This window comes from Brevibacterium sp. K72 (genome assembly GCF_050562175.1).
Taxonomy (GTDB): domain Bacteria; phylum Actinomycetota; class Actinomycetes; order Actinomycetales; family Brevibacteriaceae; genus Brevibacterium; species Brevibacterium casei.
Map to the genome: position 1 here is coordinate 628,533 of NZ_CP191582.1, position 226,176 is coordinate 854,708.

The following is a 226,176-nucleotide window of genomic DNA, read 5'->3' on the forward strand; positions in this document are numbered from 1 at the left end:
TTCCCTTCCGCAGTGCCGAGCTGGTTGAAGCCGTAGGGGGCGATGAGAGGCGCGAAGATCGCGCAGATGAGGACGATCCCGCAGAGCACGAGACCGGTGATGAGCATGCCCCGCTGCAGTCCGACGGACTGCCGCAGGTGGGAGACGATGGGCAGACGGGTCCACCACGACTTCTTCGCCTTCTCGTCGAGGACGACGGCAGGGACACCGGAACCGGGGGCCGCCTCGGCGAACTTCTCTGTGTTCTCAGACATCAGTACCTCACTCGGGGGTCGATGAAGGCGGCGATGACGTCGACGATGAAGTTCGTGAACGCCACGATGACGGCGAGCATGACGACGATGCCCTGGACGGCGACGAAGTCGCGGGCCGTGAGGTACTCGGCGAGCTTGAAGCCGATGCCCTTCCATTCGAACGTCGTCTCGGTGAGCACGGCGCCGGCGAGCATGAGCGCGATCTGCATGCCCATGACCGTGACGATCGGGATGAGCGCGGGCCGGTAGGCGTGCTTGGTGACCAGGCGGAACTCGGAGATGCCGCGGGAGCGTCCGGAGTCGATGTACTGCTGGCCGAGGGTGCCGATGAGGTTCGTGCGCACGAGCCGGAGGAAGACGCCGGCGGTGAGGATGCCGAGCGCGAGCGCGGGCAGCACAGCGTGGGCGAGGACGTCGCCGAGGACCTCGAAGTTGCCGATCCGCAGCGCATCGATGATGTAGAAGCCGGTCGGTCCGACGACTCCGGACATGATGTACTCGGTCTCCGTCGTGCCGCGACCGGCCACCGGCAGGATCGGGAAGTAGACGCCGAAGATGAGCTTGAGGATCATGCCGGCGAAGAACACGGGGGTGGCGTAACCGAGGATCGCGAGGATGCGCAGCGCGGCGTCGGGGGCCTTGTCCCGCTTGTAGGCGGCGAGCATGCCGAGTGGAATGCCGATGATGAAGGCGACGATGAGCGCGTAGAAGACGAGTTCGACGGTGGCCGCACCGTAGGTGAGGAGGATCTCGGTGACCGGGCGGCCGTCGGAGATCGTCGTCCCGAAATCCCCGCGGAGCAGGTTGCCCATGTACTCGAAGTACTGGACGAGAATGGGGCGGTCGTAGCCGGCGGCGGCGACGCGTTCGGCCAGCTGGTCCTGGGTGAGGCGGCCGCCGAGGGCCGCGGTGATCGGATCACCGGTGATCCGCATGAGGAAGAACACCAGGGTGGTGAGGATGAAGATCGTCGGAATGATGAGGAGGAAGCGGATGAGGACGTAGCGTCCCAGTCCGGTCCCGGAGGACTTCTTCACCGCTGCGGTCGGTTCGGCCGCCTCGGGTTGGCTGATGGCTGCAGACATGGTTCCTTTGGGATTCGTCTTTCGGTGCGGACGCGCCACGAGGTGCAGGTGGGTCACACCTGCACCTCGGGGACGGTCAGCCGGCTGATCGTCGCTGCTCGGTCCCGTGCCGCCTGCCGGCGGCCACGGGTCGGAGCGTCGGAGTGCTCACTTGCTCAGCAGAGCCAAGCGGAACTGGAAGGCGGGATCGAGGGTGTCCTCGACGCCCTTCACGTCCTTGCCGGAGACAGCGATCTGGTTGCCCTGGAGCAACGGCAGCGTCGGCAGCTCCTCGGCGAGCTGGTTCTGGATGTCCTCGATCGCCTTGGCGCGTTCGCCCTTGTCGGCGATCGACGCCTGATCGGTGAGCTCCTTGTTGATCTCCTCGTTGCGGTAGTGGTTGGCGAGGAAGCTCGGGGTCTCATCCGTGTCGTAGAAGAACGGCACGAGGTAGTTGTCGGCATCCGAGTAGTCGGGGAACCACCCGAGCTGGTACATCGGATAGACGTCGGCCGTGCGGTCCTCTGAGTACTGGACCCATTCCGTCGACTGGAGGTTGACCTTGAACAGGCCGGTCTTGTCGAGCTGATCCTTGATCAGGGCGTACTCGTCGCCCGAGGAGGGACCGTAGTGGTCGGGGTTGTACTGGAGGTTGAGTTCGACCGGGGTTGTCACGCCGGCGTCCTCGAGCGTCTTCTTCGCCTTCTCGACGTCCGCGCCGCCCTTGCCGTCGCCGTAGGCGGACTTGAGCGATTCGTTCGCGCCCGGCAGTCCTTCGGGGACGTAGGAGTAGAGCGGGGTGTAGGTGTCCTTGTAGACCTGGCTGGCCACGGCCTGACGGTCGATCGAGTCGGCCATCGCCTGGCGCACGGCCAGCGCCTTCTTCTCGTCGGTGTCGTCGGTCTTCTTACCGAAGGGCATCGTGTCCATGTTGTAGACGATGTAGCGGATCTCGCCGCCGGGTCCCTTGTGGACGGTGAGGTCGTCGTTCTTGCCGAGATCCTCGATGTCGGTGGCAGACAGCGAGCGCCACGCGACGTCGATCGTGCCCTTCTCGACGTCGAGCTTCATGTTGTTCGCGTCCGAGTAGTACTTCATCTGCACGGTGTCGGTCTTCGCCGGCTCGAGGTAGCCCTGATAGTCCGGGTACGCCTTGTACGTGATGAGCTCGTTGAACTTGAAGCCGTCGATGACGTAAGGGCCTGAGAAGGCCTTGCCGTCGACGATCTCCTGGTCAGGGGTGAGCTCGGTGGGCGAGAAGACGTCCTCGTCGACGATCGGTCCCGCCGCCGAGGCGAGGACGCCCGGCCAGGTCTGGTCGTTGTCGCGCTTGAGGTTGAAGACGACGGTCTTGTCGTCGGGGGTCTCGACCGATTCGAGTCCGCCGAGGAGGGACGACGGTCCGTTGGGGTCCTGGATCTTGATCTGCCGGTCGAAGGAGAACTTCACATCCGAGGAGGTGAGTTCGTTGCCGTTGGCGAACTTGAGGCCGTCCTTGAGCTTGACCTCGTACTTCTTCGGATCCGTGAAGTCCGCCGACTCCGCGATCGACGGGTTGAGCTCGGCGGTGCCGGGCTTGTAGGCGAGGAGGAACGGGTAGACCTGCTGCTCGACGAGAGAGGTGCCGTTGTCATACGCTCCGGCCGGGTCGAGGACGGTGACCTTGTCCGTCGTGCCCACCGTGAGGACGCCGCCGTCCTCGCCGCCGCCTCCACCGCCGGTGGTCGAGGTCGAGCATGCCGAGAGAAGCAGGGCGCCGGCCGCAGCGATGGCAGCGACCTTGATGCCGGTTCGACGTTTCATTGTGATCCTGTTCTGTCACATGTGCTCTCCGTGTCGTCTTTGCTCGGAGAGATCCGCGTCACATCATACGGATTCCGTCCCAGATAGTGAACCAACGGCCTCGCGGAGAGGGATACTGAGACCGTTTCGCAACCAAGAGTTTCCCGGATTGTCGGGCCTCACCGGCCAATTTGCGTCCCAGCTCACAATGGGCTTCACTTATGAGGTGGCTCACAGCGAAGCCACAACCTTCTTTCGAAGTGAGCGCTTCGAGTCGGGAGCCCGACTCGCGCAGCCAGCACCAACGCACGCATCAACGATTGGAAGAACGTGTCCGCAGTCGTCGAATGGATCAACGGGATCATCTGGTCCTCGTGGCTTGTCTACCTCTGCCTCGGCGCAGGCGTGTACTTCACGATCCGCTCCCGCGCCGTCCAGATCCGCAAGGTCAAGACCATCTTCACCCAGATGTTCCGCGGCAAGAGCTCCGAGGACGGCGTCTCCTCGTTCCAGGCTCTCTCGATGTCGCTGGCCGGACGCGTCGGCGTCGGCAACATCGCCGGTGTGGCGACCGCGATCGGCTTCGGCGGACCCGGTGCCGTCGTGTGGATGTGGATCTCCGCCCTCCTCGGCGCTTCGACCTCCTACGTCGAGTCGACCCTGGGCCAGACCTACAAGGAGAAGGACCCGAAGACCGGTGAGTACCGCGGCGGTCCCGCCTTCTACCTCGAGAAGGCCTACGAGCTGACGCGCTTCGGCAAGTTCTTCAAGGTCTACGGCTTCGTCTTCGCCGCCGTCACCGTCCTCGCGATGTCCTTCCTCCTTCCGGGCGTCCAGTCGCGCGCCATCGGCGGCGCCGTGACCAACGCGTGGAACCTGCCGACCTGGGTCACGGCGCTTGCCCTCGTCGTCATCATGGCCTTCATCGTCATCGGCGGCGTCAAGCGCATCGCGCACTTCGCGTCGCTGGCCGTGCCGTTCATGGCCGTCATCTACATCCTCGCGGCCATCGCGGTGACCTTCATCAACGCCGACCAGATCGTGCCGGTCCTCCAGCTCATCTTCACCTCCGCCTTGGGCATCGACTCGGCTCCCGATGCGGCCTTCGGCGGCATCATCGGCCTCGCCGTCCAGTGGGGCGTCCAGCGCGGCATCTACTCGAACGAGGCCGGTCAGGGCACCGGTCCCCACGCCGCTGCCGCCGCCGAGGTGTCGCACCCGACCAAGCAGGGCCTCGTCCAGGCCGGCTCGGTCTACATCGACACGCTCTTCGTCTGCTCGGCCACGGCCTTCATGATCCTCTCGACCGGCATGTACCGGGTGCTCAGCCCCGAGGGCGAGATCATCGGCTCCGGTCGCGGGCAGCTCGTCGAAGCCCTCGAGACCACCCCGGGCGAGGGCTGGCCGCAGTCGGGTCTCGACACGATGCTTCCGGGCATCGGGGCGAGCTTCATCGCGGTCTCGATCTTCCTCTTCGCGCTCACGACGATCGTCGCGTACTACTACATGGCGGAGACGAACCTCGTCTACCTGCTCGGCAAGCTGAAGAACCCGGTCTTCCTCACGATCGGCACCCGCGCTCTGCAGGTGCTCATCCTCATCGCCGTCGCCATCGGCGTGATGAACGACAACCCCAGCGATGCGTGGGCGCTCGGCGACATCGGCGTCGGCGCCATGGCATGGCTGAACATCGTCGGCATCCTCATCCTCCAGCAGCCGGCGTTCAAACTGCTGCGCGACTTCGAGCGTCAGCAGAAGCTCGGACTCGATCCCGAGTTCGACCCCCAGGCCGTCGGCATCAAGAATGCGACGTTCTGGGAGGAGCGCTGGGCGAAGATGAAGGCCGGCGAGCACGTGCCGCAGGGCTGATGCACACCGTGCCGGGCGGTCGAGGCGACGATCCTCGGCCGCCCGGCACGGGCTGACGTGCCCCACAGAGCCAGCGAGGTCCGGGACAACGGCGTCCCGGACCTCGCGTCGTCTCCGCGGGCGTGGGTGTCACCCTGGTCGCACCACGCGGACGCAGCCGGTCACGCGAGCTCCGGTGGGCGACGTCCGGGCTGTGAGGCGAGTTGAGGACGCGCAGTGTCGATCTGCGAGGCAGGAATTGACACTGCGCGTCCTCGCCTCGACAGCCACCGAACTCCCGCGGGCACATCGCCGCGACCACCCGCGCGAGAGCGTCCGAACGCCGACGGGCCCCGCACTGCTCATCTGCAGTGCGGGGCCCGTCCGAGTGTCCGATCACACCGGCGCAGCCTGGAGCTCACACGGTGACCACCAGGAGCGGAGTGCTCACTTCACGCTCGTGCCCGCCGAACCGAGGTTCTCGCAGGCCTCGACGACGCGTGCGGCCATGCCCGCCTCGGCGGCCTTGCCGTAGGAGCGCGGGTCGTACTCCTTCTTGTTGCCGACCTCGCCGTCGACCTTGAGCACGCCGTCGTAGTGACGGAACATGTGGTCGGCGACGGGGCGGGTGAACGCGTACTGGGTGTCGGTGTCGACATTCATCTTCACGACGCCGTGGCGGACCGCCTCGGCGATCTCCTCGGCGCTCGATCCCGAACCGCCGTGGAAGACGAGGTCGAAGGGCTTGTCCTTGCCGACCTCCTTGCCGACGGCGGCCTGGATCTCGCCGAGCAGCTCGGGACGGAGCTTGACGTTGCCGGGCTTGTAGACGCCGTGGACGTTGCCGAAGGTCAGCGCCGTGAGGTAGCGGCCCTTCTCCCCGGTGCCGAGCGCACGGACGGTCGCGAGTCCGTCCTCGACGGTCGTGTAGAGCTGCTCGTTGATCTCGTTCTCGACGCCGTCCTCCTCGCCGCCGACGACGCCGACCTCGATCTCGAGGATCGCGTGCGCGGCGGCTGCGAGCTCGAGGAGCTCCTCGGCGAGGACGAGGTTCTCATCGAGCGGCACGGCCGAACCGTCCCACATGTGCGACTGGAAGTAGGGTTCGCCACCGGACTTCACGCGCTCGGTCGAGGCGGCGAGGAGCGGCTTGACCCACGCTTCGACGGCGTCCTTGGGGGCGTGGTCGGTGTGGAGGGCGATGTTGACGTCGTAACTCTTGGCCACCTCGGTGGCGAAGGCGGAGAACGCGATCGCCCCGCGCACCCGGTCCTTGATCGTCGGGCCGGAGATGTACTCGGCGCCACCCGTCGAGAGCTGGACGATGCCGTCCGACCCCGCCTCGGCGAATCCGCGGATCGCGGCGTTGATCGTCTGCGAGGACGTGCAGTTGATCGCCGGGTAGGCGAAGCCCTGGGACTTCGCCCGGTCGATCATCTCGGCATACACGTCAGGGCTGGCAATGGGCATCTGGGCTCCTTGGTCGTAGCGATCGCGGTCAGGTGCCTCCAGCCTACTCGGTCACTCCCGCCGCGGTCACGACACGACCGCCCATCCCGTGCCTGGCCTTCCCCGGCTCTTCCCCGCCGAGGCGGTCGGCCCGACCAGCCGGGCCTTCCCGAGGAGGATCCGATTCGAAATCGGCGTCAGTATCGGACGGGATCCTCCTCGGGAACGGGGTCGCCGGCAGCGAGAGCGGGGTGCCGCCCCCGGGCGACCAGCCGGCACCGTCCGACCACCGACGCCCGCACCGCCGCCCGCAGACGCCGACACCGTCCGGCCACAGACTGACGGCCCCGTGACGAACCACGGGGCCGTCGTTGCTGCCGGAGCCGGCTACCTGTCCTTGCGGGAGTCGGAATCCTTGCGGGGGTTGAGCTTCCAGGCGGCGTCGCGAAGGCCCTTGCCCTCCTTGCCGTCCCGGCGCGCGGCGGCATCGCGGCCCGATCGACCATCGCGGCCTGCCCCGCCGTCGCGTCCTTCCCGAGCGGCCTTGTCGCGCTGGCGTTCGATGAGACCGCGGCTGCGCGTGATCTGGTAGTCGATGCGCTCGTCGACGATGTCGCCGAGGTACTGGTCGAAGTCATCGGCGAGGTGCTCGCCCACGGCCCGGTAAGCGGCGGCGCGCTCGATCGCAGCCGTGCGCTTCGCCTCCTTGCCGAACGCCTTGAGCGTCGAGACGCAGACGAGGATGAGCACGATACTGAACGGCAGCGCCGTGATGAGCGAGCCCGCCTGGAGGGCCGTGAGCCCACCGGCGGTGAGCAGCGCGATCGCGAGCGCGCCCTCGAGCAGAGCCCAAAGCACACGCGACCAGATCGGCGGATTCGGGTGACCACCCGAGGCGAGCATGTCGACGACGAGCGAACCCGAGTCCGAGGACGTGATGAAGAAGATCGCCACGAGGATGATCGCGATGACCGAGAGCACCGAACCGAGCGGCAGTCCGCCGAGGACGTCGAAGAGGACACGCTCGGCGACGACGCCCTCCTCGGGATCGACGAGGTCGCCCGCGCCGAAGAGCTGCCGGTAGATGCCGGCACCGCCCATGACGGAGAACCAGAAGAACCCGACGAGCGAGGGCACGAGGAGGACACCGGCGATGAACTCACGGACCGTGCGGCCACGCGAGATGCGGGCGATGAAGACGCCGACGAACGGTGCCCACGAGATCCACCAGCCCCAGTAGAAGAGGGTCCACGAGGCGTTCCATGCAGCGCCCTCCTCACCGGTGTAGGCGCCGATGTCGAAGGTCATGCCGAGCACATTGGCGAGGTAGACGCCGAGGGACTCGACGAAGTTCTGGAAGAGGAAGAGCGTGGGTCCGAGCACGAGCACGGTGACGAGCAGGAGGCCCGCCAGCGAGAGGTTGATGTTCGAGAGCCACTTGATGCCCGCGCCCACACCCGAGACCACAGAGAACGTGGCGAGCAGGGTGATGATGACGATGAGGATGACGAGGAAGAAGTTGTCGTACTCGCCGACGAGCCCGATGTGGGCGAGTCCCGCGGAGATCTGCTGCACGCCGAGGCCGAGCGAGGTGGCGATGCCGAAGACCGTGCCGAAGATCGCGATGATGTCGATGAGGTCGCCGGCCCAGCCCTTGACGTAGCGGCCGAGCAGGGGTTCGAGCGCCCAGCGGATGGACAGCGGACGGCCGCGCCGATGGATCGCGTAGGCGAGCGCCATGCCGAGCACCGCGTAGAGCGCCCACGGGTGCAGTCCCCAGTGGACGAAGGTCTGGGCCATGCCCAGCTGCGCGTTCTCGACCTCGCCGCCGGGCCAGCCGGGCTTGCCTCCGGTGGTGGCGAAGGTGAGCGGTTCGGCGACTCCGTAGAAGACGAGGCCGATGCCCATGCCCGCGGCGAAGAGCATCGCGAACCAGGAGAGGATGCCGAACTCGGGTTCGTCCTCGTCCTTGCCGAGCTTGATCCTGCCGTACTTGGACACGCCGACGACGATCGCGAAGGCGACGAAGGCTCCGACGACGAGCATGTAGTACCAGCCGAGGTCGGCGACGATCCACGACTGGATGCCGAGGATGGTCTCACCGGCACCGGTCGGGAAGACGATCGAGAGCACGGCGACGGCGACGATGACGATGAGCGCCGGCCAGAAGACGCGCGGCGCGATCATGCCGCGGCCGATCTTCACGCCCTGCCGGCGCAGCTTCTCCGTGATCGCCTCGTCCGAGTCGTCCTCGCCGATGTGGAGCTTGTCGGGCAGGTGGAGTCTGACGGGATCGGGTGCCCCGAAGAGATAGTGGTTCTGCTCCTCGTCACCCGGCGGAGTGCCCGCCGAATCTGTCTTGTCCGCCTGGGAATCAGTCATGTGGTCCTTCGTATCGGGTGCGTCCAAACGACTTTCCACCTTGCCGTAATCCTGGGCAAACATCAACCGAATTCCCATGTGGCGACCATGAACCGACCGTTCGGTTCAGTACAGTGACGTCATGCGCGCATACCCGAGATCCCCGTCCAGCTCACGCCGAGGCGTCTTCAGCTGGGCCCTGTGGGACTGGGGTTCGGCGTCGTTCAATGCCGTGATCATCACTTTCGTCTTCACCCCGTATCTGACGAAGGGCGTGGCCGCGACGGAGGAGGCCGGATCGTCCGCGCTCGGCTGGTCGCTGGCCGCGGCGGGCCTCGTCATCGCCCTCGTCGCCCCCGCCGTCGGCACCCGCGCCGACGCCGGCGGCCGGCACAAGCTGTGGCTCGGCGTCCACACCGCAATCGTCGTCGCAACGATGTTCGGCCTCTTCTTCGTCCGCGACTCCCCCGCCTACCTCTGGCTGGGCCTCCTCCTCATCGCCGTGGGCAGCGTCTTCTTCGAGTTCGCCGAGGTGGCCTACAACGGCATCATGGTCCGCATCAGCACCCCGGACAACGTCGGGAAGGTCTCCGGCTTCGGCTGGGGCATGGGGTATGCGGGCGGCCTCGTCCTCCTCGTCCTCCTCCTCGTCCTCGTCATCCAACCCGAGGTCGGCCTCTTCGGCGCCACCGACGAGGGCGGGCTGCGCTTCCGCATCGTCGCCGCCCTCTCGGCGGCCTGGTTCGCGATCTTCGCGATCCCCGTCCTCATCACCGCACCCGGCGCGAAGGCCACGGGCACCTCGGCGGGGCATCCGATCCGCGCCTTCCTCTCCGACTACGCCTCCCTCGTCCGCCGCCTCGTGCGGATGTGGCGGACCGAGCATCAGACGCTGCGGTTCTTCATCGCCTCCGCGGTCTTCCGCGACGGGCTCGCCGCGATCTTCGCCTTCGCCGGGGTGCTCGCGGCCGGCAGCTACGGTTTCTCCGCCTCCGAGATCATCATCCTCGGGGTCGCCGCGAACGTCGCCGCCGGGGCCGGCGCGATGATCGCCGGGTTCTTCGACGACCGGTTCGGCCCCAAACCCGTCATCATCGCAGGCCTCATCGTCATCATCCTCGGCGGCATCCCCATCCTCTTCTCCGCCGAGGCGGCCGTGTTCTGGGTCTGCGCCCTCGTCCTCAGCTTCTGCGTCGGACCGGTGCAGTCCTCGTCGCGGTCGTTCCTCGCCCGCATCACCCCGCCCGAACGCGCCGGAGAGAACTTCGGCCTCTACGCGACGACCGGCCGGGCCGTGAGCTTCCTCGGCCCGGCCATGTTCGCCCTCTCGATCTCGATCTTCGGCTTCCAGCGCGCCGGCACGCTCGGCATCATCGTCGTCCTCATCGCGGGCCTCCTCCTCATCATCCCCGTGAAACCGGAGGCACCGCAGATGTCGATGGCGGCGATGAGGGAGGACTGACCCCGCCGAGGCGGGCCCCCGTGCCCGTGGTCCGCTGACCGGGCGTCGGAATCGGCTGAACGGCCGGGGACCGGCTGATCAGCCGCGGGCGAGGAGGTCGTCGATCTGGCCGATCGCCTCCGTCGCGCCTTCGACCACGCCCATCTCGAGGACCGTGCGCAGGCCTTCGACGCTGTCGAAGACCGAGGTGCAGACGGCCTTCGTGCCGTCGCCGTCCGGGGTGAACGTGTAGGTGTTCGTGCTGCCGGGCAGGTTCTCGTCGATCGTGAAGGACTCGTCGGCGAACCAGTCCGTGAACTCGAAGCTGTGGGGCGCGTCGACGGCCGTGACCTCCCACAGCCCGTAGTACCTCTCCCCCTCGGGACTCGTCATGAAGTAGGTGACCCGACCACCGGGTTCGAGCGCGTGGTCGACGACGGTGGCGGGATAGGTCGGCGGTCCCCACACCCGCTCGAGCTGACGGGGGTCGGCGTAGACGTCCCAGACCCTCTCGGGCGGGGCGGCGAAGCGGGCGACCATCGTCAGGGTCTTCGTGTCCTCGTCGTGGCTGGTCTCTGTCACGGGCATGGCGTCTCCTCACTCCTGCGACCGTCTCGGTCGCCTCGACACCGACCCGGTCGGGTCGGCCTGTCCGGGGCTCACGCATCCTCGGCGAGGAGGGCGTCGATGCGCTCGACGCGGCCCCGCCATTGGACCTCGAGTTCGCCGAGGAGGTCGCGCACGGTCCGGATCGCACCGACGTCGGCACGGGTCACCTGCGACCTGCCCACGCGTTCCTTGGTCACCAGTCCCGCGCGCTCGAGCACGGCGACGTGCTTCTGGACCGCGGCGAAGCTCATGTCGTAGGACGACGCGAGCTCGGACACCGACAGCCCCTCGACCGCGACCCGGCGCACGATGTCGCGCCTGGTCCGGTCCGCCAGCGCCTGGAAGACCGCATCGGTGCGATCGTCGATGAGGGCGTCGGCGGAGACTGTCATGACCTCATCCTACAACCGAATGGTTGTAGGATGAGGCCCCGGCCGGGAGCGCGGGAGACTCGCCTGAGAAGAATTCACCGCGACCCTGTTGACAGCATCATTGAACATGCGTTTAATATTAAACATGCGTTCAACCAGCCCGCAGAAGGAGCCCGGCCGCTCCCCCAATTCGTCTCCCGAGACCGCGCAGAGGATCCTCGACGCGGCCGTCAGAGAGTTCGCCGCCCACGGGTTCGCGAAGACGACGGTGCGCGCGATCGCCGCGGCCGCCGGCGTCTCCCCCGGACTCGTCATCCACCACTTCGGATCGAAGGAGGGGCTGCGCACCGCGTGCGACGACCACGTCTTCGCGCTCATCACCGAGAAGAAGGCCGAGAACGCCCAGTACGCGGTGATGGCCATGCAGATGATGTTCGACGACCCGGTGATGACGACCGCCGTCGAATACCTCCTCAAATCGCTCCTCGACCCCAGCACCCACGGTCAGCGCTACTTCGACCACTACGTCGACCTCGTCGAGTCCTATCTCGCCGACGGCTTCGCCGGCTACAGCTTCCGACGCAGCGACGACCCGCACGGCCAGGCGGCCACCCTCGCCGTCATGGCGCTCGCCCCGGCGATGCTCGCACAGCGCCTCGAGTCCAACCTCGGCACCGGGGACATCGCCGAGACGATGACCCGCATCGCCCCGCACCTGCTCGACCTCTACCAGAACGGCGTCCTCGACTCCGTTCCCGACCAGAACCCCGACACTCCGACCAAGGGAGATGACACACCATGACGATGACGACGACGACCGCGCGCGACCGCTCACCGGGCACCTCCTCGGCGGCCATCGAACTCGACCACGTGGTCAAGAGCTACGGACGCGTGCGCGCCCTCGACGGCCTCGACCTCACCGTCGACCGTGGCGAGGTCCACGGATTCCTCGGCCCCAACGGCGCCGGGAAGTCGACGACGATCCGGATCCTCCTCGGGATCCTCCGCCACGACCGCGGACGGGTCCGCCTCCTCGGCGAGGATCCGTGGTCGCAGGCCGTGTCGCTGCACCGGCGCCTCGCCTACGTTCCCGGCGATGTCGAACTCTGGCCGGGTCTGACCGGCGGGGAGGCGATCGACCTCTTCTCGCGGCTGCGCGGCGGGGTCGACGAGCGCCGGCGCGACGAGCTCATCGAGCGCTTCGACCTCGATCCCAGGAAGAAGGGGCGGACGTATTCGAAGGGCAACCGGCAGAAGGTCGCGCTCATCTCCGCGCTCGCCTCGAACGTCGAGCTCCTCCTCCTCGACGAGCCCACGGCGGGTCTCGACCCGCTCATGGAGGCCGTCTTCCAGGAGTGCATCCGGGAGGCGAAGGAGCAGGGACGCACCGTGCTCCTCTCGAGCCACATCCTCGCCCAGGTCGAGGCGCTCGCGGACCGGGTCTCGATCATCCGGGCGGGCAGGATCGTCGAGAGCGGTGCGCTCGCCGATCTCCGGCACCTCTCGCGCACGACGGTGACCGTGCAGGTCGTCAAGGACATCCCCGAGCTGACGAGGATGTCCGGCGTCCACGACCTCGTCCGCGAGGGACGCCAGCTGCACTTCAGCGCCGACACCGCGCAGCTGCCCGGCATCATGCGGGCACTCGGCGAACACGACATCGAGTCGCTCACGGCCACCCCGCCGACGCTCGAGCAGCTGCTGCTGCGCCACTACGGAACGGAGGAGTCATGACCACCACTCGTCTGCTCGCCGCCGACGACCCTCGTGCGGACAAGCGCACGCCCGCGCACCGCGACCATCCGGCCCACCGGGCCGAATCGGGGTCGAACCTCTCGGGCCTGGGCACGATGCTGCGCTTCATGCTCCGTCGTGACCGCCTCCGGCTTCCCCTGTGGGTGCTCGGTCTCACCGTGATGACCGCGTACTTCGCCAACGCCATCGCCGTCGTCCTCGAGGGCTCCTCCCTCGAGTCGATGATGGTCTTCGCGCAGAACCCCGTCATGGGCATCATCACCGGCCCCGGCTACGGCTTCGACGACATCACGGTGCCGCGGTTCGTCGTCGGCATGTACGGCGTCTTCCTCATGCTCGGCGCGGCCCTCATGGGGATCCTCACGATCTCCCGCCACACCCGCAGCGAAGAGCAGACGGGGCGTGCCGAGCTCATCCGCGCCAACGTCACCGGCCGGCACACGCAGCTCATCGCCGCCCTCGTCCTCGCGGTGCTCATGAGCGCTCTGACGAGCCTCGGCATGGCCGCGGCGTTCTACTTCTCGCAGGCCGAGCCGCGCCCGTTCTCCTCGGCGCTGCTCTTCGGCGTCAGCGTCGGCTCCGTCGGCGTCGTCTTCGCCGGGGTCGCGGCCGTGACCGCGCAGCTCTCCGCGTTCGCCCGGGCCTGTTCGGGTATCGCCGGGGCCGTCCTCGCCGCGTTCTTCATCGTCCGCGGCCTCGGCGACATGTCCGCCGTCCAGGACGGGGACCTCGACTGGCTGTCGTGGCTGTCCCCGCTCGGCTGGGCGCAGCAGACCGCGCCATTCACCCTCGACCGGTGGTGGCCGCTGTGGCTGAGCGCAGGATTCTTCGTCCTCCTCGTCGCCCTCGCGCTCACCCTCCAGTCGCGGCGCGACCTCGCCGCGGGCATCCTTCCCGATCGCCTCGGGCGGCCGGAGGCCTCGAAGGCGCTGAGCTCGCCGTTCGCCCTCGCCCTGCGCCTGCAGCGCTCGAGCCTCATCTGGTGGTCGGTCGGCATCCTCGCCATGGGCGTCGTCTTCGGCTCGTTCACCTCGCCGATGGCCGAGGGCGCCGAGGGCATGCCGCCGGAGATCCTCGCGATCATGGGCGGGGCCGACGGCATCGTCGACGGCTACCTCGGGTACATGGCGCTCTACTTCACGATCATCGTCGCCGTCTTCGCGATCCTCTCCGCCTCCGGGCTGCGGAGCGAGGAGCAGGCCTATCGCACCGAGCCCGTGCTCGCGACCGGCGTCAGCCGTCCCGGTTGGATGCTCGCGTGGGCGGCGGTGACCTTCCTCGGCTCGCTGCTGCTCATGGGCCTCGCCGGCCTCGGTGAGGGTGTCGGGGCCGCGGCCTCGACCGGCGACTGGGACCTCCTCTGGCCGTCGTTCGTCGGCCACGTCGCACAGACCCCGGCCGTGTGGGTGCTGCTCGGGATCGTCTACGCCCTCTACGGTCTCGCGCCGCGGCTGCAGGGCCTCGTGTGGGTCGTCTTCGCCCTCGGTGCCGTGCTCGCGCTCTTCGGCGGGATGCTCGACCTCGACGAGGCGATCCTCGACCTCTCGCTGTTCGTCCACATCGGCCAGTACCCCTCGGTCGATCTCGAACCGCTCGCGATGGCCTGGCTCACCGGGGCCGCCGTCATCCTCACAGTGATCGGGGCGGCGGGCTTCCGCCGCCGCAACCTCATCACGGCGTAGGACTGCGCCGAGCAGAGGCCACGTCAGCGCACGACCTGCCGCGGCACGGGAGTCACTCCCGCGCCGCGGCCGTCTCCGTTCCTGCGGGGTGACCTCGGCTCCCGCCGGGCGGACCGCAGCCGCTGCGAACAGGCGGACTGCCGCGGCTCAGCTCGGGGTGACGAATCCCAGCGAGCTCGCGCGAGCGACGACCTCGGCGCGACTCGAGACCCCGAACTTGCGGTAGAGAGCCGAGAGCCGATTCTTCACCGTTCCGGGCACCTGATGGAGCTCGGTCGAGATCTCCGCGATCGTCAGCCCGGACGCGAGCAGGGTGAGCAGCCGCGTCTCCGGGTCGCTCAGCTGCGGCATCGACGTCTCGCTCACGGTGATCGTCCCGACCTCCCGCAGCCGTGCGAAGAGGGCGTCGCGGGTCGCGAAGTCGCCGGAGAACGTCTCGAGCGCCCCGTCCCACGCAGGGTCGTCGGCGCTGAGGTCGAGGAGCCGGATCCGGTCGTGCCACGGGAGCAGGGCCAGGGGCAGCAGGGAGCTCACCCAGGCCGAGAGCCCGATCGCCGTGCGCAGCTCGGCCACCGCCTCGGCGTCGCGTCCCAGTCGGCTCAGGGCAGCCGCCTTGAGCGCAGCGAGGTCGGCACGGCCCGACGGCGTGAGCATCCGATGGTAGAACCACGTGTCGGCGAGCGCGATCGCGCTCTCGACGCGGCCGGCGACGAGTTCGACCCGCACGCTCTGGACGACGCGGATCGCGGAGTCGGCCGACATCTGGTCGAGTTCGACCTCCGCCCATCGCAACTGGCCGAGGGCGATGAAGATGAGGCTGCGGCTCGCGCAGAGCAGGTCCTTCTCCGTCTCCGAGGGGATCGGGAACTCACCGTGGGTCTCGACCTCGTCGTTGGCGAAGAGCAGCGCCGACTCCGTCGTCGCCGAGAGCACGGCGAGGATCCGCCCGAACACGGGGACGATGGCCTGCAGCCCCCAGCCCTGCGGGGCGGCGGCGAGGTCGTCGATGCTCCTCCGCGCCCCCTCGAGGTCGAGGCGGTCGAGGGCGCGCACCGCCGCGGCCGCGCTCCACGCCGGATGGACCATGTCGTCGACGAGTGTCGGAGGCTGTCCCGCGAGGCGGGCGAGAAGACGGTCGGCGCGTTCGTGGTCGGCGCCCGTGGCCGCGGCGAGCGCCGACCATGCGAGGGCCGCGGGGAGGAGGAAGTCCCCGTCGACGTGGCGGACGCTCGCCTGGCCCTCGACGTCGTGGAGGATCGACAGCGCCTTCGAGAGCCGACTGTCGTGGACGGCGCTGATCGCCGTGAGCAGGCGGATGGTCAGCTGGGCACGCCTGGCGCCCGGGCGCACCCTGGCGGAGAGCCCGAGCTCGACGGCCTCGGCATGCCGCCCGGCCGCCGCGAGCTCGGCTATGGCCCGGATCGTCTCGAGCGGCCCCGCCGCTTCACTCTCTGGCGCCGCGTGGCCGTCCGCCCGTGCCTCCCTGCTCTCCGCCTCACCGTCGGGGCGCACACCTCCCGCCGTCCCGGAGGAGACGAAGAGCTCCCGCATCCGCCCCTGCCGAGTCTCTGCGGCGACGGCCTCGCGCAGCTCCTCCTCCCTGATCGTCCCTTCGCCGACTCCCCCGCCGAGGCGGCCGAGGACGTCCTCGGCCAGCCGTGAGAGGAGTCCGAGCTCGGGTTCCGCACGCAGCGCCTCGGCGGGCAGTCCGGCGAAGGCCATGCACGCCGAGGCGGGGGTGAGGAGGAACATCGGCAGACCGATCGACTCCGAGAGGCGGACGAGGTCGTGCCAGAGTCCGGCCCGGCGGGCGAGGGTGAGGACGTCGGAGAGGATGGCCGGTTCGACCGCCTCGGCGCCTTCGAGATGGTCGTTGAGCACGGCGACGAGCCGGCTGATGAGGCCTTCCTCCGCCGTGGGAGCGACGTCGCGGCGGTAGGCGGCGGCGAGCAGCGACGGCACGCGGAGGTACCGTCTGCCGCCTGACTCCCCGTCGGCGACGATGACCCCGGCCATGCGCAGGCGCATGAGCACCCCCTCGGCGTCCCAGAGCTCCGTCTCGACGCCGGCGGGGACGGAGGTGAGCGCGAGCAGCGCGGTCTGCTCCGTGAACGAGCTCAGGTGCGCGAGCACTCTCGCAACCCAGACATCGGCCGTGCTCAGCTCGAGCGCCGGGGCGGGAGCGAGCGAGGCGACGTAGTCGGCGAAGCTGCGGGAGCTGAGGTCGACGGCGAAGTCCGCACCGGCAGCCGCTTCGACGGCGGTGCGCCCGAGGACGAGGTCGCCGCCGCTGGCGGAGAGGAGCTCGGCGGCGAACTCCTGGTCGGCGACGCCGAGGGCGTCGGCGAAGTCCGCAGTCGTCCGGTCGGACCCTTCGTCCTGACCGGAGTCGGCAATCGAGACCATCTTCTCCAGACCTCCACCTCGGCGGGGCGAACCAGTGTCGCGCACATCGACGTACATCACGGTCCCTCTCTCCGATCCACAGCACGGACGAGGGCATGCGTCCCCGTCGCGGCTCCGGACCGATCGCTTACCGACCCGGAGCAGTGGAATCATTCTCGGGCAGGCACACGTGCGCGGACGGCGCTTCCGCGACAGCCTGCGGGAAGCCGTCAGGGTTGTGCGGGTCGGCGAAAGGCGGGTGCCCGGGCGTAGAAGCGGCCTCTCAGCCGGCCGTACGCTGAAGACCATGCACACCGTTCGCACGATCCGCCCTGACGAGTTCCGCGGATTCCTCGATCGCACCGACGGCGCCAGCTACCAGCAGACCTCGGAATGGAGCCGGGTCCGCAGCGCCGACTGGGACCACGAACTCGTCGGCTGGTTCGACTCCGGGAACCAGCCGGTCGCCGCCGCCGTCATCCGGTACCGTCGCCTGCCCGGGGTCGATCTGCGCTTCGCCTACATCCCGCAGGGACCGCTCATCGACTGGTCTGCACCGGAGGCTCTCGACCTCCTCACCGCTCTCGAGGCCCATCTGCGCACCCGGCGCGTCTTCGGCCTGCGCATCTCCCCCGCCCTGACCCTGCGGCGGTGGGACGCCGAGACCGTGCGGGCCGGCGCCGCCGACCCGGGGATCACCCGGTTCTCCCAGCTGCCGCCCGACGACGTCTCCCGGAGCGCGCTCGATCTCGCGGCCGCGCTGCGGGAGGCCGGATGGCGTGAGGTCATCGACGACGCCGAGGCGGACGCCAGCCAGCCGCACCTGAACTTCCACCTCCGCCTCGACGGGCTCACCGAGGAGGCCGTGCAGGCAAGGATGACGAAGGCCTGGCGGAAGAACATCCGCCGGTCGGCGCGGGAGGGGGTCGAGGTGACCCCGGGAGGGCGCGACGACCTCGGCGACGTCCACCGTCTCTTCGTCGAAACGGCCGAGCGGAACGGGTTCGCCCCGCAGCCGCGCAGCCACATCGATGCGATCTGGGAGGCGATGAGCCGGGACTTCCCCGGCGGCTTCGCCCTCGACATCGCCCGCCACGAGGGCACCGCGATCGCCGCGAACGCCACGGCGCGCATCGGGCGGCGGGTGCAGGGCGTGCTCGCGGCGACGAGCGCGGCGAAGCCGGAGACGCGTGCGTCGAACGCCGCCTACTGGACGATCATCCGCCGCGCCATCGCCGACGGGGCTGAGATCCTCGACCTCGGCGGGGTCGAGGACACCCTTGACGAGGACGATCACGCCACCGGTCTCATCCGCTTCAAAGCCGGGATGGGCGCCGACGCCCACGAATGCCTCGGTGTCTGGGACCGTCCGCTGCAGCCGCTCGTCTACGCCGCCTTCGCCCGGCTGCTGCCTCTGCGCGCCCGCCTCCAGGCGCGCCCATGGACGTGGTCGATTCCGACTCCGATCCGCACAGGTGCCGCCGCGGGCGGTCGGAGGTCGGCCGGATGACAGCCGATCCGACGAGCGTATCCGCAGGCAGGGTGCGGGTTTCCGCAACCGGGTCATCGCCGTGCCCGGCGACGAGCGACTTCGGAGGGGAGGGACATGGCCGGTAGGCGCGGATCCATGCTCCTCGTGACCGTGGGCAACATCATGGTCGCCACGGCGCAGTGGTACCTCATCTGGCTCTTCGCCAGGCACGCGGGCCCCCAGGCCGTCGGCGTGTACTCGTCGCTCGTCGCCTTCATGACTCCTCTGTTCGTCATCGCCCAACTGGGTCTGCGGAATCTCTACATCACCCTGCAGACGAGCGTGCGATGGCCGGTCTACCTCGCAGTGCGCACCGCGGGGATGGTCATCGCGAGCGGTCTCGCCGCAGTCGTCCTCTTCGCAGTCGTACCCGAGACCGCGTGGGTGATCGGCACGGCGGTTCTCGTCATCAAGATCGCGAACTCGATCGCCGACCTGTATTTCGCTCGACTCCAGCGCGCCGAACGCCTCCGGACCTTCGGTGTCCTCCTCATCGTCGATGCTCTCGCCACCGCCGCCGTGACGACGGTGATCATGGCTCTGGGGAGTTCGGTCGAAGTCGCCGTCGCCGCGGCGGCTGTAGTCGCCCTTGCCGGTGCGGCGGCGACGGTCCTGCTCGGGCGCCGGCTGACCGCTGCCGTCGACGACACCGGAGGGACGCCGTTGAGCGACGAGTTCCGCTGCATGCTCCGACACGGATCGCCGCTGGCGCTGTCCCAGGGAATCCAATCGATCCTCACGTATCTGCCGATCGCCATCGTCGGCTGGCTCGGCACCACCGCGGACATCGGCGTCTACTCGAGCGCGGCGTACCTCGTCACCTTCGCCAACCTCCTCGGCGCCTCGGTGCAGATCACCCTCCTCGCGGACTTCCGCCGTCGGTTCGAGGCATCGGGCCCTGCCCTGCTCCGTCAGTCGATCCGCCGGAACAGCGTCGTGTCGATGGCCGTCCTCGCACCCCTGGTCGGCCTCGCCGTCGTCATCGGGCCGCAGCTCCTCGCCCTCGTCTACGGGCCCACCTTCGACATCAGCCGCCTCTCGGTGCTCTTCCTCTCACTCGCCGCAGTGATCGTACTGCCGACCTATCTCCTCTCCTCGCTCCACCTCGTGCTCAACCGGTACTGGGTGATGACGATCGTCGGGGCGGGGTCGATCGTCGTCGTCGCGGCGGCTGGTGCCGCCGGAGGGGCCCTCGGGCTCGGTCCCGTCGAAGCCGGAAGCCTGGCAGTACTCGTCGGTGCGACCGCCAGGTACGTCGGCGCCGACGCCCTCTCGCGCCCCGAGCCGTTCGCTCAGGCACCGACGCTCAGACAGAGAGCGGGGATGTCATGACACGCGTCGATGCGCCGGCCAGGGTTCAGCTCCTCGGCTACTTCGGGTGGGGGAACTTCGGCGATGACCTCTTCCGGGAGACCTGCGTGGATCGGGCCTCACTGATGTGGCCCGACAGCAGAGTGCGAGTGTTCGAGGGCCGGCGGGCGAACCTGTCGGAGCCCTCGCCGGCCTCCCGCGTCCGCCGACTGCGCACCGCCGTGCACGGGGCTGTGTGGTCCGATGCCTTCGCCTACTGCGGAGGATCCGTCTTCTCCGACCTCTCGGGCACCGCAGCACTGCGCTCCCGCTTCTTCCCCCGCCATTCCTTCGAGGCGCTGGGGGTGTCGGTCGGTCCGTTCTCCTCGCCCGTCGACGGCCGAGACGTGGTTCGCGCCCTGCGCGGATTCGACAGGGTCGTCGTTCGCGACGAGGAATCGCTGCAGCGACTCGACGGCCGCGCGGAGTTCGGCGGCGACCTCGCAGCCCTCAACCGCCGGTTCGCTCCCGGACGGGGACGGACCGGTCGAACCCAGGAGGGGCGCATCACGATCTGTCCCTCCAGAGCCGCGAACGTGCCGGCTGCCGACCTCGCTGAGGACGTGGCCACAGCGCTCGGCGCGCACGACGGCGAGATCACCGTGCTCGCGCTCAACTCCCACCCCCGCCTCGGCGATCTCGACGCCGCGAATGCCGTCGCCGCGCGCCTGCGCGCCAAGGGAGCGCAGGTCCGCGTCCTCGACTACGGCGACATCGGGATCGAAGGGGTCATCGCCGTGCTCAGGTCATCCGCCCTGGTCTGGACTCAGCGCCTGCACGGAGCGATCGCCGCGTACCTCCTCGGAGTCCCCTTCGCGATCGTCGACCACCACGAGAAGTGCGGTGCGTTCGCCCGCGACATCGGGCTCAGCGACGGCTTCCTCGTCTCGGGCTTCGCCGAGCTCTCGCCGACCCTCGCCGTCGCCGACCACGGTCCCGAACAAGGCCGCGCAGCGGTGTGGAGTCGGACGCCGGCCGAGTACCGCGAGCGCGCGCTGCGCACCTACACACGCGCCGACGGGTGAGAGGTCGCGGAGGCGATCAGCGGTTGAGCAGGGTCCCGAACGATCCGAAGTAGAGTGCCCAGGCTCCGAAGGCGACGAGGAGTGCGAGGCTGAGCACCGTGTGGAACCGCCCCGTGTACCTGAGGACGGGCACCGATACGAGGACGGGGATGAGCGACCACGAGAACGCCGCCAGCCGGTCGCTGAAGTAGACGAAACCCAGCGCGAGGAAGTAGCAGTTGAGGAGGATGAAGGCGTTGAGCAGCTTCGGATACCACTCCGGAAGATGGGCCAGGCGCCTCTTCACGGCGGCGTAGGCAACGAACAGCGGCCCTGCGCTCAGGAGCCAGAAGATGGGCCGGTTCGTGCCGCCGGAATACGACCGCGCGAGCTCGGAGTCGGAGTAGACCTCGATCTGTTCGATGCCCGATCCCAGAGGACCGGCCAGGCGGGCGTTGAGGCCCGTGAAGTAGGCGATGCTGAAGATCACCCACGCCCCGAGGAGGATGTCCGTGCGCAGGCGCACCAGCCTGACCACGAGGATGACGATCGCAGGCGCGATGGCCGACCAGTGGAAGAGGAGACCGAGTCCGAGGACGACGAGGATCCAGACGACCCTGGCATTGCGGAGGACGAGCGCCAGACCGAGGAAGAGGAACGAGATCGACAGGCCCTGACGGACGAGGAAGCTCGAATAGTCGAGGAAGAATCCGAAGCACACGGTCACGTAGAGGACGACGGCCGTCTGCCACCCGGACCCGAGGATCATCCACAGGGCGATCGTGAGCATGATCGCACAGAAGGCGGCGACGATGAGGAAGTACACGTCCGCGTCATGGGTGAAGGAGCCGATGAGCCAGTTCACGAGCAGAAACGCTGGCTCCCTCCCGTCGGTCACCGTGGTGTCGAAGACCTCTCCGGGTTCGGCGAAGCTCATCGTCTCGAACTCGGCGGCATAGCGGGTCTTGTCGACGACGTCGTAGTTCGCCGGGGCCGCAGCGAGAACGATGATCGTCGCCAGCGAGGCCACCGGAAACACGGCATTGCTCCAATGCCGGAACTTCGAGCCCTCCCCGACGAGACAGAAGCCGACGATCCACAGGGTCACGAGCCCGAACCACGAGACGAGGAACATCGCTCACGCCCCGATCCGGCCGAGGCGGCGTTCCCACTCGATGAGAGTGGTGATCGCCGGCAGCATCTCGTCGAGCATGGTCTGGTGGACGGCCTCGGACCGGCCGATGGGATCGACGACGTCGTCGTCTCCTCCGTCCCCGGGAGCCCGCCGCCGGTAGCGCTGGGCGAGGGCGGCGACGGACTGCCATCGCTCGATCGGCGAGGAGCTGTCCTCGGGCGGCACGAGGGGAAGGATGCGGGCGAACTCTCTGAGGGTGAACGTGCGCTTGAGCGCACCGGGGGCCATCTGGACGACCATCGACCGCTGCGCCCGCTCCATCGTGAGGACGAGGTCGGCGTCGCGGATGTGCCGCGGGTCGAGTCGTTCGGCCCGGAAACCCTCAAGGGTGAACCCGTGCCGGTCGGCGATCCGTGCGATCTCCGGGGGCACGGTGTCATCGGCCATCGCGTTCGTACCGGCGCTCGAGACCGCGAACTGCATCGGCGCGATCTGGTCGAGGCCGCGCTGGAGGAGCTGCTCGACCAACGGCGATCGGCAGATGTTGCCCGTGCACACGGCAAGGATGCGGAACGGTGCGACGTCGATCTCCCAGCTGCCCGTCATCGCAGGCCGCCCACGAGCCCGGTGACGCGGTACATCGTCCGGTAGCCGAGGAGGTTGTAGGCGGAGCTGAGCAGACGCCTGCCCGCGCCCAGGCCGCGCACCCTGACCGAGGGCACCTGCACCCGATACCTCTTCGCGACCGCCAGTCTCTGGTCACGGGGGATCTCGCAGTCGGGGCGATGGAGGTCGCGCATGCACGAGAAGACGTTCTTGGCCCTGATGAATTCGACCGCCGCGATGATGTCGGGGGAGGCCGTGCTCTGCGCCCACTCCTCGAGGCGACGACCGACCTCGGTGAGATCGGCGAACTTGTCCGGCAGATACCGCGCCGTGGCCGAACCGGCGCTGTTCCGGCGGTACCAGTGGCCGAGGATCGGCACCGTGCGCACCACCTCGGCGCGGTCGATGCACGCGAGGTTGAAGAGGAGGTCCTCGCCCATCCTGATGCCGTCGACGAAGCGCACCGCTCCCGCCTCGATGACCGTGCGGCGGTAGGCCTTGTCCCAGACGGCATTCGCCGACTCATCGGCGATCATCCGCGCCACGGTGTGCTCGTCGAGGCGCACGTCGCTGCTCTCGGACAGACTCGCCCGGAGGCGGAGGTCGGCAGTCCGCGTCCCCGCTGCCGCGCCGAGCGCCGGGTCGTCACTCGAGGCGAAGCAGACGATGTCGGCGTCGTCGGCACCGGCGCGGACGACGGCGTCGAAGAGCAGCGGGTCGACGAGCTGGTCGTCGGCGTCGAGGAAGACGACCCAGTCGCCCGTCGCCTCCTCGATTCCGCGGTTGCGGGCGGCGGAGACCCCCTGGTTGGGCTGGTGCAGGGCGCGGATCCGGGCATCCGCCTCGGCGAGGTCGTCGATGAGCGCTCCCGAGGAGTCGGTCGATCCGTCGTCGACGAGGATGAGCTCGAAGCTGCAGTAGCGCTGGGCGAGCACCGATGCGACCGTCGACCGCAGATTCGACGCCCCGTTGTAGACGGGGACGATGACCGAGACCATGGCCTCCCTGCCCGTCATCGCACACCCTGACCTGCGGTGCGCCGGTCGGTGAGCCCTTCGAGGAAGGAGCGCACGGCGTCGCCGGTGAGACGGTAGTCGAGGTCGGCCCGATCGAAGTCGAGCGGGGCGGTCATCCGGCCCGAGGCCCAGTCGGCGTGGACGGCCGCGGCGAGCGCACCGGCGTCGCCGTCGGCGGCGAGCACCGCCTCGGGGACGTCCCGGACGCCTTTGACGTCGAAGGCGTACGCGCGCCGCCCCACGGCGACGGCCTCGAGCATGACCCGCGGCAGCCCCTCCCACGCGGAGGTGTGGAGGAGGCCGTGGCTGTGGGTGAGCGCGTCGACCACGGAGTCGGGCCCGTCCGCGGTGACGCGTCCGCTGAGTCCGAGTCGCCGGATGCGTTCGCGGGTCGCCGACCGCAGGTCGCCGTCTCCGATCATCCGCAGATGCACGTCGACTCCTCGGGACTCCAGCCCGAGCACGACGTCGAGGGCGAGGTTCGGTCGCTTCCGGGCACTGAACTCCCCGATCCACACGAGTTCGAGTCGGTCGTCCGCGGACCGCGGCAGCGGCTCGCCGGCGCGGTACCTCTCGAGGTCGAGGCCGACACCCGAGCGCAGGCGCAGCAGCCGTTGGGGGTCGAACCGCTGCCCGAACCAGGCATGGTCGTCGGAGTTGATGGCGATGACCCCGGCGGTGCGGCGCAGCAGGGCGTGCTCGACCTGCTGCCACACCCGGTCGCCGAGTTCGGTGCCGGTGTTCCAGTGCAGACCGTGGCAGAAGTAGACGACGGGGACCTCGAGTCGTGCGGTGCGCACCAGCGCCGAGGCGGTCGCCGAGTTGGTCACGACGACGTCGAGGCGTTCGCTGCGAACCCATCTGCGCAGTCCTGCCCACGCGGTCACGGCGCCCGGCCCGGGGCGCCTGCCGAGACCGGAGATGACGACGCCGCCCCCGTCCGCGGTCGGCGTCCCAGCAGCGACGGACACCGAATGCCCTGCCACCGTCCATGTCTCGATGATCTCGGGGAAGAACGAATCGACCATGTGTCCGACGCTGGCGAGCAGGCCGATCCTCACGACAGCCTTCTTCCCTGCGCGAGGCTCTCGCGCCTCGTCAGGGCGTCGGAGTGGCCGAATCGTGCGGGTTCGGTCGCGTCCTCGGGAAGCGGCCACACGGTCGGGACCGTGGGTCCCGAACCCCGCCGGGGCCGGAGACGATCGGCGGTCGCCTCCGAACCGTCGACGGTGAGGTCGGAGCCTCCGGCGTCGTCGGACAGCGGTGAGCCGGAGCCGCGGCGGTGCCGCGGCGGCACATCCTGGGACCTGCTCGAGTAGACCTGGTAGTAGCCGCTCGTCTCCGCCGACGACCTCGGCACCCGGTTGAGGACGAGGTTGACCGGAACGTCAAGCACCTCGAGACTGCGCAGGGCCTCCTGCAGTTCGCTGATCCTGACCTCTCCGACGCTGGCGACGAGGAGGACCCTGCCGACGTACTTGGAGAGTGTGAGGGAGTCGGCCACAGGAAGGAGCGGCGGGCCGTCGAGGATGACGAAGTCGAATTCGCCGCTCAGGCGGGTGATGAGCGTGCCCATCGCACGCGAATCGAGGAGCTCTGCGGGATTCGGCGGCATCATGCCGGCGGTGAGGACGTAGAGCTCGTCCTGCCCCCAGGGCTGGAGGAGTTCGGAGACGTCGGCGGATCCGAGCAGGGCGGTGGTCAGACCCGCGGAGTTCTCGAGTCCGAGCTTGTCGGCCACCGTGGGCTGCCGGAGGTCGACGTCGACGAGGGCGACCCGACTGCCCGCCTGGGCGAGGGAGATGGCGAGGTTGATGCTCGTCGACGACTTGCCCTCCTGGGCCTTGGCCGAGGTGATGAGCACCGCCGGGTTCGTGTCGTCGACCTGGGCGAATCCGAGGTTGGTCCGCAACCGCCGGAACGCCTCCCCGCGAGCGTTGTCGAGGCCCATGTCGCTGATGAGGGGCTCCTCGGCGATCCGTGCGTCTGCGGGGATCGCGGCGAGCACCGGCGCCGAGGTGATCGGTTCGAGGTCCTCCTTGGCCCGCAGGCGGCCGTCGAGGTTCGTCCGCAGCAGCGCGATGCCGAGCCCGACGGCGAGACCGACGGGCAGTCCGAGTCCGACGCACATCCACAGCGGCAGGCCGTCCGCCTGCGCTGCCGGCACCGCAGGGTTGGAGACCCGCAGCTGGATCTGACCCGTCCCGTCATCGCCCTGGTTCTCGACGTCGTCGATGACCGTGACGAGGCTCTCGGCCACGGCATCGGAGAGTTCGGCGGCGTCCTGCGGCGTGGCCGCTGTCGCCTCGACGGTGATGAGCACCGTGCGCGGGTCGCTGAACGCCGTCACCTGGGAGTCGAGCTCCTCGGGGGTGACGTCGAGGTCGAGTCGGTCGATGACCGGTTCGAGGACGGGGCGGGACCCCGCCATGTCGACATAGGTCTGGATCCGCTCGAGGATGAAGTTCGACGCCATCTGCATCTGATACGGGTCGCCGGACGTCGAGACCGACGCGAACATCTCGGTCTGCGAGGTGTAGGTCGTCGGTCTGAGCAGGGCGTAGGCGAGGCCGGCTGCTCCTCCGAGGAGGGTCGCGATGATGATGAGGGCGACGTTGCGCCTCATGATGCGAAGGAATTCCTTGAGTCTCATGTCTCGTTCCACTCGGGTCGGCGACTGCGGATCGGGATCGCAGCGCGGGTGGGGCGTGGTGACTGCCTTCGTTCCAGGCTAGGCACGCGGACCCGGTCGGCACCGCCGACCGGTCCTGAGGGTACGGGCTGCCGCATCACCGGTGCGGCCCTCCGCAGAGGACCTCGGCGATGACGGAGAGGACCCGATCGAGTTGGCTCGGGCTCAGCGCGGAGCCGCTGGGCAGGGTGAGGCCGGTCGCGTAGAGGGCCTCCGCGGTCTCTCCGCCGTGCATGACGCAGCCTGTGAACACCGGCTGGAGGTGCATCGGCTTCCACAGCGGGCGGGTCTCGATGTCATGGTCGGCCAGCCGCTTGCCCAGCTCCTCGGCGCTGAAGCCGGTGACCTCGTCGTCGATGAGCACGGCGGTCAGCCACGCGTTGTCCGGGTGCGGATTGTCCGCACCGAAGAGCGCGATGCCCTCGGTCCCTGCGAAGAGCTCGAGGTAGGCGGCCCGGTTCGCCTGCCTGCACGCGATCATCGATTCGAGACGGGTGAGCTGGGCCCTGCCGATGGCGGCGAGGAGGTTGCTCAGACGGTAGTTGAACCCGACCTCGGTGTGCTCGTAGTGGGCCACCGGCTGCCGCGCCTGGGCGGAGAGGTAGGACGCGTACGCGGCGAGGTCGCCGTCGTCGGTGAGCAGCGCTCCTCCACCTGAGGTCGTCATGATCTTGTTGCCGTTGAAGGACACCGCTGCCGCCTGTCCCATGCTCGCCGTCGCCCGACCGGAGTGGAGCGAGCCCAGCGATTCGGCGGCGTCGACGAGGACGGGGACGCCGAACTCCGCGGCGATCGGCAGGATCCGGTCGTAGTCGGCGGGCCGTCCGAGCAGGTCGACGGGGACGACGGCGGCGGGCAGGCGTCCCCGGCCGGCGGCTGTGCGGAGGGCGTCGTGGAGCAGCGCCGGGTCCATGTTCCCGTCGGATCGGCAGTCGATGAACTCCGGTTCCGCCCCGCAGTAGGTGATCGCGTTCGCCGTCGCGGCGAACGTCATCGTCGAGGTCAGCACCCGGTCGCCCGGTCGGACCCCGAGACCGAGGAGTCCGAGGTGGAGGGCCGCGGTTCCCGACGACAGTCCCACCGCGTGCCGGACGCCGACGGTGGCGGCGAGCTCCGCTTCGAAGGCCGTGAGATCGGGGCCGGTGGGAGCGATCCACCCGCTGCGGAAGGCGCTGAGCAGGTACTCCTCCTCAAGCGCTCCCACGTCGGGGGTCGACAGCGGGATCCGCCCGATCTCGGGTGCCCGGGTCTCGGTGGTCGATTCGGCATCGGAGATCGTCATGACGCCATCCTCAGTTCGGTGGTCGGGTGGGCCTCGGTCCGCAGAGCGCAGCAGAGGTATTCCTCGCCCGCGCGTGCAGGTGAGGCGGGGTGCGGCAGCGGCACGGTTCCGCGCGGGTCGGTGATGGGCCGGAAGCCGGAGGCGAGGTAGAGGTGGGGCGCGCCGGCGGCTGTCGAGGCGGGGCAGAAGGCGTAGTCGGCGTCGGTCGCCCGGACCCTGTTGAGCAGCAGCCGCAGCACTTCGCGGCACAGCGACTCGTGCTCATCGTCCTCGAGCGCGGGATGGGTCGGATCGGGGAGGAAGCGGATGATCCGCGCCGCGTCGCCGGTGCCGACCATCTCGCACAGGCCGACGCGCTCGCCGCTTCGGGTCCGCGCCATCCACTGGGTGAGCTCCCGGGTGCGGGCGATCTGCTCGAATTCGATGAGGTCCGAGCGCATGCTGCCTCCGAAGCTGATCATCGTCGCGCTGCCAGGATGGCTGACGCCGTCGCGGCGGAAGACCGTGAGCACGGTGAGCACGAGGATCCGCAGATCGGTGCGCAGGCTCATCGTCTCGACGTACTCGACGTCGAGGTCGAACCGCTCGTCCCAGGACAGTGCGTTGCGGCCGCTGACCTGGGCGAGTCCGCTCAGTCCGCCGCGGACGGCGTGCCGTCGGGACTGCTCGGGCGTGTAGAGCGGGAGGTACTCGGTCGTCAGGGGTCGGGGTCCGATGAGGCTCATGTCCCCGACGAGGATGTTCCACAGGCTCGGCAGCTCGTCGAGGCTCGTCGCCCGGATGAAGCGACCGAGAGCGGTGAGTCGAGCCGAGTCGTCCGTCCACCCGCGCCCCGGGTCGAGCGGTCGCATGCTGCGGAACTTCTTCAGGCGGAAGATCCGGTTGCCCTCGGTGACCCGCTCCTGGGTGAAGATCACCGGCGCGCCGTGGGCGACGAGGACGAGACCGGCGACGACGGCGATGACGGGAGCGAGGACGAGGAGTCCGAAGGCCGCTCCGGTGACGTCGATGGCGCGTTTGAGATGAGGATAGGCCATCTCAGGACCTCGCCTCAGCGGTCTGCCTGACCACCGGTTCCGTCGGGCTCAGCGCCTCGGCTCCGCGCCGGTAGGCGGGGAAGAAGTCGCTCGCCTCGTCGAAGTCGAGTCCGTTCGCCGCCAGGCGGTGCCGGTGGGCCGCCAGCAGCTCCTCGTAGCGGCCCGGTGAGAGGATGCGTTCGCCGGTGAAGTAGTCGTACTGCCCCTCGAGGGCGAAGCCGCGCTTGTAGCGTTCGAGGCTGTCCTCGGCGGTGACGCCGCCGCCGAGGACGTACCGCCGTCGGCCCTGCGCCTGGAGCCACTTCATCGACTCCATCTTCACGAGGTCGTTGGGCCGCACGCCGAACGCCGCCGCCTCGGTGCCGCCGAGGAAGTAGTAGCCGTCCTCCCTGCCGAAGAGCAGGAGGTCGACGGAGACGAGACGGCCCTCGTGCTGGGCGTAGACGTAGGCGAACTGGCCCGGCAGCGCTGCGTGGATCCCCTCGAAGAACGGGCGCTCGAAGCGGTACCAGTCCGCGCTCTCGCGCCTCTCCATGGTCTCGGTGTAGATCCGCACGAAGTCGTCGACGAACTCGCCCTCGGTGTCGATGACCGTGGTGACGCCCTCGCGCAGGGCGCGGCGGACGCTGCTGCGGACCTTCGGGGCGACCTTCTGACCGAGGTCGTCGGCAGGGACGCTGAGGTCGCGGACGTAGTTCGTCTGGCGTCTGCGCGTCGTGCCCTGGTAGGGCAGCATCGTCTCGGTGAAGAGGGTGAGCCGTGAGAACTCGCTGACGACGGAGTTCTCGTCCGCCCAGAGATCGAACATGCGCCAGAACTGCGCGGAGGCCGCGTCGATATCCCTGATGCCCCAGTGCAGCGGTCCCCCGTAGCCGTAGGGCGAGATGATGTCGAACATCCGTTCGTCGCCCGACCGTGCCGTGAGCTCCGCATCGATCTCGCGGAGGAAGAAGGGGTAGAGGACGTATCCGTCGCCGACGGTCATGACCGCGGCGGCGAGCTGTCCGTCCCCGGCGCGCAGCAGTGAGCAGACGTCCGGGTGGGCGAAGGGATGTCGCTCCGCCGAGGCGGACCAGAGTCCGATCCACTCCTCCCGGTCCGTTGCCGCCTCGGCCCAGAGGACCTTCCACTGCGCGTTCATGCCGACACCTCCGTCGTCCGGCTCTCGGTCTCTACCAGGTGCGTGCAGCTGTGCTGCGCGGATCGATAGACGGGGAAGAAGCTGTCCGTGGTGTGAGGGCAGCTCAGCGCCGAGTAGCGCTCCGGATCGATGACCTGCTGCGCCGTGCGATAGCGTCGGCGCCCGGATTTGGCCATCGACAGCTTGTAGCGCAGGAGGCTGTCGTCCTCGGTGTTCGTCACTCCCCCGGTGAGCACGTAGTCGGCGACTCCACGGGACTGGGCGTAGAGGAACGCCTGCATGACGAGATAGCTGTTCGCTCCCGACCGCAGGCCCTGCGCATCGGAGGCGCCGAGGAGCGCGTAGGCGATGTCGTTGCAGAAGAGGATGAATTCGACCGAGGTCGCTCTGCCGTCCTCAAGCGCGTAGATGTAGGCGAAGCTGCCGGCGAACTCACGATGGAGCATCGCGAAGTAGTCACGGTCGAGGTAGAACCGCTCATCGGCGCCGTTGCGGTCCAGGGTCTCGCGGTGCAGCCGGAGGAAGTCCTCGAGCCGTTCGCCGCGCTCGTCGACGACCACCTGGATTCCGGAGGACTCCGCCTTCCGCAGGGTTCTCCGATAGCTCTTCGAGGCGTCGGCGAGAAGCTCGTCGATGGTGCGGCCCTCGAGCCTCTTCACAGCGTGCGGGGCCTGCTCGATGTGGTCTCCCGGGTAGCCGAGTGAGGAGTCTGCGAGCGGATTCTCCCGATGGAACTCGGTGACGACTCCCTTGTCGAGGGCCCAGTGGCGGAACCGCCGCCAGAACCGATCGCTGACGTCGGCGATGTCCGCCCGGTGTCCCAAGCTCAGCAGAGGCCCCCCGTAGAGCAGGGGCGCGGCGACGTCGTAGCACTCGCTCGTCACCGGACGCCCGCAGGCATCGTGGGTGACCTCGCGCAGGAGGAAGGCATAGAGGACGTGCGAGCCGGAGCGGTCGTCGAAGACGGCAGCCAACGGCGTCTCCCCCTCAGCGGCGAGGGTCGCCAGGTAGTCGGGGTGGGAGAAGGCGTCGCCGGCGGCACAGCGGTGCCAGGCGTCCAGCCACGTCTCGTAGCCGTGGGTCGAATCGGTGCCGACGATGTGGAAGGCGGTGTCGGCGAGGTCGTCGTCGATGTGCATGGTGTCCTCACTCGGGTCAGACGGCATTGGGTTCACCCACGAAGCGTCGGCGGACGGCTTCGAGGAGTTCTCGGGTGTCATCGTTCGCTTCGGGCAGACCCTTCTCAGGGGCATCGCCCGCATCTCCGTCGGCTCCGCTCTCAGAGCGCACGCTCACGGACGCGAGCGCCGGGGACTGCACCGGCTCCGTCTCGGTCGGCCCTTCGAGTCCGGTCGTGCAGGTCTGGGCACAGAAGAGGTCGATGACCTGTCGTGATGCCGACTGCCCCGGCAGGATCCGGTGGTCGAGCGCGGGAGCCTCGACGCGGCTGATCCGCTCGTGGACCCGCACCACCGCACCCTCGTAGTCGCCGAAGAGCTCCTCGTCGAGCTTCTCGCCCTCACGCAGTCCGGTGTAGATGATGTCGGCAGAGCGGTCGGACATGGCGACGAGGCTGCGGGCGATGTCGTCGATGCGCACGGGTTCGCCCATGTCGAGGACCATGATGTTGCCGTCCTCCCCGATCGCAGCGGCCTGGAGGACGAGCTGGCAGGCTTCGGGGATGGTCATGAAGAACCGCCGGACCTCGGGATCGGTCACGGTCACGGGACCGCCTCGGCGGATCTGCTCCTGGAACGCGTGGAGCACGGAGCCGCGGGAGCCGAGAACGTTGCCGAACCGCACGGACAGGTACGTTCCGGCCGATCGTGCTGCGAAGCCGCTGACCAGCTGCTCGGCCACCCGCTTGCTGCGTCCGAGTTCGCTCGTCGGCGCCGCCGCCTTGTCCGTGGAGATGTTGACGAAGGTCTCGACCTCGGCCGCCGCCGCGGCCTCGAGGACGTTGAGCGTCCCGTGGACGTTGGTCTTCCACGCCTCCTGCGGGAACCGCTGGAGCATCGGCAGGTGCTTGAGGGCCGCGGCGTGGAAGACGATCTGCGGTCTCGTCGCGGCGAAGATCCGGTCGAGGGCCTCCCGGTCCCGGATGTCGGCGAGCACGGTGTTCGGCGAGGTGAGGAGCGCAGAGCCGAAGAGGGTGAGCTCGACCCCGTGGAGGGCGGACTCATCGCGATCGAGGAGGATGAGGGATTCGGGTCCCAGCGAGGACAACTGCCGGCACAGTTCGCTGCCGATCGAACCTCCCGCACCGGTGACGAGGACGCGCCGTCCGGCGATCGTCTCCGCGATCTCGGTGAGATCGGTGTGGATCGGACTGCGGCCGATGAGGTCCTCGACCCTGAGGTCGCGGATGTCGGCGATCTGCACCCGACGGTCGACGAGTTCGGCCAGCGGCGGGATGGTGCGCAGCCAGCGACCGGTCATCTGCAGGCTGTTGCGGCACGCGTGGAGGAAGCGCGCATCGGAGTCGGCGATCGCGACGATGACGCCGGAGACGTTGAGCCAGTCGACCACCTCGGCGATGTCGTCGCTCGTGCCCCGCACTCGCACCCCGTGGATGCTCAGGTGACGTTTGCGCGGATCGTCGTCGATGAGGCCGACGGGCAGGTACGCGCCCAGAGGATCCGAGAGCATCTGCCGGATGAGGGATTCCGCGGCGTCGCCGGCACCGACGACGAGCACCCGCTCCCCCTGTCGGGGGCGGGTCGCGAACTGGTGCACCCAGCGGATGACGTAACGGGTGCCTGACATGAGGATGAGGGCGGCGAAGACGAGGAGGAGGACGAACGGCGCGTCACCGGCGGTGACGACCATGAGCGCGCACGCGACCGCGAGGCAGACGAGGACGAGCCCGCCGAACTCGGCGAAGCTGCCGTAGTGGTAGCGGCGCCGGTAGAGGCCGAGGCTGAGTCCGACGAGCAGCTGCAGGGCCAGGGCCACGGCGAGGACCATCCCGACGGTCGGCCCGCTGATCCACCCGAAGCCGAGGACCAGCCAGGCCAGTCCTCCGGCGAGGACCCAGGCGAAGGCGTCGAAGACGATCTGCAGCCACGTCTTGTTCTCCCAGATCACCATCGCCAGTCGTGACGACCGACTTCCCGAGGGCGCTCCAGGCGCCGGATCGGGGTGTTCGGATGCTGTCATTGCGAACTCCAATGCACTATGGGACTTGCGGTGCGCTCTCGCCCTCGGGCGGCGTTCGCGCTGCGGACGATCGAAGTCGGCCGCAGCGGGAACCGTGCCTCTCGGGGGATTCGCGATCGCCTCCACGCTATGGCGGTGTCCGTGCCGCGGACCCGATGCGGGAGCGGTTCTGCGGGCATCCGCGCGGGCTGTGCGGACTGCCGCCAGTCGGGTGCTCAGACGGCGGCGAGCCTGGGGTTGCCGGCGAGAAGGGAGACGAGTTCGGTCCGCGACCCCACACCGAGCTTCCGGTAGGCGGCCGTGAGACGGAGCTCGACGGTGCGCAGGGAGACGAAGACCCGGCCGGCGATGTCCTTGTTCTTCAGTCCCGCCCTGACGAGTTCGACGACCTTGAGCTCCTCCTCGCTGAGCTCGGCGAGCTGCGGGTGGACCGGGGGTTCGGAGGGAGCCGGCGCGGGCGGACCCGGCGACTGCGCGGAGCCCTCGACCCCGAGCTCGGTGAGGATCGCCTCGGCGGCGAGGAACTGCTCCCGGGCACGGGAATCGGACCCGAGCTGCTGCAGGCGCCTGCCGAAGGCGGTGTGGGTGAGCGCCTTCTCGTAGAGGGAGTCCTGGGCGCCCCACGACCGCAGCGCGAGGTTGAAGAGCTCATTGCCCTTGTCCCCGGAGGCGAGGAGGGCCTCGCCCCGGCGCAGGGCGAGTTCCGCCCACCGCGAGGGACAGCGTTCGACCCGCTTGCGCAGCTGCTGGACGAGGAGTGCCGCGTGCTCTCTGCGCCCGATCTCGACGAGGGCCTCGATGAGATCGGCTTCGTGGCGGCGGACGTTGGGATTGACCTCGTTCGCGGAGAGTTCGTCGCATCGCCGCAGATGGCGCACGGCCTCAGCGGGGTATCCCATCCGCAGCAGGCAGCTTCCCTGCAGGGCGTTGAGCTCGGCGAGCAGGCGGCGGTTCTCCGACGTCGTCGCCAGGGCGGCGAGCTGCTCCTCGACGGGTTCGGCGTCGCATGCGGCACCGTGCATGAGCAGCGCCCACGCCCGGAGGACGAGGACCCGGTCGGGCCGCACGCCGGGCAGGGTGACGCTGTCTGCGACGACGGCGCGGATGAGTTCGTCGGCCAGCCGCAGACGGCCCGCACGCACGGCTGTCTCGGCCTGCAGGCAGCGCGCCTGCAGTCGCCAGATCGTTCCGTCCCCGCTGCTGCGACGGAGGAGGGAGAGCGCGGCCTGGGCCGAGTCGAAGTGCTCGGTGAGCATGAGCCCCGAGGCGACCGCGAGGACGAATTCGGGGTCGAGGTCGTCGCCGTCGTGGTCGCGCAGGGCCGTGAAGCTCCGCACCGCCGACCGGTCCGTCCCGCGGGCGCTCTCGAGCCGGATCGTCGCCGCCTCGAGCAGCCGGCGCCCGTCCTCGCTGAGGTGGTCGACGGCCCCGCGCGCCTCCCGCAGCAGCTCTTCGGCCTCCGCGTACTCGCCGCGTTCGCAGCGGCACATGCTCAGGGTGAGCTGGAGGAGGGCGACCTCGGCGGGCGCCTCGGCGCGTTCCCTCTTCGACCAGCTGTTGATGAGGTGGGAGGGCAGCGTCTGGCGCTGGGAGAAGTCGATCCGGATGCCCAGCGTCCGTGCCCGCACCGCGAGCGCGGGCGAATCCGACTGTCCGGCGATGCGCACATAGCGGCTCGCGAAGACGAACTCGCCGCGCTCGTAGAGCTGCCATGCGATGTCGATGAGGGCGGGTGCCAGGGACTCGTCGTCGGTGCTCACCCGCATCGCCCGCTCGACGAACTCGATTCCGGCCGGGCCGGCTCCCTCGGTGATGAGCGTCCTGCCGTCGTCGATGAGCGTCGGCGCCGTCTGCTCGGTCGGCCGGGCGAAGGACGCATGCCAGTGCTCGAGGCGGGGGTCGACGCCTGCGGAGTCCTCGGCGAGCTGCTCGTGGCCGGCGATGCGCTCGCTCGCCCCCATCGACTGGTGGGCCCAGGCGCGGACGAGGTGGTTGGTGATGCGCAGATGCGGACCGCGCCTCTCGATGATGTCGCGGGTCTCGAGGTCGTCGACGATCTCCCACAGGCCCGGGATCCGAGCGGCGAGGGGTCCCCACAGCGCTGCCGGTGCCAGGGACAGCTGTCGGAGCAGGGTGATCGTCTGCGGGCCGGGGCTGCCGAGGACGTCGCGGAGGATCGATGCCCCGGTGTCGCCGAGGCGCACGGGGATGGTCAGCGGACCGTCGCCGAGCCGCTCCCGTCGATTCATCTCCGTGACGATGCTCTCGAGCGCGAGCGGACGCCCGCACGCGGTGGCAGCGGCGAGGTGCGCCGCTTCGGGGGCGAGCCGGCCCTCGCAGAGGTCCTGCGCGGCGGCGACGAGCTCGTCGCGGGTGAACTCCCGGAGTTCGACGGTGGGGATGAGCGAGAGGGGTCCGTCGTCGGGTAGGGAGGTCGCGGAGACGACGAAGTTCGCGCACCCGGCCTGCGCACGCCTGAGCATCTGGCCGAGGACCGCCTGGGACGGTCCGTCCATCCGGTCGGCTCCGGCGACGACGATGAGCGCGTCGTCGGCGATTCCGGCTCCGCGCAGCGCCGACTGGGCGGCATCGGCGATGTCCTCGCCGCGGTCGTGCGCGAGGTCGGCGACCGAGGTGCGGCTGTCGATCGCCCCGAGCGAGGTGAGGAGGATGTCGATTCCGGAGCAGTCGCTGCCCGGCTCGGAGTGGCTGAAGTGGACGCGCAGGACCGGTCCCGACCATTCGGCCTCCACCTCTCGGAGGAGAGAGGCCTTGCCGAGGCCGGTCCGGCCGACGACCGCAGCTGCGCGATGACGCTCCAAGAGCGTCCGCAGCCGTGCGAGTTCGCCCGGCCTGCTCGATCGCGATGTGCGCGGATCGGTCTCGTCAGGTCGGCTCCGCTGCGGTGGGGCCGGCACGTGGGGATGGGATGACTGGGGATTCTGGGGATATGCGGGGATGTGCATGCACCCCATCTTCGTGAGCCGTCCCACCGGTCACCAGGTGGTCATTACGGGATAATTCTCGGCAGATACTCGAATGTGCCCGCCGGTTCCCGGAATGTCACTACTCGATCACTCGCCGATGACGATTGCGTGACAGCAGGTGACTACTCGAATTCCCTGCGTGTCGTTCTTCGCTACTCGATCGCACAGTCGCGGGCGGCCCGTTGATCTGCGATTTCGCATGGGTCCGCCCTCCCTCATCCCGGCCGGTCGGTCCGTAGGCGGCTGAGCGCCTCGGCCACCTCCGACCGGGAGGTGATGTCGAGCTTGCGGTACATCCGGTAGGTGTGGCCCTCGACGGTGCGAACCGCGACGCCTAGCTCCTCGGCGATCTCCGCGTTCGACAGGCCCGCGACGATGAGCCGGGAGATCTGCCGCTCCCGGTTCGTCAGCTCGACGGCCTCCTCCTGGACACGATGGGGGTGCGTCGGGGGCTCCTCACGCCAGGATTCGGCGATCTCGCGGCAGCGCTCGGCGAGGTCCGGTCCGATCCCGCCGAGGTCGTCGGCGAGTGCCGTGAGCGCCTCCGGGTCCTCGTCCCGCAGGGCCGCGCCGAGCGATCCGAACCGCCACCGGTCCCTCTCGCCGGCCGCGGCGGCGAGCGCGAGGATCGCCTCGGCGTCGTAGAGGCCGAAGTGGCGCAGCAGCTCGAGCCGCAGCCGCATCGCGAGCGCGAACTCATGGTCGGCCTCCGCCTCCGCGAGCACCTCGGTGAGGGCGTCGAGGTAGGACTGCTCGCCCGTGAGCACGGCGCGTGCGACGAGCCGCAGGCCCCGCGCGCGGCCGCCCTCGAGGTAGACATTGGCCACCGGCAGGCGGACGAAGCGCGCATCGAAGTCGTCGGCCGCCTCGGCGTTTCCGCTCATCATCGCCGAATACTCGGCCTGGGCGAGGGCGAAGGCCATGAACTGCTGCTGGTTCCAGTACTCGAAGGCCTCGACCGCGGCGGCCGCACGCCGGGCGGACTCGGCCCACCGCCCCTCCTGGCCGAGGATGCGGGCGAGCACGAGGTCGCGCGGCCCGCTCGAGGCGGCGAGGAACGCGAGGTCCTGGCTGCGCACCTCGCTCAGCCCGTCCCTCACCTCGTCCCGCCTGCCGGCCTGGAGCATCGCCCACGTGCGGAAGCAGTCGAGCATGATCAGCGGCGTGCCGATGGTCGTCATCTTCGCCTCGGTCTCCTCGAGGAGGTCGAGCACATCCTCTCCGCGGCCGCGTTCGAGCTCCTTCGAGGCGAAGGCGATCGCGATGCTCACCCGCAGGGTCTCCGGCACCTCCTCGGCCGTCATCCACCGTGCGTCGACGACGTCGTCACCGGACAGGCGCGCCCACGTGAGCCGGCTGACCCGGTCGAGGGTGACGCGGGTGAGGTCGATCTGCGCGAGGACCTCGGCGTCCCCGTCCGCGGCGGCCGCGATCCGGTCGAGGGTGACGCGGGTGAGGTCGATCTGCGCGAGGACCTCGGCGTCCCCGTCCGCGGCGGCCGCGATCCGGTCGAGTGCGGTGAGGAAGTCGTCGACGGACAGCGAGGGGGATTCGCGTCCGACATCCCGGAAGATCCACACGATGAAGGCCTCGAGGACGAGGAACGGCGTCTGCGTCCGGCGCACCGTCCTGGCGAGGATGTCGAGGCCGACGGGTACGAGGTTGACGTCGCAGTAGAGGCGACCGAGGTCGAAGAGCTCCTGCGGGTCCATCGCCTCGAACGGCACCCCGCGGAGGATCCGCAGCGCCCGATGCCATTCGCCGAGGGCGATGGCGATCCTTGCCGCGTCAATCGAATCCCGCAGGGAGATCCTCGCCCCGCAGCTCAGGCCCCAGTCGGCGCGGAGCATCCGCGAGCGCTGGGAGGGCGTGCCGGGAGCGGATTCGACGAGTTCGAACATCCGGCGGCTGCGTCCGACGGGAACGGTCACCCGGATCGTCTCCGTCGAATGGGATTCGAGGGCGACGTAGACGGGCGAGCCCCGCGACTCGAGTCCGATGACCCCGGCGGCGACGAGGTCATCGGCGGCCTCCCCGTACCCGGCACTGAGCATGAGCTCGACCTCGACCTCGCCGGCGAGGACGACGAGTTCGAGCGCACCCCGCTGCTCCTCGCTGTAGCGGGCGAGGTGGTAGGAGATGACGTCGCGGACCCGCTCGTCGTAGGCGATGTCGAGTCCGTCGAGCAGCCACACCCCGTGTCGGAGGCGGAACCGGTTCCACTGCCGGGCGTACCTGAGCAGTTCGAGGACCCGCACCGGGACCCCCATGGTGAGGAACATCGTCGCGTCGATGACTCCCCGTGACACCACCCCGCCGAGGTGGTGCTCGAGCATCGTCGTGACATCGTCCTCGTGGAGCGGGTCGAGGAGGACGTGGTGGAGCAGTCCGTCGGCGACGAGCTCCCGGAAGTGCGGGGAGCGGCCGTCGACCGCAGGCTGGACGGTCACGGCGATGCGGATCTCCCCGTCGGTGGCGAGCTGGCTGAGCACGCTCACGCTTGCGTCGTCGAGGTGGTGGGCGTCGTCGACGAAGACGACGGGCGGTTCCTCGCCGGCCGTGAGCATGGTGACGACGCGGTTGAGCAGCGTCCCCTCGTCGTCGGCGAGGTCGACGGCGAGGCCGAAGGCGCCGAACGGGCTCTCGGCGAGCACCCGGTCCCCGCGCACCCAGAGCTCGCGGCCGCCGCGTTCGGCGTGGATGAGCTCGATGAGGCTCGTCTTCCCCGCCCCGGTGTCGCCTTCGATGACGACTCCGGCGGCTCCCGTTCCGACGAGGGCTGCGGCGATCTCGGCGAGCTCGCCGTCGCGACCGAAGCAGTCCCGGCGATCCCGCGCCTCAGACATGGACCCTGCCCCACGTGGAGACGAGTTCGCGCAGCTCGCGTCGGTTGGCCACCTGCAGACGGCGGTAGATCCGGCTCAGGTGCCATTCGATGGTGCGCGCCGAGAGATGGTGGAGCTCCCCGAGCTCGTGGCTGCTCGCCCCCGCCATGACCCCGTCGACGAGCTTGCGCTCGAAGTCGGAGAGGACGGTGTGGAACCGCGACCCCGTGGCACCCGAGCGCACCGTGCGCGTGCTGTTGCCGATGAGGATCCTCGCCTCCTTGACCGCCGAGCGGTCGCCGACCTCGACGGCCCGCTTCTGCGCGAGCTTCGCGAAGTCCGAGGAGGTGAGGTACGAACCGAATTCGAGGGACGCGCGTGCGGCCTCGATGAGCGCATCGGCGTCTCCGACGAGGACGCCCTCGGCCACGGTCCGGGCGAGCCGCCCGATGGCACCGTCGATCTCACCTCCCAGGACGGCGAGGCTGTGGCCGGCGGATCCCTGACCGAGGCGAGCGGCCTCGATGAAGGCGAACGCGGCCATCGTCGCCGCGCCGTGCTCGGCGATCGAGGTGCCGAGGGCATGGAGGCGGTCGGCCGCCTCGGCGGGATGGGCGAGCGCGAGCGCCTGCAGGTCGAAGAGGCGCGCTTCGGCCTCCGCCCACCACGAGTAGCGGTCCGCCCGCTCCTCGTCCCACGTCGCCTCCCGCAGCCGCTGCGGATCCGAGGGCCGGCCGAGTAGCGCATCCGCGTAGCGCTTGGCCGCGCGTCCCACCCCGGTGAGATCGATGAGATCGGTCTCCTGGGCCGGTTCGAGCACGGCCTGCAGGGTCGACTGGGCTCGCGCGGGATGGCCGGTGCGCAGGTCGACCAGCGCCCCGGCGAGTTCGAACATCCGGTCCCCCGACCGGGCCTCGCGCACCGATCGCCGCGCCCCGGCCCAGTCCCCGGACAGGTAGCGGGAGACGAAGATCTGCGGTGCCGCGTCCTCGAGCTCGTAGCTGGTCAGGCCGGGCAGGGAGAACATCAGCTCGGCCTGGTCGATGCAGCGGATCCCGTCGACCACCCGGCCCTGCAGGACGAGGACGAGACCGAGGATCGCGCAGGCCCGCAGCCGATGCCGGTTGAGGCACTCGTGGTCGTGGAAGACCTCGGAGGCGAGGCAGCGGGCCTCGTCGAGGCGGCCTCCCCGCAGGGCGAAGCGGGCGCGGGTGACGTCGACGCGGCCCGTGTCGGCCGGGGTGCTCAGGAGGTCGCGCACCCATTCGACGCGCAGCTCCTCCGGAGCGTTGGGATCGGTGAGGCGATAGTCCATGCACAGGAGCCGGGAGAGGTACTGGGGGTCGGCGTCCTCATCGGCGTCGGCGAGCAGACGGGCGAAGGTCTGCTCCGCCTCGGCGATCCCCCCTCTTCCTTTGTCCGCGCGCACGAGTTCGAGGAGCACACGGTCGGTCTCCCACCCGGAGGCGACGATGAGGTCGGCCGCGTCGGAGTACCGCCCCTCGGCGTTGGCATCGCCGACGGCGGCGAAGATCCGGTCCTCCGGCTGCCCGACGCCGAGGGACAGACCCCAGCGCAGGTACCCGAAGAGGGCACGGCCCTCGAGGTCGTCGAGGTCGACGACATCGGCGAGGAGCCGGAACAGTCTGAGGCTGTGGGAGGGCATGACATGGGCTTTGAGGGTCTCGGCGATGACCGGCTCGGCGAGGTGGACCCCGGCGCCCGGGCCGCGCTCCATGACGACGAGGCCGATGTCGGCCAGGGCGTCGATCTCCCCCGGCGAGCAGAGGAGGGCGAGGCTGTCGTAGGGGACCTCGCCGACCATGGCGACGACCTCGAGGACGGGCCGGAGGCCGCTGGGGACGTTCCACAGGATGCGCTCGTGCGCGCTCGACTGATCGGCGCCGAAGATCACCTGGTTGAGCAGGCGCGGGTTGCCGCCGGTGTCGCGCAGGAGCTCGGCCGCCGAGCGGGTCGGGGCTCCGGCCGATTCGACGAGCGCGGCGATCGCGCTCTCGTCGAGTCCGGTGAGGTCGATGCGCACAAGCGATCCGCCCAGCCACAGCTTCGCGAGGAGATCGACCGGCGGCCGGATGGATTCGGCGCCGGCGACGAGGCGGATGCGACGGGCATCGGCGAGGCGGCAGAGGACGGCCAGCGAGGTGGTGTCGATGAGGTTGCTGTTGTCGAGCTGGACGATGGGCACTGTGTCCTCGCTCGCCGCCGCGAAGGCGCGGGCGAGGGTCGACAGCGCCGCCCCGGGTGCGATCTCGCGGTGGGCGCCGGCCTGGGAGAGGAGGATCTCGAGGACGCCGAGCTCGCGGTCGCGCAGCAGCTCGGAACCGCGCAGGCGATGCACCGTGGTGTCGGACTCGAGATGGTCGAGTGCCCGATTCATCACGGTGGTGCGTCCGATGCCCGCGGCGCCGACGACGAGACACCCGCAGCGGTCGGGGTCGACGAGCGCGTGCCGCACCGCCGAGACCTCGTCTGCGTAGCCGAAAGCGCGACCCTGCGGGGATGGGACCGTAACCGACATGTGCGCTTCTTTCGGTGTCGCCGCAGTCCTGCCCGCGGATCGCGCGGACAGCACACGGCTGTCTGCCTCGCGGATGCTCGAGCGGATCCTCCGGGTACGGCGCTCGGAGGTTCGGACTCGCAGGCCGTCGGGAGGGGACCACTGACCACCGCGAAGCTGGGGATGTGGGGACACTGTAACCGCATATCCCGCTCCCCGCAATCGACCCGTCCGCCTGTCGACCACCTCGGTGAGCTACTTGTGGGACACTTCACGCGAACGTAGTATGGACAGAAACTTACTGAACGATCTATCAGGAGCACTCATGGACACCCTTCTGAGCGCAGAGGAGCGCGAGTTCGCGCAGCAGATGCGTCAGTTCTATCGCACGGAGATCCCCGAAGAGCTCCGTTTCAAGGTCGCCACCGGCCAGGAGCTGTCCAAAGAGGACATGGTGACCTCGCAGCGGATCCTCAACGCCAACGGGTACGCCGTGCCCCACTGGCCGCTCGAGTGGGGCGGTCAGGACTGGACCCCGGTCCAGCGCCACATCTGGCTCGAGGAGATGCAGCTCGCCTGCGTACCCTCGCCGCTGCCCTTCAACGTCTCCATGGTCGGGCCGGTCATCGCGAACTTCGGCTCGCAGGAGCTCAAGGAGCGGTTCCTCCCGGCCACGGCGAACATCGACATCTGGTGGTCGCAGGGGTTCTCCGAACCCAACGCCGGATCCGACCTCGCCTCCCTGGCCACCTCGGCGGTGAGGTCCGGGGACAAGTACATCGTCAACGGACAGAAGACGTGGACGACGCTGGGCCAGTACGGGGACTGGATCTTCATGCTCGTGCGCACCGATGCGAACGTGAAGAAGCAGGCGGGGATCTCGTTCCTCCTCATCGACATGAAGTCCCCCGGCGTCACCGTGCGCCCGATCCAGCTCATCGACGGCGGCCATGAGGTCAACGAGGTCTTCTTCGACAACGTCGAGGTGCCGGTGGACAACCTCGTCGGCGAGGAGAACAAGGGGTGGACGTACGCGAAGTTCCTCCTCGGCAACGAACGCACCGGGATCGCCCGGATCGGCGCCTCGAAGGTCAACCTCGCCCGTGCCAAGGCGTACGCGGCGGTGACGAAGACGGCCACCGGCACCCTCCTCGACGACCCGCTGTTCTCGGCGCGCCTGACCCGGCTCGAAGCCGAGCTCACCGCGCTCGAGATGACCCAGCTGCGGATCCTCTCGACGCAGGCCGCCGGCTCGGACAAGCCGGATCCGCGGTCCTCGGTGCTCAAGCTCAAGGGCTCGCAGCTGCAGGAGGACATCAGCGAGATCCTCGTCGACGTGCTCGGACCGCAGGGTCTCGACTTCGTCACCGACCGGGTCCAGGGCGAGGGGCTGACCGACCTGCCGCTCGGCGCCGTCGACGCCCTGCCCGCATACTTCAACACCCGCAAGGTCACCATCTACGGCGGTTCGTCCGAGGTGCAGCGCGGAATCATCTCGAAGGCTCTGCTCGGGCTCTGAGCCCGGCGAAGGAAGTGGACATCCATGGATCTTGAACTCAACGACATCCAGCAGGAGCTCGCGAGCACCCTGGGCAAGTACCTGCGCACCGAATACGATGCGGCCGCCCGCGAGGCGATCCTCAAGAGCGACGAGGGCATCTCGCGCGAGAAGTGGCAGCAGTTCGCGGAGATGGGCCTGCTCGGCCTCACCGTGCCCGAGAGCTTCGGCGGTGCGGAGATGACCTTCGCCGAGGTGGCTGTGGTCCTCGAGGCCTTCGGCCGTTCGCTCGTGCTCGAGCCCTTCGTCGCGACCGCGGTCCTCGGCACCAATGCGCTGCTGCTCGCCGGCAGCGAGGAGCAGAAGCAGGCGATCCTGCCCGGCGTGTGCGAGGGCGAGACCTTCCTCGCCGTCGCCGCCCTCGAGCCGGGGCAGCGCTACGCTCTCGCCCAGCCGACGACGACGGCGACCGCCGACGGTGACGGAGTGCGCCTGACCGGGGAGAAGAACGGTGTGCTCGGCGGCGATGTCGCCGACCACTTCGTCGTCACCGCGGTCGAGAACGGCGAGCTCGGCCTCTTCCTCGTCGCCGCCGACGCGCAGGGGCTCACACGTGTGACCCATCGCCAGGCCGACGGGCTCGGCAGCGCGAGCGTGCGCTTCGACGGCACTCCCGCCCAGCGCCTCGACGCCGGCGACGCCCATGCCGTGCTCTCGGAGGTCTTCGACATCGCCAACGCCGCGCTCATGGCCGAGGCCGTCGGCGCGATGGAGGCGTCGCTGACGATGACGGCCGAGTACCTCAAGACCCGCGAGCAGTTCGGGGCGCCGATCGGTGCCAACCAGGCGCTCCAGCATCGCGCCGCGGACCTCTACGCGGACCTCGAGTACGCCCGCAGCATGGCGCTCTTCGCCCGTCTCGCCGTCACCGCCGAGGCGGAGGGCGCGGAGAAGGATCGCCACCGCGACGTCATCGCCGCGAAGATCATCATCGACTCGACCGCGCGCCACATCAGCCAGGAGTCGATCCAGATGCACGGCGGCATCGGCATGACGATGGAGTACCCGATCGGGCACTACGCGAAGCGCCTCACCGTGATCTCGAAGACCTTCGACGACGCGGACTCGCTCACCGCCGAGCTCGCATCGATCGGCGGTCTCATCGAACCCCACGCCGCCGACCTGTCCTGAGGAGGGCGGCCTGGTGAGTCTCGGCGGAAGGGCAACCGCCCGGTGAGTCACAGCGGGATCAAGGACGCTCAGTGTCGATTCTGAGCTTGCGAATCGACACTGAGCGTCCTTTTTCTGCGTGCTGCCGCGCTACCCGACCGGCTGGTCGAAGACGTGGCGGCGATGTCCGCGTGCTAGCGGCCGCCCGCGTGCCGCCAGCACTCCGCCCGCACCCGCCTCGCGGGCGTGCCAGAGTCCGTGCCGAGCTACCCGATCGGCTGCTCGAAGACGTGGCGGCGGATCCACGCGTGCATGGTGATTGCCGCTGCGGCCGCGGCATTCATCGACCGCGTCGAACCGTACTGGGCGATCGAGAGCACCGCCGAGCTCGCCTGATGCGCCTCCTCGCTCAGCCCCGGCCCCTCCTGGCCGAAGAGCAGCAGGCACCGCTGCGGCAGCTCGAACGTCTCGAGCGGCACCGAGTCCGGGAAGTTGTCGATGCCGATGAGCGGCACGTCGTTCTCGACGCACCATTGGAGCAGGTCGTCGACGCTGGGATGGTGGATGACGTGCTGGTACCTGTCCGTGACCATCGCCCCGCGCCGGTTCCAGCGCCGCCGCCCGACGATGTGCACGGCCGCGGCATTGAACGCGTTCGCCGTGCGCACGACCGAGCCGATGTTGAGGTCGTGCTGCCAGTTCTCGACACCGACGTGGAACCCGTGCCGCACCGTGTCGAGGTCGGCGACGATGGCATCGTGGCGCCAGTAGCGGTACTTGTCGACGACATTGCGCCGGTCCCCGTCGCGCAGCAGCTCCGGATCGTACTCCTCACCGACAGGCCAGGGGCCGGTCCACGGACCGACCCCCACCTGCTGCTGCTCGAGACCGTCGGTCACTTCGCGTCGGAGTCCTTCCCGGAGTCCATCGCGTCGTCCGTGGCCTTCGTCGTGCGGGTGCCCTTCGCCGAGGCGGTGGTGCCCGCAGCCTTCGTCGCGCCGGCCGTCTTCGTCGTCGTGACCTCCTCGGTCTCCGAGACGGTCACGACCTCGTCAGCGTCCGCGTCGTCCGAATCTGCGTCGGCGTCGGCGTCCTTCGTCGCCGTGGCCGTCTTTGCCGCACCCTTCGCCGAGGCGGTCGACGCCTTCGCATCGGCGTCCTCCTCGGAGTCGGAGGCGGCGGCGACCTTCTTCGCGCGCTTGCTCATCTTCACGGTCTTGCCCCCGCGGCCTCCGCCGGAGAGGACCGAGCGGACGTAGGCACCGCCGGCGACCGCGTGGAGGATGAGGGCGAGGACTGCGGCGATCGCTGCGGCGACGAGGCCCTCCCACCACTCGGGCTGGGCCGAGAAGAAGCGGCCCGCGATGCCCAGCGGCGAGGTGAACGGAGTCCAGGAGAGCACCCGGCCGACCGTTCCGCTCGCGCCGACGATGACCGGGGCCATCGCGCCGCCCACGGTGAGGATGCCGATGATCGTGAGCACGATGCTGCGGGCGCGATCGCTCGTCAGGGTCGAGGCCCACACGAGGAGGGCGAAGATCGCCCACGCGGTGAAGAAGAGGGTGAGGGCGAACCATCCGAGTCCGGGCAGCATCGCGAAGGCGATCGACGTCCTGCCCGAGATCGAGAGTCCGAGCTCGAGGACGACGGCTGCGACGAGGAGGTGGATGACGACGAGCGTGAGCATGCCCGTAATCCGACCCGAGGCGGCCGCGCGCGGCGGAATCGTCGCCGCGATGATCTCGGTGATCCGGTTCCGCTTCTCCAAACGCAGGTTCTGGTAGAGCGCGGTGCCGAGGGTGCCGATGACGAGGAGCGAGAAGACGACCATGCCCCACAGCAGCGGAGTGGCGATGTCCTCGGCGACGGCCGGGGTCTGCAGGAGGGTCGCCTCGGTCTGCGGGGCGAGCTTCTCGAGCAGCGCGGTCGGCTGCTTGTCGAGGGCGATGATCGTCGGCTGCGTCTGACCCGTCGGGTCCTGGATGAACGCGGCGTCGACCTCACCATCGCGGACGAGCTGCTCGGCCGCCTGGGCATCGGCGACGTCGGTGATCTTCACACCGAGCTGCTGTTCGTACATCGCCGCCTGCTCGCCGACGCCGACCATGGCCATGCTCGGCGTGCCCGAGTCGACCTGGGCTTCGCGGACGATGCCGCTGATGATCACGGCGAGGATGCCGAGGATGACGACGGCGACGGTGACGAGGAAGAACGGCGAGCGCATGACGGTCGAGCTCTCGCGGTTCGACACCAGCCACGACGCCTGACGCCGGCCGACGTCGACGAACTCGGAGACGAGTCCCGTCTCGGGCAGGTCCTCAGGGTTCGGCCGGTCCTCGGCGAGTTCGAAGGGGACCTCATCGAGTCCGGCCGTCGCATCCGCCTCGGTGTCGGCCGTCTTCTTGGAGGCCGCAGAGGTGGAGGTGCCCGCCTTGGCAGCCGACGCCTTGGAGGCAGCCGACTTCGACGTCGAGGTCGTCGAGTCGGAGTCGGCCGACTCGGTGCCGGTAGTGCCCATGTCGAGGTCGTCGAGGCTCTTGGGGGCCGTGCCCTTCGAGGTCGTCGGCTCCGTTCCGGAGGCGGCCTTGCCGGATGCCCTCGACGTCGTCGTGTCCTTGGCGTTCTCCGCGTCCTGCGCGTCGTCCTTGCGTGCCATCACAGGGCCTCCTTGTACTGCTCGGCCAATGTCGGGCGGATGCGTTCGAAGCTCTCGACTCGTTCGAGCCTCGCCACGGTCGCGGCGGCCGAGCCGGGATCGTTCGCGCGGAAGGTGATGACGGTGTCGATGACCTCGATCTCGGTGATCCCCGACCGTCCTGACAGGGTCTTCGCGGCCGCCTCAGCGTTAGCGAGGGCGACACGGTAGCGGTGCTCGCCGAGGAGGTCGTCGACGCTGCCGGAGGCGGTGACCCTGCCCTGGCTGAGCGCGACGATGTCGTCGGCGTGCTTCTCTGCGGCCTCCCAGTCGTCGGTGGCGAGGATGACGGGGACCCCCGAGGACGCGTGGGCGCGCAGGAGGGACATGACGAGTTCGGTCGACTTCGCGTCGAGGCCGGCGAAGGCATCGTCGATGACGACGACGTCGGGGTCGGCGGCCAGGGTGGCGGCGATGTCGACGCGGGCGATCTCGGCGCCGCTGAGGTTCTTCAGCGGAGCGTAGCCGCGGTCGGCGAGCTCGAGGCGCGAGAGCAGGGTGAGGGCGTTGCGCTCGGCCGCACCGAGGGTGATGCCGTGGAGACGGGCGAGGTAGACGATCTGGTCGATGACCCGCATGTTCGGGTAGCCGCCGCGCTCACCGGGCAGGTAGCCGAAGTTCTGCCGGTCGCCAAAGTCGAGCTCGTGGCCCTCGACTTCGACGGTGCCCTCATCGGGGCTGATGAGACCCATGATCACACGCACGAGTTCGGTGCGTCCTGCCGATCGGGTGCCGACGACGGCGGTGATCCGACCTGCCTCGGCGGTGAAGCTCACCTCGTCCAGATATGTTCGCTTCCCCTTGCGGAGGGAGACCTCGTTGAGTGTGAGCACACGTCATCCTTACGTTCGTCCGTAGGCGGCCGCGCGGAACCGCGGCCCCGTGAGAGTTTCTCATCTATCGTGGTGAATCGCCCACGGCGATTCAAACCGGGGCAGGGATTTCGACGGAATTGACAGTCGAGTCCCAGCTCATGATCGCCCCCGTCACTCCAGGCCGAGGTCCTTCGTCGACAGCGCCGTGAGGTAGGGGATCCCCGCCTCGGCTTCGACCTTCTCCTTCGCCCCCGTGTCACGGTCCATGACCACGGCCACGGCGACCACCTCGGCGCCGGCCTCCCGCAGCGCCTCGACGGCGGTGAGGACGGATCCGCCCGTCGTCGAGGTGTCCTCGACGGCGATGACGCGCTTGCCGGCGACGTCAGGACCTTCGACGCGGCGGGACATGCCGTGCTTCTTCGCCTCCTTGCGGACGACGAATGCGTCGACGGGGGTCCCGCGCAGCACCGAGCGGTGCATGACCGCGGTGCCGACCGGGTCGGCGCCCATCGTCAGCCCGCCGATCGCGTCGATGCCCTCGAGCAGCCCTTCGGCCTCGAGGAGGTCGAGGAGGACGTCGCCGATGAGCGGCGCCGAGCGATGGTCGAGCGTGACCCGGCGCAGGTCGAGGTAGTAGTCGGCCTCGCGGCCGGAGGACAGGGTGACTCGGCCGCGGACCACGGCGAGTTCGTCGATGAGGCCGAGCAGCTGTCGGCGCGTGTCTGCGGGGTCGGTCATGGCCCCCAGTCTACTTGGCCCTCAGGGCCGTCCCGACCCCGCCGAGGCTGGGCGCAGTCCTCACGTCAGGACGGCAACCCTCACCCTCGCCGAGGCGAAAGCCGAGTCTGGCGGGGAGGCTCAGTGTGAGCCGCCGCGGCTGATCACCCGGAGATCGACCTCGACCGGTGCGCCGACCTCTCGGTCGACGACCGTGAAGATCTCGTCGACGATCGACGCGACCGATCGCGAATCGTCGAAGTGGGCGTCGATGCGCACGCGCCAGCCGTCGTCGGACTCGGAGAGGTCGATGCCCGTGGGCTGTCCGCCGGCGCGGCGCAGCACCCGCGCAGTGGCGCTGGCCACGAGGTCCTTCATCCCCGGTGCCAGGGATTCGACTCCGGCGATGCCGGCGACCTCGTGTGAGAGCTGCCGGGCCGTGCGCGTGACCGGTTCGACCTCGCTCGGATCCTCCTCACCGTCGGCGGTAGCGTCATCCCCGGCTGGCAGTTCGGGCTCCGGTCTCGCATCATCCCCGGCGGGCAGTTCGGGCTCAGACGTCGCGTCGGCCCCGGCCGACAGCTCGGGTTCGAGTGCCGCGTCGGAGTCGGACTCGCCCGTGCGCGCGGCCGGTGCGTGACCCGGCAGCGGCGCTGAGGGCGTGTCCGGATGCGACTCGGGCGGGTGCGGGGCAACGATGGGGTCCTCGTGCCGAACCTCGAGCGGAGTCGGCGTCTCATGCGGGTCATTCGACATAGGCATCCTCGACTTCGATATCGATCCGTGCTGCCGGCACTCCGAGCTCGCGTACGAGCGCCTCGGAGACGGCCGTCCTGATGAGATCCGCGGCGGCGACGAAGCGGACGTCCGCGCGCATGGTCACGGTCAGTCGCACCTCGGCGGCGCTGCCTGCCGGTTCCCCGGACGGGGCGATGCCGACGCTGCGGGAGCGGATCCCGTCGACCGAGTCGACGGCATCGCGGACGATCGTCCGCACCGCCGCCGAGGCGATCGAGTACTCGTGCCCCGCATCCGTGCGCAGCTTCGTCGACGGACCCCGGTAGAGGTCGTTGCGGACGAGCTGGAGGATCCGTTCGCGGATCCCGGCGGTCTGCTCGGAGTCGGGGACGTAGTGGCCCATGTAGTCGTCGATGACGTCGCGCAGCTCGGCGTCGAGGTCGGGAGCGGCGCGCTCGTCCTCGGCCCGCCTGCGATCATCACTCATGTCCATCCCTTCATCCCTTCGACGATGGCGGCTCGGGCCCGATGGATCCGGCCGCGCACACTGCCTTCGGTGATGCCCAAGGTGTCGGCCACCTCAGCGTAGCTGAGCCCTTCCATCTGATGGAGGACCCACGTGATGCGCTGCTCGGTGGACAGCGTCGAGAACACCTCGGCGAAGCGCTCGAGCGCGCTGCGGGCCTCGACCCGCTTCTCCACCGAGGCCCGATCGTCGGCGTGGACGCCCATGTCCTCGGGGTCGACCGGATCGGCGGGCCGGGAGACCCGCTTGCGCAGGACGTCGGTGCACCGGTTCGACGCCATCCGATAGACCCACGTGCCGAATGCCTCGGGGGAAGCGAGCGCATTGAGGGACTTCCACGCCTGCACGAGCGTGTCCTGGACGACGTCCTCGGCGTCCTGCCTGTCCCCGAGTGTGCGCATCGCGAAGCGCAGCAGTCTGACCTCGTACCGGTCGACGAGGGCGGCGAAGGCGTCGACATCGCCTTCACGGGCCCGCACGACGAGGGTCACGACGTCGAATCGATCATCACCTCTTGCCATGTCTCAGATCATAGGCGAGCCTCCGACCTGGGAACATGCCTTGCCGGATATTCGGAGGAAAGTTCACCGAATCGAGACTCCGCGGCCGCCGGTGCGCGCACAGGTTTCGGGCGATGCGGAGAAATTCTTGCGATTCGTGCGTGAGGATTCGCCACCGGCTGCGTCTGTACCTATGTCAGCACCTCCGACACGAAAAGGAATGAACAATCATGCCTGAGACCAACGCTCCCTCCACCACCAAGACCGCTGGTTCGACCGCTTCGGCCGGCGCCGACGTCAACAGCCCCCTGGTCACCGACAAGGGCAACACGACCATCGCTGAGAACGTCGTCGCCAAGCTCGCCGGCATCGCGGCGCGCGAGGTCCCCGGCGTCTTCGGTATGGGCAACGCCGCTCGTCGCGCCTTCGACACCCTCACCGACCGGATCCCCGGCTCGCAGACGAACGTCTCGGGCGGAGTCTCCGTGGAGAAGGGCGAGAAGCAGACCGCGATCGATCTCACGATCGTCGTCGAGTACGGCACCTCGATCGTCGACGTCGCCGAGGCGATCCGTCGCAACGTCATCCGCGCCGTCGAGCAGGGCACCGGACTCCAGGTCGTCGAGGTCAACATCGACGTCACCGACGTCCACCTCCCCGACGAGGACAACGACGATCAGAAGAAGTCGGACGATCAGAACAACCTCTCCTGACACACCCACCCCTCGCTGACGCCCCCGAGGCGAGCACTCGCCTCGGGGAGCGCAGCGACAGCCCCGGAAGGACAGCCATGTCGAAAACTTACGTAGGACTGCTTGTCGGACTCACCCTCGGCATCGTCGCGTACTTCGGAGGATTCGTCGCATTCCTCGTCGTCGCGATCTGCGGTGGGCTCGGCCTCACCATCGGTCTCGTCCTCGACGGTCGACTCGACCTCGGAGCCCTGAGCTCGCGTTCGACGACGCGGAGGTGATCGGCGTGGCTGCATCACGCGGTAGCCTCACGATCGCGGACAGAGTCGTCGAGAAGACGGCCTCCGAGATCCTCAAGGGCATTCCCGGAGTCGGCGGCACCACCTCGGGCTTCCTCGGCATCGGCGGCAATGACAGCCTCGACGCCCGTCCGAGCGTGTCGGTGACCCTATCCGGCCGCAGCTGCGTCCTCGACGTCCGGCTCGGCCTCCGCTATCCGCTCCCGATCTCCCAGACGACCGAATCGGTGCGTGAGACCCTGCGCACCGAAGTCGAATCGCTCACGGGGGTCGCTGTCCGCCAGGTCGACATCGACGTGACCTGGCTCCGGCCCGAAGGTACGGGCCGCTCAGCCGAAGTGAGGAGTCTGGCATGAGTGCACAGCTTCTGCGCGCCCGCCCCGCGCGGGTCGTGCCATCCGTCATCGTCGCCGTGGTCCTTCTGCTCATCGCAGTGGCCCTGGGGTGGGCGGGCATCGCCGCGATCGCGCAGGCGAACTCCGCGGACGCCTCTCTGGAGACGGTTCTGCCCGGCATCGCCGGCGCCGAATCGCTCCAGTGGGCCACCCCCGCGGTGATCGCTGCGGGCATCGTGCTCGGCCTCATCGGCCTGGTGCTCGTCATCCTCGCGATCTCGCCGGGAGCCCGCCGCATCCTCGGCCTGCAGGCCCCTGCAGCCGAGCACGTCGAGCGCCTCGAGGTCGCCATGCCGACGTCGGCGCTCTCCGACCTCGCCGCCTCGGCCGCGGATGCCGTCGACGGGGTCGCCCGGGTGCGCGCCTCATCGAACACCCGCTCGTCGATCGTCACGTTCACCACCCCGGTGCGTGACACCGCCGAGATCCGCAGCGAGGTCGCCGATTCGGTCACGCGTCGGCTGAGCTCGATCGATTTCGTCCGGCAACCGAGCGTGCGCGTGCACGCGGTCAGGAGGCAGTGATGCGACGCATGGCAGCAGGCGCGAACCGGACCGGTCTGTTCATCATCGGACTCATCCTCCTCCTCGGCGGAGCGTTCGTCGCCCTCTTCGGGCTCGGACTCCTGGCCGGCATCCTGCCCGGCCTCGATCCCTCGGCGAGTCTCGCCCCGATCGCGGACAAGTTCGCGCTCCCGTTCTCAGCGATCGTCGCCGTCGTCATCGCGGTGGTGCTCGCGATCATCGGAATCTGGTGGCTGTCGCTGCAGATCCCGCGCAAAGACGCGGCGAAGCCGCTGCGCCTCCAGCAGGATGCTCGCACCGGCATCACCTCGGTGACGGCGGCAGTCGTCGCCGAGGCGGTCTCCGACGACCTCGAGGCCACCGACGGCGTCGAGGACTCCCAGGTCATCCTCCGCGGCACCGCGAAGCGACCGGAGCTCATCGTCCACGTCGACGTCGACGAACGCGCGGACATCGACGCCGTCGTCGCCGACATCGCCCACCGGGTCGCCGGCAATGCCAGCCGAGCGCTCGGAGTGCCGATCGCGGCGATGGGACTCGAGATCGGCATCGCCCGGTCGTCGAATCGGAAGCAGCGCGAGGTCACCCTCGCGTAGTCGGCCGAACGATGGCATGACGGAGCGGCGCCCCCTCAGCGGAGGGGGCGCCGCTCCGTCGTCGTGCGTCACTGCCGCGAGGACGGTCCGATCCGGCTCCGCCCGGCACCGTCCGGGGCACTCAGCCAACGGCCGCGCGGTCGAGTCCCCACGCCTCGGCGCCGGGCTGCGCTCGAACACGCGCGTGGACGACTGAACCTCAGGGCAGCGGCCGCGCCGCGGTGACCTCGTCGAAGAACTCGATGACGACGGCGAAGACCTCGTCGCGGACGTCGGGTTCATTGTGGACTTCGTGCCGGACCCCTGCCCACAGCCGCGTCGTCACGGCCGGATGGCCCGCTGCGACGAGATCGTCGGCGACGCTGCGGACACCCTCGCCCCAGTCGCCGACGGGATCCTCCTCCCCGGCGATGAGGAGCACCGGCACCTCGTGGGGGACGCGGGAGGCCCAGCCGGCTCCGTCGACCCGCTCGTAGAGTGCGGCGAAGGAGGCCGCGAAGCCCGCGGTGACGGGATGCTGCCCGAGGTTGAGCGGATCGGAGACGTAGTCGGCGAGGACGGCGGGCGATCCCGAGACCCAGTCGATCGGCGTCGCGTCGGAGCCGTACCGTCGGTTGAGGGGACCGAGCATGAGCGCGAGCGCGCCCGAGTCGACGGCGCCGGCGCCCTCGTCGCGGATCTGTGCGAGAGCGTGATCGCGGCCCTCTGCGATTCCGAGCATCCCTGCCGGGGTGCCGCAGAGCACCGCTCCGGCGACGTCGCCGGAGCCCTCGGCGAGGTAGGCCCGCATGATCATCGACCCCCAGCTGTGGCCGAAGACGAGGAAGGGCACGTCGGGGACGATGGCCCGCGCCCGGAGGGCGAGTTCGGCCTCGTCGGAGACGAAGACCCCGGGGTCGGCACCACCGGAGTCACCCCAGGAGTCATTGGCCACCGCTGTGGTGCCGTGCCCGAGATGGTCGTCGAGCGCGACCGCGTAGCCGGCGTCGAGGAGCGCCGAGACGAGCGGCAGGTAACGACGCGCATGTTCGCCGAACCCGTGGACGATCTGGACGAGTCCCCGCGGCCTCTCCGCCACCGGCGTGTGCACCCAGGCGCGCACGTCGTCGCGGCCGTTGCTCGAGGGGAACGTGAGATCGAAGACGGCCATAGGGGTGCCTCTCAGTCGGCGCGATGCGGATGCGTGATCAAACTCACACCAGCCTACCGGCGAGATTGCGCCGATCGGGTGCTTCGACGGCACTTTTCGCGAGTGCCGGACCCGCACCGCCGAGGTGGCATCGAAGACCTCTCGACCACCCTCCTGCGGTCGGATCGGCGACCGTCTCGACGGTCCCCCGATCCGGCGCGTCAATGACTGTCGTGGTGACTTCGGATGACGGAGATGATGACCGGGGAATGACTGCCGGCATCGATCGAAAAGCGCGCAATCCCTGATCAATACTGATCAGAAGGGCCTCCGACTGAACAGTGTTCGGCACCGCATGTCACGGGCTATAGGACAGAAAGTGTGTCTCGGATCAGGCTCGTGCCCAGCAATCCCAACGGCAATACCCGGTTTGCTTAGCTGATCGGGCTTAGCATCGATGGGGTGCTTGCAATCGACGTACATGCGTGATCTGTCAAACAAGGCTGAAGAAGAACGGCACGACCAGTGCTGGTACACCGAGGTACCGGTGCCCGAACTGCGGGGCCAGCAGCACCGGTACACGGGCCGTATCGACACGAAGAACCGAGCTGCGGGTCTTCCTCGACTGGCTACTCGGTCCCGCACCACAGACGGCTGTCGATCACTTCGGGTCGACCCGAACCTTCCGCCGCCGCACTCAATGGTGCTGGCGAATCGCCCCGACCGTGTCAGCGACTGGGGAGATCCATGACCAGATCATGCTCGATGGCACCTATTTCAACGGGTGGTGCGTCCTCATCGCCTACACCGGGGAGAAGGTCATTCACTGGCAGTGGTGTGATCGGGAGAAGACCGCGTCCTGGACGGCGTTGATCGCCCGTATCCCTGCCCCGAGATACGCCGTCGTCGATGGCAACGGTCCTTTGACCACTGTGATCGAGACGCTGTGGCCAGATACCCGCATCCAACGGTGTTTCTTCCATATCCGGCAGGCCGGACACCGGCACCTGACCCGGAATCCGAGCTTGCCGGCCAACCAGGAACTGTTGCGCCTGTACCAGGCGCTGCCGCGGGTTGACTCCCGCGATCAAGCAGCAGCGTGGTTGGCGGCGTTCGCGTCGTGGGAGGCGAAGTGGTCAAGGTTCCTCAAACACCGCACCAGGGCCAAAGACGCTGGTGCGAGGCCGGCGCATGTCCGTCGTGGACAGTCGTGGTGGTACACGCATCTGCGGACCCGTCGAGCGTATTTCTTCCTCTCACGGATCATCGCGAAAGGACACTTGTTCACCTGGTTGGATGCCGCTGACGAGGGTATCGAGCTCGCGCGGACGACGAACGCGTTAGAAGGCGGGATCAATGCGGGCATCAAAGGACTGCTGCGGGCACACCGCGGGTTGAGTGAGGGGCATGCCCGGCGTGGGGTGGACTGGTTCCTCTTCGAGAGGTCTCATCAGGCCGGGACGGGGTGGTCCTTGGTCGGGCCGGAGCATTGGGCACCGCCGAAGCGTGTGCGTGCTCCTCGTGAGGAGCCGATCGGACCGGTGGAGTACGGGACAGGGTTCTCGTGGGAAGACGGCATCGGCATCCAGAAGGGGTGGGGAGGACGACGCGGGTGACGCGCCCGGAAAAGACACACTTTCTGTCCTATAACCCCATGTCACCAGAATGAGCGAATGATGGTGAATGACAAAGACCCCGGGGCGCGTAATCGCGTCATCCCGGGGTCCTCGCAGCACTCCCCTCGAGTACCCGGACGCATCCCCATACGTCCGTTATGTCCACCCGATCCCCACCGGGCGGACATCACAATTCCACCACACCTTCCGCACAGTTGTAAAGGTTGATCTCACACTTACTTGCTCTCATTGAATGAGAGAATCAGTGTTTCGTCAGCGAGAACCCGCAGATGAGAGGGCTGGTCGAGATCATTCAAGCCTCAACTTCCCTGGTTATTCAGGGCCGAAAAACTTCTCGGATGTCGATACCGTCAGGCCCTGCCCGTCTTCGCTCTCCCCTCCCCTGTCGCGTCCGTGCTGCCGGTCGAAGGCGAAGCCCGCAGAGCCGCGGCGGATGAGCCCCCGCGGAAGGAAGCGGGCGAGCCCCGCTGCCAGCCGGTACTGCGCCCCAGGGACCGAGACGACCCTGCCGCGTCGGGCATCGCGCAGGGATGTGCGCACGACGTCATCGACGCTCAGCCAGATCCACCCCGGTCCCGGTCGGCGTGCGCCGAGGCGTTCGTGGAACTCCGTGTGGACGAATCCGGGCAGCACCGCAGTGACCGTCACCGGGGTGTCACGCAGCTCCCCGGCGAGCGCCTCGGTGAAGACGAGACTCGACGCCTTCGACGCGGCGTACTGGCCCATCGTCGTCAGCGCGGCAAGGGAGGAGACGGTGATGATGCCTCCGCGTCCGCGTTCGCGCATCCCGGCCGCTGCGGCCAGGGAGAGGTCGCGCACGGCTGCCTGGAGCACGGTGTCGAGGGCCGCGACGTCTGCGGGATCCGAGTCGAGGAGTCCCTCAAGCAGTCCGTAGCCCGCGTTGTTGATCAGCACATCGATGCGCCGGGTCCCGATGAGGTCGACGAGGCGGCCGATGTCCTCAGGATTCGAGAGGTCGGCGGGGACCACCTCGGCGCGGATGCCGAACTCGGACTCCGCCTCCCCGGCGACCTGCCGCAGACGCTCAGCACTGCGGGCGACGAGGACGAGATCGAAGCCGTCGGCGGCGAGCGCACGGGCGTAGCCGCGGCCGAGGCCGGCGCTCGCCCCGGTGACGAGCGCCCGGGGTCGGGATCGGCTCGCCCCGGTGACGAGCGCCGTGGTCATCGCGCGCCCTGGCCCATCCGCACGGTCAGCGACTGGGCGGCGGTGCCGATCGGCCCGTCGACGTCGCTGAGCACGCTCGCCGTCTCCCCCACCCCGGTCGGCCCGAAGGCGACCCGGGTCTCGAGGCCGACCCAGCCGGGTGTCGGAGTGCGGATGAGGTGGATGGTGAGGTCGACGTTGGGGAAGAAGGTCGTGCGCGGGTCGACGCGCACGGCGAGCCCGTTGGCGGTGTCGACGTACTTGACGAGCGCCGCGGCCGGCGGGTCGACCTCACCGTCGACGAGCGGGAGGTCGGAGGTGATCCAGCTGCGGGCGCGCCCGGGACGCGCGTCATCGGCCTGCCGTCCCCGCAGAGAGGCGATGTAGCCGCCGCCCCACCGCTCGCTCAGCCCCTGCTCGGGCATGTCCTCCGGAGCGGGCAGCGGGGTCCATTCGTCGCCTGCCACCGCCGAGGTGTCGCTTCCGAGCAGCCGCCACACCCGCGCCCGGATGCTCGCCCTCTCACCGTGGCGCATCGTCGCCTCGACGAGTTCGATGGTCCGCCCGGGGCGGACGACGTCGACGTCGACGGTGAACTCTCCGGAGTGGATGACGCCGAGGACGTCGAAGCTCACCCGCGAGACGATCTTGTCACTCGGCAGGCGGCGTTCGACCTCGGCGAGGACGAGCCCGGAGGCGGGAGCGAGATGCTGCTCGCCCGGCTGCCAGGCACCCTGACTGTGCAGGGTCGAGGCGAACCGGTCCTCCCCGAGGCGGACGTAGTAGGAGTCGGGCACGGTCGCACCGTCGTGGCCGAGGTGCTGGTTGGAGGCATCAGGCATGCCGTCAGACTATCGGGTGCCTGACGAGCGAACACCGTCTAGGGTGGAGGGGTGAGAATCGCAACGTGGAACGTCAACTCGATCCGTGCCCGTGCCGAGCGGATCGGCGCCTGGCTCGACCGCTCCGACGCCGATGTGCTCGCGATCCAGGAGCTCAAGTGCCGGGACGACCAGTTCCCCCGGGAGGTCTTCGACTCCCGCGGCTACGAGGTCGCCTTCCATGGACTCAACCAGTGGAACGGGGTCGCGATCGCCTCCCGAGTCGGCCTCGAGGACCCGCAGATCGGCTTCGCCGGCATGCCCGCCTACAACGACGCCGACGAGGCGCGGGCGATCTCCGCCACGTGCGGCGGGGTCCGGGTCCATTCCCTCTACGTCCCCAACGGCCGCGAGCTCGGCCATCCCCACCTCGACTACAAGCTCGAGTGGTACCGGGCGCTCACCTCGGTCGTCGCCGATCGACTCGCCGCGGACCCGGAGGAGAAGCTCGTCCTCTGCGGTGACTTCAACGTCGCCCCGCTCGACGAGGACGTCTGGGACATGGCCGCCTTCGAAGGCGCCACCCACGTCTCCCCACCGGAGCGGCAGGCCTTCTCCGACCTCCTCGGCGCCGGCCTGACCGAGGTCACCCGCCAATTCACCCCCGGCCCCGGCGTCTACACGTACTGGGACTACCAGCAGCTGCGCTTCCCGAAGAAGCAGGGCATGCGCATCGACTTCGAACTCGCCTCGCAGGCGCTCGCCGCCACAGCCTCGGCGGCGATGATCGACCGCGAGGAGCGCAAGGGCAAGGGAGCCTCCGACCACGCCCCGGTCATCGTCGACTTCGACCTCTGAGCGACAGTACACAGCTTCGGACCAAAGCCGACGAAAGCATGGACATCGCCCCTCTCATCTGGTGAAGTTGGAGCAGGAGGAAGGTGACGACGATGTCAGCAACAGTCCGTGAGCTTGTCGGAGAGGCCTACGAGCGGCGTGAGTCCACGTGGAGGGCCGCGCTCGAGACGGTCGAGGATTGGGTCGACGCGGCACGGGCGAGATCACCCCAGCTCACGGAGGACCGGATGCAGGTGGTTCCGGGCCGGATCAAGGACCCCCTGCGCACGGGCGAGAAGCTGCGGCGCAAGCTCGCCGACGCCAACGATGAGATCCATGAGGCCGTCGAGGTCGAGAACCAGGTCATCGACGTCGTCGGGGCCCGCGCCGTGTGCCGCACGGAACGCGAGCAGTCGGTCCTCTGGGACATCCTCACCGACCCGAACGACGATTCCGCCCTCACCATCGCCGAGGTGCGCGACTACTCCACGCACCCGAAGCCGTCCGGCTACCGCGGCCGCCACCTCATCGTCGAAGTCCCCTTCGACTCCGAACCCTCCGTCCTCGTCGAACTCCAGATCCGCACGATCCTCCAGGACGCGTGGTGCGTGCTCTCCGAGGAGCACCTGTTCAAACCCGGCCAGGTCCTCACTTCGGACTCGCAGCAGGAGCGGCTCTCCCTCGTCCTCGCCGGCCTCTTCGCTCAGGCGGACTCCGTGGCCGGATTCATCGCCGACGACGTCGGGGCCTCCCTCGGTCTCGGCAACTCCGCACCGCCGCGGACGATGACCGACCCCGCCGAGGAGGATCCCTCGATCGAGGTGACGATCCGCGAGCTCAACCACTCCTACGTCCTCGCCGCCGACGAGGTGGGCCGCCACGGCATCATCCGCTTCGAGACGCTCGGCCTCACCCCCGACAACCCCGACCGCGCGGGACTGCCCTCGCCCGGGGACACCCTGCGGGTGCGGATGGACGAGTCCCACTCGACCCGGTACTTCATCCCCGTCTCCGGGGAGGGCTGAGCCGCCACCTCGGCGAGGGCTGAGCCACCGCCTCGGCGAGGTCCGGATCGGCGTGCACGGTGCGGTCGTGGGCACCGACTAGACTTGCGTCCCATGGGAAAGAAGTCGAAGCGCTCCAAGGAAGACCTCATCGCCAAGCGGCTGGCCCGCGCCCAGGCCACGGCGTTCGTCGCCCGCCCCTTCGAGGGGCTGCCGTTCGAAGCCGACCTCATCTGCCTCCGCGAGCTCGTCCCCGCCGCCACCGCGCAGGTGCGCCTGAGCGAGGAGTACGGCGGCCACGACGTGACGATCGCCTCCCTGCTGCCTGCCGCATGGCAGGCCTGGCACCGGGAGGACGGCGCGCTCTACGCCGGCATGCAGGTCCCCGTGTCCTCGACCGATGCCTCCCGTGACGTGGCCCGCGGCATCCTCGCCGCCGCCGAGGCGGCCCCCGGCACGACGATCGAGGCGACGACCGAACCCGGTGAGGGTCCGAAGCTCCAGGACATCCTCGACACCGACCACCCGTTCTCCGTCCGCGTCCTCGAGACCTTCGACTACTGGGACCTGCCCGGCGACGACGACGAGGTGGCCGCCGCCCTCGAACAGGCGAACGATTCGATCACCCCGACCGAGAAGCTCGCCTCCGTCGACTCCGCGTACTGGACGGAGATGTCGGGCCGCACCTACGTGCGCTGGGCCCGCAGCGAAGGTGAGGACGCCGTCGTCGACGCTCTCGCCAGGCTCGCTGCCGAGGGCGGCAACGACCTCGGCGGTCCCGGCACCTTCCTCGGCTACTTCCGCGCGCACGGGATCATCATCCCCGTCTGGGAGCTCGAGTTCGGCACGCAGGCCGATGACGTCGAGGAGCCGATCGCGGAATTCGCCGCCCGCCTCGACGCAGCGCTGAGCTCCGAGGAGCCGCTGAGCACGGAGGCCCGCCGGCTCCGCTCGGGCATCGTCGCCCGCCAGCTCACCATCCACTGACCGCCGCCCGCCTGCAGCCCGGGGCCACCGCCTCGGCGAGGGGATGAAGGAGAGGAACCGTCCTTGCCCGAGCACCAGACACCGAGCGGAATCGCCGCCGTCATCCCCGCCATGGACGAGGCGGAGCGGATCGCAACGACCGTCGCGAGCACGAAGCTCATCCCCGGCGTCGACATCGTCATGGTCGTCGACGACGGATCGAGCGATGACACCGGCACCGTCGCCCGGCGGGCCGGCGCCGAGGTCGTCACCCACCGGAAGAACAAGGGCAAGGCCGCGGCGATGATGACCGGGGCGTTCGCGATCCGCAATCGCGAGATCTCCGAGGCCGCTCCCGGGCAGCCCCCGCAGCACCGCGCTCTGCTCTTCATCGACGGCGACCTCGAGGACTCCGCGGTCAACACCGCACCGCTCGCGGCCCCCGTGCTCGCCGGCGAGGCCGATATGACGATCGCGATCCTCCCCGCCCAGAAGCGCAAGGGCGGGGGCTTCGGCTTCGTCGTCGGGCTCGCGAAGAAGGGCATCGCCGAACTCTCAGGATTCGAGGCGACCCAGCCGCTCTCGGGCATGCGGTGCCTGAGCCGGGAGGCCTTCGATGCGGCCCTGCCGTTCGCCGCCGGTTGGGGGGTGGAGACAGCGATGACGATCGACGTCGTCAACGCGGGCCTGCGCGTCGAGGAGGTCGAATGCGACCTCCACCACCGGGTCACCGGCCGCGACCTCAAGGCTCAGCTCCACCGCGCAGCCCAGTACCGCGACGTCGCCCGGGCCCTGCTGGCGCGTCGACTGAAGGGCCGGAAGTGAGGTACGCGTACCTCGGCCCCGAAGCGACGTTCACCGAGGCGGCGCTGCTGCGCTACCTCGACGCCCACGACCTGCGGGAGCAGGCGACGACCCAGCCGATGCGCGGTGCCGCGGCCGCCCTCGACGCCGTCCTCGACGGCGACTGCCTCGCCGCGGTCGTCCCGATCGAGAACTCCGTCGAGGGCGGGGTGCCGGCGACGATCGATGCGCTCACCGAGCACGGCGACCTCCAGATCATCGCCGAGGTGGTCGTCCCCGTCCGCTTCGTCCTCGCCGTGCGTCCGGGCACCGCCGCCTCGGCGATCACCTCGTTCGGCACCCACCCCCACGGGGAGGCCCAGGTGCGCGGCTACATGGCCGAGCACTACCCCGACGCCGTCTACATCCCGACGTCGTCGACGGCCGCCGCTGCCCGCGACCTCGCGGGCGACGCCGCCGACCACGTCGCCGCGGTGTGTCCGGCGCTCGCTGCCGAACGCTACGGCCTCGAGGTCATCGCCACCGACATCGGGGACCGCCAGGACGCGGTCACCCGCTTCGTCGTCGTCACCCTGCCCGGCCCGATCCCCGCGCAGACCGGGGCGGACAAGACGACACTGGTTGCGGCCCTGCGCTCCGACCGGCCCGGTGCCCTCCTCGAACTCCTCGAGCAGTTCTCGACCCGCGGGATCACGATGTCGCGGATCGAGTCACGCCCCACCGGTGACCGGCTCGGTCTCTACCAGTTCTCCATCGACCTCCTCGGCCACATCAGGGAGGCCAGGGTCTCCGACGCCCTCGTCGGGGTCCACCGGGTCGCGATGAGCGTGAAGTTCCTCGGCAGCTACCCGAGCGCCGACGCCACCCGTCCGATCATCGATCCGACGACGACGGACTCCGCGTTCGCCGAGGCGACCGCGTGGCTGACCGGAGTCCTCGACCGCGACGACTGATCCCACCCCTGCGACGAAGGAGTCGACGATGGACACCGCCCCTGCCGGCACCGGCACGCCCCCTGCCCCCGACGCGATCATCGTCGGGGCGGGACTGGCCGGCCTCGTCGCCGCCTTTGAGCTCACCCGTGCGGGCAGGAGCGTCCTCATCGTCGACCAGGAGAACCGGGCCTCCCTCGGCGGGCAGGCGTTCTGGTCCCTCGGCGGGCTCTTCCTCGTCGACTCCCCCGAACAGCGTCGCCTGGGAGTGCGGGACTCCCTCGACCTCGCCCGCTCCGACTGGGCCGCCTCGGCGGGGTTCGACCGGGAGGAGGACCGCTGGCCGCGCAAGTGGGCCGATGCCTACCTCGACTTCGCCGCCGGGGAGAAGCGGGACTACCTCCACGGCCTCGGGCTGCGGCTGACCCCGATCGTCGGGTGGGCCGAACGCGGCGGCACCGAACCCGGCGACCACGGGAACTCCGTGCCCCGATTCCACCTCACGTGGGGCACCGGTCCCGAGGTCGTGCGGATCTTCCGGGAGCCCGTCGAAGCCGCCGAGGCGGCCGGCCGGGTCGACTTCCGCTTCCGTCACCGGGTCGATGAGCTGCTCACCGACGACCGCGGCGTCGTCGGTGTGCGCGGACGGGTGCTCGCACCGAGCCCGACGGCGCGCGGGATCGCCTCGAACCGGGAGGAGGTCGACGACTTCGAGTTCCGTGCCCCGGCCGTCATCGTCACCAGCGGCGGGATCGGGCACAGCTTCGAGACGATGCGCAGGTTCTGGCCGACCGAGCGCCTCGGCCCGTTCCCCGACCGGATGCTCGCGGGCGTGCCCGCCCATGTCGACGGGGGGATGCTCGGCATCGCCGAGGCGGCGGGGGCGAGTCTGATCAACCGGGACCGGATCTGGGCGTACACCGAGGGCATCGAGAACTGGAACCCGATCTGGCCGGGCCACGGGATCCGCATCATCCCCGGCCCCTCCTCGCTGTGGTTCGACGCCGCCGGGCAGCGTCTGCCCGCCCCGAACTACCCGGGATTCGACACGAACCGGACGATGGCCGCGATCCTGAGCACCGGGCACGACTACTCGTGGTTCGTCCTCAACGCCTCGATCATCCGCAAGGAGTTCGCGCTCTCGGGCTCCGAGCAGAACCCCGACCTCACGCTCAAGGACATCCGGGTCACCCTCGACCGCGTGCGCTCCTCCGGCGCGCCCGCCCCCGTCGAGGCGTTCACCCGGTTCGGGTCCGACTTCGTCGTCGCCGAGACCACCGAGGAGCTCGTCGCGGGGATGAATGCCCGCTCCCGGGGCCCGGTCATCGACCACGATGACCTCGTCGCGCAGATCGCAGCCCGGGACCGGGAGATCGGGGACGCCGACCCCCGGGATCCGCAGGTGCAGGCGATCCACCGGGCCCGGCGCTACCTCGGCGATCGGATCGTGCGGGTCCAGCGCCCGCATGCGATCCTCGACCCCGCGCACGGACCGCTCATCGCCGTCCGGTTGGGAATCCTCTCACGCAAGACCCTCGGAGGGCTCGAGACGGACCTCGACGCCCAGGTCCTCGACTCCGGCGGTGAGCCGATCCCGGGTCTCTTCGCCGCCGGTGAGGTCGCCGGGTTCGGCGGCGGCGGAATGCACGGGTACAACGCGCTCGAGGGGACGTTCCTCGGCGGGTGCATCTTCTCGGGACTGCGCGCCGGTCGCGCCGTGGCCGCACGGCCGAGGTAGGGCGTCGGCGGCCTCAGGCTGAACTGACAGTGTGCGGTTCAGGCGGCGGGGCCGGGGGCGTCGGTTCAGGCGGCGGGGCCGGGGTTCTCCGCGTCGGGGGCGGTCGCCTCGGCGCCCGAGACGGGGCCGGCGGGGCGCTGGAGGCGCGACGGGGTGAGGTACTGGGTCGTCGAGATCCCGAGCACCCGCTGCTGGCGGGAGAGGTTGTACGTGCGGTCGTGCTGGAGGTATTCGACGAGGAACAGCCGGGCGCTGTCCCCGCGCCGGAACAGCGACTTCACCTTGAGCCCCACCTTCGCTGCGACGAGCGCCTTGTCCTTGGCGATCGCCTCGATGACGACGGGGTCATAGCCCATCCGGGCGAAATGCGTGGCCACCGCATCCTTGAGGCGGTAGGGGATCGGGTCGCCGATGTTGAACGGCCCCGAGGCCTTGGGCACGTCGAGACACGCGAGTGCCGCCCGGACGAGATTGTCGATCGCCGTCAGGGTCATCTTCTGCCGACCGCCGCCGGGCAGGGTGAGGACCCCTTTGCGTGCGAAGCAGCGCAGGCTGGGCATGAACATCGTCTCGCCCGGGCCGTAGACGGCGGCAGGGCGGAGGATCGCGGCGTCGGGACGGATGCGGGTGACCAGCTGCTCGGCGAGCACATGGGTCTTCGCGTAGTCGTCGTGGTACTCGCTCGGGCCCTTCGGGCCCGCCTCCTCCCAGAGGTCGGTGTGCGGGGCCGTCGGTGAGTAGACGGTCGTCGAGGACAGATGGACGATCCTCGCGTCCTCGAAGGCGTCGAGGACGTTGCGGGTGCCGGTGACACGCACGTCGTAGAAGTCGTCGTAGGCTGCGGTGACGTCGTGGATGCCGGCACAGTGGAAGACAGCGGTGACCTTCTTCGCCAGAGAGCGGATCGGGGCCGGCGCCTCCTGTCGGATGTCCCATTCGTGGAAGTTCACGCCCGGGATCTGCGGATCCCGTCGGCACAGGGCGTAGACCGGTTCGTCACGGGTCGCCAGGGCACGGGCGATGGCACCGCCGATGAAGCCGCTCGCCCCGGTCACCACTATCGCCACGGCCGCTCCTCGCTCTTTCCCGCTCTCACCGGTCCCGGGTGCGCGCATCCCCCTGCGGCATGTCGAGCATGGCCGGATCGGCATCGGTCAGGGGGAGTCCGCTGCACACGGAACACTGCCTTGCCTAAGGCAACTGTAACCGACCACACGGACTCGGCCGCGTCGGGCCCGCAGAAATCGTTCCCCACAAGACCTCATCGTGAGAATACAATTGCCTCAGCTGTAACCGCCCTTGTCCCCAGTCGCCTGGAATCAGGAGCCGCCGATGACGCCGCCGCACACGACCATCGGCCACGGGGCTGCGACGAAGGCCGCCGGGATCCACGCGCGGCCCGGACCACCGCGCCGGCGTCCTCTCTCCCCCTCCGCCCTCGCCGCCCAGCCGCACGTTGCCCTCACCGCCCGGCCGGGCCCCGCCATCTCCGCCCAACCTGGCGCCGCCATCTCCGCCCGGGCGGACCCCGCGACCATCCACCGCCCCGGCGTCGAGGCGGTGGTGCAACCCTGATCTCGGCGACAATTCCCCCTCGAAAACCAAAGTTGAGTGGAATAGACTCAACTTTTGAGGTGTTGGAACGAAGAGAAGTCACACACACCAGTTGAAGGAGATGCGCATGGACGCACAGATGACGACCAAGTCACGAGAGGCGCTGCAGGCGGCGGTCAATGACGTCGTCGCGCGCCACAACAACCAGATCGAACCGGCCCACCTCGTCGCGGCGCTGCTCGAGCAGCCGGATTCCCTCGCCTCGAACCTGCTGGCCAAGGTCGGTGCCGACCGCCAGTCCGTTCTCACCGCCGTCGACGCCGTGATCGGCGGATTCCCCACAGTCAGCGGTCAGTCCGTCTCGCAGCCGAGCCTCTCGCGCGCCGGCCTCGAGATGATGAACCTCGCCCAGGAGGAGATGACGGCGCTCGGCGACCAGTACGTCTCCACCGAGCACCTCCTGCTCGCGGCAGCCGCGATGCACGACGGCTCGGGCGATGCCCTGCGCAGCAACGGCGCGAGCCGCGACGCGCTGCTCGCCGCCCTGCCGGAGCTGCGCGGCGGCAAGAAGGTCACCTCGGAGAACCCTGAGGACACGATGCAGTCGCTCGAGAAGTTCGGCATCGACCTCACCGCGGCCGCCCGCGAAGGCAAGCTCGACCCGGTCATCGGCCGTGACAAGGAGGTGCGCCGGGTCATCCAGGTGCTCTCGCGCCGGACGAAGAACAACCCCGTCCTCATCGGCGAGCCCGGCGTCGGCAAGACCGCCGTCGTCGAGGGCCTCGCCCAGCGCATCGTCGCCGGCGACGTGCCCGAGTCCCTGCGGGACAAGACGCTCATCAGCCTCGACCTCTCGGCCATGGTGGCCGGAGCGAAGTACCGCGGTGAGTTCGAGGAGCGCCTCAAGGCGGTCCTCGAGGAGATCAAGAACGCCGACGGCCAGATCATCACGTTCATCGACGAGCTCCACACGATCGTCGGGGCCGGGGCCGGCGGGGACTCCTCGATGGATGCCGGCAACATGCTCAAGCCGATGCTCGCCCGCGGCGAGCTGCGGCTCATCGGTGCGACCACGCTCGATGAGTACCGCGAGAACATCGAGAAGGACCCGGCGCTCGAACGCCGCTTCCAGCAGGTGTTCGTCGGCGAACCGAGCGTCGAGGACACCATCGCGATCCTCCGCGGACTCAAGGAGCGCTACGAAGCGCACCACAAGGTCTCGATCAACGACGGCGCCCTCGTCGCCGCAGCCGGCCTGTCGAACCGGTACATCACCGGCAGGCAGCTGCCGGACAAGGCGATCGACCTCGTCGACGAGGCGGCATCACGGCTGCGTATGGAGATCGACTCGGCTCCGGCGGAGATCGACGAGCTGCGCCGTGCCGTCGACCGCCTGAAGATGGAGGAGATGGCCCTGTCGAAGGAGACCGACTCCGCCTCCCAGGAGCGGCTGAGCAACCTGCGCGCCGACCTCGCGGACAAAGAGGAGAACCTCCGCGGCCTCGAGGCGACGTGGGAGTCCCAGCGGGCCGGCCTCAACCGGGTCGGCGAGCTGAAGACGAAGCTCGACGAACTGCGCTCGCAGGCCGAGAAGGCCCAGCGCGACACGGACCTCGAGACGGCGTCGCGTCTGCTCTACGGGGAGATCCCCGCGGTGCAGAAGGAGATCGCCGAGGCCGAGGCCGAGGAGGCAGAGGCCGACGCCGGCCAGACCAGCGATCCGATGGTCAGCGACAAGGTCACGGCCAACGACATCGCCGAGGTGGTGGCGTCGTGGACGGGCATCCCCGCCGGACGCCTCATGCAGGGCGAGGTCGAGAAGCTGCTCGGGGCGGAGAACGAGCTCGGCAAGCGCCTCATCGGGCAGAAGGATGCCGTTGCCGCGGTCTCCGATGCGATCCGCCGCTCCCGGGCCGGGGTCTCCGATCCCGACCGGCCGACCGGGTCGTTCCTCTTCCTCGGACCGACCGGCGTCGGCAAGACGGAGCTCGCGAAGTCACTCGCGGACTTCCTCTTCGACGACGAGAAGGCCCTCATCCGCATCGACATGAGCGAGTACGGGGAGAAGCACACGGTCTCCCGCCTCGTCGGTGCTCCCCCGGGGTACGTCGGCTACGACGAGGGCGGTCAGCTCACCGAGGCGGTGCGTCGGCGTCCGTACTCCGTCGTCCTCCTCGACGAGGTGGAGAAGGCGCATCCGAGCGTCTTCGACATCCTCCTCCAGGTCCTCGACGACGGTCGTCTCACGGATGGTCAGGGCCGCACGGTCGACTTCCGGAACACGATCCTCATCCTCACCTCGAACCTCGGTTCCCAGTTCCTCGTCGATCAGGCGATGACGGCGCAGGAGCAGAAGGATGCGGTCATGGACGTCGTCGCCTCGGCGTTCAAGCCCGAGTTCCTCAACCGGCTCGACGACATCGTGCTCTTCGACGCGCTGAGCAACGACGAGCTCACCTCGATCGTCGACCTGCAGATCAAGAGCATGGACAAGCGCCTCGCGGATCGTCGGATCACCCTCGACGTGACCCAGGAGGCCAAGGACTGGCTCGCGCTCGAAGGCTACGATCCGGCCTACGGTGCGAGGCCTCTGCGCCGTCTCGTCCAGCGCGAGATCGGGGACAAGCTGGCGCGGAAGATGCTCGCCGGCGACATCCAGGACGGGGACACGGTCCTCGTCACGATGCCCGAGCACGCCGACACGACGGGTCTGGAGCTCCAGGCCAAGCAGTGAGGCATCCGGGCTGAGCGGCCGACTGCTCATCAAGCCGACTGCTCATCCGGCAGACTGCTCATCCGAAGGAGGGGCGACCATCATGGTCGCCCCTCCTTCAGTGTGTCCGGGGACGTAGGCTGCTCGGGTGAGCGCGTGTCGAAGGGCCGGCGGGTGGCGTGAGGCGGGTGCCCCTCCGAGACGGGTGCCTCCCCGAGGCGGATCCGGTTCGAAATCCGGCCTGCATCCGAACCGGATCCTCCTCGGGGAGTGCAGTGGCGGCTGAGTCGGTGGCGTCCGCGCGCTGAGGGCCGTCGCCGAGGCTGCTCGGGTGAGCGCGTGTCGAAGGGCCGGCGGCTGGGGTGAGTGCGTGCCTCGTCGAGGCAAATGCCTCCCCGAGGAGGATCCGGTTCGAAATCCTGCCCCTATTCGCACCGGATCCTCCTCGGGGACCGCCGTGGTGGGTCAGTCGGTGGCGTGGTCGGCCCTCGGAGTGGCGTCAGGCCGCTGCGCCTCGGGCGCCTGGTCGTGGCTCGTCCCGGCACCCCCTGCACCGCTCGTCCCGACGCTGCCGGCGCTTCCGGCACCGCCCGCACCGTCGGCGACCCCGCTGCCGGCCCCAGCACGAGCACCAGCCCCAGCACCGACCCCGGCAGGAGCGGTCTCGCGTGCGGCACCGTCGGCTTGCGCGGCACCTCCGCGGGTCGAGGACCACCAGCGGCGGAGGAATGCGCTGAATCGTTCGAAGCTGCGGTCCTTGATGAAGATCGCGTCGACAGCGATCATCGTCAGCGAGAACCACGGCAGGCCCATGAGCAGCGCGATGCCGAGGTGGAAGGAGAGGATGCCGACGAGTGCGATCGCCCGCGTCCACCGGTTGAAGAGCATGAACGGGAACGCGCTCTGGAAGAGGATCGACCCCCACGAGATGACGACGACTCCCGGCCCCCATGCGGTGACGAGGTCGGAGAGCACGGGCCAGGTGCCGAACTGCTGGGTCTGGAGCGGATTGTAGACGGCGAAGCCGTGCTGCCATGCGGTGCCGCCCGCCTTGTAGAGGGCACCGGACATGTAGATCGCGCACACCTGGAAGGCGAGGACGACGATCGCGAGGTTGTTGGCCATGATGAGGTACCACGGTCCGTCCTCGGGTCCGAGGTCGGTCCCGTGCCTCCGGCGCCTGCGCGCATCGAGCGACCAGCGCCTGGTCGTGTCGGCGAAGAGGAGGGCGATGAGGAACATCCGGTACGCGTTGTCGCCCTGGTCGCCGGCGCTGTCGTTGAGTTCGATGAAGCTCACCCAGAGGATGAGGTAGAACGGCAGGATGATGCGCGTGCGCCACCCGAGGATGACGGTGACGGCGAGGATCGCCAGCCCGATGATCATCGCCGTGTAGAGCGGCGGGTTCGTCACCGCCCGGTGGAAGAGCGAGAAGAGCCAGATGTTCGGGAAGTCGCTCTTCGGCTCGGCGATCTCCCCGTTCCACGCTGCTCCGACTCCGAAGGCGTAGTTGCGGGCCGCGAAGTTCGTCAGCAGCAGCCCGAGCCCCGTGATCCCCATGAGGATGCGGGTGACCGCGAGCCCGTAGGTCGCGTGGTAGCGGCCGGTGAGCAGCTCCTCGAGGCGGTTCCAGCCCCGACCGAGTGCCGCGACGACCCGCGCGGAGACCGTCATGTCCTTCTCACTGCTCACTGACGCACCTCACTGTGTCCGAGGCGCAGAAGTACTGCGCGAACTCGTCGTTCGACTGGTTCTCGGCGAACGACAGGGCCCTCCAGCCGACGGGCACCGGCTGGATCGCGGGCCGCTCTGCGTCCTTGTCGTTGCGTTTGGCGAAGGGCACGACGTTCTGCCGGGCGGCCTGGTACTGCACCCGCTGGACGTCCTCTCCCCAGACGGCGAGCGCGACCTGTGTCGCATACCGGGTGGCGACCTCTTCGTCCTCGAGATAGCTCGAGACCGCCCCGTCGGGGTCGTCGTACTCCGACAGCTTGGCCTCGAGACGATCGACGGAGTCGTCGCCCTTGAAGTAGTCGAGTGCGACGATCGCCTTGTGGTCGTCGCTGAGCTCCTCCCACGACCCCTTGAGGTCCGAGGCCACCCCGATCGCGAGACCGGCCGAGCGCGGAGGGAAGAGCTTGTACGTCGAATGGTCGAGTTCGACATCGGTGGCGCGGACCCGGTCGGTCGTCTCCTCGCCGCCGTCGGGGGTGGAGACGACGGCACGGACATCGAAGTAGTAGTCGCCGTTGATCGGCTCGGGGGCGAAGACGCTCCACGACTGCCCCCACATCGGGATCATGTACTTCGAGAGGAGGTCCCCGGGGATGACCTCGCGCAGGGCCGAGGACGGAGCGATCCAGAGGAAGGTGGCGAACAGGTGGAATCCGGTCAGCGCCATGGCGATGACCATGATCGTCCGCTTGAGCGCGGGATGAGTCTTCTTCTCGTCCATCTCAGTTCCGGGTCGTCGGCAACAGGTTCGGTTGTGCGATCGCCGTCGGGGCGCGACTCTGCGCCCTCCGATTCAGGAATCGCACAGACTCCAGGCTACTCGAGTTCGCCCGATACGCACGGGCCGATCGCCGTGGAAGGACCGCTCAGCCGCGCAGCCACTCCTTGACGAGATCGGTGCTCTGCCCCAGCGTCGGCGGGGCGAGATCGTAGCTCGGCGGGGTCTGCGAGAGCCGGATCGGGTTGGCCACGGTGGGGATGACCCGCTCCCCCGCCCCCGCCTCGGCGACGGGGTCGAGACCGAGCCGGGCGGCCAACTCGACGCCCTGAGCGATCGTGTTGATCGGCGCGCACGGCAGCCCGGCCGCCGTCAGCGTCTCGAACCACTCCTGGTTCGTGCGCTCCGCGAGTGCTGAGACGAGGAGGGGCTCGAGTTCGCTGCGGTTCTCGTTGCGGTTCGCGGCCCGGGCGAAGCGGTCGTCGGCGGCCCATTCGGGGTGGCCGAGCACCTCGGCGAGGCGGGCGAACTGGGCGTCGTTGCCGATCGCGATGATGATCTGGCCCTGCTTCGTCGGCATCGGCTGGTACGGGTAGAGGCTCGGGTGGGCGTTGCCCATCGCCCGCGGGGTGACCCCGCCGGCGACGTAGGCCGAGGTCTGGTTCGCCAGACCCGAGAGCGCCGAGGAGAGCAGGTTCGTCTCGACGAGCTGGCCCTGCCCCGTGTTCTGCCGGTGGACGAGGGCGGCGAGGATCCCGACGGTCGTGTGCAGTCCGGTGAACACGTCGACGATCGCGACTCCGGCCTTGACCGGGCCCGATTCCTCGGTGCCGGTGACACTCATGAAGCCCGAGAGCCCTTGGATGAGCAGGTCGTAGCCGGGCTGCGGGTTGTCCCGGCCGAAGCCGGTGACCGAGGCGTAGACGACGCCCGGGTTCTCCGCGCTCACCGTCTCGTAGTCGAGGCCGTACTTCGCCAGCCCTCCGGCCTTGAAGTTCTCGACGAGGACGTCGGCCCGCCGAGCGAGCTCCTGGGCGAGCGCGAGGTCCTCGGGGTCCTTGAAGTCGAGGACGACAGAGTGCTTGTTCCGGTTCGCCGTGAGGAAGTACGTCGCATCCTCCCCTCGCCGAGGCGGTGCCCAGTGCCGGGTGTCGTCACCGGTCCTGCCCTCGACCTTGACGACCGTGGCGCCGAGGTCGGCGAGCATCATCGTCGCGTACGGTCCGGCCAGCACGCGGGAGAAATCGGCGACGAGGACCCCGGACAGAGGTCCGGTCCCACTCCGCTCGAAGAGCTCCTCGGCGCCCTCTGTGCTCCCGTGATCCTCGGCGTCCACCTGTGACTCCCTTCGGTGCGGGAGGCAGCGGACCTCGCTGCCCGCTGCGGCCCGCACGTCCATCGTGTGATCTCTCTGACGTCCTGCCTCCCCCGACTATACGGAAGGTCGCGGCCTTCCTGCGGTGCGGAATCCGTTGCCCCGGCGCGCCCGCGGCTCGTTACACTCAGGAGCACGACCAGCACCGGTCCCCGACGCTCTGCGGGGATCCCAGCACCACCGAAGGGGCAGACGATGACGTTCCACATGCCGGCGGAGACCGCCGCCCACGACCGCATCTGGATGGCGTTCCCGTCCTCCGGCTACGCCTTGGGCGCCTCGGAGGAGGACGCCGAGGCGGCGCGGAGCACGTGGGCGGCCGTGGCGAAGGCGGCCAGCGAGTTCACCCCGGTCACCGTCGTCGTCTCCCCGGACCAGGTCGACCACGCCCGCCGCCACCTCGGCGAGGGCATCGACATCGTCACCGCCGAACTCGACGATGCGTGGATGCGCGACATCGGTCCGACCTTCGTCGTCGACGACGAGGGCCGGCTCGCCGCCGTCGACTGGGTGTTCAACGGCTGGGGCGGACAGGACTGGGCGAAGTGGGACAACGATGAGCACATCGGCCGCTTCGTCGCCGAGCAGGTCGACGTTCCCGTCGTCTCCTCGACGCTGCGCAACGAGGGCGGCGGGATCCACGTCGACGGGCAGGGCACGGTGCTCGCCACCCGCAGCGTCCAGCTCGATCCGGGCCGCAACCCCGGCCTCACCGAGGCCGACGTCGAAGCCGAGTTCGCTCGCACGATCGGTGCGAAGAAGGTCATCTGGCTCGAGCGCGGCCTCCACCGGGACAATCAGACCTTCGGAACCCGCGGGCATGTCGACATCGTCGCGACGATGCCGAGCCCCGGCGTCGTCCTCGTCCACGACCAGCGCAATCCCGAGCATCCCGACCATGCGCTCAGCGAAGAGGTCAAGACCCTGTTCGCGAACGAGACGACCGCCGATGGGCAGCCCTTCGAAGTCGTCCCGATCCCGGCGCCGGAGATCCTCAAGGACGACGAGGGCTGGGTCGACTACTCCTACGTCAACCACCTCGTCACGAACGGCGGGGTCATCGCGTGCACGTTCGACGACCCGATGGACGCTGAGGCGAAGGCGATCCTCGAGACCGTCTACCCCGGTCGCACCGTCGTCGGCGTCGACGCCCGCGAGCTCTACGCGCGCGGCGGTGGGATCCACTGCATCACTCAGCAGCAGCCGAGCCTCTGAGAAGCCGGAGGGCTGAGGACCCGGTCGTTCGCGCCGCCCGGGCGTTCGGTGCCGGGTCTGAGGCGGGCCAGACACGTCTGTGCGGCACCGAGATTCCGATCAGGTGACTTGCCGACGGCGAATTCGTCGGGAGGTGTCGTCGAACATCACCGTTCGCCCAGAATCTCGGTATAGGGTGGTGTCCCAGGACACATTCCGTCCCTCACAGCAGTCGACGCAGCAGAGGAGAGCACGACCATGAAGAAGCGATTGATTCTCCTGGCCGGATTGGGAGTCGGGTACATCCTCGGCTCACGCACCGGCCGTCAGAGCTACGAGAAGCTCAAGGCACAGCTGCAGGAGCTGTGGACCGACCCGAAGGTCCAGGAGACCGTGGAGAAGGCCAACCAGTCGATCCGCGAGAAGGCTCCTGCTGTCGCCGATGCCGTCCAGACGGCCACCGACAAGGTCACCGCCGCCGCGCAGGAGCTCGACGGCGACGAGGATGCGAACGCCACGCAGGGCACCGGGCCGCGGTCGACCGGGTCCGGGCCGGCCTCGACCGGGTCCGCGACGGGTTCCGGTTCGACCGGTTCTGCGACGAGCGCGGGACCGAACCGGTCAGCAGCAGGCTCGACCGGTGCGGCAGCGTCGCGTTCGACGACGGGTCCCGGTTCGACCGGTTCGACGACGGGCCCCGGTTCGACCAGTTCCACGACGGGCCCCGGTTCGACCAGTTCCACGACGGGCCCCGGTTCGACCGGTTCTAAGACGGGTCCCGGTTCGACCGCGGGCTCGGGACCGGCGACCGGCGCATCGCGGGCAGGGACACCCACGCCCACCCCGGGCCCCAAGCCGACTCCGACGCCGAAGCGGGCCGAGGACGTCATCACCGACCCCTCACGGTCGATCGAGGACGAAGGGCCGGCCGCCTCGGCAAATCGCTGAGTCCCCACCGCCGCTGACAGCGCCCGCCCCCGAACGGGGCGGGCGCTGTCGTCGTCCAGGGCTGTGCCGGCCGCAGGACCGACCGCACCGCATTCGGTGAGGACCCGCCCGTCGGTGAGTGTCCGCCGACCCTCAGAGCAGGGAGCTCGTCAGCCGCGCGACGTTCTCCGCGTACTTGCGTCGCAGGGGCCGCCTGCTCCATTCCTCGGCATCGAGTTCGACGGAGTTCGGGGCGTACTCCTCGGCCTCGAGCGCGTACATCCGGGACGTGAACTCCTGATCGACGATGAACATCGTCACCTCGAGGTTCATCGCGAACGACCGCTCGTCCATGTTCGAGGACCCGACGATCGAGACGTCGTCGTCGATGAGGAGGAACTTCGAATGGAGCACCGTCGGGGCGTGGTACATGAAGATCCGCACCCCCGCGCGCACGAGTTCCTCGTAGTACGACTGCTGTGCACGGTGCGTGAGCCAGTGGTCGCTCGTCTCCCCGACGTAGAGGCGGACGTCGACGCCTGAGCGCGACTCGGTCGTCAGCGCATGGAGGAGGGATTCGTCGGGCACGAAATACGGGGAGCAGACGACGACGGTGCGGTTGGCGTTGTAGATGAGGTGGTTGAACAGCCGCAGGTTGTTCTCGTCGTCGAAGCCCGGCCCCGAGGGCACCACCTGGGCGAGCGCTCCCCCGCGCTGAGGCGCCCGCAGCTCGAGCCGGGCCGCCTCCTCGAAGAGCTCGTCCGTCTCCGAGTACCAGTCGGTGGTGAACACCGCATCGAGTTCGTCGACGACGGGACCCGTGCACTCGAGCATGAGGTCCTTCCACTGGAAGCCTTTGCGCAGGTTGCGGGCCTTGTTGTACGAGCGGTCGATGATGTTCTGCGACCCGGTGAAGGCGACGGTGCCGTCGACGACGAGGATCTTGCGGTGATTGCGGAGGTCAGGGCGCTGGTATTCGCCCCTCCACGGGCGGATGGGCAGGGCGCGGCGCCACGGGATCCCCGAGGAGTCGAGACGTTTGACGAGTTCCGAGTACCCGGGATAGCCGATCGATCCGAGGTGGTCTATGAGGATCCGCACCCGCACCCCGCGCGCGTGGGCGGCGAGCAGCGATTCGAAGAGCCGCCTCGTCGTGTCGTCGATGGCGACGATGTAGAACTCGAAGTGGACGAACGAGCGCGCGGCATCGACAGCATCGGCCATCGCATCCATGCACTCGTGGTTGTCCGTGTGGAGCTCGAACGCGTTCCCGTGCGTCATCGGCAGCGCGCCGAGGTCGAAGTTGAGCAGGGCGGAGGTGAGGAGGGGTTCGGAGAGGTGGCCGTGGTCGCCGATGATCGCCTGGTCGTTCGTCTCCTCGCGGATGATGTCATTGACGAGCGCCTGCTTGTCCCGCCTGCGCTTGGGCAGCTTCGACGAGCCGAGGAGGAGGAAGACGAGGAGACCGATGTAGGGGATGAAGAAGATCGCGAGCAGCCAGCCCAGAGCCACAGACGGTCGGCGGTTGTGCGGCAGCCACCCGAGCGCGACGAGGCGGATGACCAGATCGACCAGGATCAGGGTGATGATCAGCCAGCCCGGCCAGCCCTGATCGATCGCGAAGAGGGGATAGATCTCCACGCCGCTCGCTTTCGTCCCTCCGGCCCTCCGCGGGTGTCGGAGCCGGGATACCGCTGTTCGTCCTCATCGTATCGCGCCCGGCCACACCCGGTGTCGGGCCCCGCCGGGTCCGTCGGCGCGGGAGGATCAGCCGCCGAGGCGATGCCCAACATGTCCGCCTTGCTCCTTCGCCGTGGCGGTGCCCCTCGCACCCTCGCCGAGGCGGTTCCGCGATAATGGGGGAACCCGTCCGACCGCTGTGCGAAGGTGTCCTCATGAGCTTCGATCCGACCGCCGTCCCCATCCGCCCCGCCGTGAGCGTGATCATGGTCCGCGACGGCGACTCCGGGCTCGAGGCCTTCGTCCAGCACCGGGTGACGACGATGGACTTCGCCGCCGGCGTCGTCGTCTTCCCCGGCGGGCGCGTCGACCCCGTCGACCGGCAGGGGGCTGAGAGCATCGAGGTCGACGATCCCGACCTCCACCTCGAGGCGTGGAGTGATTCGACGATCGCCGAGGCGGCCGACGGCTGGCGGGTCCTCCTCGCCACCGCTGTGCGCGAGGTCGCCGAGGAGACCGGCGCCGTGCTCGACCCGGCACTGCTGCGGCCATGGGCGAACTGGGTGACCCCGCTCGGGCAGCCCAAGCGCTTCGACACCTACTTCTACGTCGTCTCCGCCGACGCCGCTCCGCGCCACCTCACAACGGAGGCGCATCGGAGCGAGTGGCTGCCCGTCGCGGCGATCCTCGCCTCAGCGGAGGCGGGAGAGCTCGAGCTCATGCGCCCCACCTTCGTACTGCTCCGCGAGCTCGCCCAGCTCGGTTCCGTCGAGGCAGTGACCGCAGGGCCTCGGAGCATCGAGGTCGTCCGCCCCGAGCATCCGGGGCACAGCGACGACTGAGACCGGCGCTCAGCCTCGTGAGGCGCGCAGCTGGGCGAGTCGGGCCTCGACGACCTGGCGCTGCTCGTCGGAGCCGAGGAGTTCGGAGAGCGCCTCCTGCTCGGCGTCGAGTCCGACCTCCAGCGGTGCTGCGTAGGAGAGGTCGACGAGGCGCTTCGACCACACGAGCGAGGCGCGGGACTTCCCGGCGATGTCGGCGGCGAGGTCGAGAGCGCGGGCGACGGGGTCGTCGGCGAGCTCCTCGACGAGTCCGATCCGCTGCGCTTCGACTCCGCCGATCGCCTCACCGGTGACGATGAGCTTCTTCGCCATGCCCGGTCCGACGAAGCGCGGCAGCAGCTGGGTGCCGCCCATGTCGGGGATGATGCCCCACTTGATCTCCATGAGCGAGAACTGCGAGTCGGGGCTCGCCACCCGAATGTCGGCTCCGAGCGCGATCTGCATGCCGCCGCCGAGGGCGGGACCGAGGACCGCGGCGATGACGGGGACCTCGACGAGCGACCACACGTGCACGGCCTTCTGGGCGAGCGCGCGGGCCGCGCCGAGCCGGTCCCCGACGTCGACGACGCCGGCACCCGCCTCGGCGATCCGGGCCATCTCGGTGAGATCGAGGCCCGCGCTGAAGGCCCGCCCCCGACCGGAGAGGACGACAGCCCTGACCTCGGGATCCGCAGAGAGCCAGAGACCGACCTCGACGAGGTCCTCGAACACCTCCCGGGTGAGCGAATTGAGCTTCTCGGCACGGTCGATCTCGACGTGGGCGACGCCGTCCCTGCTCGTGCAGACGACGGTGCCGTGGGCGGTCTGGGGCATCGGTGCTCCTCGCGTTCAGTGGCGTTTCCTGAACCCTATAACGACGATGACTGCCACGAGCGAGGTCACGCACATGCCGACGACACCCGGCCACGCGAAGTCGGTGAAGAGGACGGCCGACAGCCATGCTCCGAGGCTCGTGCCGAGGTAGTAGACGGTGAGGTAGATGGCCGCCGAGCGCGTCGTATCGACCCCGGGTCGGGCGGCGCTGGCTGCCGCCGAGGCGCCGGTGTGGCCGAGGAAGAATCCGCCGGTGAGCAGCGACATGCCCAGGATGATGACGGGCAGGGAGTCGACGAGGGTCAGGCCTGCGCCGACGATCGCAGTGACCATGCCGACGAGGGTGAGCCGGGTGCGGGTGAAGCGCTGAGCGAGACGACCGTAGTACGTCGTGACGACGGTGCCGACGAGGTAGATGAGGAAGAAGAGGGCGACCGCGCCCTCGCTCAGGTGCCAGGGCTCACGCTGCAGGCGGGAGCCGAGCATGGTGAACGATCCCCCGAAGACGATCATGCAGAGGAAGCCGGTGAGGTAGATCCGCCAGAGTCCGTTCCCGAGCGGGATCGGGGAGCGCCGAGGAGGCCGGGCCCCATCATCGGCGCCGGGAACGGTCGCGGCTGCCGGGTCGGGGACGGCGTGCTGGCGCACAGGCGCTGTGAGGTCGCGGCGCAGCAGCCACACGACGATGAGGCCGAGGACGAGCGAGACGGCGGCGGTGAAGGCGAGCCCGCCGTGCCAGCCGAGGACTTCGGCGGCGAGTCCAGTGAGGAGGCGGGAGCTCAGACCGCCGATCGTGTTGCCGGCGATGTAGACCCCGATCGCCCCGGGCAGCACGGCCGGAGGTAGGCGCAGCGAGAGGTAGGCCATCGCGGTGGCCGGGACCGAGGCGATCGCCACCCCCTGGAGGAAGCGGACGGCGATGAGGAGCTCGGGATTCGGCATGAACGGCAGGACGAGGGCGAGCGCGGCGGCGAGGATGACGCCGCCGGCGATCTGCCGCGCATGCCCGATGCGGGATGCGAGCAGGGAGAACGGGATGAGGAAGCAGGCCATGGCGACGTTCGTCGCTGAGACGGTGAGGCTTGCGGTGGGGGCGTCGATCCCGTAGGCCTCGCGGATCGCGGGGATGAGCCCCTGCGTCTCGTAGAGGACGAGGAACACCGCGACACCGGCGAGGAAGACGGCGACGACCGTGCGCCGGTCGCTCGTCGGATTCGGCTCCCCAGTGCTCATGCTCGTCACGCTATGCCCGCACCGGTGCCGAGCTCAAACCGTTCCGTGCCTCGAACAGCGCTCCTTGCTCTGTCGTGGCGGCCGGCAGTGGGGATGCTCGGTCATGGTGTTGGGGACACCCGGCCGTGGTGGTCTGCCCCAGTGGTCGGCCCCGCAGACAGTCGGCCCCAGCAGTCGGCGCTCGTCACGTTCAGGGGGCGAAGACCGAGTCGGGTTCACGTGTCGAAGAGCGTGTCGATGATCTGCCTGGCGATGAATCTCGCGTGAAGGATGGGTTGTCGCGCCGGGTCGATCGACGCAGGTGGCACCCACGCCGGTCGTCCATCGGTGAGCATGATCGCGTGCCAGTCGGATTTGTCGATGAGGTGGTGGTGCGCGCCGCAAGCGAGCGTGAGGTTGTTGATGTCTGTGCGACCCTCCTCCGCCCACGGGACGATGTGGTGCACTTCGCACCACCCCGGTGGGGAGTCGCATCCGGGGAACGAACACCCCTGATCACGGGCGGTGATGATCGCCGTCTGCTTCTCGTCGGCGAAGCGCTTCTCGGTGGCGACCTGCACGGTCGTCGCCTGATCACTCATGAGGTGGAAGAAGACTCGTCCATTGAGCCCCGACGCGGTGAGTTCCTCGATGGGCACGGGGTTCTCGGTTCCCGTCCGACCCGAACCGGTGTTCGCGGCGAGGTCTTCGGCCTTAGCCGTCACGACGAGGGAGTACCGAGCGCCCGACGTGGGTCGGGTCATTTCGATCTTGCCGATCAGAGTGGCGAAGCGTTCGTAGATCCACCGGCGCACGGTCGGCTGGGCGTCAAGGGTGCTGATCTGGGTGCCGTCCTCACGGACTCCGTAGGCACCGGACGTCTCGCCCTCACAGGGCTGTCCGCTTCCGTCCAATGCGGCATCGCTGCCGTCCTGCGCGAACATCGGGGCATCATGGCGCTGCCCCGAGAGCACCGCGTCGAGTACCGCGAAGGCGTCGTCGTCGGCGCCGCTGCCCGTACCGCAGTCGCCAGCGACCCCGCCTCCAAGTCCAGCACTGTCGGCATTGCCAGGACTCGATGAGTCTGGCCTGCCAGCGCTCGATGAGCCTGGCCTGCCAAGGCTCGATGAACCTGACCCGACTGAGGCCGATGCGGCAGCGCCGCCTCTGCGGCACGATTCGATCCTCGAGGTGAGAAGACCGTTGAGGAGTCCTCCGGTGATCGGGTCGAGACGGCCGGTCAGATCCCAGTCACCGTTGCGTCGGGCCCTGAGGTGGACCGAATAGTCCGCTCGGTCCCGCGACTGCGACGGCTCCTGTCCGTCGGGGTCGATGATGTCGAGCATCCGCTGGAAGATCTCCCTGATGTCCGAGACGCGGACCCTTCTCGCCTCGCTGACGAGTTTCGCCTCGGTCTCCTCGCGCAGTTCGGCACTCACCCATGTCGGCAGACGCTTCATGCACTCGGCGATGACCGAGGCCTGTCCTTCGGAGAGGGTGCCGTCGTGCAGTCCGCTCGCGGTCGCCGGGTTGAGGGGCGGCATCGCCTGGCCGGTGATGTCGACACGGCCGCCGAAGTTCCGTGCGAGTTCGGTGCGACGGTTCGCTTCCGCCCCTGTCAGACCGAGCCGGTTCTGGATGAGGGACTTCGTCGTCTTCACTCCGAAGTCGGTGGGCGTTCCGACGCGTTCGAAGACGGCCAGGGTCACTGCGAACAGCGACCTGTTGACACGGTCGAGGGCTTCGAGGGCGTCGGTGAGCATCACGGCCTCCTCCGGACCCATGGGCCGTTCGAAGGACCGCAGCTCATCGTTGAGCGTGGTCAGACCCGTGATCCCGTCGAGCACCTCTGGCGCGAACCGCGAGAGCGCCGACCATTCCTCGTCGCTGAGCATCGAATGTCGGCTCAGTCGACGAGTGTCCGGCATCATCGCCTCCGGCGAAGGTGTGTCCGCAGCCAGCGCTGACGTCACGTCTCCGTCGTGCGGGCGGTGGCCGGGAGCCTCCTCGGCAGACCCCGCCTGCCCGACACTCTCGTCCGCATGGGGATCGAACGGCACATCGCCATCACGTTGCGGCTCATCACAATCCGATACACCGGGCACGCCGGGGATCTCGTCGAATCGGTCGGCGAGGCTGTGGCCGGTGAGATCGAACCCGGCATCGCGGAGCTGGTCGAACAGCGACGACTGACCGCTCGCGCTGCCGCGATGCGCATTCTTCGCCGAATTTCCGCCCACACCCTTCGCCGGCTTCCCGCCGCGGCGCGATCCGGCGGAACGACTGTCGTCGCCGGGGTGCTGCCTGTCCGGGGTGAGCGTCATGACTCCTGATCCGCCTGCCAACGTCTGTGTTGTTGCCTCCGAGTCTACTCCTTGAATGTGAATCAGACAATAGTCTGTTCCCAATTTATTCGATATTTTTTGGCTGATGAATTCATTCACTCAGCGATTCCTGATCACGGTCGCTTGCCTCGGCGTCTCCCCCGGTCACAGCCCCTACCGGCCACACGGCCGACCGTCCCTCATCCGTTCGACGGCGCCCCGACTGCCGCAGGGCCGGCCCCGCTGACACTCTTCCCCTTCCTCGCCTCACCGCCGGCCCGTCGGGGGCCGTGAATTCCCCGAGTCCACAGGAACTCAGGACGACCTTTCCTGAAATCACCGCCTCGGCGGTCTAGGCTCGGATGCGGACACATCAGCGGCACCCGGTCGGACGGCCGTCGTCACCGACGACGAACCGAGCGGTCCGCGGGACCGACAAGTTTCGAAGCACAGCCGAAGGAGACGCAATGGCAGGTCAGCTTCCCATAGTCCGCCTGGTCACCGGAGAGACGACAGGACAGCGGGTGGCCCGCGTCGCCGCTGCCGCCTCGGCGATCGGGCTCGGTGCCCTCGCAGCATGGGACCTGACGCAGAAGAAGCACGCGATCCTGCGCAACTACCCGATCGCCGGACACGCACGCTTCCTCCTCGAATCCATCCGTCCCGAGATCCAGCAGTACTTCATCGAACGGAACTGGGACGGCCGCCCCTTCAACCGCGACACCCGGACGACGATCTACGAGCGGTCGAAGGGCATCCACTCCGAGCACGCCTTCGGCACCGAGCGCGACGTCGCCCGCACCGGGTACGAAGCGCTCATGCACACGAACGCGCCGATCCCCAACTCCCCGGCACCGCCGCGGATCCGGGTGGGCGGAAAGGACTGCACCCAGCCGTATGAGATCTCCCTGCTCAACGTCTCGGCGATGAGCTTCGGATCGCTCAGCGACAACGCCGTGCGTGCGCTCAACAAGGGCGCGGCGATGGGCGGCTTCGCGCAGGACACGGGCGAGGGGTCGATCTCTCCGTACCACCGCGAGTTCGGCGGCGACCTCATCTGGGAGCTCGGCACCGGGTACTTCGGTGCCCGCACCCCCGACGGCGACTTCGACCCCGACAAGTTCGCGGCCAAGGCGCAGGACCCGCAGGTGAAGATGGTCTCGCTCAAGCTCTCCCAGGGGGCGAAGCCCGGCATCGGCGGCGTGCTCCCGGGGGCGAAGGTGACCGAGGAGATCGCGACGATCCGCGACGTGCCCGTGGGTCAGGACTGCATCAGTCCCCCGAATCATCGCGTCTTCTCCACCCCGATCGAGCTCCTCGAATTCATCGCGAAGATGCGCGATCTCTCGGGCGGCAAGCCTGCCGGCTTCAAGCTCTGCGTCGGCTCGCGCACCGAATTCCTCGGGATCTGCAAAGCGATGATCGAAACCGGGATCACCCCGGACTTCATCATCGTCGACGGCTCCGAGGGCGGCACGGGAGCGGCTCCGCTCGAGTTCGAGGACCATGTCGGCCTTCCGCTCACGCAGGGGCTGATGATCGTCCACAACGCGCTCGTCGGTGCGGGGCTGCGCAGCGAGATCAAGGTGGGCGCCTCGGGGAAGATCGCGAGCGGCTCCGACATCGTCAAGCGCCTCATCCAGGGCGCGGACTTCACGAACTCAGCGCGGGCGATGATGATGGCAGTCGGATGCATCCAGGCGCAGACGTGCCACACCGGCAAGTGCCCGGTCGGCGTTGCGACGCAGGACGCCCGGCGGGCGCGGGCGATCTACGTCCCGGACAAGGCCGAGCGCGTGCGCAACTACCATGACGGCACGGTCGCCGAGGCGACCCGCCTCATGGCGTCGATGGGGGCCGCCCATCCCAGCGAACTCGAACCGACGATGCTGCGCCGCAACCTCTCCCCATCCGAATCGTGGTCGTACGCGCGCCTCTACGACTGGCTCGAACCCGGCGAACTCCTCCGCGATACGCCGCCCGAGGACTGGGCGGCGGACTGGGCCGCCGCACGCGCCGACACGTTCCGCATCTCGCGCGGACACAGTCGCTGACCATGGCGCACACGGTGCTCCTCCACTCGGCGCTCGGCAGGACAGCAGGCATCGACCGCATCGCTGAGGGGTTGAGGGCGAACGGTCACGAAGTCTTCGCCCCGGACTTCTATGGGGGCCACACGTTCACAACCGCCGAGGAGGGAGTGGGCCACTCCCGCACGATCGGCTTCTCGGCACTCGTCGATCGGGTGAAGGAGGCATGCCGTGGACTCGATGGCCCTCTCGTCTTCGCCGGGCTGTCGTTGGGCGCGAGCATCGCCCAACAGATGGGCAAGAACGACGACCGCGCTCGGGGAGTCCTGCTCCTTCACGGAGGAGGATTCCCGTCCCGTACGCGCTGGCAACCGCAGGTGCCGGTACAGGTCCACTTCTCCGTCGACGACGTGTGGCGCGAACCGAGCCAGGTGGAGAATCTCCTTGCCTCGGCCGCGGGAGTCGGCGCGGGAGCCGAAAGCTGTCTCTACCCGGGCGGATCCCATCTGTTCAGTGATCCGGAATCCGACGACCACGACCCGAAGAGCGCGGCGCTGCTCTGGACCCGGGCAGAGCGCTTCCTCGCCTCGACCGACGCGGGCTGAAACGGCAACGGCGCCTGACAATCGCCCTTTCTTCCTCGCCGCTCACCTGCGGTGATGAGAATTCATCCGGTAAGCCCCGAAAAAATCCTAAAACTGGGGTTACATTCGGTCGTCCATGCCATAGTCTGGAATGAAAATTCCATACTCACAAGCGACTGTCGCCGACGTCTCGGACGCGGTCACCTTCGTGATCGCAGGCCTGTGCCACCGTCGTCGATGCGCTGATCCTTGGTTGCCCCTCACTGCCGGGATCGGCTTCGGAGTCCTGTGAGACTCCCATCGCCGGCCAGTCCGATCGCCGTTGCCCGCAGCGTTGACCCTCGCGTTGCCGGAATCCCCCGACAGGCGGAGCGTTCCCTCGACAGGGAGCGCTCCCCTGCCCGACAGTTCGTCTTGTGGCAGCATTCCCGAGAACGGATCCCCATGCACCGCACCCATCCCGGAAACGACGCTCTCCGAACAAGTGTCGAGAGCCGCCGACGGACGACGATGTCAACCGTCCCCGCCCTCACTCACCAGACTCAGTATCGCGATCCCCGGCTCACCGTCGGAGTCACCGATGGATGAGAAGGGAAAACGAATCGTGTCCCCCATCGATGCGACCGGCGCGGGAGCCTCCGGGCCCGCAGGTCCGCACACCGGCATCCGTTCCGCCCAGGACGGAACATCGCCGTTCCTCCCCCAGACCTCGCCGCCGCGACATCCGACCGGCGGCTCCGATGGCTCCGGTGACGGCCCTCCGAGTTGGGTTGTCGCAGCCACCGGATTCCCCACCGTGCCGTTCCGGCACCGGCACCACCCCGGTCCGCGGCGCTGAGCCGCCTGCAGGGCGCCGCCTGATCACAGGCGGTCGATGTTGCCCCGCAGCCGCAGTCGCACCGGGTCGATGCGAGCGAGCCGGTCCACACTCTCCTGCCCGAGCTCAGCGGCGACGAGTTCGCACACCGCTTCGACGAGGGCGAGCATCGGCGCGAGCGTGTCGGCGGGCCCTGACGCTCTGACATCGGCGGTGAGCACGTGATCGGCGAGCGCCGCCGCAGGTGAGAGCCAGAGGTCGGTGAAGACCACCGTCGTCAGTCCCATCTCCTTTCCGATCCTCACCACCTCGGCGATCATCGGCTCATAGCGGCGGACATCGAAGACGACGAGGAGGTCTCCTCGTCGGAGGTCGACGAGTTCGGTCGCGGCCAACAGCGGACTCGACGACAGCCTGGTGACACCGGGCCTCAAGGGCGCGAGCTGCGCGTGGAAGATGTCGGCGACGTACCCTGTGTAGGAGGCGCCGACGAGGGCCAAGGTCCGCTTCGGCTGAGCGAAGAGTGTGACGGCGCGATCGAATTCGTCGCCGATGACGGAGTCGAAGGTCTCATCGATCCCCGCGTGATACCCGCGCCTGGCGGCCTCGAAGACAGGTTCGTCATCCGCCCTGCTGACCTCGGCCTGGGAGAGGTTCGACTCCTCGCGTTCGCGCATCTCGACTTTGAGCGCGTCCTGGAGCCCCCGATACCCGTCGAAGCCCAACGTCCGGGCGAAGCGCACCACCGAGGGCGCACTCACGCCGGCCGAGTACGCGAGGTCGGCGATCGGTTCGAGCCCGGCAAGCGGATAGGAGGCGAGCAGCGCGCGGGCGATCTTCTTCTCTGCGGGGGTGAGCTCAGGCATCACCGTGCGCAGCGTGACCGCGAGACTCGACGTGCCGGTCGACTCGCGTGTCGGGGCTCTCCGGTCCGCGGCGCCTCCCCCGTCGGAGGCCTGTCCGCGCCCGTCCACCATCGCTCCGCCTCCCGGGTGCCGCCATTGGGTCTGGTCCTGTCGCCGCAATGACACGATCTGCCCAGGTCACCGCGAATGATATCGCTCCAGCATAGCGATTCCCGCCGTCGCGGGCACCGCCGCCGCTCACCGCATGACGTAGCCGTTGTCGACGATGAGGTTCTGTCCGGTCACCGCGCGCGAGTCCGGGGAGGCGAAGAAGATCACCGCCGAGGCGAACTCCTCCGGGGTCGTCACATGCCCGAGCGCCGAGGCCGCAGCGACCTCATCGAAGACGCCCTCAGGGGTGGCCGCCGATGCGTCGGTCGTGCGCAGAAGGCCGCCGGAGAGCATGTTGACGCGCACACCTGCGGGCCCGAGGTCACGGGCGAAGGTCCGGGTCAGCGAGAGCAGAGCGGCCTTGGCGGCGGTGTAGTCGTGATAGGGGACGACGGGATGCTGGACGAGGTTGGTGCCGATGTTGATCACGCGCCCGGACCCGATCTCCCGGAAGCCGTGCATAGCCGCCTGAATCGTGTTCATCGCCGCCCCGACGGTCCCCCGGAACTGTTCCGAGAGGTCGTCGTAGTCGATCTCATCGGCGGGCTGACGCTCCTCGCCGTTGAAGGAGTAGTCGAGCAGCGCACTGTTGACGACTGTCGAGACGGGCATGCCGAACTCCTCCTGCGCCGTCTCGAACATCGCGTCGACCGCTCGATCATCGGTGACGTCGGCCTCGACTGCCGCCGCGCGACCACCACGGGCCCGGATCGCCTCGGCGAGCTCCTCTGCCGCGTCGGCCGAGTACCGGTAGTTGATGACGAGTCCTGATCCGGCGTGGGCGAAGGCCTTGGCGATCGCCGCGCCGAGCCCGCGGCCGGCGCCCGTGACGAGGACGAGCTGCTGGTCGAGCGGCATGGCCGCGGTGGTGAAGGCTTGGGCGTTGCTCATCGGGATTCTCCTTCGAATGCCGGGCGCTGGGATCCCTCTCAGCTTACCCATGCCGACGGGGTCGAGCGGCGATGGTCGGCGGGCCGGTGAGGGAGCCAATAGAATAGACAAGATCACTGTTGTCCATTCGGCAAGGAAGTCCCTATGAGCGAGATCGGCGCCAACATCTCCATCGGAGTCCTCGCGGCCATCGTCGTCATCCTCATCTACCTGCTGGCGGCCAAGGTCGGGAAGTGGCAGCCCGCCCCGGAACACCGCGGACCAGGAGGCCAGGGATACGGACAGCCGGGCTACCCCGAGCAGGGCAGCCCGCGAGGCTACGGCCAGCCGCCGCGCCGTCGGGACGTCCGCGGCTACAGCGCCGACGAAGCCGAGACCCGGGTGATGCCGACCGCAGACGCCGACGAGAAGGCCACGACGGCCGAACTCGCCCAGAACATCGCCTACTCGGGGCAGATGATCGCCCAGAACCGGCGCGCGGCCACCTCCTCGTCGGGCGACACGCTCGCGGTGTTCACCTACATCCTCGGTGCCGCGCTCCTCGCCGCGATCGCCTTCGTCTTCTTCAACAACCTGCTCCTGCCGGCCACCGTCGGTGCCCTCGTCGGGGCGATCGTCTGCGTCGCGCTGGCGGCGACGTACACGATCAAGTCCCTGGACTTCTGGCCGGACAATTCGACGATCACGATCATCAACCTCGGCGTGGCCCTTGCTGCCGCCCTCGTCATGTACATCGGCGCCTCCCGGACCGAACGCGACCGGATGACGCTCAACTCGATCATGGACTCCTTCGACCCGCTGCCGATGAGCGAAGGGTTCTCGGGATTCGCCGCGGCCGTCGGCGACCGCGTCGTGAGGTTCTTCACCGACTACGGCTTCCTCGGCTTCGTCTTCCTCCTCTTCATGGCCGTCGGCTGCATCATCGTCGTCACCCTCGCCGCGAAGTCCCTCATCGACGTCATGGACTGGCGGATCTTCGCCCAGTTCGGCCGCAACGTCACCGACCGTCCGATGGCGTATTCGCGGGCCGAACGGTTCCAGGCCTCGAAGGTCTCGCACACCGTGACCTCGATCGTCCTCGCCGGCATCGCCGTGCTCTGCGCGACCGGGCTCGCCTACGACGGATTCACATGGTTCACCCGCTGACCCCGGCACACGCGCCCGAGGTCCCGGCACAGGCGTCCGGGGTCCCAGCACACGCGCCCGGGGTCCCGGCACAGGCACCCGGTGGCGAGGTCGGCCGCACCTGCTCCCGCGATCTCGGTCCCCCGGGTTCCCGGCGCTGAGAACGATCTCAGCAACCGCGCGCTAGGATAGTCCCCGGACTTCCTCCGCCCGACAGCGCCCACCCCGCGCGGGAAGGCGGCCAAGGCAGACGTCGACGAACGACCCGAAAAGGGATGAGAACCTCAATTGGCGAACGGCAACGCAACTTTCCGGCACTCGAACGTGGCGCTTCTCGGTCTGGCCGAGATCGTCGCCCCGAATGAAGTGACCTCCCACGAATTCGACGAGCGCCTCGCCGATACCCTCACAACCCTCGGCCTGCCCACGGGTCTCCTCCAGCGCGTGGCCGGTGTCGAGGCCCGCCGCAACTGGGACCAGCCGAGCGACTTCGTCGCCGGTGCCGTCGCCGCCGGCGGCAAGGCGCTGGCCGAGGCTGGAGTCGAACCGTCGGCGATCGGCCTCATGGTCAACACCTCGGTGACCCGCGAGCACCTCGAGCCGTCCGTGGCCGTCGGCGTCCACGCCGGGATCGGGCTGGGCCCGCACGCGATGAACTTCGACATCGCCAACGCGTGCCTCGGGTTCGTCAACGGCATGACCCTGGCCGCGAACATGATCGACGCCGGCCAGATCGACTACGCTCTCGTCGTCGCCGGCGAGGACGCCTCCCGCGTGCAGGAGGCGACCCTGCGCCGCCTCACCCGCTCGGGCATCACCCGGGAGGAGTACCTCAACGAGTTCGCCTCCCTCACCCTCGGCTCCGGAGCCTCCGCCGCCGTCCTCGGACCCGCGGACAGGCACCCGGAGGGCCACCGCATCCTCGGCGGGATCACCCGGGCGGCCACGCAGCACCATGAGCTGTGCGTCGGTGACCACAACGGGATGTTCACCGACACGAAGGGCCTGCTGGCCGGAGGGATGGAGCTCGTCGTCGCCGCATGGGAGGAGGCGCACGAGAACGGCTGGGACTGGCGGAACATGGACCGCTACGTCATGCACCAGGTCTCCGACGTCCACACGAACTCGATCACCCGAGCCGCCGGCCTCGACCCGGAACGGATCCCCGTGACCTACCCGGAGCTCGGCAATGTCGGCCCTGCGTCCCTGCCGATCACGCTCAGCCGGGAGGTCGAGACGCTCCAGCGCGGAGACCGGATCCTCTGCATGGGCGTGGGATCGGGGCTCAACACCGCCATGACCGAGATCGAGTGGTAGAGGAATCCATGAGGCACCCTGCACGGCCGGCAACGACTCCCCCGACGCTGCCCGAGTGGGATCCCGCGTGGTCCCGGATCGTCACGGCGCAGACCGCTGACGGCCCCCACGACTTCCACGTCCTCGACACGCTTGCGTCCCTGCAGGCCGAGGGCATCGAACCCGAGGGCACGATCCTCGCCCTCCACGGCAATCCGACATGGTCATACCTGTGGCGTCGGCTCGCCGCGGTCAGCCTCGCCTCCGCCGCCGACGGGGGACGTGCGTGGCGGATCATCGCCCCCGACCAGCTCGACATGGGCTTCTCCGAACGGCTGCCGCACGATGGTCTGCCGACCCCTCACGGCGCCGAGGTGCGTCGGATCTCCCAGCGCATCGCCGACTTCGACGCCGTCGTCACTCCTCTCCTCGCCGAGGCGGGGACAGGCCATCCCGTCGTCACCCTCGGCCATGACTGGGGCGGGGTCCTCTCGCTCGGCTGGGCGGCGCGGAACCGCGACCGGGTCGACGCCGCGATCAGCCTCAACACCGCCGTCCACCAGCCGGAGGACGCACCGATCCCCGCACCCCTGCGTGCGACCTTGGCAGGTCCGATGCTGCCGACGGCGACCGTGCTCACCGATGGGTTCCTCCGGGTGACGCTGCGCCTCGGCGACCTCTCCCCCGAGGTCCGCGCCGGCTTCCGCGCCCCGTACGAGTCCGCGGCCCAGCGGCATGGGATCGGCGGCTTCGTCGCCGACATCCCCGTCGACGAACGGCACCCCTCCTACGATGAGCTCCAGCGCATCGGTGCCGACATCGCCGCCTTCGACCGTCCGGCGCTGCTCGTCTGGGGGCCGAAGGACCCGGTCTTCCTCGAACGCTATCTGCGGGATCTGCGCGGGCGCCTGCCGCACGCTGATATCCACCGCTTCGAACTCGGCTCCCATCTCGTCGGCGAGGACTGGGACGTGCCGGGCACCGTCCTCGAATGGCTCGACGCGCAGTTCCCGACGACCACTGCCGTCGCGGACAATGAGGCGAGCGCCGCGGACAATGGGTCGAGCGTCGCGGACAATGGGGCGAGCGCCGCCCCCGGGTCGACCGCCTCGGCGCCGGTCGGCACATCCTCAGCCACAACCCGCCCGGTCACCGCGATCCTCGACGCCCGCCGCGACGACGAGGCGATCGCCTCGGTCGACTTCTCGAAGGACCCTGCCCAGCAGATCTCCTGGCGCCACCTCTGGCACGTCACCACCGCGATCGCCCACGGCCTGCGCGACCTCGGCGTGCAGCCCGGCGACCGGGTCTCGATGCTCGTCCCGCCCGGCAACAACCTCACCGCCGCCCTCTACGCGTGCCTGAAGATCGGCGCGGTCGCCGTCGTCGCCGATGCCGGCCTCGGTCCGGCGGGGATGACCCGGGCGGTCACCTCGGCGGACCCGCAGTGGATCATCGGCGAGCTGCCCGGTCTCGGGCTCGCCCGCGCGTTCGGCTGGCCGGGACGCCGGATCTCGGTCTCCCCGCTCGGGAAGGTCCAGCGGAGGGTCTTCGGCACCGAGACGAGCCTCACCGAACTCTCCCGCACCCCGATCTTCGGGGACCTGCCCACCCCCGGGCCCGACGCCGATGCCGCGGTCCTCTTCACCTCCGGGTCGACGGGTCCGGCGAAGGGCGTGCGGTACACGCACGGGGACATCGCAGCCCTCGCCGAGGTGCTCACCCGGGTCTTCGACGTCCGCGAGGGCACCGGGCTCGTCGCCGGCTTCCCGCCCTTCGCCCTGCTCGGACCCGCCATCGGGGCCACCTCGGTGACCCCGGACATGTCCGTGACGAAGCCGAAGACGCTCACGGCCACGGCCATCGCCGACGCGATCATCGCCGGGAACGCGACGATGGTCTTCGCCTCACCCGCCGCGTACCGGAATGTCGCCCGAACCGCCGGTGAGCTCGACGATGCCCAGCGGGCGGCGTGCGCGGGCGTCGACCTCGTCCTCTCCGCCGGGGCGCCGGTGCCGCTTGAGCTCATGGAGTCGATCGCCGAGGTGTTCCCGAATGCGTCGATCCACTCGCCGTACGGGATGACTGAGGGTCTGCTCCTCACCGACATCGACGCGGCCGGGGTGGCTGCGGCCGAGGCCGGATCCGACCTCGGCGTCTGTGTCGGCACCCCGATCGACGGAGTGACGCTGGCGCTCGCGCCGATCGACGAGTCGGGGTTCGCCTCCGACGATCTGCTCACGGGCGCACAGGCGCAGGGTCGCCTCGGCGAGTTCGTCGTCAGTGCCGCGCATCTGCGCTCGGGGTACGACAATCTCTGGCGCACGACCGCGCACGCGGGGCGGGACCGCCTCGGCGGGAAGGACTGGCACCGGACGAACGACATCGGGCACATCGACGATGCGGGCCGGATCTGGCTCGAGGGCCGCCTCCAGCACGTCATCACGACACCGCAGGGACCGGTCGGTCCTGGCGGACTCGAGGCCCTCATCGACACGGACGGTCAGGTCACCCGCAGTGCCGTCGTCGGTGTCGGTCCGATCGGGACTGAGGCGCTCGTCGCCGTCCTCGACGCCGAGGGCACGGACCTGCGTCCCGGGCTCGCTCCGCTCGAGCTCACCGCACGGCTGCGCGAGCTCGTCGCTGGGACGGGGGCCGATCTCGCCGCCGTGCTCGTCGCTCCGAGCTTCCCGACCGACATCCGCCACAACTCGAAGATCGACCGGACCCGGCTCGCGCAGTGGGCGGAGCGGGTGCTCGCAGGTGAGGGCGTGCCCCGGCGCGTCTGAGGCTCAGCCGCCGGCCGCCGGCCGTCGCCCGACACCCGATCCCGAACCGTCCTCCCGAACCGACTGAGGAGACCACCATGCAGATCACCGTCACCGGCGCCTCGGGCCTCCTCGGGTCCTCCGTCGCCCGCGCGCTCGTCGCCGACGGTCATGCCGTGACCACCCTGCAGCGGCGTCCGTCCGGAGTCGACGACGCCCGGGACGTCCTCGGGTCGGTGACCGATCCGGCGGCCGTCGCCGAGGCGGTCGCGGGCGCCGAGGCGATCGTCCACCTCGCGGCGAAGGTGTCGATGATGGGCGATGCCTCCGAGTTCGAGGCCGTCAACATCGGGGGCACGGCCACACTCGTCGAAGCCGCCCGCGCCGCCGGGGTCCCTCGGCTCGTCCACATCTCCTCACCGTCGGTCGCCCACACGGGTGACTCGATCGTCGGCGACGGTGCGGGTCCGGCATCGCCGGAGCACGCTCGCGGTGAGTACGCGCGGACGAAGGCCGCAGGCGAACTCATCGCGCTGTCCGCCGACTCCCCCGCTTTCCGCGTCCTCGTCCTCCGCCCCCACCTCATGTGGGGACCGGGCGACACACAGCTGACGGAGCGGGTCATCGACCGCGCGAGAGCGGGCCGGATGCCTGTTCTCGGGTCGGGGGCAGCACTCATCGACACACTCTTCGTCGACAACGCCGTCGAGGCGATCGTCGCGGCCGTCGCCGCCGTCGATGAGCACCACGGGGAGGCACTCGTCGTCACGAACGGCCAGCCGCGTCCGATCGGCGAGCTCATGTCGCGGATCGCGATGGCCGGTGGGGCCGCGGAGCCGAGGCTGCGGATCCCGGTCGGACCGGCCCTGGCCGCAGGGTCCGTCGTCGAGCGGGTGTGGGCCCTCGGGGAGCACGACGACGAGCCGCCGCTGACGCGCTTCCTCGCCGAGCAGCTCTCGACCGCGCACTGGTTCGACCAGCGCAGGACGCAGGAGGTGCTCTCATGGCGCCCGCGCATCAGCATCGAAGAGGGGCTGACCATCCTCGCGGAGCACTACGCGGGCTGAGCTCCGCTCTCGCGCACGCTGCGGTCCGGCGCGGCGGCCGAGCCCTCCCGCACAGTGCGGCAGTTGCTCAGGTTGTTGCCGCACAATGGGCCCATGACCGCGACACGGTCGTCTCCGGTCGTCCTGCTCGCAGGCGTCCCCGGGGCCGGCAAGACCGAAACCCTCAAGGAGATCCGGAGTCACGCCCCGTGGCTGCGGATCTCGGACCCGGAGTCGGTCCGTGATGTCCTGCGCCGGGTGCTGCCGTGGCTGCCGTACCCGGTGGCGCGGCCCTTCGTCCACACCATCGCTCACTTCGCGGCCCTGTTCCGTCTCCTCCGCCGAGGTGACCGCCCCCTCATCGTCCACGACCCGGGGACCCGCCGGTGGAGTCGGCGGCTGCTGCTGTGGCTCGCGCATCTGCGCGGGCACCCCGCCGAGGCGGTCTTCATCGACGTCGACCGCGATGACGCTCTGGCCGGTCAGGAGCGTCGCGGGCGGATCGTGCGCGGACCGGCCTTCGACCGGCACTGGCGGCGGTGGACTCAGCTGCGCTCACGGATGGTCGCCGGTGAGCAGCCGGGACCGGGCGAGAGGTGGGCCCGGATCGTCCTCACCACCCGCGACCGGGCCGTCGACGATGTGCTCGCCCTCATCGACCACGCCCCGCACTGAGCCCCGCGATTCTCTGGTCGCTCCACCGTGGTGCGGGTGCCCGAATCGGCTCAGCCGCCTCGGCGGAGTGACCAGTCAATCAGTAGGAGACCCGGTGCGGTGACCAGGGAATCAGGCTGGGACGACCACGGTCCTCACCGCAGCGAGCGCACCTCACCGTGACGAGCGCGTATCTCCATCGGTGCCTCCGTCGGAGGCTGCCTCCGAGGCGGACGAAGCATTCCTCTCATCGTCGAGCACGTCGACAGACATGCCGGGCTGACCGACCGGCGGAGACTCGAGGGAGGAGCCCTGCGCCGAATCGTCCCTGTTGTCGTCGGTGACGGCGCTGTCCTCCCGCTCGCGTTCGCGCTCGGCGGCCTCCCGCGCGTGATCGGGTTCGATGTCGTCGACCGTCTCGGCGTCGGCCTCGGCGCGCTCCGCCTCTTTCGCCTCGGCCGCCCGCTTCACCGCGGTGTCCGGGGCCTGCTCGGTGCCGGACAAATCAGCGGGACCAGCGTCATCGCCGACCTCACCGAGCCGTGCTTCCGGCACCGGTGGCGCTGCGGTGCCCGGGGTCTCGGAAGCCGTTCTGCTCGGATCCGATGCTGTGCTTGATCGATCAGGCCCGGCGCTCGGCTTCTCGTCGTCACCGGAGGTCACGCTCTCCGCGTTCGACTCCTCGGCCCCGGCGGGCGGTGCGTCCGAAGCCCCGGCAGCGGAAGAGGTCTCCGCGGCGTCCGAAGCCCCGGCGGCAGAGGTATCGGAGGCCCCGCTCGAGGACGGGGCCCCCGCGGACTCGGACGAGCTGTCGTCCCTGACTCCCGCCTCGGCGGCGAGGCGGGCGCGTCGATCCGCACGGGCCTGTGCGCGTTCCTCGTCGCTCATCCTCGGTGCTCCCGGGATGCCTTCGCGCTGGCTGGGACGCACGGTCTCCCAGATGAGGAGGATGATGACCATCGTGATGCCGACGATGCCACCCATGGACAGCGAGTTCCACGGTCTCGGCAGTGAGAAGATGCCGGTGAAGGCGTTGACGACGAACAGGGCGACGATACCGACGATGAGAGCGATCAGATAGCGCATCCTCCCATTGTGCCCGTCGATGGGAGCGAATACCGGGAGCCGGAGGTAACGGTTGGGCACCCCCACCTCGGCGAGGGACTGTGCCATGGGTCACAATGGGACAATGAATGCGATCTCCCGCCCCACCTACGACGATGTCATCGCAGAGATCTCCGCCGACCCCGGCGAGTACTGGCTCGAGCAGGCCAGGACGCTCATCGACTGGGTGAAGGAGCCGACGAAGGCCGTCGACGACTCCGCCGCACCGATCTACCGGTGGTTCCCCGACGGCGAACTCAACGTCTGCTTCAACGCCCTCGACCGTCACGTCGCGGCCGGCCGCGGCGACCAGGCCGCCCTCATCTACGACTCCCCCGTCACGGACACCGTCCGCACGATCACCTATGCGGAACTCCTCGACGAGGTCTCGCGCTTCGCCCGCGCCCTGTCCGACCGCGGCGTGGGCAAGGGCGACCGCGTCGTCATCTACCTGCCGATGATCCCCGAGGCTGCCGTCGCGATGCTCGCGTGCGCGCGGATCGGGGCGATCCACTCCGTCGTCTTCGGCGGCTTCGCCCCAGCCGAACTCGCCGTGCGCATCGACGACACCGCCCCGAAGGCCGTGATCTCCACCTCGGCGGGGGTCGAACGCGGACGGATCCTCGAGTACAAGCCGATGCTCGACGAGGCGATCGACCTGGCGGAGTCGAAGCCCGAGTTCACCGTCATCGTCCAACGCGACGAGCATAGGTGCGAGCTCGGCGAAACCGACCTCGACTACGCCGAGCTCCTCGCCGCCACCTCCGAGGGCATCGACCCGGTGACGGTGAAGTCGACCGACGAACTCTACGTCCTCTACACCTCGGGCACGACGGGAAAGCCGAAGGGCATCGTCCGCGACTCCGGCGGATACGCCGTGGCCCTGGCCTACTCGATGCCGCACATCTTCGGCCTCGAACCCGGGGACACGATGTTCACGGCCTCCGACGTCGGCTGGGTCGTCGGGCACTCCTACATCGTCTACGGGCCGCTGCTCGCCGGCGTCACCTCGGTGTTCTTCGAGGGCAAGCCGATCGGCACCCCGGATGCGGGCACGTTCTTCCGGATCATCGCCGACCACGGGGTCAACGTCCACTTCACCGCGCCGACCGCGATGCGCGTCATCCGCAAGGAGGATCCCGACGGCAGGCTCATCGGCCAGTACGACCTGTCCTCGCTGCGGGCCTCGTTCCTCGCCGGGGAGCGCCTCGACCCCGATACGTACGAGTGGACGACCCGGATCCTCGCCGAGGCGACCGGCCGCGACATCCCCGTCGTCGACAACTGGTGGCAGACCGAGACCGGCTGGCCGATCGCGGCCAACCCGCTCGGCCTCACGCGCTTCCCCCTCAAGGCGGGATCCCCGACGAAGCCGGTGCCCGGCTACGACATCGAAATCGTCGACCCCGGCGGCGCCCCGGTTCCCGCCGGCCAGGAGGGTCTCATCGTCATGAAGCTGCCGCTGCCGCCGGGGACGATGGCGACCGTGTGGGGCGATGACTCCCGCTTCGTCTCCTCGTATCTCTCGGCCTTCGACGGCTACTACCTCACCGGCGACTCCGGCTACCTCGACGAGGACGGCTACGTCTACGTCATGGGACGCACCGACGACGTCATCAATGTCGCCGGCCACCGGCTCTCAACCGGGGTGATGGAGGCCGTCATCGCCTCCCATCCGGCCGTCACCGAGGCGGCCGTCATCGGCGTCCACGACGAGACGAAGGGTCAGAGCCCGCGTGCCCTCGTCGTGCTCGGCGACTCCGCCGAGGCGGTCGATCCCGACGAGATCGCCGCAGAGCTCGTGGCGATGGTGCGGAAGGAGATCGGTCCGGTCGCCGCGTTCAGACAGGTCGACATCGTCTCGGCGCTGCCGAAGACGCGTTCGGGGAAGATCCTGCGCAAGACGATGCGCGAGATCGCCGACGGCGCCGAGAACCCGGCCGTGCCCTCGACGATCGAGGACCGGTCTGTGCTCGACGCCCTTGAGGACGTGCTCCGGCGCGGGTGACTCCCAGCGGGCTCCTGGGCGGACGCTCGTCGGGCCGGGCGCGGCGGCAGGCCTCCGTCGATCTCCCACCGCCGCGTGATCCCCGTCAGTCCCGGGACTTCCTGCCCTGCTCGAACCCGGCGGCGAAACCGCGCTCGTAGGCCTCCTCGCGTCCCCGAGCGCCGGAGTCGGAGCCGCGCATCCATTGGGCGAAGAACTCACGCGGGTCGGGGTCGAAACCGCTGCGCGGATCGAATCCCCACCGGCCGCGCCGGCCGCGGCCCCGAGGCCCGAAGCCGTCGCACGACCCGTAGCCTTCGCGCGACTCCCGGTCGCCGCGGCGGCCGAAACGGCCGTCCGTGTCGCGCTCCCCGCCTCGGCGGGACCAGCCGCGTCCGTGCCCGAACGCGGTGCGCGGATCGAAGTCGTCATCGTCGGCTGAGACGTGATCGCGGTGCTCGCCGTCACGGTCTCCCGGGTATGCGCGCGGTTCGGACCCGTGGGGACCGAAGCGGCCAGGACCGAAGCCGCGGTCACGCCCGAATCGGCGCATCCGCTCCTTGAACGCGCGGCGGCTCTCCTCGTCGCCTCCGAGGGCGTCGATGAGCTTCGTCAGCGTGGCGTTGACGGATTCGATCTCCTCCTCGGTGAGGATGTCGTCGATCTTCGCGCTCACTCGATCCCGCAGCTCCCGCATGCGGTTGCGCAGCTCCTCGTCGGACGCCCGGTCGGTGGGGTCCTCATCGGTCCACGCGCCGTCGTCGACGACCTCGTCGTCATTGCGACGGCCGTACCCGCGCAGATCACGCGGGTCGATGCCCGCGTCGTCGAGAGCCCCGAAGAACTCCCTGCGCAGCGACCGACCGGCCTGCCTGAGCAGGTGGGCCAGGTGCGGGGCATCGTCGCTGACTTCGTGGTCGAGCGGCCGGTCCTCGTGGTCGAGCGGCCGGTCCTCTGACGTCGCCTCCCCGTCGGAGGGAATCGGATCCGCACCGTCCTCCGGCGCGGACGAGCGGCCGAATCGGACGGATCCATCGGTCGCCTCTGCTCCGTCGTCGGCCCCCTCGCGTCCGCCGTCACCGGCGGTCGCCGATGACGAGCCCTCGGGTGTCGCGGACGACGAGCTGTCACTCGTGTCGTCATGGAGGTCGTCGCGGCGGTCGTCATGGTCATTCTCGTTGTGGTCGTGGGTGGTCATGTCATCTCCTTTAGTTGTCATCTGACATGTATATGCATAATGACATGCACCGTGAAACATGTCAACAGACATGTAAAATCGAGGCATGACGACAGACAGCTCCACGGAGAAGATCGCCGAGGCGCTCACCCGCCTCCAATGGCGACGGGGCTTCCGCGGTCTCTCCGGCCACGGACGACACGGCGACCACGGCGGGGGCCCGAATCCGTTCGGCGGCCCCAATCCCTTCGGCGGGGACGGCCCCTTCGGAGGTCTCTTCGGCGAAGGAGGCCCGTTCGGCAAGGACGGCCCCTTCGGCGGGGACCGCGCCTCCGGCCGCGACGGAGACCACGGCCACCCAGGCCGCGACGAGTGGCGGGAATGGTCGCGCCGCCTCGGCGGTCGCCTCGGGGGACGCGCACAGCTGCGCCTCCTCATCGCCCTCGCCCAGGTCGGGCACGCGATCGGGGTGAGCGCCCTCGGGGAGGCGATCGGCGTCGATCAGCCGCGCGCGTCGCGTCTCGTCTCCCAGGGCGTGGAGCTCGACCTCGTGCGGCGCGAAGCCGATCCCGATGATGCGCGGCGCACGCTCATCGCCCTCACCGAGAAGGGGCGGGCGATCGCCGACCGCTTCCTCGGCGCGCAGAGGGAGAGCGTCGATGTCGCGCTCGACTCGTTCACCGACAAGGAGCGCGAGATGCTCGCCGACCTCCTCACCCGCCTCGCCGACGCCTGGCCGAGGTGAGAGACCCCGACGGGGCGTTGAGCGCTCGGGTTCAGCCTTCGGCGAGAGCCTTGAGACGCTCCATCGATGCGAGCAGCGTCTCCACGGTCGTCGACTGGGCCCGCGGAAGGCGTTTGGGATCGCGCAGCCGCGTCCAATCGTAGGTCTGGCGCACGAGCACAGACTCGTCCCCGGCGGCCTCGATCTCCCAGATCCACGTGTGCCCGAGCGGAGGCTCACCGACCTCCGAGGGCATCCACGCGATGCGGCGGCCCTCGACGAAGTCGACGACGTGGTTCTCGCGCTCGACGCCCTTCGTCAGCGTCGTCACGAACGATCCGCCCGTTTCGGTGACCCGTTGGCCCGAGGCAGCCGATCCGAGGTTGTCGTTTCCGTCCCACTCCGGCTGCCTGGCCGGGTCGGCGATGAGTTCGAAGACCTCGGCAGCAGGGGCGTCGACGGTGATCTCGGCGCTGACGACCTTGAGTGCGGGGTCGATCGCATCGAAGACCGCTGCATCGTCGGATCGGTTGGGGTCGGTCATCTCGGTTCCTTTCGGCCGGCGGCGCGGAATCTGCGCCCTGCCGTCAGACTACCCCGACCCCGGCCGAGGCGGTCCGAGCGTCGACTCCAGAGCGCTCAGTCCTCGATGGCTCGGTCCTGGCGATCGGCGCGGGCGGCCGCGGTGCTGAATCGGGTGAAGAGCCTCGAGGAGTCGCTCGAGAGCGAGAGGAGCACGCCGACCTGAAGGGCGACGGTGATGAGCGAGTACATGTTCGTCGCGATGCTCCGATCGCCTGTGAGGTAGTTCGTGAACGAGATGACGACGGAGATCGTCGAGAGGGTGAGGATCCACAGTCTGGCCCGGTTGCTGCCGCGGAAGACCGAGATGGAGGCGATCACCTGGATGACGCCGATGATGAGGCTCAGTCCGACGAGGACGCCGGCGACGATCCGGGTGACGACCTCGGTCTCGGACGCTGTCACCTCGACGCCGACTCCGGCGACATCCGCCCGCAGGCGATCCCAGTCGAGGAGGATGCTGAGCACGTCGGTGGCCTGGAAGATGAGGAGGACGAGCACTAGGCCCGCGCCGATGAGCGTCTGCAGGGGTCGCCTGCTCCACAGGGTGCGGGCAAGGGCCGAGACCGAGTGGGCGTCCTGGTCGATCTGCGTGGCGTCGAGGGCGAGGTCGAGCCGTTCGGGGTAGTCCTCGGCATCGGTGGTCACCCTGCCGACGTCGACGATCGGCAGGTCACCGTCGGTGATGATCGCGTCGCCGCCGCCGTTGCGCGAGTGGTAGCCGGTCGAGAAGTCCCTGACGACGTCGACGCTGATCTCAGGGTCCGCCTCGGTGACGGTCCTGACGATGTAGTCGCGTTCGATGTCGGTGTTCTCCTCGATCTTGTGGGTGACCTGGAGGGTGAAGAGGGAGAGTCCGACGCTCTTGTCGTAGGTTCCTGCGGCGAGCCAGTCGGCCTGCAGTCCGCCCGGCAGCAGCCAACCCGACGGGCACTTCCAGAAGCGGACGTGATGGCGCTGCCCCGGATCGCCGTCGACTTCCTGCTGGTAGGCGAAGTCCTGCCGCCGACCGAAGAGCATGAGCGGGGAGACCGGCGCCTCGGGGTAGCTCGACCTCGCCACGGTCGACCGGATGATCCCCCACGTCGATGCCGCCGTGATGTCGTCGGCGAGCGTCCACCCTGCCGCCTTCATCGCGTGATGGATCTGCGCCTCCTCGCCCCGCCACGCGAGGTTGACCGGATCGCCGAGGAGTCCGTCTGAGGTCCGGGTCCGGCCGATGAAGTAGTTGGGGACGTAGATCTGGGAGAGGATGCGGTGCAGGCGCGGCAGCGCGAGGTAGGAGACGACCGCCCAGAGCACGAGCAGGGTGAGGACCTGCCACCATCCCAGCGAGAAGCCCTTGAGGAGGATGAGGAGGGCGAGGAAGAGGGAGGCGACGCCGCCGAAGAGGAAGAAGAAGTAGTCGAGGATGCCGGTGACGGTGAAGTGGTGTCGGCGGAACACGAAGGACTGCCGGCGGCGGTTGGGTCCGCGCTCGGGGGCCTGCTCGGGAGGGGGATCCGCGGAGTGGGCCTGGGGATTCATGGGTCAAGTCTAGCGATGTCGGCCGGTCTCGGCGCTGGTCCTTCTCCGTCGCCGCAGGGCCGCCTTCGCGGTCTCCGCGGTCTCCTGCTCCGCATCATGGGTGAGTCCGGTGAGCAGGGCCTCGGCCTGAGGGTCCGGGATCTCGATGAGCACCTGGAGGACCCGGAAGCGCACATGGGCATCGGACGAACGCAGGCGCTCCCGCAGCGCAGCCATGATCGAGGCGCCGACGGAATCGCCGGTCGGTTCGCCAGTGTCCTCGCCGGTCGCCGCCCCTGCCCCGTCGACGACCGGAACCTCCACGCCGTCGACCGGAACCTCCACCTCGTCGCGGGACGGCGCATTCGCACCTCCTGCCGGGGGCACCTCTGCGAAGTAGCCGGCGAGCGCCTCGGCTGCGTCGATGTCCTTCTCATCGCTCATCGCGACCTCGAGGAGGATCGGCACGGCGACGGGATCGCGCATGTCCCCGAGGGCGAGTGCGGCGACCGTCATCACCTCTAGGTCATCGTCGCGCAGCGCCTCCCGCATGTGAACCGCCACCGCAGTCGCGACCGCGACGTCATCCGCCGAGGCGGTCCTGCGGATCTCGTCGAGCGCGCGGATCGCGTTGCGCCTGACAGCGGGTTCGGCGGAGCGGAGTCCCGTGGAGAGCGGCTCGACGGCGTCGGTGCCGACCTGGGCGAGCGCCCACCGCATCGCGCCGGCCGCATTCGGCACGGCTTCGTCGAGCACGGCGCGGGAGAGCGACTCGACGGGCACGCCGAGGTCGACGCCGCTGCCGAGAGCGGCCTTGTGGCGCTGGATGACGTCACGCGACTCGAGGGAGCGCATGAGATCGATGGTTCCGAGCAGGCTCTCGCCGTCGGAGCGGCCCAGCCCCCGGATCTCCTCGAGGCGTTCGAGCAGTCTCCGCTCGGTCTCGATCCTCTCGTGTGCGGCCGCGATGAGGTCGGTGACGAGCGCCGAGGCGTCGAATCCCGGTTCGGCGAGGAGGCGGCCGACCTCGGGCAGAGACAGGCCCAACCTGCGCAGACCCTCGATGTGGAAGATCCGGCCGATGTCGCTCGGCGAGTACTCGCGGTACCCGTTCGACCCCCGGGCACTCGGGGTGACGAGGCCCAGAGTCTCATAGTGGCGCAGCATGCGCGCGCTCACACCCGATCTGCGGGAGACCTCTCCGATGCGCATCGCCACCTCGCTCTCCGCGCAGAATCCCGGTCCGCGGCTCCGGTGTCCGCCCCGGCTCACGCGGACGTCGCCACTCTCTCGGTCGTCGCGCTATGGTCTCGCGAGAGCACACAGCACTCTACTCGCTGGGCCACGACGGTCAGAGTCCTGTGCCCGACGGTTCGGAGGAAGGAGTCCGAGGCATCGGCCATGCGCCACGGTGGTCGAGCTTGCCCCTCTCGACCACCACACGCATCCGACCGACCCTTCCCAAAACCGGTTCAGGCCGATGCCTCGGACCCCAGTGCGACCACCCGCTTGGCCTCGTCCATGGCGTGGGCGAAGCCGGCGTCGGGGTCATGGAACATCGCCACTGTCGCCAGAGCGTGTGTCCGCACTGTTTCTTCCTCTGCCCCCACCCTGCCATCGACCACTGACACGACTTCGTCGCCGAGGGCGACGAGTGCCCGGCTGAGGCTCTTCTGCATCTCGACGTCACCTCGCCCCAGCTGCGTGACCAGGGACGATGCAAGATCTCGGTGTCGGTCTCCCGGCACCAGACGAACCGCGGCCCTCCACGCACTGCGGGCCGCCTCGGCGTCGGCATGGGCGATGAACCGCAGACCCGACACGGACGGGTCGAGGGCGACCCAGCCACGCGGATCCCCGATCTTCGACAGCGAATGCAGGGCCTGGCTCTGGGCCTGAACGGAATCGGACTCGAGCTCGGCGAGGAGGCGGGGCACGACGAGGTCGGCAGGCAATCGGGTGAGCGCCCAGGTGAGCATGTCGCGGACGAAGAAGTCCGGTTCCGTCCGGCTGCGTTCGATCAGGACGTCGAGGTGGTCGGGGTCGGCGTGCGTTCCGATCGTCATCGCGGCCTGCAGTCGCTGCTGCGCACTGCCCAGCCGCAGAGCGCGGGCCACATCCTGTACTCCTGTCTCAAGCGATGCTCCCGCACGTCCGTCCTGCGGATGGTTCTCTGTCATGGCTTCCGCCTCCTTCACCTCCCAGTGAAGACCTTGACAGCGTGTCAAGGTCAAGGACGGCGGGGGAACTCGGCTCCGAGTCGGTCTACACTCGGACTCAGCGGCACCCCGTCGCCCGAGCGGACACCGTGGACCCCCGCGGACACCGTGAACCCGCGGGGACACAGAACAGGCGACCCGACCCCCCGCATCGACCAGGACACGGCTGAGGAGAGAACCCGTGGACAAGATCGATCTCAAGAAGACCCTCCCCGGCTACCGAGCCAAGCGAGGGGCGTTCTCGACGGTCGACGTTCCGCCGATGAACTACCTCATGATCGACGGCCACGGCGATCCCAACACCTCGCCGGAGTTCACCTCGGCGGTCGCATCTCTCTATCCGCTCGCCTACACGCTGAAGTTCCTCAGCAAACGGGAACTCGAGCGCGACTACGTCGTCCCACCCCTCGAAGGCCTGTGGTGGGCCGAGGACATGAGCTCCTTCACGACGGCCCGCAACAAGGCCGACTGGGACTTCACCCTCATGCTCGCCGTCCCCGAGTGGCTCGACGGATCCCACGTCACCCGGGCCGCCGAGGCGGTCGCCGCCAAAGCCGATCCCCCGCGTCTCAGTGACGTCCGGTTCGAGACCCTGGTCGAGGGAACCGTCATCCAGACCCTCCACATCGGACCCTTCGACGCCGAGGCCGAGGTGCTCGCGCACATGCACGAGTCCGTCATCCCCGAATCGGGATACGTCTGGACGGGGCGCCACCACGAGATCTACCTCAGCGACTCCCGCCGGACGGCACCGGAGAGGATGCGGACGATCCTCCGGCAGCCCGTGGAACCGGTGCAGCCTCGGTGAGGCGCGGAGGAAGCTCAGTCTCCGCTCGTCCAGCCTCCGGTCACCGCGCTCGGCGAAGGCTGCACCGTCTGCACCGATGCCGGAGGGTTGTTCACCTCGGCGCCGGAGTTCACCCCCGTGGACACGACGACGACAAAGAACACGACGGCGACGACGATGAGCATGACGACGAACGCGACCCCAGCGACGAGGAGGCGGGCAAGCGGAGTGAGACGACGACCGTAGGGCATGTCCAGAGCCTACGGCGAGAACTCCGACTCCGGCGCCGCTGCCGCGTGGCAGTTCGGCAACACCGGGTGCCCGGTCAGCCCGGCTCCCACCGCGCCGTGATCGTTCTGTGACAAAAAGCATGGCGTGGTCACATTGACCCTTAAGTTTGTTGCATTATCGTTATATTCATGCCTCGACAGACACGACACCGCAGGGGACCCCGGTCCGTGCTCGTCGGTGCCCTGATCGGTCTCGGGGCAGCGGTCGCAGCACTGGCGATCGGTGCGGTCGTCATCCTCAATTCGCCCGTGTCCTTCGGCTCGACGACGATCAGGCAGATGCAGATGGCCTCGGTGAACCAGCTCAACCAGCAGCAGATCGACAACGCCCGCCTCATCATCGCCGTCGGACGCGGCGGCGGATTCGACGACGAAGCGATCCGGATCGCGCTCATGACCGCGCTCCAGGAGTCCTCGCTGCGCAACATCTCCCACGGCGACCGGGATTCCGTCGGCCTGTTCCAGCAGCGCCCCTCGCAGGGATGGGGCGATCCGTCCGAACTCACCGACCCGGTGTTCGCGACGAAGTCCTTCTACGGCATCAATCCCGAGATCGAGAATCCCGGGCTTAATCAGATCGAGAACTGGGATTCGATGACTCCGACGGAAGCCGCTCAGGCCGTGCAGCGTTCGGCGTATCCGAACGCGTACGGGCAGTGGGAGTCGCTCGCCGACGATCTCATCGGCAGCCAGGACGACGTGGAAGCGCTCCACTGACAGGCGCTACACTTCCCTGGTGAAGTTCGCCAGCCCCCTCCCCATCACTGCCCTCTCAGCCGCCGCGGTCATCGGACTCGGCGGCTGCTCCGTGCTCCCGTCCTCCGCCGGAGCGGCCGACGGTCCCTTCCCGCAGACGATCGACTCGCCCTACGGGACGACGACGATCGAGGACGCACCGACGAAGATCGCGGTGGCCAGTCCGACCGACCTCGACATCGCGCTCGCGCTCGGTGCCGAACCGGTCATCGCCCCGGCAGCCGACGGCGATGACGAGTTCAGCCCGTGGGCGCAGTCCGCGCTCGACGACTCAGGCGCCGAGGCGCCGCAGACCTACGACGGCACCGACGGCCCTGACATCGCCGCGATCACGCAGGCCGAGCCCGATGTCATCCTCGCCACCGGGCTCGAGGACGCGGGCGACCATTTCAACGACCTCTCCGAGATCGCGCCCGTCGTCGCCGCGGCACCCGACGCGACCTGGACGGACCGGACGGCAGCGGTGGCCACCGCCCTCGACGCAGCCGACGAGGCCAAGCAGGTCGTCGGCGACATCACCACCGAGGCCGAGGACATCGCCGGTCGGCATCTCGAGTTCGAGGACACGACGTACACGGTCGCCGATGTGCAGAAATCGTCGATCGACTACCTCTCCTATGACGGCAGCGACGACAGCTTCTTCAGCGGACTCGGTCTCCTCCCCGCCCCCGAGGCAGCGTCGTACTCGGCGGAGGAGCACTCGGTGAAGAAGGCGAAGGTCGACGACCTCGACGCCGATGTCCTCCTCATCCACTTCCCGGACACGGGCAAGGGGCTGCTCGACGAGTCCGACCTCGCCGACCCGTTCTACCGCGAGGTCAAGGTCATCCGCGGCAAGCACTACGCCGTCCTCAGCGAGGACGAGTTCGCGGCTCTGACGAACCTCTCGCCGCTGAGCTACCCGTGGCTGCTCGACGAGCTTCCCGACGCCATCGGCAAGGCAGAGCAGGGCGAGGCCTGAGGGCGGCTCACCGAGTCGACCGAATTCGGCCGACTTCTTGGGCCGCTCTTCTCGCTGAACGCCAGGTAATGTTCGAAGTTGGGAGCATTGCACGCCGATCAGCGAAGGAGCAGCATGTCCGAGGGCGCGAAGTTCGACGGCCTCGCCAGTGACTATGACCGGTACCGTCCGCGGTATCCGTCCGAACTCGCCGAGGTGGTCTTCACCAACCGGACAGAGGGAGTTCGCGTCGCTGACGTCGGTGCCGGATCCGGCATCGCCTTGGAATGGGCGCTGCCGGCCCTCGTCGATCCCGAGGTTTTTGCCGTCGAGCCGTCGACGGACATGATCGAATCCGGTCGGCTCAAGTTCCCTGATGTGACGTGGTTACAGGGACGGGGTGAGGACATTCTGCCGACGCTGAGCGCCCTTGATGTCGTCATGGCGGCACAGGCCTACCAATGGTTCGATCGACCGGCGTTCCTTCGCGCCGCGCGAACGACTCTGCGACCCGGAGGCAGAGTCGCGATCATTCAGAACAATCGCAATCACACATCAAGCGAATTCCTTGACGCATACGAGTCACTTCTCGAAGAGAACAGCCCGGGGTACACGCGGGGGTACCGAGACATCGACATCGCGGCTGAGCTTGCAACGGGATTCGACACCGATCCGGCTCACGTCACCGTGTCCGTCTCCGACTGGGACAGGACCATGTCAGTTGACGACTTCGTCGGCATGTCGGCCAGTTCGACACAAGCTCAGCGAGCTGTCAGCGCGAAAGGTGAGCGCTTCCTCGACGATGTCCGCTCACTTGCCGGAAACTTTGCCGAGGACGAGACCCTCCAAGTGCCCTATCGAACGGAACTCTTCGTCGTCGACAAACCCTGATCGATCACCTCGCCGAGGCGGCGCATCGCCTCGCGGTAACCGGTCGGATTCGGGCCGGCGAAGTTGAGTCTGACGTGCGGAGCCGGCGCCTCGGTGGGAAAGAGCTCATCACCGCCGGTGATGAAGACACCCCGAGCAGCCGCCTCGGCGACCAATGAACGGACATCCGTGCCCTCCGGAAGTCGCCCCCAGAGGTTGAGGCCACCCTGGGGGACGCTGTCAACGGTGAGCTTCGGCACTTCCGCGCGGATCGCCGCGAGCAGGGAATCCCTCCGGTCGCCGAGGTGGCGCCCCAGCGCGCGCACATGGGTGCGCCAGGCCGGGCGGGTGATGACGTCGAGGGCCGCGGCCTGGAGGATCGGGCTGACGTACATCGATTCGGCCCGCACGTCGGCACGGATCCGGTCCCGCGCAGGTCCACGGGCGATGACGGCGGCCACGCGCACAGCCGGGGAGACGGACTTCGTCAGCGACCGCACGTAGACGATGTGTCCGTCGGCGTCGTCGCCGATCATCGGCACCGAGCCCGCATCGATACCGAAGTCGTGCGCCCAGTCGTCTTCGATGAGGAAAGCCCTGCGCGATCGCACGACCTCGAGGACCTGTGCCCGCAGGTCCGGTGACCACTGCACCCCGGTCGGGTTGGTGAAGTTCGGCTGTGCGTAGAACGCGGTGGCACCGGTGCGGTCGATCGCCTCGGCGAGGACGGCCGGGTCGGGGCCGACCGGACCCGTCGGCACAGGCACGAGGGTCACCCCGGTGCGCTCGGCGGCGGAGATGAGGCCCCAATAGGTCGGCGACTCGACGATGAGCGGCTGCCCAGGGCCGACGATCGCGCGAAGGATCGAACTCAGCCCCGTCTGACTGCCGGGGACGACGGTGGCATCGGAGGCGACCGGCGGTGAGGTGGCACCCGTGTCGGAGACCTCGGCGGCGAACCACGCCTGGAGGTCGGGCAGACCCGCCAACGGAGCCCGGCGCAGCGCATCCTCCGAGCGCGCCGCCCGACCAAGCGCCGCACGGACCAGCTCGCGTGGAAGCAGACCAGGTTCGGGATAGCCGTCATAGAGGGCGAACTCGTCGTTGCCTGCTTCCCGCAGCGGCGCGGCCATGGGCCCGGGCAGGTACTCCCGGGGGCCGAGGGTGCCCGTCTGCCAGCTGAGGTCCGGCGAGGCCAGTGTCTTCTCGCGCCTCACGAACGTCCCCACACCCGGGCGGGATTCGACGAGACCGCGCAGCGCCAGGCTCGCGAGCGCCTTCTGCACGGTCACCGGCGAAGCTCCGTACTGCTTGACGAGCGCGCGCGAGGACGGCAGTCGCGCGCCGTCGGGCGCGGTGGCTATCCACTGGGAGAGTTCCGTGGCGATCCGCGAACTGCTATCGTGGTGCATGAGTACCGATAATAGCGCTATCATCAACAGCCGCCAACCGCTACAACAGGGTGGGGCGTCCCGATCTCCCAGGGACAGCGGCGACCTGAATTCCGGTGGCAGCAGCGGCCTGTGGTGGGGGCTCCTCGGCGTCACCGCGTTCTCCTTCACGGTGCCCTTCACACGCATCGCCGCCGAATCAGGGACGATGCTGCCTCTCTTCATCGGTGTCGGACGCGCGACGGTCGCCTCCGTCCTCGCCGCGCTGCTCCTCCTCGTCGTGTGGCTGCGCGGGCGCAGGCCCGCACGGTCGAGTCCGCGTCCCGCCTCATCACTCGGTGTGCGCCGTCCCACCGGTCTCCAGTGCCTGCGACTGCTCGTCGTCGCCGGCGGGGTGGTCCTCGGGTTCCCACTGCTCACCTCCTACGCCCTCAGCCAGACCCCGGCCAGCCACGGCGCGGTGGTCATCGCGCTCCTGCCCGCGGCTACGGCCGCGGCCGCCGTGGTCCGCACCAAGGAGCGTCCCGGCCTGTGGTTCTGGGTCATGGTCGGGCTCAGTGCGGTCCTCGCCATCGTCTTCGCCTCTGTCCAGGGCACCGCGTTCGGCGGACTCCAGCCGGCCGACCTCCTCCTCTTCGGCGCGGTCGTGGCCGCAGCGGTCGGGTACGCGGAGGGCGGGGTGCTCTCCCGCGAGATCGGGTCATGGCAGACGATCTCGTGGGCACTCGTCCTCTCCGCCCCGGTGACTATCGCCCTCACAGTCGTCGCGGTCTCGGCTGCACCCCCGTCGGGGACCACCGCCGAGTGGGCGTCGTTCGCCTACCTCGGTATCGTCAGCATGTTCCTCGGCTTCCTCGCCTGGTACCGCGGTCTGGGGATCGGCCCGATGGCGCAAGTCTCGCAGGTGCAGCTCACCCAGCCGGTCATGTCGATCGCGTGGGCCTCCCTCCTCCTCGGGGAGCGCCTCGACTGGCTGACCATCGTCTGCGGTGGCGCGGTCGTCGTCAGCGCCGCGGCGACCATGCGCACGAGGCTGCGGCCATGATCGCCCTCATTCTTCTCCTCGCGTTCGCTCTCGTCGTCTTCGCCGTGGGTCGCCTCGTCTGCCCGCCGCACGACCGGCTGCCCCTGCGCTGTCTCGACCGGGTGATCGCTGTGACGACGTGGGCGCGCGGGTGGCGGGCCATCGCCTCGGCGGGGCCGCTGTCGACGCTGCGCACCGGCGACGGTGCACCGGTCACCGGGACGGCGACGCTGCCGGGCGCCACCGCCGACACCGACCGGAGCGGCCCCTGCGCGGACGGACCCTGGCCGGATGGACCCAGTGCTGACGGACCCGGCGCTGACGGGCCGAACGCCGACGGTCCCTACCCGGACGGCACCGACGGTTAGGGCGACGTGACGGTCCGGACGATTTGCCGAGCGCGAAGCCTGTTCCGGTAATCTCTATCCATGGCTGACTCTCCAGAATCCGTCCCGGTCAACGCCGCCGTCGAACAGCTGCTGCGCAATCCCGAGGACAATCTCGACGCCATCTCCGAGACAGCCGACCTCTTCAAGGCCCTCGCGACTCCGTCGCGGCTGAAGATGCTCCTCGTCCTCGCCCACGGCGAGGCGACGGTCACGCACATCGTCGATTCGACGGGGCTGTCCCAGCCGCTCGTGTCCCAGCATCTGAAGTTCCTCCGCGGTCTCCACCTCGTCGGGGTCAACCGGATCGGCCGGGAAGCGTACTACTCGCTCAAGGACGACCACGTCGCCCACATCATCCTCGACGCGCTCGCGCACACCGTCGAGGGTCACGAGCACTGACGCGCTGACCCTGCGCACGGGTGATCCCACCTGGGGCGAGCGACGCGCGCACGCTACCGGGCCGACCCCGCGGCGGCGGACACCTCACTTCACGTGGTCGAGCACCCGGTCGAGCGCCTCGGCGGTGCGATCGGCTCCCACGGCCAGGGACAGTCGCACGGATCGCCAGCCGTCCACGGAATCGAAGTCGTCACCGGGCGCGAAGGCGACTCCGGTCGCCTCGAGGAGGTCCTCGCACCACTGCGTGGCCGTGGCGAATCGGCCGCCCGAGCGCTCGAGGATGTCATCGATGCGCGCATACATGTAGAACGCACCGTCGGGCGGGGCCATGTCGGTGAACCCGAGCTCCGCGGTCGCGTCAAGGACGTGGTCGCGGGCGTGGGCGAAGGACGCGACGTTCGCTTCGCATTCGGCGTAGGACTCCGGGTCAAACGCGGCGACCGCGGCGTACTGGGCGGGCACGGGCGCGCAGAGGGCGAGGTTGCCGGTGACGTTGCGGGCGGCCGTCGTCAACCGCTCGGGCAGGATCGCCCACCCCAGCCGCCACCCCGTCATCGCCCAGTACTTCGAGAACGACGAGATGACGATGGCTTCGTCGTCGTGGGCGAGCGCGGTCTCCCCGCGGGTGCCGATGTAGCTGATGCCGTGGTAGATCTCGTCCGAGATCACCTGCACCCCGTGGTCGCGGCACCAGGAGATGAGCTCGCCGAGGTGGTCGGCCCCGATCATCGTCCCCGTCGGATTCGCCGGGGATGCGAGCATGAGGCCCTTGAGCGGGGCCTCGGCGTGCGCCTGCTCGAGGAGGTCGATCGTCGGCTGGAAGCCGTGCTCGGCCCCGCAGTCGAGTTCGACGATGTCGGCGCCGAGGGCGGCGAGGATGTTCTTGTACGCACCGTACCCGGGTCGGGCGACGGCCACCCGGTCGCCGACGTCGAAGCAGGTGAGGAACACCGTCTGGAAGGCACCCGAGGAACCGGTGGTGACCTGGATGCGGTCGATGGGGATGTCGACGCCGTACCAGTCGCGGTAGTGGGAGGCGATCGCCTCACGGAGTTCGGGGATGCCGAAGACCGCGGAGTAGCCGAGATTGGTCCCGTCGGTGAGGATCTCGGCGGCGCGACGCTTGACCGGAGACGGCGCACCCTGGGTCGGCTCGCCGAGGCACATCGCGATCGCGTCCCGACCGGCCCGCTGCATCGCCTGGACCTTGCCGACGATGTTCATCGCCGCGAACGGACGGACGAGACCCGCCCGGTCGGAGGCGTGCAGGCTGCGGGTGTCATCGACGGTCATCGTCGGCTCCCTTCCTCGGGTGGCGGTTGAGCTCTCGGCGTGCCCGCAGTCGCAGCCGACGTGCGGGTTTCGCATAGTGCACATGCTAGCTGTCGTGTGCCGGCGGGGCTTAGGGTGAGGGCGGATGGGCACGACCCACCGCACACGACGACACGACTTCGACGGCGAAGGAGCAGGGACGATGAGCACGGAGAGCACAGGAGCGGAGACGAGCCGTGCGGTCGGGGGCGTCGGCGGCGCGGGCGACACCGGGGCTGGCAGTGGCGCCGGCGACACCGGGGCGACCGGCGAGGTGCAGCTCGACAACGGGATCTTCCGAGTGACCCGGTGGACGATCGAACCCGGCGGCGTCATCCCCATGCACCGGCACGAGCACGAGTACGTCGTCGTCCCTATGGTCACCGACACCATGCACGTGCGGAACTCCGGCGGCACAGAACTCACCGCCGAGCTGCACGCCGGCGTCTCCTACACCCGTCCCGCTGGGTCGGAGCACGAGGTGTCGAACCCTGACGGCGAGGACGCTGTCATCTTCGTCGAGGTCGAGCGGCTGTAGGGGCTTACGGCGCAGGGGTGTGCGGTCATCGACCGGCGCTGACGCGCGAGTCGAGGACGCGCAGTGTCGATTCGGCACGCGGAAATCGACACCGCGCGTCCTCAAGTCGGCTGTCGGAGGCCAGGCTGGGCCCAGCGGGGCCGGGCGCCGCGCTGGCCGAGCGGCGCGCAGAGCAGTGTCGCCGAAATCTCCTGGTCGTTCTGGGCAGGTTTTCGACGCAGAAACCTGCCGAAAACGTCCATCATTCGGCTGTCTGACGCTCCGACCGGCGTGCCTCTGCACTCAGGCAGGGACGTCCCACGTGTGGACAGGGCGGCCGCTCGCCTGGTTCTCGAGGTAGGCATCCATCATTGCTTTGAGCCCCTCACGGCGCTCCGGCGAGTCCGGTCGGCTTCCCGGGGCGAGGTGGTCGAGCATGCGCAGCTGCCACGTCGCACCGTTCGCCCTGCCCGAGGCCCGGCCCTCGATGATCGACATGTACTCCTCGATGACGTCCTTGTCGATGTTGAGCCGTCGCAGTCCGCGCCGGGCCTGCGGGATGAGGACGTCGATGACGAGGTCGGAGACGGCGATGTGCCCGATCTTCGGCCACGTCACCCGGGCCCTGATCCCGTCCTTCGCACACGCGAAGAAGTTCTCCTCCGCCTCGGCGAAGGACATTCGGGACCACACGGGACGGTTCTCGCCGACTAGGAACTCGGCGAGCCCGTAGTAGAAGGCGGCGTCGGCGACCATGTCGACGGGCGTGGGGCCCGCCGGCAGCAGCCGGTTCTCCACCCGGATGTGCGCGCCGTTGTCACCGGCATCGTAGATCGGCCGGTTCCAGCGCCACACGGTGCCGTTGTGGAGATTGAGCTCGAAGAGCTTCGGGGCGTCGGCGTCGCTGAACTCGACGAAGTCCTTGATCTCGGGCAGCAGGGGCGGGAAGTAGCGGACGTTCTCCTCGAAGAGGTCGAAGACGCTCGTGATCCACCGCTCCCCGAACCACACGCGCGGGCGCACGCCCTGCGTGACGAGTTCGGGTGTGCGGGTGTCGATCGACTGGGTGAAGACCGGGATCCGCGACTCGTGCCAGAGCTTGTGGCCGACGAAGAGCGGCGAGTTCGCGCTCACCGCGACCTGGGCGGCGGCGATCGCCTGGGAGGCGTTCCACGCCTCGGCGAACTTGTTCGGCGCGACCTGGAGGTGAAGCTGCATCGACGTGCACGAGGACTCGGGGGCGATGTCGGCGAACTCCTGCCGGTAGGTCTCGCGACCGTCGAGTTCGATCTTGACGAACTCACCGCGGGCGTCGATGACCGAGTTCGACAGAGCCTCGTAGCGGTTCTCCTCCGTCATCCACGGGTCCTCTTTGAGGAACTGCGTCGTCAGCGTCGGAAGAGTGCCGATCGAGGCGATTCTGAGCCCCTTGTCGGCAGCGGCCCTCTGAGCCTTCGCGAGCCGATCGGCGACCCCGGCTTCGAGGGTCTTGAGTCCGCGCCCGGCGACCTGGAGGACCGGGTGGTTGAGTTCGAGGTTGAACCCGCCGATCTCGGACTGGTACTCGTCGTCGAGGTCGCCGAGGACGTCCTTATTGCGCAAGCTCGGCTGGTTGTCCTCGTCGGTGAGGTTGAGTTCGAGCTCGAGCCCGATCGTGCCGGCCGACTTGAACTCGGCATGCCGGAGGTAAGTGTCGAAGAGCTCGAGATTCTCCGCGAGCTTCTCGCGGTACAAGGTCCGCTCTTCCGGTGTGTACCGTTTCGAACTCACTGCCTCACCCATGCCTCAAGCAAACCACACACGACGGGAGTTATGAGGGGCCAGGTCCCGACTTTCTCACAGCCGACCTTTCCCCCACGCGTCCATGGCGATGCGGACGCAAGCGGTGCCCCGCACGCGCGAGCCGTAGAATCGGCGACATGTCGACCTCTGTGAATTCGCCCACTCAGCCCTCTGACCTCGTCCGCGACTCCGAGGAGCGCCTCCCGGCGATGCTCGCCGACCTCGCTCGCGTCATCGGCGTCGAAACGCCGTCCTCGGACAAGGCCGCCGTCGCCCGCGGGGCGAGCGACTTCGCCGACCTCCTCCGTGAGCGCCTCGGCGCCGAGGCGGAGCTGCTCACCGTCGACGGCGTCACCCATGTGCGCCTGCGCTTCGGAGACGGGCCGCCACGCGTCGTCCTCCTCAATCATCAGGACACGGTGTGGCCCCACGGGACGATCGAACGCCTCCCCTTCTCGACCGAGAACGGGGTGGTCCGCGGTCCCGGCAGCTTCGACATGCTCACCGGGGCGATCATGAGCGTCCACGCGGTCGCAATCCTCGCCGACCGCCTCGGCGAGGGCAGGCTGGAAGGACTGTCGATCCTCATCACCGGTGATGAGGAGGTCGGGTCCGTGAGCTCCTCCGATCTCATCCGCGCCGAGGCGGCCGAGGCGAATGCCGTCTTCGTCATGGAGGCGAGCGCCGACGGTGCGCTCAAACTCGAACGCAAGGGAACCGGGATCTACACCCTCGTCTTCCGGGGCCGGGCATCCCATGCCGGGCTCGAACCCGAGAAGGGCGTCAACGCGGGCATGGCGCTCGCGCTCACCCTGCCGCTCGTCGCCGGCCTCTCCGACGCCGAAGCCGGAACGACGGTCGTGCCGACGACGATCACCGCCGGCACGACCTCGAACACCGTCCCCGCCGAGGCGCGCGTGAGTGTCGATGTCCGTGCCCGGACCGCGGCCGAACTCGAGCGCGTCGACTCGGCGATCCGCGCCCTCGCCGCCGAACCGACGCTCGAGGGGTCGACGACCGAGGTCATCGGCGGCATCAACCGCCCGCCCTTCGAACCCGAGGCGTCGGCGGCACTCTTCGACCGAGCGACCGTGCTCGCCTCCGAGCTCGGGATCGCCGCCCCGCGCGGGGTCGCGGTGGGCGGCGCCTCGGACGGGAACTTCACTGCCGGGGACGGGATCCCCACGCTCGACGGCCTCGGTGCGGTCGGGGACGGTGCGCACGCCGAACACGAGCACGCGGTCATCGCCGAGATCGCTCCGCGCACCGCTCTGCTCGCAGCACTCATCGCCGATCAGCTGGCGAAGTAGGCGACCCGCGCGCTTCATGAGCGCCGCTGGTCGCTCGTGTGCGCCGGTGGGATCTCACTCCACGGGGAATCCCTCGGCCCGCAGGTTGGCGGGCGACTTCGTCGTCAGCAGCCAGTCCCGGAGGCGGGGATCGGGCACGATGCGTCGCCGGTGGATGAGACGGTCGCTGCCGACGAGATAGAAGCGGTAGCCGAACTCGTCGAGGACGGCCATGAGTTCGGCCGGCTTCGCCCGGTCCTCGAGGACCTCGCAGAGGATGTCCGGGCGCAGCACCGCGAGGAAGTCACGGCCGTATCTGAGGACGTCGTTCTCCGCGCCTTCGACGTCGATCTTCATCGTCACCGGGGTCGTCCCCTCGGGCAGCTGGGGCAGGAGTTCGTCGAGAGAGGTGAAGCGCACCTCGACGCCGTCGGCGAAGTCCATGCTCGCGGCGTAGAACGACGGCAGCGCCGAACCGCCGTCGCCCGTGGGCACCTGCATCGTCGTCCCCGGCCGGCCGACGCCGGTGGGGTGGACCGTCACCCGGTTCCGCAGGCGGTTGCGGGCGACGTTCTTCTCGAGGCCTGCGACGACAGCGGGGATGATCTCGAAGGAGTGCGCGACGGTGGTCGGGTTGGCGGCGAGGACCGCCATTGTGAACACCCCGGTGTAGGCGCCGATGTCGACGAACACCTCGGCGTCCCTGCTCAGCTCGACCATGAGGTCGAGGGCGAACGCGTCCTCGGGTTCGGTGCGCCGACCCTTGCCCCAGTAGAACTCCTTGGCGATCTCGCAGCGGAAGGGATCGACGAGGACGAAGTCGCCTCCCCCGGCACGTCCGGCCACCTCGGTGAGGCCGATCGGGGCGGGCAGACGACCGACCTTGATGCCCCGGACGCGGGGCGCGACGGCGCGCATGAGCGGATGGAGGAAGGGCTGCGCGAGCGCGGCCTTGATGGGGAGTTTGAGCCCGAACCACTTCTGCTTGCGGGCGGTGAGGCTTCGCAGGTAGTCGTTCATCGTGGGCCCCTTCGGTCGCGTGGCCTCTTCGGCCCACCGTACCAATGACCGGGACCGCTGACTACCGATCACGTGCGGGGCCCTAAGCTGGTGATCAGGTTCACCCGTCCCCACTGCGAAACAGGAGCCCGGCCGATGAAGCTCGTCTCGATCACCCTCCACCAGGTGTCCATTCCCCTCGTCACCCCGTTCGAGACCTCGTTCATGCGGGAGACCGAAAAGGACTGCTACCTCGTCGAGGCGACGTTCGACACGGATCGAGGAGAGATCACCGGGTGGGGCGAATCGGTGGCGATGATCTCCCCGCTCTACTCCTCCGAGTATGTGGCCGCAGGCATCGACGTCACCCGCCGCTGGCTCGCTCCGATCCTCTTCGGCGTCGACGACCTCACCGCCGAGACCGTCGGCTGGCATCTGCGCCATGTCGTCAGTCACCCGATGGCGAAGTCCGCGCTCGAGATGGCCGTCATCGACGCGCAGCTCCAGCTCAACGGCCAGTCATTCAAGTCCTATCTCGGCGGGGTCGTCGATTCCGTGCCCTCGGGTGTGTCCGTGGGCATCCAGGACACCGTCGAGGAGACCGTCAGGGTCATCGGGGACTACCTCGAGGAGGGGTATGCCCGGATCAAGCTGAAGATCAAGCCGGGCAAGGACATCGCCCCGGTCGCCGCGGTGCGTGAGGCCTTCGGGGACGACTTCGGCTTCCAGGTCGACGCGAACGCCGCCTACACCCTCGTCGACGCCTCCCACCTGCGCCGGCTCGACGACTACGGTCTCCTCCTCATCGAACAGCCCCTCGGTGAAGCCGACATCCGTCAGCACGCGGAGCTCGCGAAGCTCATGGAGACCCCGATGTGCTTGGATGAGTCGATCGTCTCCGCCGAGGCGGCCGCCGACGCGATCGCCCTCGGCGCCGCGGCCGTCATCAATATCAAGCCCGGCCGGGTGGGCGGCTACATCGAGGCGAAGCGGATCCACGACCTCTCCGCGGCCAACGGCGTGGCCGTCTGGCACGGCGGGATGGTCGAGACCGGTCTCGGCCGCGCGGCCAACGCCGCCCTGGCCTCCCTCCCCGGCTTCACCCTCCCTGGCGACATCTCCGGGTCGAACCGCTTCTTCCACGAGGACATCACCGAGGAGATCGTCATGCACGACGGTCGCGTCGACGTCCCCGACACGGTCGGCTTCGGCGTGACGATCGACCCAGCGAAGCTCGAGAAGTTCCGCACCGAATCGATCGACATCCGCCCGGAGGGGTGAGGGACGGGCACGCCCGCCGCTGGGGCGCCTACTGTCCGAGTCCGACGACGCTGATCATGATCGGGGCAAGGACGATGATGAGGATCGCACCGGCGATGTCGAAGGTGAAGCCGGTCCTGATCATCGTCGTGATCGGCACGGCCCCGGTGCCGTAGACGATCGCGTTCTGCGGTGTCGAGACCGGAAGCATGAACCCGAACGAGGCGGCGAAGGTCGCGGCCATCGCCGGCACGAACGGGTCGATGCCCGCGGCCTGGCACAGTGGGATGACGATCGGCACGATGACGGCGGCGGCTGCGGTGTTCGAGGTCGTCTCCGAGATGAGGATCGCGAGGATGACGGAGACGATGGTGATGGTGAGCATGCTCGTCACCCCCAGAGTGTCCGCGAAGCCGGTGCCGATGGTCTCGGCCAGTCCCGTGTCGGCGAGGAGCGAACCGAAGATGATGCCGCAGCCGAAGAGGATGATCGTGCCCCAGTCGATCTTCGCCGCCTGACTCCACGTCAGGGTCGGTTCGCGCCGTTTCCAGTCGACGGGGAGGATGAAGAGCAGGGAGGCTCCGATGACCGCGACGATGCCCTCGTCGAGGCGGGAGTCGAGGAACTCGTAGACCGCTGAGTCGGTGCCGGCGAAGAGTGCGGCGAACGCGGGCAGCAGCCAGAGCAGGACCGTGAGGCCGAAGGCGAAGAGGGTGTTCTTCTCCGCCCGGGAGACCGGCCCGAGCTCGGCCAGCTCCTTCTTCACGTACTCCTCGACGCCTTCGATCTTCCGGATCTCCGGCTTGTTGAGAAGGAGGAGGACGATGGCGAGGACGATGAACATCGCCACGCAGATCGGCAGGGCGACCGCCATCCACTGCCCGAAGGAGATCTTCTCCCCCGTGGCCTCCTCGATGAGGCCGCGGCCGATGAGGTTCGGAGGCGACCCGACTGGGGTGAGCAGTCCGCCGACGCTCGCGCCGTAGGCGAGCATGAGCAGCAGGGCGGCACCCACGCGCAGCCGCAGCGGATCGAAGTCGGGCTTGACGATGCCGCGGGACTGGAGGAGTTCGGCGATGACAGCGAGGATGCCGAGGGCTGTGGGCATGAGCATCGCGACCGTCGCCGTGTTCGACACGAAAGCGGAGAGCACACAGGTGATGAGGCCGAAGGCGATGATCACCCGGTACACGGACTTCCCGACGCCCGGCAGGGAGAGGACACTGAGCGCGAGACGCTGCGCGATGCCGTGTTGGAGCATCGCCTGGGCGAGGATGAAGGCGCCGATGAATGTGAAGATCGTCGACGAGCCGAAGGGACCGACCGCATCGGCGGCGGGAACGATCCCGAGCACGACGACGACCCCGACGCCGAGCAGACCACCGATGGGAATCGGCACCGGTTCGGTGATCCAGAGGACGATGACGCCGAGAAGGACGGCGGCGAGCATGTGCTGCTGATACGTGAGGTCGAGGGGAAGGAGCGCGAAGACGATGGCGATCGCCGGAGCGAGGATGAAACCTGACGTCATCCGGGCCCGCTCGAACCTCTCCTCCCGGGGAGAGAGCTTCTGCTCACTGAGGCTGCGGAAGGTCTTGCCGCCCAGCAGCGCGTCGCGCACATCGGTCATGGGAGTCGACGGGCCGCCATCGCCCCGTGCCTGCGAGATATCCACCGTCATCGGTCCTTTCATCGCTTTCGAACCAGCGTGACCGAGCCCCGCGGATTAGTCCAAGGCCTGTTTGCGATGAGACCAATAGCATATGCCTATGGATATCCGCCAGCTGCGCCAGTTCCTCGCCGTCGTCGACACCGGAAGCTTCACGAAGGCCGCGGAGGCGATGCTCGTCGCCCAGCCCTCCCTGTCCCAGACGATCAAGGGGCTCGAACGCGAGCTCGGCGTCTCGCTCTTCAACCGCATCGGCCGCACGGTGAGTCTGAGTGAAGCCGGACGCGAGTTCGAAGGTCCCGCCCGGCTCGCCGTCCGCGACCTCGACGCCGCGAAGGCACACATCGACCGTCTCCGCGGGCTCCAGTCCGGCCGGATCGAGATCGCGGCGATGCCGTCGCCGAGCATCGAACCGCTCACCGCGCTCATGGCGTCATTCGCCACCTCTCACCCGCAGATCGCCTTCGCCGTCGACGGCACCTTCACCGTCGATGAGACGATCGATGCCGTCCGCCACGGCCGCGTGGAGATCGGCTTCCCCGGCAGTCGCGGTCCGCTGCGTCTCACCGACCTCGACGTCCTCCCGGTCTCCGCCCAACCCCTCATGCTCGCCCGCAGACGTGAGCCCGGAGCACCCCGGGACACCCCGGTCGATCCGCGGACCCTGACAGGGACCCGCTTCGTCGTCTCCCACTCCGGGTCGCTCATGCGCGCCTACGTCGATGAACTCATCGCCGACGGCGTCGGCATCGAGATCACCGCCGAGGTGGCCCACCGCACCTCGATCATCCCGCTCGTCCGAGCCGGCGTCGGCACAGCCGTCCTCCCCTCCGCCTGGCAGGCGTTCGCCGGGGCCGACGTCGAACTCGTCCCCCTCCTCGGCGCACCGTCGCTGCACGTCTCCGCGATCTCCCGCCCCGAGGGCCTCACCCCGGCCGCCGCCGCCTTCCTCACAGCGACCGCGAAGGTCGCCGCCTCCGCCGGGACGACGCAGCCGACGTGAATCGCGGCCGGACGGTGCGCACACCGCGGGCCCGGAGCGCGCCCTGCGGGCCCGGACCCGCCCCTGACGGCCCGGACCGGCCCCTCACGGTCGGCGCTGACGTCGGGCCGCCTCGGCGGGGTCGAAGGCAGAAGGTCGACTCATAGGCAGAGCCAATGGATACGATCGCGAACGGGTCTTGGACTTATGCGCCGTCTCCGCGCTCAATGGAAGGAGCCCGACCGCACCCGAACGAGGACAGCCATGACCGACACCCAGACATTCTCCATCGCCTCCATCCCCGGTGACGGCATCGGCGGCGAGGTCGTCGCCGCGGGACTGCGCGTCCTCGACACCGTCGCGAAGCTCTCCGATGGGGACATCGCCTTCGATGTCACCGAGTACCCGTGGAGTTCGGCCTACTACCTCGAGCACGGCACCTACATCCCCGAGGGCGGGCTCGAGGATCTGCGGAAGCACGATGCGATCTACTTCGGGGCGGTCGGCTCGGCTGATGTCCCCGACCACACGAGCCTGTGGGGACTGCGCCTGGCCATCACCCAGCCCTTCGACCAGTGGGCGAACATCCGCCCGGTCACCTTCCTCCCGGGCGTCGAATCGCCGTTGCGCAAAGCCGACGACACCGACCTCGACTGGATCGTCGTGCGAGAGAACAGCGAAGGCGAGTATGCGGGCATGGGCGGTCGCAACCTCAGCGGCCGCGGCCCGGGCAACGAGGTCGCCCTGCAGACGAGCCTCCACACCGAGAAGGGCACCGAGCGGATCATCCGCTTCGCCTTCGACCTCGCCCGCACGCGAGCGGTGAAGAAGGTCTCGTCGGTGACGAAGTCGAACGCCCAGCAGTACGGCATGGTCCTCTGGGACGAGGTCTTCGCGCGCGTCGCCGCCGACTATCCCGATGTCGAGACCGAGAGCGTCCTCGTCGACGCGATGAGCGCGAAGTTCGTCCTCCACCCCGAGCAGCTCTCCGTCGTCGTCGCCTCCAACCTCCATGCCGACATCCTCTCCGACCTCGGCTCCGCCCTCGCCGGCAGCCTCGGCCTGGCCGCGAGCGCGAACCTCAACCCCGAGAAGCGCTTCCCCTCGATGTTCGAACCCGTCCATGGGTCTGCCCCGGACATCGCGGGCCTGGGAGTGTCCAATCCGATCGGGGCGATCTCGTCGGCAGCGCTCATGCTCGACGACTTCGGCCTGCATCAGGAGGCCGACGAGGTCCGGCGCGCCATCGAGAACGTCACTGCCGCGGGCATCCTTCCCCGCGACCTCGGGGGCGAGTCGAACACGATCGAGATGACGGAGGCGATCGTCGCCCAGCTCGAAGCCCTCCACGCCGAGGCGGCCGTGCCCGAACCCTCACACTGAGAGTCCGCCCGGAGGGGTGAGGGAGAGATGACGCCCGCCGTCGCGTTACATTTCGCGGCGGCGGGCGTCGTCTTCGGACCCCGGCGGCACCCCTCAGCTGTGGGTCTGCTTCTCCACGGCGGCGTCCTTCGCACGATCGAACTGGAACGTCGAGTGCTCGATGGAGATGTTGAAGTGCTTCGCCACGCAGTCCTGGAGGTCGGCGAGGATCTTCGGAGCGTGCCCGTCGTAGAAGCACTCGTCGGCGAGCACGACGTGCGCAGTGAGCACCGGAAGGTTCGAGTCGATCCGCGTGACGTGGAGGTCGTGGACCTCTTCGACGTGGTCGACGTCCTCGATGTGCTTCCTGACATCGTCGAGATCGAGCTGCTTGGGGGCGGACTCGAGCAGGATCGACCCGGTCTCACGGAGGATCGCGAAGGCGCGCGGAACGATGAGCGCGGCGATGAAGAGGGCCGCGACGGCATCGGCCCGCGTCCAGTCGAAGAGCCAGATCGAGACCGCGGCGACGATGACGCCGACCGAGCCGAGCGCATCGGCGATGACCTCGAGGAACGCCGCTCTGAGGTTGAGTGATGAGTTCTTCGAGGAGGTGAGGATGAGGATCGAGACGACGTTGCCGGCCAGACCGACGACACCGAAGATGAGCAGTTCGGGCCCCGGCACCTCCGGCGGCGCGAAGAACCGGCGCACACCCTCGATGAGGCTGTAGATGCCGAGGCCGAGGAGCAGCGTCGCCTGCGCTCCGGCGGCGAGCACCTCGGCGCGCTTGAAGCCCCAGGTCTTCTGCCCCTTCGGCGGCCGGGCCACCAGCGTCGCCGCGAAGAGCGCGATGCCGAGCCCGATGAGGTCGACGGAGTTGTGCCCGGTGTCGACGAGGAGCGCGAGCGACCCCGTCCAGATCGAGCCGAAGACCTGGAAGGCGAAGATCACCAGGACGATGCAGAACACGACGGCCAGGCGCTTGCGCGACCCGGTCTCGTGTGAGTGGTCGTGTGACATGAGGACTCCTTTCGAAGTCACATTAACATATGCGTATGTATTTATAAATTGCGAAGCGCTGTCCGTTGTGTGCCGCTCATCACCCTGGGCTCACGGCCCCGACCGCGTCCGGGAGGCCAGTTCGCCTCCTGCCCCACGCCATGCCCGAAGCACAGAGCGCCCCCGAGGCGGATCCGGTTCGATAATCGCGTGATTGTCGAACCGGATGCTCCTCGGGGGCGCATGGCTGGGGCCGAATCGGCCGGACTGCGGCAGGCCGCCGGCTACTCGCCGCCGGGCTCGTCGTCGGAGTCATCGTCCGTCCCCGAAGGGCCGGACTCCGAACGGTCGGTGCCGCCAGCACCGGTCCCGCCGGTCGAATCCGCGCTGCCCGTGCCGGTGCCCGGGCCGCTCGTGCCAGTGCCAGGGCCTCCGGCGCCCGCCCCTCCGGCTCCTCCGGCACCTCTGCCGTCGCGGCGGCGCAGCGCCTCGTCGATGTAGGCCTGGACGTCGATGCCGGTGGCACGCTTGACCTCGTCGCCGATGTGCTGGATGTCGATTCCGCCGTCCGCGTCGAGGAAGTCAGCCGGGTCGAAGCCCGCCCACTGACCGCCGTCGCGCTGACCAGCGTCGCGCCGGCCGCCGCGCGGACGACGGCCACCGGGCGCACCTCCGCGGCGACCGCTGCGATCGGCACCCCCACCTCGGCGGGGGCCGGCTGCACCATCGACGTCAGCCAGCCGACCCTCGATCACCTGACCGCCGGACCCTGAACCCGAACCGGATCCTCCGCCGGGCCCCGAACCGGACCCGCCGTCGGACCCCGCACCTGGGCCCGAACCGGCTCCGTCATCCCCGTCGGGGTTCTGCGCCCGATCGACGAGGTCGGTGAGGTCGATGCCGGTCGTGCCGCGCACGACCTCGAGGACCTGCGCGAGGTTGTTCGACACGGAGTTCGCGAGCTTCGACTCGCCATCGGTCGAGACGATCGAGAGGTCCTTGATGTTCGAGTACGGAGCGACGAGCTCGCCGGCGATGTCGGGAAGCACCTCGAGGACCTTCGAGAGCACGGCCGCGTCGTTGAACTTCTTGTACGCCTCGGCCTGGGCTTCGAGTGCCCGCGCCTCGGCCTCACCGCGCGCCTTGATCGCATCGGCCTCAGCCTGGCCTTCGAGGCGGATCGCCTCCGCTTCCTTCGACCGGCGGTGGAGTTCGGCCGCCGCCTCGGCGCGGCCCTGGGCTTCGATCTCGTAGGCCCGGGCGTCGGCCGCGGCCTGCTGCCGGTAGCGTTCGGCGTCGGCGGGCCTGCGGACCTCGGCGTCGAGCTGCTCGGCACGCAGCTCCGCGGCTTCCTTCGCGACGACGCGGTCGCGTTCGAGCAGCTTCTGCTTCTCGGCCGCGGCCGCGAGCGGGCCGGCGTTGTCGGCCGTCGCCTGCCGCTGATCGGCCTCTTCCTTCAGGGCGGCACGGCGCAGCGCGAGCTGCTGCTGCTGTTCGGCGATCGCCTGGTCGGTCAGCGCCTGCTGCTTCTGCGTCTCCTCGTTCTGCTGCGCCTCCTCGACGGCGGCGGCACGGGAGGCGTTCGCCTCGGCGATGGCGGCGTTCTTCGCGACCTCGGCGGCCTGCGGACGACCCCAGTCGCGCAGGTAGCTGCCCTCGTCCTCGACCGCGGAGATCTGGAAGGTGTCGATGACGAGACCCTGGTTGTTCATCGAGTGCGCGGACTCCTCCTGCACCTGCGCGGCGAAGGAGGCGCGGTCCTGGATGATCTGCTCGACGGTGAGCGTGCCGACGACCGCGCGCAGGGTACCCGAGAGGATCTCCTTCGAGTAGTGGTCGATCTGATCCTGCTGGTCGAGGAAGCGCTGCGCGGCCTTGCGCACGTCATCGTCGGTGCCCCCGACCTTGACCTGAGCGACACCGCGCAGCTTGAGGGCGATGCCGTTCTTCGAGATGCCGTCGATCTCGACGGAGATCTGCCGCGAGGACAGGGAGAGGATGAACGCCTTCTGCACGATCGGATAGACGACAGCGCGCCCGCCGATGATGATCCGCCCCGACCCCGACGCTCCCGAGGCGTTGCGACCGGTGATGATGAGCGCCTCGGACGGGGAGGCGATCTTGTACGACCGGAGGATGACGACGAGTGCGATGAGCACGATGACGATGATGGCGCCGATGCCGACGACGCCGAGCATGAGGTCCATGAGCGGGCCTTCCGTTCCTCGTAAGGGATGCGATGAGGGCGGCCCGGTCGGCCGCCCCATGCTCACCACCCTATCGGAGGGGCTCAGTGTTGCCCAGGGTCATCCTTCCGATGATCCCAGGTGAGAGCCTCGCCGAGGCGGGGCTGAGTGTCCGCGATGCTCAGTGAGCGCGGGGCTCGGTCCGGCTCACTTCCCGGGAGGTCCGACGACGAGGAGACCGGCGAAGACGACGATGACGACGACGAGGCCGATGCCCGCTGCCAGCCCCGGGGAGCGGATCGCCCACGCGCACAGCTTCTCCAGTGGTCCGCGGGGGGCGCGCCCCTCACGTCCGAGACCCCACCCGCCGTCGAGCGCGCCCGCCCGGTTCGAGGCGATCTCGAACGGGATCGTCGCGAACGGGATGACGGCCGAGACGAGCCCCATGAGGAGACGGCCGATGCCCCACTTCTGCGAGACGCCGACGAGGATGACGACGACGACGAAGCAGAGGAAGACGAACCCGTGGATCCCGCCTCCGATGCGCACACCGACCTCGGTGGTCTTCGTGACGTATTTGAGGAACATGCCGAAGAGGAGGAGTGCCCACGTGATGGCTTCGGCCACGGCGAAGAAATTGAAGAGCTTCTTGGGAGTCACGGGAACCCATTGTGCCGGGCGAAGCTGAATGCGTCCTGCAGGAGAGGCGATTCTGTGGGCATGAACACCTCGGTCAGCGCCGCAGACACGAACACGCGGGCCGGCGAACTTGTCCAGTCACCGGCCCGCGTGGCTTCGGGGTTGTTACTGCAGGCTGCCGGCCCTGCGGCGGCGGGCTCCCATGGTCATGACCACACCGAGCACGATGAGCGCTGCGGCAGAGGCGACGAGCGGGAGGGCTTCGGAACCGGTCCGCGGCAGGTCTCCCCCGCCTCCGGCACCCGGATCGTCCGCTCCGGCGGCGACGACCTCGAACGAGCCGGTGAGCGCGTCTCCGCCCTCACACTCGACCGAGACGTCGTAGCTGCCGACGTACTGGGCCGACTGCGACGCGTCGAGACCGCGGACGCCGAAGTTCGCGATGCTCTCGGCACTGACGGTCGCCGTCTGCTCGAACTTCTCGATCTTCCCGTTCTTCGGGGTCACGGTCATGGTCGCCGTGGTCTCGGGCGTGCACCCGGCCGCGGTGACGGCGACTCCCTTGTCGGAGACGAAGTCGTTCTCGTCGATCGTCGTCGGGTCGATCGTCAGCTTCCGCTCGACCGGATCGTCCGTGGGCGACTCGGTCGGCGTCTGCGTCGGGGTCTCGGTGGGCGTCTCGGTCGGGGTCTCCGTCGGCGTCGGCGAGGGCGCGTCGGTGAGATCGTAGGCGAGCGCGTGCACCGAGTACGCGATCGCAGGAGCGAAGATGTCGATGGACTCCTTGCTCATGTTCTCGATCGTGTCACTGGGCTGGTGGTAGTTCGTGTCGTGCTTGGCACCGACGGTGCCGCCGAACATCTCAGCCTCTTCGGCCGTCTTCGTTCCGTCCGCTCCGGAGAACAGACCCGAGGCGGGAATCCCCGCGTCGATGAACGCCTGGTAGTCCGAGCGACCGGAGAAGTCCGTGCCGACGTTGGGCTGGTCGACGGTCTCGAAGTAGTCGGTGAAGACCTTCTCGAGCTCAGCGGACCCTGCGGGCACGTTGACGTCGTCGGGGATCGGAACATCCGACCCGTCGGAGTCGAGGGTGCCGACGATGTAGTTGTCCGAGCCGATCATGTCGAAGTTCATGTACGCCTTGACCTTGGCGAGTTCGCTCGCGCTCAGGCTCTCGACGTACCTCTCGGATCCGACGAGACCGACCTCCTCAGCGCCCCACCATGCGAAGCGCACCGCGTTGTCGACCTCGGTCGGCTGCTTCGCGAGCGCTTCGGCGCTGGCGAGCAGGGCCGCGGAACCCGAGCCGTTGTCGTTCGCGGCGGGGCCCTCCGGCACACCGTCGAGGTGGGCGCCGAACATCTGGACGTTGTCCTTGTCGCCCGCCTTCGTCTCGGCGATGACGTTCCACGTCGTCACCGTCTTGTACTCGGTCTCGAGCGTGAAGTCCGTCGACGGGGCCTCCCCGTCACCGGCGGCCTGGATCGCCTCGAGCAGTCCGTTGCCGAGGTTGTAGGTCGTGCCCACGGTCGGTGCACCGTTCTCGATGCGCGCGCCGAGGGTGGCGTTGAGCTCCTCGTCGGGTGCGTCCTTGGTGTTGTTGTAGATGATGACGGCGGCTGCCCCCGCGTCGGTCGCGGCCTGCGCCTTTTCCCCGAAGGTGCAGGAACCGCGGGCGACGAGGACGACGGCACCCTCGGCGGTGTCGTCGTAGTCGGTGGCCGCGCAGCCGAGCTGGCCCCCGGCCAGGTCGGAGTAGTCGTCGTCGGTGGGCAGCACGAGCGGCACGTCGGTCAGCGGTGCCACGGTGCCCTCGGTGTAGCTGGCAGGGTTGACGGCGATGTCCTCACCGTCGACGCTGACCGCGACCTCACCGTAGGTCTGATCCTCGATGTCGAAGGCCTGGCGCGTGACGTCGTAGGCGCCGGTGGCCCCGAGCGTCTGCTCGACGTACTCCACCGCCTCCTCGTAGCCGGGCGTGCCCAGGGCGCGGAAGCCCGAGTCCTTGTTCGCCACGGAGATGTCAGAGATGTTCTGGAGGTGATCCATCACGGCGTCGCCGGTGACGCCCATGTCGGTGTGCTCTGTCGGTCCCGCGGTGCCGGCGGCCGTCGCCGGCGCCATGCCTCCCAGGACCAGTCCCGCGGCTGCGGTGACGGCCAGAGAGGCTCTGATGCGTAACTTCATGGAGTTCCTTTCGCTGCTCAGGTGCCACGCGAATCCGTCCCCTCGATTGGGCCGTCGATCGTGCACGACCCTGCACTCCGGTCCGTGCGCAGGCCTGCGCCCGACTGCGGAGTCCGCAGCGGCGCGGCGCGCTTGGTGCTGGGAGGATCTGACTCTTGCGTTCCGCCGAGCGATCCGCCGCTTGGTAACGAATCACAAACTTCTATAACGAAACGGTGACACAATTCACATAGTTCATCAACTTAGCCGATCAGGGACGCGCTGAGGTCACGAATAGGTAACAAACAATAGTTAAGCAATTGCGCAAGTATTGAAATCATAACCGCATCCCCCGTAGAATCCGACCAGTGAGTAACCAGCAGTCCTCGGCCCCAGCGCCCTCGGAGTCACCCGATCGCCGAACCATCCGCCGGTGGCAGCGCTACCTCGCGAACGAGCGCCTCGAAGAGCGCGTCTACCGTGACCTCGCTGCCCGACGCACCGGCGAGGACCGCGAGATCCTCCTCGCCCTCGCCACCGCCGAGTCCCGGCATCAGCAGCATTGGATCAGCCTCCTCGGCGAGCACGCCGAGAAGAAGCGCACCCCCGACCTCGTCACGCTCAGCCTCGCGTTCTTCGGCCGCCTCTTCGGATCCGTCTTCATCCTCGCCCTCGCCCAGCAGTCGGAGACGAGCTCGCCGTATCAGAACGAGGTCGCCGCCTCCCCGGAGATGGCCGCCGACGAGCGGATCCACGCCGAGGTGGTCCGAGCCCTGGCCGCCCGATCCCGCGCCCGACTGTCCGGCAACTTCCGCGCCGCCGTGTTCGGCGCCAACGACGGACTCGTCTCCAACCTCGCCCTCGTCCTCGGCGTCGGAGCAGCAGGGGTGTCGAACACCGTCATCCTCCTCACCGGAATCTCCGGGCTCCTCGCCGGCGCCCTGTCGATGGGGGCCGGCGAGTACATCTCCGTCCGCTCCCAGCGCGAGCTCCTCGACGCCTCGACCCCGGACCCCGAGTCGCGGCATGCGCTGGCCGACCTCAACATCGACGCGAACGAACTCGCTCTCGTCTTCCGTGCCCGCGGGATGGATCCCGCCGAGGCCGAGGCCCAGGCGCACCGGACGATCGCCGAGGCGAAGTCGACGCAGGCTCCGCAGCTGCCGAGCCTCGACGCGGGAGTCGACCGCGACGAGCTCGGCACGGGCATCGGCGCGGCGATCTCGAGCTTCTGCTTCTTCTCCTCCGGCGCGCTCATCCCCATCCTTCCCTACATCTTCGGCATGTCCGGACTGCCGGCCGTATTCCTCTCCGCCGGCCTCGTCGGCATCGCCCTCCTCTTCACCGGCGGCACAGTCGGCCTGCTCTCCGGCAAAGCGCCCGGTCCGCGCGCGCTGCGGCAGATGGCGATCGGCTTCGGTGCGGCCGCCGTCACGTACGGTCTCGGTCTCCTCTTCGGCATCAGCACTGCCTGAGAACATCCTCACCTGCCGGGAAGGTCTCCCGCAGGCGGGGCGGCGACCGTAGACTGTGGGCATGACCGAAGTCCTCGTCCTCATCGATCCCGGCGCGTCGACGATCAGGTCGGCTCCGCTGAACTCGCCCCAGCTGCCGGTGACGGATCTCGCGGCCCACCGAGGGGATGGGATCTTCGAGACCGTCCTCGTCCGCGTCGACCCGGCCACGCGCGAGCCCACCGTCGTCTCCCGCGAACGGCACTTCGCCCGCTTCCACTCCTCCGCCTCGGCGCTCGACCTTCCCGAACCCGATCGCCGGCTGTGGCGCCAGGCCGTCGACACCGTCGTCGCCGAGACGATCAAGGCGAACCCCGGGGTCACCGAGTTCGCCGTGCGCTACTCCCTCTCACGGGGCACCGACACCCCGCGCGGCTGGGCGTTCTCCCTGCCCATCGAGGACAGCATCGTCACCGCCCGCGCCGAGGGCGTGCGCGCAGTGAGCATCGACCGAGGCTTCCCCGCCTATCTCGGGCGGACCTCCCCGTGGCTGCTCCTCGGCGCGAAGACCCTGTCCTACGCCGTCAACCAGGCGGCGCTGCGCTATGCGCGGGCCCAGGGCGTCGACGAGGTCGTCTTCGTCTCCCACGACGGCATCGTCCTCGAGGGACCGACGTCGAACATCGTCATCCGCCGAGGCGACCACCTCCTCACCCCGGACCCGACCGCCGGTCTGCTCGCCGGCACGACGCAGCGGCTGCTCTTCGACCATGCCGGCCGGCTCGAGCTGCGGGCGGACTTCGCCGATCTCAGCCTCGACGACGTCCACGCCGCCGACGGCGCGTGGCTCGTGTCCTCGGTCCGCACGGCGGTGACGCTGCGTGAGCTCGACGGCAGGGAGCTCAACCGGGACGAGGCTCTGACCAGGGAGTTCCAGAGGATCATCGCCGCCGGGTGAGACCCCCGGACTGGACCGACCCGCGGGTCCCGGGCGGACGCTCACGATCGTCGTCGACGCGAGGGACCGTGGCGGCGAGGATGAGCCCGAGGATCGAGGCACCGCAGCCGGTGAGCCAGAGCACCCAGAAGGCGGGAGCGAGGTCGGGGACGAGACCGAGGACGAATCCGGCTCCGCCGAGCACGAAGAGGCTCGTGACGACGACGTTCTTCCGTCTGCTCAGCACTGTGTCCACCTCTCGACTGCCGTGCCTCCACGCTACGGGGGCGAGCACGCCCGGCACATCCCACGAAAGTATGAAATCGACCCGCCTGCGATAGTGTGGTCACCGAGGATCCCTCGCCACCGCGCAGGGTCTCTCGACCCCCGAACTTCGGACGAAAGGACACGGGCATGGGAAAGCTCGCTTGGCAGATCATCGGCGTCGGAGCCCCCATCGCGGCGGCATTCGCAGCCCGCAAGGTGCTCACGTTCGCCTGGGAGAAGTCGACGCACCGCCCCGCACCGTCGAATCCGGTCGATGAGGAGATCACGATGTCCGAGGCTCTCGCCTGGACGGTCGTCTCCGGTGTCGGCGTGGCCGTCGCCCAGCTCATCGTCCAGCGCCTGGCGGCGAACACCGTGCGCAACAACTTCGGCGACGAGGCGCTGCCGAAGAAGTTCCGCAAGCAGATCGCCGAAGGCGTCGACTGACCCTCACCGACACCGGATGTGCGAACGGCCCCGGATGCCGACCAGTGAGTCGGCATCCGGGGCCGTTCGCATCGGCGTCCCGATCGCCGGCAGGCATGTCGACCGGACCTGCTCCGCTCTGACGAGGTTTCAGGCGCAGAGAGCGTCGAGCATCGCTGCGAGTTCCGCCGCATCGATCTGCCCGGGTGCCGAGGCCTGCCCCATCTGGGCGAAGGTCGCGCAGCTGCCGAAGTCCCCACCGAGGATGCGGCTGGTCCGGCCCAGCCGTCCCATGGAGATTCCGATGACGGGGCAGTCGAGCCGGGCCTCGGATTCGGCCGTGGCCCGCAGGAGGTCGGCGACATCGGCCGGAGACTGCGGCATCATCGCGATCTTCGCGACGTCGGCACCGGCCTCGCGCATCGCCGCCAGTGTCGTCCGCATCTCGGGGACGCTGTCCGTGGCGGTGAAGTTGTGCTGCGAGGCGACGACCGCGGCCCCCTGCGCATGGACGGCGTCGATGAGGTCCGGCGCACCCGACCGGGCGATCTCGACGTCGACCGCCGCCGTCCCGAGAGCCCCGAGGCGGCGCACCACCTCGGCGTAGTCCGCTTCGCTGATGTCGGCCTCCCCTCCCTCGAAACCGGAGCGCAGGGTGACGAGCACGGGCGGCCCCGCCGAGGTGACGTGCGGGGCGAGGGCGCGGACCGCCTCGGCGACGGCATCCGCATCGACCCGGGCAGGACCCGCATCCGTCGCCTCCGCGGCCTGCCCGAGCGCGACGACGAGCGGATCGATGCGCCATTCGATGACGTCGACGATGCCGCTCGCGGCGATGTCGGCACAGGCGGCGGACAGGGAACTGGGATCAGTCTGCTGGACGGGAACGATGATCGCCGGTCGTCCCGGATCGCGCTGTGCCGGGGTCGGCAAGCGCCCGGAGGAGGCGGCGGAGAGGAACGGCAGCGGCTTCACGCCTCCACCATAGAGGCTCTTCGCGGTTCGTGGTGAATGACCCTGTTGGGGCGGGTATTCACGCTACGGTTTTCGCGGCGCTGGCCAGCAGGATACGCATCCGGTAGTTCTCCGCGTTTCGGAAGCCGCGGCCGGTGCGTTTGATGTTCTTGATGCCGGTGTTCGCGGCCTCGACTCGGGCGGTGGTCGCGCCGGTGACGATGAGGACCTCGATCGCGTCCCACCAGGTCACGATGGTGTCGTAGAGCTTGGTCGCCTCGGGCATATTCGCGATCTGGGAGAAGTAGCCCATCCGCATCCGTTCGTCCCAGGCCTGGGCGAGGGTGTCGGTATCCAGGAGGCGGCGGAGCTGCTCTTTGATGCCCCAAGCGGCGGAGAGCTCGTCGGTGGGATCATCGGTGCGGAACACCGTCTCCAACCGCTCCCAGGCACGCGGGCTCAGGGTGTCAGCGCCGCGCAGCAACAGCATCCGGTGCGCCCAAGCCGGGTCATCCTTCCGGCCCCGACGACCGCGATGAGTGCGAGCCAGGCGTTGCCGCACGGCGGTGACCATGTCGTTCCCGAGCTTGACGAGGTGGAACTTGTCAACCGAGACCGCAGCACGGGGCAGGTAGGTCCGCAGTGCCTTGCGGAACGCGGCCGACGGGTCGATCGCAACGATCTCGATCCGCTCCCGCCAGGCGTCCGAACGCTGGGCCAGCCAGTCCCCGACGGCGGTGGAGTCCCGGCCGTCGACGACGCCGAGGACCTGCCCGGTGGTCAGGTCGACCAGGGTCGTCATCCATGGCTCGAACCGTCTCCAGGCACCTTCATCGGTGCGGAACCAGCGCACCGAACGGTAGCGGTGCTCATCGATGCCCAGGCGCGTCACGGGCACGTCCTCGGCGGCGGGGAGGACCACGGCGGCCGCCGCCAGCGCTGCCTGGACCAGCCACCACGAGACGCCATGGGCCCGGGCGACCTCGGAGGCAGCCCGGCCCGAGGTGATCACCGCGGAGACGACCTGATCCCGCAACCGGGTCGTCGAACGCGCACGGTAAGGGACCTGGTCGGTGGCTTCCCAGAACGTGCCCCGGGCGCAGGCCGGCTCGAGGCAGAACCAGCGCCGCTTGGCCCACACCACCTCCACCGCCCCGGCCACGGGGACGTCGCGCACCTTCTGGGACCGGCGGGAGTGGACCTTGGTCGCGAGCACCCCGCAGGACGGACATCCGGGCGGGACGGTCGAGGCGATCACCACTCGACGGCCTCCGTCGGGCAGGTCGATCGCGTCTGTGACGCGGTAATCGGGCAAGTTGAAGATCGTGCTCGCAGCATCACGCTGCGAACCAGTATTCTCGTGCACAGGCTCGTGGTCCTCTGAGGTGTGGATGTCTTGACAACACCCATCACAGCAGGACCACGGGCCGTTCTACGCCAGCGACGCGACGCTCTCCTTCACCACGAGCCGCGAAGAGCCACCATAGAGGGTCGACGAGCTCGCCCGCTGAGCATTCCGCACAACGTCCGCGATAACCGAACTCACAAGTCAGTGAATGCGGGGAAATGCGCGGAACAGGTGTCAGGAAACCTCGACCGACGCTGTGAATGTAACGATCAAATAACACACCGACTTGCATCGTCCCTGGTGAGATAGCCTGTCAAACACAACACTCCGGATATCAGGAATAAAGTTTCCGCTGAAATGCATGGAGAATTCTATAATGATCGAGAGAATTCCGTGAGCGGTGAGGCCCACGTGATCGACCTGGTCATCGCCTCACCGCGCGACAGGGTGGCGCCTCTCGTGGCTGCGGAGCATCTGGACTGCAAGGAGGAAGCGCGTGAGCGTCGTCAGAGCGTCACATGTCTACAAGGTCTTCGGCAAACGGCAGAACGAAGTCGTCAAGCGCCTCGAACAGGGCGCCGATCGGGATGAGCTGACCAAGCTCGGCACTGCCGCGGTCATCGACGCGAGCTTCGAAGTCGAACCGGGTGAGATCTTCGTCGTCATGGGACTCTCGGGGTCAGGGAAGTCGACGCTCATCCGCACTCTCAACGGTCTCTGGTCGACGACGTCGGGTTCGGTCGAGGTCCTCGGCACCGACATCGCCAAGGCCGACGCCGGAACCCTGCGCAGAGTCCGCAGCGAGCACATCTCGATGGTGTTCCAGCACTTCGCGCTCCTCCCCCACCGCACCGTCCGCGAGAACGCGGCCTATGCGCTCGAACTCCGCGGGGTGCCGAAGGCCCAACGCCTGGAGAAGGCCGACTACTGGCTCAACGCCGTCGGCCTCAAGGGCTGGGGCGACAAGTTCCCCGGTCAGCTCTCCGGCGGCATGCAGCAGCGCGTCGGTCTGGCCCGGGCGTTCACGGCGGAGACGGACATCCTCCTCATGGATGAGGCGTTCTCCGCCCTCGATCCCCTCATCCGCCGTGAGATGCAGGAGCTCCTCGTCGAACTCCAGTCCAAGTTCAAGAAGACGATCATCTTCATCACCCACGACCTCAACGAGGCGATGTTCATGGGCGACCGCATCGCCGTCATGCGCAACGGTCGGATCGTGCAGATCGGCACTCCCGAGGACATCCTCACCGACCCGGCGAATGACTACGTCGCCCAGTTCGTCCAGGACGTCGACCGGGCCCGCGTGCTCACCGCGAGCAATGTCATGGAGAAGCCGCGTCAGGTGATCTCCGATCAGAGCGGCCCGAGGGTCGCGCTGCGGACGATGCGCGACGGGTACTCCTCGGCCGTCTACGTCACCGATCGCGACCGCCGCTTCCTCGGCGTCGTCACCGACCGCGACGCCGTCGACCGGATCCGCGCCGGGGCAAGGACGCTCGAGGGCATCATCGCGCCTCCGGCGCAGGTCGCTTCCCCGGACGATGTGCTCATCGACCTCTTCATCCCGTCGGCGGAGTCGCCGCTGCCGCTGCCCGTCGTCGACGACCAGGGGCTCCTCGTCGGCGTGATCCCCCGTGCCACGCTCCTCGCCGCGCTCGGCCACCAGTCCGGGGACGGAGAGGTGCGAGCGCCGGCACCACCGCTGGCCGCGAGCGAGATCGACGAGGTGCTCGCCGACGAACCCGCCCCCGTGGGCACCGAGGACGCCGTGAAGAGAGAGGCCCTGTGATGGAGGACATCAGAATTCCGGTCGGTGCGTGGGCGGATGTCGCCTTCGACTGGCTCAAGGACAATCTCGCCTGGCTCTTCGACTTCATCACCCTTGTCGTCCGCTTCCTCGTCGACACCCTCACCGAGGTGCTCGTCGATCTCCATCCGCTCGTCATCATCCTCATCCTCGCGTTCTTCGGACTGCTCGTGAGGTCGTGGCAGTTCGCCGTCGGCACCCTCATCACGCTGTTCTTCATCATGACGATGGACCAGTGGGTCTCCGCGATGCAGACGCTCGCCCTCGTCGTCCTCGCCGCGCTCGTCGCGATCATCATCGCGATCCCCGTCGGCATCCTCGCCGCACGCAACGACACGGTCTCGGCGATCGTCAAACCGATCCTCGACTTCATGCAGACGATGCCGGCCTTCGTCTACCTCATCCCGGCCGTGACCTTCTTCAGCATCGGAGTCGTCCCGGGTCTCGTCTCCACGGTGATCTTCGCCCTGCCCCCGGGCGTCCGCTTCACCGAGCTCGGCATCCGCGGTGTGGACTCCGAGACCGTCGAAGCCGGATACGCGTTCGGTGCCACGCCTCGCCAGATCCTCCGCGGCGTCCAGCTGCCCCTGGCCACCCCGACGATCATGGCCGGCATCAACCAGGTGATCATGCTCGCCCTGGCGATGGCCGTCATCGCCGGCATCGTCGGCGCCGACGGGCTCGGCAAGAACGTCGTCGAAGCCGTCGCCACACAGAACCTGCGGCTGGGCATCGAGGCCGGGCTCGGCGTCGTCATCCTCGCCATCTACCTCGACCGCGTCACGGCGGCGCTGGGCTCGGCGAAGGACTACCCGAACTCCCTCCTCGGCATGCTCAAGCGTCGCCGGAACACCTCGGCGGAGAACCGGCAGATCGCACAACCGCGGGAGGTCGACGTCGTCGAGATCGACCGAGTCCAGAGCTGAAGACCATCCGACCATCACCCTGAGAAGTAAGGAAACCACGATGAAGAAGCGTTTCGTCACGAAGATCGCCGCCGTCGGTGCTGCCCTGGCGCTGGCTCTGTCCGGCTGCTCCCAGGAGGCCAGCAAGGACAACGCCTCCGGCGGAGGCGACAAGGGCACCATCACCCTCGGATTCATCCCATCCTGGACGGATGGCCTGAGCACCGCCTACCTGCTGGAGAACCAGCTGACCAAGCTCGGCTACGACGTCAAGATGGAGACGATCACCGAGGCCGCGATCCTCTACTCGGGTCTCGCCAACGGCGACGTCGACATCTACCCCTCGGCGTGGCCGGAGGTCACCCACAAGCAGTACATGGACGAGTACGGCGACAAGCTCGAGGACCTCGGCGCCTACTACGACAACGCGAAGCTGACCATTGCGGTGCCCTCGTACTCGAACATCAACTCGATCGAGGACCTCAAGGGCAAGGCGAGCGAATTCGACGGCAAGATCATCGGCATCGAGCCCGGCGCGGGTCTCACCGCGCAGACGAAGGACAAGATGATGCCCGAGTACGGTCTCGACGGCGAGTACGAACTCGTCACCTCGTCGACGGCGACGATGCTCACCGAGCTGAAGAACAAGATCGACAAGAAGGAAGAGGTCGTCGTCACCCTGTGGCGTCCGTTCTGGGCGAACAGCGCCTACGACGTCAAGGACCTCGAGGACCCGAAGGGCGCGATGGGAGAGCCCGAAGCGCTCCACTTCCTCGGCACCAAGGGCTTCTCCGAGAAGAACCCGGAGGCCGCCGAGTACATCAAGGGCATCAAGCTCGATGACAAGCAGTACGGTTCGCTCGAGGACATGGTCGTCAACAAGTACGGCGAGGGCAAGGAGGCCGAGGCCGTGGCCCAGTGGATCAAGGACAACCCGGACGCCTACTCCACGGAGATCAGCGAATGACCGCTGAGACCATCCTCGGCTGACCTGTCAGCCACCGGTCATAGACTGGGCCCGTCGGCTCGCACCGCGAGGCGACGGGCCCAGTCGTCTCCTCACTCAGACTCAGGCGGACCGATGACACAGAGCAGACCGGAGACCGGACTCCACCGCGCGTCCCTCGCCTCCCCGGTCGGCACGCTGCTGCTCTCGAGCACGGGCACGGCGATCGTCCGGGTCGAATGGGTCGACGACAGCGACCTCGGTGCCGCGCAGACCGCAGCAGGCGACACGTCCGGCGGCTCGGGAGCGGACCGCGATCCGCTCCTTGCCGAAGCCCTCGGCCAGGTGGGGGCCTACTTCGACGGCCGCCTCGGCGAGTTCGATCTGCCGCTGGGACTCGACGGCCTCTCCGCCTCAGCGACGACGGTCCTCACCGTCCTCACGGACACGGTGCCGTTCGGGGACACGATCACCTACGGTGAGCTCGCCGCCCGGACCGGAACCGCGATCCCGGCCCGGGCGATCGGCACCATCATGGGCCTCAACCCGCTGCCGCTGCTCATCCCCTGCCATCGGGTCGTCGCGGGCGACGGTCTCGGCGGCTATTCGGGCGGACGCCGCGGCGAGGGCCTCGAGACCAAGCGACGGCTGCTCGAGATGGAGGGAGCGCTGCCGAACCCGCTCTTCTGAGCGGGCCGGCGGCGCGCTCACCCCTCGAACAGCGCCTGGCCGACGTACTCGCCTTCCCGGACGCCGCGCGGGATCGCCCACACCGTCGACGCGATGGGCACGGTCCAGATGTTGAGCAGGTCCACCTCGGCGAGGCGGCGCTGGATCGGCAGGAACTGCCGCTCGATGTCGGCCTGGAAGGACGCGAACATCAGGCCGGTCTCCCCGCCGGCACCGGTCTCGTAGTTGTACGGGCGGCGGTGGATCTGCACCTCGGGACCGAGCCCGTCGCGTGAGCGAGCGATGTGCGAGGCCGAGGAGATCTTCGTCAGACCCCGCTTGTCGACGGCCTTGAAATCCGGATCGGTGAACTCGGTCCCGCCCGAGAGCGGAGCCCCCGAGCCGACCGTGCGCCCGATCGCGAACTCCCGTCCCGGGCGGTCGGCCTCGTCCCAGGTCTCGAGGTTCATCGCGATGTCCCGCAGCACCAGGGTCGTGCCGCCCTGCAGCCAGTCGGGCAGATGCGCGCCGAGATCGCTCGGCGGCTCACCGCGGGAGGAGAACACCGGGTTCTCCCGACCGCTCGCCTTCCCCCACACGAGGCGGGTGAAGTCCTCGGTGCCGGGGGTCGGACTCGCCGTGCCGTCGAGCTGGCCGAAGAGGTTGCGCTGCGTCTTCCCCTCGCCCTTGGTCCCGTACGACCGACGGAATCCCGTGCGCTGCCACGCCACCTCGGCGAACGAACGCGAGTCCTTCCAGATCATGCGGCGGGCGTGCGCGACCGTGATCGGGTCGTCACCGCAGATCTGCACGAGCAGATCGCCCTTCGACCGCTGCGGGTCGAGACGGTCGATCGAGAACTTCTCGAGCGGAGCCAGCCACTCGGGAACGGCCCCGGCACCCTTCGTCGCGACGACTCCCCGACCGAAGCCGAAGGTCACCGTCAGGCCCGCAGGGTCGTTCGCGAGTTCGGGTTCCGAATCCGCCAACGGCGCCGTTCCCTGGGTGAGCGCCGCGGCGTCCGCGGTGAGCAGACGCAGCCAGCGGACCACCTCGGCGGCGGTCGACCCCGGTTTGAGCTGGAAGGAGAGGAACTCCCCGTGGGCCTGCGGCATCGTCTCGACCCCGGCCTGGTGCTCACCGAAGTAGGGCACGGTGACGATCCCGTTGGCACCCTGGGTGTCGCGCTGCGGCTGAGCGTCCTCCTTCGCATCGGCCTGACGGCCGATCGCGAAGCCGGCGAGGGATCCGACGGCCCCGGCGCCGCCGGCGACGGCCGCCGACGCGATGAGGCGTCGGCGGCTGAAGCCGGAGCGGGCGGTGGGCGCCTGGGCGTCGGCGTCCCCACCCGACCGCGGCTCGGAGGCCGGGTCGGAGCTGGGAGTCACCTCTGGTTCATGGTCCGGCGAGCGGGGGTCACTTGTCACCGGACATGTCCATACCGCTCATGTCGCCCATGCCGTCCTTCTCGGACTTCTCGCCGTCCTTGCCGGCCTCGGCCTCGCCGGGGGCATAGGTCTCCTGCGCGCCCGAGTAGTCCTTGGCGATCGCCTTGACGGGGATGGTCTCGTCATCGGCGGTGACGAGCTGGACGTCGATCTCCTCGCCGGCCTTGATCGGCTGCTTGAGATCCATGACCATGATGTGGTTGCCGCCGGGCTCGAGGACGAAGGAGCCGCCTGCGGGGATGACGAATCCGCCCTTCTTCTCGCGCATGGTCATCGTGCCGGTGCCGTCGTCGACGGTCTCGTGGAGCTGGACCATGCCGGCGCCGTCGTACTTCGCGGCGACGAGGTTGATGTCCTTGTCGGTGGTGTTCTCCAGGGTTCCGAAGACACCGGTCATGCCCTCCTCAGCGGTCTTGACCCAGGCATCGCCGAGGGTCAGGGACGCCGAGGCGGCCTGCGAGGTGCTCGCGGCCTCCGGCTCGCTCGTGTCGTTCTGTCCGCACGCGCTGAGACCGAGGACGAGGGCGGCGGAGATGGCCGCGGCGGGGAGGACGGAGGTGATGATGTTCTTACGCATGAGTCTGCACTTTCTGAGTCTGTCTTTCGGTGGCACTCGACGCGGTCTGCTGCGGTCGTCCGATGCGCTCGTGCGCACACCGGAGGGTCATGGCCGACGACGGCGGGGCCGGGAACGGCGCGGCCGACGCGGGCACATCCGTCCGTGGTCAGGTGCCGTCCGCCTCGGCGAGGCAGAGGACGGCTGCACGGGTGGATGACCGCAGGGACCAGGCGGCGAATGCCGATGGTGCCGGGCAGCACGACGTCGACGGCATGGGGCCGCGACGGACTGCCGGTGGGTGAGGTGTCAGACGAGTGCGGGAGGTCCGCGGCGATAGTTCGGGCCGATGACCGCGGTCGCGATCGTGGCGGGAAGCGCGCAGACCTCGAGGACGACGCGGGTGTCCGCGGCCGCGAGCGTGCGGCGGGCGAGCACGAGGGCGCGCATCGCGAGTAGGACGGGGCCGACCGCGAGCTGGAGGATGCTGAAGACGAGGTCCTCGCCGCGCTTGAGGATGAAGGCGGTGATGACGATGGCGACGAGGTGGGCGATGACCATGGGCACGCCCGCGCCGTTGGAGTGATCCATCGTCTGGCTCATCGCAGCGGCCTGGCTGAGGTCGAGCGACCCAGCCGGCTGGCTCATCATCGCGTGCTCGCTCGCCGACATCCCGGCCATCTGCGGCGAGCCCGCGGACTGGCCAGCGGCGTGGCTCATCGACCCGAACCACCCCATCGAGACGTGCATGAGGATCTGTCCGAGGCCGATGATCGCCATGAGCGAGAGGTGGCCGAGACGGCGTCCGGCGAGGATCATCGCTGCCCAGAGGACGAAGACGAAGACGAAGCCGGTGCCGAGGACGGAGAAGTCTCCGCCCGCGCCGACGTGCATGAGCTGGGCGAGGAGCGTGGTGATGAGTGCGGCGAAGAGAGCACGAACGGACTTGTGCCAGCCGGTCATGCCACCTCCTCACTTCAGGACTCGCTCAGGCTTTCCGGACCTTCTACTCAGTGTAGAACCGGGGCGTGCGGCGTGCCAGTCGGCGGCAGCGCACCGTCGGCCCCGAAGAAGTGTACCGACCGGAGGTGAACGCCGGGAACCGCGCAGCGGACAATGCGCGGGCAGGTGGCGGGGTGGTCGCGACCGGGTGGCGGGCTGGTGGCGGGCAGGCCGCGACCGGGTGTCGGGCTGGTGTCGGGCAGGACGGATTCGGGTGGCTGAGGCCGGTCGGCAGCCTCCACTCGTGTGCGCTGCCTCCACAGGCTGTCTTCTGTTTGTGGTCGAAGAACCGAGGGAAATCGGCCGAAATGCCCGATTATCCACGGTTCTTCGACCACAACTGAGGCGGGCATCGACGCAGGTGAACCGGCATTGCTGAGGTCTGCTGCGGTGGTCGGCCGGTGTCGGCGGCCGACTCGTCTGCGCAGATGCTCGACTCGGGCGCACCGGCGCTGTGGACGACGGTTCCTGTCCACAGGTGCGTCTCCGGACCTTTCCGTCCTCGCCTCGGACGGTCACCATCGGCGGCATGCAGGGACACTTCGAGAGACGCAGGACACAGAGGCTCTACCGCAGTCGCGACGCAGCGGACAACGGCGTGACGGAATGGGGCCTGCGGAACACCGAGATCGCGCCGCGGATCATCCACGGGATCCGAGTCGCCCCGGGCGAGTTCGATGTCCGCCGGGTTCCTCAATGGGCTGATACAGAATGGGAGACCACCAGCGAATCGCTCAGGGCCCTCCAGCTCATCCACCCGGAGATCGCTGCCAGCCACGCATCCGCTGCCCGCCTCTTCGGTCTGCCGCTGCCCCGCCGACTCGGAGACCAGTTGCTTCACGTCGCCACCGCGGACAGGGACCAGCGGATCCGCCGCCCCGGCGTCGTCCTCCACCGGACGAACGACTTCGCCGCAGCGACCCTCCTCGGACACCGGATCATCACTCCACCGGTCCTGTTCCTTCAGCTGGCGACGATCCTCACGCGGGATGAGCTCGTCCAAGCCGGAGACGCGATGATCGGCTCATGGCACGGCCCGCCGCTGTGCACGGCAGACGACATCGCCGCGCACTTCGCGTCCCGCAGCGTGGTCCGCGCGCGGAGGACCGCCTCTGCCGCGCTCGAGCTCATCCGGCCGGGCGTGGACTCTCCGCAGGAGACCGACCTGCGCCTGTGGGCGATCTCGGTCGGGCTGCCCGAGCCGGAGATACACCCTGCTGTGTGGTGCCGCGAGCTGGGGAGGGATATCCATCCCGACCTCGGGTACGAACGGGCGCGCCTCGGCCTCGAGTACGAGGGAGACCACCATCGCACCGATAAGCACCAGTGGGACGACGACATCCAACGGGTCAACGCTCTGGCCGCGGAGGGTTGGTTGATCATCAGGGTGAATTCGCGGACGAACCGTGCCCGCCTCGAGCGCAGCATCCGCGGACATCTCGCCGCGAGGGGTGTGCTCTGAGCTGAGGGCGCATCTGCGGTCGAAGAACCGTGGAGAATCGCGCATTTCGGCCGATTTCCCTCGGTTCTTCGACCACTTTCGGAAGAAGCGACCAGGGAATCCCAGCCGTCGCGCGATCACATGCGCAGCCAGGTGTCCTCGGTGCGCTTGACCATCGCGCCCGCCGCCTCGGCGTCCGCCGCCCAGGTCACGGGGTTGCCGTCGGCGTCGACGACGGAGTCGGAGAGGACGATGACGTCGAAGTTGCAGACCAGGGCCGCCATCGCCGAGGCCCACACCGCGCCGGGCGAGTCGTCGACGCCGGCGACGACGATGCGGTCGACGGCCATGTCGTGGAGGCCGGCGGCGAGGTCGTCGACGCCTTCGAAGATGTCGGGGTTGTCCGAGCGGAGCACGAGGTCCTCCTCGTCGGGCCCGAAGACGCTGATCTCCGCATCCTCGCGGTCGGTGAGCTCGTCCTTCGTCGAGGCGAAGATGAGCACCCCGCCGACCGCGCGCGTGCGCCCGACGATGCCGCCGAGGGTCTCGATCGCCTGGTCCGAGGTGAAGCCGGTGTCGTCCGTGTCGATGAGGAGCAGAGCATCCATGCGCACCATCCTCCCACGAGATGCCCACGCGGGAGCATCGGGGCCGCCTCGCTCAGTCCCCGAGCCACACCCTCTGCAGTCGCATGTCGGCGTCGAGGAGGACGCAGTCGGCGGGCTTACCGACCCGGAGCAGGCTGTGGACCTCGGGATCGACGAGGCCGAGCGCCCGCAGCGGCACGAGGCTCGCGGCCTGGACGGCGGCGATGGGACTCATCCCCACCTCGGCGACGGCCCGGCGCAGTGCCTCGTCCATGGTCAGCGTCGACCCGGCGATCGACCCGACCGACCCGTCGGCGTGCCGGACCCGCGCGACCGAGTCCCTCACCCGCACCGGCAGCGACCCGAGGAGGTAGTCGCCGTCGCCCATGCCGGTCGCCGCCATCGCATCGGTGATGAGCGCGACCCGGCCGGGGGCGAGCTCGGTGATCATCCGCGCCGCCGGTGCCTGGACATGGGTGCCGTCGTTGATGAGTTCGAGCGTGACGTGCGGGGCGTCGAGGGCGGCGAGGATCGGACCCGGCGCCCGGTGGTGGATGCCGGGCATCCCGTTGAAGACGTGCGTGAGGATGCTCGCCCCGGCGTCGAAGGCGCGTGCCGTCTCGTCGTATCCGGCGGCCGTGTGTCCGACGGCGACCTTCACCCCCGCCGAGGCGAACCGACCGATCGCGTCGAGCGCGCCGGGCAGTTCGGGGGCGAGGGTGACCTGGAGGAGTTCACCGTCGGCGGCCTCGAGGATCCGGTCGACCGCCTCGGCGGTGGGAGGGGTGAGCACCTCGGGTGCGTGGGCGCCCTTGAAATCCGGGGAGAGGAACGGACCCTCCGCGTGGAGGCCGAGGATGTCGGGCCGGCCGCGTGCGGCCCGGGCACCGGCCGTGAGCGACGCAGCCAGCGGGTCGATCCTGTCGGAGACGAAGGAGAGGGTGAGCGCCCGGGTGCCGTGGGCGCGGTGGACGGCGAGGATCTCGCCGAGGTGGTCCGGCCCGTCCTCGACGTTGTGTCCCCCCGCGCCGTGGACGTGCATGTCGACGAACGCGGGTGCGAGGTGGGCGCCGGCGGCGTCGACGACCTCCGTGTCCGGGCCTGCGAGACTCTGCCAGTGTGCTCCCCGCCCGCGGGCGAGGACGGTGCCGCCGGCGACCGCGAGCCACGTGTCGGCGAAGTCCGTCGAATACGTCGCCGGGTCGCTGTCGAGGATGACGGCGTCGTGGACGATCGCCTCGGCCGGAGTCGACATGGTCTCGGAGACCGCGCTCATCGCCGCTCTCCTTCCGGCCGGGTGGGGGCGAGATCGACGGCGTAGCCGGCAGCCGTGAGCTCCCGCAGCTCATCCTCGCCGAGGCTGTCGTCGGTGATGATCTCCTCGAACACCTCGGTCCCGCCCACCGAGGCGAAGGACCGGCGGCCGCACTTCGAGGAGTCCGCGACGACGATGGCCCGCTCCGCGCGCTGCGCCATGAGCCGGTTGACGTACGCTTCGTCCTCGTTCGCCGTCGTCCCCCCGGCGGTCGCCGAGAACGCGTGGACGCCGATGAACGCGAGGTCGATCCAGATGCCGCGGAGCACCGCGTCGACGAATGAGCCGACGAGTTCGAAGCTCGAGGCGTTGATGACCCCACCGCAGACGATGACCTTGATCCCCGGATGGACGGCGAGCTTGTGGGCGATGTCGACGGCGTTGGTGACGATCGTGAGGTCGTGGAGGAGGTCGTCGCGCTGGCTGAGGGCGTCGGCGACCATGAACGTCGTCGTCCCGCCGGAGAGTCCGATGACCGACCCGGGAGTGATCCGGGCGACCGCGGCCCGGGCGATCGCGGCCTTCGCCTCGGTCGCAGCGGCCTCCTTGTAGCGCAGGGAGAGGTCGTAGTCGACGTTCCGCCTGCTCGCACCGCCGTGGGTGCGCTCGAGGAGGCGCCGCTGCTCGAGGAGGTCGAGGTCGCGGCGCACGGTGGCCAGTGACACCCCGAGCTCCTCGCTCAGCGCTTCGACTCCGACGGTGCTGTCCCGGTCGAGGCGCGCGAGAATGCGGTCGAGGCGGTCTTCACGCGGGCTCATAGTGCCACTCTCGGGCCTCGTGCACGGGTTTGGCAAACCTCGATGCTCACGCCTCGGACTCCTGCGTGCGGGAGGCGGTGCGTTCGCCGTCTGCGGGCGCGGCAGCCTCCCCCGCGGCAGGCGCGTCAGGCTCCCGCGCGGTGGGCGCGTCAGTCTCCCCGGCGAAGAGGGCGAGGAGGCGGGCCACCTCGGCGGCGAACGCCTCCCGGGCCGGGGCAAGGTACTTCCGCGAATCGACGAGGTCGGGGTGCTCGACAAGGGTCTCGCGCACCGCGGCGGTGAAGACGGCGTTGAGGTGCGTGGAGACGTTGATCTTGCGCATCCCGGCGGCGATGCCGCGGCGGATCTCGGCGTCGGCGACGCCCGAGGAGCCGTGGAGGACGAGCGGGACGGGCACGACGCCGGCGAGGCGGACGATGAGGTCGAGGTCGAGACGGCTCGTGCGCTCGCGCATCGCGTGCGAGCTGCCGACGGCGACGGCGAGTGCATCGACGCCGGTGAGCGCCGCGAACTCGACGGCTTCCGCGGGGTCGGTGCGGACGCCGGGAGCATGTGCCCCGTCCTTGCCGCCGATCTCCCCGAGCTCGGCTTCGACAGCGATGCCGCGGTTGTGGGCGCTGCGGACCACCTCGGCGGTCGTCTGGCAGTTGACGTCGTAGGCGAGGTGGGCGCCGTCGAACATCACGGAGTCGAAGCCGAGCTCGATCGCCTCCGTGACGAGTCCGACGTCCGTCGCATGATCGAGGTGGACGGCGACGGGCACGGTCGCGGACGCGGCGATCGCCTGCGTGGCCCGTGCGATCGGGGCGAGTCCACCGTGGTAGCGCACGCAGTTCTCGGAGATCTGCATGATCACGGGACGCCCGGCCGCCTCGGCGCCGGTCGCGATCGCCTCCGCGGACTCGAGGTGGATGACGTTGAATGCCCCCACCGCGGTGCCCGCCTCGGCCGCCTCGGCGAGCAGGGCGTTCATCGATGCCGTCGTCATGGTCGGTCTCCGCTTCGCTTCGTCGTGGCGTCCTCGGTGAGGACGCGGGCGCGCAGGTCGCGCCAGTTCTCGGGGATCTGCCCGGCTTGGGGCATGAGCACGGCTGCCGCTGAGACCGCGACCGCGCGGGTGAGGATGTCCCTGACCTCATCCTCGCCGAGGCGGCCGGCCGTTCCCGTGCGCGAGCGCGGGGCGGACCCGGCGGCCGGGTCTGCCGGGAGCGCCTCGGGCGCTTGCCCGGTCGGATCCTCGACCGGCTCGGTCGGCGGACGCTCACTGCGGACCCACGCGAGGGCGGCGACCGCGGCGTCGCCGGCGCCGGTCGGATTGCCGTGGAGGGTCTCATCGAGGCGGGCGCGCAGCCGCGGACCCTGGTCGTCGATGAGGACCATGCCCGCGGCGCCGAGCGAGAGGAGGACGTGTCCTGCCCCGGCGTCGACGAGGCGCCCGGCATCCGCGAGGAGGTCCCCGGGCGCGCTTGCACGGTCGGGCCTGCCGTCGCGGGCGAACAGCGCCGCGATCTCGTCGTCGTTCGGTTTGACCCAGTCGGCCCCGGCCCGCACGGCGGCGAGCAGTGCGGGACCCGAGGTGTCGACGACGACCTCGACGCCGGCGGCATGGGCTGAGGCGATGAGTCCGGGCACGAGATCGTCCGGGCAGTCCGGCGGCGTCGACCCCGAGATGACGAGGACGCGGAGTGCAGGATCGGCGAGGCGCGCGCGGACGCCAGCCCGCACCGCCTCCCACACCTCACCGGTGTGCGGGTGCCCCGACTCGTTGACCAGGGTCGCCCGACCCGAATCCTCGACGACGGCGATGCTGCGCCGCAGGGGCGCCGAGGTGGGGGTGAGGTCCCAGGTGAGAACGCTCGAGTGACCCGCCTCGCCGGACGCCTCCTCCGGCCAGTGCTCGCCCGCGACCGGACCGAGGGCGACGACGGGGACGCCGAGGGCGGCGAGCACCCGGGCGACGTTGACGCCCTTGCCCCCGAGCACCTCGGCGGCGGGCGCGACACGATGGGAGCGCCCCAGCGTGAGTTCGCCGACGTCGACGGTGAGGTCGAGGGCGGGGCTGAGGGTGAGGACGGCGACGACGGGCGCGTCGGTGTCCGCACGGGCGGTGCCGACCGTCATCGGTGCCTCGTGAGCAGTCCGGCGCCGATGAGCCCGGCGACGGGGCCGAGGCTCGCGCGGCGGATGCGCGGGGCCCGGTGGAAGTCGAGTCGGGAGCGCAGGGCGGAGTCGACCCCGTCGAGGAGTTCGTCGGCGCTGCTCAGCCCTCCCCCGAAGACGATCGCCTCGGGGGCGACGACGGCGACGAGCTGGGCGCACATCGCTCCGAGGGCGTCGACCGCCTCGGCGAACACGGCGGCGGCGATCCGGTCGCCCTCATGCATGGCGGCGAGCACATCGAGCGAGCCGGACACGGCGGTTCCGCTGCGGGTCGAGTACCGGCGGGCGATCGCGGCGGCCGAAGCGATGTGTTCGATGGGTCCGCGGAACGGACCCTCGGCCGTATCGACGCTCACCTCGGAGAAGCCGACCTCTCCCGCATAGCCGCCGGCGGAGATGAGGCGGCCCTCGACCATGACCGCGGCGGCGATGCCGGTCCCGATCGTCACCATCGCGGCGTTCTCGGGCATCCCCTCGGTGAGCGCGAACTCGGCCCGCCCGGCCGAGCGGACGTCGTGGGAGACCGCGACCGGCACGCCGAGGCGGTCGGTGAGGACCTGAGAGAACGCGACGTTGCGCCATCCGAGGTTCGCCGAGAACACTCCGGTCCCCGTCGCCTCGTCGACGATGCCGGGCAGGACCACCGCCGCCTCGGCGACCCGGTGCTCCGGCTGCGTGCGTGCGAACTCGGCGTGGAGGTCGGCGACGAGGTCGACGATCTCGCGGGCGGCGGAATCCGTGCACTCCGGGGTCGGGGCGGTCATCGCCTCGACGAGGCGGCCGTCGGCATCGAAGAGCGCCGCCTTCATCCCCGTCCCGCCGACGTCGACGGCGAGCGCGATCGGACCGGGTCCGAGGCTGCGGCCGTCGGCGACGCGGAGGATCTCGGCCCGCGTGGTCATGAGTCGAGGATGACCGAGCGGGTGAGCGAGCGCGGGTGGTCGGGGTCGACGCCGAGGCGCCTGGCCTTGGTCAGGGCGAGCGCGTGGAGGCGGACGAGCTCGGCCAGCGGGTCGCGGTCGGAGGAGACGAAGCGGGCGCCCGTCGCCTCGACCTGGTCCTTGAGACCGTCCGGTGCCTCGCCGTACTGCCAGGTCACGCGGCCGGGTGCGGCGATCGCGATGGGTCCGTGGCGGTACTCCATCGACGAGTACGACTCGGTCCAGGTTTGCGCGGACTCGCGCAGCTTGAGTGCGGCCTCATTGGCCAGGCCCCAGGTCCAGCCCATGCCGAGGAAGCTGTACTGCTCGGCATCGATGAGCGCGTCGTCGAGTATCGCGGGATCGAACTCCGTGAAGTCCTCCGAGATCCCCTCGAGCACGGCCTGCGCATCGGAGACCGCAGTGCCGAGCGCCTCGGCGCCGCCCGCCCACGAGCGCAGGAGGGCGATCGTCGACGTGCAGAACCGGGTCTGGACGACGGAGCGCTCATCGGCGAAGTCGAGGGCGATGACGTCGTTCGAGCGCTCACCGATCGGGGAGTCTGCGCCGCCGACGATCGCGGTGACGGGAACCGATCCGCGGAGGCGCTCGAGCGCATCGACGACCTCGGTCGTCGTCCCCGAGCGGGAGATCGCGACGACGCGGTCGTAGCTGCGATCGAACGGGTACTCGCTCGCGGTGAAGGCGTCGGTCTCACCCTGCCCTGCGGTCTCGCGGAGGTTCGCGTAGATCTGCGAGGCGAACCACGACGATCCGCATCCGATGACGGCGACCCGCTCACCGTCCGCCGGCACCGCGGTCTCGGGGACGGAGAGGGAGAGCGTGCGCTCCCACGTCTCCGGCTGACTGCGGAGCTCCTCCGCCATGAATTCTCCGGCAATCGACATTGCGCACTCCCTTGATCGTTTTCTGATTCAATCAATCACTATCATGACACATTACGCGACATCGGGGTAGTTTTCGTGTACGGTCAGAGAAGGAAAACTCGCAAAGGAGCAGTCACGTGGCATTTCTCACCGACCTGCGGCAGGCACCGCGGCTCGTCACCATCGTCGCATTCGCCGCCGTCGCCCTCGGCATCACGTACGGATACGACATCTCGAACATCGCCGGCGCCCTCCTCTTCATCGAGGGCGACCTCGGACTGAATACCGCCGAGCTCGGCGGACTCGCCACCGCGGTCGTCATCGGGCAGATCGTCGGCGCGATCATCGGCGGTCCGCTGTCGAACGCGATCGGGCGCAAGAAGTCGATGTTCCTCATCGCCGGCGGCTACATCGTCTTCTCGATCATCTCCGGCATCGCCCCCGGCTACCTCTCGCTGCTCATCGCCCGGCTCTTCCTCGGCGTGGCCATCGGCATCGCCCTGGCCGTCGTCCCCGTCTTCATCGCCGAGTCCTCCCCGACGAAGGTCCGCGGCGGCCTCCTCGTCGCCTACCAGGTGACGACGGTCATCGGCATCATCGCCGGCTACCTCGTGTGCTGGGGCCTCGCGCTCATCGAGTCGTGGCGGCTCATGCTCGGCCTCGCGGCCGTGCCTGCCGCGATCGTCCTCATCCTCCTCTTCCGCGTCCGTGAGACGCCGCACTGGCTCATGCTCAAGGGACGCGACGCCGAGGCGGCCGCCGCCCTCCGCGAATTCGACCCCGATCGCGATGTCGACCGGGACCTCGGCCTCATCCGCGACGAGCTCAACCAGGAGAGCGGTCGGCTCGTCGACATGTTCCGCGGCCACCTGCTCAGGGCGACGCTCTTCGTCATCGGGCTCGGCTTCTTCATCCAGATCACCGGCATCAACGCGACGATCTACTACGCCCCCTCGATCTTCGAGTCGATGGGTTTCAGCGGCTACGGCGCGCTCCTCGGCCTGCCGGCCGTCGTCCAGACCTTCGCGCTCATCGCCGTCATCGTCTCGATGTTCATCGTCGACCGGCTCGGGCGGCGTCCCGTCCTCCTCACGGGCATCGGGATCATGATCGTCTCGACCCTCGTCCTCGTCCTCGTCTTCAGCCTCGGCGGCGAGGCCGGCAGCACGACCGGGGGCACGGTCTTCGGCGTCATCGGCATCATCGCCTTCACGATGGGCTACACCTTCGGCTTCGGTTCCCTCGTCTGGGTCTACGCGGGTGAGACGTTCCCGGCGAAGTACCGGGCGCTGGGCGCCTCTCTCATGCTCACCGCCGACCTCGTGGCCAATGCGATCGTCGCCCAGTTCTTCCCCGGCCTCCTCGAGCTCATCGGCGGCGCGGGAGTCTTCCTCGTCTTCGGCGGTCTCGCGGTGCTTGCGTTCCTCTTCGTCCTCCGCTTCGCTCCCGAGACCAAGGGCCGCGACCTCTCGGAGATCTCCGCTTACTGGGCCAACGGCGCGAAGTGGCCGACGGAGATGCGGACCGCGACGAAGTAGGGCTCAGCCACCCAGGCTGCCGTCACGGACTCAGCTCGGTGCCGAGCCACCTGGTTGCGGTCGCTGTCGCAGCTCACCCAGCCCGGTTGCGGTCGCAGATTGAGGCGAAACGGCCGAATTCGGCCCAAATTCCTCGGTTCATCGACCACAACCGGGGGTGGGTGAAGTGGCCAGCGCGCGTGGATGTGGTGGCCAGCGCGCGTGGGCGTGGTGTCCAGAGCCGGCGTGCGGGCCGTAGCGAGGCTCCCGCCCGCGAGGCGACTCACTGGCGGGTCACTTGAAGGTCGGGGAGGGCACCGGAACTCCGTCGATCTGGATCGTCGGCATCATCTGCTTGAAGTCCTCGGCCGCGGCCTCGTTGCTCTGGAGGGCGCGCATCTCGACGGCGACGTCGACGAGGCGGCCGTTGGTCTGGTAGCCGATCCGCGCCCCGTACATGGCGGTGGGCTGCTGGTTGATCGCGAAGATCTCGCTCTCTCCGAGCACGCCCTGGAACGTCCAGTAGTAACCGGAGGCGATGCTGCCGGTGCGCTCGGCGGTCACCGTCGAGCCCTGCTCGGAGAACGAGTACTGCTTCTTCGCGTCGATGACGGCCTTAGGCGAATCGTCGAAGGCCTCGTTGCACGAGACGATGATCGTGTCGCTGTCGGTGAGCGAGGTGCCCCGGCTGAAGACGACGAAGGCCGGAGTGCTGCTGCCTTCGTACCAGTCGGAGCCGAGGGCGAAGCTGACGTCGACGGGACAGTCCGCGCCGAGGTTGAGCCGCTTGGTCTCCATCCCCTCGGGAATCGTCGGCCCCGTCGGCACTGTCGTCGGATCCTCGCCGGCCTCCCGTTCGACGGCGACGCGGATCGGACCCGATTCGCGCTCTGCCGTGCGGATCTGGAGAACCGAGCAGCCGCTGAGCAGCAGGGTCGCGGCCGTGCTGCCGGCGACGACCGCCCGTGGCCACGACACCCGAGTCACTGCGAATCGCCTCGCGCCCTCAGCTCACGCCGGGTCGGGAACTCCCGCTCCTCACCGGTGCGCCGGCCGTCCTCGCCCTGCGCGCCGGATTCGTCTGCGGTCCGGGGCGGATGCCCGGTGCCGCCCTGTGGAGTCGGCCTGCTTCCCACCGGGTCGGGGTTGCCCGCCTGCCCCTGCGGCGCACCGGACTGACGGTACTGGGCGGGTCGGTTGGGCTGGCCGAACTGCGCTGGCTGGCCCTGGTGCGCGGGAGAGCCGTGACGGTCTCCCGGGTCACCCGGCTGCCGGCCCGGCTGACTGCCGACGGGCGCCTGCCCCTGCGGGGCGCCGTAACCCGGACCGGCAGGCCGCGCGCCCGCACTCTGCTGGGGGCCGGGGAACTGCTGCGGAGCGCCGCCCGGATAGGGTCGACCTCCGGGCTGACTGCCGAACGACTGCTGAGGCCCGGCCTGGCCGACACCGCGATTATCGGGGCCGGGGTTCGCATAGCCGACAGGCTGAGGCCCCGATCCGGGGTGCCCGACAGGCTGGGGTCCAGAGTTCGGCTGGCCGATGTGCTGCGGGCCCGAGTTCGGCTGCTGCGACCCGCCCTGCTGGTCGGGCCGCGGGCCGCGCACCGGTTTGAACTGCGAATGCTGACCCGAATCGGTCGGGAAGCCGGCACCGACGGACTCGCCGGTCGACCGGTCGATGAGCGTCCCGTCGACGCGTTCGAGGCGGCGTTTCGACGTCCGCCTCGGCGTGCCGAGGATGCGGCCCTTGAGTTCGTCCTCGCTCGGCTGTCGCGGTGGAAGGAACCCGGGGGCATGGCGCATATCCGGATTCTGCACGGGCTGCACGGGATGCGATCCCGCGGCTGCGCGCTCTCCGCCCTCGGCCATCGGCGGCGCACCGACGGGCGCGGCGTCGGCAAGGACGGGCAGGACCATGCGCACGGACGTGCCCACGCCCTCCTGGCTGAAGAGCTGCACGGAACCGCCGTGCCGGGCGACGATCGAGCGGACGAGCGAGAGACCCATGCCGGATCCGGCGACCGCACGCACCCGGGAGCCGCGGGAGAGCTCGTCCCACACCTGGTCCTGCTCGGAGATCGGGATGCCGCTGCCGGTGTCGGCGACCTCGACGACGACCCAGCGGTGATTGTCGATGATCTGCTCGTTCGCCCGGAGTTCGACGACCTCAGCCTGCGAGGAGTACTTGAGAGCGTTGCCGAGAAGGTTGAGGATCGCCGTGAGGAGGAGGTCCTCCTCACCGGCGACGTCGGGCAGTCGCCACGGGGCCCGGGCGACGGTCGCGACGATCATCCGGTCCTCGGCCCCGGGCGCGGTCGAGGCATCCTCGACGGCCTGGTGGATGAGCCGGTCGAGGTCGACACGGGAATACTCGATGATTCGGGTCTCGACGTCGGCGAGCTTGCGCAGATCGGCGAGGAGTCGGGCGACTCGGCGGGAGGAGAGGTCGACCTGCTTGGCCGCGGGTTCGACCTCGGCGATCGACCCGCCCTGCCTGGCGACCTCGCGGATCGTCGCCGCCGAGGTCCGCAGGGCCGTGAGCGGGTTCTTCAGCTCGTGGTCGAGGCGGATGAGCATGCGGTTGCGCTTGGCCATCGAATCCTCGGCCGCGGCCGTCTCGATCGATTCGCGCAGCTGCGCCTCACGCTTGCGCAGTCGCCGCCACCCGAAGAAGACGAGCGCAGCGATGCCTGTGAGGACGAGGAGGAGCAGGAGGAGGAACAGCCAGATCTGGACCTCGATGACCAGGAAGTTCGTCATACCCGTCGCATCCCCTCTTCACCGTGGACCTCTCCGACGAACCGATAGCCGCGTCCCTGCACCGTCGCGATCCACCGCGGCTCCGCGGCATCCTCGCCGAGTACCCGGCGCAGTTCGGCCACCCGTGAGTCGACGGCACGGGTGCCCACGGCCTCCTCGAATCCCCAGAGGACCTCGAGCAGGCGCGCCCGATCGATGAGCTCGTCCTGGTGGACCATGAGGTATTCGAGCAGGGTGAAGCCCTTCGGGGTGATGACGAGTTCGCGCTGGCCCAGCCACGCCCGCCTGCCCACGCGGTCGACGCGCAGACCGAAGCTCGAGACGAGCACGGGCGCCGTCGCGAGCGGCGGACCCTCGGTGCGGGTGCGCCGCAGCACCGCCCGGATCCGGGCGACGAGCTCATGCGGATCGAAGGGCTTGTTGAGGTAGTCGTCGGCGCCCTCCTCGAGCGCCATCGCCCGCTCCACCGCCTCACCGACCTGGGTGAGCAGGAGCACGGGCACCCAGTTCTCGTCCTGGCGCAGCTGCCGCAGCACCTGTCGCCCGTCGGCACCGGGCATGAGCACGTCGAGGACGCAGACATCGGGACTGTGCCGGCGGATCTCGTCGAGGGCGAGGAGACCGTCACCGGCTGCGAGCACCCGGAACCCCGAGCGCTGGAGGAACGGGACCACTGCACCGAGGACATCGGGTTCGTCATCGGCCACGAGGACCAGTGGTTGGTGTTCACGCTGACTGTCAGCCGTCATTCTCGTCCGTTCCGAACTCGCGTCGCCGTTCTCTGGCGACCTCCCGCGCTTCTGCCCGATCCACTGCCTCGGCCAGCTCGTCTCGATACAGCATAGATCGACGCAGGTGCTTGGTGCGATATCCCGCACGGCCGACCATGTGCGTGGCAACGGGAATCGTCACGAGCTGGAAGGAGACGATGATCGCCAGGGTCGTCACCGTCGCCCACGTCGGGAAGTGGATGGCGATGGCGATCGCCACGAGGATGAGGCCGAGCACCTGGGGCTTCGCGCTCGCGTGCATGCGCGAGAGCAGATCGCCGAACCGGAGCAGACCGACGGCAGCGGCCAGGGAGAGCACGCCGCTGGCGAGGACGAGGACCGCGGAGATGATGTCAAGGACCATCGTGGCCCCCCTTCGGTCCGTCATCGGCGTCGTCGGGGCCGGGGTCGGGCCCGGACCCCAGTCCCTCCTCGGCCGAACCGGGAGAGTTCGCGGCCGCGTCGGCGCCCATCTCGTCCTCGGCGAGCGGGACGACGGGTTCGTCGCGCACGGTGACCTCGACAGGGCCGTCGGGGACGTTCGAGATGCCGCGGGCGACATCGTCGGGCCAGGTCGACGAGTCGGCCTGCGGGGCCTCGTCGCGACCGACGTGCCAGTCGGAGGCGGAGAAGTCGCTCAGGGCCCCCACCTCGGCGCCGGGGGTCATCGAATCGGACTTCGAGACGTATCGGGACACGCTCACGGAGCCGACGAAGCCGAGCATCGCCAAGACGATGAGCACGGGCAGGAGGTCGGTGCGACCGGTCAGGGCCATGAAGCCGCCGAGGCCGCACATGAGCGAGGCGAGGATGACGTCGGTGGCGATCATGCGGTCGAGGATCGACGGTCCCCGGATGACGCGGTAGAGGGCGAGGAACACCGAGGCGGCGAAGAGGACCGCGGCGGTGACGACGATGATGTGGAGGATCGTCTCGGTCATCGCCGGCCTCCCCGGTCGTCGGTGGGCGTCGGGTGGTCGAGCGGATCCGGATCGACCTTGAGGGCTGCGAGGTCACGGGTCGAGCCCAGCGCCCGGATGAGCAGCTCCTCGATGTGGTAGACCTGGCGCTTCGCGGCGCGGATCTTCTCCTCGGTGTCGGCGTCGAGGACGTGGAGGTAGAGGCGACCGCGGGCCCGGTCGCTGTCGACGATGATCGAACCGGGGATGAGGCTCGCGGTGTCGGCGACGAGCGTCATCATCAGGTCCGACCGGGTCCGCAGATCGCACGCGATGACCGAGCCCGCGCCGACGGCCTTGGGCCGGAAGGAGAACCACGCGACCTCGATCGAGGCGATGACCATCGAGACGACGAACCAGCCGGCGAAGACGAGGGCATGGACGACGTTGAAGCGACCCGAGAGGACGACCGGGGGCAGGTAGAACACCCGCGTGACGAGGAAGGCGAGGATGATGCCGGTGACCACGCTGAGGACGGTGAGCGAGTCCCACAGCATCACCCAGAGGAGGACGAGGAAGAAGACGAGGACGAGCTGCTGGATGACCCGGCGGCCCTTGGGTGGGGACGTGCGCGGACTCATCAGCCCTCACCTCCGAGGACCTCGTTGACGTAGGTGATCGGGTTCTGCAGGTTCTCCGCCGCCCGCTCCGAGAGGTCCCACAGGGGTCCGGCGGCGATCGTGAGGATGAGGGAGACGACGACGATCGCCGAGGTGGCGGCGAACATCGGTCCCGGCACGCCGATGCGCGAGCGCCAGGTCCGTCCCTCCAGCAGGGTGCGCTTGCGTTCGGCGAACTCCTCGACGAGCTCCTCGTTGGGGTCCTCCGCGTCCGCGGGGTCGCGCCAGAACGCCAGGTTGAAGGTGCGGCCGATGACGTAGAGGGTGAGCAGGCTCGTGAGGGTGCCGGCGATGATGAGGACGGTGGCGAGCCAGCTGTGGTCCTCGAACCCAGCCTCGAAGAGCGCGACCTTGCCGATGAAGCCGGAGAACGGCGGGATCCCGGAGAGGTTGAGAGCCGGGATGAAGAAGACGATCGTCAGCGCCGGCGAGAGCACCATGAGTCCGCCCAGCGACCGGGTCGACGTCGATCCGCCGCGCATCTCGACGAGGCCGATGGCGAGGAACAGCGCGGTCTGGACGATGATGTGGTGGACCGTGTAGTAGATGCCGGCGGCGAGCCCGAACGCTGTGCCGAGGGCGACGCCGAAGAGCATGTAGCCGATGTGGGAGACGAGCGTGAAGGAGACGATGCGCTTGATCTCCGACTGTGCGATCGCGCCGAGGATGCCGACGATCATCGTCAGGCCCGCCGCGACGAGCAGGGGCACCCTCAGGGACGAATCCGAGAAGAGCAGGGTCTCGGTGCGGATGATGGCGTAGATGCCGACCTTCGTCAGCAGGCCCGCGAACACAGCGGTGACCGGGGCGGGGGCCGTCGGATAGGAGTCGGGAAGCCAGAACGAGAGCGGGAAGATCGCGGCCTTGATGCCGAAGCCGATGAGGAGGAGGACGTGGAGGATCATCTGCACATCGGGCGGCAGCTGGTCGAGTCGCTCGGCCAGCTGGGCCATGTTCACCGTGCCCGTCGCGGCGTAGATGACGCCGATCGCGGTGAGGAAGATGACCGAGGACACGAGTGAGACGACGACGTAGGTGACTCCCGCGCGGATCCGCTCGGCTGTCGCTCCCAGGGTGAGGAGGACGTACGAGGCGAGGAGGAGCATCTCGAAGCCGACGTAGAGGTTGAAGAGGTCGCCGGCGAGGAACGCGTTCGCGACACCTGCGCAGAGGATGAGGTAGCTCGGGTTGAACACGGAGATCGGGGTCTCGTCCGAGTAGTCGGAGGCGTCCTGGCTGAGCGCGTAGATGAGCACGGCCAGGGTGACGAGACAGGACACGACGAGCATGAGCGTCGAGAGCCGGTCGGCGACGAGGACGATGCCCGCCGGCGCCTCCCACCCGGCGATCGCAACGACCTGCGGACCCTCCTGGTCGACGCCGACAAGGAGGACGACGGCGATGACCATGACCGCTGAGAGCGTGAGCAGGGAGACGAGGTTCTGCGAGCGCGAATGCTTCGACAGCACCAGGGCGAGGCCGGCGCCGATGAGCGGCAGCAGCACCGGCATCGGGATGAGGACGGCGAGGAGTTCGGTCATCGTCGCTCCCCCTTCCCGTCGTCGTCGCTGTCCTCGTCATCGGTGCCGTGCCCGTCGGTCTCCGCAGCAGGCCGGTCGGTCTCCGCGGCCTCGGCGTCAGCGGCTTCGGCCTCGGCTTCGCGTTGAGCGGGAGTCCCATCGTCGTCGAGGTCGACGGCCCCGCGGATCGGGCTCTCGGCCTCGTCGCCGAACTCCGTGTCGTCGTAGTCGGTGCTCGCCTCGGCTTCCGAGTCGATCATCTTCGTGATCGCGACCTGGAGGTCGGCGGCGTCGTCCTGGAGGGAGTCGGCGCGCACGAGACGCCACGACCGGTAGATCATCGCGAGCAGGAACGCGGTGACGGCGAAGGTGATGACGATGGCCGTGAGGACGAGCGCCTGCGGCAGCGGGTCCGACATGCCCTCCGTCGAGAGGTTCTTCCCGTCGGTCAGCGGCGGGCGGCCGCGACCAGCGGTGAGGACGATGAGGAGGTTGACGGCGTTGCCGAGCAGGATGAAGCCGAGGAGGACGCGGGTGAGCGAGCGCTCGAGCATGAGGTAGACGCCGCATGCGAAGAGGACGCCCATCGCGAGCACCATGATGAAGGGCAGACTCACAGCCGTCCCCCTTCCGCTCCGTTGTCGACCTCGAGGTGGTTGACGCGGTTGAGGATCTTCGACACGGCCTTGTGTTCGGCCTCCGCGCCGAAGTTCTCCGCCAGCCCGAGCGAGGTGTTGAGCCGGTCGGTGAGGAGCAGTTCGTCGCGCTCCTGGTGGAGGTCCACCTCGGCGCCGAGTGAGCGGAGGATGTCGAGCATGAGGCCGACGACGATGAGGTAGACGCCGATGTCGAAGAACGTCGGAGTGCCGAACTTGAGCTCCCCGAGGAGCGGCAGGTTCGCTTCGACGAAGACGGACTTGAAGACGGTGTCGCCCCAGAACCATCCGCCGACCGCGGTGAGCACGGAGAGGATGAGTCCGGTGCCGAGCAGACCCGAGGGCGTGAACCGCGCCGCCTCGGCGAGTTCGAACTTGCCTCCCGCGAGGTAGCGGACGACGAGGGCGAGACCGGCGACGAGACCGCCGGCGAAACCGCCGCCGGGGGTGTTGTGCCCGGTGAAGAGGAGGTAGACGGAGAAGACGAGGACGGCATGGAAGATGAGGCGGGCGGTGACCTCGAGGATGATCGAGCGGTTGCGCGGGGCCAGCGTGCGTCCGGCGATGAGCCACGAGGCGCGCCGCGTCTCGAGGTCCTCGTGCTCGGTGCCGTCGATGACGCTGCCGGGGCGCGGCGCCACCTCGTCGGGCACGGGCTGGAAGCGGAGCCGGCCGCGCCGGTCCATGCCCTCGCGACCCGCGGAAAAGCGGCCGAGGTGGCCCTCGCGGCCGCGGACGAAGATGAGTCCGGCGACTCCGGTGCCGGCGGCGACGAGGACGGAGATCTCACCGAAGGTGTCCCAGACGCGGATGTCGACGAGGGTGACGTTGACGACGTTCTGGCCGTGCCCGATCTCGTAGGCGAGCTGTGCGAAGTCGACGGAGGCCGGTTCGGTCATCCGCACCCCTGCGGCGATGAGGACGACGATCATCATCGTCACGCCCACGGCTGCGCCGATGATCGCGCGCCATGCGGGGGTGAACCGGCCGGTGCTCTGACCGATCCGGGCGGGCAGGCGGCGGAGGACGAGGACGAAGACGACGATCGTGATGGTCTCGACGAGCACCTGGGTGAGCGCGAGGTCGGGGGCGCCCATGAACGCGAAGAACGCGACCATCGCGTAGCCGGAGATGCCGGTGACGACGACGGCGGTGAAGCGCTTCTTCGCTCGGGTGGCGGCGATCGCGACGACGATGAGGACGCCGGCGACGATGAAGTCGAGCGGAGTGTCGAAGAGCGTGAACCGGATCTGCCATGTGTCGTTGGAGATGACGGCGAGACCGACCCCGGCGACGAGGACGAGGTAGATGACGCTCTGGTAGAAGGGCAGCGATCCGCGCTGGGTGCGGGAGGTCACCCAGAGGGCGAGGATCTCCATGCCGCTGATGAGGCGCCGGTAGAGGTCGTGGAAGTCGAAGCCGGCCGGCAGGGTCGCCTGGACCCGGGCGAAGCGGTCGCGGAACACGAAGAGGAGGAGACCTGCGGCGATGGTGACCGCGGAGAGCCCGAGCGCGGGTTCGAAGCCGTGCCACATCGCCAGGTAGTACTCGCCGTCGGCCGGGTCGGTCGCCGGCAGGGACGCACTCCAGGCTTCGACGTAGGTGTCGACGACCATCGCGAACGGACCGAGGGCGAGCGTGAGGATCGTGAGGATGATCGGAGACACGACGAGCGTGACGTTCTCCTCCCGGCGGGCGATGTCGTCGACGCCGGGCTTCGTCCCGAACGCACCCCAGACGAACCGGGCCGAATAGGCGACGGTGAGCACCGAGCCGATCATGATCCCGACGAGGGCGATGATCGAGGTCTTCGTGCCGGCGTCGAGCAGGGTCGAGTACACCGCCTCCTTCGCGACGAAGCCGAAGGTCGGGGGCAGACCCGCCATCGATGCCGCCGAGATCGTCGCACACACGGCGACGACGGGGAAGGCGCGCCAGCCGCCGGAGAGCTTCGTGAGGTCACGGGTGCCGGCTCGGTGGTCGATGATGCCCACACAGAGGAAGAGGCAGGCCTTGAAGAGCGCGTGGGAGACGAGGAGGGCGAGCGCGGCCTTGGTGATGTCCGGTGTGCCGAACGAGGAGACCACCGTGAGGAAGCCGAGCTGGGAGACGGTGCCGAAGGCGAGGAGGAGCTTGAGGTCGGTCTGGCGCAGGGCCTGCCACGCGCCGATGAACATCGTCAGCAGGCCCGCGGTGAGGAGGATCTCCGTCCAGCCGGGAAGCGTGTGGAAGCCGGGTGCGAGCCGGAGGACGAGGTAGATGCCGGCTTTGACCATCGCCGCGGCATGGAGGTAGGCGCTCACCGGGGTCGGAGCGGCCATGGCACCGGGCAGCCAGAAGTGGAACGGCAGCAGGGCCGACTTCGAGATCGCTCCGACGAGGAGGAGGACGACGGCGGTGACGACGAGGGGTCCGGTGTCGAGGCCGAGTTCGGCGCGCTCGACGAGGACGGAGATGCGTCCGGTGCCGGTGGTGACGATGAGGAGGACCATCCCGACGAACATCGCCAGACCGCCGGCGGTGGTGACGATGAGCGCCTGCAGCGCCGCCTGCCGGGAGCGGCGGCGGGACTGGCTGTGGCCGATGAGGAGGTACGAGAAGATCGTCGTGCCCTCCCAGAAGACGAAGAGCATGAGGAGCTCGTCGGCGACGACGAGTCCGTACATCATCCCCGCGAACGCCATGAAGACGGCGGCGAAGCGGGCGAGGCCGGGTTCGTCGGCGGGGAAGTAGCGCGAGCAGTAGACGAGGACGAGCGTGCCGACCCCGGTGACGATGAGGCTCATGATCCACGAGAGGACGTCGAGGCGGAAGACGCCCTCGAGGTCGAGCGCGGGCAGCCAGTCGAGCGTCTCGGTGAGCGGGGCTCCCCCGGGCCCGAAGATCGCCGAGGCGGTCGTCAGGGTGTAGACGAGGCCGGCGAGCGGGACGAGGGCCAGCAGCAGGAAGGCGTTGCGGCCGAGCAGTCGGACGAGCGGGTAGGCAATGACAGCAGCCCCGAAAAAGGCTCCTGTCATGGCTATCACCGGCGGACACCTCCGTCATTTTCCGTTGTGTGGCGATCGAGACCTGCTCAACAGTATTTTCGCATGGAAAGTGGTCGTTCTCCCAATCAACGGACCGGCGCGGAGCACCCGAGACGGACCGTCACACGATGATGCCGCCTGCCGTGCCCGATCAGGCCCGCAGCTGCGCCGATGTGACAAGGAACCCGTTCTCATCGAGGCCGATGCCGTCGCTCCGGGAGAGCAGCTCGGCGCCGATCCGATCGACGAGGGCGGCCACCTCGGCGCGCATCTGCCGGAAGCGGCGATCATGGCCTGGGCGGTAGCGGACCTCTTCGGCGTCCATCCAGTGGACGTGGTACTCGATCTGCGGCAGCTCGGTGCTCGCCCGCACGATCGGGGGCACCCATTCGGCCTCGGTCACGCGGATCTCGATCGCCCCGGCCGCCTCGTCGATCTCGCCGAGCGGGATGAGGAGGGAGTAGCCGTCGAGGACGACGGGTGCGGAGGAGTCGAAGAGAGGATCGTCGAGCGAGGTCTGCGCGAGCACCGCGGCATCGGGGGTCGGCAGCTCCTGCTGGAAGGCATGCGGGGCATGGGTGCGCACGAGCGAGAGGGCGACATCGGGGTCGAGCCAGTACGGGGAGTAGAGGTAGAGATCGACCTTCGCCTCGGGATCGGGCACGAGCACGCGGGTGCCCATCCCGTCCTCGTCGGCGAGGCGGATGGCCAGATGCAGGCGCGAGGCGATGGAGATGAGGAGGCTGAGCGCGCGCTCCTCCTCACGGTCGGGAAGGCCCGCGGGAAACGCCTCATGGAGTCCGTCCGCGTCCTCGAACCATTCCGGCGGCGGCGCGGGCTCCCGGTCGCGCGGAGTGTCGAGGACGACGGCGCGACGGGACCACTCGGGGATCTCGAGCGCGGCGACCGTCGCCTCGTCGAGGTCGACCCCGGCACTGAGCCGCGAATGGCGGGAGAGACGGACCTGATCGTTCTCGTTCAGGCGCGGCGGCACGTCGGGGAGCCTGTTGTGGACGAGGGCGAGGACGTCGGAGACCTCGATCTCGGCGTCGAGGAGGAGGAGGTGGCGTCCGCGCAGGTCCGCGGCGAGTCCCTCGACGGCGGGGGCACCGCCGCCGGACTGCTCCCGCTGCCTCCTCAGCTCCCGCCGGGTGATCACATGGCCCTCCGGAAGAAGTTCGCGTGCGACCGTGAGGCCGTGGGGCCGCGCTGACCCTGGTACCGGCTGCCTGTGGCCTCGGAGCCGTAGGGGACCTCGGCGGCGGAGCTGAGCCGGAAGAAGCAGAGCTGGCCGATCTTCATCCCCGGCCACAGCGTGATCGGCAGCGTGGCGACGTTCGAGAGCTCGAGGGTGACATGACCGGTGAATCCCGGGTCGATGAACCCCGCCGTCGAATGCGTGAGCAGACCGAGACGGCCGAGCGAGGACTTCCCCTCGAGCCTGGCCGCGACGTCGTCGGGCAGGGTGACGAGCTCATGGGTCGAGGCGAGGACGAACTCCCCGGGGTGGAGGACGAAGGGCTCGGCCGGATCGACCTCGACGAAGCGGGTGAGCTCGGGCTGTTCGAGCGAGGGATCGATGACCGCGTACTTGTGGTTGTCGAAGAGCCGGAAGTAGCGGTCGAGGCAGACGTCGACGCTCGCAGGCTGGATGAGCGAGAGGTCACAGGGGTCCAGCGCGATGCGACCGGATTCGAGTTCGGCGCGGATGTCGCGGTCGGAAAGGAGAGTCACACCCCTGATGGTAGTCGGATCGGACCCCGGCGCGCAGTCACGACGGGGGCAGCGAGGCGGGGAACCACCTCGGCGAGGCAGGAGTCGGGTGCGACACGCCGTTACTTTGTCACGAATTGATAACGATCCTGCGATAAATCCTTGAATTGCCTCCGTGTGTCTCGCCATGCGCCTGAGTGAATGCTTTAGAGTGGGGTGCTGTACGAACCCGCGCACGATGGTGCCTTCCTCTTCTCAGCCAGGGAATGCCGGGAGTTCCATCGCCTTTTGTGGGTTGACATCAACCGAAAGGCATTACTGTGAAGACCTCGCGTCTTGTGCTTGCCCCCGCAGTAGCCGTTGCACTGACCGGTCTCGCCGGCGCTCCCGCGTTCGCGTCGACCGCGTCTCCTACGGTGCCCCAGGGCCCGCTCTGCGCCTATGACGGCGCCGGGCCCCAGAGCGACTCCACCGTCCCCGACAGCGACACCCCGCAGGCCACTGTGTCCGCGGCGCAGGTCAGTCGGGAAGAGATCGTGGACAAGAAGGAGGGCATCGGGTTCTCCGGCACCGGATTCACCGCCGATGAGAAGGCGACCGTGACGGTCGTCGGCACCGACGGCACGAAGTACACCCCGGAGACGAAGCTCACCGTCGATGAGAACGGGAAGGTCAACGGGACCTACTTCTTCTCGACCACCGAAGGCGCTCAGGTGCCGCTCGGGACGTACACGCTCTACCTCACCGACCTCAAGTCCGAGAAGGACTCCTCGAAGGTGACCTTCGAGGTCGTCGCGAAGGACTCGGACAAGGACGATTCGGGCGCCGGCAACACCTGCGAGCGTCCGACCGCCCCGGCTCCCACGGACACCGCCTCGCCGGACCCGTCCGAGACCGGAACGCCGACGGAGACCGCGAAGCCGACCGAGACGGCGAAGCCCACCCCGTCGGAGACGAAGACGGAGTCCCCGTCGACGACCGCGCCGGCTCCGACCGAGACCGCGAAGCCGACGGAGACCGCGAAGCCGACCGAGACGGCGAAGCCCACCCCGTCGGAGACGAAGACGGAGACCCCGACGCAGACGCCGAGCAAGACTGCGGATCCGACGCCGTCGGAGACCGGTCAGCCCTCGCCGACGCAGACGGGCCCCGCTCCCACCGACACCCCGTCCGAGACCGGAGAGCCGTCCAAGACGGCTGAACCGTCGGAGACCGGCACGCCCTCGGAGAAGTCGACCGATTCGACCGACGAGGGGGCGAAGGACGACAAGCAGCCGGCCGCGGCACCGCAGGCCCTCATCATCGACCCCACGGAGATCACCTCCGAGGACTTCCTCAACAAGGGCGTCACGCTCGGCGTCACCGGTGCCCAGCCCGGTGAGAAGATCACGATCGTCGTCGAGCATGCCCAGGGCAAGGTCGACCGCTACACGATGTCGAAGGAAGCCGACTCCGAGGGCAAGGCGACCTTCGGCGTCCAGGCCAAGGTCAAGGCCGTGCTCGGCACGTACAACGTCCGTGTCCAGGCCGAGAGCTTCGACAAGCCGCAGGGCGGAAGCTTCACCGTCGTCACCAACGGCACCGATGTGTCCGAGAACGGCAACGGCTCCGGCAGCGGAAATGGCTCCGGCAGCGGTTCCGGCAGCGGCGCCTCGAACGACCTGCCCCGCACCGGTGCCGAGATGACCGGACTCGCGCTCGGCGCGGGACTCCTCGTCGTCGGCGCGGCAGCCGTCGTCATCACCCGTCGACGCGCCGACGCGGCCGCCGACGATCCTGCGGAGTTCTGACGATCCGTTGAGCCGCGAACTGTCCCTGGCGGGGCTGCACCTCGGAGGGCGCCCGATCGACCTCGGTCGTCTCCGAGCGGGGACGGTTCTCGGACTCATGGGCAGCCCGGACAGCACCACTGAGGTGGTGCTGTCCGCGGCCGCCCAGCCCGGTGTCGCACCACCCCCACAGCTCCCGACCGGATTCCGGTCGGGACGTCTGCGTGTGCGCAGGTGGGTGACGTCGTATCTGCGCGCCGCCGATGCCGATCCCGGGGAGGCGGCATCAGCGGCGGCGCTGAGCGAATTCGGACTCGAGACCTCGGTGCTGCGGACCCGCATCGGCGACCTCGATGCCGCGACCCGCGCCAAGCTCGTCCTCGCCCTCGCCTGGTCGACCGGCCGCGAATGGCTGACCTTCATCGACCCTTTCGCCGAGGTGCCCGGCCACATCCGCACCGGTCTGCGCGCCCGGCTCGCCGACCTCGCCGCCGCGCAGGGACGCGGAATCGTGCTCTCCTCGACGACGCTGACGGACTTCATCATCGCCGAGGCTGGCGTCGCGAACATCGAGAAGGGCGAACTCGTCGCCCTCGGTCCGCTCGCGACCGTCGTCTCCGAACCGCGCGGCTCCCTGCCCGCCGAACTCACCGGAGTGAACATCTGGTCGGGCCTCGCCCGCAAGGGGTGGCTGTCGATCGGCCACTCGGCCGTCCGGGCCCGGACCGAACTCGACGGCAAGGTCTTCGTCACCCTGCCGTGGCGAGCAGCCCACGTCTCACTCGACGAGCACGACCCTGCCTTCACCTCGGCGGCGGTCTTCGAAGCGATCGTCGTCGGACTTCGGGACCGCGGGTCGGCGATCCAGGCGAAGCTCTCTCCCGTCGATACGGAGATGGGGCTCGCCCTCGATGTCGACCTCGCCGATCTCACCGATCTCGGGGGCACGGATGGCACGGCCTACGGGGTCCTCCACCCCGGCCTCGGCGAGTCCCTCACCGAGCTGCGCGCCAACGTCAGGGTGGGCACCCACGTCTTCGTCGACGTCGACACCTCACAGCTGCGGGCCTACTCCGTCGAATGAGGCGGACCGGACCCGCACCCGCGAGATGAGCAGACCCGCTCCCGCGCGATGAAGGGGGCCGGGCCCGGTACGTGACGGCGGCAGGCTCGCTGTCCACTAAACTGGATTCGACATCCCCACCCGGAGACAGCGGAGCCGCCCGCCGACCGGGACATCCCCCGAGCCGATGAGGAGAGGCCATGCGAACGTCGCGCACCCTTCTCATCTCCGCCCTCGTCGTCATCGTGCTCACCGTCGCCTCGGTGCCTCTGCTCAACCTCACCGTCTACACCCCGGCGCGCACCGTCGAGGCGTACATGTCAGCGATCGAGCAGGGCAACGCCGAGCGTGCCTTCTCCTACCTCTCCTCCCCCACTCCCGGTTCGACGCTGGCGCTGAGCCAGGACGTGCTCTCCGCCGCCCCCGACCTGCCCCGCGAAGCCTCCGCTGAGACCGTCTCGACCGACGGCGACCGGGCGAAGGTCCGCCTCTCCTACGTCCTCTCCTCGCAGACGCACAGTGTCGACCTCGACCTCGTCCGGCTGCCGGCCGCCGCGGGGCTCTTCGACCGCTGGGCGATCGAGCAGAAGGCCTGGCCGACCCTCGACCTCGACGTCTCCGGGTCCTCGACGGCGACGGTCAATGGATTCAGCGTCTCCGCGGGGGAGGTTCCGGTGCTGTTCCCGGCGACCTACCTCGTCGGCTTCGACGCAACGTTCCTCAAGTCGAAGTCCGAGCGCGCCGAGGTCACCGCCCCCGGGGACTCGCCGAAGATCTCCCTGGCGCCGCAGCCGACCGCGAAGCTCGAGCAGGCCGTCGCCGAGCAGGTCGACGAGCACCTGCGCAACTGTGTCAAGGCGAAGACCCTCATGCCCTCGGGGTGCGTATTCGGCTACGAGACCGACAACGAGATCCTCGGGGATGTCGAATGGTCGATCGTGCGGGAACCCAAGGTCAGTCTCACTTCCTCGGGCGGCGACCTCGAGCTCACCCCTGCCACCGCCGAGGTGCGGATCAAGGGACGCTATCGTGACATCGTCACCGCCGACGAACGGGACCTCGACGAGACGCTCTCGTTCGTCCTCGGCGGATCCGTCGTCGTCCGCTCCTCGCAGGTGCGCGTCGAACCGCGCCGCCTCGGCGAAGTCTCGATCATGTGAGCAGCCCGGTGCGGGCCGAGTGGCCCTGCCCACCCGTTTGTGGGTGTGCCCACCCGTTTGTGGTCGAGAAACCGAGGAAAATCGAGCGATCGGGCCCATTTTCCACCGGTTTTCGACCGCAACCGGCGGTGGCGAAGCGAGGAAGGGCGCCGGACGCCGGGTCTCAAGCGCCGCGACAGTGCGACCCTGCGCCTCTGCCCACCCGTTTGTGGTCGGAGAACCGAGGAAAATCGAGCGATCGGGCCCATTTTCCACCGGTTTTCGACCGCAACTAGCGGTGGCGGAGCCAGGACGGCGGTCTCCGGCGCAGTGCGAGCACTGAACCGCCGGCTCAGGGCCGCAGGAGCACTGGCCGGGTCTCAGGCGCCGCGGAGGTCGAGGTCGAGCACTGAGGGACCCGCCTCGGTGAGTTCGATCGGAATCCCCCAGTCCTGCTGGTAGAGGTGGCAGGCGGCGTGGAGCGGGATCTCTCCTCCCGGTTCGCCGTCGCACGCGGCGGCGCGCGCGGTGACGTGGAGGACTCCCGAGGTCGCCTCGGGGTCGATGACGATGTCGCGGCTCAGCCCCTCGGCCCCGCCGCCACCGGAGACGATGAGTTCGGGCGGAGTCGAGGACACCTGCAGGTAGGTCGGGTCACCCCACCGATCGTCGAGCTTCTGACCTGCTGGAACGGTGAAGCTCACGCTGATGGACACAGGTCCGGCGGCGAGCTCCGTCGACGGGCGGTGGCTCGTCTGCGCACCCTCGTCGACGCGTTGGGCGTCCTTCGGCAGGGTCACCCGGGTGAGCGAGTGGTTCGCCGATTCGACGACGAGGAGTTCGGCGGTGCCGCTGCCCGCTCCCGTCCCGCCGGCCGTGTCCCCGCCCGCAGCACCCGCTTCGACGACGAGGATGTCCGAGGGTTCGCGCAGTCCACGGGCGAGCGTCGAGACCTCGTTCGTCGTGAAGTCGTACCGGCGGATCGCACCGTTGTACGTGTCGGCGATCGCGAGCGACCCGTCGGGCAGGGTGCGCACTCCGAGCGGGTGCTGGAGCCGTGCCTCGGCGGCGGGCCCGTCGCGGAAGCCGAAGTCGAAGAGGCCCGTGCCCACGAGCGTCGTCGCCTCTCCTGAGGCCGGATCGAGGCGGCGGATCGCCGAGGTCTCGGAGTCGGCGACGATGACGCCGCCGTCGGGGTGGAGGTCGAGGCCAGAGGACTGTGCGAACCACGCGGACTCCGCGTCGCCGTTGACGAGCCCTTCGTTCATCGTGCCGGACAGCAGGCGGATGTCGCCGGTGACGGGGTCGAACGACCAGATCGTGTGGTTGCCGGCCATCGCCACGACCACCTCGCCGGTGGCGGGAACGAAGAGGACGTCCCACGGGGAGGAGAGCTTGACGTCGAGGGCGGGGCCCGAATAGCGGCCGAGCGCGCCGTGGGTGCCGCGGACGTTGTCGATGGCCCCGACCATGTGCTGTTCGCCGGTGCCGGCGATCGTTCTCACGGTCTCACCGTCGAGGTCGATGCCGCGCAGGACGTGGTTGACGGTGTCGGCGACGACGAGCTGGTAGCCGGCACGGGCGGCGATGTCCTCGGGGAGGACGGTGATGCCACCGGGCTCGCTGAACTGTGCGGAGGCGAAGTCGCCGTCGGTGAGTCCCCGTTCCCCGGTGCCGATGCGCCGGAGCACGGTCTGTCCATCAGGGGTGTATTCGACGAGGCTGTGGTGGCCGGAGTCGGCGACGAGGAGGTTTCCAGAGGGCAGGACCGTCACCTTGCCGGGGTAGAAGAGCTCGGTCTCCGGTGCCGGCGGGGGAACGTAGGGGCCGTCTCCGGAATGGAGGGTGCCCTTCGCCGAGTGCTCCTCGATGAGGCCTTCGATGATCTCCCCGAGGCCGGCGCCGTGGCCTTCCCCGGACAGGGTCGCGACGAGGTAGCCCTCGGGGTCGATGACGGCCAGCGTCGGCCATGCCCGGGCCGTGTACGCCTGCCACGTGACGAGGTCGGGGTCGTCGAGGACGAGGTGTTCGACCTGGTAGCGCTCAACGGCCTGGTCGACGGCCTCGACGGTGCGCTCGAACTCGAACTTCGGCGAGTGGACGCCGATGATGACGAGTTCGCCTGCGTACTTCTCCTCGAGCGGCCGCAGCTCGTCGAGGACGTGGAGGCAGTTGATGCAGCAGAACGTCCAGAAGTCGAGGAGGACGACCTTGCCGCGGAGGTCGGCGAGGGTGAGCTCCTTGCCGCCGGAGTTCATCCACCGGCGGCCGATGAGCTCGGGGGCGCGGACCTTGGGTTCGCGGGCGCGGGTCGGGGCGGTCGCCTCGGCGGGGGTGTCGTCTGCGGCGGTGGCCGCGGAACTCTGCGGACTGGCGTTCATCTCTCCATCGTCTCAGATCCGCTGGCGTGGCGGCAGGGCGGCTGTCATCGGGGGACACATGCTCACGGGGCGGGGCGGGCGCCGAAGACGCTCGAACCGATGCGCACCATCGTCGCCCCCTCGGCGATCGCAAGCTCGAAGTCGTTGCTCATCCCCATCGACAGCTCGGTGGCGTCGGCGGGCAGGGCACCGGTCGCGATGAGCCGGTCGCGGAGCTCGCGGAGGTCTGAGTAGCTCGGGCGGATCTCCTCGGGCGTCTGGCCGGGCAGGCCGATGGTCATCAGGCCCCGCAGACGCAGGCGATCGAGGTCGCGCACTGCTGCCACGAGCGCCTCGGCGTCCTCGGGTGCGACCCCGGACTTCGAGTCCTCGCGGGACGTGTTGACCTGGACGAAGACGTCGACGGTGGAGTCGAGGACGCCGAGGCGGTTGTCGATCCTCTCCGCGAGCGCGAGGCTGTCGACGGACTGGATGCACTGGGCGTGGCGCAGCGTGTGGTTGACCTTGTTCTTCTGCAGGGGACCGATGAGGTGCGATTCGTGCGGAAGGTCGGCGAGGTCGTCGGCCTTGGCGACGAGCTCCTGCACCTTGTTCTCGCCGATGAGTGAGAAGCCGTGCTCGATGGCCACACGGATCCGCTCCGCCGGCTGCGTCTTCGTCGCAAGCAGGATCCGCACGTCCTCGGCGGACCGGCCCGAGGCCTCGGCGGCGGCTGCCGTGCGTTCGGCCACCTCGTCGAGGCGGGTGCGGATCGCGGCGGACTCTTCTGCGGTGAGGGGCTCGGTCGAACTCATGCTCCCAGTCTCGCATGCGCCGCTGCCGGACCGGATCTCTGCGCTCCTCGGGAGAGGCATCTGCGCCCGCTCACCGGAGAGCGGGCGCAGCATGGCCCCGGTCAGTGGGCGCAGAATCGTCGGATCACGGCGCCGGTCGCTCAGGGCTTTGTCGGCAGGCCCTGCGCCTCGGGGTCGATGTTCTTGATGATCGCCGTCGTGTCGAGTCCCTCGAGGCCGTCGTCGACGAGCTTCTGCAGCTGCGCGTAGACGAGGGTGGCCGCGGGCAGGTCGACGCCCTGGGTCTCGGCACCGGCGAGCGCGAGCCCGACGTCCTTGTGCATGAGAGCCGTGGCGAAGCCGGGCTTGAAGTCGTTGTTCGACGCCGAGGTCTCGGTCACCCCGGGCACCGGATACCAGGTGCGCAGGGGCCACGAGTCGCCGGAGGAGACCTTCGCGATGTCGTAGAACGCCTTAGGGTCGAGACCGAAGCGCTGCGCGAGCACCGCGCCTTCGACGACGCCTTCGAGGCTGATCGCGAGCATCATGTTGTTGACGATCTTCGCGGCCTGACCCGCGGCGTCGCCGCCGGCGTGGAAGATGTTGCCGGCCATCGGCTCGATGAAGGGCTTCGCCTCGGCGACGTCCGCATCGGACCCGCCGAGCATGAAGGTGAGCGTGCCGGCCTGTGCACCGGTGACACCGCCGGAGACGGGACCGTCGACGAAGCGGAAGCCGGCGGCCTTCGCCTCGGCGTGCAGGGCCCGGGCGGAGTCGAAGTCGATCGTCGAGGAGTCGACGAGGAGGGTCGCGGGGTCGGCGGTGGCGAGGACACCGTCGGGGGTGAGGTAGACGGCGCGGGCATGCTCGCCCTTGGGCAGCATCGTGAAGACGATATCGGCACCGGCGACCGCCTCGGCGATCGAACCCACCGGGGTGACACCATCCTCCGCCGCCGCGGTCACGGCCTCCGGGACCACGTCGAAGCCCTTGACCGTGCGGCCGGCCTTGACCAGGTTCGCCGTCATCGGTCGGCCCATGTTCCCCAGGCCGATCCATCCAATCGTCGCCATCGCATGCCTCCTCGCATCGAAATCTCGTGTGTTCCCCTTCACATTACGCCAGCCCTGCCCGTGCCGGCCGCCGGCGACGATCACCTCTTCCGCACCGGTTGTGTGCGTGCACGCAGATAGACTGGGCGGACTATGGCCGCTCATGCACCCCAGCAGATCTCGCCGGAGGATCTCCTCACCCTCCTCGCCGTGGCGCGTCTGGGGAAGTTCACGGCCGCCGCGCACAGTCTCGGACTCAATCACACGACCGTGTCGCGGCGCATCGCTGCCTTGGAGAAGGCCTACGGTCAGCGCGTTCTCGTCGCCTCCCCGGACGGATGGGAGCTGAGCACCGCGGGTCGGCAGCTGCTGCCGATCGCCGAGGACATCGAGGCGGCGCTCGGGAGGATCGACGCACGCGAGTCCTCGGCGCTCTCGGGCACGATCCGCATCGCCTGCCCGCAGGCCTTCGCTCTCGAGTACGCGGTGCCGGCGCTGACGGCGCTGCAGATCGGCCATCCGGGCCTGCAGATCGAGCTCATCACCGCGACCCAGCGGGCCCGCCAATACCGCTCCGGCGTCGACATCGAGGTCGTCGTCGGTCGACCCGACGCCCCGCGCAGCGTCGCCAAGCGCATCCGCGACTACCGGCTCCAGCTCTATGCGTCGCAGGAGTACCTGCGCACGCACCCGGTTCCGGTCACGCTCGACGACCTCGCCGAGCACAGGATCGTCTACTACATCGAGAACGCACTCCAGGTCGACGACCTCGACGACGCCTCGAGAGAGATCCCGGCCGGCAGGGGCTTCTTCCGCTCGACCTCGGTCCACGCCCACGTCCTCGCCACAGCGAACGGGGTGGGCATCGGCATCCTGCCCGACTTCCTCGCCCGGGACAGCAGCCGCCTGGTCCAGGTGCTGCCCGAGCTCTTCTCCAAGCGCGTGTCCTATTGGGCGTCGGTGCGGCACGAATCCCTGCGCAATGCCGCCGTCCGCAGCATCCTCGAGGTGCTCTGACCCGCGCGGCGCTCTCCCCGCTATCCCTGCTCAGGCGGCGGTCCAGCCTCCGTCGATGCTGTGCGCGGTGCCCGTGACGACCGCGGCGGCGTCGGAGGCGAGGAAGAGCGCGAGCGCGGCGATGTCCTCGGGCTCCGCGAGGCGGGGCACGGCCGAGTGGCCGAGGAAGACCTTCTCGAGCACCTCGTCCTCACTGATCCCGTTCGTCACCGCCTGATCCGCGATCTGCCCCTTGACCAGGGGCGTGAGCACATAGCCCGGGTTGATCGCATTGCACGTCACCCCGCGCGGACCGGCCTCGAGCGCCGTCGTCTTCGTCAGACCCATGAGTCCGTGCTTGGCCGCGACGTACGCGGACTTGTTCGCCGAGGCGCGCAGCCCGTGGACGGAGGAGACGTTGATGACCCTCCCCCAGCCCCTCTCGTACATCCCCGGCAGCGCAGCCTTCGTGAGCACGAACGGCGCCTCGAGCATGATCGTCATGATCAGCCGCCATTCCTCCAGCGGGAACTCCGGGATCGGGTGGATCCGTTGGATCCCGGCATTGTTGACGAGGATGTCGACCTCGAGGTCGATGCCGTCGAGCGCCGAGGTGTCGGCGAGGTTGACGGCCCACGCCTCCCCGCCGATCGCCTCGGCGACTGCCCCCGCCGCCTCCGCGTCGACGTCGGCGACGACGACGGTCGCACCCGCCTCGGCGAAGGACTCGCACATCGCCTTGCCCAGGCCCGAGGCCCCGCCGGTGACGAGGGCCCTCCTGCCGGTGAGATCAACTGCCATTTCCCGTCCCTTCTCTGCTGTGCCTGTCCACGGACGCCGCACCACCGCGGCGGATGAGCCACGGCGATGCGGCGACGACCCGATCAGTGCGTGACGACCCCGCGGCGCACCTTGTCGGCGTGGTCGAGGGAGTGGAGGTCGATGCCCTTCGTCTCGCGGGTGAAGATGAGCGCGACGAGCGAGATGAGAGCGGCCACGGCGAGGTAGATCGCGATCGGCACCGAGGAGCCGAACTCGTCGAGCAGCGCGGTCGCGATGATCGGCGCGAACGATCCGGCGACGATCGCCGTGACCTGGTATCCCGTGGACACACCCGAGTTGCGCATCCGGGTCGGGAACATCTCCGCCATGATCGCCGGCTGCCCCGCGTACATGAAGCCGTGGAAGACGAGTCCGAGGAGGAGGGCGAGGAAGATCAGTCCGGGGTTGCCCGTGTCGTACATCGGGAAGGCGAAGAAGCCCCACGAGGCGGTGAGGATGATGCCGATCGCGTAGGGCGGCTTGCGTCCGATCCGGTCCCCGAGGGCACCGATCATCGGCACGAGCAGCGCATGGATGGCGTGCGCGCCGAGCAGGAGGCCGAGGATCTCGCTCGCCTCGATGCCGACGGCGACCGCGAGGTAGGTGATCGAGAAGGTGACGACGAGGTAGTAGTGGATGTTCTCGACCAGCCGCAGACCCATGGCGGTGAAGACCTCACGCGGGTAGCGCTTGAAGACGGCCTTGACGCCGTAGTCGACGCCCTCCTCGATCTCCTCGGCCTGGATCTTCTCGAAGATCGGGGCGTCGGAGACTCGGGTGCGGATGTAGTAGCCGATGAGGACGATGACCGCCGAGAGCCAGAACGCGATCCTCCAGCCCCACGAGAGGAACGCCTCCTCGGACAGGGTGGCAGTGAGGACGAAGAGGACGCCGGTGGCGAGCAGGTTGCCCAGCGGCACGCCCGACTGCGGCCACGAGGACCAGAAACCGCGTTCCTTGTCCGGGGAGTGCTCGGCGACGAGGAGCACCGCGCCGCCCCATTCGCCGCCGACGGCGAAGCCCTGGACGATGCGGAGGAGGACGAGGAGGATCGGAGCGAGGTAGCCGATCTGACCGAACGTCGGCAGGCAGCCCATGAGGAACGTCGCCGCCCCGACGAGGATGATGGAGAGCTGGAGGAGCTTCTTGCGTCCGAACTTGTCACCGTAGTGGCCGAAGACGATGCCGCCGATGGGGCGGGCGATGAAGCCGACAGCGTAGGTCGCGAAACCGAGGAGGATCGGCGTCAGCGGGTTGTCCGACGGCGGGAACAGGATGTGGTTGAACACCAGCGTCGCCGCTGACCCGTAGAGGAAGAACTCGTACCATTCGACGACGGTGCCCGCCATCGAGGCGGCGACGACCTTGCGCAGCTGCGTTCGGATCGTCTTCCTCTCGGCATTGCTCTGTGCACTCATGACTCTCCTTGATTTCCACGATCCGCTTCATCGTTGACAGGTCGGATCGTTCCGCTGGGGCAGCGTAGGCGGCGATCCCGCGATGTCAGGGGACTCGGCGATGAGGCCCCTCCCGCGGCTGAACGCGCCCACATCCACCCGATTGGTGAATGGTGCTCAAGAAACAGTGTGCGCCATCACATCGGCGAATGGGATACGTGAGGGCGGGAATTCGGGAATTCGACGTGCACATTCCCGCACATCAGGTGTGCGTGAGACGGGTTCGCCGAGGCGGTCGGGTGGGTCAGCCTCGGCGGGGACCGGGGTCAGCCTCGGCGGGGACCGGAGTCAGCCTCGGCGGGGACCGGCGTTCGCGTCGCGTTCGGCGATCTGCGTGAGCATGTCGTTGTAGGCGCGCAGCTCGGCGTCGCCGGTGCGGGCCTCCCGGCGGTCGACCCGCTTGGCCTCCCGGTCGGACGACTTCGACCACTGGAAGGCGACCATGATCGCAAGGAACAGCGTCGGGATCTCGCCGATGCCCCAGGCGATCGCGCCGCCCCGCTGCTGGTCCTCGATCGCGGAGTATCCCCAGTCGGTGCCCATGTTGCCGAACCAGTCGCCTTCGATGAGCACCTCGGAGCTGAGCAGGGAGATGCCGAAGAAGGCGTGGAAGGCCATCGTGATGAGGAGCATGAGCAGGCGCAGCGGGTAGGGGAACCGCTTGACGCCGGGGTCGATGCCGATGAGGGCCTGGGTGAAGAGGTAGCCGGCGGCGAGGAAGTGGACGATCATGAGCTCGTGGCCGAGATGCCACTCGAGGGCGTACTTCATCAGCCCCGCGTAGTAGAAGACGACGAGGGAACCGGCGAAGTTGACCGAGGCGACGACCGGATTGGCGAAGAAGCGCATGTAGGGGGTGTGGACGAGCCAGAGCACCCATTCGCGGATGCCGCGGGAGCCATCGGTGCGCGCGGTCGTCGCCCGCATGAGCAGGGTGATCGGGGCGCCGAGGACCATCGGGATGGGCACGACCATGACGAGGAGCATGTGCTGGATCATGTGCGCCGAGAACGACACCTCGCCGTAGACCTGGACGCCGCCCGAAGTGACGTAGACGAGGCCGATCATTCCGAGCACCCAGCTGACGAGGCGGAAGACCGACCAGGTGTCGCCTCGGCGACGGAGCTGGAGGTACCCGGCGACGTAGGCGATCGTCAGCCCCACGGCGACGACGACCCACAGCGGGTCGACCGACCACTCGGAGAAGAAGCGGGCGAAGTTCGGTGCGGGGGGCAGAGGCTCTCCGGTGAGGATCTCCGAGGGCGTCGGGTTGCCCACCGGCTCCTGCGGGACGGGCGGTTGGGAGCGGGAGAGGGCGACGGCCAGGCCCATCGTCGCTCCGAAGATGACGAACTCGACGAGGATGAGGCGCCAGAACTCGCCCGTCACGGAGGCGACCTTGCCGAGCCGGGCGATGACGAACCGGCGGTGCCAGAAGCCGACGAGCCCGAGGAGGATCGTCGCGAAGGTCTTCGCGATGATGACCTGGCCGTATGGGGTCATGAGATCCGCGAGGTCCTCGACGCGCAGCATCGAGTTGACGACGCCGGAGAAGGCGACGACGACGAACGCGAAGAGCGCGATCGACGAGTAGCGGGCGATGAACGTCCCCAGCTCGGGCGACTTGGCGAGGCGGGAGCCGAGCAGGGCGATGACGAAGAGACCGCCGAGCCACAGGGCGACGCCGAAGAGGTGGAGTCCGATGCTGTTGACGGCCTGCGTGTGGCCCGACGCCTGGGCGGAGTGGCCCATGAGGGCGAGGGGGATCATCACGCCGAGCGAGAGGACGCCGGCGAAGGCGAGGCCGAGGTAGGACCGGGAGCCGAAGCACAGCGTCGAGGCGACGGCGATGAGGACGACGATGAGGGCCCAGTACTGGCCGAAGGCGATCTGGGTGAGGAAGACGCCGAGCTGGTTCGAGAAGTTGAGGTAGGCCTGCGCACCGACGGTGGAGACGAAGGTGAAGAGGAGGACGGCGACAGCGGAGATCGTCCACGCCACAGAGGCGACCTCGGCGACTTTGAGAGACTTCTCCCAGAGCGCGTCGAGCGGCGGCTGCTCGTCCTGCTGCGCCTTCCTGCCCCGGATCCGCCCCTGCGTGCGGGGCAGGATGAGGAGCGCGAAGAGGAGTGCGCCGACGGTGAGGCTCATCGCGAGGTTGAAGACGAACTTCGCGGCCGGCAGTCCGAAGCGGACGACGGCTCCCGGGTCGTTGATGACGGTCGGCTCGGCGGCTCCCGTGTAGAGCATCGCGACGAGTCCGACGGCTGCGCCGAGGAGTGCGACGAGCGGGATCGCTGCGCGAGCGGTGAATCGGATGATCGGCTCGTTGTCGTGAGAGGTCACAGAGGTCCGCCTGCCGATTCGTGCATGGAACAAGGATATCGTCCCGGGGTCTGCGGCGGCGAACTCACGACCGCCGAGGTGGTGCAGATCTCCTGAGGATCACCCCGCTGTGCGGGGCGGACACGATTCCGGTCAGCCGCCTCGGCGTGGGAATCGCCCGGGGAAAGCAGATGGCCCGGACCGATCGGTCCGGGCCATCCTGCGCTTGAGCGCGAAGGTCACTTCGGGGTGCCAGCGGCAGCCTTGAGCTTCGAACCAGCGGACAGCTTCACGGAGTAGCCGGCCTTGATCTCGATCTCTTCACCGGTCTGCGGGTTGCGACCCTTGCGAGCGGCACGCTCGGTGCGCTCGACGGAGAGCCAGCCGGGGATGGTGAGCTTCTCGCCCTTGCCGACGACGTCGGAGAAGACATCGAAGACACCATCGAGAACATCCGAGACCTGCTTCTGGGTCAGGCCGGACTTCTCGGCAACTTCTGCAACGAGCTCACTGCGGTTCTTAGCCATAAAAGTGTCCTCCTTAGGACAAGTCGGTCAGTTACCGGTCCGTTTTCCGATAACGAACTCCCTCGAGATTACCAGCTCGACTTCGTGATGCCGGGCAACTCGCCGTCGTGCGCCATTTCGCGGAAGCGGACGCGCGAGAGTCCGAACTTGCGCAGGTAGCCGCGGGGGCGGCCGTCGACCTGGTCGCGATTGCGCACACGCACCGGCGAGGCATCGCGAGGAAGCTTCTGCAGGCCGAGGCGTGCTTCCTCACGCTGCTCGTCCGTGCTGTCGGGGTGGGTGAGCTGACGCTTGAGGGCGGCGCGGCGCTCCGCATAGCGTTCAACGATGACGCGACGCTGCTTGTCGCGGGCGATCTTGGACTTCTTGGCCATGTGCGCTCAGCGCTCCTCTCGGAAATCGACGTGCTTGCGGATGACGGGATCGTACTTCTTGAGCACGATGCGATCCGGGTTGTTGCGGCGGTTCTTGCGGGTCACGTAGGTGTACCCGGTGCCTGCAGTCGACTTGAGCTTGATGATCGGACGAACGTCTTGGGTCTTCGCCATCAGAGCTTCACTCCCTTGGCAATGAGTTCGGCGACGACGGCGTCGATCCCGCGGACGTCGATGACCTTGATGCCCTTGGCGGACACATTGAGGGTGACGTTGCGGCGCAGCGACGGGACGTAGTAGCGCTTCGTCTGAATGTTCGGGTTGAAGCGGCGCTTCGTGCGGCGCTTCGAGTGGGACACATTGTGTCCGAAACCGGGAACGGCCCCGGTGACTTGGCAGGTTGCTGCCATGACTCTCCTCCAGTTCACAAGTTACCGACTCTCGAGACAAGCTCATTCGCTTGCGCCGATGTCGGAAGACATCAACAAATTCACGCGATGCTGCTGTGGCGGGCACGATCCGACCCAGGCGCGGACCTGCGTCCGGTCGAAAGGCGGATGTGCACCCGTGCACGCGGCGTTCGCAATGGAAATTGTGTACGCCGAAACAGGCATGCCCGTTCGGGCGAGATGTCTCACCAGCGCTGAAGCCGTAGCCTGTGAGAGATGGCCGAAGCTGGAGTGCAGCGGTGGGTGAGCACCATGTCGGTCGCGGCGGATCAGTCGGGGACCAGGCCGTCACGACACAACAGACAACCAGTTTAGAGAGACCCAGGCCTTCTGGGCAAATTCACACCCTCCGAAGTCACCCGGGACACCGCGCGAGCCGCCGCTCGCCCGAAAAGTCTGTGTTTCAACTACCTCCCGGTAGGAGTATCGCCCGGATCCGCGCGGATCGCGGCATGTCGAGCATCCACTCCCCTTGCCAGACGCCCCTCTGCACGTCCGCACTCAGGGTCGGGCCGCCTCGGCGATCACTGCAGATGTAAGGGGTACGGGGGCTTCGGGGCCGTGTTGAAGACCCATGGAACTCGTGTCAAGGTAAGAAGATGATTGCCACCACATCTGGCACTCTGGAGGACAGATGAGCGACGTTCCACCGAGGCCGCGCATCCGTCCCGCGACCAGCGATGACTGGGTTCCGACCGATCGATCCGGCCGGGGCGCCCAGGCCCGGCCGCAGGGACAGGATCAGGACCCGAACCCGGCCGAGGCCGAGTTCGACCGTTCGACGTACTACGAGTACATCGAACGCCACACCGGCGACTTCCCCGTCTCGCAGACCCGCCGCAGCAACGTCTTCGCTCCGGCCGGCAGCTCACCGTTCCAGGACCACATCAACGCACGCGCGCCCGAACCCGCCCGCCGTGGCGGTCGCGGAGGACCTCGCCGCACCGGTGAGGCCCGCAACCCGAACAGCGGCGGGTTCCCCGCCCAGCCCGGTTATGCCGGCGGCTCCTCCGGGCGCGGCACGGATTCGGGCGGCTTCGCAGCGGTGCCCGGCTACGGCGGTCCCGACTCCGGTCAGACGCAGTCCGTGCGCCCGCGCAGAAGCACCGGCCTCAAGGTCGTCGTCGTCATCCTCGCCATCGTCATGGTCCTCGCGCTCGTCGGCTTCTTCGGCATCCGGTGGCTCGCTCCGGAGACCGGGACCGTGCCCGCCGATGTCAGCGGCGAGCCGACCTCTCAGGCACCGTCGCCGAGCGACGAACTCGTCCAGCCCTCTGCTTCGCCCGAGGAGGAGCTCGACGGCTTCGTCGAGTCGGGTGCCGAGAAGGCCGCCGCCCTCGAAGGTCAGTGGGTGACGCAGGTGAGCGCGAAGCAGGTCGGCACCGAAGCCGACGGGAAGACGTGGTCGGCGCAGGACATCCTCGACGAATTCAAGGCGAACCAGGTCAAGTACCCGGGTGCGATCCTCCTCGACAGCAGTGAGTGGAAGGCGTACAAGACCGGCGGCTACTGGGTCACCGTCATCGATACGCCGTACAAGGACTCCGGCCCGGCGCTCGAGCAGTGCCGCTCATGGGGTCTCGACCGCGACCACTGCCTCGCCAAGCGGCTCGTCAAGGACGGCGAGTACTCCGAGAAGAACAGCGCCTACCTCGACAAGTAGGGTGCCCACAGCACCCGAGGCGCCGAATCGCCCTCGAAGCAGCAGAACGCACCTTGGGCGACGAATCCCCCTTTGAGCGGCAGTACGCACCCGGGGCGACGAATCCCCCTTTGAGCGGCAGTACGCACCCGAGGCGCCGAATCACCCCTTGAGCGATACGTCCTCCCGGCAGCTTCGTGCAACGCCCCCGCAGCCTCTTGTCCTACGCGTGCAAGGGTAGGACAAGAGGCTGCGGGGGCGTTATCGCTGCGGGGGCGTTGTGGCATCGGAGCCTGCGCGACGGTCGCCCGACATCGTCTTACGCGAGCGAGGCCCCCCTACCGAGAGGGACCGAGCGGGACACACCTACCGAACGAGGCGCGCGACCTCACGCGAGGAGGACGCTCGGATCCTCGAGGCCACGGCCGACGTCGGCGAGGAACTTCGAGATGATCTCGCCGTCGACGACGCGATGGTCGGCGCTCACCGACAGGGTCGTGATCTCGCGCGGAACGATCTCGTCGTCGACCACCCACGGCTTCTTCCGCACCTGCCCGAAGGCGAGGATCGCGGCCTCACCAGGGTTGATGATCGGGGTGCCGGCGTCGACGCCGAACACGCCGACGTTGGTGATGGTGATCGTCCCACCCGTCTGGTCCGCCGGAGGCGTCTTGCCCGACCGGGCCAGGGCCGTGAGGTCCTGGATGCCCTGTGCGAGCTGCGTCAGACCCATCGCGTGCGCGTTCTTGATGTTCGGCACGATGAGTCCGCGCGGAGTCGCAGCGGCGATCCCGAGGTTGACGTACTTCTTGACGACGATGTCATCGCCCTCGAGGGCCGAGTTGATCCGCGGGTTGCGTCCCACCGCCCACGCGACGGCCTTCGCGACGATGAGCAGCGGAGACACGCGCACATCCTCGCCGAGCACCTTCGACGCCTTGAGCCGACGGACGAACGCCATCGTCTCGGTGACGTCGACGTCGAGGAACTCCGTGACATGGGGCATCGTGAACGCGGAGTCGACCATGGCCTTGGCCATCATCTTCGTCACGCCCTTGAACGGGATCCGCTCCTCGAGTTCGCCGGTATCGACACTCGCCGAGGCGGTCGCCCCTGAGACTGCAGGTGCGGCCGAGCCGTCGGCGGCCGCCAGGACGTCGGCGCGGGTGACCTCGCCGCGGGAGCCGGTCGCCGTGACCGTGGCGAGATCGACGCCTAAGTCCTTCGCGAGTTTGCGCACCGGCGGCTTGGCCAGGGGCTTTGCTCCCGTCGGTGCCTCATTCGCCGAGGCGGTCGGCGCCTCCGCGGCCGGCTGCGCTTCCGCACCCGACTGCGCTGCCGGAGCCTCCGCACCCGACTGCGCTGCCGGAGCCTCCGCAGCCGAGCCGGCGGCAGTGCCGCCGGGCGCCGGCGCACCCTTGCGGAGGCGACGCTTCGACGAAGCGGCCTTCGCGCCGTATCCGACGAGCGTGGCACCGCCTTCGTCGTCGGTGGTCACCGCGCCTTCGGAGGCAGGCGCCTGCGTCTCGGCGTGGGGCGCGGACATCGTCTCGGCCGCCTCGGCGCCGGAGTCATCGGCACCTCCGAAGCGGATGATCGGGGTCCCGACTTCGACGGTCTGTCCCTCCTCGACGAGGAGGGCGCCGACGGTCCCGGCCTGAGGGCTGGGCAGCTCGACGAGGGACTTCGCGGTCTCGATCTCGACGAGGATCTGATTGACCGTCACCTCATCGCCGGGGGACACCTTCCAGGAGACGATGTCCGCCTCGGTGAGGCCTTCGCCGACGTCGGGAAGGGGGAATTCGAATGCCATTCTTGCTCTCCTTCTCGTCAGTAGGCCAGGGCCCGGTCGACACCGTCGAAGATGCGATCGAGGTCGGGCAGGTAGTGCTCTTCCATCCGCGAGCCCGGATAGGGGGTGTGGTACCCGCCGACCCGGATGACCGGGGCCTCGAGGTTGAAGAAGCAGCGTTCCGAGATGCGGGCGGCGATCTCCGATCCCAGACCGAGGAACGTCGGCGCCTCATGGGTGACGACGAGGCGACCGGTCTTGACCACGGAGCGCTCGATCGTCGAGAGGTCGAGCGGGTTGAGGCTGCGCAGGTCGATGAGTTCGACGCTCTTGCCCTCCTCCGCGGCCGCCGCGACGACGTCGAGGGCCGTGGGCACGAGCGGGCCGTAGGTCACCAGCGTGACGTCGGTGCCCTCGCTGAGCACCCGTGCCTCGAGCATCCCGAGATCACGGCGAGTGGTGTCGACGTCCCCGCGCTGCCAGTAGCGGCGCTTGGGCTCGAAGAACATCACCGGATCGTCGCTCTTGATCGCCTCCTGGATCATCCAGTACGCGTCATTGGCCGTCGATGGGCTGATGAGCTTGAGGCCGGCGTGGTGGGCGAAGACGGCCTCCGGGCTCTCCGAGTGGTGCTCGGGAGAGCCGATCCCACCGCCGTAGGGCACGCGGATGACCATCGGGATGCGCTCGTTGCCGAGCGTGCGGTTGTAGAGCTTGGCGACCTGCGTGACGATCTGGTCGTAGGCCGGGAAGATGAACGCGTCGAACTGGATCTCGACGACGGGCCGGTAGCCGCGGATCGCCATGCCGATCGACGTGCCGACGATCCCGGATTCGGCCAGCGGCGCATCGATGACCCGCTGCGGACCGAAATCCTTCTGCAGGCCCTCGGTGACGCGGAAGACGCCGCCGAGCTTTCCGATGTCCTCACCAATGAGGACGACCTTCGGGTCGTCCTCCATGGCCTTCCGCAGACCGGCTGTGATCGCCTTGGAAAGGGGAAGTTTCTCCATCAGGCCTCACCTGCATCGGCGAATGAGGACTGGTATGCGAGGAATTCCGCACGCTCCTCATCGACCAGCGAGTGAGGCTCGGAGGTGACATTGGCGAACATCTCGACCGGATCCGGGTCCTCCATGGTCACGCAGTTGTGGCGGATGCGCGCGGCCAGGGTGTCGGCTTCGGCGTCGACCTCGGCGAAGAAGTCCTCACCCGTGTCCGTGTGGTTCTCGAGGTAGGCGCGCAGACGCGTGATCGGGTCGCGGTCCTCCCAGATCTCCTCTTCGGCGCGGTCACGGTACTTCGTCGGATCGTCAGCCGTGGTGTGGGCACCACGACGGTAGGTGAAGGCCTCGATGAGCATCGGACCGTTGCCGGCGCGCACGGAGTCGAGGCTCGCACGGGCCACGGAGTACATCGCGATGATGTCGTTGCCGTCGACGCGGATGCCGGGCACCCCGAAGCCCTCGCCGCGCTTGTACAGCGGGGCCGCGCTCTGGACACGGGTGGGCTCGGAGATCGCCCACTGGTTGTTCTGGCAGAAGAAGAGCACAGGGGCGTGGAAGGCCCCGGCGAAGTTGAGCGCCTCGGACACGTCACCCTCGGAGGTCGCGCCGTCACCGAAGCAGGCGATGGCGACGGTGTCGCGGTCGAGGTCGCCGGTGCCGACGTCGCCGTCCATGTTCACACCCATCGCATACCCGGCGGCATGAAGCGTCTGGGAGCCGATGATGATCGTGTACGTATGGAAGCGGTGCTCCTGCGGATCCCAACCGCCGTGGTTCTGACCTCGGAAGATGCCGAGGAGGGTCTCCGGTTCGACGCCGCGGGTGTAGGCGAGGCCGTGTTCGCGGTAGGTGGGGAAGACGAAGTCCTGCGGACGCGCTGCGCGCCCCATGCCGATCTGAGCGGCCTCCTGGCCGAACATCGGCGCCCAGAGGCCGAGCTGTCCCTGCCGCTGCAGTGCGGCTCCCTCCGCATCGACGCGGCGGACGAGGACCATGTCCCGATAGAACCCGCGCAGATCCTCATCGGTGAGCTCTGCGGCGAACGCGTCGTACTCTCCGGACTGGACGCGGTTGCCGTCCTCCGTGAGCATCTGAATCATGCGAGGCTCCGTGGGCTGACTGTGGGCAGTCCCGGATCCCACTGAAATGTTCGAGGTCATTCCAGTACTCCTTTGTTCGTGGTCCGACCCACCGGAGGTGACCAGTGGCGGACCGGGTGCTGCGGGCGGGGCCTCTGGTGGGAGGACTCACCCTCGAGTGATGCGATTCACAGGTATGTCAACGATACCGAATCGCCTCAGCCGGTGCCACTGGACCGGTGTGTCGAGCGCGCTGTGCGGAAGCGGCGTCCGCACCGACTCCGAAGATCATCGGTCGTGATCAGCCTAGGGGTGTGACCTCGTGCTGTGCGTCACTCGCCAAAGGTTCGCGGTGCCGTTTGTCGATCCTCGCCGAGGTGGTTGGGAGTCCGACCACCGTATGTCCGAGCACCCCGATCCGTTCAGCTGCGCCTGCGTCGTCCCTGGTAGTCCCGGGTCTCGGTGATGCGCCCGGAGAAGAACTGCGCGTTCCTCGCCGTGAATCCCCTGAGTGCCGGGTGACCGGCGGCGACCATGAGGCCGATCGAGGCGGAGTAGGCGGCCGAGGAGTGTGCGGCGCCCGCGGAGTCGAACATGTCGTCGAGCTCCTTGTCGCTGCGGTCGGCGAGGTTCGGTGCCTGCCGCAGCGCGTCGGGATCGTAGTCGACGGTGATGGTCGACCAGCGGTCCCGGACCGGGTTCTCGTTGCCGTCGAGATCGGGAACGAGGTCCTGTTCGTGTTCGATCGAGAGGACGTCGATGCCCTCATCGATGGGGAAGTCGGACACGGGCGCCCCGACGGTGACGAGCGCGGTGACGTTGACGTCGGCGAGGAACGCGGGATCGGCGGCCAGCGACCCGGCCGTGATGCCGCCCTGGGAGTATCCGACGAGCATCACCTCGGCGTCGTCTGGGATCCCGGCGTCGGCGATCGCCCGCCGGACCATCTCGCGCATCACCGTGTCGTTGCCGGCCATGCCCTCGACGTTCGTCGTCAGGTCGGTCGTGTTCTCCCCCGGGACCGGTGACCAGTCCGTGGTCGCCGGAACATAGACGATGTAGCGCGTGGTTCCGTCGGGAGAGCGCACCTCTTCGATGCGCACCTGGCCCGAGTCGACTCCGCGATGCTGGGCGGCTTCGCGGTCGTAGAGCTCGGCGACGTCGGCCGGGGGTCTGGTGTGGGGTTGCGTCAGGCCCTGCGCCTTCCACACCTCGACCTCGGAGGGGGTGAGCAGACCGACGAGGTTCGCGGCCGCAAGCACCCACGCGGTCATCGACCCCGAGTCGTGGGGCCACAGCGTCGTGTCCGAGTCGACGGCGAGCAGTCCCGGCGGCAACCCGAGGAAGCCTACGACCATCCCCGGCAGCACGTGCTCGATGACGGCACCGGTGGCGTCGGAGTTCTCGAACACGAGGGCGACGAAGTCCTCGGTGATGTCGGCTTTGGCCTGGCCGAGGTCGATGCCGAAGTGCCGCTCGACCACGTCGTCGAGTCCCGTGGCGTCGATGATCTGCCATCCGGCGACGGCGGGGACGCCGACGGCGATGGCGGCGGGGATGATGACGGGCAGGCTGATGGCGATGAGCCTGCCGGTGGCATATCCGAGGCCGTCGAGGAGTCCCCCGAAGACCTCGCTCACTCCTTTCTCTGCCTCGCGGTAGGCGAGCGCTGCGGTGCGGATCGCGAGCACCGTCGCTTCGAGTTCGGCGAGCACGAGCGCGAGCTGCTGGTGATAGCGGACCCGGGCGGCGTCGAGGTTGAGGGCGGTGAGCGGCGCCGGCACCTGCGTGAGCAGGGTGCCGAGGTCGAAGTCGCCGACCGTGCCGTCGGCCGAGAGCTCCCCGATCCGCGCGCCGAGGCGGTCGAGGTCGGTGCCGCTGATCTCGATCCGATCACCGACCGTGATCCCGCCCCCGCCACGGGTCGTCGTTCCGATCATGGGGAGCCCACCTCGGCGAAGCGCAGACGCGTGAGCATCGAGGCGACGACCATCCGCACCGCACCATCGGGCATCTCCTCCGTGCGCGCGACCGTCATCCCGTTCTCCCCTCGCTCGAGGAGCGGTCGTGACCATCTCCCCGCCTGTCGGTGGAGGAACTCCATCCCTGCGCGGGCAGGCTGCCCGTCGGCACTGCTGCCGAGGCAGGTGAGGGTGAGGACGCAGTCGCCGGCCACGAGGTCGGAGAGGTCCTCGCACACGGACGCCACCTCACCCGGTTCGAGGCGGCGGAGGAACTCGTACCCGGCGAAGTCGGCGTTGTCTGCTCCGCGCAGGGCGAGCATCGCGAGGCAGGAGTCGGCGGCCATGGCGATCTCGAGGTGGACGGCGCTGCTCTCGGCACCGACGACGAGCGCCATCCGGGTGCGGGCGAGGGCGAGTTCGGCGGCGAACCCTGCCAGCCACGCCGAGAGGACGTCGAGGTCGCGCGGGCGCACGACCTCGGCGGGGAGTTCCTCGCGGACTGCGGCCGACGGTGCGGTCAGGGTGATCCCCGCCGAGGCGGCCGCTCGGGCGACGGCGGCCCGTGACGGCGGGTGCCCGCCGAGCTCCGGCGGGTGGCCATCCCCGTCCGGGACGGCAGACCCCGGCGGCCGGGTCGCACACCGCCTTGAAGGGGTCGGCCCGACGGAAGGGTCTCTGTCGGTCTGGGGCAGGAGATCGCTCGGCCACAGGCGGCGCAGCCGGTCAGGCAGGCGGAGGATGCGTCCGAGGTCGACGGTGATCCACCGGGAGTCGAGCACGCCGTGGCCGTTCACAGCTGGATCCTCCCGCCCACGGAGACGACCTGGAGGTGGAGATCGTACGCTTCGGAGAGGTCGTCGGCGCGATCGGCGAGGAGACCGATCGCCTCCGCACACGAACCGAGACGCTCGATGAGGAGACGGCCCGCCGGTGAGTCCCACCCGTCGATCCGCCGGGTCGCGTTCGCGAGCACCCGCAGCTCGTTCGCCCGCTGCCGCCAGCCGTCGCGGCTGGCGGCGAGTTCGTCGGTGATCATCCCGGTCTCCTCTCGTCATCGCCCCCACGCTAGGAATCCGGCCGACCGAGACCAAGGGGTGCGAATAGGCCTGTGGACACGGCCTGAGCGTCCACAGCCGCCTGACACGCGAGTCCCCTGCCCGTCCACAGGCGAGTGAGCGCGAGTCCGCCTGCGGCGGCGGGTCGTGAGAAAATGAGGGCATGCCGACCGTTTCACTTGCTCAAGTCTCACCCGCCATCGCCCTCGGACCGCTCGACGGTCGCTACCGCAAGGACACCGCTGACCTCGTCGATCACCTCTCGGAGGCCGCGCTCAACCGCAACCGCATCCGCGTCGAGGTCGAATGGTTCATCCACCTCGCGCAGAACTCGGTGATCCCGGGCGTCCGCACTCTCACCGAGTCAGAGGTCACGGCGCTGCGGAAGTTCGCCGCGGGCTTCGACGCTGAGACGATTGCGACGCTCGCCGCTCACGAAGCGGTCACGGTCCACGACGTCAAGGCCGTCGAATACACAATCAAGGACGCACTAGTCGAGATCGGCGCCGACGACCTCAGCGAGCTCGTCCACTTCTGCTGCACGTCCGAGGACATCAACAACCTCTCGTGGGCGCTCGGCATCAAGGAGGCCACCGAACAGGTGTGGCTGCCGCGGGCGAAGGCCCTCATCGACGCCCTCGCCGACACCGCCGCCGACCTCGCCGGCGTCCCCATGCTCGCCCACACCCACGGGCAGCCGGCGACGCCGACGACGATGGGCAAGGAGCTCGCGGTCTTCGTCCACCGCCTGCGCCGCCAGTACGAGCGGATCGCCGCGACCGAATTCCTCGGCAAGATCAACGGTGCGACCGGCACGTACTCCGCGCACATGGCCGCGGTGCCCGGCGCGGACTGGCCGCAGATCGCCCGCACCTTCGTCGAGGGCAGCCTGGGCCTGACGTTCAACCCGCTGACCACGCAGATCGAGTCGCACGACTGGGATGCCGAGCTCTTCGCCGACATCTCCCGGTTCAATCGGATCGCCCACAACCTCGCGACCGACATGTGGACCTACATCTCGATGAACTACTTCAAGCAGATCCCCGTCGCGGGCGCCACGGGATCATCGACGATGCCCCACAAGGTCAACCCGATCCGCTTCGAGAACGCCGAGGCGAACCTCGAGCTCTCCTCCGCCCTCCTCGATTCGCTCGCCTCGACGCTGGTGACCTCCCGGATGCAGCGGGACCTCACCGATTCGACGTCCCAGCGCAACATCGGCGTCGCCTACGGGCATTCGGTGCTCGCGCTGGGCAACCTCGTCAAGGGACTCGGGCAGCTCGCGATCAACGAGGACGCGCTGGCCGCCGACCTCGATGGGAACTGGGAGGTCCTCGGCGAGGCGATCCAGTCGGTCATGCGCGCGGCCGGTCTGCAGGGCGTGGCCGGGATGGAGAATCCGTACGAGAAGCTCAAGGAGCTCACCCGCGGCAAGCGCATCCACCAGGCCGACCTCCAGGAGTTCGTCGCAGGCCTCGGCCTGCCCGAGGAGGAGACCCGGCGCCTGAGGGCCCTCACCCCGGCGAGCTACATCGGGCTGGCCGAGCAGCTCGCCCGCGACGAGGTCGCCGCCTGGAACGCAGCCGCGAAGGGCTGAGCCCTTCGACCATGAGCGGTCCCGGAGCCGAGCAGTCCCGGGACCGCTCGGCTCCGGGAGTGCCCCGGGTCGGCTAGATCCACCTCGGCGCGGTCACCGGCTCACCCGTCGAGGTCCGCACGCCTGCATCGCCCCGGCCCGAGGCCCAGCGGACCAGGTCGGGCAGCGATCCGCTGACGACCGTTCCGGCCCGGTCACCCGCGTCCGCCGGGTCCCCGTCCGCAACGCCGGCCCCGCCGAGGCGGTCGTCCGTCCCCTCGACGGCGACGACGATCCCCGCATCGGTTCCCCGCGCCCGCCACGCCCCGGTGATGTCGGAGAGCAACCGGGTGAGGACGGGTGCGGGGATGTCGCTCATCCGTGCCCCGTTGTCCAGATCGATCGCGTGGAGCCACACCTCGCGGGTGCGCATCCACACGGTCTCCCGTGCGGGCACCTCCCGGCCCTGCGCGGTGCGCACGATCGCCTCCCACGCCTCGTCGGGGCTGTCGCGCCATTCGACGTCGAGGCTGATCGCCGCGTGCTCGATGAGGTGGCGCAGGGCGCGCACCGGCAGGGTCGACCCGAAGTCGATCTCGGCGTCACGGGCCGTAGGCGACTCGTACATCGGCGTCTCGACGCCGGTGTTCGCCCACTGCACGAGGCGGGTGAGCGCCCGAGCGTTGTACCCGACGTGGGCGATGAGGTGGCGTCTGGACCAGCCGGGCAGAAGACTCGGTTCGTCGAACTCGGCGTCGGAGAGCTCACCGAGCTTGCGGGCGAAGAACGCCGTCCCCCGCCGCACCGTGAGCAGTTCGGCCAGGAGTGCGGGGTCGGTGGTGAGATCGTGCCGGGCGACCATGGCTCACCCGGCGTCGACGATGCGGTTGGAGATCGTCCCGATCCCGTCGATCGACACGCTCACCTCGTCGCCCGGCTGCAGGTAGACCTGCGGGTCGCGGGCACGGCCGACGCCGCCGGGGGTGCCGGTGAGGATGATGTCTCCGGGCTCGAGGGTGATCATCGTCGAGATGTAGGAGACGAGGTGGGCCGGGGTGAAGAGGAGGTCGACGATGGCATGCTGCTGCATCACCTCGCCGTTGACCGTGGTGGTGAGCACCGCCTCGGCGGGGTCGAAGTCATCACCGGTCGCGAGTACGGGTCCGAGCGGGGTCGAGTCCTCCCACATCTTGCCCTGAAGCCATTCCTTCGTCCGGAACTGCCAGCCGCGCATCGAGATGTCGTTGGCGATCGTGTACCCGGCGATCGCCTCGGCGGCTTCGGCCTCATCGGCCCGGCGGACCTGCCTGCCGATGACGACGACGAGTTCACCCTCCCAGTCGAGCTCCGGATCCTCGGGCGCGAACGGCACGTCTTCGTGCGGGCCGGTCAGCGTCTCGGCGAACTTCGCGAAGAGGGTCGGGTACGCGGGCAGGTCGCGGCCCATCTCGAGGATGTGGCTGCGGTAGTTGAGCCCCACGCACACGATCTTGCCGGGGCGGGTGATGAGCTGAAGCTCCTCGGCCTCGCTCACGGGCACGGTCGCCGACGGGGAGGCGATCGCCTCGGCGACGGTGCGCTGCCAGTACTCGTCGGCGAGCAGGGCTCCGACGTCGGCGAAGTCCTCGACGACGACATAGTCGTCGCCGTCCTCCACTGCGGCACGGGATCCGGACGGGGTGGCGATGGTGGCAAGTCTCACTGCTGTTCTCCTTCGACGTGGGTGCGGGCGAAATTCAGGGTTTCGATGATCGGTCGGTCGTTGAATGCGAAGAGGTCGAGGCCGGTCTCGGTCTCGATGCTCACCGCCGACCACGAGGGCATGACGACGAGATCGCCTGTGACGACGTCGAAGACGCGGTCGTCGACGAGGATGCGCCCGGAGCCTTCGAAGACCTGCATGACCTCGGAGCCGACGCGCCTGGTCACCGGGGTCGTCGTGCCTGCGCGAAGACGATGGAATTCGGCGCGGATCGTCGGCATGACGTCTCCGCCGGTGGTCGGGTTGACGTAGCGGATCGCCGCATGCCCCTGACCGACGGTGGCGGGGAAGCCTTCGTCCTCGAGGCGCAGCTGCTCGGTGAGGGCGCGGTCCGTGTGCTCCCAGCGGTAGGCCCCGATCGGGGAGCTCACGGTGTTCGACAGGCCCGAGAGCGGACGGAGCCCGGGGTGCCCCCAGAGCCTCTCCGAGCGGGAGATGTCCGGGGTCGACTCGTCGGTGACGCGGTCGATGCCGAACTCGAAGAACGAGGTGTCGGCGTAGTGGACGAAGGGGATGTCGAGGCCGTCGATCCACGCCATCGGCTGGTCGGTCTCGTTGTGGTGACCGTGGAAGTTCCAGCCCGGGGTGAGCAGGAAGTCCCCGCGCGACATCCGCACCGGATCGCCGTTGACGACCGTCCACACGCCCTCGCCTTCGACGACGAAGCGGAAGGCGTTCTGCGAGTGCCGGTGCTCGGGAGCGACCTCATGCCCGCCGAGGTATTGGATCGCCGCCCACAGCGTCGGGGTCGCGAACGGTGCCCCGCCGAGGCCGGGGTTGGCCAGGGCGATCGCCCGCCGTTCCCCGCCGCGACCGACGGGCACGAGGTCGCCGGCGCGTTCGGCCAGGGGGAGCAGGGTCGACCACTGCCACTGGTGGGCGACCGCCGCCGAGGCGGGGACCTGTGGCATGAGCTCGTCGAGCTGGGTCCACAGCGGGATCATGTTCTCCTCCGCCATGGTCGTATACATCGCCTCGAGCTCTCGCTCCTCCTCGGGAGTCGGGTCGGGGTTGACCATCGTCGGTGCAGGGCGCGTCATCGGGGCCTCCTCGGACCAGTGCGTTGAATCTGCGCCGAGGCTACTCCTCGGTGGGCGAGGTCACAGCATGAATTCCGCTGGACGGAATCGGTCGATGGCGCAGGCACGCGCCCTCGCCGATCGCTGGTCGTTCCGTACAGGTTGACGGCGTCGGACGCTGTCCATGGTGACCAGGAACGATCGCTCCGCCGAGGTGGGGGCGGGCGCGGCGCGGGCGGCTCAGTCGGCCGGGGGTGGGCTCTCCGGCACGAGCTCGAGTCCGGCGAGGTCCGCGCAGGCGCGCCGCACGAGGTCGATCGAGCGCTCCGAGGTCAGCGCCGTCGTGCGCACCGCCGGCGCGCTCAGAGCCACAGCGTCGCGCGGAGGCAGTCCGCTGCTGTGCGGAACCGCGATGCCGACAGCGCTGATGTCGGACTCCGTCTGCCGCAGATTGAGCGCGAAGCCCTGAGCTCGCACCTCGTCCATCTCGGCCAGGAGGCGCTCGAGGTCGCTGCCGGCGAGGCGCTCACCGGGTGAGCGCCCGCCGGCGTAGAGGGCGCGGATCGACACGTCGTCGAGAGCGGCGAGCAGTGCTTTGCCCCCTGAGGTCAGCCGCGCCGGGAGGACGGTGCCGGTGCGCTCCCCCACCCGCAGACGCTGGCGGGATTCGACGGTCGTGAGGAAGACGACGCTCACTCCGCGACGGCGCAGGAGGGAGACGGTCTCTCCGGTGTCGGCGCTGAGCTGGGCGAGGATCTCGAGGACCGGGCCGGGCACCGACTGTGTGCCCTGGGTCTCCGCGACGCCGAGGGCGGGTCCGGGCCGGTACTGCCTGGCGGGCCCGCGGGTGACGAATCCCCGGTAGAGCAGCGTTGAGAGCAGGCGGTGCGCACTCGAAGGCGCCACCCCGAGGTACGCGGCGACGTCCTGGACGCGCACGCCCTCCTGCGGGTGGCGGCGGAGGAGGTCGATGAGCAGCAGGGCATTGTCGACGGACTCGATGGCATGGTCAGGACGTTTGACGATGCTGAAATGCTGCGGCATGACCCCCACGGTAGCCTGTCCTCCGGATTCCGCAGAGCAGAATATACTCGTGATCGGCTTCACACCCTCCCTACGGTGTCCCCCATGACCGAGACCACCTCCTCACAGGCCCCGGCGCGCAGCGAAGCGCGCCGCTGGGCGGCAGTCGTCATCTGCTGGCTGCTCATCGTCATGGACGGCTACGACCTCATCGTCTACGGTGCCGTCCAGAACTCTCTCATCGAGACCACCGACTGGGGACTCACCCCCGCCTCGGCGGGCACCCTCGGCTCGCTCGCGTTCCTCGGGATGATGATCGGCGCCGTCGTCGCCGGCCGTCTCGCCGATGCGATCGGGCGCCGCCGGACCATCCTGCTCTGCGTCATCGTCTTCGGCGTGGCCACGGTCGCCTGCGCCCTGGCACCGAACCCCGGCGTCTTCGGGGCGCTGCGCCTCATCGCCGGCCTCGGCCTCGGCGGACTCGTGCCCTCGGCGAACGCGCTCACCGCCGAGCTCGTTCCCCCACGCTGGCGCGGCTCGATGGCGACCCTGATGATGTCCGGGGTGCCGATCGGCGGAACGATCGCCGCGCTCACCGGACTCTGGCTCATCCCCGCCTTCGGGTGGCCGGCGATGTTCTGGATCACCGCGGTCTCCTTCATCCTTCTCGCCGTCGCCTGGAAGGTGCTGCCGGAGACGGGTGCGCCCCGTGCCGCGTCCGGCAGCGACCCGGGGCAGGCGGACGTTGAGGCCGGAGACCGCGGAGCGCCGCGGACCGGCTTCTCCACGATCCTGTCCACGCCGTGGCTGAGCTTCTCGATCCTCTTCGCACTCACGACCCTCTTCACCCTCTTCGCGTGGTACGGCCTCGGCACGCAGCTGCCGAAGATCATGCGCGACTCCGGCGCCGATCTCGGACCCGCCCTGGCCTTCACGATCGCCCTCAACCTCGGCGCGGTCGTCGGTTCGGTGCTCACGGCATGGGCGGGCGACCGGTTCGGAATCCTGCCGACGGCGACGGTCGCCGCAGCGGTCGCCGGCATCGCCCTCGTCGCACTCATGAGCGGGACGACCGCGACGCTCGCGATCTACGTCGCCCTCGTCCTCGCGGGCATCGGCACCCACGGCACGCAGTCGCTCATCGTCGGGGCCATCGCCTCGCACTACCCGGCACACCTGCGCGGCACGGCCCTGGGCTGGGCGCTCGGCGTCGGGCGCATCGGTGCGGTGCTCGCGCCGCAGGTCTCGGGCATCCTCCTCGGAATCAACGGGGTCGACCCGTCGATGAGCTTCCTCCTCTTCGGAGGGGCGGCACTGGCTTCGGCCCTTGTCCTCGCCACCCTCACGGTTCTCAGTCGCCGCCGGCGGACCGTCGACGGCGAACAGGCCGCCGTGGAACCGGTCGCGCCCTGAGAGTATGCATCACACCTCGCGCGAACCGCCTTCGCGAGGAGGATCCGGTACGGCGTGGGGCTCGATGTCGAACCGGATCCTCCTGCCGGAGGCCGCCCCAGAGGCCCTACGCGGGCACGAGGTGGCGGTCCTCATCGATCTCTGCGAGCGACTTCTTCGCCATGCTGCGAGCGAGGAAGAGCACAGGGACGCCGGCGACGACGACGATGACCGTCGCGTAGATCGCGGGTGCCAGGGTGAGACCGGTCGAGGACATCAGCCACGTGGCGACGAGCGGTGAGAGTCCGCCGAAGAGGACGGTGGCGACGTTGTAGCCGATGGCCATGCCCGAGAAGCGGCTCGTGCCGGTGAACTGCTCGGGGATCATCGCCGCGGCCACGGCGCTCCACCCGGCGGCGGGGATCGCGAGGAATGCGGCGCCGCCGATCGCGATCGACGCCGAGTCGTTGCTCAGGAGCACATAGGCGGGGATCGTCGTGAAGATGAAGACGACCATGAGGCCGGCAAGGGAGACCTTCCGCCCGAACCGGTCGGAGGCGAGCCCGAAGAACGGCGTGACGACGATGGCGACGACTGCGGCCACGGTGCCCAGCGCCAGCGAACCCGAGTTCGGGACCTGGGCGACCTCTTCGACGTAGGTGGGCACATAGGTGATGTTGAGGAAGTAGCTCACCGACCCGATCGAGGAGATGAGAAAGGCGACGATGATCGCCCGGGGCTGTTCGAGGATCGCGGTGATGAGCGGCGAGCGCTTGAGGACGACATCGGTCTTCTCCGCCTTCTGCAGGCGCTTGAACGTGTCGGTCTCGACCATCATCCGGCGCAGCGGAACCATGAGCGCGGCGAGGACGGCACCGAGGACGAAGAGCACCCTCCACCCCCACGACTCCATCGCCTCGGTCGAGAGCGTATTGGCCAGCAGGGCACCCGAACCGACGGCGAGCAGGGCGCCGACCTCGCTGTTCGCCGCAGCCCAGCTCGCAGCGAGTCCGCGCTTGCCCGGCTTCGCCGACTCCATGAGGAAGACCATGATCCCCGTGTACTCGGCACCGACGGAGAACCCGGAGAGGCAGCGGAAGAAGACGAGGCCGACCCCGGCCCAGATCCCGATCGTGTTGTAATCGGGCATGATCGCGATGCCGAGCATGGACACGGCCATGAGCACCGCGGAGACGACGAGTGCGTGTTTGCGTCCGACCCGATCGCCGAGGTGGCCGAAGACCATGGCCCCGAGCGGCCGGAAGAGGAATCCGGCGGCGCCGACGCCGAGGGTGAGCAGCAGCGAATCGGCCTGCCCGCCGAAGAACTCCTTCGTCAGCGTCGTCGCGACATAGAAGAAGATCGAGAAGTCATACCATTCGACGACGGTGCCGAAGGCGGCGACGAGCATCGAGCGGCGGCGTCCCCTCTCCTTCTCGGCAGAGTCTGCCCCTGCCTGGGTGCGGGGGCGTGATTCGGGTTCGAACTCGGACATCGTCGGTTCCGTTCGCTCGCAGTGAAGGGGTCCGTCAGGGGCCTCTCAGGTGATCCGCGCTTGAGACTATCAGCTGACCCGGACACACGGGAGGCTTCAGCCGAAATTCATCGTGTCCTCCCTGGTCACACGAGTACAGACCGACGCACGCGATCAAGTCTCCCTGTCCGGCCGCCTTGACTCGCCTCCCATCGCCCCGGGAAGGGAGCCGACGGCGGACGAATCCCTGCGACCCCGCACCTGAGACGAGGGCGTCCGCCGTCGACAGCGGCTCATCGTCGGCGGCCGCGGCTCTCACCTCGATGGGGAACGAGATCCGCAGCCCGCGGCGGAGGCCGGCGCCGCACTGCCCGCCGACTCAGCGGATCTGCTCGACCGCGATGGCCGCTGCGCCGGAGATCAGACGGTCGTCGGCCTCGGCGTCCTTCTCGTCCTTCGATGAGAGGACGGAGATGATGATGGGACCGCCGTCGCCGGGCCAGACGATCCCGAGGTCGGCGCGCGAACCGTAGTATCCGGTGCCCGATTTGTCCCCGACCGTCCATTCCTCGGGCAGCTCCGCTCGGATCAGCGTGTCCCCGGTCTGCGTGGCCTTCATCCAGTCGGTCAGGGTCGTCGCCTCGTCGTCCTCGAGCGCTCCGCCGAAGACGTATTCGCGGAGGTTGCCCGCCGAGGCGCGCGGTGTGGTGGTGTCGCGGGGATCCCCGGGCTTCGCCTCGTTGAGTCCCGGTTCGGTGCGCGAGACCGTGGTTCCGGTGTCGCCGAGATCGTTCAGGCGTTCGTCGAGGGCTGCGGGCCCGCCGAGTTCGGCGAAGATGAGGTTCGCAGCACCGTTGTCGCTCTGGGTCATCGCGGCCTCGCAGAGCTCGGCGAGCGTCATCGTGCCTCCGACCTTCGTCTCGGTCACCGGCGAGTGGCTGACGATGTCGTCCTCGGAGATCGACACCCTCTTCGACAGTCCGTCAGTCCCCACCTCATCGAGCAGCGCCGCCGAGGCCATGGCCTTGATCGTCGACGCGTACGCGAACCTCTCATCGCCGCGCCAGGCGAGCTCTCGACCCGTGTCGAGGTCGACGGCGTAGACGCCGACCCTGGCATCGAAGTCGTCTTCGAGCTGGGTGAAGGCGGAGTCGGCTTCGGCTGGGTCCGCCGCAGTCGGATCCCCTGTATCCGTGGGCGTCACCGATGTGGAGGATGCAGTCGGATCGGCCCCGTCCGCCGAGGTGGCCGCCCCGCCCTCCTGGCAGCCGGCGACGAGGATGAGGCCGCTCGTGCAGGCCAGCGCGGCCGCAGCCCGCAGCATCCGGGTTCGCGGTGTCAGTGATTTCGTCATCTCTCTCCTATCCGAGTAAGTCCCCTCTGCGTACGCTTCCCGAGCCTGTGCGCGCCTCGGCCGAGCACTCGGGGCAGGCACGTGATTGGGCCACCCCTGTCGACTTCTCCCCCGGTTCTCAGAACGCGCCGGCGAGGACGCCGATGCCGACAACGATGTAGGTGAGAACGACGGGGACCGCCGCGATGATGAGCGGCACGGGCCGGCCCCATCGATACCCTGCCCACGCCCACAGTCCGATGTCGACGATGAGGAGGCCTGCGACGCCGAGGTAGGACAGCGTGGTCACCCAGTCCGTCTGCGGCTCCCCCGAGCAGTGGACGATGCAGCCCGAGTAGGCGATGAGACCGAGGAAGGCGAGCATCGCGATGGGGAACGCGAACACGGCGAGGGCAGCGATCCCGAACCCGACAGCCCCGCCGACCGAGCGCGGACGACCCTTGGCATCGACAGTCATCTCCCTCCCAGCCCCGCCTCGGCACCGTCGCGTTTCGCCGGATCATCCGGCTTCCCAGCATCGTCCGCCTCCGACGGTCCGTCGCCCGACCGGCCGGGCTCGCTCCCGCCGTCGGCACCGCGGGAGACCTCGCTACCGCCGTCGGGTCCCCGAGCATTCCGACCCGCGCTCTCGCCTCCGCCGTCGGGCCGCGGGAAGCCGCCGGTCTCCGCGCGCGGACCCGCGTAGCGCATGAACTCCTGCCATGTCGGCCCCGATACAGTCTGACCATAGACGATGCGCGGCATCGACCCGCGTGAGTTCCGCCGCCAGTCGCGCATGCCCTCGGGGTCGCCCGTCCACACAGCCGTCGACAGGCCGCGGGTGAACCCGACGAGCCAGCTCGCTCCGACCTCGAAGTTCGTCGTCCCCGTCTTCGCCGCAGCCGGTGTGCCGATGCGCAGCCTCGTCGTCGTCCCGCCCTCGAAGGTCTGACTGAGCGCGTACGCGACGGTGTCGGCGATCGTCGGGTCGATCACCTCGGCGCACCCCGCGTTCCCATCACCACCGGCACCGCGGATCTCCTCGCCCTCGGAGTCGGTGACGGTGACGATCGCCTGCGGTGCGCACCGCGTCCCGTGGTTGGCGAACGCCGTGTACGCCGAGGCCATCGTCAGCGGTGAGACGGAGACCGTCCCGAGGATCGACGACGGGTAGAGGACCTGTTCGGTCCCGTTCTCCAATGTCGCCGCAGAGAGCTTCTCCCCGGTTCCCAGACGCACGCCGAGGCTCGTCGCCGTATCCCGGATCTCACACATGTTCAGCTGCGAGGCCATGTCCGCGTACGCCTTGTTCACCGACTTCTTCGTCGCCTCGAGCACGGTCATCCTGCCGTCCGCGCCGCCGGAGTCCCCGGCGTTGCGCGGGTTGTAGCCGCCGGCGGCATAGTTGCGACCGTCGCATCCCTGCGTCGAGAACCCCGTGTAGTCGGTCCCCGACCCGTTGACGGTGTCGCCGAGGCTGCGGCCGTCGGCCAGCCAGGCTGCGAGCACGAACGGTTTCCACGTCGAACCCGGCTGGAAGCCCGTGCCCCCGCCGAAGGGACTGTCGACGGCGTAGTTGACCGAGGTGCGTCCCCGCTTCTCCTCCTCGCCGAGGCTGTACTCCGTGTTCTGGGTCATCGCCCGGATCTCTCCGGTGGCGACATCGACGCTGACGAGAGCCTGCACCGCCCCGGAGGAGTCCCCGACGGGAAGCCGGTCCCGCACCGCTTCCACGGCCTTCTTCTGCAGGGCCGAGTCGATGGAGGTGCGGATCGTCAGACCGCCTCGGCGCAGGGTCTCCTTCCGTTCTTCGGGGGTGGCACCGAAGCGCTCGTCGGTGAGGACCGCGCTCTCGACGTAGGTGCAGAAGTAGGCGAGGTCACCGGCGGAGGCGCAGCCGTTGGGAGTGACGTTCGGCTTGAGGTCGAGTCCGGACTCCGCCGCCTCCTTCTGCTCGTCGGCGGTGATGTACCCGTATTCGGCCATCTTCTCAAGCACGAGGTTGCGGCGTTCGATGACCGCCTCGGGGTTCTTCTGCGGGTTGTACTCATACGGGTTGCGCACGATCCCGGCGAGCGTCGCCGCCTGGGCGATCGACAGCTCGGCGGCGTCGACGCCCCAGTACTGCCGGGCGGCGGCCTGGACGCCGTAGACGTTGGGCGATCCCGAGTAGCTGGCGATGTTGAGGTAGCGGCCCAGGATCTCGTCCTTCGTGAACGTCTTCTCCACGGTGATCGCGAGCCGCATCTCCCGCAGCTTGCGCGCCATGCCGCTCACCCCGGAGCGGTCCCTGGCCCGGTCGATGCCCTGCTCGTCCCCATCGGCCTGGCTGGCATTGATGAGGACGTTCTTCACGTACTGCTGGGTGAGCGTCGATCCGCCGTGGAGGGACCCGGTGAGGAGGTTCTTCGCGACGGCCCGGGCCACACCTTCGACGTCGACGGGACCGTGCTCGTAGAAGCGGCGGTCCTCGATCGCGAGCGTCGCATCGCGCATCGGCTGCGAGATCCTCTCGAGCGGCACCTCGTCCCGGTTCTGCCACGAGAAGGTCGCGATCGTCGTCCCGTCCTTCGTCAGCAGCGTCGACGGTTGGGCGAGTGGGCGGTCGTCGAGCTCGGCGGGCAGGGAGTCGAAGAGGTCCATTCCCGCCCCGAGGGCGGCGGCGGAGGATCCGGCCACGGGGATGGCGAGTCCGGCGGCGACGATCCCGGCGCACACGGACAGGGCGAGGAATCTCAGCAGATGTCTCATGAGTTGAGCTCCGTGAAGAATCGGTCGGCGACGGGCACTGCCGCCTCGGCGCCGAATCCCCCGTCCTCGACGAGGACGGCGACGGCGAGGTCGCCTTGGAACCCGGCGAACCACGAATGGGTGCGCGGGGGCACCGCGGTGCCGTATTCGGCGGTCCCCGTCTTCCCGTAGACCGGGTCACCGGGGACGTCGGCGAGCGCCGAGGCGGTGCCGTCGCTCACCGTCGCCCGCATCATCTCCTTGACCTCGGCCAGCCCCTTCGGATCGGGGGCGGGCACCTCGCCGGCCCGGTCCCGGCTGTCGGGGAGGACGAGGAGGGGTCGGACCGTGGACCCCTTGGCCACGGTCGCGGTCATCGTCGCGACGGCCAATGGTGTGGCGAGCACCTTGCCCTGGCCGATCATCGCCGCCGCGTGCTCGACGGGGTCGTCGACCTCGGGCACCGAGGCCATGTAGGAGTCGGTGCCGATGTCGATCTGGCCCATGCCCATGCTCAACGCCGTCTCACTCAGGGCTGCCGCGGTGACGTCGGGGGCCGAGTTGACGAAGGCCGTGTTGCACGACTGGGCGAAGCTCTCTGAGAAGTCGACCGTGCCGAGCACGTGGTCCTCAGCGTTCTTGAACCGCTTGCCGTTGACGCTCGTCGTCTTCGGGCAGTCGAGGGCGGTGCCGGGAGTGATCCCGGAGTCGACCATCGCCGCCCCGGAGACGATCTTGAACACGGACCCGGGCGGGTACTGGCCGGTCAGGGCCCGGTCCCACGCGGCCCCTGCGGGGTCGGAGTTCGCCACGGCGAGGACATGGCCGTCGCTCGGGCGGATCGCGACGATCGCGCTCGGCTTCGTCGCCGTGGCCGCCGCTTCCTCGGCGGCGGTCTGGACGGCGACGTCGAGCGTCGTCGTCACGTCCTTCCCGGAAGTCCCGTCGACCGTGTACAGCGTCGCCGGGCCCTCACCGGATCCGCCGCCCGCAGCACCCGAAGCAGCATCCTCGGCAAGGATCCGCAGCCCGGGGCCCGGCCGCAGCGTGCCGTCGTAGAGCATCTGGATTCCGCTGCGCCCGACGTAGGAGTCAGAGGTGAGGCTCTCGGGTTCGGCGGCGATCTCGTCGGGTTCGGCACGTCCGGCCGAGCCGAGCGTCGCCGCGGCGAAGCCCTTCGTCCGCGCGAGCGGCTGCGTGCGGGAGCGGAAGACGGTGCCCGGCAGCTCAAGGATCGCGCCTTTGACGAGCTCGTAGTCGTCCTTGCGGAGCGTGATGACAGGGACGAACGCGTCCGGATCGGCCTTCTCGACGCGTTCGGCGAGCTCCTTCGGATCGATATCGAGCGACTTCTCCAGCTGTGCGAGTGTCGCCTTCTCATCCGTGAGCCTGCTCGGCTGGAGGCCGACGTCGATGACCTCGCCCTCGGCCACGAGGACGGCGTCGTCGGCACCGAGGATCCGCCCGCGCTCACCGGCCGTGCGTTCGGCAGTGAGGATCTCACCGTCACCGAGGTCGGGGTGGACGAGGCGGGGATCGAACTCGGCCGTCCACAGTGCCCCGGACCGCCGGAGGGGGACGTCGACGGAGTAGGACCAGTCACCCGCCGCCGAGGCGAACTCCCAGTCCCAGCGCAGCGTCGCCGTCGCGGTGCCGCCGGCCGAGTCGACGCCGTCGACGGTGACACGGCGTGTGCCCTGTCCCGCCTCGGCGAGGTCGGTGACGATCCCGGCGAGGTCGTCCCCGTCGTCCGGGTTCGTCCATGCCTGTGAGCGCAGCTGACCGGAGGTGAGGTCGGCGGCGATCTGCCTCGCGGCGACCGAGGGGAGGACGGGGAGGGCGCGCAGCGCGAGGACGCCGACTCCGACGAGCACGAGCACGACGACGACACCGATGATCCTTCGTGTCAGGGGCTTCATGGTGCTATCGTTGGCACCCATCCTGAGCATGTCCAATATCACATGGAGTTCGCATCATGCTGATTCTGATATACACCCAGGTGGAGACCGGTCGGTGAACCTCCTCAAGAGCCTCGAGATGTTCCGTGCCGTCGCCGAGCACGAGAGCTTCACGCGGGCTGCCGACGAACTCTCGCTCGCACAGCCGCCGATCTCCCGTGGGGTCGCCGACCTCGAGAGGCACCTCGGGGTGCGCCTCTTCGACCGCAGCCGTCGCCGCATCCGACTCACCGCCGCCGGCAGGGCGGTGCTGCCCGACGTCCTCGAGATACTGCGCCGCATCGACGGCCTCGCCGAGGTGGCCGGGCGTCGCGAGGAGGGCACCCTCATCGGCGTGCACGGGCGCCTCGACCCCGCGGTCCTCGTCTCGGCGACGAAGGAGCTGCGCCTCGGCGGGGCCGTGCCGCGGTTCGTCCCCGCCGAATCGGCGGCCCTCGACGATCTCATCGAGTCCGGGGAGATCGACGCGGGACTCGACGTCCGCGGGCTCGGTCCTCCCCGGCCGACGCAGCGTCGACGGCAGTCGAGTGACCTCGTCGTCGACCTCGTCGCCGCCTCGACCCGATTCACAGGCTCCGAGGGAGCGATGAGCGCCGCCGACCTGCGCGGGATGCCGCCTGGCATGGGCTTCGGACGGGCCTCGGAGCGGGAGACGATCATGATCCTCCCCGAGGATGCCGGCCTCCTCCACGATTCGGGTCTGCTCACCCCGCTCGTCGCCCGCGGCATCCACCTCGGCCAGTTCGTCGTCGCCGACACCGAATTCGACGCCGTCACCCATGTCTTCGCCCACGGCTCGGTGCTCCTGTGCCCAGCGATGACCGCGCGCACCCACTCCCTGCCCTACCGCGGTCTGCGCGACGTCGACCTCGCCCGCCGGGTCGAGGTCGTCGGCTCCGGCAGCCTCGATCTCCTCGACGCGATGGAGTCGCCGCTCATCCTCACGGCGATCGCCCGGATCCTCGGGGCCCGCTCCCATGAGACCCGCAGCGTCGCTCACCAGGGCCGCTATGCGGATGAAAGGCTGTTCGGACCGTCATGAGCGAGACCGTCATCGACGAGATCAACGGGGTGTGGACGAGCCTCGGCGCGCAGGGTTTCCTCTTCGCCGAGGACCTCGAGACCCACCGTTCGGTCGGCATCCGGGAGTCCGCGCGCATCCCGCTCGCCTCGGTCGGCAAGGTCGCGATCGTCGCAGGCCTCCTCGATGCCGCCGCCGACGGCGTCCTCGACCTCACGCGGCGCGTCGTCGTCGACCCGACGACCGCGACCCCGGGCGGGACGGGGATCTCCGGACTGTACGATCCCGTCGAGATGAGCCTGCGCGACCTCGCCGCGATGGCATTATCGGTCAGCGACAATGCCGCCGCGGACACGCTCTTCGCCCTCGTCGGGCCCGAGAGGATCACCGCTCTGCTCCACCGCTTCGGGATCCGCTCGTTCGACGTCGTCGCCCCGATGTCCCACCTCTACGATGTCCTCGCCGAGGTGGCCGGTGGTGACGAGGCCCGTGCCCTGGCCGTCGCCGTCGCCGATGCCCGCTCGGGTCGCGTGCCCCAGCTGCCGGATTCGGCGTTCAACACCGGCACCGTGCGTGCCACCGCGCGCCTCTTCGAGCTCATCCACACAGGCCGTCTGCTCGGGGCCGAGAACTCCGCGGTGCTGCGCGACCTCCTGCGCAGGCAGATCTTCCGGCACCGGATCGCTGCGGGCTTCCCCATGGATGCCGTCAGCTACTACGGGAAGACCGGGACGTTCCTCAACTTCCGGCACGAGGCCGGGGTCATCGTCGACAGCGACGGCACGGCGTATTCGATCGCGATCTTCACCCGCTCGACGATCGCGACGTTCTCCCAGCCCGAACTCGACGCCTCGATCGGCTACTGCGCCCGGCTCGCGATCGAGCACCTGCGCTCGCTGCGCTGAGCGAAACCGATCGAGCCAGGGCCCCTCACTCCTCGTCGACGACGGTGTATTCGAGGACGGGACGCCCCGCGGACCCATAGCGGGGACGGCGATCGAGGAGGCCGGCGTCGGCCATGGCCTCGAGGTAGCGGCGGGCGGTCACCCGCGAGACACCGAGACTCTCGGCCACCTCGGCGGCGGACTGACCGGGGGTCTGCGTGAGCACCCCTCTCACCTCGTCCTGGACACCGTCGGGAACCCCCTTCGGCGTCGCGGTGACGGTGTGCGTGCGCAGGGCGGCGATCGCGGTGTCGACCTCGTTCTGGGTCACCTCGCCCTCCGGGCAGTCGGCCCCGAGGCGGAACCGGTACGACGAGTACGCTTCGAGCTTCGACTTGAAGACGGGGAACGTGAAGGGCTTGATGATGTACTGCGCGACGCCGTAGGAGAGGGCCTCCTGGACGATCTGCATGTCCCGGGCCGCGGTCACGGCGATGATGTCGACGTCGACCCGCTGACCGCGGATGGCACGGCAGACCTGGAGTCCGTGGCCGTCGGGGAGGTTCATGTCGAGGAGGACGAGGTCGATCCCGTCGGGGTCGAGGCCGAGGATCTTGCCCGTGAGCGCCGCCATCGCCTGGGTGGCGTTCTTCGCGACCCCGGCGACGTGGTAGCCCTCGAGGCGCTCGATGTACTTTGCGTGAGCACGGGCGGCGACGGCCTCGTCCTCGACGACGAGCACACCGATGCTCGCATCAGGCTGGGTGGTCTCGGGCATGCCGTCAGTCTAATCTCCGCACCGCGCCTGCGGGCTGGGCACGTGTTCCAGGCTCGACACATGCCGTGAGCCGCCGGGTCCTGCCTCAGCCGCGGTCGGGCAGCCACACGGTGAGGACGGCACCGGTGAAGTCGTCGCCGTCCTCACCGCGGCCCTGGACGTCGATGGCCCCGCCGAGGCGGCGGATGGCCTGGATGACGAGCGAGAGTCCGACCCCTCGGGTGCCCGTCTGCCTGCGTCCGTGCCCGCTGTCGGTGGTCACCCCGTCGTGCTTCGTCGACCAGCCGCGTTCGAAGATCGCGTCGAGGTCCTCCTCGGCGATGCCGGGACCGTCGTCGCTGACCTCGATCGTGAATCCTGCCGCTCCCCCCGCGCCGCTGAGGTGGACGTGGACCCGCTTGTTCTCCGGGAGGACGTCCTGCCTGCTCAGCGCGTCGAAGGCGTTGTCGACGAGGTTGCCGAGGATCGTCGCGAGATCCCGGTCGTCCCCGCCGAGGCGGCTCGTGAGTCCCGCGGTGTCGACCGTCATCTCGATGCCCGCCTCGGCGGCCTGGGCGACCTTGGACAGGAGCAGGGCCGAGAGCACGGGATGGTCGAAGCTCATGTGACCATCGCCGGTGACCCAGCTGAGGTCGTCGAGGTCCTTGGCCGCGAAGTCGATGGCCTCGTCGACGTGACCGGTCTCGAGGAGGGAGATGACCATGTGGAGGCGGTTGGCGTACTCATGGGTCTGAGCGCGCAGCGAATCGGAGAACGAGCGGACGGAGACGAGTTCGCCGGTGAGCTCCGCAAGCTCGGTGTGGTCGCGCATCGTCACGACCCACGTGTCCGCACCCTCCTCGGTGGGCTGCTGGTTGACGACGAGGACACGCTCGTCGGTGTAGTGGATCTCGTCGCGCGCCCACCGGCCCGAGGAGAGGAGTTCGGAGAGGGCTTCGGGCAGGGCGAGCTCGGCGAGCGGGATCCCGCCCTCCGGGGTCGTCGCCGCCACCGCATCGGGCGGGGCGGAATCGCCGCCGAGGTGCGGGGACTTCTCTCCGTCCCCGGCGCCGACGTGCGCGTCCTCGCCGAGGCGCTGCTCGGCACTGCCGACGCTCTGCTCGTCCCCACCACGGATCTGCTCGTCGCCTCCGGCACCGACCGCCGCCGGCGCCGGCTCCCGCTTCGACCCCGTGCTCGGGAGACCGAGCAGCTCCCTGGCCTGGGCGTTGATGAGGACGATGCCCATCGACCGGTCGATGAGGATGAGTCCTTCGGAGACGGCTTTGAGCACGGAGGAGTAGAACTCGATCATGCTCCGCAGCTCGTTCGCACCGTAGTCCCCGGTGACCCTGCGCAGACCGCGGGACGTCACCCATGAGGCGCCGATGCCGAGGAGAAGCGTGGCGATGGCGATGCCGATGAGCCATTTGCTCTGCGCGAGGAAGCCCGCACGCACGGAGTCAGCGGAGTTGCCGACGACGACCGCCCCGACGACTGTGCCCGGGCCGACCTCGTCGAGGCCGAGCTGCTGGGCGAAGACCGGGGTGACGACGTACATCGTGCCTCCGCCCTCACCGCCGTCGTCGACGAAGCGGACATCCGACCGGCCGCTGAGCACCCGGGTCGTATTCACCGAGGCGGCGAGCTGGTCGAGCGAGTCGACGGGGATGTCGCCGGAGGAGGCGGTGACGAGGTTCTCCGCAAGGTCCGCCCGCCGGTTCGCGGACCCGAGCGAGGGCGGAGTGCGCAGATAGTCGATGGGCACGACGGCGGCGATGTCGAAGTCGTATTCGCTGACGACAGTGCGCAGCATCGTCTGCAGCTTCTCGTGCGAGGAGGGGGCGAGGAATTCGTCGCGCGCGTTCGTCTCGTCGGCTTCGACGACGCCGAGGGACAGCGAGATGGTGTCCGCGGCGGACCGCAGCAGGTCCTGTTCGCGCTTGGTGTTGAGCTGCGAGAGCTGGAGGTAGAGCAGGCTCGTCGTGAGCACCATGATGCCGATGAGCATGACCGAGTTCGCGAACATGATCCGCCCGGCCACGCCGTAGCGGACCCGGCGGCTCAGCCGGACGACGGGCCCGACGAGCGCGCGGGAGAGCGCCGGGCGGGGGGTCGTCGCAGCCTCGGTCATGGCCCCATTGTGTCACCTGGACCCGCCGAGGCGGTCGGGCGCGGGCCGTCGTCGTCCCGCCTCAGCGGGTCAGGCAGGGGCTCGGCGGGCGCGGGACGAGACCGCGACTCAGCGGGCGCGACTGCGGGCCGACACGAGGCTAAGCCTCAGAGGGCGAGGCTGATCGGTCCGGCGGGCACCGCCGAGCATGCGAGGACGTGATCGGCCGGAACGCGCGCTGCCGGTTCGACGGGGTAGAGGACGGTGCCGGAGGCGAGCGCGATCGAACACGTTCCGCACGATCCGCCGCGGCACGAGCTCTCCGCGTGGACCCCGCGCGACTCGAGCGCGTCGAGGAGGGTGCCCTGCGCGGGCTCCCAGAGGAAGCTCGTGCCGGATTCGGCAAGCGTGACCTCGGCGGGTTCGCAGTCGGCGATCGCCTCGCTCATCCCCGTGTGCGGGGAGGCGAAGGTCTCCTGGTGGACGCCGGGAACCCCGGCCTCCTCGGCCGCGGCGAGCACGGCCCGGGTGAAGTCGGCGGGCCCGCACACCATGACGTTGTCGCAGCCGCTCAGGGTCGCGACGAGATCGTCGTGGCCCGGCCTGCCGTCGACGGCGGTGTCGCGGTGCTCGGCCTCGACGGGCAGGCCCGTGCCCTCGGCTCGGTCGACGAGCCGGTTCCACAGGCACGCCGTGCGCTGATCCCGGTCGATGTGGAGCAGCCTGAGCCGCTCGGCTGCCGGCACGGCTCTGCCGAGCGTCTCCTGTGCGGCAGCCCCGTCCGCAGACCCCGGCCCGACCCCGTCCGCAGAGTGGCCACCCGCGCCGAGCGCAGCGCCGACGGTCACGGGTTCACGGGCGACCTCGCGGAGGAGTCCGAGGCTCGGGGTGATCCCGATGCCCGCGGTGACGAGCGCGGTCGTGCCGCCGAAGACCCGATCCGCTGTCATCGTCCCATGCGGTCCTGACGCGAGCACGCGCTCGCCGGGCGGCAGGCTCGCGACCGCACGCGATCCCTTCCCCTGGGTGCGCACGGCGATGGAGACGACGTCGTCGGTGACGTCGGTGATCGTGTACGTCCGCCAGAACGGCGCCCCGAGCTCGAGGTGGACGCGCAGGTTCGTCCCCGGTTCGTCGAAGTCGCGGATCCAGTCGAGTTCGTCGCGCAGGGAGATCTCCACCGTGTCGTTGCAGATCTGCCGGGAACTGACGACCGTGAGGAAGCGCGGAGTCCGGGCGGTGGGGACGAGATCGCGCGGCGCCTGGCCTTCGACGACGATCTCATCGCCGGCCGTGATCGTCCCTGATTCGAGGATCCGTCCGTAGACCCCGCAGTGGAGGTGCCCGCACGCCGAGGCGAGGATGCGGGGGACATTGACGTCGACCTCGGTGGTCACGGGGTTGACGGTCGTCGCCGGGCAGCGCTCGATCGCCTGGCTGATCGCCAGCCGGACGCCGCCGATGCGCACGATCCGACCGATGAGCCCGAATTCGGCGAAGGGATCAAGCCCCTCGACGAGGATGTTGCCGCGGAACCGCAGCGGGTCGAGGTCCTCGCTTCCCAGCGCAGCCCGTCCTTCCTCGGTGGCCCCGAGGGCCTCAACGGTGGCGGGGTTGATGAGCGAGATCCCCGATTCGCGGGAGTCGAACATCCCCTGCGCGGCGACGACGATCCCGCGCGGATGAGAACCCTGCGGGGGTATATGCGAGGAGAGGAACTCCGCCGAGGCGGCCCGTGACTCGTCATCGTCCGGGCAGAAGGTCGTCGACCCTCCCGCCGGCGCGGTCAGCGTGATCGCAGAATCGGGAGCCGTGCTCACTTGCCATTTCTGCAGGTCAGGGTAGTTCTTGAGGACGGTGAAAGCGGAATAGCGCTGCCACTGGTCGGCGGGGACGTTGAGGCTTCCGTTCGTGAAGGCGGCGACGCGGTCACCGCGGATGCCGCGACCTGAGTCGACGACCGCCTCGGCGATCTCCTCTGCAGGGAACCCCTTGACGGGGAAGCGGAACAGTCTGGATGCACGCATGCCCCGATTCTACGAGCACCGCCGCCGCGGGGATGCGAGAATGAGACCAACGGCACACGGGCCACCGGGGTTGCCAGATACCCTATGGGGGTATATAGTCCTGTCATGACTGAGCAACATGGATACACCCCGCAGAAAGACGCTCTGGCTCGCCGGATGAAGCGGATCGAAGGACAGGTCCGCGGGATCGCGAAGATGATCGATGACGACAAGTACTGCATCGACATCCTCACCCAGGTCTCGGCCGCCACGGCTGCGCTGCATGCGGTCTCCATCAATCTCCTCGAGGAGCACATCGCTCACTGCGTCGTCGACGCCTCCGCCGCCGGCGAGGACGAAGCGCGCAAGAAGATCGAGGAGGCTTCAGCCGCCATCGCCAGGCTCATCAAGAGCTGACCTGATCTCCAGGGCGCCGGCCCCCTTCCCGGACCGATGCCCCCGACGATCGCGCATCTCTGACGAGTCATCGCGACCTCGCCGACCGACCGGTCGGCGAGCACGTGCGAGGAAAGCAGGAGACATGACCACCACCACCATCACCGTGTCAGGCATGACGTGCGGCCACTGCGTCGCGTCCGTCAAGGAGGAGATCGGGGCGCTGCCCGGAGTCTCCGACGTCGCGGTCGATCTCAACGCCGGCGGGGACTCCCCGGTGACGATCACCTCGGCGAACGACCTCGACGATGCGGACCTGCGCGCCGCCGTCGACGAAGCGGGCTACGAGGTCAAGTGATGTCGCGCGAGGTTGATCTCGACATCACGGGAATGACCTGCGCATCGTGCTCGGCTCGGATCGAGAAGAAGCTCTCGCGTCTCGACGGGGTGAGCGCCGAGGTGAACCTGCCGCTGAATACGGCCCATGTCGTCATCGACTCAGGTCTCAGTGATGACGACATCACCGCGGCCGTCGCGAAGGCCGGGTACGGGGCGACGGTGCGGCAGGCCGCCTCGGCGGGGCCGGAGATCGTCGACTACGATCCCCGGCACCTGCGCCCGCGCTTCATCGGTTCGCTCGTCCTGTCCGTGCCGATCATCGCCATCTCGATGGTGATGAGCTGGCACTTCCCCGGCTGGCAGTGGGTCGTGGGCGCTCTCGCCCTGCCCGTCGTCACGTGGGGCGCCTGGCCCTTCCACTCGGCGGCGTTCAAAGCAGCCCGGGGACGCTCGACGACGATGGACACGCTGGTGAGCGTCGGCATCATCGTCGCCAGCGGGTACTCCTATGCCACCCTCATCCGCGCGCTCATCGACGGCTACGGCTGGCAGATCCCCGGCGACTACCACGTGTGGTTCGAGGCGGCTGCGGCGATCACTGTCTTCCTCCTCATCGGCAAGCTCACCGAGGACCGGGCGAAGAACCGGGCGACGGCGGCTCTGCGCGAGCTGCTCGACCTCGGGGCGAAGTCGGCGACCGTGATCCGGGAGACTGGGGCTGGGGCCGGCGGTTCGGTGTCCGGGTCGCCGGTCGGGACCGGTGCGCTCTCCGGCTCGCGGGTCGAGGTCGAGGTGCCGATCGACGAGCTGGCGGTCGGCGACGTCTTCCTCGTCCGGCCAGGTGAGAAGATCGCCACCGACGGAGTCATCGTCGCCGGTCATTCGGCCGTCGACGAGGCGATGCTCACGGGCGAATCCGCGCCCGTCGAGGTCGGCGTCGGCGACACCGTCACCGGGGCGACGATCAACACCTCGGGCGTCCTCGAGGTCCGCGCCGAACGCGTCGGGGCCGACACGACCTTGGCAGCGATGGCCGATCTCGTCAGCCGCGCGCAGCTGGGCAAACCCGCCGTGCAACGCCTGGCCGACCGGATCTCCGCGGTGTTCGTTCCGATCGTCTTCGTCATCAGCGCCCTCACCCTGCTCACGTGGGGTGTGGTCACCGGTGACTGGGCGATGGGCCTGCACGCCGCGCTCACTGTGCTCATCATCGCGTGCCCGTGTGCGCTCGGACTCGCGACTCCGACGGCTCTCGCCGTGTCCTCAGGTCGCGGCTCCCAGCTGGGCATCCTCGTTTCGGGGCCCGAGGCGCTCGAGTCGACGAGGTCGATCGACACGGTCGTCCTCGACAAGACGGGCACCCTGACCACGGGCGTGATGTCGCTGACCGGAACGCAGCTGAGCCCGGACGACTTCACCCTGCTCGCGCGCCTCGAGCACGGCAGCGAGCACCCCGTGGCCCGGGCGATCGTCGACGCCGAAGCCGCGCGCAGTGCGGGGAGCACGGTCGGAGGCTCTGTCACCGGCGGTGCCTCGCCCGATACCAACGGCGCGGGTGAACGCACCGCACTGCGGACCACGGACGCGGGGACCGCCTCGGCGGGGGTGGAACGGTCGAGGGAAGGGGTCGAGGACTTCACCGCCATCCCCGGCGGTGGGCTCGAAGCCCGCATCGACGGCTCCGCGGTCCTCGCGGGTCGACCCGATCTGCTCCGCGACCGCGGGATCACCGTCGACATCGACCCCGCCGAGGTGCCGGCCGGAGCGACGGTCGTCGCCCTGGCCGTCGACGGGCAGTTCCGCGGGCTCACCTTCGTCGCGGACGAGATCAGGGACGGGGCCGCCTCGGCGATCGCCGAACTCCATGACCTCGGACTCTCCACGGTGCTGCTCACCGGGGACAACGCCTCGGCCGCCGAGGCGGTCGCGCAGGCCGTGGGGATCACCGAGGTCCGCGCCGACGTCCGTCCCGAGGGCAAGATCGCCGTCGTCAACGAGCTCCAGGAGAAGGGCCGGTCGGTCGCGATGGTCGGCGACGGCATCAACGATGCCGCGGCGCTGGCCGGGGCCGACCTCGGCATCGCGATGGGCTCGGGCACGGATGCGGCGATGGCGGCCTCGGACATCACGATGGTGCGCTCGGACCCGCGGCAGATCCCGCAGGCGATCCGCCTCTCGCGGAAGACGCTCGGGCTCATCAAGGGCAACCTGTTCTGGGCCTTCGCCTACAACACCGCGGCGATCCCGGTGGCCGCGGCAGGGCTGCTCAGCCCGATGATCGCGGGTGCTGCGATGGCGTTCTCCTCGGTCTTCGTCGTCCTCAACAGCCTCCGGCTGCTGCGGTTCAGGTAGCCCGGCGGCTGCTGCGGTTCAGGCCGCACGGCCGCAGTCGCTGTGACCGGCGCTCCCCGGCCACGGCGACTGCGCGAACGGCGCTCACGGCACGGTCCGTGGGCGCCGCTCGCGTCTGTGTCCGCGGGCGCAGGCGGTGCGTGAGCGCTGCCGGCGGTGCGACCGCGCCGCCGGCGGAGCCTGTGCTCAGTCTGAGCGCGCACCCCCGCCCTCACTGCTCAGCGTCGTCGCCCTCGCCGGGCCAGAACCTCCGCCGCGCCCGGTCGGAGTGGGCGAGCCTGCGGAGGCTGCCGATGAAGATCTCGCCGAGCACGGTGCCGAGAACCGCCTTCTCGACGATCGCCGCTGCGGAATCGGTGGTTGCCACGCTGGCCATATCGGCATCGGCGATCCGGTCGGCCGCCTCGGCGTAGACCTCGAGATGACCGAGGAGGTCGGCGTGACCGGTGTCGAGCATGGTCTCCACGGCCGTGATGAGGGCGTCCCTGGCCGGTTCGTCCTCAGCGAGGTTCCAGCCGCGCGCGGCGACAAGGTCGTCGACGACCCTCGCGGCCCGCGCGCGGTTCTCGCTCGGCGCATCGTCGGGCCGGGCGTTGATCCCGAGCATCGCCTGGCCGAGCACGACGGGCACCTCCGGGGTCGGGGAGTCGAGTTCCGTGAGAACCGTCCGCGCCGTGGCGATCGACATCCCGCCGATGGTCACCATGGCTCGGATGAGGCGCACGCGATGGAGGTGGTCGTCCCCGTATCCGCCCGGGTCATCAGCGGTCGGCTGCGCGCGCGGCACGAGCCCTTCGCGGATGTAGTACTTGATCCGCGGGATGGGCACGCCGCTGCGAGCACTGAGCTCGGAGATCCGCATCGCCGTCCATCGCCTCCTCGTCGTCGCCGGTGCCGTAGCCGTCGTCGCAGCCGCAGCACCAGTCACAGCCGTCACGGCCTTCACTGCCGTCGCGGCCCTTGCCGCCCTCGTCGCGGGCCACTTGTCACTGACCTCTTGCGCCAGCCTCCTGGATAGTCTACTATCCACAGTATGGATAGCGGACTATCTGCCAATGGCGGCAAGAGGTCCCCGGATCGGACCCCGACCGGGACGCCGCCGGATCACGAACGCGAGCACCACCTCGGCGAACGACGACGAGGACCCCTTGTCTCCGCACTGCTCCGCCTCCACCGGCCCCTGCTCGTCGCGGCGGCGTTCTCCGCGGTCGTCGCGGTCGTCGCGACGATCGGCTATTTCGTCGATGACCGCACGCTTGTCGGCGTTCCGATCTGGCACAAAGCGGCGAAGTTCGGCGTCTCGATCACCATCTACACCCTGACGATCGCGTGGATGCTCACCTTCCTGCCCTCGCGCAGCCGCTTCGCTCGCGTGATCGGCACGATCATCGCGTTCGGCATCACCGTCGAACTCGTCCTCATCGTCCTCCAGATCATCCGTGGTCAGATGAGCCACTTCAATGTCGGCACCGTCTTCGACGCCGCCGTCTACTACGGCATGGGCGGTTTCATCGTCGCAGTGTGGATCGCGAACCTCATCATCGGCATCGTGCTCGCCGTCCGCCGCCTCCCCGACCGTGGCATCGCCGCCGGGATCCGCTGGGGGACGGCCATCGGGCTCATCGGAATGGCCATCGCCTTCCTCATGACCGTCGGCGAGTTCGAGATCGTCGACATGGACGCCGCCGAGGCGCAGGGGCTCGCCGGTGCGCACAGCGTCGGCGCCGTCGACGGGGGTCCGACGATGCCGATCACCGGCTGGAACACTCAAGCCGGCGACATCCGCGTCCCCCACTTCGTCGGTCTCCACGCCCTGCAGATCATCCCCGCCTTCGCCCTCGGCCTCGTGCTCCTCGGGCGGAAGTGGCCCAGGCTGCACCCCGAGAGCACCCGGGTGGGGCTCGTGAGGATCTTCGCACTCTTCTACTTCGGCATCGTCGCCGTCACCGCGGCCCAGGCGATCAGCGGTCAGTCGATCCTCGAGACGGACCTCCGGACCCTCGGAGTCGTCGCCGTGCTCGTCGTGGCCGCGGGCCTCGGCTCATGGGCCGTTCTCGCCCGGACCAGGCAGGGCACCTCGACGTGATACGCAGGGCCCTGCTCGAGGCAGCGCCCGCCTACCTGAGGCCAGGGTGCCTACTTGAGGACAGGGTAGGACTGGTCGTCGTTCTGAGTGTCGTTGCGCATCACCCAGTTGAGCACCGACGCGAGGGCAGTGACGAGGACGAACGCGATACCGGCGTAGATGAACGAGAAGCCGAAGGCACCGGAGTCCTGCCACGCGCGGGTGACGATCATCGAGAGGATGAGGACGGCGACGCCGCAGACCAGCCCGACTTTGAGCGCGTCCTTGTAGGACACGGTGCTGGAGGACTTCTTCGCGGATTTCGACGCTGCCATACCCCCAGGGTACCGACTCGAGCTGGGAGTCGTCGCATCCGCACCTCTCCCCCGCCTCTCCCGGCATCCGCCCGATCGGCCAAGACTCCTTGACCCCGGCGAATCACCCCAGGTGGACGCGCACGCCCGAACACGCGAAAATGTCATCGTGCCCATCCCCACACCTGTGCGCTCGCGGGCTGCCACGTCGGCAGCAGGCGTCCTGACCAGAGTCGGTCCGAGGACGCTGCTTGCGTGCGTGTGCGCCCTCGTCCTCCTCACGGTCGCCGGTTGCGGCCCGGACCGGGGACTGCGGATCGAGCCCGCGAGCACAGCCTCCCCGACACTGCTCAACCAGTCCAACGAGGACGCCGGCCCTCCGGACAAGCCCTTCTCGCTCGAGACGATCCGCACAGCGATCGAGGACGCCTCCGGTGTCGCCGTGACCGGTCGCGCGGCGGAGACCGCCGAGGTCGTCGGCGAATGCACGGACTGCCTGAAGTTCGGTGCCCCATTCACCCGTGGCGAGGAGAAGTTCCAGGTCGTCACCGTCGCCAACCCGCAGCAGCGCAGTGAGGACATCGCCGGTGTCGTCGTCAGCGAGAAGGACGGTGCCCCCCGCCTCGAGCTCATCGCCACCGGCAACCAGCTCACGCTCAGCCCCGGGAAGAACGGGACCCTCGTCGTCCAGGAGGCGATGTATGCCGACGGCGACGAAGACTGCTGCCCTTCTGGCTGGTCGGTGCAGGTATTCCGTCTCCATGACGGTAGGTTTGAACCGGGTCAACGCTTCACGCGACTGAATGGAGAGTCGTAATGCATATCGTGCTGGTCGAGGATGACGAGGTCATCCGGGAGACGACGCAGATCGGACTCGAGCAGTTCGACTACACCGTCTCCGCCTTCGCCGACGGCCGCGAAGGCTACGAGTTCGTCGCCGCGCACGGCGCCGACGTGCTCCTCCTCGACCTCATGCTCCCGACGATGAACGGGGCCTCGATCTGCCGGGCCATCCGGGAGCGCTCGTCGATCCCGATCATCATCATCTCCGCCCGCTCGGAGGCCATCGACATCGTCCAGGCCCTCGAGGCCGGCGCCGACGACTACCTCACCAAGCCCTTCGACATGCAGGTCCTCAACGCCCGCATCCGCGCCGTCGTCCGCCGCTTCATCACCACCGGCACCGACCGCCTCGGCTACTCGCCGACCACCGACATCGTCGACGAACACGAGACCGTCATCGGCCCCGGCGGAGTCATCACCGGCGACGGGATCCCCGAAGTGCTCGGTCCCAGCCCCGGCATGGACTCCCGTGACCGCACCCGCAGCGCCCTAGCCGACGACGACACCTACCTCGGTGCCGGCGGGAAGTTCACGTCGGCGGCGGGCACGGATGTCACCGTCCCTCCGCGGCCCGCATCGTCTCCGCCCTCGGCCGCCGAGGCGGGGCAGTCGACCAATGAGCTCGGACCCTTCCGCACGCGGCTGGGGTCCCTCGTCCTCGACACCGGACGACTGACTGTCGAGGTCGACGGTGAGGAGGTCCACCTCACCCCGACCGAGCTGCGCGTCCTCCTCCTGCTCACCGAGCAGCCCGAACACGTCTACTCGCGGGAGAAGATCGCGTTCACCGTGTGGGGCTACGAATGGGCCGGCGACTCGCGCGTCGTCGACGTCCACATCCAGCGCCTGCGGAAGAAGATCGGGGCGAACATGATCGAGACCGTTCGCGGCTTCGGGTACCGCTTCGCCGGCTGAGCCATGTCCCTGCGCTGGAAGATCTCCCTTCTCATCGTCGCGTCCGTGATCATCGCGGTGCTCTCGTGCAGCATCATCCTCCGGCAGTCCGCAGCCCGGGCCGAGGACGACCGGATGCGCTCGACGGTGACCGACCAGCTCGCCAACGCTGTCAACATCTTCTCCGAGACCGGGGTGCTCACCCTCAATGCGCGCATCGACGACCCGCAGCTGCCCGACGAGGCCCGCGCGCAGGCGCTCAAGGGCCAGAGCGTGACGATCCGCTCCGAGGTCGACGGGGAGGAGATCGTCTGGGCGGCCGCACCGATCGAGGTCGGCACGTACACCGAGGTGATCTCCGTGCGCGCCTCGACCGCCGACAGCCGTGAGCTCATCGGCCGCATCGACCAGGCCCTGCTCGTCGGGATGATCGGATCGGCCCTCGTCGTCGGCGGCGTCGGGTCGATCGTCGCCGGACGGATCTCTCGCCGACTCACCCTGGGCGCACAGGCGGCGCGGAAGATCGCCGCCGGGGACACGTCGATCCGCATCGCCGACGTCGTCGACGAATCGGATCAGGAGGTGTGGGCATTCGCCTCGGCGGTCGACACTGCGGTGACGAGGCTGAGCGAGCGCATCGACTCCGAGCAGCGGTTCACCGCCGACCTCGCCCACGAGATGCGCACCCCGCTCACCGGCCTCGTCAACGCGGCGAGCCTGCTCACTGAGGATTCGCGTCCCGCCGAACTCGTCAAGGACCGGGTGCAGCGGATGCAGGTCCTCGTCGAGGACCTCCTCGAGGTCTCCCGCCTCGACGCCGGCCGGGCGAACCCGGAGTTCACCCGCGTCGACATCGACCAGGCGATCCGGTCCCTGCTCGGGACGATGACCGCGTCGGGAGCGCTCGCCGGACATGAGGTCGGCACCGACTTTGGTGCGCAGGGCGCCAAACTCGTCACCGACGTCCGCCGCTTCGAGCGCATCATCTCCAATCTCCTCGTCAACGCGATCAAGCACGGCGCCGACCCCATCCACCTGACGACGAGCCCCACCTCGATCGTCGTCACCGACTCCGGCAGCGGATACCCCGCCGACATCGTCGAGACCGGCCCGACCCGTTTCGTCTCCGCCGGCGGCGGCGGGATGGGGCTCGGTCTCGTCATCGCCCAAGGTCAGGCACGCCTCCTCGGCATCCGTCTGATCTTCAGCAACGCGCCAGCCGGGGGTGCGCGCACCGAGGTGATCTTCCCCGACGAGGAGGCCCAGGACATCGCCCTGCGCCAGCAGCTCGGAGTGGAGTAGGTCCCTTCACCGATGTGACAGAGCGTTACTCGACCGTTACACTCTTGTGATATTGAGTGTCGCGGCCGTCGGGGAGATCCGGCGGTCGAATCGTGAGAGCAACGTGGAGCAGTATGACGGGTGAGGCAACGACCGCGGGACAGGTGCGGCGGCGAGATCTTCGCAGGCAGCAGGCACACACCCCGACAGTCGCACCCCACCCCAGTGACCTCGACACCGCACCGATCTCCACCTCGGCAGTGACCGCCGCATCCGCGTCGACCGCACCGCTCTCCCCCCGCCGCGCCGCCATGGCGGCAGAGGCCCGCGCAGCCGCCGGATCACCGCGGCGCGCAGCGATGGCCAAGGAGGCCCGCGAGTCCGGCTCGGCGTTCACGGCACAGTCCGGCCGTCGCGGATCCGACGGCGCTCTGCTCCGCTCGGTGCGCCGCAAGCGCGCGACGACGGTCACCACCCTCTCCGGCCTCTCGGTCGCCGGCGCCGCCGTCGCCACGGTGATGTTCGCGACCGCCGGAAACGGCAGCGAAGTCACAGTCGACACCAGCGCCGGATCCGAACCTCGTCAGATCAACGCCGAATCCGTCAACGCCGACATCCCCGCCGCCGACGAGAACTCGTCGATCGAAGTCGGTGCCCCGAGTGCGAAGCAGCAGGGGGCCAAGGCCGCCAGCCGCTCGATCGCGAAGAGCGCCCTGCCCGGCTGCGATGCAGAGACCGAGTTCGGTTCGGGTGCGAGCAACGGTCAGCTGCCCGATGAGTGGCTGTGCGACCTCGGCAAGGGCGGTCACAAGCTCCGCGCCGACGCCGCGGTGTCGTTCGCGGAGATGAATGCCGCGTACAAGAAGGAGACGGGCAAGGAGATTCCGATCACGGACTCCTACCGCAGCCTCGAAGGCCAGGTCTCGGTCGCCGGCCGCAAGCCCGGCCTCTCCGCCCGTCCCGGCACGTCGATGCACGGCTGGGGGATCGCCCTCGACCTCGGCGGCGGCACCGAATCGAAGACCGGCCCATGGGACTGGCTGGTGAAGAACGCCGGGAAGTTCGGCTGGGAGAACCCGGACTGGGCGAAGTCGTCGAAGTACGAGCCCTGGCACTGGGAGTACGTCCCCGCCCGGGACCAGATCAAGGGCAAGTGACCCCGGTCTGAGATGAGCCTCCGCGCGGCACCCTGCCGTCGGTGCCCAGGAGGCGGATCCGGTGCGAAATCCGGCTCACTTTCGACTCGGATCCTCCTCGGGGGAGTGGTCGCCTCGCGAGCCCGTTCGCGTTACCCCGCAGGGCGCGCGAGTACCGTCGCCGGTAGACCCTCTGCGCGAGGCGGACGACCGGCTCGCCGAGGCGCCAGATGCCCAGCCCCGCCCGCGACACGGAGCGGAGGACGAGGAACACGCGGTCGTCGGGACGGTGGACGAGGAGGAACGACTCCTCCCCGGTGATCGGATGCCCCGGCTTCGTGCCGTAGGTGAACCCGCGGAGATCCTCGGTCTCGACGACCTCGAGCACCCGGGAGGGTTCGGGCAGTCGGAACGGGCCGAGCCGCACGCGGATCGTCGGCTCCTGGCCGGCCTCGACCCGGCGCCCGGCCGGCTCGATGTCGAAGCCGCTGCGGGTCTTCACCTTCCACTGGAGGAGGTCCTCGGCGCAGGCCTCGAACGTCGTCCGACCCCGCCCGACGAAGTACGCGGCCTCGAAGCAGCGGTAGCCGTCGGGACGGTCGAGCCACCTCGGCGAATGGGGACGGGTGAGGAGCGGATTCTGCGGACAGGTCAGAGGAACCGGGGTCATAGGAACACCGTAGCCAACGCCTCCGATTCGGCAGTAGAGTGCACAGTGACGGCATTCGACGATCGAATGTCCGATAAGGACATCACGCGGCTGCCCAGACACTCCGACAGCCCGCGCACGATGACACGCCCCGCAGAGAACAGCCCGCGCACCCACAGGATCGAAGGAGAACCCATGCGCACCCTCACCGGCATCGACGAGATCGAATCAGCCGTCGGCACGGAGCTCGGCTCCTCGCAGTGGCTGACCGTCGACCAGGCGGCGATCACCGCGTTCGCCGACGCCACCGACGACCATCAGTGGATCCACCTCGATGAGGAGCGGGCCGCGGCGGGTCCGTTCGGGGCGACGATCGCCCACGGGTTCTACACGCTCTCGCTGCTGCCGAAGTTCTCCTCGGAGATCTTCGCCATCGACGGGGTGTCGATGAAGATCAACTACGGGCTCAACAGGGTCCGCTTCCCGCAGCCGGTCCGCGTCGGCTCGCGCCTGCGCGACACCGCCACGCTCACCGATGTCACCCGCGGGCCCAAGGGCACGCAGGTGATCATCAGTCACGTCATCGAGATCGAGGGAGAGGACCGCCCGGCGTGCATCGCCGAGATGGTCAGCCTCCTCGTCGAGTGAGGCCTCAGAGCGTCCGAGCGAAGAACGGGATGACCGACTCGAGCGCCTTCCCGGCCCCGTCGCCCTGGTCGTAGAGGTCGTAGTGGGAGGCACCGGGGATTTCGACGAGTTCCTTGTCCTCCGATGCGGCCTTCTCGATGATCGTGTGGCCGTCGCGCCACGCGCCGAAGGCCCCCTGCTTGCCCTCGTCGCCGATGACGACGAGGAGCGGCTGGTCGAGGAGCACTTCGGCGAGGTCGAAGGCATCCCAGCCGAGCGCCGACGATCCGTGCGCGCCTTCGAAGCTCACGGCACCGCCCTCGGCCCGGCCCCGGTTGGTGCGGTAGTAGTCGAAGGCTTCGATGATGTCGATGTCTCCGGTCTCCTGTGCCGCCTCGGCGGTCTCGGGGAGGAACCCGTTGACGAGGCTCTCGGCGCCTCGGGCCTCCGCGGTGCGCTGATCTCCGATGCCGCGCAGTGCCGCGAGCGGGCCACCGCTGAGTTCGGACATCTCCCGCTGGAGACGGCCGAAGTTCGCTCCGGTGATCGACACGGCGGCCTTGAACCGCTTCTCGGTCTTCGCCGCCGCCCATGTGTAGCCGCCTCCGCCGCAGATCCCGAGGACGCCGATCCGTTCGGCGTCGACGTAGGGAAGGGTGACGGCGTAGTCGACGACGCGGCTGAAGTCCTCGACGCGCTGAGCGGGATCCTCGAGGAAGCGCGGCAGCCCGCCGCTGGCCCCTTGAAAGCTCGCGTCGAAGGCGATGACGACGTATCCGGCATCGGCGAGGGCCGGAGCATAGACGTTGCCCGACGTCTGCTCCTTGCAGCTGCCGATGGGGTGAGCGGCGACGATCGTCGGATAGGTGCGCGTCTCGTCGAAGTCGGTCGGGAAGTGGATGTCGGCGGCGATGTCCCAGTACATGTCGGGATTGCGGAACGTCACGTGCTCGACGTTCGTGAGTTCGGTGCGCTTGATGGTGCCTGTGGACACGGGTCCTCCTCGTGGTCGGTGGGACGATCCTGTGCGTCGTCCTCGTGCTTCCATCCTTCGCGGGTTCCCGCGCCCCAACCAGAACAGGACTGTTCCTGGGAAGGATCCCTCCCAGGAACACCGCCCGCGCACCGGGCTATCGTGAGGGCATGGCCTCCTCACCCCAGCTCGCCGCGCTCGGCGAGTTCTTCCGCGTCCGCCGAGGCGAAGTCTCGCCAGGGTCGGTGCCCAGCCACGTCGTCGGATCGACGGGCATCAGGCGGGTGCCCGGTCTGCGCCGCGAGGAGGTCGCCCAGCTCGTCGCGGTCAGCCCCGACTACTACACCCGGGTCGAACAGGGCCGACTCGCCCCGTCCGACCAGGTCTTCGCCGCCCTCTGCCGAGTGCTGTCCCTGACGTCCGAGCAGACCGCCTACGCCGAGGACCTCCTCGCTCATGCTCGCGGGCACCACTCCCCCGCACCGGGTCGCGAAGCCGCGAACGGCCGCCTCCAGCTGCTCCTCGACCAGCTGAGAGACCTGCCCGCGATCGTCCTCGGCGCACGGATGGACATCCTCGCCTGGAACCCGGCGGCAGCGGCTCTGCTCATGGACTTCTCCCAACTGCCGCCGCACGAGCGCAACTACGTCTCGATGACGTTCACGGTCCCGCAGATCCGAGACCTCTACGAGGACTGGGACACGGTGGCGCGCACGTGCGTGGGCATCCTCCGCCGTGAGGCCGCGGACAACCCCGACGACCCCGAACTCGCCTCGCTCGTCGGTCGGCTCTCGATCGCCGATGCGGACTTCCGCCGCTGGTGGGCCGAGCATCGCGTGGCCGAGCAGGATTTCGGGGACAAGGTGCTCAACCACCCCCGCGCAGGGCGGATCCGCCTCCAGTGGGACTCGTTCACCTACGCCGGGTCGACCGGGCAGCAGCTCATCCTCTGGTCCGCCGAGGCGGGCACCCCGGACGCCGCGGCGCTCGCCGACCTCGTCTGAGCGACGACCCCCTCAGCTCTGGCGGTGGGCGTCGAGCATCTGCGCGACCCGGATGTAGCCGAGGTGGGAGTACGCCTGCGGGTGGTTGCCCAGATGCATCTCCGCGACGGGGTCGTACTCCTCGGGCAGCAGCCCCGTGGGTCCGAGGAGATTGTCGAGCTGGCGGAACAGATCCCACGCGTCGTCGATGCGCCCGACCTTGATGAACGCCTCGATGAGCCACGTCGTGCAGATGTGGAACCCGCCCTCGAGTCCCGGCAGACCGTCCTCGTAGCGGTAGCGGAAGACCGTCGGGCCCACCCGCAGCTCCCGTTCGATGGCGTCGACGGTCGCGATGAACCGCGGGTCGTCGGGTTCGAGCAGACCGCTGAGCCCGACGAACAGGCACGCGGAGTCGAGATCGGTCTCACCGTAGGCGACGGTGAACGCACCGATCTCCTCGTTGTAGCCGTGCGTGAGGATGTCGCTCTTGATCTCCTCCCGCAGCTGGCGCCACGCGCCGGGGGGCTGCCTGTCGAAGCGCTCGGCGATCCGCAGCGCCCGATCGACGGTGACCCAGCACATCACCCGCGTGTAGACGTTGTGCTTCGGCGGCCGCCTGGCCTCCCAGATGCCGTGGTCGGCTTCGAACCACCGCTTGCTCACTGCTTCGACCATCTGGGTCGTCAGCTTCCAGTACGCCTCCGGCAGCTCGCCGAGGTGCTCGGTGAGTTCGTCGAGGAGCTCGGTGATCGGTCCGAAGACGTCGAGCTGGACCTGATGCTCGGCGGCGTTGCCCACCCGTACCGGCCGGGAGCCGGCGTACCCGGGCAGGTGCGCGAGCACCGCCTCGGTGGTCAGCGCGGATCCGTCGACGGCGTAGAGCGGGTGGAGCTGTTCCGGGGCGACGGTGTGGTCGAGGATCCCGGTCAGCCAGGAGAGGAAGCCCTCCGCCTCGGCGGGGGAGCCGAGCGCGAGCAGGGCACGGGCCGTCATCGACCCGTCGCGCAGCCACGTGTAGCGGTAGTCCCAGTTCCTCACACCGCCGATGCCTTCGGGCAGGGAGGTCGTCGGGGCGGCGAGGATGCCGCCGGTGGGTTCGTGGCAGAGCGCGCGCAGGGTGATCGCCGAACGGATGACCTCTTCCCGGTGGTGGCTCGGGATCGACAGCGTCGACGTCCAGTTCGTCCAGAACCGCAGCGCCTGATCGCGCACCCGCTCCTCACCGCCCTCGGCGATGTAGCGGGCATCGCCGGTGCCGCTGCCGCATGCGAGGACGAGGACGACGGTTCCGCCGGGGAACTCCGAGGGCACCACCGTCGCCTCGGCAGTCTGGGACTGTCCGGACTCGACGATGTCGAAGTCGACACCGGGGGCGATGAGCATGATCGGCTCGGCGGTGCCGAGCACCCGGACGCCGTCACGAACCGGGGCGAGTCGAGTGGGCACGGTCGCATAGTCGAGGCGCGGGGCGAAGCGGATGCGGGCGGGGGCGTCGCCGGTGAGGACGCGGACGACGATGGTGTCGTCGCTGGCCCCGTCGACGGGAGCGAGGTAGTCGATGCAGCTCAGGCCCGGCCACCGGGTCTCGAGCAGGGTCGAATGCGTGAGGTAGCGCTGGGTGAGCGGGGCGACGCCGGAGGCGGCGTCGACGGCGAAGTAGCCGGCAGCAGCGGTGCCGAGGATCTCGGAGAACATCGAGGCCGAATGCGGCAGCGGGTGCGGCATCCAGCAGATGCTTCCGTGCGGGTCGACGAGCGCCGTCGACTGTCCGTTGCCGAGCAGGCTGTGGCGGTCGATGGGGGTGGCCTCACGGCCGAAGAGCCAGGACTTGCGCAGTTCGTAGATCGCGGCGAGGACGACCGAGACCGCATTCGGGTCGGGGAGGCGGAAGTCCGCATGCGTCTCGTCGTCACCGACCTTGATCCCGAGATCGAGGTCGCCGAGCGTCTCCATCGCACCCTCGTCGGAGCGGTCGTCGCCGATGAAGACGACGACGTCGGCGCCGGTGCGCGCCCGCAGGTTCGCGAGTGCCTCGGCCTTCGAGGAGGGCACCACGGAGAGGTCGACGACCTGCTTGCCGCGGGTCGGGAAGATCGCGTGGTCCTCGACGAGGGCGGCGATCCCGTCCTCGACCCGCCGCCGGGTGACCTCGTCGAGCCCGCGCAGGTGGACGGCCGCTCCCGCGGTCTTGTGCTCGATCACCTCGGGGGGCAGAGCGTCGACGAGGTCACGGCGGAACGCCTCGAGCGTCGTCCGCTGGCTCGGGTCGAGCGCGCGGTGGACGTCGACGTCGGTCTCCCCGCCATGGGAGCCGAAGAGGTGGACCTCCCGCGGCAGCCGCGACATCGCCGCGAGGTCGCGCAGGCTGCGCCCGGAGATCACCCCCGCCGAGGTGGACGGCAGCAGGGCGAGCGCGCGCAGGGAGTCGACCGAGCTCTCGAGCGGATACGCCTCGGCGGGGTTGTCGACGATCGGGGCGATCGTCCCGTCGTAGTCGGTGGCGATGAGCAGCGACGGCGAACGCGAGACCTCGAAGAGGCGCCGGAAGAGGGCGTCGGGCAGTGCGCGGCTGGCTTCCGCGAGATCGCCGAGGAGGCCCGACGAGGAGACGGACGCGGAGATCGGAGTCAGCGGGGACACATCGTTGTAATCGTGTTCGACGGTGCTCATCTCACCTCGGGTATCGGTCGGAGGTCGGGTGGCGGTCGGTGGTGCCGGCTGGTGGCTCGCTCACACGTCGTCGGCGGCGGTCTCGCCGGACGTCTCGGCCTTCTCGCCGGACTCCTCGGTCCGGCGGGCCTGTCTGACTCTGCTCATGCGCGAGTACCCGCCGATGATGAAGATCACGCCGGCGATGAGCGCCGCGGCACCGGTGAAGCCGACGATGTCGAGCGCGGCAAGCGTGTCCCCGGCGAGCAGGATGATGCCGAGGAGGATGTGGACGGCGGCGGAGATGAGGAAGTCGGTGGCCATCGGGTGGTGGACGAGCTTGCGGTAGTTCCACAGCTCGATGAGTCCGTGGAGGATCGCCCAGATGCTCAGGGCCGCGCGCAGCTCGGCGGGGGTGTCGGCGATGGCGAGGAAGACGATGGCCGGGACCGTGACGATGGCCTGGCCGAAGACGGCGGTGCGCACCGACAGGGGCGAGCCCAGCGCCTGGTAGACGAGGACGAGGGCGAGCAGACCGAGGTAGACCATGCAGAGCAGATCGACGATGTCGACGCCGAGGGACAGCTGCATCGGATTCTCGGCCTCACGCGGCCAGAACACCGTGGCGAAGCCGAAGAGGACCCCGAGGATGCCCCGGACGATCATCGGCGCGCCCATCACTCCCGCGTCGTTGAGGTTCGTCTCCGCCGACAGCGTGGGTTCGGTGCGCGATTCTTCAGTACTCATCACTGCACCAGTCTAGGACCGACCTCCGGCCGAGTCCCAGTCAACTATAGTTCTCATCTTTACGTAATTACGTAATTCGCGTATGGTCGAGGCATGAGCGAGGGATCGGACAGGACAGGCGACGCCGCCGCATCGGGCAGTGCGGCGGCCGGGGTTTCCCTCGAAGACCGCCTCGCCCGGCTCGAGGACCGGGTCGCCGAACTCGAGACCTCCGCCGGTTCTGCCTCGACGAGCGATACCGCCCCGACGAGCGATACCGCCAACGTGGGCGCTCCCGCCCCGGCCCGCTTCCCCGCCGATGACGACACGTTCTGGGCGCTCGAGGGCCTCGTCGAGCGTCTCGGGCCCACCGGCGGGGTCGTCTACACCGGCCACGTCACCCCGCCCGGGACCGCCTCCCCCGTGTCGTGGCAGATGGGGCTGACCGCCGAGGCGTTCACCGACATCGACTTCGCCGAGGCGGCCCCGGCGCTCACCGCGTTCAGCCACCCCGTACGCCTCGCCCTCCTCCAGGCCGTCTACGAGGGGACGACGACCGTCGCCGAACTCAGCGCCGACGACCGCTTCGGCACGACGGGTCAGATCTATCACCATCTCAAGGCGCTCGCCTCGGCGGGCTGGCTCGAGAACATCCCGCGCGGACACTGGCGCGTTCCCGCGCAGAAGGTCGTTCCCTTACTCACCCTCATCCTCATCGGCACCCACTGACCCGAGGACGACCGTCACCCCATCCGAGGAGCACTCACCCATCCGAGGAGAACCGACATGACCGCACACATCGCCACCGGACCTCACTCATCGACCGGGCGACCACCTCGGCGTCGGATCCTTCCCGTCGTCATCGCCGCCGCGGTCGCCCTCGGCCTCCTCCTCATCACCCCGTTCCCGCGCGGCTTCCAGGGCGAGGCGACCGGGGATCCGGCCCTCATGGATGCCGCCGCCGAGGCGCTCGGGAGCCGGCATTGGAACCACCTCGCCGTCGTCAGGGTCGACGGCGACACCGTCACCGAGGCCGGGACCGGCGCGGACGGCGGAACCCAGTTCGAGATCGGGTCGATCACGAAGACGTTCACGGCCGCCCTCTTCGCCGATGCGATCGAGCGGGGCGAGGTGGAGGAGTCGACCCGCCTCGGCGAGGTCTGGCCCGAACTGCAGGGGAACGTCGCCGAGGTGACGCTCGGATCGATTGCGACGCAGCGCTCGGGGCTGCCCCGGCAGGAGCCGGCAGGGAGTGTCGGGGACGGTTTCGCGACGGTCCTCGCAGGCTATCTCCACACCGATCCCTACCGCGGCGACGTCACCGACCTCGTCCGCGCGCTCGACAAGGTCGACGTCAGCGACACGGAGCCTGAGTACTCGAACTTCGGGTTCGCCGTCCTCGGGCAGGCGCTCGCCGAGGTGGCGGGACGAAGCTACGCCGACCTCATCCGGGAGCGGATCACGCAGCCACTGGGGATGGACGACACGTTCGTGCCCTCCTCGGCGAAGGGGCTCTCCCACGGTCAGACGTCGTCGGGACTGCCGGCGGCACCATGGACGCTCGGGGCCTCGGCCCCGGCGGGAGCGATCCGGTCGACGCCGCGGGACATGGCGATCTGGCTGCGGGCGACGATGGCCGGCACCGCACCGGGGGCCGCCGCGAGCGAACCCCGCGAGGACTTCGACGAGACCGATCGGATCGGCTGGGCGTGGATGACGACGACGAACCGCACCCCGAACATCACGTGGCACAACGGCGGGACCGGCGGATATCGGTCGTTCCTCGGCTTCGACCGCGGGTCGGGGACCGGGATCATCGTGCTCAGCGACTCCGCGAACTCCGTCGACAAGGCGATCGACCTCATCTCGGAGAAGGCTGCCGGACGGGCCGCCGAGCGGCCCGCGCCGGGAAGCGGGACCGCCGAGGGGAAGGGACAGAGCTGATGACACCGACCCTCGTCGCCGAGCTGACCGCGGCGTTCGTCCTCGCCTTCGGCGCATGGACCGCGGTGAGCGCGACCCGTCGCCCCCAGTCGCGCGTGCTGCTGCTCGCCGGGCTCGCCGGGGCGCTCGCGATCATCCTCCTCGTCCGCCTCATCGGCCCCTTCGGCGGCTGGGGAGACTGGTTCGTCTGGGTGTGGTGCGCGGCCCTGGCCGTCTTCGCCTGGGCCGGATACCGTGCGGCGGCGGCGTGGCCGGGACTGCCGTGGCGCGCGTCGGGACCCGGGGTGCCGCGCGGAGACGGCGTCCGCCTCGGCCTCGCTGCGGCGATCCTCCTCGCGGTCACCGGCGCCCTCGTCGTCCCGGGGATGCTCCTCGGGTAGCGCTCACGCGGTCACTCACCCATGATGCTCACACAGCCGCTCATCCACGAAGCTCATACAGCCGTTCACCCACCACGCTCACCGAGTCAATGGAGACAGAACCCGCGAGGCGACCGCCCAGCGGACCGAGTTGAGGAGAGAAGATGTCGAACAGAGAACCGTTCCGTATGGACGCCCGCGTCTGGACCATCGCCGTCATCGGCATGGTCATCGGAGGCGCTGTGGGCCTGCTCATCTGGGGCCTGCTCCAGATGGTCCCCTTCGCGGTGATCGGCTTCGCCCTCGGGCTGGCGATCGCCTGGATGCTGCCCCGCTCGACCGGGTCCGGTGAGGGAGTGCCCGAGTCGGACGGCGGTGGGCAGCCCGAGGCAGATGGCGGTGGGCCCGGGTCGGACGGCAGGCCGACGAAGCCCGGTGACGATCCGCGCTGACAGTAGGCATCCCCGTTTCGGGGAAGTCCCCCACCATCCTGCGGAGGCCTTTCACCTCCCCGAGGACGTGAGGCCTACTTCCCGGAGATCGTGAGATCGCCGCCGGACTCGGAGACCTCGTACTTCGGCAGCGGCTCGGTGGCCGGGCCGGCGAGGACCTCACCGGTCGTCGTCGAGAACTGGGACGAGTGGCACGGGCACGTGATCTTGTCCTCGGTCACCGTGCGCACCTGGCAGCCCTGGTGCGTGCACACGGAGGAGAAGGCGTAGAACTCGCCCTCCTTCGGCTGGGTGACGACGTAGGTCTCGTCGATGACCGTGCCCGATCCGACGGGAACGTCACCCGCCGGGATCGTCGCCCCGCCGGCGGTGGATTCGGAGGAGCCGTTGCCCGACTCCGCTGATCCGGAGCCCGCATCGTCGGTGCCGCACGCTGAGATGAGACCGACGGTGCCGACGGCTCCCGCCGAGGTGATGATCGTGCGCCTGGTCGCTTCCACTGTGCTCTCCTCGTCTCGGTTCACGGGTGCCCGTCCAGCTTAACGCGGCACCTCACCAGCACCTGTGCGATCGTGTCAGCCCCCTCGACTAGGCTGGTCGGCATGACCGCCGCAGCCACCGCCTCCGCCCTCGACGTCCTCCACGATGTCTTCGGCTACGAGGAGTTCCGCGGACAGCAGGCGGGGATCGTCGACCGCCTCGTCTCCGGCGGGGACGCCGTCGTCCTCATGCCCACCGGCGGCGGCAAGTCGCTGTGCTATCAGATCCCCAGCCTCGTGCGCGAGGGCACCGGCGTCGTCATCTCCCCGCTCATCGCGCTCATGGCCGACCAGGTCGCAGCATTGGAGAACCTCGGCGTCCGCGCCGCCTACCTCAACTCGACCCTTGACTTCGACGAGGCCCAGGACGTCGAGCGCCGCCTCCTCGACGGCGAGCTCGACCTCCTCTACCTCGCCCCCGAACGCCTCGTGCTGCCGCGGACGATGCAGCTGCTCGAGCGTGCGCACGTCTCGCTCTTCGCCATCGACGAGGCGCACTGCGTCTCCCAGTGGGGTCATGACTTCCGCAGCGACTACCTCGGCCTCGGGGTGCTCGCCGAACGGTTCCCCGCCGTTCCTCGCATCGCGCTGACCGCGACGGCGACCCCGGCCACGCACGCCGAGCTCACTGAGCGCCTCCACCTTGAGAACGCCGAGCACTTCGTCGCGAGCTTCGACCGGCCGAACATCACCTACCGCATCGAGCCGAAGTCCTCGGCCCGGTCGCAGCTGCTCAACTTCATCACCACCGAACACCCCGGCGACTCCGGGATCGTCTACTGCCTCTCTCGGCGAGGTGTCGAACAGGTCGCCGAGGCGCTCGCAGCCCGCGGGATCCCCGCCCTTCCGTACCACGCGGGTCTTCCCGCCGAGGTGCGCGCTGATCACCAGGCCCGCTTCCTCCGCGAGGACGGCCTCGTCATGGTTGCGACGATCGCCTTCGGCATGGGCATCGACAAACCCGATGTCCGCTTCGTCGCCCACCTCGACCTGCCCCGCAGCGTCGAGGGTTACTATCAGGAGACCGGGCGTGCCGGCCGCGACGGGCTGCCCGCCGACGCGTGGATGGTCTACGGCCTCGGCGATGTCGTCTCCCAGCGCCGTCTCATCGAATCCGGGGAGGGCGACCAGGCCCACAAGCGCCGGGCGATGTCCCACCTCGACGCGATGCTCGCCCTCTGCGAGACCGTCGACTGCCGTCGCGTCCAGCTCCTGCGCTACTTCGACGAGGAGTCGACCCCGTGCGGCAACTGCGACACGTGCCTCACCCCACCGGCGACCTGGGATGCGACCGTGGCCGTGCAGAAGCTGCTCTCGACCGTCATCCGCCTCGACCGCGAACGCGGCCAGCGCTTCGGCTCCGGACAGGTCATCGACGTCCTCCGGGGCAACGACAACGACCGCTCGCGCGCCTCGAACCACGACCAGCTCAGCGTGTGGGGCGTCGGCGCCGACATGAGCGAAGGCGAGTGGAAGGCCGTCATCCGCCAGAGCCTCGCCCG

The 226,176-nt window shown here is 69.0% G+C and carries 196 protein-coding genes (2 of these 196 running past the window's edge); 80 read left to right on the plus strand and 116 right to left on the minus strand.

Annotated features, from left to right (window positions below; translation table 11 throughout):
* The 3 genes from ACQ1RG_RS02795 to ACQ1RG_RS02805 all read right to left on the minus strand — a co-directional run.
* On the minus strand, nucleotides 1-254 hold the 5' end (the start) of the coding sequence (locus ACQ1RG_RS02795; protein WP_223289893.1) for an ABC transporter permease. 793 nt of this gene lie to the left of the window's left edge; 254 of the gene's 1,047 nt are visible here — the first part of the coding sequence; the start codon lies at nucleotides 252-254; the stop codon falls past the left edge of the window.
* Nucleotides 254-1,339: an ABC transporter permease gene (locus tag ACQ1RG_RS02800; protein WP_009378817.1), complete on the minus strand. Its 1,086-nt coding sequence runs from the start codon at nucleotides 1,337-1,339 to the stop codon at nucleotides 254-256. The genes ACQ1RG_RS02795 and ACQ1RG_RS02800 overlap by 1 nt, the downstream gene beginning before the upstream one ends.
* A gap of 147 nt (nucleotides 1,340-1,486) precedes the next feature.
* Nucleotides 1,487-3,121 (minus strand): ABC transporter substrate-binding protein, encoded by a 1,635-nt coding sequence (locus ACQ1RG_RS02805; protein ID WP_063249646.1) that lies wholly within the window; start codon nucleotides 3,119-3,121, stop codon nucleotides 1,487-1,489.
* Between the two features lie 309 nt (nucleotides 3,122-3,430).
* On the opposite strand from ACQ1RG_RS02805, the gene ACQ1RG_RS02810 reads away from it, so the two are divergent.
* Nucleotides 3,431-4,969: an alanine/glycine:cation symporter family protein gene (locus ACQ1RG_RS02810; RefSeq protein ID WP_063249644.1), complete on the plus strand. Its 1,539-nt coding sequence runs from the start codon at nucleotides 3,431-3,433 to the stop codon at nucleotides 4,967-4,969.
* Nucleotides 4,970-5,395: 426 nt separating this feature from the next.
* On the opposite strand, the gene fbaA is transcribed toward ACQ1RG_RS02810, so the two are convergent.
* Nucleotides 5,396-6,418, minus strand: coding sequence for a class II fructose-bisphosphate aldolase (gene fbaA / locus ACQ1RG_RS02815; RefSeq protein ID WP_009378811.1), 1,023 nt, complete (start codon nucleotides 6,416-6,418; stop codon nucleotides 5,396-5,398).
* A gap of 366 nt (nucleotides 6,419-6,784) precedes the next feature.
* Complete coding sequence (locus tag ACQ1RG_RS02820; RefSeq protein ID WP_063249642.1) at nucleotides 6,785-8,779, minus strand: BCCT family transporter; 1,995 nt, start codon at nucleotides 8,777-8,779, stop codon at nucleotides 6,785-6,787.
* A gap of 121 nt (nucleotides 8,780-8,900) precedes the next feature.
* On the opposite strand from ACQ1RG_RS02820, the gene ACQ1RG_RS02825 reads away from it, so the two are divergent.
* On the plus strand, nucleotides 8,901-10,220 hold the full coding sequence (locus ACQ1RG_RS02825) for an MFS transporter (RefSeq protein WP_063249639.1): 1,320 nt from the start codon (nucleotides 8,901-8,903) through the stop codon (nucleotides 10,218-10,220).
* Between the two features lie 78 nt (nucleotides 10,221-10,298).
* On the opposite strand, the gene ACQ1RG_RS02830 is transcribed toward ACQ1RG_RS02825, so the two are convergent.
* The gene (locus tag ACQ1RG_RS02830; protein ID WP_063249638.1) at nucleotides 10,299-10,787 is read right to left on the minus strand and encodes an SRPBCC family protein; all 489 of its coding nucleotides are present in this window, start codon (nucleotides 10,785-10,787) and stop codon (nucleotides 10,299-10,301) included.
* A gap of 71 nt (nucleotides 10,788-10,858) precedes the next feature.
* Entirely contained in the window at nucleotides 10,859-11,200 is a 342-nt protein-coding gene (locus tag ACQ1RG_RS02835; protein ID WP_063249636.1) for an ArsR/SmtB family transcription factor, read from the minus strand.
* A 124-nt stretch (nucleotides 11,201-11,324) separates the two neighbouring features.
* Between ACQ1RG_RS02835 and ACQ1RG_RS02840 the strand changes: the two genes are divergently transcribed.
* From ACQ1RG_RS02840 to ACQ1RG_RS02850, 3 genes are read left to right on the plus strand one after another with little or no spacing between them, the layout of a single operon-like run.
* Nucleotides 11,325-11,981: a TetR/AcrR family transcriptional regulator gene (locus ACQ1RG_RS02840; RefSeq protein ID WP_430600474.1), complete on the plus strand. Its 657-nt coding sequence runs from the start codon at nucleotides 11,325-11,327 to the stop codon at nucleotides 11,979-11,981.
* Nucleotides 11,978-12,913, plus strand: a complete 936-nt coding sequence (locus tag ACQ1RG_RS02845) for an ABC transporter ATP-binding protein (protein ID WP_193338469.1) — start codon at nucleotides 11,978-11,980, stop codon at nucleotides 12,911-12,913. The genes ACQ1RG_RS02840 and ACQ1RG_RS02845 overlap by 4 nt, the downstream gene beginning before the upstream one ends.
* On the plus strand, nucleotides 12,910-14,616 hold the full coding sequence (locus ACQ1RG_RS02850; RefSeq protein ID WP_082834895.1) for an ABC transporter permease: 1,707 nt from the start codon (nucleotides 12,910-12,912) through the stop codon (nucleotides 14,614-14,616). The genes ACQ1RG_RS02845 and ACQ1RG_RS02850 overlap by 4 nt, the downstream gene beginning before the upstream one ends.
* Before the next feature lie 147 nt (nucleotides 14,617-14,763).
* Here the strand turns inward: ACQ1RG_RS02850 and ACQ1RG_RS02855 are convergent, their stop codons facing one another.
* Nucleotides 14,764-17,022: a helix-turn-helix transcriptional regulator gene (locus ACQ1RG_RS02855; protein WP_131248286.1), complete on the minus strand. Its 2,259-nt coding sequence runs from the start codon at nucleotides 17,020-17,022 to the stop codon at nucleotides 14,764-14,766.
* 286 nt (nucleotides 17,023-17,308) lie between these two features.
* Between ACQ1RG_RS02855 and ACQ1RG_RS02860 the strand changes: the two genes are divergently transcribed.
* The 3 genes from ACQ1RG_RS02860 (at nucleotide 17,309) to ACQ1RG_RS02870 (ending at nucleotide 20,907) form a co-directional block, all read left to right on the plus strand.
* Nucleotides 17,309-18,511, plus strand: coding sequence for a lipid II:glycine glycyltransferase FemX (locus ACQ1RG_RS02860; protein ID WP_063249628.1), 1,203 nt, complete (start codon nucleotides 17,309-17,311; stop codon nucleotides 18,509-18,511).
* A gap of 117 nt (nucleotides 18,512-18,628) precedes the next feature.
* Complete coding sequence (locus ACQ1RG_RS02865; RefSeq protein WP_063249626.1) at nucleotides 18,629-19,864, plus strand: lipopolysaccharide biosynthesis protein; 1,236 nt, start codon at nucleotides 18,629-18,631, stop codon at nucleotides 19,862-19,864.
* Nucleotides 19,861-20,907 carry a polysaccharide pyruvyl transferase family protein gene (locus ACQ1RG_RS02870; RefSeq protein WP_063249624.1) on the plus strand — a complete coding sequence of 349 codons (1,047 nt, stop codon included), beginning with the start codon at nucleotides 19,861-19,863 and terminating at the stop codon, nucleotides 20,905-20,907. Before ACQ1RG_RS02865 ends, ACQ1RG_RS02870 begins: the two co-directional genes overlap by 4 nt.
* A 16-nt stretch (nucleotides 20,908-20,923) precedes the next feature.
* On the opposite strand, the gene ACQ1RG_RS02875 is transcribed toward ACQ1RG_RS02870, so the two are convergent.
* The 13 genes from ACQ1RG_RS02875 to ACQ1RG_RS02935 all read right to left on the minus strand — a co-directional run bounded on the left by ACQ1RG_RS02875 (nucleotide 20,924) and on the right by ACQ1RG_RS02935 (nucleotide 41,305).
* Entirely contained in the window at nucleotides 20,924-22,021 is a 1,098-nt protein-coding gene (locus ACQ1RG_RS02875) for an EpsG family protein (protein ID WP_063249622.1), read from the minus strand.
* Between the two features lie 3 nt (nucleotides 22,022-22,024).
* Nucleotides 22,025-22,627 carry a low molecular weight phosphatase family protein gene (locus ACQ1RG_RS02880; RefSeq protein WP_063249620.1) on the minus strand — a complete coding sequence of 201 codons (603 nt, stop codon included), beginning with the start codon at nucleotides 22,625-22,627 and terminating at the stop codon, nucleotides 22,025-22,027.
* A complete protein-coding gene (locus ACQ1RG_RS02885) occupies nucleotides 22,624-23,643 on the minus strand; it encodes a glycosyltransferase family 2 protein (protein WP_342474193.1) in 1,020 nt (339 codons plus the stop codon). Before ACQ1RG_RS02885 ends, ACQ1RG_RS02880 begins: the two co-directional genes overlap by 4 nt.
* On the minus strand, nucleotides 23,640-24,704 hold the full coding sequence (locus tag ACQ1RG_RS02890; RefSeq protein ID WP_119296680.1) for a glycosyltransferase: 1,065 nt from the start codon (nucleotides 24,702-24,704) through the stop codon (nucleotides 23,640-23,642). The genes ACQ1RG_RS02885 and ACQ1RG_RS02890 overlap by 4 nt, the downstream gene beginning before the upstream one ends.
* Nucleotides 24,701-26,296 (minus strand): polysaccharide biosynthesis tyrosine autokinase, encoded by a 1,596-nt coding sequence (locus tag ACQ1RG_RS02895; protein WP_119296681.1) that lies wholly within the window; start codon nucleotides 26,294-26,296, stop codon nucleotides 24,701-24,703. The genes ACQ1RG_RS02890 and ACQ1RG_RS02895 overlap by 4 nt, the downstream gene beginning before the upstream one ends.
* Nucleotides 26,297-26,432: 136 nt before the next feature.
* Entirely contained in the window at nucleotides 26,433-27,617 is a 1,185-nt protein-coding gene (locus tag ACQ1RG_RS02900; protein WP_119296682.1) for a DegT/DnrJ/EryC1/StrS family aminotransferase, read from the minus strand.
* Nucleotides 27,614-28,654 (minus strand): sugar transferase, encoded by a 1,041-nt coding sequence (locus tag ACQ1RG_RS02905; protein WP_119296683.1) that lies wholly within the window; start codon nucleotides 28,652-28,654, stop codon nucleotides 27,614-27,616. The genes ACQ1RG_RS02900 and ACQ1RG_RS02905 overlap by 4 nt, the downstream gene beginning before the upstream one ends.
* A gap of 1 nt (nucleotide 28,655) precedes the next feature.
* Nucleotides 28,656-29,795 (minus strand): GNAT family N-acetyltransferase, encoded by a 1,140-nt coding sequence (locus ACQ1RG_RS02910; protein WP_430600477.1) that lies wholly within the window; start codon nucleotides 29,793-29,795, stop codon nucleotides 28,656-28,658.
* Entirely contained in the window at nucleotides 29,792-30,934 is a 1,143-nt protein-coding gene (locus tag ACQ1RG_RS02915) for a GNAT family N-acetyltransferase (protein ID WP_430600479.1), read from the minus strand. Before ACQ1RG_RS02915 ends, ACQ1RG_RS02910 begins: the two co-directional genes overlap by 4 nt.
* Nucleotides 30,935-30,950: 16 nt before the next feature.
* Nucleotides 30,951-32,954, minus strand: coding sequence for a nucleoside-diphosphate sugar epimerase/dehydratase (locus tag ACQ1RG_RS02920; RefSeq protein ID WP_119296686.1), 2,004 nt, complete (start codon nucleotides 32,952-32,954; stop codon nucleotides 30,951-30,953).
* A gap of 215 nt (nucleotides 32,955-33,169) precedes the next feature.
* The gene (locus ACQ1RG_RS02925) at nucleotides 33,170-35,776 is read right to left on the minus strand and encodes a helix-turn-helix transcriptional regulator (RefSeq protein ID WP_119296687.1); all 2,607 of its coding nucleotides are present in this window, start codon (nucleotides 35,774-35,776) and stop codon (nucleotides 33,170-33,172) included.
* A gap of 380 nt (nucleotides 35,777-36,156) precedes the next feature.
* The gene (locus tag ACQ1RG_RS02930; RefSeq protein WP_342474196.1) at nucleotides 36,157-38,787 is read right to left on the minus strand and encodes a helix-turn-helix transcriptional regulator; all 2,631 of its coding nucleotides are present in this window, start codon (nucleotides 38,785-38,787) and stop codon (nucleotides 36,157-36,159) included.
* Entirely contained in the window at nucleotides 38,780-41,305 is a 2,526-nt protein-coding gene (locus tag ACQ1RG_RS02935) for a helix-turn-helix transcriptional regulator (protein ID WP_009378779.1), read from the minus strand. The genes ACQ1RG_RS02930 and ACQ1RG_RS02935 overlap by 8 nt, the downstream gene beginning before the upstream one ends.
* Before the next feature lie 304 nt (nucleotides 41,306-41,609).
* Between ACQ1RG_RS02935 and ACQ1RG_RS02940 the strand changes: the two genes are divergently transcribed.
* On the plus strand, nucleotides 41,610-42,803 hold the full coding sequence (locus ACQ1RG_RS02940) for an acyl-CoA dehydrogenase family protein (RefSeq protein ID WP_063249610.1): 1,194 nt from the start codon (nucleotides 41,610-41,612) through the stop codon (nucleotides 42,801-42,803).
* Nucleotides 42,804-42,827: 24 nt separating this feature from the next.
* Nucleotides 42,828-43,973, plus strand: coding sequence for an acyl-CoA dehydrogenase family protein (locus ACQ1RG_RS02945; RefSeq protein WP_009378777.1), 1,146 nt, complete (start codon nucleotides 42,828-42,830; stop codon nucleotides 43,971-43,973).
* Nucleotides 43,974-44,218: 245 nt separating this feature from the next.
* Here the strand turns inward: ACQ1RG_RS02945 and ACQ1RG_RS02950 are convergent, their stop codons facing one another.
* From ACQ1RG_RS02950 to ACQ1RG_RS02980, 7 genes are all read right to left on the minus strand, one after another.
* A complete protein-coding gene (locus ACQ1RG_RS02950; protein WP_009378776.1) occupies nucleotides 44,219-44,851 on the minus strand; it encodes a TrmH family RNA methyltransferase in 633 nt (210 codons plus the stop codon).
* Nucleotides 44,848-46,608: an ABC transporter permease gene (locus ACQ1RG_RS02955; protein WP_009378775.1), complete on the minus strand. Its 1,761-nt coding sequence runs from the start codon at nucleotides 46,606-46,608 to the stop codon at nucleotides 44,848-44,850. The genes ACQ1RG_RS02950 and ACQ1RG_RS02955 overlap by 4 nt, the downstream gene beginning before the upstream one ends.
* Complete coding sequence (locus ACQ1RG_RS02960) at nucleotides 46,608-47,480, minus strand: ABC transporter ATP-binding protein (protein WP_009378774.1); 873 nt, start codon at nucleotides 47,478-47,480, stop codon at nucleotides 46,608-46,610. Before ACQ1RG_RS02960 ends, ACQ1RG_RS02955 begins: the two co-directional genes overlap by 1 nt.
* 153 nt (nucleotides 47,481-47,633) lie before the next feature.
* Complete coding sequence (gene pyrE, locus ACQ1RG_RS02965) at nucleotides 47,634-48,203, minus strand: orotate phosphoribosyltransferase (protein WP_009378772.1); 570 nt, start codon at nucleotides 48,201-48,203, stop codon at nucleotides 47,634-47,636.
* Between the two features lie 120 nt (nucleotides 48,204-48,323).
* The gene (locus ACQ1RG_RS02970) at nucleotides 48,324-48,938 is read right to left on the minus strand and encodes a hypothetical protein (RefSeq protein ID WP_009378770.1); all 615 of its coding nucleotides are present in this window, start codon (nucleotides 48,936-48,938) and stop codon (nucleotides 48,324-48,326) included.
* Entirely contained in the window at nucleotides 48,928-49,407 is a 480-nt protein-coding gene (locus ACQ1RG_RS02975; protein ID WP_131248283.1) for a hypothetical protein, read from the minus strand. Before ACQ1RG_RS02975 ends, ACQ1RG_RS02970 begins: the two co-directional genes overlap by 11 nt.
* On the minus strand, nucleotides 49,404-49,967 hold the full coding sequence (locus ACQ1RG_RS02980) for an RNA polymerase sigma factor (RefSeq protein WP_009378766.1): 564 nt from the start codon (nucleotides 49,965-49,967) through the stop codon (nucleotides 49,404-49,406). The genes ACQ1RG_RS02975 and ACQ1RG_RS02980 overlap by 4 nt, the downstream gene beginning before the upstream one ends.
* 209 nt (nucleotides 49,968-50,176) lie before the next feature.
* Between ACQ1RG_RS02980 and ACQ1RG_RS02985 the strand changes: the two genes are divergently transcribed.
* From ACQ1RG_RS02985 to ACQ1RG_RS03005, 5 genes are all read left to right on the plus strand, one after another.
* Complete coding sequence (locus ACQ1RG_RS02985) at nucleotides 50,177-50,659, plus strand: Asp23/Gls24 family envelope stress response protein (RefSeq protein WP_009378764.1); 483 nt, start codon at nucleotides 50,177-50,179, stop codon at nucleotides 50,657-50,659.
* Nucleotides 50,660-50,736: 77 nt separating this feature from the next.
* Entirely contained in the window at nucleotides 50,737-50,919 is a 183-nt protein-coding gene (locus tag ACQ1RG_RS02990) for a DUF2273 domain-containing protein (RefSeq protein ID WP_009378762.1), read from the plus strand.
* A 5-nt stretch (nucleotides 50,920-50,924) separates the two neighbouring features.
* Nucleotides 50,925-51,293 carry an Asp23/Gls24 family envelope stress response protein gene (locus tag ACQ1RG_RS02995; RefSeq protein WP_100227478.1) on the plus strand — a complete coding sequence of 123 codons (369 nt, stop codon included), beginning with the start codon at nucleotides 50,925-50,927 and terminating at the stop codon, nucleotides 51,291-51,293.
* On the plus strand, nucleotides 51,290-51,856 hold the full coding sequence (locus ACQ1RG_RS03000) for a DUF6286 domain-containing protein (RefSeq protein ID WP_009378758.1): 567 nt from the start codon (nucleotides 51,290-51,292) through the stop codon (nucleotides 51,854-51,856). Before ACQ1RG_RS02995 ends, ACQ1RG_RS03000 begins: the two co-directional genes overlap by 4 nt.
* Entirely contained in the window at nucleotides 51,856-52,452 is a 597-nt protein-coding gene (locus tag ACQ1RG_RS03005) for an alkaline shock response membrane anchor protein AmaP (RefSeq protein WP_009378756.1), read from the plus strand. Before ACQ1RG_RS03000 ends, ACQ1RG_RS03005 begins: the two co-directional genes overlap by 1 nt.
* Nucleotides 52,453-52,651: 199 nt before the next feature.
* Here the strand turns inward: ACQ1RG_RS03005 and ACQ1RG_RS03010 are convergent, their stop codons facing one another.
* Entirely contained in the window at nucleotides 52,652-53,602 is a 951-nt protein-coding gene (locus tag ACQ1RG_RS03010; protein ID WP_009378754.1) for an alpha/beta fold hydrolase, read from the minus strand.
* A gap of 464 nt (nucleotides 53,603-54,066) precedes the next feature.
* On the opposite strand from ACQ1RG_RS03010, the gene ACQ1RG_RS03015 reads away from it, so the two are divergent.
* Entirely contained in the window at nucleotides 54,067-55,197 is a 1,131-nt protein-coding gene (locus ACQ1RG_RS03015; RefSeq protein ID WP_144589524.1) for an IS1249 family transposase, read from the plus strand.
* Between the two features lie 333 nt (nucleotides 55,198-55,530).
* Here ACQ1RG_RS03015 and ACQ1RG_RS03020 read toward each other — a convergent pair whose 3' ends face one another.
* A complete protein-coding gene (locus ACQ1RG_RS03020; RefSeq protein ID WP_009378752.1) occupies nucleotides 55,531-56,406 on the minus strand; it encodes an SDR family NAD(P)-dependent oxidoreductase in 876 nt (291 codons plus the stop codon).
* Nucleotides 56,403-57,227, minus strand: a complete 825-nt coding sequence (locus ACQ1RG_RS03025; RefSeq protein WP_009378750.1) for a thioesterase family protein — start codon at nucleotides 57,225-57,227, stop codon at nucleotides 56,403-56,405. The genes ACQ1RG_RS03020 and ACQ1RG_RS03025 overlap by 4 nt, the downstream gene beginning before the upstream one ends.
* A 51-nt stretch (nucleotides 57,228-57,278) precedes the next feature.
* Between ACQ1RG_RS03025 and ACQ1RG_RS03030 the strand changes: the two genes are divergently transcribed.
* From ACQ1RG_RS03030 to ACQ1RG_RS03055, 6 genes are all read left to right on the plus strand, one after another.
* Nucleotides 57,279-58,064, plus strand: coding sequence for an exodeoxyribonuclease III (locus tag ACQ1RG_RS03030; protein WP_009378748.1), 786 nt, complete (start codon nucleotides 57,279-57,281; stop codon nucleotides 58,062-58,064).
* Nucleotides 58,065-58,156: 92 nt separating this feature from the next.
* Nucleotides 58,157-59,068 carry a GTP pyrophosphokinase gene (locus ACQ1RG_RS03035; protein WP_009378746.1) on the plus strand — a complete coding sequence of 304 codons (912 nt, stop codon included), beginning with the start codon at nucleotides 58,157-58,159 and terminating at the stop codon, nucleotides 59,066-59,068.
* Nucleotides 59,069-59,161: 93 nt separating this feature from the next.
* Nucleotides 59,162-60,034 carry a DUF5926 family protein gene (locus tag ACQ1RG_RS03040; protein WP_009378744.1) on the plus strand — a complete coding sequence of 291 codons (873 nt, stop codon included), beginning with the start codon at nucleotides 59,162-59,164 and terminating at the stop codon, nucleotides 60,032-60,034.
* Nucleotides 60,035-60,097: 63 nt separating this feature from the next.
* Nucleotides 60,098-60,838: a glycosyltransferase family 2 protein gene (locus ACQ1RG_RS03045; RefSeq protein ID WP_009378742.1), complete on the plus strand. Its 741-nt coding sequence runs from the start codon at nucleotides 60,098-60,100 to the stop codon at nucleotides 60,836-60,838.
* Nucleotides 60,835-61,770, plus strand: coding sequence for a prephenate dehydratase (gene pheA / locus ACQ1RG_RS03050; protein ID WP_009378736.1), 936 nt, complete (start codon nucleotides 60,835-60,837; stop codon nucleotides 61,768-61,770). The genes ACQ1RG_RS03045 and pheA overlap by 4 nt, the downstream gene beginning before the upstream one ends.
* A gap of 28 nt (nucleotides 61,771-61,798) precedes the next feature.
* A complete protein-coding gene (locus ACQ1RG_RS03055) occupies nucleotides 61,799-63,487 on the plus strand; it encodes an FAD-binding dehydrogenase (protein WP_009378734.1) in 1,689 nt (562 codons plus the stop codon).
* 65 nt (nucleotides 63,488-63,552) lie between these two features.
* Here the strand turns inward: ACQ1RG_RS03055 and ACQ1RG_RS03060 are convergent, their stop codons facing one another.
* Nucleotides 63,553-64,554 (minus strand): NAD-dependent epimerase/dehydratase family protein, encoded by a 1,002-nt coding sequence (locus ACQ1RG_RS03060; RefSeq protein WP_430600486.1) that lies wholly within the window; start codon nucleotides 64,552-64,554, stop codon nucleotides 63,553-63,555.
* Nucleotides 64,555-65,168: 614 nt separating this feature from the next.
* Between ACQ1RG_RS03060 and clpB the strand changes: the two genes are divergently transcribed.
* The gene (gene clpB / locus ACQ1RG_RS03065) at nucleotides 65,169-67,775 is read left to right on the plus strand and encodes an ATP-dependent chaperone ClpB (protein WP_009378729.1); all 2,607 of its coding nucleotides are present in this window, start codon (nucleotides 65,169-65,171) and stop codon (nucleotides 67,773-67,775) included.
* A gap of 444 nt (nucleotides 67,776-68,219) precedes the next feature.
* On the opposite strand, the gene ACQ1RG_RS03070 is transcribed toward clpB, so the two are convergent.
* The 3 genes from ACQ1RG_RS03070 to ACQ1RG_RS03080 all read right to left on the minus strand — a co-directional run bounded on the left by ACQ1RG_RS03070 (nucleotide 68,220) and on the right by ACQ1RG_RS03080 (nucleotide 71,542).
* Nucleotides 68,220-69,446, minus strand: coding sequence for an HTTM domain-containing protein (locus tag ACQ1RG_RS03070; RefSeq protein ID WP_259819815.1), 1,227 nt, complete (start codon nucleotides 69,444-69,446; stop codon nucleotides 68,220-68,222).
* The gene (locus tag ACQ1RG_RS03075) at nucleotides 69,436-70,209 is read right to left on the minus strand and encodes a DUF5819 family protein (protein WP_259819812.1); all 774 of its coding nucleotides are present in this window, start codon (nucleotides 70,207-70,209) and stop codon (nucleotides 69,436-69,438) included. Before ACQ1RG_RS03075 ends, ACQ1RG_RS03070 begins: the two co-directional genes overlap by 11 nt.
* Nucleotides 70,210-70,354: 145 nt before the next feature.
* On the minus strand, nucleotides 70,355-71,542 hold the full coding sequence (locus ACQ1RG_RS03080; RefSeq protein WP_119296695.1) for a CaiB/BaiF CoA transferase family protein: 1,188 nt from the start codon (nucleotides 71,540-71,542) through the stop codon (nucleotides 70,355-70,357).
* A gap of 234 nt (nucleotides 71,543-71,776) precedes the next feature.
* Here ACQ1RG_RS03080 and ACQ1RG_RS03085 point away from each other — a divergent pair, with 234 nt between their 5' ends.
* The gene (locus ACQ1RG_RS03085) at nucleotides 71,777-72,796 is read left to right on the plus strand and encodes an agmatine deiminase family protein (RefSeq protein WP_119296696.1); all 1,020 of its coding nucleotides are present in this window, start codon (nucleotides 71,777-71,779) and stop codon (nucleotides 72,794-72,796) included.
* A 237-nt stretch (nucleotides 72,797-73,033) separates the two neighbouring features.
* Nucleotides 73,034-73,723, plus strand: coding sequence for a hypothetical protein (locus ACQ1RG_RS03090; protein ID WP_162909081.1), 690 nt, complete (start codon nucleotides 73,034-73,036; stop codon nucleotides 73,721-73,723).
* Nucleotides 73,724-73,855: 132 nt separating this feature from the next.
* Here ACQ1RG_RS03090 and cls read toward each other — a convergent pair whose 3' ends face one another.
* On the minus strand, nucleotides 73,856-75,343 hold the full coding sequence (cls, locus tag ACQ1RG_RS03095) for a cardiolipin synthase (RefSeq protein WP_119296697.1): 1,488 nt from the start codon (nucleotides 75,341-75,343) through the stop codon (nucleotides 73,856-73,858).
* Between the two features lie 254 nt (nucleotides 75,344-75,597).
* Here cls and ACQ1RG_RS03100 point away from each other — a divergent pair, with 254 nt between their 5' ends.
* Nucleotides 75,598-76,224 (plus strand): NUDIX hydrolase, encoded by a 627-nt coding sequence (locus ACQ1RG_RS03100; RefSeq protein WP_063249588.1) that lies wholly within the window; start codon nucleotides 75,598-75,600, stop codon nucleotides 76,222-76,224.
* 9 nt (nucleotides 76,225-76,233) lie between these two features.
* Here ACQ1RG_RS03100 and ACQ1RG_RS03105 read toward each other — a convergent pair whose 3' ends face one another.
* From ACQ1RG_RS03105 to ACQ1RG_RS03115, 3 genes are all read right to left on the minus strand, one after another.
* Nucleotides 76,234-77,037 (minus strand): enoyl-CoA hydratase-related protein, encoded by an 804-nt coding sequence (locus tag ACQ1RG_RS03105; RefSeq protein ID WP_119296698.1) that lies wholly within the window; start codon nucleotides 77,035-77,037, stop codon nucleotides 76,234-76,236.
* Nucleotides 77,038-77,052: 15 nt separating this feature from the next.
* Nucleotides 77,053-78,270, minus strand: a complete 1,218-nt coding sequence (locus ACQ1RG_RS03110) for an MFS transporter (protein WP_063249586.1) — start codon at nucleotides 78,268-78,270, stop codon at nucleotides 77,053-77,055.
* Nucleotides 78,271-78,485: 215 nt separating this feature from the next.
* Nucleotides 78,486-80,573 (minus strand): HNH endonuclease signature motif containing protein, encoded by a 2,088-nt coding sequence (locus ACQ1RG_RS03115; protein WP_119296699.1) that lies wholly within the window; start codon nucleotides 80,571-80,573, stop codon nucleotides 78,486-78,488.
* A gap of 467 nt (nucleotides 80,574-81,040) precedes the next feature.
* Between ACQ1RG_RS03115 and ACQ1RG_RS03120 the strand changes: the two genes are divergently transcribed.
* Nucleotides 81,041-82,627 (plus strand): FMN-binding glutamate synthase family protein, encoded by a 1,587-nt coding sequence (locus tag ACQ1RG_RS03120; protein WP_009378712.1) that lies wholly within the window; start codon nucleotides 81,041-81,043, stop codon nucleotides 82,625-82,627.
* A gap of 2 nt (nucleotides 82,628-82,629) precedes the next feature.
* Nucleotides 82,630-83,208 carry a dienelactone hydrolase family protein gene (locus ACQ1RG_RS03125; RefSeq protein ID WP_009378711.1) on the plus strand — a complete coding sequence of 193 codons (579 nt, stop codon included), beginning with the start codon at nucleotides 82,630-82,632 and terminating at the stop codon, nucleotides 83,206-83,208.
* Between the two features lie 840 nt (nucleotides 83,209-84,048).
* On the opposite strand, the gene ACQ1RG_RS03130 is transcribed toward ACQ1RG_RS03125, so the two are convergent.
* The gene (locus ACQ1RG_RS03130) at nucleotides 84,049-84,870 is read right to left on the minus strand and encodes a MurR/RpiR family transcriptional regulator (RefSeq protein WP_430600489.1); all 822 of its coding nucleotides are present in this window, start codon (nucleotides 84,868-84,870) and stop codon (nucleotides 84,049-84,051) included.
* A 237-nt stretch (nucleotides 84,871-85,107) separates the two neighbouring features.
* Nucleotides 85,108-85,911 (minus strand): 3-oxoacyl-ACP reductase, encoded by an 804-nt coding sequence (locus ACQ1RG_RS03135; protein WP_009378707.1) that lies wholly within the window; start codon nucleotides 85,909-85,911, stop codon nucleotides 85,108-85,110.
* Nucleotides 85,912-86,055: 144 nt separating this feature from the next.
* On the opposite strand from ACQ1RG_RS03135, the gene ACQ1RG_RS03140 reads away from it, so the two are divergent.
* From ACQ1RG_RS03140 to ACQ1RG_RS03160, 5 genes are all read left to right on the plus strand, one after another.
* Nucleotides 86,056-87,057, plus strand: a complete 1,002-nt coding sequence (locus ACQ1RG_RS03140) for a hypothetical protein (RefSeq protein WP_009378706.1) — start codon at nucleotides 86,056-86,058, stop codon at nucleotides 87,055-87,057.
* Nucleotides 87,058-87,324: 267 nt separating this feature from the next.
* Nucleotides 87,325-88,353 (plus strand): 3-oxoacyl-ACP synthase III, encoded by a 1,029-nt coding sequence (locus tag ACQ1RG_RS03145; RefSeq protein ID WP_009378705.1) that lies wholly within the window; start codon nucleotides 87,325-87,327, stop codon nucleotides 88,351-88,353.
* A gap of 8 nt (nucleotides 88,354-88,361) precedes the next feature.
* Complete coding sequence (locus ACQ1RG_RS03150; RefSeq protein WP_009378703.1) at nucleotides 88,362-91,121, plus strand: alpha/beta fold hydrolase; 2,760 nt, start codon at nucleotides 88,362-88,364, stop codon at nucleotides 91,119-91,121.
* Between the two features lie 77 nt (nucleotides 91,122-91,198).
* Nucleotides 91,199-92,167 carry an NAD-dependent epimerase/dehydratase family protein gene (locus tag ACQ1RG_RS03155; protein WP_009378701.1) on the plus strand — a complete coding sequence of 323 codons (969 nt, stop codon included), beginning with the start codon at nucleotides 91,199-91,201 and terminating at the stop codon, nucleotides 92,165-92,167.
* A 93-nt stretch (nucleotides 92,168-92,260) separates the two neighbouring features.
* On the plus strand, nucleotides 92,261-92,821 hold the full coding sequence (locus ACQ1RG_RS03160; protein WP_009378699.1) for an AAA family ATPase: 561 nt from the start codon (nucleotides 92,261-92,263) through the stop codon (nucleotides 92,819-92,821).
* 153 nt (nucleotides 92,822-92,974) lie between these two features.
* Here the strand turns inward: ACQ1RG_RS03160 and ACQ1RG_RS03165 are convergent, their stop codons facing one another.
* Nucleotides 92,975-93,886, minus strand: coding sequence for a pro-sigmaK processing inhibitor BofA family protein (locus tag ACQ1RG_RS03165; RefSeq protein ID WP_009378697.1), 912 nt, complete (start codon nucleotides 93,884-93,886; stop codon nucleotides 92,975-92,977).
* A gap of 103 nt (nucleotides 93,887-93,989) precedes the next feature.
* Here ACQ1RG_RS03165 and ACQ1RG_RS03170 point away from each other — a divergent pair, with 103 nt between their 5' ends.
* Nucleotides 93,990-95,912, plus strand: coding sequence for an acetate--CoA ligase (locus ACQ1RG_RS03170; protein WP_009378695.1), 1,923 nt, complete (start codon nucleotides 93,990-93,992; stop codon nucleotides 95,910-95,912).
* 85 nt (nucleotides 95,913-95,997) lie between these two features.
* Here ACQ1RG_RS03170 and ACQ1RG_RS03175 read toward each other — a convergent pair whose 3' ends face one another.
* Nucleotides 95,998-97,089, minus strand: coding sequence for a hypothetical protein (locus tag ACQ1RG_RS03175; protein ID WP_430600492.1), 1,092 nt, complete (start codon nucleotides 97,087-97,089; stop codon nucleotides 95,998-96,000).
* A gap of 85 nt (nucleotides 97,090-97,174) precedes the next feature.
* Between ACQ1RG_RS03175 and ACQ1RG_RS03180 the strand changes: the two genes are divergently transcribed.
* The gene (locus ACQ1RG_RS03180; protein ID WP_009378692.1) at nucleotides 97,175-97,813 is read left to right on the plus strand and encodes a MarR family winged helix-turn-helix transcriptional regulator; all 639 of its coding nucleotides are present in this window, start codon (nucleotides 97,175-97,177) and stop codon (nucleotides 97,811-97,813) included.
* A 31-nt stretch (nucleotides 97,814-97,844) separates the two neighbouring features.
* On the opposite strand, the gene ACQ1RG_RS03185 is transcribed toward ACQ1RG_RS03180, so the two are convergent.
* The 4 genes from ACQ1RG_RS03185 to ACQ1RG_RS03200 all read right to left on the minus strand — a co-directional run bounded on the left by ACQ1RG_RS03185 (nucleotide 97,845) and on the right by ACQ1RG_RS03200 (nucleotide 102,060).
* Nucleotides 97,845-98,336 carry an SRPBCC family protein gene (locus ACQ1RG_RS03185; RefSeq protein WP_009378690.1) on the minus strand — a complete coding sequence of 164 codons (492 nt, stop codon included), beginning with the start codon at nucleotides 98,334-98,336 and terminating at the stop codon, nucleotides 97,845-97,847.
* Nucleotides 98,337-98,431: 95 nt separating this feature from the next.
* Nucleotides 98,432-99,901, minus strand: a complete 1,470-nt coding sequence (locus ACQ1RG_RS03190) for an LssY C-terminal domain-containing protein (RefSeq protein ID WP_009378689.1) — start codon at nucleotides 99,899-99,901, stop codon at nucleotides 98,432-98,434.
* Between the two features lie 9 nt (nucleotides 99,902-99,910).
* The gene (locus ACQ1RG_RS03195) at nucleotides 99,911-101,092 is read right to left on the minus strand and encodes a MerR family transcriptional regulator (protein ID WP_238614664.1); all 1,182 of its coding nucleotides are present in this window, start codon (nucleotides 101,090-101,092) and stop codon (nucleotides 99,911-99,913) included.
* A gap of 260 nt (nucleotides 101,093-101,352) precedes the next feature.
* Nucleotides 101,353-102,060: a HEAT repeat domain-containing protein gene (locus tag ACQ1RG_RS03200; RefSeq protein WP_051995552.1), complete on the minus strand. Its 708-nt coding sequence runs from the start codon at nucleotides 102,058-102,060 to the stop codon at nucleotides 101,353-101,355.
* A gap of 220 nt (nucleotides 102,061-102,280) precedes the next feature.
* On the opposite strand from ACQ1RG_RS03200, the gene ACQ1RG_RS03205 reads away from it, so the two are divergent.
* Nucleotides 102,281-102,907, plus strand: coding sequence for a GyrI-like domain-containing protein (locus ACQ1RG_RS03205; protein WP_009378683.1), 627 nt, complete (start codon nucleotides 102,281-102,283; stop codon nucleotides 102,905-102,907).
* Nucleotides 102,908-102,921: 14 nt separating this feature from the next.
* Here ACQ1RG_RS03205 and ACQ1RG_RS03210 read toward each other — a convergent pair whose 3' ends face one another.
* Nucleotides 102,922-103,137: a hypothetical protein gene (locus ACQ1RG_RS03210; RefSeq protein WP_009378682.1), complete on the minus strand. Its 216-nt coding sequence runs from the start codon at nucleotides 103,135-103,137 to the stop codon at nucleotides 102,922-102,924.
* A gap of 168 nt (nucleotides 103,138-103,305) precedes the next feature.
* On the opposite strand from ACQ1RG_RS03210, the gene ACQ1RG_RS03215 reads away from it, so the two are divergent.
* The 3 genes from ACQ1RG_RS03215 to ACQ1RG_RS03225 all read left to right on the plus strand — a co-directional run bounded on the left by ACQ1RG_RS03215 (nucleotide 103,306) and on the right by ACQ1RG_RS03225 (nucleotide 105,763).
* Nucleotides 103,306-103,893 carry a peptidoglycan-binding protein gene (locus ACQ1RG_RS03215; RefSeq protein WP_205772259.1) on the plus strand — a complete coding sequence of 196 codons (588 nt, stop codon included), beginning with the start codon at nucleotides 103,306-103,308 and terminating at the stop codon, nucleotides 103,891-103,893.
* A gap of 19 nt (nucleotides 103,894-103,912) precedes the next feature.
* Nucleotides 103,913-104,893 carry an ABC transporter substrate-binding protein gene (locus ACQ1RG_RS03220; RefSeq protein WP_162909082.1) on the plus strand — a complete coding sequence of 327 codons (981 nt, stop codon included), beginning with the start codon at nucleotides 103,913-103,915 and terminating at the stop codon, nucleotides 104,891-104,893.
* 195 nt (nucleotides 104,894-105,088) lie between these two features.
* Nucleotides 105,089-105,763, plus strand: a complete 675-nt coding sequence (locus ACQ1RG_RS03225) for a class I SAM-dependent methyltransferase (RefSeq protein WP_236586948.1) — start codon at nucleotides 105,089-105,091, stop codon at nucleotides 105,761-105,763.
* On the opposite strand, the gene ACQ1RG_RS03230 is transcribed toward ACQ1RG_RS03225, so the two are convergent.
* On the minus strand, nucleotides 105,727-107,154 hold the full coding sequence (locus tag ACQ1RG_RS03230) for a PLP-dependent aminotransferase family protein (protein WP_009378676.1): 1,428 nt from the start codon (nucleotides 107,152-107,154) through the stop codon (nucleotides 105,727-105,729). The genes ACQ1RG_RS03225 and ACQ1RG_RS03230 overlap by 37 nt on opposite strands.
* Here ACQ1RG_RS03230 and ACQ1RG_RS03235 point away from each other — a divergent pair.
* From ACQ1RG_RS03235 to ACQ1RG_RS03245, 3 genes are read left to right on the plus strand one after another with little or no spacing between them, the layout of a single operon-like run.
* Nucleotides 107,153-108,178, plus strand: coding sequence for a DMT family transporter (locus tag ACQ1RG_RS03235; RefSeq protein ID WP_236586947.1), 1,026 nt, complete (start codon nucleotides 107,153-107,155; stop codon nucleotides 108,176-108,178). The two genes, ACQ1RG_RS03230 and ACQ1RG_RS03235, sit on opposite strands and share 2 nt — an antisense overlap.
* A complete protein-coding gene (locus tag ACQ1RG_RS03240) occupies nucleotides 108,175-108,525 on the plus strand; it encodes a hypothetical protein (protein ID WP_009378674.1) in 351 nt (116 codons plus the stop codon). The genes ACQ1RG_RS03235 and ACQ1RG_RS03240 overlap by 4 nt, the downstream gene beginning before the upstream one ends.
* Before the next feature lie 60 nt (nucleotides 108,526-108,585).
* Nucleotides 108,586-108,945 carry an ArsR/SmtB family transcription factor gene (locus ACQ1RG_RS03245; RefSeq protein ID WP_009378672.1) on the plus strand — a complete coding sequence of 120 codons (360 nt, stop codon included), beginning with the start codon at nucleotides 108,586-108,588 and terminating at the stop codon, nucleotides 108,943-108,945.
* Between the two features lie 84 nt (nucleotides 108,946-109,029).
* Here the strand turns inward: ACQ1RG_RS03245 and ACQ1RG_RS03250 are convergent, their stop codons facing one another.
* Nucleotides 109,030-110,238 (minus strand): pyridoxal phosphate-dependent aminotransferase, encoded by a 1,209-nt coding sequence (locus tag ACQ1RG_RS03250; RefSeq protein WP_009378665.1) that lies wholly within the window; start codon nucleotides 110,236-110,238, stop codon nucleotides 109,030-109,032.
* Nucleotides 110,239-110,419: 181 nt separating this feature from the next.
* On the opposite strand from ACQ1RG_RS03250, the gene ACQ1RG_RS03255 reads away from it, so the two are divergent.
* A complete protein-coding gene (locus tag ACQ1RG_RS03255) occupies nucleotides 110,420-110,794 on the plus strand; it encodes a cupin domain-containing protein (protein ID WP_009378663.1) in 375 nt (124 codons plus the stop codon).
* A 282-nt stretch (nucleotides 110,795-111,076) separates the two neighbouring features.
* On the opposite strand, the gene ACQ1RG_RS03260 is transcribed toward ACQ1RG_RS03255, so the two are convergent.
* The gene (locus ACQ1RG_RS03260) at nucleotides 111,077-112,555 is read right to left on the minus strand and encodes a glutamate-cysteine ligase family protein (protein ID WP_190247341.1); all 1,479 of its coding nucleotides are present in this window, start codon (nucleotides 112,553-112,555) and stop codon (nucleotides 111,077-111,079) included.
* A gap of 137 nt (nucleotides 112,556-112,692) precedes the next feature.
* Here ACQ1RG_RS03260 and ACQ1RG_RS03265 point away from each other — a divergent pair, with 137 nt between their 5' ends.
* The gene (locus ACQ1RG_RS03265; protein ID WP_430600497.1) at nucleotides 112,693-113,865 is read left to right on the plus strand and encodes a M20 family metallopeptidase; all 1,173 of its coding nucleotides are present in this window, start codon (nucleotides 112,693-112,695) and stop codon (nucleotides 113,863-113,865) included.
* Nucleotides 113,866-113,919: 54 nt separating this feature from the next.
* Here the strand turns inward: ACQ1RG_RS03265 and ACQ1RG_RS03270 are convergent, their stop codons facing one another.
* Nucleotides 113,920-114,864 carry an FkbM family methyltransferase gene (locus tag ACQ1RG_RS03270; protein WP_009378654.1) on the minus strand — a complete coding sequence of 315 codons (945 nt, stop codon included), beginning with the start codon at nucleotides 114,862-114,864 and terminating at the stop codon, nucleotides 113,920-113,922.
* 135 nt (nucleotides 114,865-114,999) lie between these two features.
* Here ACQ1RG_RS03270 and menC point away from each other — a divergent pair, with 135 nt between their 5' ends.
* Nucleotides 115,000-116,124 carry an o-succinylbenzoate synthase gene (gene menC, locus ACQ1RG_RS03275; protein ID WP_009378652.1) on the plus strand — a complete coding sequence of 375 codons (1,125 nt, stop codon included), beginning with the start codon at nucleotides 115,000-115,002 and terminating at the stop codon, nucleotides 116,122-116,124.
* Between the two features lie 28 nt (nucleotides 116,125-116,152).
* On the opposite strand, the gene ACQ1RG_RS03280 is transcribed toward menC, so the two are convergent.
* Nucleotides 116,153-117,733 (minus strand): SLC13 family permease, encoded by a 1,581-nt coding sequence (locus tag ACQ1RG_RS03280; protein ID WP_197464178.1) that lies wholly within the window; start codon nucleotides 117,731-117,733, stop codon nucleotides 116,153-116,155.
* Between the two features lie 139 nt (nucleotides 117,734-117,872).
* On the opposite strand from ACQ1RG_RS03280, the gene ACQ1RG_RS03285 reads away from it, so the two are divergent.
* Both ACQ1RG_RS03285 and ACQ1RG_RS03290 read left to right on the plus strand, forming a co-directional pair.
* On the plus strand, nucleotides 117,873-118,775 hold the full coding sequence (locus ACQ1RG_RS03285; protein WP_009378647.1) for a LysR family transcriptional regulator: 903 nt from the start codon (nucleotides 117,873-117,875) through the stop codon (nucleotides 118,773-118,775).
* 243 nt (nucleotides 118,776-119,018) lie between these two features.
* Nucleotides 119,019-120,137: a tartrate dehydrogenase gene (locus ACQ1RG_RS03290; protein ID WP_009378646.1), complete on the plus strand. Its 1,119-nt coding sequence runs from the start codon at nucleotides 119,019-119,021 to the stop codon at nucleotides 120,135-120,137.
* Between the two features lie 93 nt (nucleotides 120,138-120,230).
* Here ACQ1RG_RS03290 and ACQ1RG_RS03295 read toward each other — a convergent pair whose 3' ends face one another.
* The 4 genes from ACQ1RG_RS03295 to ACQ1RG_RS03310 form a co-directional block, all read right to left on the minus strand.
* Nucleotides 120,231-121,139, minus strand: coding sequence for a cation diffusion facilitator family transporter (locus ACQ1RG_RS03295; protein ID WP_009378645.1), 909 nt, complete (start codon nucleotides 121,137-121,139; stop codon nucleotides 120,231-120,233).
* Between the two features lie 263 nt (nucleotides 121,140-121,402).
* Entirely contained in the window at nucleotides 121,403-123,325 is a 1,923-nt protein-coding gene (locus tag ACQ1RG_RS03300) for a flotillin family protein (protein WP_009378644.1), read from the minus strand.
* Between the two features lie 186 nt (nucleotides 123,326-123,511).
* Nucleotides 123,512-123,964 (minus strand): DUF3817 domain-containing protein, encoded by a 453-nt coding sequence (locus tag ACQ1RG_RS03305; RefSeq protein WP_009378643.1) that lies wholly within the window; start codon nucleotides 123,962-123,964, stop codon nucleotides 123,512-123,514.
* 144 nt (nucleotides 123,965-124,108) lie between these two features.
* A complete protein-coding gene (locus ACQ1RG_RS03310; RefSeq protein ID WP_009378642.1) occupies nucleotides 124,109-126,130 on the minus strand; it encodes a M28 family peptidase in 2,022 nt (673 codons plus the stop codon).
* A 347-nt stretch (nucleotides 126,131-126,477) separates the two neighbouring features.
* On the opposite strand from ACQ1RG_RS03310, the gene ACQ1RG_RS03315 reads away from it, so the two are divergent.
* Entirely contained in the window at nucleotides 126,478-127,584 is a 1,107-nt protein-coding gene (locus tag ACQ1RG_RS03315) for a VIT1/CCC1 transporter family protein (RefSeq protein WP_009378641.1), read from the plus strand.
* A gap of 61 nt (nucleotides 127,585-127,645) precedes the next feature.
* A complete protein-coding gene (locus tag ACQ1RG_RS03320; protein ID WP_063249567.1) occupies nucleotides 127,646-128,521 on the plus strand; it encodes an aminodeoxychorismate lyase in 876 nt (291 codons plus the stop codon).
* Here ACQ1RG_RS03320 and ACQ1RG_RS03325 read toward each other — a convergent pair.
* On the minus strand, nucleotides 128,505-128,756 hold the full coding sequence (locus tag ACQ1RG_RS03325) for a hypothetical protein (protein WP_009378637.1): 252 nt from the start codon (nucleotides 128,754-128,756) through the stop codon (nucleotides 128,505-128,507). The genes ACQ1RG_RS03320 and ACQ1RG_RS03325 overlap by 17 nt on opposite strands.
* A 158-nt stretch (nucleotides 128,757-128,914) precedes the next feature.
* Between ACQ1RG_RS03325 and ACQ1RG_RS03330 the strand changes: the two genes are divergently transcribed.
* A complete protein-coding gene (locus tag ACQ1RG_RS03330) occupies nucleotides 128,915-129,214 on the plus strand; it encodes a DUF4235 domain-containing protein (RefSeq protein WP_009378635.1) in 300 nt (99 codons plus the stop codon).
* Nucleotides 129,215-129,343: 129 nt separating this feature from the next.
* Here the strand turns inward: ACQ1RG_RS03330 and aroD are convergent, their stop codons facing one another.
* On the minus strand, nucleotides 129,344-130,168 hold the full coding sequence (aroD, locus tag ACQ1RG_RS03335) for a type I 3-dehydroquinate dehydratase (protein ID WP_009378629.1): 825 nt from the start codon (nucleotides 130,166-130,168) through the stop codon (nucleotides 129,344-129,346).
* 58 nt (nucleotides 130,169-130,226) lie between these two features.
* Nucleotides 130,227-131,513 carry an ISL3 family transposase gene (locus ACQ1RG_RS03340; protein ID WP_430600222.1) on the minus strand — a complete coding sequence of 429 codons (1,287 nt, stop codon included), beginning with the start codon at nucleotides 131,511-131,513 and terminating at the stop codon, nucleotides 130,227-130,229.
* Between the two features lie 478 nt (nucleotides 131,514-131,991).
* Between ACQ1RG_RS03340 and ACQ1RG_RS03345 the strand changes: the two genes are divergently transcribed.
* The 4 genes from ACQ1RG_RS03345 to ACQ1RG_RS03360 all read left to right on the plus strand — a co-directional run bounded on the left by ACQ1RG_RS03345 (nucleotide 131,992) and on the right by ACQ1RG_RS03360 (nucleotide 135,843).
* Nucleotides 131,992-133,284 (plus strand): quaternary amine ABC transporter ATP-binding protein, encoded by a 1,293-nt coding sequence (locus tag ACQ1RG_RS03345; RefSeq protein WP_063249566.1) that lies wholly within the window; start codon nucleotides 131,992-131,994, stop codon nucleotides 133,282-133,284.
* Complete coding sequence (locus ACQ1RG_RS03350) at nucleotides 133,284-134,228, plus strand: ABC transporter permease (RefSeq protein WP_063249565.1); 945 nt, start codon at nucleotides 133,284-133,286, stop codon at nucleotides 134,226-134,228. Before ACQ1RG_RS03345 ends, ACQ1RG_RS03350 begins: the two co-directional genes overlap by 1 nt.
* A 40-nt stretch (nucleotides 134,229-134,268) precedes the next feature.
* On the plus strand, nucleotides 134,269-135,174 hold the full coding sequence (locus tag ACQ1RG_RS03355; protein ID WP_009376515.1) for a glycine betaine ABC transporter substrate-binding protein: 906 nt from the start codon (nucleotides 134,269-134,271) through the stop codon (nucleotides 135,172-135,174).
* A 114-nt stretch (nucleotides 135,175-135,288) separates the two neighbouring features.
* A complete protein-coding gene (locus ACQ1RG_RS03360; protein ID WP_063249564.1) occupies nucleotides 135,289-135,843 on the plus strand; it encodes a methylated-DNA--[protein]-cysteine S-methyltransferase in 555 nt (184 codons plus the stop codon).
* 17 nt (nucleotides 135,844-135,860) lie between these two features.
* On the opposite strand, the gene ACQ1RG_RS03365 is transcribed toward ACQ1RG_RS03360, so the two are convergent.
* From ACQ1RG_RS03365 to ACQ1RG_RS03375, 3 genes are all read right to left on the minus strand, one after another.
* A complete protein-coding gene (locus ACQ1RG_RS03365) occupies nucleotides 135,861-137,210 on the minus strand; it encodes a Dyp-type peroxidase (RefSeq protein WP_156491140.1) in 1,350 nt (449 codons plus the stop codon).
* Nucleotides 137,211-137,238: 28 nt separating this feature from the next.
* Nucleotides 137,239-137,847, minus strand: coding sequence for a copper chaperone PCu(A)C (locus tag ACQ1RG_RS03370; RefSeq protein ID WP_063249562.1), 609 nt, complete (start codon nucleotides 137,845-137,847; stop codon nucleotides 137,239-137,241).
* Between the two features lie 288 nt (nucleotides 137,848-138,135).
* A complete protein-coding gene (locus ACQ1RG_RS03375; RefSeq protein WP_063249558.1) occupies nucleotides 138,136-138,789 on the minus strand; it encodes a hypothetical protein in 654 nt (217 codons plus the stop codon).
* Between the two features lie 568 nt (nucleotides 138,790-139,357).
* On the opposite strand from ACQ1RG_RS03375, the gene ACQ1RG_RS03380 reads away from it, so the two are divergent.
* A complete protein-coding gene (locus ACQ1RG_RS03380) occupies nucleotides 139,358-140,290 on the plus strand; it encodes a hypothetical protein (RefSeq protein ID WP_201671876.1) in 933 nt (310 codons plus the stop codon).
* 116 nt (nucleotides 140,291-140,406) lie between these two features.
* On the opposite strand, the gene ACQ1RG_RS03385 is transcribed toward ACQ1RG_RS03380, so the two are convergent.
* From ACQ1RG_RS03385 to ACQ1RG_RS03415, 7 genes are read right to left on the minus strand one after another with little or no spacing between them, the layout of a single operon-like run.
* Nucleotides 140,407-140,877 (minus strand): isochorismatase family protein, encoded by a 471-nt coding sequence (locus ACQ1RG_RS03385; RefSeq protein WP_009376526.1) that lies wholly within the window; start codon nucleotides 140,875-140,877, stop codon nucleotides 140,407-140,409.
* Nucleotides 140,878-140,929: 52 nt separating this feature from the next.
* The gene (locus ACQ1RG_RS03390; protein WP_009376527.1) at nucleotides 140,930-142,132 is read right to left on the minus strand and encodes an N-acetylglucosamine-6-phosphate deacetylase; all 1,203 of its coding nucleotides are present in this window, start codon (nucleotides 142,130-142,132) and stop codon (nucleotides 140,930-140,932) included.
* On the minus strand, nucleotides 142,129-142,929 hold the full coding sequence (locus ACQ1RG_RS03395) for a DeoR/GlpR family DNA-binding transcription regulator (protein ID WP_009376531.1): 801 nt from the start codon (nucleotides 142,927-142,929) through the stop codon (nucleotides 142,129-142,131). The genes ACQ1RG_RS03390 and ACQ1RG_RS03395 overlap by 4 nt, the downstream gene beginning before the upstream one ends.
* A 46-nt stretch (nucleotides 142,930-142,975) precedes the next feature.
* On the minus strand, nucleotides 142,976-143,917 hold the full coding sequence (locus tag ACQ1RG_RS03400; protein WP_009376533.1) for a class II fructose-bisphosphate aldolase: 942 nt from the start codon (nucleotides 143,915-143,917) through the stop codon (nucleotides 142,976-142,978).
* Entirely contained in the window at nucleotides 143,914-145,050 is a 1,137-nt protein-coding gene (locus tag ACQ1RG_RS03405; protein WP_009376534.1) for a 1-phosphofructokinase family hexose kinase, read from the minus strand. Before ACQ1RG_RS03405 ends, ACQ1RG_RS03400 begins: the two co-directional genes overlap by 4 nt.
* Nucleotides 145,047-145,991, minus strand: a complete 945-nt coding sequence (locus ACQ1RG_RS03410) for an ROK family protein (RefSeq protein ID WP_009376536.1) — start codon at nucleotides 145,989-145,991, stop codon at nucleotides 145,047-145,049. The genes ACQ1RG_RS03405 and ACQ1RG_RS03410 overlap by 4 nt, the downstream gene beginning before the upstream one ends.
* On the minus strand, nucleotides 145,988-146,917 hold the full coding sequence (locus ACQ1RG_RS03415; protein ID WP_009376538.1) for an SIS domain-containing protein: 930 nt from the start codon (nucleotides 146,915-146,917) through the stop codon (nucleotides 145,988-145,990). Before ACQ1RG_RS03415 ends, ACQ1RG_RS03410 begins: the two co-directional genes overlap by 4 nt.
* A 116-nt stretch (nucleotides 146,918-147,033) precedes the next feature.
* On the opposite strand from ACQ1RG_RS03415, the gene ACQ1RG_RS03420 reads away from it, so the two are divergent.
* The gene (locus ACQ1RG_RS03420) at nucleotides 147,034-148,434 is read left to right on the plus strand and encodes a sugar porter family MFS transporter (protein ID WP_009376540.1); all 1,401 of its coding nucleotides are present in this window, start codon (nucleotides 147,034-147,036) and stop codon (nucleotides 148,432-148,434) included.
* Nucleotides 148,435-148,707: 273 nt separating this feature from the next.
* Here the strand turns inward: ACQ1RG_RS03420 and ACQ1RG_RS03425 are convergent, their stop codons facing one another.
* The 11 genes from ACQ1RG_RS03425 to dcd all read right to left on the minus strand — a co-directional run bounded on the left by ACQ1RG_RS03425 (nucleotide 148,708) and on the right by dcd (nucleotide 160,457).
* A complete protein-coding gene (locus ACQ1RG_RS03425; RefSeq protein WP_100227397.1) occupies nucleotides 148,708-149,400 on the minus strand; it encodes a hypothetical protein in 693 nt (230 codons plus the stop codon).
* Nucleotides 149,397-151,172 carry an ATP-binding protein gene (locus ACQ1RG_RS03430; protein ID WP_009376544.1) on the minus strand — a complete coding sequence of 592 codons (1,776 nt, stop codon included), beginning with the start codon at nucleotides 151,170-151,172 and terminating at the stop codon, nucleotides 149,397-149,399. Before ACQ1RG_RS03430 ends, ACQ1RG_RS03425 begins: the two co-directional genes overlap by 4 nt.
* Nucleotides 151,169-151,921, minus strand: coding sequence for a response regulator transcription factor (locus tag ACQ1RG_RS03435; RefSeq protein ID WP_009376546.1), 753 nt, complete (start codon nucleotides 151,919-151,921; stop codon nucleotides 151,169-151,171). The genes ACQ1RG_RS03430 and ACQ1RG_RS03435 overlap by 4 nt, the downstream gene beginning before the upstream one ends.
* A complete protein-coding gene (mnhG, locus tag ACQ1RG_RS03440; protein ID WP_009376548.1) occupies nucleotides 151,911-152,306 on the minus strand; it encodes a monovalent cation/H(+) antiporter subunit G in 396 nt (131 codons plus the stop codon). Before mnhG ends, ACQ1RG_RS03435 begins: the two co-directional genes overlap by 11 nt.
* Entirely contained in the window at nucleotides 152,296-152,883 is a 588-nt protein-coding gene (locus ACQ1RG_RS03445) for a monovalent cation/H+ antiporter complex subunit F (protein WP_009376550.1), read from the minus strand. The genes mnhG and ACQ1RG_RS03445 overlap by 11 nt, the downstream gene beginning before the upstream one ends.
* Nucleotides 152,880-153,482 carry a Na+/H+ antiporter subunit E gene (locus tag ACQ1RG_RS03450; RefSeq protein ID WP_009376552.1) on the minus strand — a complete coding sequence of 201 codons (603 nt, stop codon included), beginning with the start codon at nucleotides 153,480-153,482 and terminating at the stop codon, nucleotides 152,880-152,882. Before ACQ1RG_RS03450 ends, ACQ1RG_RS03445 begins: the two co-directional genes overlap by 4 nt.
* Complete coding sequence (locus tag ACQ1RG_RS03455) at nucleotides 153,482-155,062, minus strand: Na+/H+ antiporter subunit D (RefSeq protein WP_009376554.1); 1,581 nt, start codon at nucleotides 155,060-155,062, stop codon at nucleotides 153,482-153,484. The genes ACQ1RG_RS03450 and ACQ1RG_RS03455 overlap by 1 nt, the downstream gene beginning before the upstream one ends.
* On the minus strand, nucleotides 155,059-155,658 hold the full coding sequence (locus tag ACQ1RG_RS03460) for a Na(+)/H(+) antiporter subunit C (protein ID WP_009376556.1): 600 nt from the start codon (nucleotides 155,656-155,658) through the stop codon (nucleotides 155,059-155,061). The genes ACQ1RG_RS03455 and ACQ1RG_RS03460 overlap by 4 nt, the downstream gene beginning before the upstream one ends.
* Nucleotides 155,655-158,714: a Na+/H+ antiporter subunit A gene (locus tag ACQ1RG_RS03465; protein WP_009376558.1), complete on the minus strand. Its 3,060-nt coding sequence runs from the start codon at nucleotides 158,712-158,714 to the stop codon at nucleotides 155,655-155,657. Before ACQ1RG_RS03465 ends, ACQ1RG_RS03460 begins: the two co-directional genes overlap by 4 nt.
* Before the next feature lie 160 nt (nucleotides 158,715-158,874).
* Nucleotides 158,875-159,882, minus strand: coding sequence for a hypothetical protein (locus ACQ1RG_RS03470; RefSeq protein WP_009376564.1), 1,008 nt, complete (start codon nucleotides 159,880-159,882; stop codon nucleotides 158,875-158,877).
* Nucleotides 159,879-160,457 carry a dCTP deaminase gene (gene dcd / locus ACQ1RG_RS03475; RefSeq protein WP_009376566.1) on the minus strand — a complete coding sequence of 193 codons (579 nt, stop codon included), beginning with the start codon at nucleotides 160,455-160,457 and terminating at the stop codon, nucleotides 159,879-159,881. The genes ACQ1RG_RS03470 and dcd overlap by 4 nt, the downstream gene beginning before the upstream one ends.
* Nucleotides 160,458-160,756: 299 nt before the next feature.
* Between dcd and ACQ1RG_RS03480 the strand changes: the two genes are divergently transcribed.
* The 3 genes from ACQ1RG_RS03480 to ACQ1RG_RS03490 all read left to right on the plus strand — a co-directional run bounded on the left by ACQ1RG_RS03480 (nucleotide 160,757) and on the right by ACQ1RG_RS03490 (nucleotide 164,428).
* Nucleotides 160,757-162,226 carry an LPXTG cell wall anchor domain-containing protein gene (locus ACQ1RG_RS03480; RefSeq protein ID WP_167560655.1) on the plus strand — a complete coding sequence of 490 codons (1,470 nt, stop codon included), beginning with the start codon at nucleotides 160,757-160,759 and terminating at the stop codon, nucleotides 162,224-162,226.
* Between the two features lie 7 nt (nucleotides 162,227-162,233).
* On the plus strand, nucleotides 162,234-163,289 hold the full coding sequence (locus ACQ1RG_RS03485) for a hypothetical protein (RefSeq protein WP_009376570.1): 1,056 nt from the start codon (nucleotides 162,234-162,236) through the stop codon (nucleotides 163,287-163,289).
* Between the two features lie 179 nt (nucleotides 163,290-163,468).
* Nucleotides 163,469-164,428: a hypothetical protein gene (locus ACQ1RG_RS03490; protein WP_009376572.1), complete on the plus strand. Its 960-nt coding sequence runs from the start codon at nucleotides 163,469-163,471 to the stop codon at nucleotides 164,426-164,428.
* Between the two features lie 359 nt (nucleotides 164,429-164,787).
* Here ACQ1RG_RS03490 and ACQ1RG_RS03495 read toward each other — a convergent pair whose 3' ends face one another.
* The 3 genes from ACQ1RG_RS03495 to mmsB all read right to left on the minus strand — a co-directional run bounded on the left by ACQ1RG_RS03495 (nucleotide 164,788) and on the right by mmsB (nucleotide 168,634).
* A complete protein-coding gene (locus ACQ1RG_RS03495; RefSeq protein WP_144587703.1) occupies nucleotides 164,788-166,788 on the minus strand; it encodes an NHL domain-containing thioredoxin family protein in 2,001 nt (666 codons plus the stop codon).
* 62 nt (nucleotides 166,789-166,850) lie between these two features.
* Nucleotides 166,851-167,582 (minus strand): YggS family pyridoxal phosphate-dependent enzyme, encoded by a 732-nt coding sequence (locus tag ACQ1RG_RS03500; RefSeq protein WP_430600510.1) that lies wholly within the window; start codon nucleotides 167,580-167,582, stop codon nucleotides 166,851-166,853.
* A 140-nt stretch (nucleotides 167,583-167,722) separates the two neighbouring features.
* The gene (gene mmsB, locus ACQ1RG_RS03505; protein ID WP_095375336.1) at nucleotides 167,723-168,634 is read right to left on the minus strand and encodes a 3-hydroxyisobutyrate dehydrogenase; all 912 of its coding nucleotides are present in this window, start codon (nucleotides 168,632-168,634) and stop codon (nucleotides 167,723-167,725) included.
* Nucleotides 168,635-168,766: 132 nt separating this feature from the next.
* On the opposite strand from mmsB, the gene ACQ1RG_RS03510 reads away from it, so the two are divergent.
* Complete coding sequence (locus ACQ1RG_RS03510) at nucleotides 168,767-169,630, plus strand: LysR family transcriptional regulator (protein WP_430600512.1); 864 nt, start codon at nucleotides 168,767-168,769, stop codon at nucleotides 169,628-169,630.
* A gap of 30 nt (nucleotides 169,631-169,660) precedes the next feature.
* Here the strand turns inward: ACQ1RG_RS03510 and ACQ1RG_RS03515 are convergent, their stop codons facing one another.
* From ACQ1RG_RS03515 to rpmB, 7 genes are all read right to left on the minus strand, one after another.
* Nucleotides 169,661-170,410 carry a 3-hydroxybutyrate dehydrogenase gene (locus ACQ1RG_RS03515; RefSeq protein WP_009376584.1) on the minus strand — a complete coding sequence of 250 codons (750 nt, stop codon included), beginning with the start codon at nucleotides 170,408-170,410 and terminating at the stop codon, nucleotides 169,661-169,663.
* Nucleotides 170,411-170,493: 83 nt separating this feature from the next.
* Complete coding sequence (locus tag ACQ1RG_RS03520) at nucleotides 170,494-171,849, minus strand: MFS transporter (protein WP_009376586.1); 1,356 nt, start codon at nucleotides 171,847-171,849, stop codon at nucleotides 170,494-170,496.
* 327 nt (nucleotides 171,850-172,176) lie between these two features.
* Entirely contained in the window at nucleotides 172,177-174,234 is a 2,058-nt protein-coding gene (locus ACQ1RG_RS03525) for a cytochrome c oxidase assembly protein (protein WP_063249533.1), read from the minus strand.
* Between the two features lie 218 nt (nucleotides 174,235-174,452).
* A complete protein-coding gene (locus ACQ1RG_RS03530; RefSeq protein WP_009376591.1) occupies nucleotides 174,453-174,740 on the minus strand; it encodes an HU family DNA-binding protein in 288 nt (95 codons plus the stop codon).
* A 68-nt stretch (nucleotides 174,741-174,808) separates the two neighbouring features.
* Nucleotides 174,809-175,114 (minus strand): 30S ribosomal protein S14, encoded by a 306-nt coding sequence (gene rpsN / locus ACQ1RG_RS03535; RefSeq protein WP_009376593.1) that lies wholly within the window; start codon nucleotides 175,112-175,114, stop codon nucleotides 174,809-174,811.
* 6 nt (nucleotides 175,115-175,120) lie between these two features.
* Nucleotides 175,121-175,288 (minus strand): 50S ribosomal protein L33, encoded by a 168-nt coding sequence (rpmG, locus tag ACQ1RG_RS03540; protein ID WP_009376595.1) that lies wholly within the window; start codon nucleotides 175,286-175,288, stop codon nucleotides 175,121-175,123.
* Nucleotides 175,288-175,524, minus strand: a complete 237-nt coding sequence (rpmB, locus tag ACQ1RG_RS03545; RefSeq protein ID WP_063249531.1) for a 50S ribosomal protein L28 — start codon at nucleotides 175,522-175,524, stop codon at nucleotides 175,288-175,290. Before rpmB ends, rpmG begins: the two co-directional genes overlap by 1 nt.
* Nucleotides 175,525-176,197: 673 nt before the next feature.
* Between rpmB and ACQ1RG_RS03550 the strand changes: the two genes are divergently transcribed.
* Complete coding sequence (locus tag ACQ1RG_RS03550; RefSeq protein ID WP_119297127.1) at nucleotides 176,198-177,226, plus strand: protein kinase; 1,029 nt, start codon at nucleotides 176,198-176,200, stop codon at nucleotides 177,224-177,226.
* 367 nt (nucleotides 177,227-177,593) lie between these two features.
* Here the strand turns inward: ACQ1RG_RS03550 and ACQ1RG_RS03555 are convergent, their stop codons facing one another.
* The 6 genes from ACQ1RG_RS03555 to ACQ1RG_RS03580 form a co-directional block, all read right to left on the minus strand.
* On the minus strand, nucleotides 177,594-179,018 hold the full coding sequence (locus ACQ1RG_RS03555; protein ID WP_119297126.1) for a dihydrolipoamide acetyltransferase family protein: 1,425 nt from the start codon (nucleotides 179,016-179,018) through the stop codon (nucleotides 177,594-177,596).
* Between the two features lie 17 nt (nucleotides 179,019-179,035).
* A complete protein-coding gene (locus ACQ1RG_RS03560) occupies nucleotides 179,036-180,010 on the minus strand; it encodes an alpha-ketoacid dehydrogenase subunit beta (RefSeq protein WP_063249523.1) in 975 nt (324 codons plus the stop codon).
* Nucleotides 180,010-181,104: a pyruvate dehydrogenase (acetyl-transferring) E1 component subunit alpha gene (pdhA, locus tag ACQ1RG_RS03565; protein ID WP_223290001.1), complete on the minus strand. Its 1,095-nt coding sequence runs from the start codon at nucleotides 181,102-181,104 to the stop codon at nucleotides 180,010-180,012. The genes ACQ1RG_RS03560 and pdhA overlap by 1 nt, the downstream gene beginning before the upstream one ends.
* Nucleotides 181,105-181,505: 401 nt before the next feature.
* Nucleotides 181,506-183,023, minus strand: coding sequence for a hypothetical protein (locus tag ACQ1RG_RS03570; protein ID WP_063249519.1), 1,518 nt, complete (start codon nucleotides 183,021-183,023; stop codon nucleotides 181,506-181,508).
* A complete protein-coding gene (locus tag ACQ1RG_RS03575; RefSeq protein ID WP_009376608.1) occupies nucleotides 183,020-183,841 on the minus strand; it encodes a hypothetical protein in 822 nt (273 codons plus the stop codon). The genes ACQ1RG_RS03570 and ACQ1RG_RS03575 overlap by 4 nt, the downstream gene beginning before the upstream one ends.
* Nucleotides 183,838-184,083: a hypothetical protein gene (locus ACQ1RG_RS03580; RefSeq protein ID WP_009376610.1), complete on the minus strand. Its 246-nt coding sequence runs from the start codon at nucleotides 184,081-184,083 to the stop codon at nucleotides 183,838-183,840. Before ACQ1RG_RS03580 ends, ACQ1RG_RS03575 begins: the two co-directional genes overlap by 4 nt.
* Before the next feature lie 182 nt (nucleotides 184,084-184,265).
* On the opposite strand from ACQ1RG_RS03580, the gene purB reads away from it, so the two are divergent.
* The gene (gene purB, locus ACQ1RG_RS03585) at nucleotides 184,266-185,699 is read left to right on the plus strand and encodes an adenylosuccinate lyase (RefSeq protein ID WP_430600517.1); all 1,434 of its coding nucleotides are present in this window, start codon (nucleotides 184,266-184,268) and stop codon (nucleotides 185,697-185,699) included.
* Between the two features lie 73 nt (nucleotides 185,700-185,772).
* Here the strand turns inward: purB and ACQ1RG_RS03590 are convergent, their stop codons facing one another.
* The 4 genes from ACQ1RG_RS03590 to ACQ1RG_RS03605 all read right to left on the minus strand — a co-directional run bounded on the left by ACQ1RG_RS03590 (nucleotide 185,773) and on the right by ACQ1RG_RS03605 (nucleotide 189,503).
* The gene (locus ACQ1RG_RS03590; RefSeq protein WP_095375329.1) at nucleotides 185,773-186,540 is read right to left on the minus strand and encodes a maleylpyruvate isomerase family mycothiol-dependent enzyme; all 768 of its coding nucleotides are present in this window, start codon (nucleotides 186,538-186,540) and stop codon (nucleotides 185,773-185,775) included.
* A gap of 3 nt (nucleotides 186,541-186,543) precedes the next feature.
* On the minus strand, nucleotides 186,544-187,380 hold the full coding sequence (locus ACQ1RG_RS03595) for a fumarylacetoacetate hydrolase family protein (protein ID WP_009376613.1): 837 nt from the start codon (nucleotides 187,378-187,380) through the stop codon (nucleotides 186,544-186,546).
* Nucleotides 187,377-188,480: a cupin domain-containing protein gene (locus tag ACQ1RG_RS03600; protein WP_009376614.1), complete on the minus strand. Its 1,104-nt coding sequence runs from the start codon at nucleotides 188,478-188,480 to the stop codon at nucleotides 187,377-187,379. Before ACQ1RG_RS03600 ends, ACQ1RG_RS03595 begins: the two co-directional genes overlap by 4 nt.
* Before the next feature lie 219 nt (nucleotides 188,481-188,699).
* Nucleotides 188,700-189,503, minus strand: coding sequence for an IclR family transcriptional regulator (locus tag ACQ1RG_RS03605; protein WP_063249511.1), 804 nt, complete (start codon nucleotides 189,501-189,503; stop codon nucleotides 188,700-188,702).
* Between the two features lie 84 nt (nucleotides 189,504-189,587).
* Between ACQ1RG_RS03605 and ACQ1RG_RS03610 the strand changes: the two genes are divergently transcribed.
* On the plus strand, nucleotides 189,588-190,895 hold the full coding sequence (locus ACQ1RG_RS03610; protein WP_259823608.1) for an MFS transporter: 1,308 nt from the start codon (nucleotides 189,588-189,590) through the stop codon (nucleotides 190,893-190,895).
* Between the two features lie 106 nt (nucleotides 190,896-191,001).
* On the opposite strand, the gene ACQ1RG_RS03615 is transcribed toward ACQ1RG_RS03610, so the two are convergent.
* The 5 genes from ACQ1RG_RS03615 to ACQ1RG_RS03635 all read right to left on the minus strand — a co-directional run bounded on the left by ACQ1RG_RS03615 (nucleotide 191,002) and on the right by ACQ1RG_RS03635 (nucleotide 198,330).
* Nucleotides 191,002-192,369: an MFS transporter gene (locus ACQ1RG_RS03615; protein ID WP_131248260.1), complete on the minus strand. Its 1,368-nt coding sequence runs from the start codon at nucleotides 192,367-192,369 to the stop codon at nucleotides 191,002-191,004.
* Between the two features lie 358 nt (nucleotides 192,370-192,727).
* Complete coding sequence (bla, locus tag ACQ1RG_RS03620; RefSeq protein WP_009376618.1) at nucleotides 192,728-193,702, minus strand: class A beta-lactamase; 975 nt, start codon at nucleotides 193,700-193,702, stop codon at nucleotides 192,728-192,730.
* Between the two features lie 118 nt (nucleotides 193,703-193,820).
* Complete coding sequence (locus ACQ1RG_RS03625; RefSeq protein ID WP_009376619.1) at nucleotides 193,821-194,159, minus strand: hypothetical protein; 339 nt, start codon at nucleotides 194,157-194,159, stop codon at nucleotides 193,821-193,823.
* Complete coding sequence (locus tag ACQ1RG_RS03630; protein ID WP_280559284.1) at nucleotides 194,156-196,432, minus strand: transglycosylase domain-containing protein; 2,277 nt, start codon at nucleotides 196,430-196,432, stop codon at nucleotides 194,156-194,158. The genes ACQ1RG_RS03625 and ACQ1RG_RS03630 overlap by 4 nt, the downstream gene beginning before the upstream one ends.
* Nucleotides 196,429-198,330, minus strand: coding sequence for a penicillin-binding transpeptidase domain-containing protein (locus ACQ1RG_RS03635; RefSeq protein WP_430600520.1), 1,902 nt, complete (start codon nucleotides 198,328-198,330; stop codon nucleotides 196,429-196,431). The genes ACQ1RG_RS03630 and ACQ1RG_RS03635 overlap by 4 nt, the downstream gene beginning before the upstream one ends.
* A 94-nt stretch (nucleotides 198,331-198,424) precedes the next feature.
* Here ACQ1RG_RS03635 and ACQ1RG_RS03640 point away from each other — a divergent pair, with 94 nt between their 5' ends.
* Nucleotides 198,425-199,411, plus strand: coding sequence for a LysR family transcriptional regulator (locus tag ACQ1RG_RS03640; RefSeq protein WP_259823606.1), 987 nt, complete (start codon nucleotides 198,425-198,427; stop codon nucleotides 199,409-199,411).
* A complete protein-coding gene (locus ACQ1RG_RS03645; RefSeq protein ID WP_259823604.1) occupies nucleotides 199,408-200,295 on the plus strand; it encodes a serine hydrolase in 888 nt (295 codons plus the stop codon). The genes ACQ1RG_RS03640 and ACQ1RG_RS03645 overlap by 4 nt, the downstream gene beginning before the upstream one ends.
* Before the next feature lie 25 nt (nucleotides 200,296-200,320).
* Here ACQ1RG_RS03645 and ACQ1RG_RS03650 read toward each other — a convergent pair whose 3' ends face one another.
* The 3 genes from ACQ1RG_RS03650 to ACQ1RG_RS03660 form a co-directional block, all read right to left on the minus strand.
* On the minus strand, nucleotides 200,321-201,052 hold the full coding sequence (locus ACQ1RG_RS03650; RefSeq protein WP_009376624.1) for a response regulator: 732 nt from the start codon (nucleotides 201,050-201,052) through the stop codon (nucleotides 200,321-200,323).
* 85 nt (nucleotides 201,053-201,137) lie between these two features.
* Nucleotides 201,138-203,165, minus strand: a complete 2,028-nt coding sequence (locus ACQ1RG_RS03655; RefSeq protein ID WP_430600523.1) for a sensor histidine kinase — start codon at nucleotides 203,163-203,165, stop codon at nucleotides 201,138-201,140.
* A 146-nt stretch (nucleotides 203,166-203,311) separates the two neighbouring features.
* Nucleotides 203,312-205,171, minus strand: coding sequence for an MOSC domain-containing protein (locus ACQ1RG_RS03660; protein WP_259800889.1), 1,860 nt, complete (start codon nucleotides 205,169-205,171; stop codon nucleotides 203,312-203,314).
* Nucleotides 205,172-205,276: 105 nt separating this feature from the next.
* On the opposite strand from ACQ1RG_RS03660, the gene ACQ1RG_RS03665 reads away from it, so the two are divergent.
* The 3 genes from ACQ1RG_RS03665 to ACQ1RG_RS03675 all read left to right on the plus strand — a co-directional run bounded on the left by ACQ1RG_RS03665 (nucleotide 205,277) and on the right by ACQ1RG_RS03675 (nucleotide 208,237).
* Nucleotides 205,277-205,567 carry a metal-sensitive transcriptional regulator gene (locus ACQ1RG_RS03665; protein WP_009376627.1) on the plus strand — a complete coding sequence of 97 codons (291 nt, stop codon included), beginning with the start codon at nucleotides 205,277-205,279 and terminating at the stop codon, nucleotides 205,565-205,567.
* 124 nt (nucleotides 205,568-205,691) lie between these two features.
* On the plus strand, nucleotides 205,692-205,904 hold the full coding sequence (locus ACQ1RG_RS03670) for a heavy-metal-associated domain-containing protein (RefSeq protein ID WP_009376628.1): 213 nt from the start codon (nucleotides 205,692-205,694) through the stop codon (nucleotides 205,902-205,904).
* On the plus strand, nucleotides 205,904-208,237 hold the full coding sequence (locus ACQ1RG_RS03675) for a heavy metal translocating P-type ATPase (protein ID WP_430600526.1): 2,334 nt from the start codon (nucleotides 205,904-205,906) through the stop codon (nucleotides 208,235-208,237). The genes ACQ1RG_RS03670 and ACQ1RG_RS03675 overlap by 1 nt, the downstream gene beginning before the upstream one ends.
* 211 nt (nucleotides 208,238-208,448) lie before the next feature.
* Here ACQ1RG_RS03675 and ACQ1RG_RS03680 read toward each other — a convergent pair whose 3' ends face one another.
* Entirely contained in the window at nucleotides 208,449-209,174 is a 726-nt protein-coding gene (locus ACQ1RG_RS03680) for a MerR family transcriptional regulator (protein WP_197932138.1), read from the minus strand.
* 96 nt (nucleotides 209,175-209,270) lie between these two features.
* Between ACQ1RG_RS03680 and ACQ1RG_RS03685 the strand changes: the two genes are divergently transcribed.
* Nucleotides 209,271-210,323 (plus strand): hypothetical protein, encoded by a 1,053-nt coding sequence (locus ACQ1RG_RS03685; protein ID WP_063249495.1) that lies wholly within the window; start codon nucleotides 209,271-209,273, stop codon nucleotides 210,321-210,323.
* Between the two features lie 50 nt (nucleotides 210,324-210,373).
* Here the strand turns inward: ACQ1RG_RS03685 and ACQ1RG_RS03690 are convergent, their stop codons facing one another.
* Complete coding sequence (locus ACQ1RG_RS03690) at nucleotides 210,374-210,637, minus strand: hypothetical protein (protein WP_063249493.1); 264 nt, start codon at nucleotides 210,635-210,637, stop codon at nucleotides 210,374-210,376.
* Nucleotides 210,638-210,785: 148 nt separating this feature from the next.
* On the opposite strand from ACQ1RG_RS03690, the gene ACQ1RG_RS03695 reads away from it, so the two are divergent.
* The 4 genes from ACQ1RG_RS03695 to ACQ1RG_RS03710 all read left to right on the plus strand — a co-directional run bounded on the left by ACQ1RG_RS03695 (nucleotide 210,786) and on the right by ACQ1RG_RS03710 (nucleotide 214,791).
* Nucleotides 210,786-211,433, plus strand: a complete 648-nt coding sequence (locus ACQ1RG_RS03695; protein WP_231882200.1) for a hypothetical protein — start codon at nucleotides 210,786-210,788, stop codon at nucleotides 211,431-211,433.
* Entirely contained in the window at nucleotides 211,433-212,374 is a 942-nt protein-coding gene (locus ACQ1RG_RS03700; RefSeq protein WP_009376634.1) for a response regulator transcription factor, read from the plus strand. The genes ACQ1RG_RS03695 and ACQ1RG_RS03700 overlap by 1 nt, the downstream gene beginning before the upstream one ends.
* A gap of 3 nt (nucleotides 212,375-212,377) precedes the next feature.
* The gene (locus ACQ1RG_RS03705; protein ID WP_009376635.1) at nucleotides 212,378-213,655 is read left to right on the plus strand and encodes a sensor histidine kinase; all 1,278 of its coding nucleotides are present in this window, start codon (nucleotides 212,378-212,380) and stop codon (nucleotides 213,653-213,655) included.
* Nucleotides 213,656-213,768: 113 nt separating this feature from the next.
* Complete coding sequence (locus tag ACQ1RG_RS03710; protein WP_009376636.1) at nucleotides 213,769-214,791, plus strand: M15 family metallopeptidase; 1,023 nt, start codon at nucleotides 213,769-213,771, stop codon at nucleotides 214,789-214,791.
* Here ACQ1RG_RS03710 and ACQ1RG_RS03715 read toward each other — a convergent pair.
* Entirely contained in the window at nucleotides 214,778-215,440 is a 663-nt protein-coding gene (locus ACQ1RG_RS03715; protein WP_009376637.1) for a DUF1990 family protein, read from the minus strand. The two genes, ACQ1RG_RS03710 and ACQ1RG_RS03715, sit on opposite strands and share 14 nt — an antisense overlap.
* Nucleotides 215,441-215,614: 174 nt before the next feature.
* On the opposite strand from ACQ1RG_RS03715, the gene ACQ1RG_RS03720 reads away from it, so the two are divergent.
* Nucleotides 215,615-216,067 (plus strand): MaoC family dehydratase, encoded by a 453-nt coding sequence (locus tag ACQ1RG_RS03720; RefSeq protein ID WP_009376638.1) that lies wholly within the window; start codon nucleotides 215,615-215,617, stop codon nucleotides 216,065-216,067.
* A gap of 4 nt (nucleotides 216,068-216,071) precedes the next feature.
* On the opposite strand, the gene ACQ1RG_RS03725 is transcribed toward ACQ1RG_RS03720, so the two are convergent.
* Entirely contained in the window at nucleotides 216,072-217,040 is a 969-nt protein-coding gene (locus tag ACQ1RG_RS03725; RefSeq protein ID WP_009376639.1) for an alpha/beta hydrolase, read from the minus strand.
* A 149-nt stretch (nucleotides 217,041-217,189) separates the two neighbouring features.
* On the opposite strand from ACQ1RG_RS03725, the gene ACQ1RG_RS03730 reads away from it, so the two are divergent.
* Entirely contained in the window at nucleotides 217,190-218,023 is an 834-nt protein-coding gene (locus tag ACQ1RG_RS03730) for a helix-turn-helix domain-containing protein (RefSeq protein WP_009376640.1), read from the plus strand.
* Between the two features lie 12 nt (nucleotides 218,024-218,035).
* On the opposite strand, the gene otsB is transcribed toward ACQ1RG_RS03730, so the two are convergent.
* Nucleotides 218,036-220,675 (minus strand): trehalose-phosphatase, encoded by a 2,640-nt coding sequence (otsB, locus tag ACQ1RG_RS03735; RefSeq protein ID WP_430600528.1) that lies wholly within the window; start codon nucleotides 220,673-220,675, stop codon nucleotides 218,036-218,038.
* A gap of 60 nt (nucleotides 220,676-220,735) precedes the next feature.
* Complete coding sequence (locus tag ACQ1RG_RS03740; RefSeq protein WP_430600529.1) at nucleotides 220,736-221,401, minus strand: HdeD family acid-resistance protein; 666 nt, start codon at nucleotides 221,399-221,401, stop codon at nucleotides 220,736-220,738.
* 93 nt (nucleotides 221,402-221,494) lie between these two features.
* Here ACQ1RG_RS03740 and ACQ1RG_RS03745 point away from each other — a divergent pair, with 93 nt between their 5' ends.
* The 4 genes from ACQ1RG_RS03745 (at nucleotide 221,495) to ACQ1RG_RS03760 (ending at nucleotide 224,135) form a co-directional block, all read left to right on the plus strand.
* Complete coding sequence (locus ACQ1RG_RS03745) at nucleotides 221,495-222,109, plus strand: ArsR/SmtB family transcription factor (RefSeq protein WP_430600531.1); 615 nt, start codon at nucleotides 221,495-221,497, stop codon at nucleotides 222,107-222,109.
* A gap of 57 nt (nucleotides 222,110-222,166) precedes the next feature.
* Nucleotides 222,167-223,324 carry a serine hydrolase domain-containing protein gene (locus ACQ1RG_RS03750; RefSeq protein ID WP_430600533.1) on the plus strand — a complete coding sequence of 386 codons (1,158 nt, stop codon included), beginning with the start codon at nucleotides 222,167-222,169 and terminating at the stop codon, nucleotides 223,322-223,324.
* Nucleotides 223,324-223,704, plus strand: coding sequence for a hypothetical protein (locus ACQ1RG_RS03755; RefSeq protein WP_119297153.1), 381 nt, complete (start codon nucleotides 223,324-223,326; stop codon nucleotides 223,702-223,704). Before ACQ1RG_RS03750 ends, ACQ1RG_RS03755 begins: the two co-directional genes overlap by 1 nt.
* A gap of 143 nt (nucleotides 223,705-223,847) precedes the next feature.
* The gene (locus ACQ1RG_RS03760; RefSeq protein ID WP_430600536.1) at nucleotides 223,848-224,135 is read left to right on the plus strand and encodes a hypothetical protein; all 288 of its coding nucleotides are present in this window, start codon (nucleotides 223,848-223,850) and stop codon (nucleotides 224,133-224,135) included.
* Between the two features lie 74 nt (nucleotides 224,136-224,209).
* Here ACQ1RG_RS03760 and ACQ1RG_RS03765 read toward each other — a convergent pair whose 3' ends face one another.
* Nucleotides 224,210-224,635 carry a Rieske (2Fe-2S) protein gene (locus ACQ1RG_RS03765; RefSeq protein ID WP_430600538.1) on the minus strand — a complete coding sequence of 142 codons (426 nt, stop codon included), beginning with the start codon at nucleotides 224,633-224,635 and terminating at the stop codon, nucleotides 224,210-224,212.
* A 102-nt stretch (nucleotides 224,636-224,737) separates the two neighbouring features.
* Between ACQ1RG_RS03765 and recQ the strand changes: the two genes are divergently transcribed.
* Nucleotides 224,738-226,176 carry the 5' portion of a DNA helicase RecQ gene (gene recQ, locus ACQ1RG_RS03770; RefSeq protein WP_430600539.1) on the plus strand. 394 nt of this gene lie beyond the right edge of the window, so only the first 1,439 of its 1,833 coding nucleotides appear in the window; the start codon lies at nucleotides 224,738-224,740; its stop codon lies beyond the right edge, outside the window.

Bases quoted from the DNA above. Each gene is read 5' to 3' on its own strand.
- ACQ1RG_RS02845 (WP_193338469.1), top strand. From the start codon at position 11,978: ATGACGATGACGACGACGACCGCGCGCGACCGCTCACCGGGCACCTCC.
- ACQ1RG_RS03390 (WP_009376527.1), bottom strand. From the start codon at position 142,132: ATGAGCGCGGTCTCCGAGACCATGTCGACTCCGGCCGAGGCGATCGTC.
- ACQ1RG_RS02805 (WP_063249646.1), bottom strand. From the start codon at position 3,121: ATGAAACGTCGAACCGGCATCAAGGTCGCTGCCATCGCTGCGGCCGGC.
- ACQ1RG_RS02945 (WP_009378777.1), top strand. From the start codon at position 42,828: ATGGATCTTGAACTCAACGACATCCAGCAGGAGCTCGCGAGCACCCTG.
- ACQ1RG_RS02840 (WP_430600474.1), top strand. From the start codon at position 11,325: ATGCGTTCAACCAGCCCGCAGAAGGAGCCCGGCCGCTCCCCCAATTCG.
- ACQ1RG_RS02820 (WP_063249642.1), bottom strand. From the start codon at position 8,779: ATGACTGATTCCCAGGCGGACAAGACAGATTCGGCGGGCACTCCGCCG.
- ACQ1RG_RS03235 (WP_236586947.1), top strand. From the start codon at position 107,153: ATGAGTACCGATAATAGCGCTATCATCAACAGCCGCCAACCGCTACAA.
- ACQ1RG_RS03385 (WP_009376526.1), bottom strand. From the start codon at position 140,877: ATGGATGCTCTGCTCCTCATCGACACGGACGACACCGGCTTCACCTCG.
- ACQ1RG_RS03410 (WP_009376536.1), bottom strand. From the start codon at position 145,991: ATGACCACGCGGGCCGAGATCCTCCGCGTCGCCGACGGCCGCAGCCTC.
- ACQ1RG_RS03645 (WP_259823604.1), top strand. From the start codon at position 199,408: ATGAGCGAGACCGTCATCGACGAGATCAACGGGGTGTGGACGAGCCTC.
- ACQ1RG_RS03005 (WP_009378756.1), top strand. From the start codon at position 51,856: ATGCGACGCATGGCAGCAGGCGCGAACCGGACCGGTCTGTTCATCATC.
- ACQ1RG_RS03265 (WP_430600497.1), top strand. From the start codon at position 112,693: ATGTCGACCTCTGTGAATTCGCCCACTCAGCCCTCTGACCTCGTCCGC.
- fbaA (WP_009378811.1), bottom strand. From the start codon at position 6,418: ATGCCCATTGCCAGCCCTGACGTGTATGCCGAGATGATCGACCGGGCG.
- ACQ1RG_RS03730 (WP_009376640.1), top strand. From the start codon at position 217,190: ATGGCCTCCTCACCCCAGCTCGCCGCGCTCGGCGAGTTCTTCCGCGTC.
- ACQ1RG_RS03040 (WP_009378744.1), top strand. From the start codon at position 59,162: ATGGGAAAGAAGTCGAAGCGCTCCAAGGAAGACCTCATCGCCAAGCGG.
- ACQ1RG_RS03075 (WP_259819812.1), bottom strand. From the start codon at position 70,209: ATGGACGAGAAGAAGACTCATCCCGCGCTCAAGCGGACGATCATGGTC.
- ACQ1RG_RS03705 (WP_009376635.1), top strand. From the start codon at position 212,378: ATGTCCCTGCGCTGGAAGATCTCCCTTCTCATCGTCGCGTCCGTGATC.
- ACQ1RG_RS03450 (WP_009376552.1), bottom strand. From the start codon at position 153,482: ATGAGTCCGCGCACGTCCCCACCCAAGGGCCGCCGGGTCATCCAGCAG.
- ACQ1RG_RS03405 (WP_009376534.1), bottom strand. From the start codon at position 145,050: ATGACGGTCGGCACCGCCCGTGCGGACACCGACGCGCCCGTCGTCGCC.
- ACQ1RG_RS02910 (WP_430600477.1), bottom strand. From the start codon at position 29,795: ATGAACGCGCAGTGGAAGGTCCTCTGGGCCGAGGCGGCAACGGACCGG.
- ACQ1RG_RS02875 (WP_063249622.1), bottom strand. From the start codon at position 22,021: ATGTTCCTCGTCTCGTGGTTCGGGCTCGTGACCCTGTGGATCGTCGGC.
- rpmG (WP_009376595.1), bottom strand. From the start codon at position 175,288: ATGGCGAAGACCCAAGACGTTCGTCCGATCATCAAGCTCAAGTCGACT.
- ACQ1RG_RS03550 (WP_119297127.1), top strand. From the start codon at position 176,198: ATGAGCGACGTTCCACCGAGGCCGCGCATCCGTCCCGCGACCAGCGAT.
- ACQ1RG_RS02915 (WP_430600479.1), bottom strand. From the start codon at position 30,934: ATGCACATCGACGACGACCTCGCCGACACCGCCTTCCACATCGTCGGC.
- ACQ1RG_RS03555 (WP_119297126.1), bottom strand. From the start codon at position 179,018: ATGGCATTCGAATTCCCCCTTCCCGACGTCGGCGAAGGCCTCACCGAG.
- ACQ1RG_RS02985 (WP_009378764.1), top strand. From the start codon at position 50,177: ATGCCTGAGACCAACGCTCCCTCCACCACCAAGACCGCTGGTTCGACC.
- ACQ1RG_RS03690 (WP_063249493.1), bottom strand. From the start codon at position 210,637: ATGGCAGCGTCGAAATCCGCGAAGAAGTCCTCCAGCACCGTGTCCTAC.
- ACQ1RG_RS03140 (WP_009378706.1), top strand. From the start codon at position 86,056: ATGAGCGAGATCGGCGCCAACATCTCCATCGGAGTCCTCGCGGCCATC.
- ACQ1RG_RS03625 (WP_009376619.1), bottom strand. From the start codon at position 194,159: ATGACTGTCGATGCCAAGGGTCGTCCGCGCTCGGTCGGCGGGGCTGTC.
- ACQ1RG_RS03515 (WP_009376584.1), bottom strand. From the start codon at position 170,410: ATGGCAGTTGATCTCACCGGCAGGAGGGCCCTCGTCACCGGCGGGGCC.
- ACQ1RG_RS03370 (WP_063249562.1), bottom strand. From the start codon at position 137,847: ATGCGTAAGAACATCATCACCTCCGTCCTCCCCGCCGCGGCCATCTCC.
- ACQ1RG_RS03600 (WP_009376614.1), bottom strand. From the start codon at position 188,480: ATGACGCGCCCTGCACCGACGATGGTCAACCCCGACCCGACTCCCGAG.
- ACQ1RG_RS02855 (WP_131248286.1), bottom strand. From the start codon at position 17,022: ATGGTCTCGATTGCCGACTCCGGTCAGGACGAAGGGTCCGACCGGACG.
- ACQ1RG_RS03255 (WP_009378663.1), top strand. From the start codon at position 110,420: ATGAGCACGGAGAGCACAGGAGCGGAGACGAGCCGTGCGGTCGGGGGC.
- ACQ1RG_RS03260 (WP_190247341.1), bottom strand. From the start codon at position 112,555: ATGGGTGAGGCAGTGAGTTCGAAACGGTACACACCGGAAGAGCGGACC.
- ACQ1RG_RS03685 (WP_063249495.1), top strand. From the start codon at position 209,271: ATGGATAGCGGACTATCTGCCAATGGCGGCAAGAGGTCCCCGGATCGG.
- rpmB (WP_063249531.1), bottom strand. From the start codon at position 175,524: ATGGCAGCAACCTGCCAAGTCACCGGGGCCGTTCCCGGTTTCGGACAC.
- ACQ1RG_RS02850 (WP_082834895.1), top strand. From the start codon at position 12,910: ATGACCACCACTCGTCTGCTCGCCGCCGACGACCCTCGTGCGGACAAG.
- ACQ1RG_RS03715 (WP_009376637.1), bottom strand. From the start codon at position 215,440: ATGACCCCGGTTCCTCTGACCTGTCCGCAGAATCCGCTCCTCACCCGT.
- ACQ1RG_RS03310 (WP_009378642.1), bottom strand. From the start codon at position 126,130: ATGAAGTTACGCATCAGAGCCTCTCTGGCCGTCACCGCAGCCGCGGGA.
- ACQ1RG_RS03280 (WP_197464178.1), bottom strand. From the start codon at position 117,733: ATGACCGATGTGCGCGACGCGCTGCTGGGCGGCAAGACCTTCCGCAGC.
- ACQ1RG_RS03755 (WP_119297153.1), top strand. From the start codon at position 223,324: ATGACACCGACCCTCGTCGCCGAGCTGACCGCGGCGTTCGTCCTCGCC.
- ACQ1RG_RS03020 (WP_009378752.1), bottom strand. From the start codon at position 56,406: ATGACCACGGCGCTCGTCACCGGGGCGAGCCGATCCCGACCCCGGGCG.
- ACQ1RG_RS03200 (WP_051995552.1), bottom strand. From the start codon at position 102,060: ATGACAGAGAACCATCCGCAGGACGGACGTGCGGGAGCATCGCTTGAG.
- ACQ1RG_RS02980 (WP_009378766.1), bottom strand. From the start codon at position 49,967: ATGGCAAGAGGTGATGATCGATTCGACGTCGTGACCCTCGTCGTGCGG.
- ACQ1RG_RS02935 (WP_009378779.1), bottom strand. From the start codon at position 41,305: ATGTCGGTTACGGTCCCATCCCCGCAGGGTCGCGCTTTCGGCTACGCA.
- ACQ1RG_RS03400 (WP_009376533.1), bottom strand. From the start codon at position 143,917: ATGACGACGGCATCGATGAACGCCCTGCTCGCCGAGGCGGCCGAGGCG.
- ACQ1RG_RS03215 (WP_205772259.1), top strand. From the start codon at position 103,306: ATGCCTCGACAGACACGACACCGCAGGGGACCCCGGTCCGTGCTCGTC.
- ACQ1RG_RS03500 (WP_430600510.1), bottom strand. From the start codon at position 167,582: ATGAGTTCGACCGAGCCCCTCACCGCAGAAGAGTCCGCCGCGATCCGC.
- ACQ1RG_RS03590 (WP_095375329.1), bottom strand. From the start codon at position 186,540: ATGGTCGCCCGGCACGATCTCACCACCGACCCCGCACTCCTGGCCGAA.
- ACQ1RG_RS03360 (WP_063249564.1), top strand. From the start codon at position 135,289: ATGACACAGAGCAGACCGGAGACCGGACTCCACCGCGCGTCCCTCGCC.
- ACQ1RG_RS03000 (WP_009378758.1), top strand. From the start codon at position 51,290: ATGAGTGCACAGCTTCTGCGCGCCCGCCCCGCGCGGGTCGTGCCATCC.
- ACQ1RG_RS03105 (WP_119296698.1), bottom strand. From the start codon at position 77,037: ATGCCCCAGACCGCCCACGGCACCGTCGTCTGCACGAGCAGGGACGGC.
- ACQ1RG_RS02830 (WP_063249638.1), bottom strand. From the start codon at position 10,787: ATGCCCGTGACAGAGACCAGCCACGACGAGGACACGAAGACCCTGACG.
- ACQ1RG_RS03245 (WP_009378672.1), top strand. From the start codon at position 108,586: ATGGCTGACTCTCCAGAATCCGTCCCGGTCAACGCCGCCGTCGAACAG.
- ACQ1RG_RS03175 (WP_430600492.1), bottom strand. From the start codon at position 97,089: ATGACCACCCACGACCACAACGAGAATGACCATGACGACCGCCGCGAC.
- ACQ1RG_RS03135 (WP_009378707.1), bottom strand. From the start codon at position 85,911: ATGAGCAACGCCCAAGCCTTCACCACCGCGGCCATGCCGCTCGACCAG.
- ACQ1RG_RS03270 (WP_009378654.1), bottom strand. From the start codon at position 114,864: ATGAACGACTACCTGCGAAGCCTCACCGCCCGCAAGCAGAAGTGGTTC.
- ACQ1RG_RS03350 (WP_063249565.1), top strand. From the start codon at position 133,284: ATGGAGGACATCAGAATTCCGGTCGGTGCGTGGGCGGATGTCGCCTTC.
- rpsN (WP_009376593.1), bottom strand. From the start codon at position 175,114: ATGGCCAAGAAGTCCAAGATCGCCCGCGACAAGCAGCGTCGCGTCATC.
- ACQ1RG_RS03230 (WP_009378676.1), bottom strand. From the start codon at position 107,154: ATGCACCACGATAGCAGTTCGCGGATCGCCACGGAACTCTCCCAGTGG.
- ACQ1RG_RS02825 (WP_063249639.1), top strand. From the start codon at position 8,901: ATGCGCGCATACCCGAGATCCCCGTCCAGCTCACGCCGAGGCGTCTTC.
- ACQ1RG_RS03285 (WP_009378647.1), top strand. From the start codon at position 117,873: ATGGATATCCGCCAGCTGCGCCAGTTCCTCGCCGTCGTCGACACCGGA.
- pdhA (WP_223290001.1), bottom strand. From the start codon at position 181,104: ATGATTCAGATGCTCACGGAGGACGGCAACCGCGTCCAGTCCGGAGAG.
- ACQ1RG_RS03210 (WP_009378682.1), bottom strand. From the start codon at position 103,137: ATGCCCTACGGTCGTCGTCTCACTCCGCTTGCCCGCCTCCTCGTCGCT.
- ACQ1RG_RS03395 (WP_009376531.1), bottom strand. From the start codon at position 142,929: ATGAGCCCGCGTGAAGACCGCCTCGACCGCATTCTCGCGCGCCTCGAC.
- mmsB (WP_095375336.1), bottom strand. From the start codon at position 168,634: ATGGCGACGATTGGATGGATCGGCCTGGGGAACATGGGCCGACCGATG.
- ACQ1RG_RS02895 (WP_119296681.1), bottom strand. From the start codon at position 26,296: ATGAGACTCAAGGAATTCCTTCGCATCATGAGGCGCAACGTCGCCCTC.
- ACQ1RG_RS03035 (WP_009378746.1), top strand. From the start codon at position 58,157: ATGTCAGCAACAGTCCGTGAGCTTGTCGGAGAGGCCTACGAGCGGCGT.
- ACQ1RG_RS03165 (WP_009378697.1), bottom strand. From the start codon at position 93,886: ATGCGCTATCTGATCGCTCTCATCGTCGGTATCGTCGCCCTGTTCGTC.
- ACQ1RG_RS03330 (WP_009378635.1), top strand. From the start codon at position 128,915: ATGGGAAAGCTCGCTTGGCAGATCATCGGCGTCGGAGCCCCCATCGCG.
- ACQ1RG_RS02900 (WP_119296682.1), bottom strand. From the start codon at position 27,617: ATGACGATCTCCGATGCCGAATCGACCACCGAGACCCGGGCACCCGAG.
- ACQ1RG_RS02800 (WP_009378817.1), bottom strand. From the start codon at position 1,339: ATGTCTGCAGCCATCAGCCAACCCGAGGCGGCCGAACCGACCGCAGCG.
- ACQ1RG_RS03100 (WP_063249588.1), top strand. From the start codon at position 75,598: ATGAGCTTCGATCCGACCGCCGTCCCCATCCGCCCCGCCGTGAGCGTG.
- bla (WP_009376618.1), bottom strand. From the start codon at position 193,702: ATGACGAAATCACTGACACCGCGAACCCGGATGCTGCGGGCTGCGGCC.
- ACQ1RG_RS03355 (WP_009376515.1), top strand. From the start codon at position 134,269: ATGAAGAAGCGTTTCGTCACGAAGATCGCCGCCGTCGGTGCTGCCCTG.
- ACQ1RG_RS03055 (WP_009378734.1), top strand. From the start codon at position 61,799: ATGGACACCGCCCCTGCCGGCACCGGCACGCCCCCTGCCCCCGACGCG.
- ACQ1RG_RS03435 (WP_009376546.1), bottom strand. From the start codon at position 151,921: ATGACGGCTGACAGTCAGCGTGAACACCAACCACTGGTCCTCGTGGCC.
- ACQ1RG_RS03560 (WP_063249523.1), bottom strand. From the start codon at position 180,010: ATGGAGAAACTTCCCCTTTCCAAGGCGATCACAGCCGGTCTGCGGAAG.
- ACQ1RG_RS03580 (WP_009376610.1), bottom strand. From the start codon at position 184,083: ATGATCACCGACGAACTCGCCGCCAGCCGCGACGGCTGGCGGCAGCGG.
- ACQ1RG_RS03710 (WP_009376636.1), top strand. From the start codon at position 213,769: ATGACGGGTGAGGCAACGACCGCGGGACAGGTGCGGCGGCGAGATCTT.
- ACQ1RG_RS03430 (WP_009376544.1), bottom strand. From the start codon at position 151,172: ATGACGAACTTCCTGGTCATCGAGGTCCAGATCTGGCTGTTCCTCCTC.
- ACQ1RG_RS02860 (WP_063249628.1), top strand. From the start codon at position 17,309: ATGCACACCGTTCGCACGATCCGCCCTGACGAGTTCCGCGGATTCCTC.
- ACQ1RG_RS02870 (WP_063249624.1), top strand. From the start codon at position 19,861: ATGACACGCGTCGATGCGCCGGCCAGGGTTCAGCTCCTCGGCTACTTC.
- ACQ1RG_RS03090 (WP_162909081.1), top strand. From the start codon at position 73,034: ATGAAGAAGCGATTGATTCTCCTGGCCGGATTGGGAGTCGGGTACATC.
- ACQ1RG_RS03750 (WP_430600533.1), top strand. From the start codon at position 222,167: ATGACCGCACACATCGCCACCGGACCTCACTCATCGACCGGGCGACCA.
- ACQ1RG_RS02990 (WP_009378762.1), top strand. From the start codon at position 50,737: ATGTCGAAAACTTACGTAGGACTGCTTGTCGGACTCACCCTCGGCATC.
- ACQ1RG_RS03615 (WP_131248260.1), bottom strand. From the start codon at position 192,369: ATGTCCGAGTTCGAACCCGAATCACGCCCCCGCACCCAGGCAGGGGCA.
- ACQ1RG_RS03290 (WP_009378646.1), top strand. From the start codon at position 119,019: ATGACCGACACCCAGACATTCTCCATCGCCTCCATCCCCGGTGACGGC.
- ACQ1RG_RS02920 (WP_119296686.1), bottom strand. From the start codon at position 32,954: ATGACAGCATCCGAACACCCCGATCCGGCGCCTGGAGCGCCCTCGGGA.
- ACQ1RG_RS02880 (WP_063249620.1), bottom strand. From the start codon at position 22,627: ATGACGGGCAGCTGGGAGATCGACGTCGCACCGTTCCGCATCCTTGCC.
- ACQ1RG_RS02885 (WP_342474193.1), bottom strand. From the start codon at position 23,643: ATGACGGGCAGGGAGGCCATGGTCTCGGTCATCGTCCCCGTCTACAAC.
- ACQ1RG_RS02975 (WP_131248283.1), bottom strand. From the start codon at position 49,407: ATGAGTGATGATCGCAGGCGGGCCGAGGACGAGCGCGCCGCTCCCGAC.
- ACQ1RG_RS03700 (WP_009376634.1), top strand. From the start codon at position 211,433: ATGCATATCGTGCTGGTCGAGGATGACGAGGTCATCCGGGAGACGACG.
- ACQ1RG_RS03665 (WP_009376627.1), top strand. From the start codon at position 205,277: ATGACTGAGCAACATGGATACACCCCGCAGAAAGACGCTCTGGCTCGC.
- ACQ1RG_RS03630 (WP_280559284.1), bottom strand. From the start codon at position 196,432: ATGAGACATCTGCTGAGATTCCTCGCCCTGTCCGTGTGCGCCGGGATC.
- ACQ1RG_RS03720 (WP_009376638.1), top strand. From the start codon at position 215,615: ATGCGCACCCTCACCGGCATCGACGAGATCGAATCAGCCGTCGGCACG.
- ACQ1RG_RS03415 (WP_009376538.1), bottom strand. From the start codon at position 146,917: ATGTCGATTGCCGGAGAATTCATGGCGGAGGAGCTCCGCAGTCAGCCG.
- ACQ1RG_RS03320 (WP_063249567.1), top strand. From the start codon at position 127,646: ATGACCGAAGTCCTCGTCCTCATCGATCCCGGCGCGTCGACGATCAGG.
- ACQ1RG_RS02835 (WP_063249636.1), bottom strand. From the start codon at position 11,200: ATGACAGTCTCCGCCGACGCCCTCATCGACGATCGCACCGATGCGGTC.
- ACQ1RG_RS03295 (WP_009378645.1), bottom strand. From the start codon at position 121,139: ATGTCACACGACCACTCACACGAGACCGGGTCGCGCAAGCGCCTGGCC.
- ACQ1RG_RS03570 (WP_063249519.1), bottom strand. From the start codon at position 183,023: ATGATCGGAACGACGACCCGTGGCGGGGGCGGGATCACGGTCGGTGAT.
- ACQ1RG_RS03300 (WP_009378644.1), bottom strand. From the start codon at position 123,325: ATGGACCTCATGCTCGGCGTCGTCGGCATCGGCGCCATCATCGTCATC.
- ACQ1RG_RS03605 (WP_063249511.1), bottom strand. From the start codon at position 189,503: ATGCCGCAGCATTTCAGCATCGTCAAACGTCCTGACCATGCCATCGAG.
- ACQ1RG_RS03185 (WP_009378690.1), bottom strand. From the start codon at position 98,336: ATGACCGACCCCAACCGATCCGACGATGCAGCGGTCTTCGATGCGATC.
- ACQ1RG_RS03025 (WP_009378750.1), bottom strand. From the start codon at position 57,227: ATGCCTGATGCCTCCAACCAGCACCTCGGCCACGACGGTGCGACCGTG.
- menC (WP_009378652.1), top strand. From the start codon at position 115,000: ATGAAGCTCGTCTCGATCACCCTCCACCAGGTGTCCATTCCCCTCGTC.
- ACQ1RG_RS03760 (WP_430600536.1), top strand. From the start codon at position 223,848: ATGTCGAACAGAGAACCGTTCCGTATGGACGCCCGCGTCTGGACCATC.
- ACQ1RG_RS03120 (WP_009378712.1), top strand. From the start codon at position 81,041: ATGGCAGGTCAGCTTCCCATAGTCCGCCTGGTCACCGGAGAGACGACA.
- ACQ1RG_RS03240 (WP_009378674.1), top strand. From the start codon at position 108,175: ATGATCGCCCTCATTCTTCTCCTCGCGTTCGCTCTCGTCGTCTTCGCC.
- otsB (WP_430600528.1), bottom strand. From the start codon at position 220,675: ATGAGCACCGTCGAACACGATTACAACGATGTGTCCCCGCTGACTCCG.
- ACQ1RG_RS03375 (WP_063249558.1), bottom strand. From the start codon at position 138,789: ATGACCGGCTGGCACAAGTCCGTTCGTGCTCTCTTCGCCGCACTCATC.
- ACQ1RG_RS03250 (WP_009378665.1), bottom strand. From the start codon at position 110,238: ATGACCGTCGATGACACCCGCAGCCTGCACGCCTCCGACCGGGCGGGT.
- ACQ1RG_RS03010 (WP_009378754.1), bottom strand. From the start codon at position 53,602: ATGGCCGTCTTCGATCTCACGTTCCCCTCGAGCAACGGCCGCGACGAC.
- ACQ1RG_RS03180 (WP_009378692.1), top strand. From the start codon at position 97,175: ATGACGACAGACAGCTCCACGGAGAAGATCGCCGAGGCGCTCACCCGC.
- ACQ1RG_RS03445 (WP_009376550.1), bottom strand. From the start codon at position 152,883: ATGACCGAGACGATCCTCCACATCATCGTCGTCACCGCCGCGGTCCTC.
- ACQ1RG_RS03670 (WP_009376628.1), top strand. From the start codon at position 205,692: ATGACCACCACCACCATCACCGTGTCAGGCATGACGTGCGGCCACTGC.
- ACQ1RG_RS03130 (WP_430600489.1), bottom strand. From the start codon at position 84,870: ATGCCTGAGCTCACCCCCGCAGAGAAGAAGATCGCCCGCGCGCTGCTC.
- ACQ1RG_RS03170 (WP_009378695.1), top strand. From the start codon at position 93,990: ATGAATGCGATCTCCCGCCCCACCTACGACGATGTCATCGCAGAGATC.
- purB (WP_430600517.1), top strand. From the start codon at position 184,266: ATGCCGACCGTTTCACTTGCTCAAGTCTCACCCGCCATCGCCCTCGGA.
- clpB (WP_009378729.1), top strand. From the start codon at position 65,169: ATGGACGCACAGATGACGACCAAGTCACGAGAGGCGCTGCAGGCGGCG.
- ACQ1RG_RS03150 (WP_009378703.1), top strand. From the start codon at position 88,362: ATGAGGCACCCTGCACGGCCGGCAACGACTCCCCCGACGCTGCCCGAG.
- ACQ1RG_RS03520 (WP_009376586.1), bottom strand. From the start codon at position 171,849: ATGAGTGCACAGAGCAATGCCGAGAGGAAGACGATCCGAACGCAGCTG.
- ACQ1RG_RS02905 (WP_119296683.1), bottom strand. From the start codon at position 28,654: ATGGCCTATCCTCATCTCAAACGCGCCATCGACGTCACCGGAGCGGCC.
- ACQ1RG_RS02930 (WP_342474196.1), bottom strand. From the start codon at position 38,787: ATGTCTGAGGCGCGGGATCGCCGGGACTGCTTCGGTCGCGACGGCGAG.
- ACQ1RG_RS03655 (WP_430600523.1), bottom strand. From the start codon at position 203,165: ATGACCGAGGCTGCGACGACCCCCCGCCCGGCGCTCTCCCGCGCGCTC.
- ACQ1RG_RS03635 (WP_430600520.1), bottom strand. From the start codon at position 198,330: ATGAAGCCCCTGACACGAAGGATCATCGGTGTCGTCGTCGTGCTCGTG.
- ACQ1RG_RS02865 (WP_063249626.1), top strand. From the start codon at position 18,629: ATGCTCCTCGTGACCGTGGGCAACATCATGGTCGCCACGGCGCAGTGG.
- ACQ1RG_RS03495 (WP_144587703.1), bottom strand. From the start codon at position 166,788: ATGAACGCCAGTCCGCAGAGTTCCGCGGCCACCGCCGCAGACGACACC.
- ACQ1RG_RS03085 (WP_119296696.1), top strand. From the start codon at position 71,777: ATGACGTTCCACATGCCGGCGGAGACCGCCGCCCACGACCGCATCTGG.
- ACQ1RG_RS03650 (WP_009376624.1), bottom strand. From the start codon at position 201,052: ATGCCCGAGACCACCCAGCCTGATGCGAGCATCGGTGTGCTCGTCGTC.
- ACQ1RG_RS03160 (WP_009378699.1), top strand. From the start codon at position 92,261: ATGACCGCGACACGGTCGTCTCCGGTCGTCCTGCTCGCAGGCGTCCCC.
- ACQ1RG_RS03510 (WP_430600512.1), top strand. From the start codon at position 168,767: ATGGCCGCTCATGCACCCCAGCAGATCTCGCCGGAGGATCTCCTCACC.
- ACQ1RG_RS03190 (WP_009378689.1), bottom strand. From the start codon at position 99,901: ATGAATCCCCAGGCCCACTCCGCGGATCCCCCTCCCGAGCAGGCCCCC.
- ACQ1RG_RS02970 (WP_009378770.1), bottom strand. From the start codon at position 48,938: ATGTCGAATGACCCGCATGAGACGCCGACTCCGCTCGAGGTTCGGCAC.
- ACQ1RG_RS03155 (WP_009378701.1), top strand. From the start codon at position 91,199: ATGCAGATCACCGTCACCGGCGCCTCGGGCCTCCTCGGGTCCTCCGTC.
- ACQ1RG_RS03610 (WP_259823608.1), top strand. From the start codon at position 189,588: ATGACCGAGACCACCTCCTCACAGGCCCCGGCGCGCAGCGAAGCGCGC.
- ACQ1RG_RS03745 (WP_430600531.1), top strand. From the start codon at position 221,495: ATGAGCGAGGGATCGGACAGGACAGGCGACGCCGCCGCATCGGGCAGT.
- ACQ1RG_RS03125 (WP_009378711.1), top strand. From the start codon at position 82,630: ATGGCGCACACGGTGCTCCTCCACTCGGCGCTCGGCAGGACAGCAGGC.
- ACQ1RG_RS03195 (WP_238614664.1), bottom strand. From the start codon at position 101,092: ATGCGCATCGGAGAGGTCTCCCGCAGATCGGGTGTGAGCGCGCGCATG.
- ACQ1RG_RS03490 (WP_009376572.1), top strand. From the start codon at position 163,469: ATGCGAACGTCGCGCACCCTTCTCATCTCCGCCCTCGTCGTCATCGTG.
- ACQ1RG_RS03455 (WP_009376554.1), bottom strand. From the start codon at position 155,062: ATGACCGAACTCCTCGCCGTCCTCATCCCGATGCCGGTGCTGCTGCCG.
- ACQ1RG_RS03110 (WP_063249586.1), bottom strand. From the start codon at position 78,270: ATGAGCACTGGGGAGCCGAATCCGACGAGCGACCGGCGCACGGTCGTC.
- ACQ1RG_RS02955 (WP_009378775.1), bottom strand. From the start codon at position 46,608: ATGGCACGCAAGGACGACGCGCAGGACGCGGAGAACGCCAAGGACACG.
- ACQ1RG_RS03465 (WP_009376558.1), bottom strand. From the start codon at position 158,714: ATGACAGGAGCCTTTTTCGGGGCTGCTGTCATTGCCTACCCGCTCGTC.
- ACQ1RG_RS03530 (WP_009376591.1), bottom strand. From the start codon at position 174,740: ATGGCTAAGAACCGCAGTGAGCTCGTTGCAGAAGTTGCCGAGAAGTCC.
- ACQ1RG_RS03115 (WP_119296699.1), bottom strand. From the start codon at position 80,573: ATGACGCTCACCCCGGACAGGCAGCACCCCGGCGACGACAGTCGTTCC.
- ACQ1RG_RS02940 (WP_063249610.1), top strand. From the start codon at position 41,610: ATGGACACCCTTCTGAGCGCAGAGGAGCGCGAGTTCGCGCAGCAGATG.
- ACQ1RG_RS03675 (WP_430600526.1), top strand. From the start codon at position 205,904: ATGTCGCGCGAGGTTGATCTCGACATCACGGGAATGACCTGCGCATCG.
- ACQ1RG_RS03740 (WP_430600529.1), bottom strand. From the start codon at position 221,401: ATGAGTACTGAAGAATCGCGCACCGAACCCACGCTGTCGGCGGAGACG.
- mnhG (WP_009376548.1), bottom strand. From the start codon at position 152,306: ATGGTCCTTGACATCATCTCCGCGGTCCTCGTCCTCGCCAGCGGCGTG.
- pyrE (WP_009378772.1), bottom strand. From the start codon at position 48,203: ATGACCGACCCCGCAGACACGCGCCGACAGCTGCTCGGCCTCATCGAC.
- ACQ1RG_RS03380 (WP_201671876.1), top strand. From the start codon at position 139,358: ATGCAGGGACACTTCGAGAGACGCAGGACACAGAGGCTCTACCGCAGT.
- ACQ1RG_RS03660 (WP_259800889.1), bottom strand. From the start codon at position 205,171: ATGCGTGCATCCAGACTGTTCCGCTTCCCCGTCAAGGGGTTCCCTGCA.